Genomic DNA, 230,686 nt, shown 5'->3' on the forward strand with positions numbered 1-230,686 from the left:
CAGTTGGTGCTCCGCTTGCTGAAGGTGAAAAAGATGTTGCATGGCCTTGCAACAAAGAAAAATACATCGTGCATTACCCAGAAACACGTGAGATCTGGTCTTACGGTTCAGGTTATGGCGGTAACGCACTGTTGGGTAAAAAATGCCTGGCTTTACGTATTGCATCATTCATGGGTCGTCAACAAGGCTGGTTAGCTGAACACATGCTGATCCTTGGCGTGACCAACCCGCAAGGCGAAAAACACTACATCGCAGCTGCATTCCCATCTGCGTGTGGTAAAACCAACTTCGCAATGCTGATTCCACCAGCGGGCTACGAAGGCTGGAAGATTGAAACTGTAGGTGACGATATTGCCTGGATCAAACCAGGTGAAGACGGTCGTCTCTATGCAATCAATCCTGAAGCCGGTTTCTTCGGTGTAGCACCAGGTACAAATACCAAAACCAACCCGAACTGTATGGCAACCATGCACAAAGACGTGATTTATACCAACGTTGCTGTGACTGACAACGGTGAAGTTTGGTGGGAAGGTCTGACTAAAGAAGCACCTGCTAACCTGACAAACTGGAAAGGCCAACCACATACTGGCGAAGAAAAAGCGGCGCATCCAAATGCTCGCTTCACTGTTGCTGCTGGTCAATGTCCTTCAATCGACGCTGACTGGGAAAATCCAGCCGGTGTTCCGATTTCTGCATTCATCTTCGGTGGTCGCCGTGCGGACACAGTGCCTCTAATTTCAGAAGCATTTGACTGGGTTGACGGTGTTTATAAAGCTGCAACCATGGGTTCTGAAACCACTGCTGCTGCTGTTGGTCAACAAGGTATCGTTCGTCGTGACCCGTTTGCGATGCTTCCTTTTGCTGGCTACAACATGGCAGATTACTTCGCGCACTGGTTAGAAATGGGTGAGCAAGTTGCTAAGAAAGCTGAAGCTGCTGGCAACAAACTTCCTGGTATCTATAACGTGAACTGGTTCCGTCGTGATGCTGAAGGCAACTTCGTATGGCCTGGTTTCGGTCAGAACATGCGTGTTCTTGAATGGATCATTGACCGTTGTGAAGGTCGTGCAACTGCTGTTGATACCCCAATCGGCCGTGTTCCAACTTATGAACAGTTGAACTGGACTGGTTCAGACTTCACCAAAGAACAGTTTGACCTTGTGACTTCTCAAGACAAAGATCAATGGATCAAAGAGCTTGAAAGCCACACTGAATTGTTCGACAAACTGGGTGAGCGTTTGCCAGAAGCGTTGAAACAACGTCAAGCAGAATTGATCACTGCGGTTAAATCTGCTTAATTGCAGCTTTAGCTAAAGGTGTAAATAAAGAAGGTCGCGAAAGCGGCCTTTTTTATTCAATAGATAAACAATTGATCACAATTGACCAGTCCGGCAGTTTGAACAAACTATGGCATACTTAGCCCAAGACATCAGGAAGTATAAATATGAAAAAAACAACAGTAATTTTAGCTTTGGCTGCTAGCGGTTCTGTGGTGAGTGCATGTCAGATTGCCCCACAACAATTTAACGGTCAAAGCGGTTATGAGATTCTGGAGCGCTCAGGCAATACTGCGACTCTGAGCTATACGCTTTCAGGACGGCCCAATCAGGATGAAAGAAGATTACAAGCCGCCTGCCAACAAGCTCTGGGCGGTTCAAAAACATATAATATCCAGATTATCAGCAGCAATGAAATTTCCAATCCAACTGTGCAGCAAGAACATTATGGCCGCCAACTGGGTAATAGCCGTACCCAAATCAGCTTGAGCAATACGCCTGATTTATATAATAGTGAAAATCCTGGCGCACGCGAAGCCTTAGATGCTCGTCCAACCACACTGCGTGTCATTCGCTACACTTGTTCTTAATTGCTCATTTTCCATTAAGATCGCACAACAAAAAAGGGCTGACTGCCCTTTTTTGTTTTTAAAAATTTAAAGCGTTTTATAAAAACTGACATTGCGGAATTCTGGTGATTCATCCAGATCGGGCCAGGTCGTTGCACTACGTTCATCCAGCTTTTCATATTTTGGATGACTAAAATTTTTGACCCGACTATCTGCAACCCAAACCTCTGGTGCAAACTTTAAAAATTCATCTAAAAAGAAACGGTTGCACTGATCATAAAGTACATCAGCAGCCAATAAAATATCGACTTGCTCGGCTTTATATAAATCATCCAAGTATTCTAATTCAATGCCATTGAGTTCTGCGTTGGCACGACAAGCATCCAGACTGACTTTGTCAATATCACAACAAATCACCCGTTTTGCCCCTGCCATTTTCGCTGCAATCGCAACCACACCTGAACCCGCGCCAACATCCAGAACCACTCTATCTTTCACATGCTGTGGTTCTGCTAATAACCATTGTGCCATAGCAAGACCTGATGCCCAGCAGAAGATCCAATACGGCGTATCATTCCAGATGCGACGAATCACCTCATCATCCAGTTTGTCAGTTGGAAAAACCGGTGGAATCAGCCAGAGTGAAATCGGTGTCTCAGGCAGTTGCTGTGCATGGAGTTCACAATGGGGAATTACATCATGTAAGGCTTGAATTAAATGTTGTGGGGCTTGAGGATGTTGAAAGGTGTGGCTCATGATGTTTTTTATTTTTCGTATATACAAAATTTGATATTTAAAAAGATATTAAATTCAAATGAAAGTTTCCTCTCCTGAGCGAGATTTAAAGCACTACTTTTAAATCGAAGCGCAAAAGAAGGTTAGGGAGAGGTCTTATAATCTCCCTTAGCCCCTCTTTAAAAAAGAGGGGAAACTCTATCCAAAAATAGTGATCAGAGTTCCCTCCTTTGAAAAAGGAGGGTTAGGGAGGATTTAAAATTAACCTAGTGCTTTCTCAGCAGCTTCAACCGTTTGACGAATCAACGTAGTAATTGTCATCGGACCTACGCCACCTGGAACAGGTGTATAGGCAGAAGCAATGTCTTCAATACCGACAAGCTGGATATCACCTACACCACCGCCATCACGTGGATGGAAGCCCGCATCCACAACCACTGCACCTGGTTTGATCCAGTCTTTTTGGATCAATTCAGCTTTACCCACTGCACCAACGATAATGTCAGCTTGTTTTACGAAGCTAGCAAGGTCTTGAGTACGTGAATGACAAATCGTAACCGTTGCATTTGCTTCAAGTAGCATAGCAGCCATTGGTTTACCCAAGATTGCAGAACGGCCAACCACTACCGCATGTTTACCTGCGATTTCGATATTGTTTTCTTTCAGAATCGTCATGATGCCTGCTGGGGTTGCAGAACCATAGGCTGCTTCACCCATCGCCATACGACCGTAACCCAGGCAAGTCACACCATCTACATCTTTTTCAAGCGAGATCGCATCAAAACATGCACGCTCATCGATTTGCGCAGGTACAGGATGTTGTAACAAAATACCGTGCACATCAGGATTTGCATTCAATTTTTCAATTTCAGCAAGCAGTTGCTCAGTTGTGGTTTCTGATGATAATTCAACTTTTAATGAATCCATACCAACACGGCGGCAAGCATTGCCTTTCATACGAACATAAGTTGCAGATGCACCATCGTCACCTACCAAAATCGTCGCAAGAATCGGAGTACGACCTGATTTTGCTTTTAACGCTTCTACGCGAGTAAACAAGTCAGCTTCAATTTGCTTCGCCAATGCACGACCGTCTAGAACTAATGCCACGGCACTTCTCCCAAGTGTTGATATGAATCAATTTTGCACATTCTACATGATAATTCTAAATATTTTCCGTCATATGCTGTTTTTATGCGCATACGAATGAATACACTATTGTTTTTTTTTCTGAGCTTGCTAATATACGCATCAACAAGACGCGGCGGGGTGGCAGAGTGGTCATGCAGCGGACTGCAACTCCGTGGACGCCGGTTCGATTCCGACCTCCGCCTCCATCTTGTTAAAGCCCGAGTGGTGAAATCGGTAGACACAGGGGATTTAAAATCCCCCGCCCACAAAGCGTGCCAGTTCGAGTCTGGCCTCGGGCACCATTATTCTACTACTGAAGATGGTGTAAATAAAAACCCAGCGAAAGCTGGTTTTTTTATGCCTGAAATTTAGTTAATCCTCAAATGCGCAATTCAAATTTCTTATTTACTTAATTCACTTAATCAAATTAAATGTCTTGGATAAAAGAGAAAATGCTTTCCCTATTCATACCTTATAAATAAATATAGATATTGGAAATTCCTTTTCCCTCTAGAATAAGAGCACTGCGCTGTAAAGAAAGAATAAAAGGATTTTTATAAGCCCTCACTGAAAAGCAAGCTCCGCCAGTCTCCTGCAAATAGAGATTATTTCCCTTATAAGAATTATAAAAATGATTTATGCAAGAACTCTGGCTGCATAACCAATCAAGCCACCCTGCCCCTACCTGCTAAATATTAGCCGGCAGCACGCAAATATCCTTGCAAGTCCTGCTCCAGTTTTTTCTGGAAGTGCATAGGCTGAGTGATTCTTACATGCGGCATCCAGTAGCGTACCAATGGCAGTAGCTGCATCTCATGCCGAATCTGGCAGCTAATTACCAGCTCTCCAGACACCAACTCCTGCTCAATCTGCTGTTCTGGAAATAAACATCGCTCTTTAAAAAATATGGCTGCTTCTGGCTGGACCTTAATCCAGACTTGCTGTTTCTGTTGCCCAAACCAGATGCCCTCTTCATCTTCAAGGATTTTCAATACCTCAGCTTCATGCTCAAAGGGTTCTAGATCCCGTAATAATTCAACCTCCTGAATCTGACTTAAACGATAAGTATGCAGTTTTCCCTGGCATATACCAGCCAGATACCAGATGCCATGATGATGAATTAAACGATAAGGCTGGACGTTTCTGGATTCTTCACGATATTTCAATTGAATGTGATGTCGTTTATGAATGGCTGATGCCAGCGTTTTAAAGTGTTCAGCAAACTGTTTGGCATCTTCAAAATGATAGCCCTTTGCAGAAAATACCAGATTGGCTCTTTCATCTAATAATTCACGCAAAAAGGACATATCTAATGCAGGATAGAGCTCACTGATGCCGGAAAGCTGGGCAAAGTTTTGAATATCCTGCAGCTTAAACCGGCCTAAATAAGAAGTGTCCAGATAATATCTTTTTTGTTCGTCCTGAAGCAAAGGCAAATAAGAGCTAAGCCGATCAAAATCACGCTCTATCGTTCGGGTGCTGACCTGAAATTCTGCTGCCAATTCTGCCGCGCGGAGTTGATATCCAACATTCAATTTGGTCAAAATTCTGGCTAAACGCTCTGCCAGGCGCTCATGTGTTGAAGCTTGACGCTTCATAAATCCCCACTTAATACATTCTTATGTACTTACTTATTGCTAGATGTTTGGCTGATTATACGCAATACCAATCAGTAAATAGTATTAGGATAAAGTCTAAGACATTTACCCCTGTCTGCTCCCTATCATCTATTGACTGTAAAAAAATAAGAAGACTTATTTAGATTTTCCGGATCGCTGCTTACCGGACTGACCATTCTGAATAGTCAATCTTTCTACATAACGCTCCAGATGCAGCATTGCACTATAGAGTTTCTGTAGTTCGGTCAAGTTCATTGCTCCTCGAATGATCGTTTTATGAATACGGCGCAATGCTTTTAAACTGTGTTTTGAGGTATAGGGTGTTGAAATAATTTTCATCTAAGTTTCCCTCTCACATTCATGTGAATGTTGAACTTTTTAGTCGGAATTCTAAATACCTGCAATTTATACGTCATTCTTGACAGGTTGTGTCGAACAGAGCGCATTTTTTAATTTTTATTCAAAATTCTACTTATTTATTTGTAATGATATGTTTTAGAATTAAAAAAAATACCAGTGAAATCACTGGTATTTTTTGACTCACTCGTATCTCATCAAACTACCTCGACCACCACTTTACCGACATGTTCGCCGGTATCCATGCATGCATGTGCATCCTGGATCTGATCAAACTTGAAGGTCTTATAGATCATTGGCAAGCATTCACCCTTCCCCCACAATGGTGCAACCTGGTCTTTTAAACCTTGGGCAATTTCAGCTTTTTCTGCCGTAGTACGGGCACGCATGGTTGAGCCGGTAATGGTCAAACGTTTCATCATGATTTGACCAAGCTTCACCTCTTTGGCTTTCGCACCACCCAAGAATGCGATATAGACCAAGCGGCCATCACGACGTAGCAAGTTTAAGTTTTTCTCTAAATACGGTGCACCTACAATATCTAGAATGACATCCACACCACCATTGTCAGTCGCCTCATTGATCACTTGCTCGAAGTCTTGAGTCTTGTAGTTAATCGCTGTAGTGATATTTGAGATCGCTTGAACTTTTTCATCCGAACCTACCGTTGCAAAGGTTTTCATGCCAAGTGCATTACACAGCATCAGTGCAGTTGTACCAATACCACTTGTACCCCCGTGAATCAGTACCGTCTCACCCGCTTTGGCTTGCCCCATCTGGAATACGTTCGTCCAAACAGTGAAGAAGGTTTCAGGAATCGCCGCTGCTTGCACAAAGCTGACATTTTCAGGAATAGTCAAGGTTTGGCTTTCAGGCACCACACAGTATTCGGCATAGCCCCCACCATTGGTCAGGCCACAAACCTTGTCACCGACTTTATACAGTGTCACTTGTTCACCCACGGCCACAACCTCACCGGCGACCTCCAGGCCCGGCACAGGCGTTACACCTTTAGGCATTGGATATAAACCCTGACGCTGCAAGATGTCTGGGCGGTTAATCCCGAATGCATGAACCTTAATCAAGACTTCATCTGCTTTTGGCTCAGGTATTGCAACTGTTTCATAAGCCAGTTTCTCAATCCCACCTGGCTCTGTAATAATGACCTGTTGCATGCTTGCTTGTGACATATTTATTCCTTAATACACGACATTTCAATTTTTCTAAGGCTATTTGAACATAGATAGAAAAAGGAATGAAGCCAAGTCATGCTTATGTATAAGGATCATCCATTCCACAAATAAATAATCAGCTTCAGTTCCACTTCTCATAAAAAAGCCCGCATAGTCGCGAGCTTCTTGAATCACATCAATAAAATATATTGATTATGATGCCTGGTAATAAGGCACAGTTCCGTTCACTGTCGCACGATGCATAATGCGGTGCGCATCACCATAGTCAAATAGAGCTTTATGCTGAGTAGAACGGTTATCCCAAATCGCAACATCGCCTTCTTGCCATTTCCAGCGCAAATGGAATTCAGCTTTCACTGCATGTTCAAATAAAAATGCTAATAGTTCATCACTTTCTGCTTCAGACAACTCATTAATACGTGTGGTAAAGCCTTCATTGACAAAAAGTATATCCTCACCTGTTTCAGGATGGGTACGTACCACAGGATGTGTTACAGGCGGATTTTTACGGAAAGAGTTTTCCAGTTTTTCACGATCTTCAGGGGTTTTACCAAAACGCTCTAATGGGAAAGACTTACGAATGTCATGCGTTGCAGTCAAACCACGCAATTTATTTTGCAATGCTTCAGGCAAGACTTTAAATGCTGCTGTACCGCTCGACCAAAGTGTATCGCCACCAAACTCAGGGATTTTAATTGCCTGTAATACACAGCCCAATGGCGGTGTTTGACTGAAGGTCACATCAGTATGCCATAAGTCATTATCACGCAAATCTTGACGATGACTATCCAGCACAATCACTTCGGGTGCATCATCCATCGATGGATAAATAGGATGAATATGCAGACTACCAAAGCTTTTCGCCAGCTTTACCTGTGATGGCGCGGTAAGTTGCTGCTGTCTAAAGAAAATCACTTGATGCTTGAGTAATGCAGCGTGAATCGCTTGTATTGCTTGCTCATCAAGCTGGTTTAAATCAACACCTTCTAATACAGCGCCAATATTTTGATTAATCGGTTGAATTTGCAATGACATGATTTATCTTCTTCATACAATTTGAAATAAGCACAATGGTCGCAAGCGCCTTAAAGCTGCTGACCATACCAAGGTGCAAGCTGTTTTTGCAGCCAACGTAAATACAATTCAAAACTGACAGCGACAAGCGCAATCACCACAATGCCAAGGATCACAGTGTCCGTCACCATAAACTGCGCTGCCGACTGCACCATAAAGCCAATACCACGATCTGCTGCAACCAGTTCTGATGCCACCAAGGTTGACCAACCCACACCTAAGCCAATACGGATACCGGTTAAAATATGCGGCAAGGCTGCAGGCAAAATCACGTACTTGAGTACCTGTTGGCGAGTCGCCCCCAAAGACAAGGCTGCACGCTCTCGGTTGAGCTGATGACTCAGTACACCATAAGTGGTACTAATCACAATCGGTGCCAGAATAGATAAGAAAATAAGTAAAACTTTTGTGGTTTCACCAATACCAAACCAAATCACCAATAATGGTAAATAAGCCAGTGGCGGAATTGGACGCAGGAGCTCAACCAGTGGATCAAATACGGCACGTGCCCACTTGTTCAGACCCATCCACAAACCCAGCGGCACACCAATGGCAATGGCAGCAAACAGTGCGGTTAAGACACGCCCCATACTTTTCGCCAAATGTTCCCATAGCGTTGCTTTCATAAAGCCATCTTGGCTTACGATCACAAACTTCTGCCATACCGCACTTGGGCTGGGTAGAAACAGTTCAGGTAGAATCTGCAATGCTGTTACCACAAACCACAGCAATAACAGGCTTAAAACACTACCCAGACTCACCAGCAAAGTCGCATGTTTTTTGAATGCATGCTGTAGTGAGCTATTCGACCTCTGTGGCTTATCTTCTGTTGCCACTAAGGATTGGGTTGTACTCAAATTGGTATTTCCGTGAGTCATCTGTTAATTCCCTACCGCTTGCAATTTCTGATCTTTGAGACGTTCAAACAGTTGCTCACGCAAGGCAATAAATTCAGGATCAGATTTGATACGACGAATAGATTCACCATCACGATAACGGTTGGCAAAGTCTAAATGCAAGGTTTCAACAATCGTGCCGGGACGCGCCGTCATAATCACCAACTGATTGCTCAGCAACAATGCTTCCTCAATATCATGAGTAATCAGGAAAAAGCCCTTTTGTTCTTTTTTCCATAAATCCAATACAAACTCTTGCATGCTTTCGCGGGTAAATGCATCTAAAGCGGCAAAAGGTTCATCGAGTAAAATAAATGGCGCATGGCTAATGAGCGCGCGTGCAATTCCGACACGTTGCTTCATACCGCCTGATAATTCCCAGATATTGTTTTTGGCAACATGAGACAAACCCACGGTTGCCAAGATTTCATTCACTTGTTTTTGAATATCTGCTGCTTTAAAGCCTTTGAGCTGCAATGAAAAACCGACATTTTCGGCCACATTCAACCATGGCAATAACGCATGTTCCTGGAACACCACCGCACGGCGTGCATCTGGGCCATGAAGCACTTCATCATCAAATTTTACTGCGCCTGAGCTAATGTCCTGAAAGCCTGCCAAAATATTCAATAATGTAGTTTTGCCACAACCAGACTCACCTAAAATGACGGTTAGCGAATTTTCTTTAATCTCAAGGTTAATGTCTTTTAAAACAGGAACGCCTTGATTTGGGTAAGTCAGCGTGATGTGATCTGCACGTAAAGTTGACATCATCATTCCTCAAGGTTGTAAATATTCGGCAGTAACATTCTCGTGATAATCAGCTTTGAGCGCATCAACCTTACCTTGTGATTTTAAAAACTTAGCCGTATCTAAAATGCTTTTTGCAAAATCAGCCTTAAAGGTTTCGATATGCTGGTCACGGCTTAAGTACATATTGCCAGCGAGTAGCAATGGAATATCTTTGGGATTTGACCCGGTTAATTCGGCAATCTTTTTAATATTTTCAGCATTTGCCACATAAGCTTTCGGGTCCTGATTATATAAATCAATTTGCAGCAATGACGTTTTGACAAATGACTTCAAGAATTCTGGATGTTGCTCTGCAAAGTCTTTCCGAACCACCCAAACATCATAGGTTGGTGCACCCCACTCGCCGACCTGTTTCGAGTCGGTAAATACGCGACCTGTTTCAGTAGCTTTACTCAGTGCTGGTTCCCAGACATAGGTGGCATCAATATCGCCACGTTCCCATGCTGCTGAAATTTCAGAAGGTCGTAAGTTGATAATTTTGACCTGGTTGTCAGAGATGCGCCAATGTTTGAGTGCGGAAAGCAGACTGTAATGTGCGGTTGAAACAAATGGTACTGCAATGGTTTTGCCAATCAGGTCTTGGGGTTGGTCAATGCCTGCGCCGTTACGCACAACCAGGGCTTCTGATGCCCCCAGTTTGGCAACTGTTAAGAAAACTTCAATCGGAACATTACGGCTGGTGGCTGCTGCAAGTGGGCTTGTACCAATATTGCCAATGTCTACATCACCTGATGCGAGTGCATTCACAATATCCGCGCCTGTATCAAATTTTTTCCAGTTGATATCGGTCTGGCTTTGGGCTTCGTAGTCACCATCTGCCTGTGCAACTTTAGTTGGATCTACACCGGTTTGGTATGCAATCACGACTGGTTTTTGCATATTCGGGTTTTGATTTAGAGAAGAACTCGAACTTGTGTTATGCATCAACACAAAACTCACAAGGCCAATAACCACTAAAAGTGTTGTGATTAAAGGTTTTGTTTTGCGACTCATATTTTTTCAACTAAAGAACAACTTTGAATAGTTTACTGAAACTATCTTTACGTGATAAATCACATATTTTTGATTGCTTATGAAGTAATGATATATAGCAATAAATACAAATCATTCAGATTAAATTTCAAACACAAAAGGATTAAGTCTAATTATTTAAAAAAAAACTATAGTTTAGATAATCTTTATAAAACCATAGAAGTAATCTTATTAAGAACATGATCACCTAGCTCATGTTATCAATCGAAACGCATGTGAAAATATATTCAAACATGCTGTACAGATAATAATTCTTTTAGGACATTGCAGATATATTTAGAATTGAGCATCAGCTTCGCTGGTGGAGCCTAAATATTTAACCGCGGCTTTTATATTCTTTCACCATCCGATCCGTCACATCCTCCGGATAACACAGCGGTGCATGCCCACCCGCTCGGTTATATGCACTGCGCTTGCCACAGCGACTGCCATTACTTGCTGTATTATAAGGGCATGGGCAGTTTCCTGGATAACGATCAATCGACTGCTGGATAATTTTTTGCTTAATTGCTTCTGTAGTTGTCGCCTGTTTAGCATGAATACTAAATGATGCCGTAACAGATAAACCCAGAATAAATAAAAATTTATTCATATAATCCCAAAAAATCGACACTGTATAAGATGAGATATTAGATGAAAATTATATTTTATTACAGATAGGTTTGCCTTTAATTAAGCCCCCGTTTTCATCCATTTTTTTGGCATAGATACGAGCCACTTGAAAGCATTTCTATGTAGAAAAACTCTACTTCAACAACCTATGTATAAGATGCTCCCTGATAAAATTTAAATCTATGCGCACAGACAAATATCTAGATCAAAATCATCCCTGAAATAACCGACTTTTCACTTGAAAAAAATAAGCTAAATGACAGTACAGTGAAATCACGTTTAATTCATAAATATTTAATATGTAATAATTTTTATACTTTATGACAATGCAAGAATTATGTCATGTTCTGCATTTATGTTCTCAGGTCTATCTTCTTTAGATTGAGCTTTCTAGCGTATGAAACGTGCTTATTTAACAACTGCCATTTTACTTTCTTTAAGCTTAACCGCATGTTCTGATGATAACGATACAGTCCAACAAAATCCTGACATTTCACAGCCCCCTATCAGTCAACCTGAACCAACACCACCGACTGAAGTAGAACCTGAAGTTCCTGTTGAAGAAGTCCCGATTCCTGAAATTTATCTAGACGAAAATTTTGATCAACTGACCACCTTGCCTGGCAACTGGATTGTGCCAAAAAATAATACAGGTACGGTATATATTAAAAATGGCGATTTACATATTGATGGTCGCGCGCATAACACGCAAATGACCCGTATTTTACTGCCTGAAACTTTCCAGAAATTGCGCAATTATCGTATTGATATGGAATTTAGCTTTGAAGAATCCAATAACACAGGTCGTTGGGGAAGTATTATTTACCGTGGTGCTGATCAATATGCTGATCCGTCATTCACGCCATATTATCAATTTGCAATGCGTGAAGTCACCACTGCCGCAAGTGGTCTAGAACTTGCTCTGCGTATGCCAAACAATACATGGAATGTTGTACAAAAGTCTGCGCATAGCACTGATATTGGTATTCAAAAGAAACAAAAAGCCACGGTGATCGTTCATGGCAGCCGTGTCCGTCATTACTTAAATGATGAACTGGTACTTGATAGCACTTTACCTTATAACTTAGATCAAGGTGGCATAGGGCTTTCAACAGCAGGTCTACTGATGAAAGTCAGTCATTTAAAAGTGACTGAACAGCTTGAGGCACTTCCTGATTCGAATAAAGTCACTGATCTCGTCAATCATGCCCTCCCTGTTTCAATGGCTCCAACATTAGCTCAAGCCTTAGCAACGACTGGAAATGTATCACCAACAGCGACGCATGTGGTTTACCACCTCAATGCAGAACTAAATATCAATAACCTGAATCGACAAAAAGTCACGACGCTGCAAAGCTATTTAAAAGATGCAACACGTCAAACTTTGCCTTTATTCAATATTACCGATGAAAAGACGATTCATGCCCTCAAAGCCATTTCACAAGATTATGATTTGGCTGACATTACTTTGATGTCGACGCAACCTGAGCTACTGCGTAAAGCGCGTATTGCGCTACCAATGCTGCATACAGCCTTAGATTATTCTAAAGTCACCAACCTCACTAACAGCCGTAAAGACATTGTCACGATTGCCAACAACACCAATAGCTCCTTGTCCAAGATTGTCATTTTACCGCCGCAGTTGCTGAATCGTAAAACCGTCAGTCACTTGCAACGCCTACTGATTACACCTTGGGCAAAACAAGATGACGCCAACCCATTAACTGCCGCACGCATCCTATCGACAGGGATTAATGGTGTTTACAGCAGTCATCCAGAGATTTATCACGATTTAATGAAGCGCATGGCACCGAATACTTTATTACGTAAACCGTTGATTACAGGTCATCGTGGTATTCCTGCATTAGATGACGAAAACACCTTGGAAGGCATACTTAAAGCGATTGAAGTCGGTGCAGATGCCGTTGAATATGATATTTATTTAACCAAAGATGGTCATGTAGTCTTGATGCATGACACAACAATAACACGTACCACAGGCATTGATCGCAACATTGAAGATATGACATTGGCTGAAGTGCGTCAGTTACGTACATTGGGTTATTCCCGTGCTGTACCGACTATGGATGAAGTGCTGGCCGCAGTAAAAAAACATCCTCATATCACCAACTTCATTGAGGTTAAAAGCGATAAACCTGAAATTATTCCAAAAATTAAAGAACTTTTAGATAAGCATGATGCCTATGATCAAGCCATTGTGATTAGTTTTAGCGGTGATCAAATTTTAAATATGAAAAATGTCTTGCCGGGTGTATCGACAGGGTTCTTAACCAGCACACCAGCAGCTCAAAGTGATTTGGTCAATACGCGACGAATTTTAGATGCCACGCAAAAATACTCATCGACCTTTAATCCATCTTTTGGTGGTTTAAGCAAAGAGTTAATGCACATGGCATCTCAACGCGGTGTGACTTTCTGGCCGTGGACGTTCCGCTTAAATAAAGATGATTTTAATCGTATGTATGTGCAAGGTACACATGGTCTCACCACCGATTATGCGCATGATTCATCGAATTTTATTGTTAAACTGAATGTGCCGAAACAAGTGACTGCTACGGTTGGCAAAGCACTGGAAATTCAAGGGAAAACGGTTACGCAAGTGAGTACTAAATCCAACTATGTGTTCAAAAATATGTTGGTGCTTCCTAATTCAACAAAATACAACCAAACAGGTCAAGGCTTAACCTTCACTCAAAAAGGCACAGCTTATGTCATGCCAAGTTATACCTATACCATTGCACCAAATTACAATTACACCATTTATGCTGAACCAGTCACTGTCACTGTTCAGTAATTTTTAAGTTATAGCAAAAACCCACCTATTGGTGGGTTTTTTCATTCAATTCAATTTTATAGACAAGCCAATTCGCACTCTCTTAAGAAAACTATTAAATTGATTTTTTTGAGAAGGTCTAAGGGTGATTACTAAATTTCACCCTAAAGAAATGCAAATTTTCTTGATGAGGTCATAATAAAATAATGCATTGAAAGTTTCATTTCACCTGCGTCAAAGAGGCATTTTCGTGGCTTTTATGTTAGTTGGATTAGTTCAATTTCAGATATAGTAAAATATGTCTTATAGAAAAAATACTCATAGTTCCATAGTATTTAATCCACGACAGTATTTGTCGTATTTATCATGCATGCTCATGCAAGATATAAAAAACGTAGTTATACTAGAAAAAAATTACATGGTGATTCAAAATGATTGCCAAACTTTTACTAATCGTGAGCTCTCTACTACTTTCGATACTAATCTTTTTAATAAGTCACGAAGATCTGTGGCTGACAAATTTTTACTTTATTTTCATTGAAAAAATCCAATATTTTTCAAATCAATGCAATTCTTATTTTTACAGTTATGAGAATTTTTTTTCGGTTTGTTTATATATTTTAATATTTTTAACCTGCTTGATAATTGGTCGGTTATCTATCTACCTTGGAAAAACAGGAGCGAATGATACAATTTCAACGCGTTCATTAAAATTGATAGAACCAGCAAATGAGTATTTTTTGCCAATTTACTTAAGTTATATCTTGGTAGCTATCAGTATCAGTTCTGTTAAAGCTTTTTTTATTATTTTTACACTAATTGCAATATTACTATTTTACTCTAGAACAGCATTTTTCAATCCTGTTCTACTTGTTCTAGGTTATCGCTTCTATCACATTACCAATGATAAAGGATTGAAAATCCTTCTGATTATCAAATATGATGTAAAGAATAATGATGACTTTGTAAATCAGGATGATACAAACTCTATCGAAGTCAAAAAAATTAATGAGTACACATATATTCAATTCTAAAAAATGAGGATACGTCAGTCTATGGATATTTTATTGGGAAAAGTATCAAGATCGCTAAAAAAAGTCTTATGCTCTACACAAATTAATCTTTTTCAAGATAAAAGAAATATAGACTTACAAAACGCTATTCCTTACTCACCTCAATCAACTCTTGATGATGACCAATGGTTTTACATCCAGTTAGATGATGAGAATACGTTTAATAATCCTATTACTGATTGTAGCTCAACCAATAGTAATGATTGGATTCAAGTAGTTAAAGCTGATTATGAAAAGATACGCTATATTGCATTGATAGATAAAAATGTTAAAAGGGCTTTTTATCAAAAAATTCCTGAATCCCTCTTAATAAAAAAACCAAAGTTAGGATTCTTTGGATTAAATGATGAACCTAGCATCATTACCGATCCTATAATCTTAATCAATGATTTACCCGATGCTATTTATGATCAACCCCTCAATAGACTGTACTTTAGACATCTAAATAAACTGACTAATATTTTTCTAGGAATTGATCAACTATTTAGAGAAGCAACCGAACAAGAGGTAAGTACTTTTGTAAATTCTGACATTTTCAGCACAGTTACGGGCTTCGACATTAAAAAAGTTTCAATACCTGTTAGAAAGAAAATCGCTCTAGTTCAAGCTCGATATGCTGAATTTACTGCCGAACAGCAGATTGAATTTATAGCCAATGTCCAAGAGTTTTTACCCAATATCAATTTTTCTAATGGAAAATTTCATATAAAAAATAATGAAGATACTAGAGATTTAGCAGATGCTTTAGATTTCAAGTTTCACAATACACCTATAACTAACGAAAAAAGAAGAACTCAGTCATATAGATCAGTGTAAAAAAACCCGCCATCAGGCGGGTTTTTCTTTTAAATTAGTTCAATCTTACAGACGAACCAACTCAACGATCTTTTCAGCAAGTTCTTCAACCGCATCTACGGTATAAGTCACATCTGTACCTTCAGCAAGATCAGTGACAACCACTACACCTGTTTCACGCAACAATGCAACTTGAGCAGCATCCAGGCCTGCTTTTGCAATCGCAACCACACCCTGTTGAAGCAACAGGTTTTCAAGTGCTTGCGCATTGGCAAGTGCAGCTTCAGACACAGTCACAGCAGCAGGTTTTTGACCCAAACGTGCAGCACGCGCTTCAGCAGTCACAGGGGTGCTATGTGCAGTCCATTCAACAGACTCTTCCACCATACCTGCACCAATCGTTACGTTATTTAAACGATCAATGAAGATAAACGAACCGGTATAACGGCTGTCTTGGTAACGGTCAAATACCACAGGTGCATCAAACTCAACAGTGACATTGGCAATGGCATTCAGCTCCAAGTTTTCAACTTGAACCTGCTCCAAAGTGTTGACATTGGTACGGAAGTTAATTGCGGTTACTTTTGCCGGAACAGTTTGCGTACCAATCTTGATGTTGTACAGTTTGCCAATCACCAACGGCTGATCCGCCATCCACACCACAGTCGCATTTACCGAACGTGAAATGTTTGGAACTGCTTGATCCGCACGAATCAACATATTACCGCGCGAAATATCAATTTCATCATTCAGCGTAAGCGTTACCGCCTGACCTGCAACCGCACGTTCCAAGTTACCATCAAAAGTGACAATCTCTTTTACTGTTGATGATTTACCTGATGGTAAAGCAGTGACCGTATCGCCAACGTTAATATCACCCAGCGCGATCGTACCGCAGAAACCACGGAAGTCGAGATTTGGACGGTTCACGTACTGTACAGGGAAACGGAAATCCGCTTTTGCTGAAGTACGGTTGATCTCAACCGACTCAAGCGTACCCATCAAGGTTTCACCGGTGTACCACGGCGTATTTGGCGATTTGTTGACAACGTTATCACCATTTAACGCGGAAATTGGCGTAAAGATGATATTGGATGGTTTACGGTCACCCAACTGTGCAACAAATGCCGCATATTCGGTTTGAATTTCATTAAAACGCGTTTCAGAAAATTCCACCAAGTCCATCTTGTTAATCGCAACAATAATGTTCTTAATGCCCAAAAGACTTGCAATATAGGTATGACGACGGGTTTGCGTCTGTACACCATAACGCGCATCAATCAGGATAATCGCAAGGTCGCAGGTCGACGCACCGGTTGCCATGTTACGGGTGTATTGCTCATGTCCCGGGGTATCGGCAATGATGAACTTGCGTTTTTCAGTTGAAAAATAACGATACGCGACATCAATGGTAATGCCTTGTTCACGTTCTGCTTGCAGACCATCGACAAGTAAAGCCAGGTCAGGTGCATCACCTGTAGTACCGACTTTTTTCGAGTCACGGGTCACGGCTTGCAATTGATCTTCATAAATCAATTTTGAATCGTAAAGCAAACGACCAATTAAAGTCGATTTACCATCATCTACGTTACCGCAGGTCAAGAAACGAAGCAGGTCTTTATTTTCATGTTGTTTTAAATAGCCCAAGATATCCTGGCTAATCAGTTCTGATTGATGAGACATCGCTCAAACTCCACATATTCTTTAGAAATCGGTCTTTTCTAATCTCCCTAAATCCCTCTTTTACTAAGAGGGACTTTTCACCCTTTTTTATTTCAGAGATTTCTCCTCTCTTTTTCAAAGAGAGGTCGGGAGAGATTAAAAAATAAATTTAGAAGTAGCCTTCTTGCTTCTTCTTCTCCATCGAGCCTGCTTCATCGTGGTCAATCATACGACCTTGACGCTCAGAACTGGTTGCAAGCAACATTTCCTGGATAATTTCCGGCAAGGTGTTCGCAGTTGATTCAACCGCACCAGTCAATGGGTAACAACCCAATGTACGGAAACGTACCGATTTCATTTGTGGAACTTCACCTTCTTTTAAAGGCATGCGTTCGTCATCCACCATAATCAGTGTCCCGCTACGCTCCACCACAGGACGTTCTGCAGCGAGGTATAAAGGCACCAATGGAATGCTTTCTAGGTAAATGTACTGCCAGATATCAAGCTCAGTCCAGTTTGATAACGGGAACACACGAATACTTTCACCCTGGTTCACTTTACCGTTATAAAGGTTCCAGAGTTCAGGACGCTGGTTTTTTGGATCCCAACGGTGTTTGTCATCACGGAACGAATACACACGTTCTTTGGCACGTGATTTTTCTTCGTCACGGCGCGCGCCACCAAAAGCAGCATCGAACTTGTATTTGTTCAGAGCCTGTTTCAAGCCCTGCGTTTTCATGATGTCCGTATATTTAGAGCTACCATGGTCGAACGGATTAATACCCGCCTCGACCCCTTCTTTATTTTGATGCACGATCAAATCGAAACCATGGGTTTTCGCCATGTTGTCGCGGAAAGTGATCATGTCTTTAAACTTCCAGCCTGTATCGACATGCAATAACGGAAATGGAAGTTTTGCTGGGTAAAACGCTTTTAGCGCAAGATGCAGCATCACCGCCGAATCTTTACCAATGGAATACAGCATGACCGGATTTTCAAACTCGGCAGCAACTTCGCGGATGATATGAATACTCTCAGCTTCAAGCTGTTTAAGATGAGTAAGTCTTTCCTCATTTAACGACATGGACAACACCAGCTTAGAAAAACGTGTACTTATGACACTTTTGAAAATTTATATTCATTATAGTGATTTACTTATCTCGCCCATTGCTTGTTTTGTGATATTGATATATCAAAAGCTCATATAAAACTTCACTCATAACATCTATCAGTTTTTATGAATTAACCCTACGAATCATCCCATCCAGATATTTTAGGCAGTGCTGTCCGATAGATTATGCTTAAAATCATAATAAACTAAGCTAAAGTAGTGGTTTGCAACGGGCTAAAAAATTACTAGAGTAGGCTAAATTCTTCCTTTAAGCTTATTTTACTTATGCCTTATAGCACTTTTGATCTCCCTACTCTAAAGAACCGTCTGGAACAGGCTCAGCTTGCCGGTTACATTTATCAGCATCAACAACATATGTTGGTGTTACAAGAACCATTCAGTGAGGACGGCAAACCGTTAAATATCTATCTGCAACATGAGCTGACCGCCGACCAGATCGGATTGCAGTTTGCACTGTGCTTAAAGGAAGGTCATTGGGATTTTTTGCTAGGCGTAACATACAGCAACCAGAATGCGGCTTACGAAATCGGTGCAGGCAATCTCAAGGGTGATCAAAAAGCCTTTAACTTATTATATGCATTTTATAATTATCCCAAAGCCTTCCACTTGGTGGCATTGCCATTGGCCAGCAACAGTCAGATGCTGGAGCAGACGTTGGAACAACAACTTTTCAATCAGCCGGATCTGAAGTTTCTGGACACTGCGATCAAGGTCAACCCTATGGGCGAACAGGTAAAATGGATGAAAAACTATATATTGCAACAGACTCTGGATATGAAAGTCCGGATTCAAACTGCATTACTTTAGTTTTCAAAATAGCACTGTAGAGATTTCTGCAGCACAGGCCCAAGAAATCTCTGCCAGTTCGGCATTCGATGTTTAAAACAGTTGAGCAGTCAAATATCGTGAAATCATTTCATACGTCCTTAGAGCTCATACCATACTGATACTTTATTATTAATTATAATAGTTACATAACAATTAAATTCATATTATATTCAACACCTCTTTATAGGTTTTTTTGTTATTATTTTGCATACAAAATTAACAATTACTGCTATGGTTATAGTATTCGAGATTTCTTTGCGCTTTTCCTAAAACATAATTATAGAGATAAAAAATGTGGGAACTGTTTACTCATCCGTCAAATATCGTATTTAGTATCAGCCTGAGTCTGATGCTGATGTTTGCTGCACTGGAATGCATCTTGCTATTGCTCGGCGGTGGCTCCCAGCATATGTTTGAACAGTTTTTGCCTGAAGATCCTCTCCAGCCAGAACCAAGCCCGGATCAACATCCCGGTTTCTTTACCAAAGTATTTGACTGGTTATATCTGGGACGTCTGCCTTTATTTATCTGGCTGATTATTTTTCTGACCAGTTATGGTCTGAGTGGCCTGTTGATTCAGGGCATATTTGAACGCCTGACCAGCCAGCTGTTTAACGTATGGCTGATTTCTCCAGCCTGCCTGTTTTTGTGTATGCCGATTGTGCGCTTTCTCGCTATGGCCGCCAGTAAACTCCTGCCCCAAGACGAAACATCTGCGATTTACAGTGATGAACTGATTGGACGCACTGCGATCATTATTCTGGGTGATGCCAAGATCAATTCTCCGGCACAGGCCAAAGTCCGGGATCAGCACGGCCAGACCCATTATGTTCTGGTAGAACCTGAAACCAATCAAACCCTGAATCAAGGTCAAAATGTTGTACTCACCCATAAAACCAAAAATGGCTTTCAAGCCAACGCGCTTTAATTTTATTTAGCTAGAACTACATTGAGACTTTATAATAATGTTAACTTTTGATTTATATAATATTTTAATTATCGCAGGAATTATTTTTGCAGCACTGGTGACCTTTGGACTCATTATTGCACGCCTATACCGCCGCTCCAGTAAAGAAATTTCCTTTGTCCGCACCGGTTGGGGTGGCGAAAAGGTCATTTTGGGTGGCGGCGCGATTGTGCTGCCAGTCTTACACGAAACTATTCCAGTCAATATGAACACGCTGCGTCTTGAAGTCCGCCGTGCAGATGATCAGGCACTGATTACCCGTGATCGCATGCGTGTTGATGTCATGGCCGAATTCTATGTCCGGGTAAAACCGACTGCCGATTCAATTGCAACAGCTGCACAAACGCTTGGTCAGAAAACCATGTCACCAAATGAGCTGAAAAACCTGGTTGAAGGCAAATTTGTCGACTCTTTACGTGCTGTGGCTGCCGAGATGGCCATGGAAGAACTGCATGAAAAACGGGTCGACTTTGTACAAAAAGTCCAGCAAGTGGTTTCAGAAGACTTGCATAAAAATGGGCTGGAACTGGAAACCGTTTCTCTGACCGGTCTGGATCAGACGGGCTTTAAGTATTTCAATCCACAAAATGCCTTTGATGCCGAAGGTCTGACCAAGCTCACCGAAACCATCGAAGATCGTCGCCGCAAACGCAACCATATTGAACAGGATACCGATCTGGCGATCAAAACCAAAAATCTAGAAGCTGAACAGGCCCGGCTACAAATTATCCGTGAAGAAGAATATGCCAAACTGCAACAGGAACGCGAAATTGCCATTCGCCGTGCCGAGCAACTGGCTGAAATTTCTGCCCAGGAAGCTGGTAAAAAACGCGAAGCTGAAGAAGCAAAAATTGCAGCTGAACGAGAAGTTGAGCTCAAGCGTATTTTAGCCGCCCGCGATGTGGAAAATGAAAACATCCAAAAAGCCCAATTGATTCAGAAAGCACAAGTTGAGCAAAAGAAAACCATTGAACTGGCTGAACAGGATCGTGCCATTGCCATTGCCGAAAAATCACGTGCCGAATCCGAAGCCAAAGCTCAAGCCGATCAGGCACGGGCGCAAGCAGTAAAAGCGGAAGAAGAAGTGGTCACTGTACGTCAAATCCAGCAGGCCGAGCGTCAAAAAGCAGTTGAGCTGGTTGCAGCAAAAGAACATGCGGAAAAAGATGCGATTGCCATTACGGTAGCTGCTGAGGCTGGCAAACAGGCGGCTGCGGATGATGCTGAAGCAGTTCGCATTGCGGCCGAAGCTGAAGCCGAGAAAGTTCGCCTTAAAGCCAAAGGTGAAGCGGACGCAAAAATCCTGCTGGCACAAGCAATGGAAAAACAGTATCAGGTCGATGCTGAAGGTACCCGTGCAGTCAATGAAGCCAATAATGTGCTATCACCTGAACAGGTTGAAATGCAGATTCGTTTAGCCATGTTGAAATACTTGCCTGAAATTATTCGGGAAAGCGTTAAGCCGATGGAAAATATTGACGACATCAAGATCCTTCAGGTCAATGGCCTGCATGGGAGCCATGCAGGTGCGTGTCAGGCAGATGCACAGCATGAAAATGCCAATGTTGCCCTCTCAGATCAGGTAGTCAATAGCGCCTTGCGTTATCGCAGCCAGGCACCCTTAATTGACAGCCTGATGAGCGAACTTGGCATTCAGGGCGGTGATATTAACGGCATGACCCAGAGCCTGAAGGCTAAAACTTGAAATATTTTTAGATTCTAAGACCTAAAAAAGCTCCCAACCGGGAGCTTTTTTAGTGCATGTTTTAATACTTAGATGAGCACTTATAGATTAAACCAGACCTTTATCTTTCAATACTTGCAGCATAGTTGAACCAAGTTCAGCAGGACTGCGGGTATATGCCATGCCGGCACGTTCAAAGGCAGCAAATTTTTCTTCTGCCGTTCCTTTACCACCCGAAATGATCGCGCCTGCATGCCCCATACGCTTGCCTTTAGGCGCAGTTACACCCGCAATATAACCGACTACAGGCTTGGTGACATGAGCCTGAATATACTCAGCCGCCTCTTCCTCTGCCGTACCGCCAATTTCACCAATCATGATAATCGCTTCAGTTTGAGGGTCGTCCTGGAACAGTTTCAAGCAGTCAATCTGGTTCATGCCCGGAATTGGATCACCACCAATCCCGATACAGGTTGACTGACCGAGGCCCAGCTTGGTGGTTTGCGCCACAGCTTCATAAGTCAATGTACCAGAACGCGAGATAATTCCAATTTTACCCGGCTGATGAATATGACCCGGCATGATCCCGATCTTACATTCACCCGGGGTAATAATGCCCGGACAGTTTGGCCCGATTAAACGCGTGCCATTACCATTGGTTTCCAGATAACGCTTGGCTTTGAGCATGTCGATGGTCGGCACACCTTCGGTAATCACGACAATTAATTCAATACCGGAATCGACTGCTTCAACAATAGAATCTAAAACAAATGGTGCGGGTACATAAATCACAGAAGCATCTGCCTGAGTTTCACGTACCGCTTCTTTCATTGTGTTAAACACCGGAAGATCTAAATGTATAGAACCACCCTTCCCAGGAGTTACACCACCCACTACTTTTGTGCCATAGTCTAAAGCTTGAGCTGAATGGAAAGTACCATTTTTACCTGTAAAGCCTTGTACCAATACCTTTGTGTCTTTATTAATTAATACGCTCATGCTTGATACTCCTTAAGCTTTTACTGCAGCAACAATTTTTTCTGCGGCATCGGCCAAACCATTCGCAGAAATAAGTTTTAGACCAGATTCATCAAGTAATTTTGCACCCAGCTCCGCATTGTTGCCTTCGAGGCGAACAACCACAGGAACGGTCACATTTACTTCCTGAACCGCTGCAATAATTGCTTCAGCAATCATGTCACAACGTACAATTCCACCGAAAATATTAATCAACACACCCTGCACAGAGTGATCTGCCAGAATAATTTTAAACGCTTCAATCACGCGCTCTTTGGTTGCACCACCACCGACATCCAGGAAGTTGGCAGGTTGACCGCCATAAAGCTTGATAATATCCATGGTTGCCATGGCAAGGCCGGCACCATTCACCATACAGCCAATGTTTCCTTCCAATGCCACATAGTTCAGATCGAACTCAGATGCTTTAAGCTCACGTTCATTTTCCTGAGACTTATCACGCAGTGCAGCAACTTCAGGCAAACGGTACAGCGCATTTGAATCAATGCCGATCTTGGCATCGACACAGAGAATGTCGCCATTCTCACGTACAGACAGCGGATTGATTTCGAAAAGTGCAAAGTCATTGTCTACAAATGCCTGATAAGCAGCCGTCATGACTTTAACAAACTGATTGATTTGTCCATCTTTAAGTTTGAGTGCAAAAGCCACTTCACGTGCCTGAAATGGCAGGAGACCAACTAAAGGATCTACTTCAACTTTAATAATTTTTTCAGGGGTTTCTTCAGCCACTTTCTCAATTTCAACACCGCCTTCAGTCGATGCCATGAAAGTAATGCGGCGCGTTGAGCGATCTACCACTGCACCCAGATATAGCTCGCGCTCTACAGGATAAACATCTTCGGAGACTAAAATGCTGTTTACCGGCTGACCATTGGCATCGGTCTGATAAGTCACCAAGCGTGAACCGATGATCTGGTTGGCATATTCAGCCGCCTCGGCAGCCGATTTCACCACTTTCACACCGCCGGCCTTCCCACGGCCACCCGCATGTACCTGAGCCTTCAATACAGCGAACTTACCACCCAGTTGCTCAAAAGCATGTACCGTTTCATCGGCGTTGGTGGCAAGTATCCCTTCCTGTACCGGCATACCATATTTTTTTAATAGCGCTTTTGCTTGATACTCATGTAAATTCATTAAATGACCTTTTATTACTTCTTTACCTTGTTATACACCCACCAGTACCCAGACATCCGTCAAAGCAGTACCAGCATTTTTTAAAATCGTTATCTTATTTTTAGATGATTGTTACAATAAAAACAACCATGAAATGTAAAAAGAGCGACCTAAGCCGCTCTTTTTTTGATTTTATTTACGTTTGCGTTGAATCGCATGAATGGCACGACCATCGACTGCAAGTGCAGCTTCGTGTACCACTTCAGAGAAGGTTGGGTGACCAAAAGTCATCAACTGTAGATCTTCTACTGAAGATACAAACTCAAGTGCGATCATGCCCTGGTGTACGATGTCAGACGCAGCAGGTCCAATCACGTGCATACCCAATAGACGATCTGTTTTCGCATCAGCAACAAACTTCACGAAACCGGCATTTTCGCCAGCAGCCATCGCACGGCCGTTCGCAGCAAAACCGAATTGACCAGTTTTCACTTCGTGACCTTTGTCTTTGGCTTGCTGTTCTGTTAAACCAACCCATGCCGCTTCCGGATGTGTATAAATCACAGAAATGATCGTGTCATAGTTGACTTGAGCTGCATGACCGTGAATACGTTCCACTGCCATAACACCTTCTTCCATGGCTTTATGCGCAAGCATAGGGCCACGAACCAAGTCACCAATTGCATATACACCGTCAACAGACGTTGCACACCAATCGTTTACTTCAACTAGACCACGTTCAGTCAGCTTGATACCGCAATCATCCGCCAATAAACCTTCAGCATAAGCACGACGGCCTACACATACGATTAACTTGTCGAAAGTTTGAGTCTTGTCTTCGCCGCCCTGAGTGTACTTCACAGTCACTTCAGAACCGTTCACTTCAGTACCAGAAACTTTAGCACCAACGCGGATATCAAGACCCTGCTTAGTCAACAGTTTTTGGTAGTCTTTTGCCAGGGCTTTATCAGCCATTGGCAAGAATGCATCCATTGCTTCAAATACAACAACTTCAGCACCCAAACGACGCCATACTGAACCAAGCTCAAGACCAATTACGCCCGCACCGATTACGCCAAGACGTTTAGGAACTTCCTGGAATTCAAGTGCGCCAGTTGAATCAACAATGATGTTTTGATCAACAGGTGCAGATGGGATATTGATTGGCACAGAACCAGTCGCAAGAATCACGTATTTCGGTTCTAAAATTTGAGTTTCGCCTTCATGCGATACAAACTCAACTTTTTTACCTGCAAGTAATTTACCAGTACCTTTTAACCATTCAACGCCGTTGCCTTTTAGCAAACCGTCAATACCCATGGTCAATTGGTCAACAATTTTGTCTTTACGCGCAAGTAGTTTTGCAAGATCAAATTTCACTTCACCCGTAGTAATACCATGATCATCTAGATGATGCACTGTATCTTCATAACGGTGAGAAGAGTCAAGCAAAGCTTTAGACGGGATACAACCTACGTTTAAGCATGTACCACCCAAAGATGGCTTGCCTTTATGAATACGTTTTTCAATACAGGCAACTTTGAAACCAAGTTGAGCTGCACGAATTGCTGCTTCGTAGCCGCCCGGGCCACCACCAATTACGACTAAATCGAATTGAGACATGTTTATCTCCAAGCAATCTTCCCAAATCTCCCTTTCACACAGGGAGACTGATCCCTCTTTTGCAAAGAGGGACACGGGAAGATTTTAAATGAAAAAATTATAGATCAAGGATAAGGCGCGCTGGCTCTTCTAACAATTCTTTGATTGTTACAAGGAAACCCACTGCTTCTTTACCATCGATTAGACGGTGGTCATAAGACAATGCCAAGTACATCATTGGCAAGATTTCTACTTGACCATTGACTGCCATCGGACGTTCCTGGATTTTATGCATACCCAGAATCGCAGTTTGTGGCGTGTTCAAGATCGGAGTAGATAACAATGAACCGAAAGTACCACCATTGGTAATTGTGAATGTACCGCCAGTCATGTCTTCGATGCCTAGTTTGCCATCACGCGCCTTAGCTGCGTAAGCACGAATACCGTTTTCAACTTCAGCATAGTTCATGCGGTCTGTATCACGAAGTACAGGAACCACTAGACCACGTTCAGATGAAACTGCAACACCGATGTCGTAGTAACCGTGATAAACAATATCATCACCATCGATTGATGCATTCACTGCTGGATAGCGTTTGAGTGCTTCAGTTGCCGCTTTAACAAAGAATGACATGAAGCCAAGACGTGCACCATGACGCTTTTCGAATGCATCTTTGTATTGCGCACGCATTTCCATGATTGGTTTCATGTTAACTTCGTTGAACGTGGTCAACATTGCAGTTTCTTGAGTCGCTGCAAGTAAACGTTCAGCAACACGCTTACGAAGACGTGTCATTGGAACACGTTTTTCGATACGCTCGCCCACTGCAACGCTTAACGGTTGCGCTGCTGGTTTCGCTTGGTGATTTGCCACATCTTCTTTAGTGATGCGACCGCCACGGCCTGTACCAGCAACATCAGCCGCTGCAACACCAGATTCAGTCAATGCTTTACGCACTGCTGGAGCTTGGTCTTGTACTTGCTGACGTTCAACGATTGGTGAATTGCCTGCTTCAGTATTTGCCGCAGCTTGTTCAACTTTCTCTTCAGACTGAACTGCTTGAGTTTGAGCCGCGCCAGAAACAGCACCCTCTTCAAACTGCGCAATAACTTCAGCTGAAAGAACAGTATCGCCTTCACCTTTAATAATAGATGCAAGGGTACCGTCTGCAGGAGCAACAACTTCTAAAACAACTTTATCAGTCTCAATATCGCAGATCACTTCATCACGTGATACAGCTTCACCTGGTTGTTTGTGCCAAGTTGCGATCGTACCGTCCGCAACTGACTCTGGGAATACCGGTGCTTTAATTTCGGTTGCCATGATTTTAGAATCTCCTGGATTATTCAGCGTCGATCGCAAGCGCGTCGTTGATGAGCTGAGCTTGTTGTTTTGCATGCAAATATGGTGAACCACAAGCCGGTGCAGCAGATGCTTCACGGCCAGCGTAGCTAATACGGACTTGTTTACCCGCTTTCATCACATCGTCATATAGACGTGGCGCGATGAACAACCAAGCACCTTGGTTTTTAGGCTCTTCTTGTGCCCAAACCAGTTCTTTCACATTTGGATACTGTGCAAGGACTTCTGCCAGGCGTTTTTCCGGGTATGGATACAACTGTTCAATACGCACAATTGCGGTATTGTTCAATTCTTTTTCACGACGTTTTTCAATCAGGTCGTAATATACCTTACCACCACAAAGAACCAGACGGGTTACATCTGACTTATTGATGTTATCCACTTCATCAATCACGGTCTGGAAAGTACCGTTTGCAAGTTCTTCCAAAGTAGACGTTGCAAGTTTATGACGAAGCAATGACTTCGGTGAAGTCACGATCAATGGCTTACGGATTGGGCGAATCGCTTGACGACGTAAGGCATGATAAATCTGTGCAGGTGTGGTCGGTGTGATCACTTGCATGTTGTCTTCAGCACATAGCTGCAAGAAACGTTCCAAACGTGCAGATGAATGCTCTGGACCTTGACCTTCAAAACCGTGTGGAAGCAGCATGGTTAAACCACATACTCGTTCCCATTTGGTTTCACCAGACGAGATGAACTGGTCAATAACAACCTGTGCACAGTTAGCAAAGTCACCGAACTGCGCTTCCCAGATGATCAAGCTCTTAGGAAGAGTGGTCGCATAGCCGTATTCGAATGCCAACACCGCCATCTCTGACAATAATGAGTCATAGATTGCAGTACGTGGCTGGTTTTCTTTCAGGTTACACAGTGGAAGATAAGTTGATCCATCTACCTGGTTATGCAGTTTTGCATGACGGTGTGAGAATGTACCACGACCCACGTCTTCACCAGTTAAACGAAGCAGGTAACCTTCATCCAGAACAGTTGCATAGGCTAAAGTTTCCGCAGCACCCCAGTTCAATGGCATTTCACCAGTTTGCATTTTCAGACGGTCATCGATCACTTTCGCAACCTGACGTTGCATCACGAAGCCTTCTGGAAGCTCACGCATTTTCGCACCAAGCTCTTTTAGACGCTCGATCGGGAAAGTCGTATCCCATTCGTCTGTGTATTCATGACCCAGGTAAGGCGTCCAGTCCACAAACATTTTCTTGTTCGGTTCCAGTACCAGTGCATTGGCAACATGATTACCCGCTTCCAGGTCTGCACGGTAGTTTTCAACCATTTGGTCGGCACTTGCGCGATCAAGAACACCCTGTTGTACCAGCTGATCAGCATAAAGCGTACGCGTGGTCGCTTTCTTGTTAATCACTTGATACATCATTGGTTGTGTTGCAGCCGGCTCATCCGCTTCGTTATGACCACGACGACGGTAACAGAACATGTCGATTACAACGTCTTTACGGAATGTATGACGGAAGTCATGAGCAAGTTGTGAAATGAATACCACAGCTTCAGGATCATCACCATTAACATGGAAGATTGGTGCCTGAATCATTTTCGCGATGTCAGTACAGTATTCTGTAGAACGCGCATCACGTGGATCAGAAGTGGTGAAACCAACCTGGTTATTGATCACAATATGCACTGTACCACCCACGGTATAACCGCGAGTTTGTGACATCTGGAAAGTTTCCTGGTTTACGCCCTGACCTGCAAATGCAGCATCACCATGTACGATCAATGGCAATACGTCATCGCCACCAATGTCTTTACGACGCACTTGACGTGCACGTACTGAACCTTCAACCACAGGGCCAACAATTTCCAGATGTGACGGGTTAAACGCCAATGCCAGGTGAACTTCGCCACCTTGGGTCATCACGTTTGAAGAGAAGCCTTGGTGATACTTAACATCACCAGAACCTTTCTTGTGAATCGATTTACCTTCGAACTCACCAAACAGGTCAGCCGGGTTTTTACCCATGATGTTAACCAGAAGGTTTAAACGGCCACGGTGAGGCATGCCGATCACAACTTCTTTACAGCCCACAGAACCTGCACGCTGAATAATTTCGTTAACCATCGGGATGAAGGCTTCACCACCTTCCACACCGAAACGTTTCGCACCAACGAATTTATTACCCAGATATTTTTCCAGGCCTTCCGCTGCGGTTAAACGTTCAAGGACATGTTTCTTCTGTTCAGCATTAAAGCCATATTGACCGCGTGCACTTTCCAGACGTTGTTGAATCCAACGTTTCTCTTTAGTGTCCACGATGTGCATGTATTCAGCACCGATTGAACCACAGTAAGTGGCTTCCATTGCCTGAACCATCTCAGCCAAAGTCGCTTCTTCTTTACCGATCGCCAGGTTGCCCGTATTGAATACCGTGTCGAGGTCAGACTGAGTCAAACCATGCGCAGCAAGATCCAGATCAGGCACCACTTCACGCTTAGCCAAACCTAATGGATCCAGTTTTGCTTTCTGGTGACCACGGTTACGGTAGGCAGCAATCAGCTGTAATACGCCGATTTGACGACGTTCATGCTCTGAGCTGACTGTTGACTGAACAACAGGCTGAATACGGCTTGAATTACGACCTAAAAGTAGGAATTGCTCACGTACATTGCTGTGTGGTTGATCACCTTTTGGGAATTTACCGAAGTATTCTTGCCAGTCAGCACCTACTGAATCCGGAGCCGTCAAATACTGCTCATAAAGTTCTTCAATATACGCTGCACTATCAGCGCTAAGTTCAGTGTCAAGACGCAGAGCGTCAGCAACTTCTTGCATTTGTGGACCCATTTCCTATTGCAAAAACATTTTCAGGATGCTTTTTAAGCAAAACCCAGGATTATTAGCGTCAGATTGGTAATATGACACTAGTCCCCCATAAGGCATAAGCCATGAGGCGTTATCACCACACCAAGAAAATCTTGATATGTATAATGAACAATAACACCCCTCAGCGGTATCATTACTCATTGAATACCCGATCGAAACCGGGCAATTTTTTGCAAATCGACTTAGAAAAAAGCAAGAATTAACAAAGATTTTTTCTAAAGCGACTCGGGTCTATCTTTTATATACCAGTCCTTGGCAATTCAATGTTTAAAAAGTGTATGTAGCCTGGTGTTTTTAAACATAGTCATAAGCCAAATGCTAACATGTTCTCAACTTTTCAATTGATTTTTTTGACACATACCTTCCATAAATTGGCTAAATACAGTTCAGCTATTTTACTCTAATCTATGGTGCTTTATATCAAAAATAGATTCAATGTAGACTTAAGTCCTAAGCATTTCCGATAAATAAAAAGAGAGTAAACCTTTCAATCCACTCCCCTTCAAATTTCCGTTATATAATAACATCGTTCTTGTTATTTTTCAGGTCAGTTTTACATCTAAAAATCATAAATACCCAAAATAATCACATGTTCTCTCCGGATCCTACTTAGAGCCAATATTTACTTCCCGACTATTTCACTCCACTTTATACATTTTAAGTATGGGTTCTTTATTTTATCTTATGATTTTCTATTCCCCTTCAATACTTTGCATAAAAAAAAGCACACCTTGTGGTGTGCTTTTTTTCTAAACTGCACTGAGCAGCCTATTAGCCTGCCATATCTAAAAGCATATTACGGATGTGACCGATTGCTTTCGTTGGATTCAGACCTTTAGGACATACAGATACACAGTTCATGATGCCTTTACAACGGAACAATGAGAATGGGTCGTCAAGACGAGCCAAACGTTCTTGTGTACCTGTATCACGCGAGTCAATGATGAAGCGGTAAGCATTCAACAATGCTGAAGGACCCAGGAATTTGTCCGGGTTCCACCAGAATGACGGGCATGAAGTTGAACAGCATGCACATAGAATACATTCATACAGACCATCAAGATGCTCACGCTCTTCAGGAGACTGTAAACGTTCCTTAGGAGGCGCAGGCTGGTTGTTGATCAAGAATGGATGGATTTTGTTGTACTGGTCGTAGAACTGGTTCATGTCTACCACCAGGTCTTTCACAACAGGAAGACCAGGCAATGGACGAACCGTAATTTCATTTGGTAAATCGTTCAGGTTCCAAAGACACGCCAAACCGTTTTTACCATTGATGTTCACACCATCAGAACCACAGATCCCTTCACGACATGAGCGACGGAACGTTAAAGTTTCGTCCTGTACTTTCAAAGCAAGCAATGCATCAAGCAACATACGGTGCTTGTCAGTCAGCTCAAGTTTAAAAGTCTGCATGTACGGTGCTTTATCCTTGTCAGGATCATAGCGGTAGATATGAAATGTACGAGTACCTCTACTCATCTGAATTCTCCTGATTAGAATGTACGTGGTTTAGGCGGAATCGCATCAACCGACAATGGACGGTAACGAACTGGCTTGTACTCTAGACGGTTATCCGTAGAGAACCAAAGAGTATGCTTCATCCATTCATCATCACGACGACCGTAAGGGTATTCAGGATGATCTGGTGACAATTCAAAATCTACAACCGTATGCGCACCACGACACTCTTTACGAGCAGCCGCAGAAATAAGCGTTGCTTTTGCAACTTCATACAAGTTTTCAACTTCTAATGCTTCAATACGTGCAGTGTTGAATACCTTAGATTTGTCTTTCAAATGAATATTGCGAACACGCGGCTCGATTGCAAGAATCTGTTTTACACCTTCTTCAAGCAGTGCAGATGTACGGAATACACCAGCATGGTCTTGAACGATGTCACGAATCGCATCAGCAACTTCCTGAGCATTTTCACCTGTAGCAGATTCGTCAAGTTTACGAATACGTGCAACAGTTTGCTCAAGTACAGTTGTAGGAAGTGGCTCGTATTCATCACCGTGATGTTTAGTCACATAATCGATGATGTGCTGACCAGCAGCTTTACCAAATACCACCAAGTCAAGTAATGAGTTGGTACCTAGACGGTTTGCACCGTGTACAGATACACATGAACACTCACCAATTGCATAGAAGCCTTTCACTGGTTTAGTGAAATCACGGCCTTCCTGATTGATTGAGTAAACATCATTTTCTTTGTCGTAATGAGTAACCAGCGCTTCAGTTTCACGCGTTTCAGGAACAACAACTTGACCATGAATATTCGTAGGAATACCACCCATTTGGTAATGGATTGTTGGTACAACCGGAATTGGCTCTTTGGTGATGTCAACGTTCGCGAATTTCTTGCCAATCTCGAATACAGATGGCAGACGTTTCATGATCGTGTCCGCACCCAAGTGCGTCATATCAAGCAGGATGTAGTCACCTTTAGGACCACAACCACGACCTTCTTTGATTTCCTGGTCCATAGAACGTGATACGAAGTCACGTGGCGCCAAGTCTTTCAAAGTAGGTGCATAACGTTCCATGAACGGTTCGCCGTCTTTGTTACGAAGGATTGCACCTTCACCACGACAACCTTCAGTTAACAATACGCCTGCGCCAGCAACACCCGTTGGGTGGAATTGCCAGAATTCCATATCTTGTAGTGGAATACCTGCACGAGCTGCCATACCAAGACCGTCACCAGTGTTGATATAAGCATTCGTAGATGCGCGATACACACGACCAGCACCACCTGTTGCGAACAAGGTAGCTTTTGCCTGGAATACGGCAATTTTACCAGTTTCCTGGTCAATCGCTGTTACGCCAAGTACGTCGCCTGCTTCGTTACGGATCAGATCAAGTGCGATCCATTCCACGAAGAATTGCGTACCCATTTTCACGTTGCTTTGATAAAGCGTATGCAGTAATGCGTGACCGGTACGGTCGGCAGCTGCACATGCGCGAGGAACGGCTTTTTCACCGTAGTTCGCAGAGTGACCACCGAACGGACGTTGATAAATTGTACCGTCAGCATTACGGTCGAATGGCATACCCAAGTGTTCTAACTCATAAACCACTTGAGGTGCTTCACGCGTCATAAACTCGATCGCGTCTTGGTCACCTAACCAGTCCGAACCTTTTACAGTATCGTAGAAGTGGTAGTGCCAGTTATCTTCTTGCATGTTACCAAGAGATGCACCAATACCACCCTGCGCTGCAACAGTATGCGAACGCGTTGGGAAAACTTTAGTCAGTACCGCAACTTTCAAACCAGCTTGAGCAAGTTGGTAAGACGCACGCATACCTGAACCACCACCACCCACGATGACTGCATCGAAGGTTTCATGTGGAATATTTGTGTAATCTTCTTTAGGGTTTATAGCGCCCATGATTGTTTCCTATCAATTCGCCCAAAAAATCTGGATGGCCCAGATTGCATATGCCAATACAGCAATAATTACTGCTGAAGTCAGCACAATACGCAAACCATTTGCTGAAGGACCCATTTGACGAGTCGTCACATAGTCTGTGAAGACTTGCCACATACCAATCCAAGCATGTGCAACAAGAGATAAGACTGACAATAAAGATAGAATCTTCATTGGAGTTGTCATCATGAAGCCATACCATTGTTCATAGCTGAATCCGCTGTTACACAAGATCCAACCCAGAATAACAACGGTATAAACAGCCAAGATAACAGCACTTACACGTTGGAGAAACCAATCGCGAGAACCTGAACCTGTTAAACCAGTAGCGCTTTTCATTAGAGTACGATCCATACAAATGCTGCAACAATACCGATTGCAGACAAGATTAATGCGATAGTAGATGCGACACGGCCACTTTCCAATTCTTCAGCAACGCCAATGTCAGCAAGTAAATGCTTAACACCCGCAATAAAGTGAAAAATCAAGCCGGCGACAAATACCCATACAATGAAACGAACAATGAAACCGTTAAAGATTTCTTGAACTTGCGCAAAACCTTCAGGCGAAGACAATGATTTGTCTAAAATCCATAGAAGGACCGGTACGAGTAAGAATACGATAACACCTGAAAGACGGTGTAGAATTGATGCAATAGCCACGGGTGATTTTAAGTTTACTTCTAAAACTTGACCCATGGACAAATTGACAGGTCTGTTGCTTTTCACAGCGGGCATCCTGTAAGTAAAAACTCCATCCGGAGTTTGTTGGAATTAATTCGAAGGAAAGCTGGCATTTTTAGGCAAATACATGCCCAAAATCAAAACGACACTGAATTATAAAACGTGAACTATTAAAACACAAACAGCTAGACTTGGCTTTTTTGAGAAAAACCCTTTAAATAAGAATCATTAACAACAACATATTTAATTGTGAGGCTCATCAAATAACAGCACTACCCTTCTATATAATTGTTTTTAAATAATTAACCTGATTGATTTACTCAGCTATCTGCTTAAAGGCCAATTCCTGGCATTTAGACTAAAGATGCACAGTTGCAGCATAAATCTTATTTAAAAACCTGGGTTTAATTTAGATGGAAATCAGGCTCATACATTGAATAGTATGACTATTGCGATACAACCGTATTGATCTGGGCTTATAACCTGAGCTTAAAGAGTCACTTAGACCGTAGTGGATGATGGGTTTTTCAATCGGTTTATGTTATTTGGATTCAAAAAAACATTCATTTATTTTCAAACAGCCTCCCTTTGCTGCAAAGTTGGCCATTTATTAAGCTATTTTTTAATCAATTGAATCGGGTCGAAAATTCGGTTAATTGCTTTTATTTATAATTCCAGACCTAGAATCGGAGTGGCTAAAAACTATGTAAGTTATGAGATTTATATAGTTTTAACCAAGGCGAGTAACAGGAGTGCCAATTTTCTGCAACATTTTCGACTATTAAAAAATGCTTACAAATAATTCATACTCTCTATTTTTTTCTGCACCTCTGTTTAAATTTGACTTATTATAGCGGTTTGATCCTGTGATTTTACTGAACTTTTTATACCGAGATGATATGACTAAGCCGCTGTGCAAGCGTCATTTTTTCATCCATAAGTATAATTGACAAAATTTCAGTACTCACTAATCTTAAAGCAAATTTTTGATCCATCCGTTTTGTGCATTAAAAGATTGATAGACAATTCGGATATACATTCACCAGGACAGGAGATCTATTGAATGTCTGAAGCAACTGGCAAGAAAGCCGTTTTACAGCTTGATGGCAAAGAAATTGAACTACCAATTTACAGCGGCACATTGGGCCCAGATGTAATCGACGTTAAAGATGTGTTGGCTGCAGGTCACTTTACTTTTGATCCTGGTTTTATGGCAACAGCTGCATGTGAGTCTAAAATCACGTTCATTGACGGTAATAAAGGTGTACTTTTACACCGTGGCTACCCAATTGACCAATTGGCGACTAAAGCTGATTACTTAGAAACTTGCTACTTACTTCTTAATGGCGAACTTCCGACTGCTGAGCAAAAAGAAGAATTCGACGCTAAAGTACGTAACCATACGATGGTTCACGACCAGGTTAAACGCTTCTACAACGGTTTCCGTCGTGATGCGCATCCTATGGCGATCATGGTCGGTGTTGTTGGTGCGCTATCTGCGTTCTACCACAACAACCTTGACATCGAAGATGTAAACCACCGTGAAATCACTGCGATTCGTTTAATCGCGAAGATTCCTACCTTGGCGGCTTGGAGCTACAAGTACACGATTGGTCAACCATTCGTTTACCCACGTAACGACCTGGGTTATGCAGAAAACTTCCTGCACATGATGTTCGCAACACCTGCAGACCGTGATTACAAAGTTGATCCGATCCTTGCTAAAGCAATGGACCGTATCTTCACGCTGCATGCTGACCACGAACAAAATGCTTCTACGTCTACAGTACGTTTAGCTGGTTCTACCGGTGCTAACCCGTATGCATGTATTGCTGCTGGTATCTCTGCACTTTGGGGCCCTGCTCACGGCGGCGCGAACGAAGCTGTTCTTAAGATGCTTGATGAAATCGGCTCTGTAGAAAACGTTGCTGGCTTCATGGAAAAAGTGAAGACCAAAGAAGTTAAACTGATGGGCTTCGGTCATCGCGTTTACAAAAACTTCGATCCACGTGCGAAAGTAATGAAAGAAACTTGTGACGAAGTTCTTGGTGCGCTTGGCATCAACGATCCACAGCTTGCATTGGCTATGGAACTTGAACGTATCGCGCTTTCTGACGAATACTTCATCAAACGTAATCTTTACCCGAACGTAGACTTCTACTCAGGTATCATCCTTAAAGCGATTGGTATCCCGACTGAAATGTTCACGGTAATCTTCGCGCTTGCACGTACTGTTGGCTGGATCAGCCACTGGTTAGAAATGCACAGCGGTCCTTACAAGATCGGTCGTCCTCGTCAGCTTTACACTGGCGAAGTTCAACGCGACATGGCTCGTTAATCCGAACTGCGTTGAAAGACAAGAAAACCACCCTTCCGGGTGGTTTTTTATTGCTGACAAAATCAAACACACTACGAGTTTAATACCTTTTAATATAAATCGATCCAAGCCAAATTCACGAAATAAAAACTTGAATGGGATCTGTGCTTCATGTTGTTTTATGCTCTGCCTTTTATTTTAAAAATCATCCGTTTTGAACAGTTCAAATGCCGCAGTCTAACGCCAGGTGAAATCAAGCTCTGCCAGCAGGTCTTTGACCAGCTAATTGACTATTCAGCAGTCAGAATCATGAATCATCCCTATTTACCCTGGCAGTCCAGACAGGTGATTATGGCACCCAGTGGCTATATTCATGCACGAAACTTACATTATCGGAAAGACTATTCGCGTGAAAGCTTGTCTTATCAGGCGCTATTTATTCATGAGATGGCCCATATTTATCAGTACCAGCAAAAAATTAATGTGGCTGTAAAAGGCGCATTTCTACAAGGTGCTTATTTTTTCAGCTTGGGAAAATACAATCCTTACAAATATCAATTTAATCCCAACAAACCATTTTCACACTATAATATTGAACAGCAAGGTGATATTGCCCGAGATATTTTCCTGAAAAAAATACCCAATATTATTTTAAAAGACTATACAAGCACTTAATATTTAATCATTTTAATCTATAGCATCATATCGGTTTCACTTTAAAAAAATTAATATGCTGAAGCCTGGATTGAAGCACTGCCATGGAAGAATGCGCAAAAAATCCACATATTTTTTGTTTTTGGAGCATAACTTTTCACTGCAGCGCTCATTCTCGCAAAACAGCGCTAGCTTCTGGATTAAATTTCGATAAAATAAGCCAAGTATGCTATTTTAGCTCGCAGATCAAGCTTCAACGATCATGTGATAAAGACGTTTTTTCTTTGGCCATTTGGCATTTATTTGAGTATCGAAATGCACTCAGCTGGATAATTAGAATTATAAAAATCAGTTATTTAGTGTATTAACCTATAGGAATAGGATTTAATTGGAATGAAAAGTTTTAAAATTGCGATTGCTCAGTTCTCTCCACATGTGGGCAATTTGGATGCAAATACGCAAAAAATGATCGATCAGGCCAATCAGGCTAAAAAAGATAAGGCTGATCTTATTATCTTCCCTGAACTTGCAACCCTGGGCTACCCTGCAGAAGACCTGTTAATTCGTCCGAGTCTGGCCAAACGCACCAAAGCTGCTTTTGAAAAACTGACTGAAGTCAAAGACATTGTGATGGTCTTCGGTTTTGTGAATCAAGCGGAAGATGGTCAGCGTTATAACTCGGCGGCCGTGATGAAAGATGGCGAAGTGCTAGGTGTTTATAACAAACAGGTATTGCCAAACTATGGCGTATTTGATGAAAAGCGCTACTTTGGCGAAGGTCATCAACATCTGGTATTTGAATATCTGGGACACAAATTTGGCGTCCTGATCTGTGAAGATGTCTGGTCTTTAGCAACCGTGCAGCAACTGGCGAAATTGAATATTGACACCGCGCTGGTGTTAAATGCTTCTCCATATGAAGTCGGCAAGCCGCAACACCGTATTGAAACCATGGCAGCCCTGGTCAAACAGCTGAATATCAATCTGGTGTATTGCAACCAGGTCGGTGGTCAGGATGATCTGATCTTTGACGGTACCAGCTTTGTGTTAAACAAATCTGGTGAAGTTGCGCTACAGGCACCGAGCTTCCAGGAAGGCCTTTATATTGCAGCATACGATGCTGAGCAGCTGCAGTTTAGCAAAGGCGTGATCACGCCAGCGCTAGAGACAATGGCCGAGATCTATCAAAGCCTGGTCATGGCCACCCGTGATTATGTACAGCGTTCGGGCTTTCCCGGTGTGATTCTGGGTCTGTCTGGGGGTATCGATTCTGCCCTGACGCTTGCAATTGCAGCAGATGCCATTGGTGCAGATAAAGTGCAGGCGGTCATGATGCCTTATACCTATACTGCACAAATCAGTGTGGAAGATGCGGCTGAGCAAGCAAAAAATATGGGTGTAACTTTCGGTATTGCCGAAATCAATCCAGTGGTCAATGGCTTTATGCAGGTACTCTTCCCGTTCTTTGGAAGTGCTCCGGTAGATGCCACTGAGGAAAACCTGCAAGCGCGTTCGCGTGGCACCCTGTTAATGGCTCTTTCCAACAAATTCGGCAATCTGGTACTGGCGACCGGAAATAAATCTGAACTGGCGGTAGGTTATTGCACACTATATGGTGATATGGTCGGTGGTTATGCTGTCTTGAAAGACGTGTACAAAACGATTGTGTTTGAACTGGCAAAATACCGTAACAGTATTTCGGAAACCCCGGTGATTCCAGAACGTGTAATTACCCGTCCACCATCAGCAGAACTGCGCCCGGATCAGGTCGATCAAGACTCTTTACCTTCTTATGACATTCTGGATGCCATCCTGTATTCATATATCGAAGAAGACATGAGTCAGGACGATATTATCGAGAAAGGTTTTGATGCTGAAGTCGTGAAAAAAGTGATTCGTCTGGTCGACATGAATGAATACAAGCGCCGTCAAGGTGCCATTGGGCCACGAATCAGTTCACGCTCTTATGGCCGTGAACGTCGTTATCCAATCGTAAATGGCTGGAAAGCAGGTAGTTAAGCCCTTTTCCTGATCATTTGAATTAAATCATCGCCTGAGTAAATGCTTGGGCGATTTTTTTTATCAGTACTAAAAGTAGAAATTTAATCGACGATCAAGGAAAAATCATTTTGGAGATATCTAAAGACTTACTGGATACTTCAAATAATTTTTATAATGCGCCATACTTTTTAAAAGACAAAAAAAGAGACCAAGCTGAGAGCTTGGTCTTTTAAAATGGTGGCTATGACGAGACTTGAACTTGTGACCCCCGCATTATGAGTGCGGTGCTCTAACCAACTGAGCTACATAGCCGTAAACTGTGTGCGCATTATCGTAATTTCAGCTACTATCGTCAAGCATTTTAAAACACAAATGTTCAGTCTTTATGCAAATAAAGAATAAACTCTTAAACTTTAAGCAATATTGGCTTTTTTATTGGGTATTTCACATATTTTGATGAAAAGTTTAATGATTCGTGCTTTTATCGAATGCACAAGATAAAACTACGGATTCTTTTGCTCAGTTTTTTTTTGCTTGGTACTTTGACGAGCAATGCCTGCCAGATCATTTCTTTCATTTTTGTAAATTATAATGGGGTCAGACGTGATGTAGCACAGCGGATTAATCAGCAACCGTTCATGAGCATGCAGCAAAAGCGTGCTTCAGCGCAATGAAGTCAGGCTGAACAGCAAACCAAGCATTATCCAGAATATAAGCAGACGCAACGACTGGGCATCGCCCGAGACCATCAGATGGTATTTTATTGTGCCCGTACCTATGTTACCGAACATAAAATCCGGCAATTACAGCAAAAAATTTACGCCAGCGAAACACCAGCAATTTTAAATCGCTATATATAACCGGCACCTCAACTCAAATCAGTTCCACAGTTGATCCAATGCAACACAAGTCAATATAACAATAATTAATAATATTATTATAAATCATTTACTTAGATCCAAAAAACCATCCAACTAAATCACTACAAACAGATGCTGCATCTTTTAATCTATTAGACATTATACCTATGTATTTACTTGGTTTTATTTTTATACAATACAGGCTATGATCAAAGTATAAACAACTATTCGTACTCGGTTTAACGCGTCATACTTTTTATAACTTAATTCCCTTCAGGAGAATTCTAATGCCTTTTGAACATATTTTAGTACCCGTTGACGGTTCAGAAACATCTTATGCTGCTGTAGATAAAGCAGTTGAAATTGCCAAAGCATTTAACAGTAAAGTGACAGTAGTACAAGTGCTGGCACTCGACCCGTATATCGCAGCGGAATATATCTCTGCAGCACAAACCAATGACCTGATTGAACGTGCCCGCACTTCAATCCTAAAAACGCTGGATGAAGCAAAAGCAAAATTTTCTGCTGCCGGCGTGGATGCAGATACACAACTGCTTGAAGGTCAGGTGATTTATAGCGAGCTTGTCAAAGCAGCAAAAGATCTAAATTCTGACCTGATCGTGATTGGTTCTCATGGCCGCACTGGCTTCAAAAAACTGTTCCTTGGCAGCGTCGCGCAAAGCATTCTAGGCCAGGCAGATATTCCAGTGATGGTGATTCGCAAGTAAATCATGCTTAGAATCCTCACTTCTCAGCAAGTGGGGATTTTTTACATCTCTACCAAGCCATCCCATTGATAGCGTTTTAAATCTACGCGATCCCCTTTAAACAAAATTCCTTCCTGCATGAGTTTTTGCTGCTGGATATTCTGGCCAGATGAATCAAGTTTGTTCAGGCTGATTTTCGCCTGTGAATTGATAACCCGATACCAGGGAATGTCGGTATCTTCTTCTAAATGACTCAATATCCGGCCGACCAGACGCGCATGTCTGGGTAAACCTGCCATTCTGGCAACTTGCCCATAGGTAGCGACTTTGGCATACGGAATCTGACTGACCACAGCCAGAATCATTTCTGCCATTTCCTGAGCTGCCTGACTGCGCATCAATACTCCACCTGTTAAAACGCTTTTATCACTCAATCTGCATATAGATTACCAAAAAGCAGGCTCTCACTTCTGCCCCTAGAAATTATCCGGACTTTCCAGCCGTTTAACTTCCTGAACTTTATCGGGATGATGCACCGCGGCAACCCCATCTGCATCTTTCTGATCAATCATAATCTCTGGCTGAAAAACAGTAATGGTCTCATTGCCTTTAACATCTTCACCGACAATATACTGAAAACCCTTCCGATTCATTTTGTGGCACATGCGTTGATACCAGCCTTTAAAGCCCTCAGTTTCTTCACTCGGATTATAGTAAAAGGCATTCATAACTGCAGGCAGTCCCAAGCCACACACCACACCGGACAATAGCACCACAATAAAGGTATAACCCACCAGAATACTGCTATAGGCTTCTAGCTGAGGAATATTGGCTACCGCTAAAATCAGTGCCAGGGAAATCCCGCCACGTACACCGCCCCAAGACAGAATGGTCAAACTGCCGTTATAGCTTTTCCTGCTGACTTTGGGAAACATCGCAAAGGCCAGGTAATTGGCAGCAAAACGGGCCAAATGCAGAATCACAAAGGCCACCATACCCCCCAAAACCAGACTGGCGCTCAAATCCAGAATAAACAATTCCAGACCAATCAGGGTAAACAGGAATGAATTGATGATCCCTTCAACCGTATGCCAGAAATGATTGACATCCCCAATTTCAGCATCAGCTAGGATTTCTTTCCATTTATTGCCGACAATCAACCCGCCAATTACACAGGCAATCGGTGCTGAAGCATGTGCCAGCAAAGCCACCAGATAGGAACCACATGCCAGCAAGGCTGTGGTCAGAATCAGCGATTCCATTTCATGTTTGCCGCGTAAGATCCGCAAGATCGCAAAGCCAAATCCAAGCCCAATCAGCACAGCCACCACAATCTCGTAAAGCAAGGTTTGCAATACGGCCAGTAGCGTGAAGTTTTCACCCTGCAAAACATTGAGCAAGGTCATAAACAATGCAATACACATTGCATCATTAAACAGTGATTCACCTTCCAGTTTAACAATCAAATGATGCGGTGCACGAACTGAACTCAAGACCCCTTTAATACCAATCGGATCGGTTGCGCCCAAAGCCGCTCCCAGCAGCAGTAAAACCAGCAGGTCAACATGCTTGCCAATCAGGAACTGATAGCCATATAACACCACACCGAAAAATACCGCACAGAACACCAAAGCTAGCCCAGCCAGAATACTGATCGGTCGCCAGTGGTTACGCAGATCTGAGACCTTAAATTTCAGTGCAGATGAGGTCAGAATAAAACAGATCACCCCATTAATCAGAAAATCATAGAAATCGACATTACGTACAGCCTGCTCGATATTATCAATATTGATACTAAAGAATGGGTTACCCTGCAATAAACTGGCACCCCATTGCAGGATGAACACAAAGATAGCTGAAACAATCGGGACACCAATCGCTTGCGGAAAACCTAAAACACGTTTATTAAACATGGTGGTGGCAATGGAAAGCGCAAATACCACCGTGAGTAGCTGAAGAAAAAAGAAACTTCCCATTGGGTTTCCTAGAGTCGGACGAGATGAGGCAAGATGCGCCAAGCAGTATTGTTAAAATAGAGCTTTGAATAGCAAGGTATTCTGGTAAAACAAGTTTAATCCTCTTTTTTATCGAATTGAGTTAAGTTTCTTTTCAGTATTTTTGAATGATGATTTAATATACAGCTCAGCACCAACTTTTGCTTCCATCTCTCTATTTTGAATTTTCCTCCCATGCATCAAACTGTCAAAACCATTTTTCGTCTCTGTTTTGCAGGTGTGATTTTCCTGATCACGCTGTCTTTATGTTTTACCTGTTTTGCTAAAATGCAGGAAATTTTGCAAGCCAAACAGCATTATCAGCAAGCCACCAACATTCCACTAAAAAGTACAGCCGGCGAGCAATATGTGCTGCTGTCCAATAACCAGCGACCGGACAATGCCATCTTCATTCTGATTGCCGGAAATGGTTACGTGGCCAAAATAAATTGTGAGCATTACAGCGCTTTATGTAGCGACGACGACAATCAATCGCATACTCGCCAAATCCAGACGGTTGACTTAATCAAGGCAGGAAACCTGTTTTATATTGAGAAGATTCAATTTAGAGATAGCCGCACGGGCAAAGCCACGGCGCTAGAATATTCCAAAGATGATATTCAGCAGTTTTATCAAAATGATATCAGCAATTTGAAATATATTGTATTTGCCATTGCCCTGTTTGCTTTGGCTGCTTTGTTTGTAAGCTTTAAAATATTAAAAAATTTCCGGCGCTTTCTACAAAAATAAAAAAGGAGCTTAATGCTCCTTTTTTATAGCAATAAACTAAATATTTTGATTAAAGGTGTCACAGCTGGCCATTTGACCTGAGTTCAAACCGGTATTAAACCACTGCACCCGCTGCGCACTGCTGCCATGGGTAAAGCTGTCTGGCACCACCTGTCCGCGGGCACGTTTCTGCAAATAGTCATCACCAATTTTATGCGCAGCATCCATGGCTTCCTGCACATCTCCCTGCTCCAGGAACTGGGTACGCTGATGATTATGATATGCCCACACGCCTGCCAGACAGTCTGCCTGCAATTCCTGACGTACTGACAACTGATTGCCCTGCACTTCACTTGCCTGCTGTCTCGCCTGTTGTACCTGAGCTGAAATACCTAAAAGGGTCTGAATATGATGGCCAACCTCATGTGCTACCACATAGGCTTGGGCAAAATCCCCGGCCTGATCAGAACGGGATAACTCGGTGGCATTCTGTTCACCACTAATCCCCATTTGTGTCCGCATATCTTTAAAGAAACTGGTATCGATATAGACTTTCTGGTCGGCTGGGCAATAAAAAGGCCCCATCGCCGATTGTGCAGCACCACAGGCAGAATTGACCACACCATTAAACAGCACCAGTTTTGGGGGTGTATATTGCTGATTCAACTGCTGCTGAAACACCTGAGTCCAGGTATCTTCAGTATCGGCCAGGATCGTACCGACAAAATCAATCGACTCTTGCTGCTCCGGCGTCGGATTTTCCAGACCCCGTGTTTCCGCCGCACCCGATACGCCTTGAGTGACCTGCTTGGTGGTTTGATAAGCCTGCTGTGGATCGACACCGAAGAATTTCCAGGCCACAAAAGCCACAATCAACCCGATAATACTGATACCGCCAGCTTTGGCTCCGCCACCGCGACGGTCTTCTACATTACTACTGACACGACGACCTTTCCAACGCATAGTTTTTTCCTTTTCTTCATCTGCTCAATCTGCAGATAGTTTTGCATCTTAAGCTTTTGATGATTTGGGCCAGATTTTTTTAATCAGGCTGATGATCAGCATCACCAGCAGACCTGCTAAAATTCCCACAGCGAAATTAATCAAGGTCGGTGTCAAGGCACCCACAATATTTCCGATACTGGGAATATCCTGTACATAGCTAACACTATCTTCTGTAAAGTGGTGAATGAAAGGAATAGCATGATTAATAATCCCTCCACCGACCAGGAACATCGCAGCAGTTCCAACAACTGATAAAATTTTCATCAGAACCGGGGCAAATGCCAACAAGCCGCGTCCTATTCCTTGCTTAAAATCGGATTGCTGCTCGGTCAGATGCAGGCCGATATCATCCAGTTTGACAATCAGGGCGACAAAACCATATACCCCGATGGTCATCACGATCGCAATCAGGCTTAAAACGGTAACTTTGGTCAGCATGGAGGCTGCCGCTACCGTTCCCAAGGTAATCACGATAATTTCAGCCGAAAGGATAAAGTCAGTACGAATCGCGCCTTTGACTTTTTCATTTTCAAACTGGCGCAGATCTGTTTCAGTATGGATCAGTTGCTCACGAGCCTGTTCAGCATCCTTGACCTTTGGTGTATGCAAGGTATGGACGATTTTTTCCACGCCCTCATAACACAGAAACAAACCACCCAGCACCAGTAAGGGGTTAATCAGCCAGCCAGCAATAAAGCTGATTAACAAGGCCAGCGGCACTAAAATCAGTTTATTGACAAAAGAACCTTTGGCGACCTTCCATACCACCGGCAATTCACGATCTGCCCGTACGCCTGAGACCTGCTGCGCATTTAAAGCCAGATCATCACCGAGTACGCCAGCTGTTTTTTTGGCTGCCATTTTACTCATGACAGCCACATCATCCAGAACCGTAGCAATATCATCTAATAATAGTAATAAACTGCTAGCCATACTTATTATCCTTATCATATTTCAATTTATTCTAATCAAAATTCTTAAAAATATTGTATTCACTTGTTTAATTTATAAGATTTTTTTAAGACGGCTTTTTTTCTGGCTGACAATCAAAAACAGAATACCGTACAATGTTGCCATTCGTTAAAATACAGCTGTAGTACTGACTACCCTTTGGAATAAATAATGAGTAATCAAGATAATCGTCCAGTGATCTTGACGGGCGACCGTCCTACCGGACAACTTCACCTCGGCCACTTTGTCGGTTCATTACGTTCTCGTGTCGGTCTGCAAGACTCACATCACCAGCACTTGTTACTCGCTGATGCGCAAGCTCTCACCGATAATGCAGACAACTTCGAAAAAGTACGTCGTAACATTATTGAAGTCGCAACGGATTATCTGGCTGTTGGTATTGACCCGAACAAAACCACGATTTGTGTTCAGTCATGCCTGCCGGCATTGAATGAACTGACCATGCTGTATCTGAACTTTGTAACGGTGTCACGTTTAGAGCGTAATCCAACCATTAAATCTGAAATCCAGATGCGTGGTTTTGAACGTGATATTCCAGCAGGTTTCTTGTGTTATCCGGTGGCTCAGGCTGCAGATATTACTGCATTCAAAGCCACTGTCGTCCCTGTGGGTGAAGATCAGATTCCAATGATCGAACAGACCAACGAAATCGTGCGTCGTCTGAACCGTCAAATCGGTCGTGAACTGTTACCAGAATGCAAGGCACTTCTGTCTAATGTTGGCCGCCTCCCTGGTTTTGATGGTAAGGCGAAAATGTCGAAATCTTTGGGCAATACCATTGTGCTGGATGCGACGGATAAAGATATCAAAAAAGCCGTCAATGCGATGTACACCGATCCGAATCACCTGCGTGTAGAAGATCCAGGTCAGGTTGAAGGCAACGTGGTCTTTACTTATCTGGATGCCTTCGATCCAAACAAGGAAGAACTGGAAGAACTTAAAGCGTATTACCGCCGTGGCGGTTTGGGCGATGGCACAGTGAAGAAGCGTCTGGAAGGCATTCTCAAAGAACTGATCGGCCCGATCCGTGAGCGTCGTATGGAGCTTGCCAAAGACCCTGACTATATTATGGATATTTTGAAGACCGGCACAGATAAATGCCGTGATATTACCCAAGCGACTTTAGATGAAGTCAAAACCGGTTTAGGTGTATTCCGTTTCTAACAGAAAATAATCGTCTAAAGCCCTTCATATGAAGGGCTTTTTTATTGTGAGGTATTTATGCGCAATAAAACAGCAACTCCCCTCATAGATTCTCCATAGTTTTAACCTTAATTAACATCTATTAACATGAATACTGATGAGTCATTTTTTATCAGGCCGTAATATAACTACATACAGTAAGGAATCAGATTTAACTCTCTCCACAGTTAATCTCGATGTAGTTTGAAAGAACTTTCCTTTTTCTACGCAATGATCACCCCAATCATTGCGTTTTTTTTTGTCTTTAATTTTATAAAATCTATAAAAATAAAAAATCCTGCCGGATCAGCAGGATTTCAGTCTATTGGACTAGTATTTAAATAGTCCTTTTTCTAATGGAATTTCAATTCCAAGAGAGGCACCGCCATCTTGTCCATTCACATCTGAATCACTGACCCAGGCATTAATTTTTAATGGCATTTCCGGGCGAATATAATGCGACCATGTCACATCCAGTGCTTTAATTTTGTCATCAAAAGCGAAGGCAGTATTGTTTTTAGCCGCACGCTCTGACTGATTGACATCAGCAAATAACACTCGACCAGACAAACGGTTCATAGGATCAATCCGTATATCGCCACCGACAGATACCATCTGTGCATCACCGCCTAAGGCATGAGCTAAAGGATAACCATGCTGATAAAAACCATCGGTATAAGTCGAATGATTATAGGAAACACCTCGTACCTTGCCATTAGTCCGTGTATCCGCCCATTCTGCATAGAGTTGATATGGCATGTTTCTGATACTGGCGGAATAATCAACGCCGGCAAGATACATTTTTTTCGCAGGCAAACCACCTGCTTCATCTTCACCTACGTATTGGCCGTATAGCCCCATTGGAACCTGTACAAGAGGAAACAGATTTAAACGTGCATCAAAGCCAGCAATCTGGTTCGATGGATCTGGTTCACCTGTACCTCCATTATCTTTATTCCCGACAAAAGCATCCCACAGCGAACTTAAACTTTCAGGTCGTCCTTCACCACCCCATTGAATAGCACGAGAAGCCCCGAGTTCCAAATAAGATAAAGGCTGGGCCGTAACACGTAGTCCTATCAATTTGGCATCTGGAACTGCACTATAGTCATCAAGTTGACCGGCGAAAGCCTGATATTGCCATGGCCCTACCCAAGAAAGCCACTTGTTTTCAAAGGCTTTTTGCTCTGCACGTTGCGCACTAAAACCATATACTGGACGGCTGGCATCACCACGAATCAAGCTACCATCATGGCCCGGTCCCCAGTAAGTTGGAATCTGCCCTGCAATTAGCCATTGATTCCAAAGTTTTCCAGCCAAATAAGAGCCTTCAAGATTCACATCCTGATCATTATCAATTTGTGGATCTTTTTCAGCATTTACTCGAAGCTTGGCATCCCAGTTACTGTTTCCTGCATTCAGTTCCAGGGCAGCTTGAAATTGTGATTTTTGCTGATCTCCGAAAGCCTGTGGAATATTTTTTTGATCAGTTTCAGCAAACAAACCTAATTTCACTTGCTGATTATCCGCATTTAATTGAGCAAGGACTGACTCTATCACACGTTGCTGAACTGTATTGCTGACCTGTGCATTCGATAAGGCGCGCTGAATTTCATCCCCACTCAATGGCCAAGTCGATGTACTGATCTGAATTACGCCCTGCTGGTTTAACCAGTTTAGATCGGTACGTAAATTCGCATCATTTAAAACTAAGCCCTGAGCCAATACAGGGAGGGAAAGCGTAGTCAGCAGTACGCTCAATAATGATCTTTTTAGCAACATGGGATGCATATTCTCAAGTTTATTTTCTGCTTCACCATAATCGCTCTCATGTTAATTTTCAACGACTAAACTGTTGTTTTTTACTCGAGCTTTCAAATCCTGCAAGCAAAAAATAACCCACGCAATGGTGGGTTATTTAACATGAATTAAGCTTAATTTTTATGACGCATATGCGGGAACAAGATCACATCGCGAATACTTGCTGCATTGGCAAAGATCATTACCAGACGGTCAATACCAATACCTTCACCGGCTGTTGGAGGAAGACCGTATTCTAATGCTTCTACAAAGTCTGCATCATAATGCATGGCTTCATCATCACCGGCATCTTTTTCAGCAACCTGTGCCTGGAAACGCTCAGCCTGATCGATTGGATCATTTAACTCCGAGAAACCATTTGCCAGTTCACGACCACCAATAAAGAATTCAAAGCGGTCGGTAATATGCGGATTGTCATCATTGCGGCGTGCCAGTGGAGAGGTTTCCGCCGGGTATTCAGTAATGAAGGTTGGTTGACGCAATTTGGTTTCTACAGTTTCTTCAAATACGATAGTTTGCAGTTTGCCCAAACCAAAACCAGGTTTCACTTGCTCTTTCAATTCATCCTGAAGGAATTTTGCCAGGAACTCACGGTCATTGACATTTTCCGGAGTGAACTGCGGGTTATGTTCCAGAATCGCGTCGAACATTGAAATTTTCTTGAATGGACCTTTGAAGCTATACACTTCCTCACCATAAGGCACATCAGTCGTACCCAGGATATCAAGTGCCAGTTTTTCTAGCATTTGCTCGGTCAATTCCATCAGATCCTTATAATCTGCATAAGCCTGATAAAATTCGATCATGGTAAATTCAGGATTATGACGCGTAGACACCCCTTCATTACGGAAGTTACGGTTAATTTCAAACACACGTTCGAAACCACCTACCACCAAACGCTTTAAGTATAGTTCTGGTGCAATACGCAAGAACAATGACATATCCAGTGCATTGTGATGTGTTTCAAACGGACGTGCCGATGCACCGCCTGGAATCACATGCATCATTGGTGTTTCCACTTCCATATAACGCTTTTCAGTCAGGAAGGCACGGATACCCGCTACAACTTTGGCACGAATTTCAAAGGTTTTGCGGGTTTCTTCGTTAACAATCAGATCCAGATAACGCTTACGATACTTCACTTCAGTATCATTCAGACCGTGGAACTTGTCTGGCAATGGACGCAATGATTTGGTTAATAATTCAAAATGTTCAATGTGTACATAGAGATCGCCTTTACCTGAACGACCGATATAACCTTCGACTGCAATGATATCGCCAAGGTCTAGACCTTTGATGGTCGCAAGCACATCTTCAGCCAGTTCTTTACGAGCCACATAGAGCTGGATACGACCTGTCATGTCCTGGATCACGATAAATGAACCACGGTTCAACATCACACGACCGGCAATTTTGACGTAGACCTTTTCGCCTGCTTCAATTTCTTCTTTAGATTTATCAGCGAACTGGTCTTGTAAATCTTGCGCATAATGCTCACGCTTAAAGGTATTTGGCCATGGGCTTTTCCCTGTTTCTTGTGCCTGAGCTTCGATTTGCTTTAACTTGGCATGACGCTGTGCAATTAAATCGTTTTCGGAAATGATTTGTTCAGAAGTCGATTGAGCGTTAGTTTGCGTCATCTCTGCCTCGAATAAGATTAGTTAAAAAATAGAAGTTGCATAGAATAGCAGAAATCCTTGCCAAATCGTAGCGTAAACACTTCGCTAAAGCGGCTTTTCTTTGGAAATGTCCACTATTTTGGTATTTATCATCCTGAAGTTGGATTTGCCCTGATTTTCCATTTTCAGTGTTCTTTCAAGATGTTCTGCAAGATCCCGATGTTCTGTCTTAGCTTAAAGTCCAAGTAGTAGAAATTTCAGGGCAATTACAGCCCGGAAAAATGGCGGCTTAGACCAATAGCTAACTGCCTTCGATGTCCACACGTTCTACAATGATGCTCAGCTTGAAGACGATATGCCCCCATAAATAACCAATAGGGCATGTCCCATAAAAATGAGTAAAAATTATGTCTAAGATTTTGTTTTTACATGGCTTAGATTCCTCCAGAGAATCCACCAAGTTTCACGCTATTGATGTCGTGCATAAATACTGTATCGATGTCGATTATCGTAACCTGAGCTACAGTTCAGTCGCCGATTTTTATCATGAGATGATTGAGACCATTAAACCGGATATTCTGGTGGGCCATAATCTGGGTGGCTACTGGGCACTGAAAATGTCGCAGGTTTATCAAATGCCCTGTGTGGTGGCAAACCCCATTTTGCAACCCAATTTCCGGGATGACTATCCGGCTATTGGTCATGGTGATTTACAGCATGATATTCCGCAGTTTGCCTATCTGGAACTTGGCGATGAAATTCTGGATATGCACGCAGTTCAGGCCCAACTTGAAGATTATATGCAAATTCAGGCAATTGATGGCGGTCATCATCGACTGGAACATCCGGAACAGATCAACCTGTTGATTCAGGAAATCGAACATCATTTTATCAGACAATAAAAAAGCCCCGAGATTGAGGGGCTTTTTTTAAAGTTGCAATTTAAGCAACTGCTGCTTCTGGCTGAGATTTATCATCCAGTACTGACCAGATCTCCAGACCCAATTCCCCATGCAAATCAGGAAGATCAAGGAAAATGCTGGCACCCAGCACTTCATGCTGACATTTAACTGCCAATTCATTTACCGCTTTTAACGTTCCACCTGTGGCCAGAACATCATCAACAATGATGACTTTTTGCGACTGAACTTCTGCAGACATTTCTAAACGATCCAGACCATATTCCAGACTATAACCAACACCCACAACTGGAGGCGGCAATTTTCCTGCTTTACGCACCAATAATAAGCCTTTGCCGGTACGTTGTGCCAACAGGCTTGCCAACACGAAACCACGTGCTTCAACTGCAATAAAACTTTCTACTTCTGCCAGTTTGTCGGCAGGAATACTGGCAATCAGGGCATCAGTGAGTGGACCGATATTGCTCATGAAAAGTGGGGTCAAATCATAGAAACAGATTCCTGATTTTGGAAAATTCTGGACCGTACGAATGTGAGACCACAAAGAAGTAGACAAATTGCTCATGGGAGATCTTAAAAAAAAGAGAAGGAATAAATGAATTTTAAACTCATTTTAGGCTAATGAACAAGTCAAGCTGTATAATAAAAACCCGATATTCAAATACAAGATATTGATTTTTATTATATTAGTTTATTTTTAAAAAAATTATTATAATTTTTTCCTAGTTTAAACTACCGAAATAAATGATTTTTTACTGCACGACTTTGGTCTATAAGGCATACTTCAAATTAAATTGTGCCCCGGCAGGCTTTAATCACGCAACAATTGAGTCGGTAAATTCGATTGGAGCAATTTTCAAATAAATCAGGAATACAAACTCTATTCTGCTGCTAATTTCGCTGATTAAGCTTTTATTCACTTTACTTTCTGAATAGAACTGCGTAAAAATTTAGCCAAATATGTTCACTGTTAAAAAGTCATATTATTTTAGAGTCTTGCCATTTTATGGATTTTAAGCTGACATTTAGACTTGTTCAGTTTTGGAGAGTTACATGAAAAAATATCAATGCATCGTATGCGGATGGATTTATGACGAGGCAGAAGGTTGGCCTCAGGATGGGATCGTTGCAGGAACCAAATGGGAAGATATTCCTGATGACTGGACCTGCCCTGATTGTGGCGTGTCTAAAGTTGATTTCGAAATGATCGAAGTCTGATCACGTCAAGTTAAAGACCATGTCGATATGGTCTTTTTTTATGTCCTTATTCTCATTTATATACCGTATGGAGTCCTACAGCATGGAAACAACTATACATCCTATCGTCATTATTGGTTCAGGTATGGCAGGTTATGCTGTAGCACGTGAATTTCGCAAACTTAATCCAGAGCATGAACTGCTGATGATTTGTGCGGATGATGCGGTAAATTATGCCAAACCGACATTGTCCAATGCCCTGGTCGGCAAGAAAGCACCGGAACAGATTGCGCTCGGCGATGCAGCTAAAATGTCAGCACAACTGAATATGCAGATTGAACAGCAGACTTGGGTCAAAGCGATTCATCCGGAAGAACATCAACTGGTGCTGGAAAAAGACGGACAGGAACGTACCCAGCATTATGCCAAACTGGTTTTAGCAGTCGGTGCCAATCCGGTACGTTTGGCCATTGCTGGCGATGCCAGTGATGAAATTCATGTGGTTAACAATTTAAATGATTATAAAGCATTCCGCAGCAACCTGGCAGCGCGTCAAGATAAGCGTGTAGTGATTTTAGGTGCCGGCCTGATTGGCTGTGAATTTGCCAATGACCTGCAGAATACCGAACATCAGGTCACAGTGATTGATCTGGCACCACAACCACTTGGCCGTTTATTGCCTGAACATGTGGCCACTGCCTTCCAGAAAAGTCTCGAAGAAACCGGAATCCGTTTTGTCTTGGGTACGACAGTCGAGAAAGTTTCTCGCGCTGACAATGGCGATTATCTGGTTATGCTGGCCAATGGTCAGTCTCTGGTTGCTGATGTGGTGTTGTCTGCGGTGGGTTTACAGCCAAATATTTCTCTGGCCAAACAGGCAGAAGTGCATACCAGTCGTGGCATTTTAACCACGGCGCAACTGGAAACCAATCACGCAGATATTTATGCAGTAGGCGACTGTGCTGAAGTCAATGGAACCTTATTGCCTTATGTCATGCCCATCATGCAACAGGCTCGTGCCCTCGCCAAAACCCTCAATGGTGAACATACTGCCGTGCATTATCCGGCCATGCCAGTCGCAGTCAAAACCCCTGCTGCGCCTTTAACTGTCCTGCCTGCACCAGTCGATGTCGAAGTCACCTGGGAAACTGAAGAGCTGGAAGATGGCATGCTGGCCAAAGCCATCGACAGTAACGGTACCTTGCGCGGTTTTGTGCTCTTGGGTGCAACTGCGGGCAAACAGCGTCTGTCTTTGACCAAGCAGGTTCCGGACTTGATTCCTGCTGCGGTTTAGCGGTTTAATACTCAGGATATTTTTTAAACAAAATATCCTTTAATTAGGACAGCAATCATGCACAGCGCATTACAGTTTAATCTTTCTCCTTATAGCGCTTTCATGCGTGAAACCAGAGTTGATCTGGGCAACGGTGTTGAATTACACGTTGAGGTTGGCGGAAATCCGGAACATCCCACGCTGCTACTGATTATGGGACTGGGTGCGCAAATGCTGTACTGGCCGGACTTTTTTTGTAAATCGCTGATTGATCAGGGTTTCCATCTGGTACGTTTCGATAACCGCGATATTGGTCTGTCTTCAAAAATCCACAACAAAGGCCCGCGCCTGAATACCCTGAAAATGATGAGCCGTTTTGTACTCGGTCTGGGCAATCAGGGAGCACCTTATGACCTGTATGATATGGCTGAAGATGTCAGCCTGCTGATTGAGAAAATGCAGCTGGGTCAGGTCTATGTATTGGGCGCCTCAATGGGCGGTATGATTGCCCAGATTCTGGCAGCACGTTATCCGGACAAAGTCAGAAAGCTGGGTTTACTGTTTACCAGCAATAATCAGCCGTTGTTGCCACCACCCTTTCCCAAGCAACTGTTTAGTTTGATTGACAAACCGGCGTCAACAGATGAAGATGGCATTGTAGATCATAGTCTAAGACTGTTTAACATTATCGGTTCGCCAGGTTATGTCAATCATCTGGAAGCGGTGCAAACCGCACGTAAATTATATAAACGAAGTTACTATCCTGCCGGTGTACTTCAACAGTTTTTAGCAATATTATGTACAGGTTCATTGCTGCAACTGAACAAGCAAATCAAGCAAGAGACCCTGGTAGTTCATGGTGCTCGTGATCGATTGCTGCCTCCCAGTCACGGAAAGGCCGTTGCAAAAGCAATTCCAGGGGCTAAATTTGAATTAATTGATGGAATGGGGCATGATATCCCACCGCATTTTATTCCATATCTTAGCGAATTATTTGCTGATCATTTTAAATCATAAACATTAGGACACTATGGCTGCATTACCATCCCTAAGACAGCTGTCATACCTCGTAACACTGTCAGAGACGCTGCATTTTACAGAAGCTGCTCGCCGCTCATTTGTCACCCAGTCAACTTTGTCTGGCGGCATTATGGAGCTGGAGCGTTTACTCGGTGGCGTACTTGTTGAACGCGACCGCCAGAATGTTCGTTTAACGCCTCTTGGTGAACAAGTGGTTGCACGCGCACGTGTTCTACTGGCCGATGCTCAGGACCTGATGCGTTTAAGTCGTGAGATGAGTGAACCATTAACCGGTGATTTACATCTTGGTGTGATTCCTACGATTGCGCCCTTCCTGCTGTCACAACTGCTAGAAGAAGTGCATAAACAGTTACCAAAAATCCAGTTGCATCTACATGAAGCGCAAAGCGAAAAAATTGTAGAAAAACTGGAACATGGCAATCTGGATATGGTTGCCTTGGCCCTGCCTTTCGATACGCGTGGCCTGAAAGTGGCCGAGATTGCCAAAGAGAATCTGTATCTGGTCTATCAAAAATCAGATCAGCACGCTGCACAAGCAAATTCTCTGGAAGATCTGGATCTGTCTCGCCTGATGTTGCTTGAAGAAGGTCACTGCTTACGTGATCATGCCTTGAGTGCCTGCCCGATTGGTGAGCGTAAAAATGATCATCGTTTAAAAGCCAGCTCATTGCCGACGTTAATCGAAATGGTATCTGCAAATCTTGGCTTTACCTTGCTGCCAGAAATTGCCATTCATACCAATATGATCAAGACCAATCCTGAGATTCAGGTCAAAGCGATTGATTCAGCTCCAAGTCGTACCCTGGCATTGGTAACCCGTAAAAGCACGCCGCTACAAAGCGAGTTTGATGTGTTATTACAGATTTTCCAGAAAATCACTCAGCACCATGCTGCCTGATTTTAGCCTGATCAAAAGGAGCACACTCGTTGCTCCTTTTTTTATATCTCAAAGTTGTTAAGGCCAAGCATAACAAATCCGCTTAAGTCTTCAACTGACTGTGGATGTCATCGCTTTTAATCTGCAATACCTGCTATTTAAGACGAAGATCAGGGGGATTACTGTTAAATCCCTATTTTTTGGGATATGCATTTTATTTTGCTTCATTCACAGTATAGCCTTGTCTCAGAATCAACAGGATTGAACTGATTGGCTACTCCCTTACCCGTGCCGGTTTTATTAATAGGTTCATCTGCTGATTTTGGGCTATCAAAAATACAGAGCGTGCTGCAACACTTAGGTTATCAGCCCGACATGCTGCTGTATGCAGAGCATATCCGGTCAGCACAAGACAGAATTATTGAACATCTGCCTAATCTGATTTTATACTTGGTAAATCAAGCTTCAGAGCTGCATGCAATTCCGCAGATTAAGCAGTACAGCCATAGTACGCCTGTAGTTGTCCTACTGCATGCTGACACTCCGGCACTGATTTATACTGCAATCTTGTGCGGCGCAAATAGCTATATGCAGCAGCCAGATTCACTGCTGCAATTTTCCGAAAGCCTGAAAATTGTGTTGCGTGGTGGTGCCTATATTCATGCGGAACTGGCAGGTTATATTCTGCAACAGCTGAGCGATAAAACCTGTCTCAACGTAACTGAATTGCAGCTCTTGCAATTATTCAGTCAGCAAAAAATGCCAGCAGAGATACAACATCAGCTACAGCTGCCTGACTATCAATTATATGCCAAGGTTAAACAGATCTATCAAAAACTGCTGATGTCATCTGATTAAAACAATTGCATGCTATTTTCTGGTCAAAAAAGGCTGAATTTTCAACCTTTGGAAACATTGAATTTTATTTAAACAACTCTAATAAAATACGTTGTGCATTATGCGGCTTTTCACCTTCTTGCGGTTGCGCTCGCAGCCAGGTGCCATCACCTTGTAATAACCAGGATTGCTGATTATCTTTCAGATAGTTGAGCAGGCCCTGTTGATAGATGCGTTTTTTCAAAGTTTCATCTTCTACCGGAAAACAGGCTTCAACCCGGTTAAACAGGTTGCGATCCATCCAGTCTGCACTTGAACAGTAAATCCGTGCATTGCCATTATTGCTGAAATAATACACGCGGGTATGCTCCAGAAAACGTCCGACAATCGAACGGACCCGGATATTTTCCGACAGACCCGGCAAGCCCGGACGCAAGCTGCAAATCGAGCGGATAATCAGGTCAACCTGTACGCCGGCCTGAGAAGCCTCATAAAGTTTATTGATCAGTTGCATCTCGGTCAGCGCATTAACTTTGACAATGATCTGCGCCGGCTTGCCTGCCTGGGCATTCACAATTTCATTATCAATATAATTAATCAGTTGGGCATGCAAGGTAAACGGCGCATGTAGCAGCTTTTTCAGCTTGGCCATTTTCCCCATACCGGTCAGCTCCTGGAAAATACGGTGTACATCTTCACACAGGTCTTTGTCCGTAGTGAGCAAACCATAATCGGTATAGATCCGCGCATTGCCAGCATGATAATTACCGGTTCCCAGATGCACATAGCGCACCAGCTTGTTATTTTCCCGGCGAACCACCAGAATCATTTTGGCATGGGTTTTATAGCCCACAATACCATACACCACCACCGCACCGGCTTCTTGCAGGACATTGGCAACTTCAATATTGGATTCTTCATCAAAACGCGCACGTAACTCAATCACGGCGGTGACTTCTTTACCATTGCGGGCAGCTTCGGCCAGCACCTGTACAATTTCAGAATCTGGGCCACTGCGATACAAGGTCTGTTTGATTGCCAGCACTTGCGGATCACGTGCCGCTTCACGTAATAATGAAATGACAGGGGCAAAAGATTCAAAGGGATGATGCAGCAAAATATCCTGCTTCTGCATGGCACTAAAAATATTTTCAGATTTTTTTAGTACTTTAGGAATGATCGGAGTATGCGAATCATAGCGCAAATGTGGGCGCTTAAAGTTAGACAGCAAACGTGCCAGATTGACCGGACCCGCAACTTTATAAAGCTGCTCTTCTTCCAGATCAAACTCATTCAGCAGATATGCATAAATATGTTGTGGACAGTTTTCTGTGACTTCCAGACGTACAGCACGGCCAAAACGGCGTGAACTAAGTTCACCTTTGAGTGCCTTGGCCAAATCTTCGACATCTTCATTCAGGGCCAAATCGGCATTGCGAGTCACGCGGAACTGATAACAACCGGTCGCGGTCATGCCAGGAAACAGATCCGAGACATGCTCATGAATAATGGCCGACAACATCACATGATGCTCTTTGCCATCGGTCAGCTCATCTGGCAGACGTACCACACGTGGCAGTGAACGTGGCGCAGGCACCACCGCCAGATCAATCTGACGGCCAAAGGCATCCTTACCTTCTAAAGTCACGATAAAGTTCAGTGATTTATTCACCAGACGTGGAAAGGGATGCGCGGGATCCAGACTGATCGGCGTGAGGACGGGCGCCACCTGTTCCTGAAAATATTTTTTCACCCAGGCTGATTGTGCCGGAGTCAGTTCACCACGGCGCAGAAAACAAATATCTTCATCACGCAGTTTTGGCAAAATCTCTTCATTCAAAATACGGTACTGGCGTTCAATCGCAGCATGTGCAGTTTTAGAAATCTGTTCCAGCACCTGCTTGGGAGTCAATCCATCCGGGCTACGGCTTTCATTGTCCAGATCCAGCTGCTCCATCACTCCTGCAACCCGAATTTCAAAGAATTCATCCAGATTACGCGAAAAAATTAACAGGAAATTCATGCGTTCAAGCAAGGGATGTAGCGGATCGACAGCCTGTTCCAAGACTCGCAAATGGAAATCTAAAATAGACAGTTCACGATTTATATAACGATCATTATATGTATATTCGGGCTGTACTGAAGTGGTGCTGGCTGCCGTATTCATATCAAACCTACGCGGATTTAAAATTGTGCTTATCGCTTCAAGTATGCTTCAAATTTATGACAATTTCATAAAAAAAGCCCAAATAATTGGGCTTTCTCTGCAAATAATCTTTTAGGGTAATTCTGCATAACGCATATAGCGCTGAATCATGCGCTTACGGGCATTTAAGGCAGAGGAGTTACGATGATCCTGAAAATATTTCGGATTGGTCAGAATGGCTGCCAGAAAGATGGCCTGATCCTGGGTCAGGCTTTCTGCGGTCTTGCCAAAATAATGTTTGGCCGCTGCTTCCACTCCATAAATATTGTCGCCGAACTCAATCGAGTTTAAATATACTTCCAGAATCCGCTGTTTCGACCACATGCGTTCCATCATCCAGGTCGCCACCGCTTCCTGACCTTTACGCACAAATGAACGCTTATTGACAAGAAACAGGTTTTTGGCCAATTGCTGGGAAATGGTAGATCCACCGGCCACTACCCGGCCCTGATCCCGGTTTTTATTCAGCGCAGTTTGGATTCCGTCCCAGTCAAAACCATGGTGATGCACAAATTTTCCATCTTCGGCAGTGACGATGGCCCGTTTCAGATTCAGGCTGATCTCATCATAGGGACGCCACTGATGCTGGATGGCTTTAGAAGGTTCAGTCCAGTAATCAATCCGCATCATCATGGTGGTGTTGACCGGATTGGTTCGCCACCAGGCCAGACTGGCAAAGATCCACAATTGAATGAGCAAAATCACACTGAGGATGACGAGCATCGTGCGGATCAGAAAGGCTTTCATGTCAGTGCGTTACTCCTTAAAATTTGATTTTTCGTGTTAAGCTTATTCGAAATTTATAATCACAGTAAAAAAATAGCATGTCTGAATACTCTCCCCCAGTGGCACACCGCAAGCTTGAAATGCATCTTTGGTGGATTACGGCCATTTTAATCGGAATTAATGTCGGATTGTTTGGCTGGCAGGCGCTGAATGGCATGGACATCAGTCAGCCGAGTACCCGAGATGCGATTCTCTGGGGTGCCGATTATGCACCTTTAACCTATTTAGCGGAACCCATGCGTTTGTTTAGCAGCATGTTTTTCCATTTTGGCCTGATTCACCTGATGTTGAATATGTGGGCATTGTATATTTTTGGTAGTGTCGCTGAACAACTGTTTGGCCGTGTGTATTTTATTGGCTTATATATATGTGCCGGTTTAATGGGCAGCCTGCTCAGCGGCTATATGAATATTCAGGACAGCTATGATCTGATTGCAGGGGGTGTGGCCAACCCTGATTTATTGCCTGCTGTGAGTGCCGGTGCATCTGGTGCAGTGATGGGACTAGGCGCGTCACTGACGGTATTGGCGCTATTGCCAATGCTGCCCCAGCAGCGTTTTATTCTGGATAAAAAGACCTTGGTAATGGTAATGGGTCTGAACCTGGCCATGGGTTTCATGATCAGCGGAATCAACAATGCCGCACATATTGGCGGCATGTTGATGGGTGCTTTGCTAACCTTGCTGTGGTACGCCGGACAAAAAATGCAAGGTAGCCGCCTGATCAACCTGATCGCGCTGCTGATCGGTTTTGGCCTCTGTGTCATGTTTTATCAACATAACCTGAGTCTGCTCGAAGCAATTCGTCCACTCTGGCAAGAGATTCTGGCGCTAATGCAACAACAATTACGGCTTTAGATCTGGGCCAGTTTAAAAGCCACAGAGATGAATCTTACTGATTCATCTCGCGCAAGCTTTGCAAGGGCGGAATGTCCGACAGATAACTGAGACGATAACGGCCAATCAGCGCACACAACACGGTCATGAAAATCGGCAGGATAATCCAGATTTCCCAGTGCGGCTGAATCATTAAATCCATACGATAACTGGCGATTGCGCTAATTACCTCGGCAAACAGACAGGAAACGATTCCGGCAAACAGGCCGATAAACCCAATTTCCAGGCTCATCATGGTCTTCAGTTTTTGCTTGGAACTGCCAAATGAGCGCAGTAAGGCCACTTCGCGTTTGCGTTCATCCATGAGCAGGTTCAGGCAGGCCATCAGCACCAGAAAACCGGAGATACTGACCAGTACGGCCAGAATTGTCACGATCTGCACCAGCACATTTACAATGCGTTTGATCTCTTCCAGAATCAGGCTGACATCAATAAACACGGTATTGGAAAATTGCTGGATCACAGACACCAGTTTGTCCTTATCTTGCTCCGGCACATAGAAGCTACCCAGATAACTGCCTGCATTAGCATCCATAGTATTCGGAGCAAAAATAAAGAAGAAATTCGGGCTAAAACTTTCCCATTCGACCGTTCTTAAATTCACCACTTTTGCTTCCAGTACACCTTCCGGCAGACTGAAACTGAGTTTGTCTCCAATCTTGATGCCTAATTCTTGCGCTGTATTGGCTTCGACCGACACGGTGCCGACCTGTGCTAAAACTGCTTCGCCACTTACAATCACATTGTCTTGTGGATAACGGTCTGACTGGGTCAAGTTCAGTTCACGTCTTAAGGTATTGCTGCTTTTAACCAGTTCTGCGGCAAAGGGCTGATCATTTTTAGCCACCAGACGTCCACGGACATTCGGATAAAGTGGTGTACTTTTCCAGCCATTCTGTTCTAGTTGCGCTTTTAGATCCGGCATATCAAAAGGCGGCAAACCATAGACAAACTGATTTGGTGTACCTTCCGGTAACTGTTGTTGCCAACGCTCTAACAAGTCTGTGCGTAATACAGCTAACACGGTAATCAGGCTTAAGCCTAGCGCCAAAGCAGTAATCTGCAAGGCGGTCTGGGATGGTGTGCGTACATAGGCCGACAGATTCAGCTTTAAATTGCGCAGCAGCTTTAATATCAGCCATACCGTCAGATAAAGCACCGCACATAACACAATAATCGCGCCAATCACCCAGGCAGTCAGCAGCAGGTTTTCGGTTAAAATCACGCTAAAAATAATCAGGCTCAGCGTTCCGGTCAGCAGCATCCATAGCATGGATTGCACTGATTTTTCCTGCTGGCGAATCACCCGAATCGGTGGCGTGTTCAACAGCTGCAATAGGCTCGGCATGACAAAGCCCAACAGCACCACAGCACTGGTCAGCATCGCCACGGGCAATGGCCCCAGCAACATCGCGATCGCCGAGAATTCAATCTGCAAGTTTGGAATCAGTTGCAGCATCAACTGTAATAATCCATAACCCAGACCGATCCCGACCACTGTACCAATCAGCATGGCAATCAGCAGCACCATGCCCAGCAAGGCCAGATAAGCCGATAAAATCTGCTGTTTGGTCGCACCGATACAGCGCATCAGGGCAATATGATCCTGATTCTGTTGCACATAGCGCTGCGCGGTTAGGGCGATGGCGATCCCGCATAATAAAATCGTCAGAATATTGGCCAGTTGCAGGAAAGTGTCCAGATTGGCAATCGGCTTCATCAAGCGGGTATTGCCTTCACTGGCATTACGTAACCTGAGACTGCTTTGCTCCTCAGACTCCTGCCCCTGCACGTCCACTGGTGTTTCAGCCGCGCCGTTTGCTGACTTGAGCTGCTGCTTGAACAAAGCTTCATACTCTTGAGTATGGTCAGGAGAACCGGCCATGAGCAAGCGATATTCAATCCGGCTGCCGATCTGAATGGCATTGGTTCGCGCCACATCTGCCTGGGAAATAATCACCGTTGGCGAGAAGCCGGAAAATCCAAGCTCCTGATTGGAGTCCTGTTCAATCTTGGCAGTGACTTTAAACGTGGCATCGGCAATATTCAGCTGGTCATCGAGTTTGACCTTAAGCAGGTCCATGGCCCGTGGACTAAGCCAGATTTCACCCGGCTGAATCTTCGCTCTGGCAGGTTGCAGCTGCAGCTCGCCGCGCAAGGGAAAGGCCTGATCAATGGCCTTGACATTAACCATGACAAACTGATCATCGGTATAGGCCATGCTGCTAAAAAAAGTAACCTCTGACTGCTGTAAATCCAGTTGCCGCGCCTGATCACGCCACTGCTCCGGCAAAGGTTCATTGTCGGAAAGCACCAGATCACCGGCCAGCATTTCTGCGGCCTGCAAGGCGACTGCATTTTGAATCTGTTCATTACTAAACTTGAGCGCCGTTGTTGCACTAATCGCTAAAGTTAAGGCAATAATCAGCAGATAAATTCCGGTACTTTTAAAGCTTTGCGTCAGTAAAGGACGAAATAGCGGATTCATTTCACCCTCCACTCGGATGTTCAATCAGCTGACCATTCAGCAGTTCAAAATGTCGCTGGCATTGCTGTGCCAGTTTGCGGTCATGCGTCACCAGCACCAGGGTCGTGCCTAATTCCCGGTTCAACTGAAACAGAAGCTGTTCAATTTCTTTCGCCGTTTCTCCATCCAGATTGCCCGTCGGTTCATCGGCAAAAATAATTTTCGGTTCACTGACCAGTGCCCGTGCAATCGCGACACGCTGCTGCTCCCCGCCAGACAGGACTTTCGGGGTCTGTTGTGCCTGTCGATCCAGGCCAACTTTATGCAGCAGCGCCAAGGCTTTTTGCTCGGCTTCCGCATATTTAAAAGCCGGCTGCAGGCGCAGTGGCAGCATGACATTTTCCAGTGCCGTCAGATGCGGCAACAGCTGAAAAGACTGAAACACAAAACCGATATTTCTCAAACGTACCAGCGCGCGTTGTTCTTCATTCAAGTTAGACACCGATTCGCCGCAGACCATGAGCTGGCCAGAACTGGCCTGATCTAGAGTCGCCAGAATGCCCAGCAAGGTAGATTTTCCGGAACCGGAACGGCCAGTAATCGCCACCTGCTCCCCGGCCTGAATCTGTAGATCAAGATCTTCAAAAATAGTCAGCTGTTTTTGTGAAAGTTGTATCTTTTGTGTCAATTTCTGGGCAGAAATAATCGCCTGTGGCATGATAGTCGAATCGTTGCTACTTTGAATCATACGTATCCTATATGAAAGATCTTAATCAGAAAACTCGGGTATTGCCTTACTTGTTTTTGCTCAGTCTCTGCCTGTTACCACTCGGTGTATCAGCAAAGACGATTATGATTTTAGGTGATAGTTTAAGTGCTGGTTATGGTATTCAACCACAACAAGGCTGGGTACATTTATTACAAAAGCGTCTAGAACAACAGTATCCGAAACAGCATAAAGTGGTCAATGCAAGTGTCAGTGGAGAAACCACCAGCGGCGCCCTGGCCAGACTGCCAAAACTGTTACAGACGCATCGTCCCGATGTGGTGGTGATTGAATTAGGTGGCAATGATGGCTTGCGCGGACAGCCGCCACAAATGATTCAAAAAAATTTAGCCAGCCTGATTCAGCAGAGCCAGAAAGCCAAGGCCAAGGTGGTGGTATTTGGCATGAAGATGCCGCCCAATTATGGTCAGGCCTATAGCAAGGCTTTTGAGAATAATTATAAAGTGGTAAGCCAGCAATATAAGGTGAAGTTATTGCCGTTTTTTATGGAAGGTATAGCCGGCAATAAAACCCTGATGCAAAAGGATCTGATCCATCCGAATGCCAAAGCGCAAACGATCTTGCTCAATAATGCCTATCCATACATTAAAGGCGCTTTATAAAGCGCCTTTAAATGATTTTAGACCGTATTTAAATAAATATTGCCTAGAAATCGAAGAACAGTACTTCACCGGTTTCCAGTGAATATTCAGCGCCGACTACTTTGAGTTTTCCTTGAGCAATCAGGTTTTCCAGAACGGCTGAGCCATGACGTAACTGATTGACTGAAGCAAAGACATTTGAACGTACCGCATGCTTGGACAGTTTGGCCAAATCATTTTTCAGTTCAGTTTGCATTAAGGTTTCGACTGAAGGGCGCACGCGGTTCACAATCGACATCAGGTTTGCCGATGGCGGACAATCCGGGCACATCAGGGTATCAATCGTGGCTTTAACCGCACCGCAGTGACTGTGACCGAGTACCACAACAATAGCGCAGTCATAACGCTCCGCGGCAAACTCAACACTGCCGACCTGGGATGGTGCAACAATATTGCCGGCAACACGAATCACAAAAAGATCACCCAAACCCTGATCGAAGACCATTTCGGCTGGAACACGCGAATCCGAACATCCCAAGACAATCGCAAAAGGATTCTGATCCTCTGCCATTTCTGCGCGCTGTTGGTGGCTAAGCTGTTTTGGATGCGAGGTATCGCCGCTGACAAAACGTTGGTTCCCTTGTCTAAGACGTTCTAAAGCTTCTTGAGCTGTGAGCATTCTTTTCTACCACCGATGGTTTTAGTTGCAATATCTTACTGCCAGTTTTTTTGAATGTCACTTGCAAAAAAACTTAGCTGGCTAAATTTTTAGCATTTATCTGATTTCATTTTTCAAGAATTTTTCGAGAATCCGATCACACTTTAGCCTTATTTAATGCCTTTCAGCAAAAAACTAATGAGTGACAAGTGCAGGGATTAATTTAAAATAGGGGGTAAGAATACAGTTGTATGGGAATACTGTTTTCAAATTTATAACACGGAAGTATTTTGGGCACTTTGCCCAGTGTGTTTTTTGGGGGAATGTATCAATGAAGAAAATAATAAAGTTGCGTTCGAAAATAATCTGCTCGACCTTAGTCGCATTAAGCATGGCCTTACCCAGCTTGACGCATAGTCAGTATCTGTTGAGCCAGCCGAATGATAAGCCTGCCAGAATATTACAGCAACATTTGCAGCAGGAACGTCTGCAAGCTGGACTTCAATCCAAAACCCTCAAAATCGGTGAGGTGACCTGGAGCTATAGTGAAGGCGGTGCCAAGCACAAGCCCTCAATCCTGCTGATTCATGGCCTAGCCGGCACCCGTGACAACTGGAACCGGGTAGCTCAGTTTCTGACCCCACATTATCATGTGATTATTCCTGACCTGCCAAGTAACGGCGATACCAAGGTTCCGGACAATTTTGATGTGTCTGTGCCAAATGTAACCTCTCAGCTACGTTCGTTCATCGAAACCTTGAATGTGGACGAGAATCTGCATATTGCCGGACATTCTCTGGGTGGATCAATTGCCACGGTCTACGCCTCGCAATATCCGTTTGATACGCAAAGCCTGTTTTTAATCAATAGTGCCGGCCTGTATAAAATGGGTAATACCCCTTATACCAAAGACCCGCAGGCTCTAAAAGATCTAATCGTCAGCAAGCCCGGCGACCTGCAAGATATCTCCAGACAGCTGATGCAGAACCCGCCGGTAATTCCTTATCAGCTACGCCATGCACAGGAAAAACTGCTGATTGCACGCGCTGAACAAACCAGTAAATCCATTGATCAGGTGGTGATGCTGAATCGGATCTATACGCCAGAAACTTTTGCCCGCCTGACCCGCACAGTCGAAGCACCGACTTTAATTTTATGGGGCAAACAGGATCGGATTATTAATGTCGAAGTGGTCAAGGAACTGCATGCCCTGCTGAAACGTGCCGAAAAACCGGTCATTTTGAATAATGTCGGGCATATGCCAATTCTGGAAGCAGAAAAACAGGTGGCACAACATTATTTGCCATTTCTGGCCAAGACCCAGACCCTAAAAAACCCACTTGCTGATAAACTCATTCCTTTAAATTAAGTTTCAGAGATGCTATGCAGAAACACCCCATGATTGAGCAGTTGATCGACGCTCAACTTGATTTTCTCGATCAGGCATTTGCTCAATCTGAAACAGTTCAAAGCGAGTTTCATGCATTTTATTTGTGGTTGCGCAAACAGACGCTAAAAGAGCTGTGGAGCTGTGATCTGATTAATCAGCTGTTACAGAAACAGATTCTGGGCACAGCCGCCAGTGCCTTTCTGATTGAACAGATTGCTGAACATATCCGTTTTGCCTTGGTACATCCGGTCAATGATACCACCAAGATTGCCGATATCATTCCGGTACTGACCGTAGACAAGATCGCACAATATGTGGCCAGCAAAAGTGGGCATCGTCAGCGTCTGATTAAAACCGTAGTGAGTAATCCGGCATTTTCGGCCATGATCACGCAACTGATCCAGCATTCGATTCAGGATTATCTGGATAATTCCATGATTGCCAAAAGCGTACCCGGTGTTTCCCGTTTTATGAAAATGGGCAAGTCGGTACTGGAAAATGTCACGGATACCAATCTGGACAGCACCATTGCACGTTATCTGCAAAAGAATATTCTCAAGCTCAGCCAGATGAGTGAACATGTGCTGAACCAGCATTTTGACGATGAAAAACTCTATCATTTTCAAGCCAATCTCTGGCATAAAATCAAAGATATGCCGGTATCGGTCGTGAAGAATTATATTGAATTGCAGGACCTGAATCAGACCGTCGGCTTAGGTCATGAGATTTGGGATCATCTGCGTCAGACGGACTATTTGCAGCAGCAAGTTCATGATGGCATTCATACCTGGTATGTACGCAATCAGGCCCATACTTTTGACCAGTTATTACGTGATCTGAATATTGATGAAGCTCTAATCCAGCATGAATTGCAGCAACTGCTCAGCCCGGTAATCCAGCAGATGGTTTCACAGGGTCATTTACGTGAACGTGCCCGCATCTATCTGGAACGGTTTTATTATCATGAAAATACTTTGAAAATTCTGAAGATTTAAAAAAAAAGCCGCTTTATAGCGGCTTCTTTATCTCAATGAATCAGAACTCATATTTTGAAACTTTATTTTCAATTTGAGTCAATTGCCGTGGCGCAATCTTTCATTATCCTGAGTTGAATCTTGTCTTTTTTCATCATTTGATTGAATCTATTTACTTGATTTTGATCGACCTGTTCTGCTGTACTTGAACATGGATGCACATAATGTGCATTCATCATAAGAAAAATCGTTTCGATTAGGAAGATCGGATTATTTTTAAAAGCAGGCAAAGTTAATAGTTCTCCAAAGCTGATTTCTTTTTTTGACAAACACTCAATTAAAGGTGCAATAATTTCTTTTGGCGCCTTAATTTCACCTATTACTGTTTTAAAACGAATACCGCTATTTTTGGGTGCCTTTGTCAAAAGCTTAAAATCGATTTGGTTAATAGCACTGAGATGATCTGCATTTTTAAATGCTGCTGGTTTTCTTTGAAAAATATCTGCTCTCTGTTTTGCATCTCTGGCCAAGTCTTTTAAATATTCTTTTAAAGCAGGCGCCTGAGTATCATGTATGATTTTCTGCATTTTGAGTGGGATGCTAATACTGTCCATATTTTCACATGGATTCGCGCTGCCTAAATAGGCTAATTGCGCCGCTTGATGCACTTGATGATGCACATCAACACTGTACTGGGGTTGCCAGTAATCAGTTAAAAACTCATGTGCCAAATAGGCGGGTCTTTGTTCTAAAGTTTTGAAAACAGCTTCTATTTTGGGATGATCAATAAAAGCACCTGCATCATTTAAGTCATAAAACAGTTTCTTTCCTGTCTCTATACTAGCTAATGAAGATGCCTGATTATGCTGATCGACCAGATTCAAAAGTTTCTGTACAGGCAACAAATCAGCCGAACCCGGATAGCACATATAATGCAGATAAAATATTCCCAAATCATTTAAGGATTGCGAAACAATGTCCAGAATGTTTTTTTGATGGGCCGGCGAAATCCAAGAAAAAGTGCCATGATTCACAATGAAATCAAACTTCAGGATATTTTTTTCTAGAAAGGCTGAAAAATCACAGTGTATGAACTCGATATTTTTAAGCCCTAGCGATTGCGCTGATTGTTTGGCTTTATCAATATGATCTTTATTGAAATCAACCCCGACAAAATAACCTTCTGGATAATTAATGGCACATACCAGAAGATTTGTTCCTGTTGCACAGGCCAATTCCAGATATGAAAAAGATTTTGTAATATCTATAGTTTTGAAGCCCAAAAAATTGATTACTGTATTTAACCAGAGGGGTTGCATTTCTTTATAAAAGAATGCCGGGTAAGTGGTATCAACCACATAGCCATCTTTTTTGTTCATATCCTGCCTGATCAAACTTGATTTAAAAAATATATTTCTTCGAAGAATGGGGCTTTACAGCCCCATGAATGTTTAGAATTTCAGATTTACCGCAAAGCTATATTTTCTGCCATCTAAAACAGAGGAATTACCATCATCCACAACATTCTTGTTGGCTAAATTATAAATGCCAGTTGAAAACTGCAATTTATCATCATGTTTATAGACAGCGCCGACATCTATAAAGGTATATGAAGGTGTTTTAACACCCCCCGTGGTTCCGGCAGTTTCTCCACGGTAGTTGAGCTGTGACCATAGCAATACTTGATCATTGAGCTCCCAGTCCAGGCCGGCATTAAACATATGTTTAGGAATATCGCTTAATGGCTTGCCTTGATGTTGACCCGATTTTTGCTCGCTGTCGGTATAGGTATAAGAATGGCGGTACTTCACATCATCTCTAACTTGATAGTCTGTGGTGATTTCTAGTCCCTGAATTTCAGCCTCATCTACATTGTAGTTGTAGGTATAGCCATTAGCATTGAAAGGAAGTTCCGGATTATCAATATAGAATTGACTGCCATCTTCCTGACTGCCTGCCACTCGAGAAGATCTGGTAATTTTGTCTTTGAAGTCAGTTTTAAAGAACATCAGGCTTCCAAGTAAACCCAAATCCGGATTTTGATAAGCAATTCCGGTTTCATAGGTTAAACTTTTTTCAGGCTCCAAATCCGGATTTGGCAAAATTGCACCGCCCATTGAGTTAAGCATATACTCCGGAGAAGAATTTCTTAAGCTTGGGGCTTTATAACCCGAGATCACCCCACCTTTGACAATCAAGCTATCTGTTGCGTTATAAACCGCATAAGCTTTGGGACTAAAGTTACTCCCGAAGAATTCGTTTTCGTCATAGCGTCCACTAAAAGTTAAAGCCAGATCATCAGTTGCATTCCAGGTATCTTCAGCAAATAGAGCCCATTGGTATCTATCCATTTTGGTCACCTTGCCTGCCATCGCCTTCTGCTGATTGGTGGTGCCATCTTCCAGATTTTCCTGTTTAAAGTTTGCACCGACCGTCAAGGAATGCTGATCAAAAAAATAGGTGCCTTGAGAGTTTGCAGTCAATGTTTCAAAAAGTATGCCACCCGGATTGGTCACACTGCTTCCATCTTCAAGAGTTACTGTTCTGCCGGTAATGGAATTATTTTTATCTTTATCGTATTGCACATAGGAATTAACAACAAATTGATCATATTTGCCTTCATGACTTAAATTGTAGTTATTTTTTTCAAGTTCAGAATAACTTCTATTACTGGTCGGCAACATGCTTCGTCCCGGTGTATGCGTTCTTTCTTGTTGTGTGGTTGAATATTCAGCCGTAATGGTATTGTTTTCATCAGGCGTGAAGACAAACTTTCCGCTCAGATTTTTTTTATTAAACTCCGGATCACTTTCAGCCGATTCTGTATTGTTCTTTTGAAAACTGCTCTCTTCGATGTTTTGAAATCCTGCATTTAATTGCAAAGACAAGAGCTTATCAATCAAGGGTGTATTGATATACAGACTGGTATTGGTTGCATCATTATTTACTTTGTTTGATTTATCCGCTTTTATATATTCTGTACGGACACTTGCTGTCATCTGATCTTGGTGTTTTTTGGTAATGATATTAATTACCCCGCCCATTGCATCTGAACCATATAAAGATGAAGATGGTCCACGAATAACTTCGATTCGCTCAATGGCTTCAACAGGTGGTAAGAAATTAATAGAGGCACCCTGCACGCCCCCATTTGTAGTCAATAAACTGCCATCATTCATGGGTTTGCCGTCAATCAAAAACAGTGTGTATGCTGAACCCATACCACGGATCGAAACTGTCTGGTTAGTACCGCCCCCCTGCACAAAAACACCTGGCACATTTTTTAAAGCATCCGTCACATCACTATAAGATTTTTTTTCTAACTCTTCCGCAGTAATTACAGAAATAGTTGCAGCTGCATCCGCAATATTTTGTTCATATCCCCCTGCTGTAGTAACTACAATCGATTTTAATTTTGTTGATGCTGCCTGCTGTACTGCTTCATTTTCCAACGCAATATTTTCTTCCGCCTGCACATTTACAGCGATTGCTGAAACTACAGCAAATGCCAAAGTTGTTTTTAAGAATGGCTTATTCATACCTTGCGCGCCCTAATATTTATGAAGAGATCATGTTTATTCGGTTGCAAAGTGTAACAGCTTCTCCATTGAATGCAATTACTATTGATAATTATTATCATTAACATTCACTAAATTTTAAGCCGGATATAAAAAAACCTCGAAAGTTCGAGGTTTTTTGAAATGTGCTAAATAACCTGTTATAGGACAGCTTATTTCATGTACGCACCTTCAGATTGGCTATGATCTGTTTCATCAACTACATGCATCAATTCAGGAACATGCTGTTTTAATGTGGTTTCAACACCTTGTTTCAAAGTGATGTCAATCGCTGAACAGCCCTGGCAACCACCACCAAATTTAAGTACTGCGGTTAAACCTTTTTCAGGGTCTTCTTTGACTTCAACCAATGCACAGTTACCACCGTGTCCTGCCAGGCCTGGATTAATTTCAGACTGCAATACATAGGTAATACGCTCTTCTACCGATGCATCTGGCCCCACACGTGGCACTTTAGAGTTCGGCGCACGGAATGTCAGCTGACCACCAAAACGGTCTTTGTTGTAGTCAATCACTGCATCCAGTAAATATGGAATTGACGGCGCATCGATATAGGCAGGGAATTCAGGATATTCCTGCTTATAATCTGTCGGTACAACTTCATCAGGTGCACTATAGGCCATGCAACATTCAGCACGAGGAGTACCCGGATGCTCTACAAAAACACGCACACCAATACCCGGAGTGTTCTGTTTATCCAATAGATCCTTTAAATACTCTTGTGCTGTTGGTGTAATCAATAAGTTGGGAATTTCACCAACAACTGGAGTGCTGCTGTTCTCAGTCGACATAACAATAATTTCCTCAAGCTCAAGTGGCCATTTTAACTGAAGATGCGGGGTAATTTTTAAAAATCAACTAAAATTGTCGGATTTATTATAAAAGTACAACTTTAGTTTGCTTTTAATGGCATCATAATTGGCAAATAGGCACCATTAGAATTACTTTATATGCTTGATTTACCTTTTAATCACACCGTTACCATTGTTCTGATCACCTGTATTGTGTCCTTTATTGCCTTTTCTAAAGAGACGGTGATGAATCGTCTGATTTTCTGGCCACCGGCAATGCAGCGTGGACAATATGACCGCTTTATTACCCATGGTTTTATTCATGCTGATGGCACCCATCTGCTGTTCAACATGATCACTCTGTTCTTTTTTGGCAGTGTGATCGAAAGCTTTTATCGGCAGTATTTATATGATCTGGGTTTCATTCTGTTCTATTTGGGCGGTCTGATTGCAGCAATTATTCCGAGTTATCTGACCCATAAAGATAACCCGCGCTGGGCCAGTCTCGGTGCTTCCGGAGCCGTCTCTGCAGTGCTGTTTGCCTACATTCTGTTTGAGCCGTGGAAGCTGATTTTTGTATTCTTTATTCCGGTTCCTGCAATTATTTTCGCTGTACTATACGTGGCTTATAGCATCTGGTCAGGCAAAAAAGGCAATAGCAATATTAATCACAGTGCACATCTGTGGGGTGCAGCCTATGGGGTCATCATGACCATTATTCTGGAACCGCGCCTGCTTCCACATTTCCTGAATAAACTGATGCAGGTTCCGTTTTAATCAGGGCGATTGTATCCTGAGTAAATCAGGCTCAATATGAATTGAGCCTGATAGTGCCGTGTAAAATCCCAGAAGAGAGCTTCCGCTCTCTGATTCGTTTGAAACATCTCGTAATATATTTAAAAGCCATGATGGTACTTATTGCCAATCTTGGAGCGAATTTTGCAGCGATAATGTATACATCTGTATATTAATTACTGTCCTTTACGAGATATTTTGCATGTCCACTTTGCCAGACGGTCTTCAATTTCCTCTTCAATCGAATCAACAAAAACCAAGTAGCTCGAAAACAGGACGCGCGATCATCGCAGCCGCACTGGCCAATGTCGATGAACACAGTGCTGCACAGGCCAAATCAGAAAAAAACTGGCGCAAACAATATACCGTACATTTCAAGCAACTGGTGCAACAGGGTTTAAGCTCTCCTGAAGCCAGCCTGAAAATTGCCGAAGATGGTCTGGCACAGGCGCATCAGAGCTTTGAATTTTACCGTGATGGCCAGAAACATTTACTCAAAGATGCCTTCAGCTTGCCCGCCGATCAATTACATACATTTAAATTGACAGGAAGCAGTCAGGCAGCACCAGAATGGTATGTACCCTATCAAGGCCAGAAATTGCAAGGCGAAGCCTTATTGGCACAGATTAAACGCTGGGAAGCCCAAGGCATTGTGGAAAGCAGCCATGCCAATGCGTTACGTGAATGTGTGGCGCATCCAGAATGGTTTGACTTGTCAGATCGTACCACTGTGCTGTTTGGTGCAGCTTCTGAAGCCGGCCCTCTGACCTGGCTGGCCAAATGGAAAGCCAACATTGTGGCGATTGACCTGCCAAACACCCGGGTGTGGGGCAAGATTGTCGATACCGTGAGTCAAGGCAACGCCACGCTATATGCACCTTGTACTGAAGACTTGCCTGCCGAGACTTCACTTGACACTTTAAAAGAAAAATTAGGCGCAAATTTGCTTACCCAGATTCCTGAAATTGCCAAATGGCTATTACAGTTTGAACAGGATCTGGATCTGGCTGCAATTGCTTATCTGGATGGCGAGAAGCATGTCCGGGTTTCGATGGCGATGGATGCCATCATGCAGTATGTCAGTCAGCAAAAAGCCAATACCAGCCTGATGTATATGTGTACCCCGACCGATGTCTATGCGGTTCCAAGTGAGGTAATTGAAGCATCAAAGGTAAAATATGTAGAGCGCTCTAAAGCCCAGACGCTAATTTCCAAAGGTATTTCAACTGTAAGTCGCAAACACTTTTTCCAGAAAAATACACATGAACTGATTCAGTCTGGCGATCAGTGTTATGGCATCTGTGATTGTCTGGTGGTCGAACAAGGTCCGAACTATGCGCTGGCAAAACGCATTCAGCAATGGCGTGCCACCTTGGCTCGTGCTCAAGGTCAACGTGTCAGTATCAATATTGCCCCATCCACCACCACCTATTCAGTCACCAAAAATCCATTGTTAAAAGCAGCTTTTAACGGCGCCAGCCTGTTTGATGTCGAAGCATTTGCACCTGAAACCACCAATGCGATTATGGCTGCACTCTGGATTCATGACCTGCGCAATCCTGAATCGGTGGCCAATCCTGAAGTGAAGCTGAATCATCCACTTGAATTGATGATGCATGGTGCCAATCATGGCGGTTTGTGGCGCGTGGCCTATCTGGCACGCACTGCACTGCCTTTTGCTGCGCTATATGGTTTTGCGACGGATAAGCTGCCGAAAGGATTATTGGCTAAGTTGAAGAAGTAATTTTTTCAATATTGTCCCCTTTCCTTCCCGGTTTTTAACGCATTACACGGGTATTGGTGAGAAAAAGTATTTTTAGCTTTCTCTCACCCCAGCCCTCTGCCTGAGAGAGGGAGTATCCATTCAATAGCTAATCAATTCTAAGCTTATAAATATTCAAGCATGCAACCTTGATCCCCGCTCTCCTGAGCAAGTTTTAAAGCAGCGCTTTTAAAACCGAAGCGTAAATGAGGGTCAGCGAGAGCTTAATTTAAGCTTTCAAATTCTTATGATTGAGCTTGGTAAAGATTTAAGTTGATCTGTTTTATAGCTTCTTTTTTCTTTACTTTTGCAAGATGAGCAGCACGGCTGCGCAAGGTAAAAAAATCTTTTGTTAAGCTGATGATATATCCTGCGTAATTTTTTAAGCATTGCTTTAAAAAATTACGCAAGACAGCCTGACGGCGACATCCCTGTTGCCTTAATCGTGACTTCACTCTCTTTTGAACATATCTAAATTTTAAATAAACTATAAAAAAAGCTGCTCTAGAGCAGCTTTTTTTATGTCTAAATAACTTAGAACACTTTTAACAGTACCCAGTACAAACCGCCTGACAGACAGATGGTCGCTGGCAGTGTAAACACCCAAGCCGACAGAATTGTTTTGACCATCTGGAAGTTCAGACCGGATTTATTTGCCACCATGGTACCTGCAACCGCAGAGTTCAATACATGAGTGGTTGAAACCGGCATACCAAAACCATCTGCCGCAGCAATAGTCGACATCGCCACAAGCTCGGCAGACATCCCCTGACCATAAGTCATATGCTGCTTCCCAATACGCTCACCGACTGTCACCACAATACGCTTCCAGCCCACCATGGTACCCAGACCCAGCGCCAAGGCAACGGCCACTTTTACCCAGGTCGGAATGTATTGCAAGAACGAATCCAGACTGTCACGGTAGTTATCTACCGTCTTTTCCTGTTCAGCCGTCATTGCAGGCAGAGCATCTGCCTTGTCCAAACGTTTGAATGCTGTGGTGCTTAAATACATGTCATTACGGAATTCTGAAACTTCCGCTTCCGGAACATCCTTAATACTGTTGTAGCTGCCAACTTTCTCACCGAGGTGATCGGTCAGGCTTGCCAATGCAGGCACTACTTCAGGGGTGATTTCTTTGGTTTGAATGTATTCAGTAATAATCTGACGCGCTTTTGCATCTTCAATATCGCTATGGTTTGGATAAATCACATCGGCGGTTTGCGCAGACAACTGACCGAAAGTCTGAATATGTTGAGTATCTAAATTTTTATTGAGTGAGTACGCCAGTGGTACGCAACCAATCAGAATCAGCATGATCAAGCCCATACCTTTCTGACCATCATTCGAACCGTGTGCAAAACTTACACCGGTACAGGTAAAAATCAAAATGGCACGGATTAAAGGTGGTGGCGGCTTATTGCCTTCAGGTGGCTGAAACAGTTCCAGCTGTTTTCTGAAGACTTTTTTCACCAGCAAGAACAGTACCGCTGCAAATGCAAAACCGATTAAAGGCGAAAATAATAGCGCCTTACCGACTTTCATCACCTGCTCCATGTCTATACCCGATGCACCACTACTCGCGTGCAGGATATAGTTCATGATCCCCACACCCAGAATCGAACCGATCAGGGTATGTGAGCTGGATGCCGGAATCCCCAGGAACCAGGTTCCCAGATTCCAGACAATAGCTGCAATCAGCATGGCAAATACCATGGCAAAACCGGCACCCGAACCGACGTTCATAATCAGTTCGACAGGTAATAATGCAATAATGCCGTAAGCTACCGCACCACTGGCCACCATGACCCCAAGGAAATTACAGAAGCCGGCCCACATCACGGCGACGGGAGCAGAAAGTGCATTGGTATAAATCACGGTTGCGACAGCATTGGCCGTATCGTGGAAGCCATTGACGAATTCAAAGCCCAAAGCAATAAATAATGCCGTTGCTAACAAGATCACTGAGTACAGGCTCAAGGCCGGTACATGTGCTAAATCTGCAGACAATTGAAAGCCGATATAAATCAGCGTGGTGATAATAAGAGTCAGGAACACCGGCATAAAGAATTTCGGTGTTGGCACATGAACATTGGTCGACTTTTGCGAAGCCGACTCGTGTGCTGAATCTACGGGAGTTTGATTAGGATTCATGCAAGCAGGAATAGAGGATTCAAGAATTCCCCTATTGTTCAGTTAAATTGTGACAATTATATGACAATCTGCCGTCATATGAAGCAATTATTTCGATTTTGTTGCTGCTATTCGTCCTGTTTAATTCCAAGTAAAATACTTATGTTTGATTCGACAAATCATTAACTTAAGATAAAATTCCAGCTTTTTAAAAATCAGAAACACTGAGGATTTCCGTGTTCAAAGCCTCGAGCTTCCGCCAATCATTAAAATGACCAAAATGTTCATGCCCATAGCATAATGACTGAATATGACAATTTCATGAATAAAAGCATCAGCTTAATTTTCAAAACTAGCTTCTTGCCGATCTTGGCCCAATCCCGTTTTCTAGCCCTATGCTTTGGGTACAGAACAGACAAAACCTGTCCTGTTCTCCATGACTTATCAAATTTTCATATCATGCTTATCCATCATTCTGAGAAAGGTCCAGCAGAATTCAAGCATTAATTCTGCTAATATAGCCGATGTTTTTTGATTTCTACTGAGAAAGTCTGAATGTCGACACTTGCCACCTTAAAAGAACTTCTTGCCAAGAAAATTTTAATTATCGATGGTGCGATGGGTACCATGATCCAGCGCCATAAACTGGAAGAAGCCGATTACCGTGGCGAGCGTTTTGCAGATTGGGCACATGACCTGAAAGGCAATAACGATTTACTGGTTCTGACCCAACCACAAATCATCCAGGGCATTCATGAGGCCTATCTGGAAGCCGGTGCGGACATTATTGAAACCAATACCTTTAACGGTACCCGTGTTTCCATGTCTGACTATCATATGGAAGATCTGGTTCCAGAGATTAACCGTGAAGCTGCGCGTCTGGCCAAAGAAGCTTGTGCCAAATATTCAACGCCAGAAAAACCACGTTTTGTGGCCGGTGTGATCGGGCCAACATCGCGTACCACCTCTATTTCACCCAATGTAAATGATCCTGCCTTCCGTAACATCACCTTTGATGCTTTAAAAGTTGACTATATCGAATCAACCAAAGCGCTGATTGAAGGCGGCGTAGATATCATCCTGATTGAAACTGTGTTTGACACTTTAAATGCCAAAGCTGCGATCTTTGCTGTCAAGGAAGTGTTTAAAGAAATTGGTTATGAACTGCCAATCATGATTTCAGGCACTATTACCGATGCCTCAGGTCGTACACTCACAGGTCAGACTGCAGAAGCATTCTGGAACTCCATGCGTCATGCCGAGCCAATTTCAATTGGTTTTAACTGTGCGCTGGGTGCAGATGCAATGCGTCCACATGTCAAAACTGTGTCTGACGTTGCCGATACTTTTGTGTCAGCGCATCCAAATGCAGGCTTACCGAATGCCTTCGGTGGTTATGATGAAACCCCGGAAGAAACTGCGGTATTTATCAAAGAATTTGCCGAAAGCGGTTTGATCAACATCACTGGCGGATGCTGTGGTACCACGCCGGATCATATCCGTGCAATTGCCCAGGCGGTTGAAGGCATTACCCCACGTCAAATTCCAGAGATTGAGCCAGCATGTCGCTTAAGTGGTTTAGAACCATTTAACATTACCAAAGATTCATTGTTTGTAAACGTCGGCGAGCGTACCAACGTCACAGGTTCAAAAAAATTCCTGCGTCTGATTAAAGAAGAAAACTTTGCCGAAGCCTTAGATGTGGCCCGTCAACAGGTTGAAGCCGGTGCGCAAGTGATTGACATCAACATGGACGAAGGCATGCTCGATTCACAAGGTGCAATGGTGCACTTCCTGAATCTGGTTGCATCTGAACCTGATATCTCACGTGTGCCAATCATGATTGACTCATCTAAATGGGAAATCATTGAAGCCGGTTTGAAATGCGTACAAGGTAAAGCCGTTGTTAACTCGATTTCCTTGAAAGAAGGTTATGACGAATTCGTTGAACGTGCCCGCCTGTGCCGTCAGTACGGTGCAGCTGTGATCGTGATGGCGTTTGATGAAAAAGGTCAGGCCGATACCGCTGAACGCAAAAAAGAAATCTGTAAGCGTTCATATGATGTATTAGTCAATGAAGTTGGCTTCCCTGCTGAAGATATTATTTTTGACCCGAACGTCTTTGCAATTGCAACGGGGATTGAAGAACACAACAACTATGGTGTGGACTTTATTGAAGCAACAGGCTGGATCAAACAAAACTTACCGCATGCCATGATTTCAGGTGGTGTATCCAACGTTTCATTCTCCTTCCGTGGCAATGAGCCTGTACGTGAAGCGATTCACTCTGTGTTCTTGTACCATGCCATTCAACAAGGTATGACCATGGGGATTGTCAATGCCGGTCAGATGGCAATTTACGATGATATTGATGCCGATTTAAAAGCTGCGGTTGAAGATGTCGTGCTGAACCAGAACCAGGGTGAAAGCGGTCAAGAAGCCACTGAAAAACTGCTTGAGATTGCAGAAAAATATCGCGGGCAAGCTGGTGCGCAAAAAGCTGAAGAAAACCTTGAATGGCGTAATGAAAGTGTTGAAAAACGTCTTGAGTATGCGCTGGTTAAAGGTATCACCACCTATATCGACCAAGATACTGAAGAGGCGCGTTTACAGTCAAAACGTCCGCTGGATGTGATCGAAGGCCCATTGATGGCAGGCATGAACGTGGTGGGTGACCTGTTTGGCGCCGGTAAAATGTTCTTACCGCAAGTGGTCAAATCTGCCCGTGTGATGAAACAGGCAGTAGCGTGGTTAAACCCGTACATCGAAGCGGAAAAAACAGTCGGTCAAGCAAAAGGTAAAATTTTGATGGCAACTGTAAAAGGTGATGTACACGATATTGGTAAAAATATTGTTGGCGTAGTACTGGGCTGTAATGGTTATGACATCATTGATCTGGGAGTAATGGTGCCTTGTGAAAAAATCTTGCAAACCGCGATTGACGAAAAAGTCGATATCATTGGTTTATCAGGTTTGATCACACCGTCTTTGGATGAAATGGTCTTTGTTGCACAAGAAATGCAGCGTAAAGGCTTTAACATTCCGTTGATGATTGGTGGTGCAACCACCTCTAAAGCACATACTGCAGTTAAGATTGCGCCTAAATATCAAAATGATGGTGTGTTCTATACCGCAGATGCATCACGTGCAGTCGGTGTCGTCACGCAGTTACTCTCTGCCGAGATGAAGCCAAAGATGGCAGCAGAATATATTGAAGATTACGACAAAATCCGTACTCGTTTAGCCAACAAACAGCCAAAAGCAGCCAAGTTGTCTTATGCTGAATCGGTAGAAAATAACTTCAAAATTGATTTCGCGAAGGATGCCCCTGTTAAGCCAAACTTTATTGGTTCAGAAACCTTCACCAACTATCCTTTAGAAACCTTGGTGAAATACTTTGACTGGACACCATTCTTTATTTCTTGGAGTTTGGCAGGCAAATTCCCGAAAATTCTGGAAGATGAAGTGGTGGGTGAAGCAGCACGTGACCTGTATGAACAGGCACAAGCCATGCTCAAAGATATTATCGAGAATAAACGCTTTGATGCCCGCGCAACATTCAAGATCTATCCTGCCAACCGTGTGGCAGCAGATACAGTTGCTGTAGCAGATGAAAATGGCAACGTAACGCATACTTTTGAGCATCTTCGTCAGCAGTCTGACAAGGTGACAGGCAAAGCCAACTATTCTTTGGCAGACTTTATTGCACAGAAAGATGTGGCTCAGGATTATTTGGGTGGCTTTACGGTTTCGATTTTCGGTGCGGAAGAACTTTCTCAAGAATATAAAGCCAAAGGCGACGATTACAGCGCGATTATGGTTCAGGCTTTGGGTGACCGTTTTGCCGAGGCCTTTGCCGAGCATTTACATGAGCGTATTCGTAGAGAGTTCTGGGGTTACCAAGCAGATGAACAATTGTCGAATGAAGAATTGATCAAAGAGAAGTATGTCGGGATCCGTCCTGCACCGGGCTACCCTGCTTGTCCTGAGCATTCTGAAAAAGCGTCATTGTTTGACTGGTTAGGTTCGACCGATAAGATTGGTACGTACCTGACTTCGAGCTTTGCGATGTGGCCACCTTCATCTGTCAGCGGTTTCTATTATGCACACCCTGAAACTGAATACTTTAACGTGGGTAAAATCTCTGGCGACCAGCTGGAAGATTATGCGAAGCGTAAGGGTTGGACCTTGGATGAGGCAAAACGTTGGTTAGCACCGAATCTGGATGATTCGATTGTTTAATTGATTCTTTGAATCCACCCTAACCCTCCTTTATTAAAGGAGGGAACTAAAAATCCCCTCGAGTGAGGGGGTTTTTTATTTCTAATCTTTGAATCCCCCTTTAAAAAAGAGGGACTTTCGCCTATCAAATTGATTACCTGACAGCTCCTCCCTTTTTTAAAGGGAGGTTGGGAGGGATTAAATAACTATAAAAATTAAGTTATGATTAGTTATTAAAATTAAAAAGTCTACTATGGATCAATTTAACACAAGAGAAATAGCATCTATAACTTGGGGAACTATATTTATAATAGTTTTAGTACTCTACTCTGTAAAAAATCCTCAGCTCAGAAACTCTCTTATAGCTGTGATCAAGGCTTTTTTTCAAATAAAAATCATAACTTCTATTTTATTAATTACTACGTATTTATTGATAGTTGTATTTATTTTATATCAAATAAAAATTTGGGATTTTAGCCAACTTAAAAACACATTTTTTTGGTATGTTTTTTTTGCCATCGGCACAATGTTTAGCTTAAATACCATCAAAGAAAATTCGAAAGATTTCTTTATTGACACTATAAAATCTTCAATAAACTTAAGTGTTTTTCTTCAATTTATTACCAACTTTTACACATTCAACTTTATCATAGAGCTGATTATAGTTTTTCCCATTATTAGCATTCTAGCTCTCTTTAGTACTGTTGCTCAGCATAATCCAAAACACATTAAAGTTAAAAAACTTTGTGATTACTTATTAACATTTATTTTTTTATTTTTTTTGATTCATTTTTTAATTCAGATTTATAGAGACTTCACAAATTTTGCAAAATATCAAACATTACAAGATTTCTTTATACCTATTATTCTAACAACCCTTTACTTACCTTTTTTTTGGTTTTTCCTCCTATATATAAAATATGAGGAGATATTCGTACGACTTCATTTTTTTATTGATAGTAAAAAACTTATCGCTCTTACAAAGTTTTTAGTCATCATTAACTTTCGGACTCAAAAAAATTTGATAGATGAGTGGTTTCATCACATAAAAATCCACAAGATTGAAAATTATAAACAGCTTCTTAAGTCATTTTCTCTCATAAAAGATAGAAATTTAAAAAAAAGAAAATTAATTGATACTCCATTAAAAAATGGTTGGAATGTATACAAAGCTGAAAATTATCTAAGTGACTGCAAACTTCACGTTAAGTATAAAGATGTTGGCGATGAAATTTGGTTCGGATCTAAGCTGATTAAATTAGATGATGATTTTAATCCTTCTACATTAACCTACTATATTCAAGGCAATGAAGATACTGTGGAGCTATTAAAAATTAAACTATTTCTCTATGACCTTAATCTTATTCCACAGTACTTAAGTATCTACATTGAAGCTATAAATTGCTTACTCAAAAACTCACTGCAATCTAGTTTAAACCACGACCATATAGAGAATATTTATAACTTGGAAAATTTTTCATACATGTCACACGATAAGTTACTTGAATTTCAATATGAAAAATTCACTCATTCAGCAAAACCTACTTGTGAATTATCATTCTGTATAAAAAACCCCTCCTAACCTCCCTTTAAAAAAGGGAGGAACAACACGAATCCAAAACCGTAATTAAATTCATGACAAGTCCCCCTTAATCAAAGGGGGATTTAGGGGGATTCTTGTTGAATAAATTGATAAACCACTTCCACCACATCATCAATCTGTCCCATCACCTGCCCATTATCAAACCGCAAAACCTTTAACCCAATCTGAGCCAAAGCCTCATCCCGAATTCGATCTAATTCTAAGCCTTCATCTGTAAAGTGCTGACTTCCATCACACTCAATGACCAAATTTGCAGCCGGACAGTAAAAATCCACGATGTAATTCAAAATGGGTTTTTGCCGATAAAATTGCAAACCTAAAATTTGCTTATTCCGAAGTCGGAACCATAATAACTTTTCAGCATCGGTCATGTTATTGCGTAAATCACGCGAGGCTTGTTTTAAGTTTTTATTGTAGGGTTTCATTTTTATTCTACTAATGTATTTTTTTAATCCCTCCTAACCTCCCTTTAAAAAGGGAGGAACTATGCTAATCCACAACCGTGATCAAATTCACGGAAAGTCCCCCTTTGCAAAAGGGGGATTTAGGGGGATTAATCTACTAACTGATTCAAACAATACCGATAAACCACTTCCGCCACATCATCAATCCACCCCATCACCTGCCCATTATCAAACCTAAGCACCTTCAATCCCAGTTGAGCCAATGCTTCATCTCGAATTCGATCTAATTCTAAGCCTTCATCTGTAAAGTGCTGACTTCCATCACACTCAATGACCAAATTTGCAGCAGGACAATAAAAATCCACAATATAATTTAAAATGGGCTTTTGCCGATAAAACTGCAAACCTAAAATTTGCTTATTGCGAAGTTTTGACCACAACAGCTTTTCTGCATCGGTCATGTTATTGCGTAAATCACGCGAGGCTTGTTTTAAGTTTTTATTGTAGGGTTTCATTTTTATTCTACTAATGTGTTTTTTAATCCCTCCTGACCTCCTTTAAAAAACGGGAGGAGCTTCACGAATCCAAAACTGCAATTAAATTCATGAAAAGTCCCTCTTTGTCAAAGATGAGAAGCATTACTTCGCAAGAGGGAGATTCTTTTTGAAGCTATCAAATAATACTGATAAATTATATGTTCAAGGCACCGAATCGACCAAAGACATCGTGGCGCGTATGGGTCGTGCCGGAACTGTCGGTGACCGTAGCTTAGGCTATCCTGATGCAGGTGCCTATAGCTGAGGTTTAATCTTTACTGATATTACAGAACATATTAAATAAATCATTTATTAAAAAAGCCCCGAACCATCGAGGCTTTTTTATTTCCTGGCTATGATGCTAAATCATGCTTTCAATGAAAATAGCAGAAAAATATTTATTGAAACTTTTCTAGATACTTATCCAGTTTTTCTTTAACTACAACTCTTTTATTGCCCTTCATCTGTGCTTCACTCAAAATTCCTTCCGAGTCAACCACCACAACAGGATGACCATCCTTTTTCAAACGAGCCACGCCTTCAAACAACATCCGGGCACCGACATTATGAATCAGGGTCAAATTGGTCAGATCCAGCACAATTCGTTTTTTGCCTTCCGGTTCATCTTCTAAAATACGCAGCAGCATTTCCGATTCAGTAAACTGTAATACGCCACGCAGTTCATACACCACCACATGGTCGCGTTTTCCAATGAGATAACGGTTTTGTAAGATGGTTTGTGCCGACGGCGTTCCTTCCATTAAATGTAGCCCCATTTCCCGGGACATTCGTTCAAAGATATCGACTCCACGCGCACTATGCCCATGCTGATCAATTCGCGGTGAAAATACCGCCATGCCCACCTGTCCAGGCAACACGCCGATAATACCGCCTGCGACCCCACTTTTGGCCGGAATACCCACCGTGCTCAGCCAGTCACCGGCAGCATCATACATCCCGCAGGTGAGCATCACACTCAAGACCTGCCGCACTACAGAGCGATCCAGCAATTTTTTACCGGTTTGCGGCTGAATCCCACCGTTGGCGAGTACTCCGGCAATCATTGCCAAGTCTTTGACCGTGACCTTGATTGAACACTGCTTGATATAACCATTAACAATCGCTTCCGGATCTTCTTCCAGCACCCCCACGGTACGTAGCATATAGCCCAAGGATCTGTTACGGAACGCTGTTTTTAGTTCAGAGCTATATACATCAGTATCAAAACTCAGTTCACGCCCAGCCAGACCACTTAAAAAACGCCGCAACTGCTCTGCACGGGACACTGTGCGTTTATAGGGAATCAGGGAATGGGTGGTAATGGCACCCGAATTGATCATCGGGTTTTTTGGAATATTGGAGTCTTTTTCCAGTGAAATCTGGTTAAAAGCCTCGCCCGACGGTTCCACGCCGACCTTTTCCATGACCTTGGTCAGGCCGACTTTTTGCAAGGCCAAGGCATAAGCAAAAGGCTTGGACATGGACTGCATGGTGAACTCAACTTCGTCATCACCGGTGGAATAAATCGTGCCGTCTACAGTGGAAAGCGCCAAAGCAAACTTGTCCGGATCGACAGCTGCCAGCTCAGGAATATAATCTGCCAAGGCACCTTTATCATTGTCACGGCAGGAAGTTAGAACATGCTTGAGATAGTCTGGCACCGGTGTCTTCATCGAATGAGCTTATTCCATTTGGCTGTTATTTTTAATAAACATAACGGGTTTTGACTTAAGTACCAGAGTAAAAAGGTAATTTTCTGCATAACTATGTGATCGGTTGTGCACACTTTGCGTCAATTTCTCTAGTAATAAATTGCATTTTTGTGTTCATTTTATCTTTAAAAGGCATTAAAAAAGGACACTGCTGCCCTTTTTATTGATTCTGGATCATTTATTTCACTTTGGTTTTACGGATCATCTTGTATAGCACTTTAGGTGAAATACGTGAAACCAGTACCCCAAGTTTTTCTTTCTTACCGCCAATTACGATATATTCTTCGCCGCGCTGCAAGGCTTGTACAGTTTGACGGGCAAAGTCCTCCGCAGACAGGCCATTTTCGATCGCTTCATCGGCATGCCCTTGCGGTTTACCTTCACCATTTAAGGCATTCAGGGACACATTGGTTTTGACAAATCCGGGGAAAATCACCGAAACCCCTATCCCCTGATCTGCCACTTCGGCACGTAAACTGTTGGCCCACATATGAATCGCGGCCTTGGCTGCAGAATAAGAGGCACGATATTGAGTACCGAGCAAACCTGCGACACTGGAAATAAACACGATACGGCCAGATTTTTGTGTCAGAAAAGTGGGGAGCACGGTTTTGGTGAGAAATACCTGCGAGAAATAATCGACTTCCATGATGGCGCGTTCAGTCTGCATCGTGGTTTCCGCAATCAAGGCACGCTGACTGAGTCCGGCATTATTGATCAGCCAGTCAATCCGGCCTTTTTGTTGCAGAACCTGCTCATAGGCATGGCGTACCTGATTTTCATCGGTGATATCAGCCGTGATGGAAATATGCTGATCCGGATTGCTCAGACTATGGCGCACATTTTCCAGTTCTTCCTGCCGGCGCGCAGTCAATACCACCTGTGCTCCCTGTGCCGCACATTGCTGTACAATCGCCTTGCCAATTCCTGACGATGCCCCGGTAATCCAGACCACTTTTCCATTTAAACTTTCGACTTTCGCCATGAAATTCTGTTCCCTCTGTTAATGGATATTATGCGACATTTCATCTTCCAGAAATGCCAGAAAATGCTCAAAATAATAACTCATGGTATGGGCATCATACACACTACCGAGTTTGTCAAAGCGCTTATAACCAAGCTGAGTGGTGAGATGAATCACCCCATTTAAGGTTTTATCGACCACGAGATTAAACTTCAATATATTTTTTGGTTCACGAATCAGATGGGTCACGCCTTGATCAACCACTTGGGTAAAAGCTTTAAGTGCCGGTGATACATACTGATGATTGCCAGCCCGCATCTGGTCAATACAGCCCAGCAATTCCGTGACCAGCATTTTTTCGACCGGATAGCGCACAAAAGCATGGCCTTCATGCTCATAAGTCATGCGATGCAGATAATTCACCATGGGCATCAGCCGCTCATTACCAAATAAGGAGACCGACCAGGGCATGTATTTACGTGTCGTTTCAATAATATGCTGAATCACTTTTTCAGATTCACTGTCGGGAGATTTGGCGACCTGCGCCATCTGACCGAAAATCTGGTCAATAATCTCGCAGGCCATATCGGCCAGATTCTCACCGAGCGGTTTGGCCAGACTGTCTGGATCACCGGCGTTTAATCTGGAATGAAGCTCAATAAAGCGCTGATGGGTTTCAGGCTGGATCTTGAGGGCTATACTATAGCTCATCTTATTATCCTTTTAATCTTCTGCGCTGAGTCGCATTTGTTATCGTTCCATCATACGACGAGTTCATCTGCATGCCAATTGGCTAAAGTTTGCTTTTGGTGAAGCTGCCGCACGCACTATTTTTTTTGCTACAATAGATCCAATTTTTTATCTACTTTTGATCTGTTTAGACTATGACTGATTCAGCGCAAAATATCGCGACAACTTACGATCCGACTGAGATCGAGAAAAAATGGTACCAAACTTGGGAAGAGCGTGGCTACTTCAAGCCGTCTGAAAAGGGCGAGTCTTTCTGTATCATGATTCCACCGCCGAATGTCACCGGTAATCTGCACATGGGTCATGGTTTTAACAATGCCATCATGGATGCGTTGACGCGTTATAACCGTATGTCGGGTAAAAATACCCTGTGGCAGCCGGGTACGGACCACGCAGGTATTGCAACGCAAATGGTTGTTGAGCGTCAGCTCGGTGCAGAAGGCATTAGCCGTCATGACCTGGGGCGTGAAAAGTTCATCGAAAAAGTATGGGAATGGAAAGAACAGTCTGGCGGCAACATTACCCGTCAAATCCGTCGTTTGGGTTCTTCTGTCGACTGGTCACGTGAACGCTTCACCATGGATGAAGGCCTATCCAATGCGGTTAAAGAAGTGTTTGTTAAACTGCATGAACAAGGTCTGATCTACCGTGGTAAACGCCTGGTTAACTGGGATCCAAAACTCCAAACTGCACTGTCTGACCTGGAAGTTGAGTCTGATAAAGAAGAAGCAGGTTCACTGTGGCACTTCAAATATTTCTTTGAAGACAAGTCACTTCGTACCCACGATGGTAAGGATTACATCGTTGTTGCAACCACACGTCCTGAAACATTGCTTGGTGATACTGCGGTTGCAGTTGCCCTTGATGATGAACATTATGCAGACTTGGTGGGTAAAAACATCATCCTGCCAATTACCGGCCGTAGTGTTGCCATTGTCAAAGATGAATATGTCGATAAAGAATTTGGTACCGGCTGTGTAAAAATCACCCCAGCACACGACTTCAATGACTATGAAGTGGGTAAACGCTGCGAATTGCCAATCATCAACATCTTCAACAAAAATGCTGAAGTTCTTGCTGAATTTGAATATATCGCAAAAGCGGGCGAGCAAATTTCTAAAACCATTCCTGCACCTGCGGACTATATTGGTTTAGAACGTTTTGAAGCACGTAAAAAATTAGTAGAACAAGCTGAATCTGAAGGCTGGTTAGACCAAATTCAACCGTACACATTGAAACCACCTCGCGGTGACCGTTCAGGTGTGATCGTTGAGCCGTTATTGACAGACCAATGGTATGTGAAGATCGCTCCACTTGCTGAACCTGCAATCAAAGCAGTTAAAGATGGCGACATCAAATTTGTACCTGAGCAATACAGCAACATGTACATGGCCTGGATGAACAACATTCAAGACTGGTGTATCTCTCGTCAATTGTGGTGGGGTCACCGTATCCCGGCTTGGTACGATGTAGACGGTAATGTTTACGTAGGTCGTGACGAAGCTGAAGTACGTGAGAAAAATGGCATCCCTGCTGATGTTCAATTAAACCAAGACGAAGATGTGCTAGATACCTGGTTCTCATCGGGTCTTTGGACATTCTCAACTTTAGGTTGGACTGGCGACGAAGCGAAAGATAAAGAAAACTACTTCTTAAATACCTTCCACCCGACTGATGTACTTGTAACAGGTTTCGACATCATCTTCTTCTGGGTTGCCCGCATGATCATGATGACCATGCACTTCATGAAAAATGAAGATGGTACGCCACAAGTTCCGTTCAAAACTGTGTATGTACACGGTTTGGTACGTGATGGCGAAGGTCAGAAAATGTCTAAATCTAAGGGTAATGTGCTTGACCCATTAGACTTAATTGACGGTGTGGATCTTGAAACTTTAGTACAAAAACGTACAACAGGTTTGATGAACCCGAAACAGGCATCGAAAATTGAAAAATCAACCCGTAAAGAATTCCCAGAAGGGATTCAATCTTACGGTACAGATGCAGTACGTTTCACCTTCTGTGCGCTTGCCAACACCGGTCGTGACATTAAGTTCGACATGAAACGTGTTGAAGGTTACCGTAACTTTGCCAACAAAATCTGGAACGCAACCCGTTTCGTGATGATGAACTGCGAAGAGCAAGTGATTGGTCAAGAAGTCCGTCAAGACCTTTGGGAATTGCCTGAACAGTGGATCGTAAGCCGTCTGCAAAAAGCGGAACAAGCAGTGCAAACAGCATTTGCAACGTATCGTTTAGACTTGGCTGCACAAGCAATTTACGAGTTCATTTGGAATGAATACTGTGACTGGTATGTTGAGTTAACCAAGCCTGTTCTGAATGATGAAAACGTATCGGTTGAGCGTAAAGCTGAAGTACGTCGTGTTCTTCTTGCTGTGATGGAAGCATCGTTACGTTTGGCTCATCCTTTGATGCCGTACCTAACAGAAGAAATCTGGCAAACACTTGCACCGAAACTAAATATTTCTGGTGAAACGATTATGCTGGCACAGTACCCTGTTGCTGACCAAGCGCTTATCAATGACCAAGCTGAAGCAGATATGCAATGGCTGCAAGGTTTGATTGGTGCGGTACGTAATATCCGTGGTGAGATGGGTCTAGGTAATGCTCGCTTGTTGCCTGTTCTGCTTCAAAACACCACTGATGCTGAAAAAGCTCAAATTGCACGTATTGAACCGTTGTTTAAAGCGTTGGCGAAAGTTGAAAGCATTACTTTCCTTAGCGATGTTGAACAACCGCCATTGTCTTCATCTTCTGTAGTCGGTCACGTATCTGTATTCGTTCCAATGAAGGGTTTAATTGATCCTAAAGCGGAATTGGGTCGTCTACAAAAAGACTTAGACAAGGTTCAAAAACAGCATGACCAAATTGCGACTAAACTTGGTAATGAAGGTTTTGTAGCGAAAGCACCTGCTGCTGTGGTTGAAGGCGAGAAAGTAAAACTTGCTGAGTTTGCTGATCAGTTAGCGAAGATTAAAGCGAATATGGAGCAGATTGCAGCGCTTTAATGTGTTGGTAATTTAATCAATTTCGTAGTATAAAGGGCTGATTATTCAGCCCTTTATTTTTTATGAAAAATTATAAGACAATTTGGTTTCTCTTAATATTTTCTACAATTATAGTTTACTCTGTACATAGATTTTTTATGCCAGGAATCTTTGATTTCTTCGGTTTCAGTTATGAAAAAAATATTCCTTTTACACCTGTTTTTTGGCTTTTAATTTTTATTACGTTGTTAACTTTAATATTCCCATTATTTGCAAATTATTTAAATAATGCACAACAAAATAACTCTAATGAACATTCGATACCTAAAAGACTTCAATATTTAGAAAATGATTTTGAAAATTTTAAAAATCATAATCTTGAATCAATGCTAAAGATCTCTGATGAAGAAAAGTCTCTAATATTAAGTAAATTGAACGATCAGTTAGAATCAAATATTACTAATGAATACTTAATAAAATTAGAAGAAAGATTAAAAATTAAAGAAATCTATACTTTAACACAGCCCTCTCTTGATCGAATTAGACAGGAAATATCCAGCCTAGCTAGACGTGGGACTGTTAACTTATTCATTGGAATCACCCTAAGTATATTAGGAGTTTTTTATCTAATTGCGACAATCCCTAATATTACTTTATACACAGACTATCCAAATCTAATTTCTTACTTTTTACCAAGAGTTTTAATCGTAATTTTTATTGAGTTCTTTTCATTTTTCTTTTTAAATCTTTATAAAAAGAGTTTAGACGAAATAAAGTATTTTCAAAATGAAATGACGAATCTAGAAGGTAAATATTTAGCATTGCACTTAGCAAAGCAATCTGGAAACTTCAAGTTATTGTCCAATGCGCTAGACACGCTACTTAAAACTGAAAGAAATTTCATTCTTAAAAAAGATGAAACAACTATCGAATTAGAAAAAAATCGTATTGAAGCCCAAAATTCAAATAATACTATTCAATCGCTAAAAGATATTATTAATTTTAAAAGATAACCCTCACCCCAGCCCTCTCCCATAGGGAGAGGGAGCCACCTTTATAAATTCTATTGCTGCTTGATACTCAATGGGAATTCCCTCTCCTTCCAGGAGAGGGTTAGGGAGAGGTGCATTTGATTTTAGATACCCTCTTTCCCCCGCCTTCTCCCAAAGGGAGAAGGAGCTTACATTATTGATTTAATTTCAGCTCAATACACACATTCCACAAATCCTCCAATACCACATCCGTCTGCCCCAACACATCATGATTCCAATACCGCACCACAGTTAAACCCAAGACCTCTAAAAATTTGGTTCGTTCAACATCATATTCTTGTCCCTCATCCATTCCATGTTGACTGCCATCCAACTCAATCACCAAACCAATTTCATAGCAGTAAAAATCCACAATATACGGTTTGATCACATGCTGACGACGAAATTTAAGATTCATAAATCGCTTAGCACGTAGAAGCTGCCACATTAAATGTTCTGCATCGGTGGCAGTGTGGCGCATGGATTTGGCGAATTCTAATAATTGGGGATCGAGCTTCTTATTCATTTGAGATTTATTTTTTATTTTTAAATAATTATATCAGATTATCCTCACCCCCTTGCGAAGCAGTGCTTCTCATCCCACAGGGAGAGGGAGTAACCTTTATGAATTCTATTGCTGCTTGATACTCAATGGAAATTCCCTCTCCTTTCAGGAGAGGGTTAGGGAGAGGTGCTTTTAAATTTCTTTCATTATAAATTCTTCCCTCACCCTAGCCCTCTCCCATAGGGAGAGGGAACTTTCATTGTGACTTTAATTTATTGTTATTTAATTCCAATATTGAAATTCTAGCTTAAATTTATTCTGTAATGGATTTCCCCTTTCCTACAAGGAGAGGGAATTTTCATTATTAAGTTTAGAGTTATTATGCGAATAAAAAGTTAAAGCATCCCATGCCTCAAAAACATCTCTAAGCCACTCACCTTCTTGATATATTTTAACCGTTCTTTTTCTAGTTTAATCTGCTGTTTTACAGTGGCAGTATCTTCATCAATCTGCTTATACAGGTCAGTAATCTGCAGCTTACCTTTCGACTTTTTCACCGCAACTCTGGTTTTATCCGACCACACCAAAGTCTCAATTAATGTATCAATTTGACCTTGTAATGTCTGACTCTGCGCATCTAACGCCAGTTGATAAAACTTCAGTTGCTCAGCATTCAAACCTTTTTGTGAAGGATCCCGGTCTTGCTCGACCTGAAGCTGCATTTTCAATAAAGTGAATAAATCCTGCTTTTCATAAGCCGCATTGGCATGTTGCAACAACTCTGTCTTTTTTATTTTTTTTATATCGTTCGATTCACGGTCAGGATGGATGATGGCAGCAATTTTTAAATAGACCGTTTTCAATGACTGCTCTGCCAGTTTTGTAGCCTGCGCCTGTTTTTCCTGCTGACGTTTTAGTCTGGCTTGCTCACGTGCCTGTTGAAAATGTTCAGCATTCCATTCTTCAGAATCATCTGTATCAGTCGGATCTAAACCATTTTGGTCTTCAAAGAATCGTTCTAGTTCATTTGTTTTGTTTTGGCATTTTCTAAATTGGGCATGTTCATTCAGCTGCTGATAGTAATTATAAATTTCATTGACTTTAATGGCTTGTTGCACCGACATTGCCTGTGAATCTTTTAAGTAAGCGGCAAGGGATTGAATTTTTTCATCCAGTACCACGATCTCGGCCTTGGAAAATTCTGCCTCATGCAGATGCTGCCATAACTGTTCAAGCTGCGCGAACAAAACACCATGCAATTCATGATAGACCGGTATGAAAGTTTGCTGTGTATATTGTCGAATCTCTTGTTCAGCCTGCTGCCACTGTGCAAGCTCCAGCTTCTGCTGTTCAATTTTATCAATCAGGCGATCCAGCTTTTTCTGCTGTGGCGAAAGCGCTGTGAATGGCTGAATCATGGTTTTTAAATTGAAAGACATGATATTCAAGATAAGCAGGACAGAGTGCTCAGTTTAACGGTTTTATCAGCCAGATGTATGTCAGTTATCGACACAAATATACACCCTATACCAATAAATTTTGTTTAATATCAATAAATATGGAAATCGCTTCAATCATCACTGGGCTGAAAGGAGATTCAGATGGCGACTCAGGCAGATTTAATCTTTAATCAGGAACTGGCTGCGTGGGTACAAGCGCTGGGATCTGTGTTTGCGATTTTTGTCGCCATTAGTGTGCCCTTATATTTAAATCATCTGGCGCAAAATCGCGATAACGCCTTACAAGACATGCAAAAACAAAAATTCTTTGTCACGATGCTGCCAACGCTGTATCGTATTCGGCGCTATAGTGCTGACTTTATTAAACAAATGCAGTCACATCAACAAAGTACCCAAAATATCCTGCATACCTTGGAAACTGAATACCTGGAACTGATTCCGGTCTTTTCTAAAGAACTGCATATATTTGTACACAGTCAAATTTATGACCCAAACCTGAATCAATTGGCATTTGAGCTGTTTCATTCCGAAGAGATTCTGCAACAACATTTATTACAGCCTGAAAACCGGAAGCAGCTCAAGCATCAGGCTTTACTGACTCAACATAGCCAACATATTCATGATGTCAGCCGTCAGCTGATTAAACAGATTGAAGAGAGCCATCACCTACAATCTTAGATTGCCTGCTTAAAGCAGCATTATGTAGGTGAATGACTCAAATAAAATGATTATTCCACAATCACACGACCATTTAATGGCTGTACCGGACGGTTATTCGGATGTCCCATCAATTTGGAGAATTCAGCGATCTGTTTGGCCGAAGCCTGCTGGATCTCTTTTAGAATCAGCCAGCGCACACCTTCTGAGCAAGGTGGTGTGGTCAAAGAACCACTAAAGCGATAATAATCCAGATTTTTAGGCAACAACTGATTGACTGGTTGTGGTGTCTTTAGCACAACTTTTTCACCCTGCTTTTTCGGCAGACGGTTCCACATGCGTTTTAGCATCTGGCTGTCCTGCCCCTGCTCGAACATCATGCCAACCACTGCCAGCTCGCCCTTAGCATTGGCATGTACAAAATGGATTTCTAAAGGATAGCTTTTACCTTTAATCAGGTTTTCACTCGGACTATGCAAATGGAACTGTTTCAGCTCAAAACGCTCACCATCCAGTTCCAGTTCTCCCCCTTCGGCAAAATCTACCTGAATGGTATGACCTTTATTTTCAATGGCATGAATCATGGTGTTATAGCTAAATTTAAGCGGTTCCAGTTGCGCTTTTACTGTCCGTTCAATATTAATTGGCGACTGATACACACCATCACAGGCAGCATATTTCTGACTTAAATTTGACCATTTTTCAGGCTGTGTATAGCCCCAATTGGTATCTGCATAGCCTGTTGTACTCAAACCAAGCACCGTTAAAAATGTGAATACTTTTTTCACAATATTGTCCCTCTTAGAACCGTTATCAAGAATTTTTCATTTAGAAAACAATTTTTTAGCTTTATCACTTACTATTTTTCAGGGCACAAACTACAGATTTTTACTCAATTTGGGTGATTCATTTACAATTTTCCAAACACTCAAGCTGACAATAAGCCGCTTAATCAAAATTTATTAATTATATTTCAATGAGATAATTATTCTAATCAATCAAAAAGAATACTTTAAAAATGTGATTTCACTCACAATCAGAATGGTGAATATTTATGCAATATTTACATGAAACTTCTATCTTATTTTCGATAATCCCGGGAATAAAATAATGATTAAGATCGTTTTATTTTTTAATAATCTATCGCCTATTCATAAACTTACACAAACACAGCAGTAAATAAACCGGCTGGATTGCTAGACTCGGTGCAACCCATAAAATAGGAGCCGCCGAATGGATTGGGCCTCAATCTTTATTCAGGATACAACTTGGGCATTTGCATCAGAGATTTTGCTGCGTTGTATGTTGATGTACATCATGATTATCCTGTTTTTACGCCTGACAGGAAAACGTGGTGTGCGGCAACTTTCGATCTTTGAAGTTGCGATCATTCTGTCCTTGGGCTCAATTGCCGGCGATCCGATGTTTACTGAAGATATTCCCCTGATTCAGGCAGTTCTGGTCATGTCGGTGATTATCTTGATGTATCGCCTAACCACCTGGCTGATGATGAAATATCAATGGTTTGAAGACCTACTGGAAGGCAAACCAATTTATATCGTGGAAAATGGTGTACTGGTCATCGAAGAGATTAAAAAAGGCAAAATGTCACATGATGAATTCTTTGCCGAAATGCGCCAGCAAGGTGTTGAACATCTCGGTCAGGTACGTACCGGATTACTGGAAACCGATGGTAAATTCAGTGTGTTATATTTTAGCGATGATCAGGTGAAATACGGCCTGCCGCTATTTCCTAAAACCTGCTCGATCGTCGAACAGGTGGACGCAGAGCGTTTATATGCCTGTATTTACTGTGGTCAGGTTCAAAACCTGGTCAAAGCGACACAACAATGTCCTCGCTGCGACTCCTCGCAATGGGCTGAAGCGATGAACTGTACCCGTATCACTTAAATTAAACCTGATTCAGGCGTTGTAAATGTGTGAAAATTTCAGGTAACTGCTGAGTTTTATATTGAATTTCTTCGGCATCAGGATGAAAACCCTGCATCCACAAGGCATGCATACCGGCACTCTTGGCTCCCTGTACATCATTCACCGGATGATCACCAAGATATAAACAATGTTCAGGCAGGACATCCAGGCGCGCTGCTGTAATCTGGAAAATTTCCGGTTGGGGTTTGCTAAAGCCGACTAATCCCGAACTGATGATTTCATCAAAATAACCGGCAATCCCCAAACCCCGAATGGTATTTAAACGGGTGTCGTGTCCACCATTGGAAACAATCGCCAGTTGATAGCCTTGGGATTTCAACTGTTCTAGTACCTGTTTGGCATCCGGCATTTCTACAGCGCAACGACCAAACTGGCTGAACCAGAACTGGGCCAGCTCTTCTATACTGGGAGGATTTAACCAGGATAGCTCCTGTAATAAGGCATAAGCCGCCGAAGCTCCGATACTGCCATGCGTCAACAATTCCTTTTTCGGATAACCACCATTATCGATGCGTCTTACAATTTCGATAATTTTTTCTGGTTCGACCTGTGCCAGAGCCGGAGCATAATACTCTGCCAGAGAGCGGCTATAAGCTTGTGCGGTGAGATCACGATGGGTCAAGGTATTATCAAGGTCAAATAAAACAGCTTGAATAGTCATAGTTTTAAAAAGGAATGCTAAGGTTTATAGTCATGTTATCAGCCTGACACTTTAAGCATCAGAACTAAAATTGCTAAGTTTTGTAGTTTCAAGTATAAAAAAGCGGTGCCGAAGCACCGCTTTTAGCACGTTCTAAAATTAGAACTTGTATTCTAAGCCTGTACCAATCCCTAGGCGTCATTAAAAAAATCCTGTCCTAAAGTATTGATGTAAAAAATCCCACCAAATGATGGGATTTTTTTTAGCTTCACATCATCAATTAAAAGCTATATTTGCTCATTAAACCAATACGGTTATCTTTGAATTTCTCATTTTTAAAGTTCTCACGCTCACCATTGACATACTCAACACCAAACTCAAGTGGTTTAACCGGTGAATACACCAAGTTTACCCAAGCTTGTTGTACCTCTTTGTTTGCAACATCATTGAATTTTGCATAATCTGAGTCTTTATCAGCAAACAATGCACCATAACCAACTGAGGTTTTTAAGTTAGGTAAAATGCTATACGTTAAGCCCGTTTGTACCGCCCAAATTTCATTTTGCTCAATATTACGGTCATTTTCATCATCTACAAATGCATCATTGGCATTGGTACCATACAGAATACCGTTTACACCTTTGGTATAGCTGACATCTAGCGTCGCTTTTAAAGGATCAAGCACTTGATAGGTTGTACCTGCAGCTAGACCCCAACCTGCTTTACGCTTGTTAATGTTTTCATCTTTATAAACTTCAACTAAAGCACGTGCAGACGCATTACCTTTTTTGTCATCAAAGTTGTGTGCCAATTTAGCAGTCAATGTTGGTACGCTTGATTTGATCTCTGCAGCACTTGAGTTTGGTTTTTCTGCAGCCAGGAACAATTGCGTTGCCGGTGTCAAATCAAAACCATAACGAACCATTGGTAGACGGGTAGTACCCCCACCGACGTTGGTGCTGAAGTCAATCATAAACGGTGCATGATTTGACAAGAAGGTAGATTGTGTTTGACCAATCAACCAATTTTCATAGGTTAAATATGCTTGACGTACACGGAATGAATCGTTAGTACCTGCAAAATCACTTTCAAGTTTACCGCCAATTTCTGCACCTTCAACATTGGTTTTAAAATCTAAACCTATTCGTGTTGTTTTTGCTGTTGCAACGAACTTGTCATTCGTTTGACCATTGGTTTTTGCAACATCAGAGAAGTCACCTGCTGAACCTTCAATGATATAGTTCGCATCACCACGAACGAAACCATATAGCTTCACTTCAGTATCCGATTTTGTACTTAGGGCTTTCGGTGCAACTGCTGATTGTTGTGGGGTTGCTTTGACTTGTTCTATTTGCACTGCTTGAGTTTGCTGAACTTGTTGCTGCTGTAATACTAATGTTTTTAGTGCTTCAATTTCTTGGCGCAGCTGCTTAATTTCTTTTTGCTCTTGTGTTTCAGCATGTGCAACAGTCCCCAGCATCAATGTTGCTACTGCCACTGCTAATCCTTTAGCTAAAAACTTTCTTGTTAAAACTTGACTCATTACATTCTCCATAGTGAACAAATCTTCACTGGCATTGAAAGTTCGGTGATTTCAACTGAAACCTATACCGTGTGGAATATCTATAATTATGAAATAGCTTGGTTGTGATCTCGAAAGATAACTCACCCAATATAGGTCGAGTTAAAAGCTCAGGCGTCATGTCACGTATTTGACTGCACTTACATTTTTAACCCTAGCTACACAACAAGCCACTTGAAAACATCAAGAATTTAACAACTTTCGAATCAGTTTGAAATCATTTTTATCTCATACTTTTATCTATAATATGTATTAACCATACTTTTAAAACAAATTGCTTCTTTTTCAGCCAGCTTTCATTCATATTTCATAATGACTGCGATTGTTGATCTATTTTTCCCCAAAATAGGATAGGCAATAAAAGCACTATGCTGATACAGACAATATAGGTTAAATATTTTGCATAGCCTAAATAATCCCCCACTACCCCACTCAACATATACAAGCCACCACTTACCGTCGCCATAATTGAAACTTGAAAGGTAAAATCAGTCCCCGCCAGATGCTTACGGCTGTATTGCATGATGAGAGTCAGCATGACTACCAACAGCATCGCTGAAACCAGATCTTCTGCTGCATTAATGATATAGATCAGCCAGTTTTCGACCTTAAGCTGGGCTTCATATTGTGCTGCCAGCCAGGTATAAGCAATTAAAGTCAGTATTTTGAACACCGAAAAAGACATTAAACAATAACGGCGTGAAAAGAACTTCAGGCAATAGCCTGCCAGACCTGCTCCGATCAGGGCAGCACCTGCACCCAGCATGGTCACGTACACACCAATCTGAGTAAAGCTCAGACCCAGATCGACCATTAAAGGCTTCAGCAAAGGGCCAGATAGCCCATCTGCGACTTTAAATGTCAGCAAGACCAGCAACCAGCAGCGCAGGCTTGGATACGTATAAAAATACCGAAAATAGGCTTTGATTGTGAATCGAGTGGCAGCAGTAATTTGCTCAGACGCGACCGAGTGATGCTGTGGCTCTTTAAATTTTAAAACAGGCAGTGTATTTAGAAAAACCAGTGCAGCCAAAAGTAGAAAAGTGCTTTGCCATTGCAACAGGTCTAAAAAAAGTAAAATGGCACCACCACCGACAATAAACCCTAAACGTGATCCAATCACCTGAAAGGTATTGCCCCAATGCTGCTGTTCATTTTTCAGAATATTGACGGCCAGTGCATCGGTAGCAATATCCTGTGTCGCCCCTACGCCATTCATAAACAGTAATGCCATAAAAAAGGCCAACAGATAGACCGGCTGATCCAGAGCCTGAATGGGTAAAAAGGACAAGGCAATCAGTACCGCGACAGAAAGCAATTGCAGCGGAATAATCCAGCTTCGATAATGTCCGATAGAACCAGAACCGAAGCGGTCGACCAATGGCGCCCAAAACACCTTGATTGACCAGGGGAGCATAAGCAACCCAAAGCCACCGATCTGGGCCAGGGAAACCCCCTCCGCCCGTAAAATCACTGGCAAAGCATGGGTCATAAATCCGACCGGTAGCCCCTGTGCCCAATACAGGGAAAATAACAAAATGTAGCTATTCCGCATATTCGGCATGCTGGGTCCTTAATCGGCAAAACAGTCAGAAATCATTCAACAAACTGGACATTTTGCCAATGAAAAACATCAAGTAAAAGCCTAATATCATTAAAAATAAAGAAAAATATGTTTCAGGAAGAGACTTTTATCATGACTACAAAGCACTTTCCAGTACTGCCACCCTTGGTTCCCGGTCGGGGCAGTCGACTCAGCCGTTATTTTTTTAAACGGATTTTTTTAGCCCAAGGCTGGCAGCTCGAAGGCGAATTTCCTGATTTACCCAAAGCCGTTGCAATTATTTCTCCGCATACCTCCAATATTGATGCCTGGCATGGTTTTGTTGCGCTCTTAGCTATCGGGTTAAAGGTCACTATTTTTGGTAAAGACAGTCTGTTCCACACACCGTTAAAGCCATTACTCGAATGGATCGGGGTGATTCCGGTGGTTCGGGACAGCCCACAAGGTCATACCCAGCAGATCGTGGAAATCATCCAGCAAAAATCCCAGATCTGGGTCGGTATGGCACCTGAAGGTTCACGTAAAGCGCCAGAGAAAATCCGCAGTGGCTTTTATCATATTGCCAAGCAGGCTGGCTTGCCCATTGTGATGCTGGCGTTTGATTATGATATCAAGACCATTCATATTCTGGGAGTCTATCAACCTACAGGCAATTATGAACATGATTTGGCTCAGATTTATGCCCATTATCAAGGCAAGATCTCGGCAAAAAATCCGCAGTGGATTGCCAGACCGTTACAAAAGCTGTTGAAAAAAGACTAGGCAAAATCCTGTTTTTTTGCTCTGATAGCTTATATTTTGATGATTTAGTGATCATTTTCTACAATGAAATTAGCTTCTTATGCTCTGATTGGCTGTCTTGGCCTCAGTCTGGCTGCCTGTGACAAAGCCAGTAAAACCACACCGACTCCTACCCCGCTTCAAGCTCGCGAACCTGTAATTGCAATTGCGCTGGGGGGTGGCGGTGCCAAAGGCTTTGCCCATATTGGCGTGATTAAGGTGCTGGAATCGCACGGCATTAAACCGAAAATTGTTACAGGCACCAGTGCCGGCAGTTTTGTCGGCAGTCTGTATGCCAGTGGCAAATCACCTTATCAGTTACAGCAAATTGCCTTGAACTTTAAGGAGTCGGACATTCGTGATTTAACCTTGAACCGGCAAGGAATTATTGCCGGACAAAAGTTACAGGATTTCGTCAATAAAAATGTGGCAAATAAACCGATTGAACAGTTCCCAATCCGGTTTGCTGCGGTGGCGACCGGTCTGGACACTGGACGCAAGGCAGATTTTATTAAAGGCAATGCCGGACAGGCGGTGCGCGCATCATGCAGTATTCCCAATGTATTTGTTCCGGCCACGATTGGTGGTCTGAAATATGTCGATGGTGGGCTGGTCAGTCCGATTCCGGTGAAAACTGCCAGGGATATGGGTGCCGATCTGGTGATTGCGGTGGATATTTCTGCACGTCCTGACAGCAACAAAGCTGTGAATATGTGGGGCCTGCTGGATCAGACCATTAATATTATGGGCCAGCAAAGTATTAATGAAGAACTGAAGCAGGCCAATGTCGTGATTCAGCCCAAAGTGGGGCATATCGGTACTCTGGATTTAAAGGCCAGTAATGAAACCATCCTCGAAGGTGAAAAAGCCACGCAATTGAAAATTCGTGCCATCCAGAAAATGATTACTGATTTCAAGCAGTCTCCTGCCGCATTTAAACCGGCACCTGCTGCGAAATTTTAAGGTACGAATTTTTTATATTCATCTGAACCTGCATCTGTTACATTGGGCTTAATCACATAATGATGATTAATTAAACACTTAGCGATATAGGTCACGATATGGAATTTGTTATTGAACCTTGGCACTGGTTTGTATTAGGCTTTTTGCTGATTCTTTCGGAATTGCTTCTACCCGCTTTTGCTGCCCTGTGGTTTGGTATCGGCGCCATTTTAGTGGGCATTTTATACTGGATGTTCCCGACGATGGGACTGACCACCCAGATCCTGACCTGGATTGCTCTATCCGTCCTTTGTACGCTGGCATGGTTTAAATTTATCAAGCCACTTTCGATTGATAAAACCAAAGCTGGCCTGTCTCGTGAAGCGACTATTGGCCAGATTGGCATGGTGATTCAGACCAATCTGGAACATGAACAAATCCGGGTACGTTTCCCGATGCCGGTTTTAGGCTCGGATGAATGGGAATGTCGTACTCTGGATCAGGTTCAGGTCGGTGACCGTGTTCGCGTCGTGGATATTCTGGGGAATGATCTGGTCGTACAGCCCCACAGCACTCATTATCAGAATGAAAAAGGTGAATAAGTTATGTCTGCTGGTTCTATAATTGTTATTGCGTTTTTAGCCTTTGTGGCGATTACTATTTTTAAAGGCGTGCGTATTGTTCCACAAGGTTATAAATGGATTGTACAGCGTCTGGGTAAATACCATACCACACTGAATCCGGGTCTGAATTTCGTGATTCCCTATATTGATGAGGTGGCCTATAAAGTCACCACCAAAGATATTGTGCTGGATATTCCTTCACAGGAAGTGATTACCCGCGATAATGCCGTATTGCTCATGAATGCCGTGGCCTATATCAACCTGACCACGCCTGAAAAAGCCGTATACGGGATTGAAAACTATTCCTGGGCGATTCAGAATCTGGTACAAACCTCATTGCGTTCAATTGTCGGTGAAATGGATCTGGATGATGCCCTGTCATCACGTGATCATATTAAGGCACGTTTAAAATCCAGTATTTCAGATGATATCTCGGACTGGGGTATCACGCTTAAAACTGTTGAAATTCAGGATATTAAACCGTCTAATACCATGCAAACCGCAATGGAAGAACAGGCTGCTGCTGAGCGTCAACGTCGTGCCACCGTGACCAAAGCCGATGGTGAAAAACAGGCTGCCATTCTGGAAGCAGATGGTCGTCTGGAAGCATCGCGCCGTGATGCAGAAGCACAAGTCGTTCTGGCTGAATCTTCACAACGTGCGATTGATATGGTGACGTCGGCAATTGGCAATAATGAAATTCCGGTTGCCTATTTACTCGGTGAACAATATATCAAAGCCATGCAAGATATGGCCAAATCGCCAAATGCCAAAACAGTGGTCCTGCCTGCAGACGTGCTGAACACCATTCGTGGCGTGATGGGCCGTCCACCTCAATAAAAATCTTCAGGTTTAAAATCAATAGGCAGCGGATACGCTGCCTATTTTTCGTTTAAATACGAAAATCTCAGCAAAGATCTGGAATTTATGCTTAAATTTCGCGTTATTTTTTGAAATCCTTTGGGCTTGATGCCAGATCTGTGCTTCTTCACAGCATTTATCATCGACATGAGTCCTTATTCGATTACTGTCCAACTCGAAAATGGATACCGTATGAGCTCCCTAAATCCAACTTTAATTACCTTTCTTTTTTATATTGTCGCCATGGTAGTGATCGGCCTGATGGCTTACCGTGCGACCAGCAACTTTTCCGATTACATCTTAGGGGGCCGTCGTTTAGGGAGTTTTGTCACTGCACTTTCTGCAGGGGCTTCCGATATGAGTGGCTGGCTCCTGATGGGCCTACCCGGTGCAATTTATCTTTCCGGTCTGTCGGAAATGTGGATTGCAATTGGCCTGATCATTGGTGCCTGGCTCAACTGGTTACTGGTCGCTGGCCGTCTGCGGGTACATACCGAAGTTCAGCACAATGCCCTGACCCTGCCAGATTATTTTTCTAACCGCTTTAATGACCAGAAAAAAATCCTCCGTATTGTTTCGGCTTTTGTGATTCTGATTTTCTTTGCGATTTACTGCGCTTCAGGCATGGTGGCCGGTGCGCGCCTGTTCGAAAGCATGTTTGGCATGTCCTATACGACGGCGCTCTGGATCAGTGCCATTGCCACCATCAGCTATGTATTTATTGGTGGTTTCCTCGCGGTCAGCTGGACTGACACGATTCAGGCTGGACTGATGATCTTTGCGCTGTTACTCACGCCAATTGTGACCCTGCTGACCTTCTCTGACATGTCTCAAGTCACCTTGGCGCTTGAAGCGGCACGTCCACAGGCCATGAGTCTGGTCAGTGACTTAAGTACGGTGGCCATCCTGTCTCTTATGGCTTGGGGCCTGGGTTATTTTGGTCAGCCACATATTCTGGTGCGCTTTATGGCAGCAGATTCAGTCAAGTCAATTCCAAATGCACGCCGTATCGGCATGACCTGGATGATTCTCTGCCTCGGTGGTGCGGTGGCTGCCGGCTTCTTTGGTATTGCCTATTTCCAGCAACATCCGGAACTGGCCAGTGTAGTGAATGCCAATCCTGAAACCGTGTTTATGGAATTGACCAAAATTCTGTTCAATCCATGGATTGCCGGTGTTGTACTGGCTGCAATTTTGGCTGCTGTGATGAGTACCTTAAGCTGCCAGCTTCTGGTCTGTTCAAGTACCTTGACAGAAGATTTCTATAAATCTTTCCTGCGCAAAAATGCTTCGCAAAAAGAACTGGTTTGGGTCGGCCGCTTTATGGTGCTGCTGATTGCCCTGCTAGCGATCTGGATGGCCGGTAATCCTGAATCGAAAGTACTGGGTCTGGTCGCGTATGCATGGGCCGGTTTTGGTGCTGCATTTGGACCATTGATCATTCTGTCTTTATTCTGGAAACGCATGACTTTAAATGGTGCCTTGGCAGGGATGATTATTGGTGCAGTGATGGTGATTTTATGGAAGAACCTGTTCGCTGCAACAGGCGTCTATGAAATTATCCCTGGCTTTATCTGTTCATTCATTGCCATCATTGTGGTGAGCTTGATGGGCAAAGCACCAACGGCTGAAATTACCGATCGTTTTGAACAGGCTGAACGTCTGTATAACGAAAGTAAATAAAGATTAGCAATCAAAAAAAGCGGACTCAAATGTCCGCTTTTTTTAAGACCTGAATGCTCACTTCACATAAAATAATGCGTGGATTCAGGCTATTTTAACTTTTACGCTGAAGCAGAAACTGGGTGATAGATATCAATTCTTCTGCCTGATCATCAAAATGAGCAAGCGCAGCTAAGGCCTGATCATGCAGTTGCTGTGCATAAGCTTTGGCCTGCTCCAGACCCATCAAGGCCGGATAAGTCGATTTCTCTACCTGCTCATCCTTGCCGGCGGTTTTGCCCAAAACCTCGGTATCAGAAATAATATCTAAAATATCGTCCTGTACCTGAAAAGCCAGACCAATTGCCTGTCCAAACTCACGCAGTTTTGGAATCGCCAAATCAGTCCCTTCAAAGATGGTCACCGCCGCCATCATGATCGCGGCACTAATCAAGGCCCCTGTTTTATTACGGTGAATGGTTTCCAGTGAATCCTGATCAATTTTCTTGCCTTCTGACTGCAGGTCTAAAACCTGGCCATTGACCATTTTTGAAGAGGCTGTGGCCAGAATCTGCATCTGCTTTAACACAATAGCAGCATCTACCGCAGGACCTTGATCAAACAGACGACTGCCTAAAATTTCAAAGGCCATGGATTGCAGGATATCTCCTGCCAGCAGCGCAGTATCTTCACCATAAGCCACATGACAGGTCGGCTGACCACGGCGCAGCAAATCATTGTCCATACATGGCAGATCATCATGTGCCAGTGAATAGCAGTGAATAAACTCAATTGCTACCGCAGCACGACGTACTGCAGCGCTATTCTGATTCGGTTTTAGTGCAGCTGTGGCATAACATAAGGCCGGACGAACTCGTTTCCCGCCTAACATCACGGCATGATGTACCGCTGACTTTAAGGGTTCAGGAATGGCAAAGGCATCTAGGGCGGTCCGTAAATCTTGTTGAATACGATGTTGTGCTTGAGTCAATGCATGGATTGATACGTCAGTAATAGATGACACATTTGCCTCGAATACATAGTCCGGAAGGATAAAAATAACAAGTTTGAGCCACTTGTCCTGATTAGCGCTATTGTACCTGCAATCGTCTTGAATTTTCAGCTTTAAATCTATGCATTGATCCAAAGCAGCAACAGATTTCGAAATGTATATACCCACAAAAAACCACTGCTGTCACAGTGATTTTACTTAGGCTAAAAAATAGAGCGGCTGAACGGCTTAGAGCAGAACATCTTCAGGAACGCGTACCCAGCCTTCCATCAATACTCGTGCACTTCGGCTCATGATGGCCTTTTTCACTTTCCATTCACCTGCTGCTTCGACCACCTGCGCCCCCACAGTCAAAGTGCCGGAAGGATGGCCAAAGCGTATAGATTCACGTGCACCCCCATGGACTGCCAGACTAACCAGAGTTCCCGGAATGGCGGCGGCTGCACCTATAGAGACTGCAACCGTGCCCATCATGGCATGATGTAACTTGCCCATCGACAATGCCCGCACCAGAATATCCGTATCCGTGGCATGAATCTGCTTGTTTCCCGACGATACATAGGCTTTCGGTGCCGAAATAAATGCGATTTTTGGCGTATGCTGACGCTGTGCTGCTTGCTGAATATCGGAAATCAGTCCCATTTTCAATGCACCATAGGCACGAATGCTTTCGAACCTGGTCAAAGCGTCAGGATCACTATTAATCTCTTCCTGTAATTCGGTGCCCTGATAACCCAATTCTTCTGCACGAAGGAAAATGGTTGGAATCCCGGCATTGATCAAGGTTGCTTGAAAGCTGCCATAATTGGGCACCACCAGTTCATCGACCAGGTGACCTGTGGGGAACATAGATCTGCCATCTGTATCATCGGTCGGATCGAGGAACTCAATTTTAATTTCGGCACTCGGAAAGGTGACCCCATCCAGTTCAAAATCACCCAGCTCTTGTACTTGGCCATTTTGAATGGGTACATGGGCAATAATGGTTTTTTGCATATTGACCTGCCAGATACGTACCGTGCAGATACCCTGTGCTGGAATACGCGAAGCATCAACCAGACCATGACTAATCGCAAATGAGCCCACGGCAGCAGTTAAATTACCGCAATTGCCACTCCAGTCGACAAAGGCCCGATCGATCGCGACTTGTCCGAACAAATAATCGACATCATGATCTGGCTGTTCACTTTTAGACAAAATGACAGTTTTACTGGTACTGGAACTGGCACCGCCCATTCCATCGATCTGTTTGCCATAAGGGTCTGGACTGCCAATCACGCGCAGCAGAAGCTGGTCACGAATCCGGCCGGCCTGTTGGGCTGCCAGAGGCAGGTCATCCAGCTTAAAAAATACGCCTTTGCTGGTTCCGCCGCGCATATAAGTTGCAGGAATCTTGATTTGGGCAGTAAAACTCATAAATTATTTTATCCTTGGGCTTGTCTTTGTTTTGGCAAAAATTATTGAATACTTATCGCAAAAGTATAATCGGTTTAATATCCACTAAGTTCAGTGTCACGACCTAAGTATAAAAAAACAGCATTCGTATTCAACTAAAAAAATAGAAAACTTATCAGTTACAATTTCAATAAAATTAATATATTGATTCATTTATCTTTTATTTATTTTATTTTTATAATTTTTTTTTATAAATCTGATAATAATATTTCATTCAAGGCCTTGGTCTAGGCTTCTTAACTTTGTTCCATTACAATCTTTATACTTATTTTTTCCATTGTCGGGCTGAACACTTTGAATAACGAGTCTTCACAACTTCAGCGTGGCTTAAAGAACCGTCATATTCAGTTGATCGCCATGGGCGGTGCAATTGGCACAGGCTTATTCTTAGGTTCCGCACAGGTGATCCAATCTGCGGGTCCTTCTATTATTTTGGGCTATGCCATTGGTGGCTTGATTGCATTTTTAATCATGCGTCAATTGGGTGAGATGATTGTTCATGAACCGGTCGCAGGTTCATTCAGCCATTTTGCTTATAAATACTGGGGCAAATTCCCCGGTTTCCTTGCAGGTTGGAACTACTGGATTTTATATATCCTGGTGGCCATGACCGAACTCACCGCTGTTGCGAAATATATCAACTACTGGTGGCCGCATATTCCAGCCTGGGCCTCGGTACTGTTTTTCTTTATCGTGATTACGCTGGTCAATCTCGGCAATGTGAAATTCTACGGTGAATCGGAATTCTGGCTCTCGATCATTAAAGTGACTGCGGTCATCTCGATGATTGTGTTCGGTCTATATCTGATTTTAACCGCAGATGCTTCATCAACTGCATCGTTCAGTAATTTATGGACTGCGGGTGGCTTCTTCCCGAATGGCTTTGAAGGCCTGTTCTTCATGCTGGCCTTCCTGATGTTTGCCTTCGGTGGTATTGAACTGATCGGCATGGCTGCGGCAGAAGCTGAAAATCCAGAAAAAACCATTCCGAAAGCGATTAATCAGGTGGTGTTCCGTATCCTGATTTTCTATGTCGGTGCATTGACGATTCTGTTATCGCTGGTGCCTTGGAATCAACTGGAACTCGGCGGTCTGGATAAAAGTCCGTTTGTGATGATTTTCAGTCAATTGGGTATTGGCTGGGCAGCACACTTACTGAACTTTATTATCTTAACAGCTGCATTGTCTGTCTATAACAGCGGGATGTATGCCAATAGCCGCATGCTGTATGGTTTAGCACAGCAAGGAAATGCCCCGAAAGTCTTCATGAAAGTGAATAAGCAAGGTACGCCAATTCCTGCTGTATTGTTCTCTGCCGTGCTGATTTTCGGCTGTGTACTGCTAAACTACTTCGTGCCTGAAGATGCTCTCAGTCACTTGATCTACATCGTTGTAGGTGCATTGGTCTTGAACTGGGCTATGATCACCCTAACTCATCTGAAGTTTATTCAGAGCATGAAAAAGCTCGGACAGAAAACATCGTTCCCTGCTCTGTGGTCACCTGCAAGCAACATCTTGGTACTAGGCTTTATTGCAACTATTCTTTATATCATGTGGACACAAGGTTTCCAGGAATCAGTCTATATGATTCCAGTTTGGATTGTGATTATGTTGGGTCTGTTTAAGTTGCTTAAACCGAAAAATAGCTAATCCGGTTATTTAAAATCAATTTCTAAAAAGTTATTGCTTCGGCAATAACTTTTTTTTTGCTTTATTTTGCAGTACATTAACCGTTCTTTGCGCCCTTAGCTTAACTGGATAGAGCAGTTGCCTCCTAAGCGACCGACGTGGGTTCGAGTCCCGCAGGGCGCACCACCCCAATAACAGAATATAAAACATTTTAGTTAAAAGACATTTATATTCAATCATATATAATAAAAACATAGAAGAATATAGGTAAATATATAAGGATATAGTTGCAAAATATAAGGATATGATTGAGGATATATATAGTTCTACTCAATATGTATCCTTATTTGATCATGGCCAAAAAGACTATTCCGCTATCTGACTCCAAGTGCACTGGGGCAAAACCACAGGAAAAAGACTACTCCCTATATGATGGTCATGGCCTTATTTTGTTCATTCGAAAGAGTGGTTCAAAGGTATGGCGATTTAAATATAAAAGAGCCAGTGGCAAAGATGGATTGATGACTTTAGGCAACTTCCCTGCATTAAGCTTAAAAGCGGCCAGAGAAAAACGCCGTGAATTAGAAGAACTAATAGCTAATGGAATAGATCCAATTGAACACGCCGAAATACAGAAGGCCAAATCAAATAATGCATATAGTTTTGAAGTTATAGCTCGAGACTGGCATAAGGAATACAGCAATACTGGTCGCTGGATTGCACATACAGCCGAAAGAGCATTAAAGAACTTGGAAGACTATGTTTTCCCTACCATTGGACAGCAGTCGATAGATGCAGTCAAACCTAGAGACCTTGTTAAAGTTTTACGCTTCATTGAAGAAACTGGATATACGGAAGTATTGAAGAAAACTCGTCAAAGGTTCAGCAGTATATTTTCTTATGCGATATCGCGCGGTCTCATTGAAGAGAATCCCGCTTACTTCCTAAAAGATGTTTTTGTGATAACGAAGAAGTCTAAACATCATCCTCAATTACCTTTAGAGCAACTACCTGAGCTTTTGCAAAGATTAGAAAATGATAAAGGCCATCCTATAACAAAATTATGTACGGCATTTGCACTTCATACATTCGTGCGTTCCAGCGAATTTCGTTTTGCACGTTGGAGTGAGTTTGATCTTCAAAAAGGCCTATGGACCATTCCTGGAGAAAGAGAGTTTATTCCGGGGCAGAAATTTTCTAATCGTGGTGCCAAAATGAAGTTAAATCATTTAATTCCATTATCGCCTCAGGTTATCAATATCCTAAAAGAGATCCATCCATATAGCAGAATGACAAAAAATGTATTCCCTAAAAATGGTGACCCACAAGGTTTTATTAGTGAGTCTACGATCAATAAAACCTTACGCCGTATCGGCTATGACACTAATAAAGATATATGTGGACATGGTTTTAGGGGGATGGCTTGTTCTGCCTTGGTACAAAGCACTCTATTCCAAAAAGAAGCGGTAGAGAAGCAAATGAGTCACCAAGAGCGTGATCAAGTACGTCTTGCTTACACTCACCAAGCCGAATATTTAGAGGAACGTAAAGCTATGCTCAACTGGTGGAGCGACTATCTAGAAGCTAACCTAGTTGGGTATATCAGCCCGTATGACTTTACTCAGCAATTACTTAATGATGATGTAATCAATTTCAAATTTGCAAAACTGGCGAAATAACCGGTTTTAACAGTTTGCTAAGCCTAGGCTGATCCCCGAATTCCAGAGGCCCAATCTGGTTGGCTTAGCTCCTATTTTTTGGGGTGCCTTGGGAGGCATAAGTGGCTTTAATTAAAACAATTTCTGAATTACCAATATGGTTTAACATTAATAAATATCAAGAAAATAATGAATCAGCCTATGAGTTTTTACAGCAAGTTATTTATAGAAAAACCTTATTAGATTTTTTAAATGATCCTAACTTTCTAATTCCAGTAGAAATTGAAGTTGATGAGTATGATGAATTTGGTTTCATCTTTGGGTATATACCATATATATCATTAAATAAAGTAAGAGCTGTTAAGAAAAAATCAATCGAAAGTAATTCTTCAGACTTTGAGGAAATGCAGAAAATTTTGAATTATGCATTACAAAAAATAGAAGCAGACCCCTTATTGAAAATGGGCTTTAGAGGTCTAAAAAGTAGTCATGAGTATGCCTGGATATATTGTTTAAATCAGTATGCAAAAAAATATTACAATTACGACCTTCCACCAATTGAAGATGTAACTATTCAAGATATTGGTAAAAAATTTTGCATGCTTTCTGATGAAATAGCAAAGTATTTACTCTCTAATTTTAGAAATGAATACAATCAAGAAGGCAGGGTAAAAAAAATAGCTGCGCATCTAGAGGCATGTGGTTCGATTCATCTTTCAGATGGTTTTGAGCCTAAATTTGAAAATGATGATCTATATGATTTAGGTCAAAATTTTACTGATTCACTATCAAAAGAAGATTTTCAGAGAATAGAATACGATATATCAAAAAATTTCTTGAAAATTGAACGAGATGTTTGCGAATTGGAACATCCTCATGATATCCAACCAATGATTCGTGTAAATTTAGCATGCGATGACAATCTCATTAAAGATCAATTTAATGAATGGCTACAGAAGCAAAGAAGCACTGTAAATAAGATATTAGTGAGTCATCAAATGGATACAGAAATTAATAAAAGTAAGGCAAGACAATCCCTAATATATAAAGTCTATACATACCAGACTCTTGCATATATGGACTTAAATATTTGGTCTTTCATGACAGATAATAGAATAAAGTTATCTGTATTTGCTCAAGCTCTTTATCCTAATGGTGCTTACGATTCAGAATTTGTTAGAAAAATTTTAAGACCGTTAGTGGAGCAATTATTGATTCCATCTAGTGATGAAATTCTAGAACTATTCCATTTAAGAAATATGGAAGATTTTTAATTTTTTTTCCCCCGCTTTATTTTATTGTTTTATTTACCTGAATTTATTTTCAAACAAAAACATACTTCAACCATGTTCATGCAAAAACATGGTTGTAATTATGCATCAAGCAACACCAATTCGAATCCAACTCAGTACCGCTTGTCAGCTGCTCGATGTGACACGTGAATCACTTCGCCACATTATTCGTAAAGACCCTACATTCCCAAGGCCTATGAAAATGGGCACATCAAAACAATCACCTGTTTTCTTCGATTATCAAGAATTAGTCGACTGGCACAACAGCAAGAAAGAAGCTGCTACTGAGATGGAGGCATAATTATGAATGCTTCTAATCTTTTATTAACAGCTCATCAAATGCTCAGTCCCGAAATAGCAGATCTTGTTCAGTCAGAACCACGTGCAGTAAATTTATCTATTGAACGACTTGCTAAACGGGGAGTTATTCAACTTCCACCAATGATGAAAGTTGAAAATAAACAGTCAGTTAGCCCTAATAGATTTTCAAATGTATACGTATTTTCAGGTGAACAGGGAAAGCTTGACTCAATTACTGTTGTTGCTCAACTATGTCCTGAATTTACTGCAGCAATCGTAAAACGCTGGTATGAGCTTGAAAAGCAGGTCCCAGCATTCGATATCAGCAATCCTCAGCACCTTTTGCAAGCGATCGAAGTCCAGGCTAAACAGAATCTGCAATTAACTTCAGAAAACCAAGTACTGTCAAAAGCAATAGAAACGATTACCCACACTGAATACGGCGTTAAATTCCAACAGGCTTGCAAAATCCTAAATGTGAAGCAGCAAGAACTGGCTGAATGGCTTCGTAAGCATAACTGGGACCGATATTTGAATAACTCCAGAGCCTCGACTTACTACAGTGAAAACCGCGGGTACTGTGAAACTAAGTATTCACTCAAAGAAGGTGTAAAGCCTTCAGGTCAATCATACAGCTATACACAGACTGAATTCTTCATATTGCCAAAAGGCATGCAGATCCTCGCTAAAAGATTTGAGGAGCGGCCATGAATTTTCAAAATATTTTCTGTTTAAGGCTTCTCAAATTGAAAATGATCGGCTATATTGATCGTGTTCGGTGCAAAATCATCGAATTAGCTTTGGTCGGCTATGAATACACAAGCGCATACAGTCCGCTACGGGCTTTTTTTATGCGTAAAATCTCTATGCTTCTGCATCTCTATGGTGAAGCTGGAGAGGGACATCTTCGGATGTGCAGGTCTCTTGTGTACCTGTCGACCAACCCTTTTCAGCTTTGCCACCCTCACTTGGTCGTGACTGGTAAAGCTCCTAAACAAACACAAGGGGCGCATTCATCATGAACGCTAAAGTACAAATTCAATTTCCAGAACAATCAATTCCTTTTTACAGTGCAGATGATGTACTAACCGTCTATTCACTTGCATTTGACGCTACGGTACAAATTCGCACATTAGTAAATCAAATCAGTAAATCTATTATCAAAATAAAATCAGCTGCTCATGAAAATAAAGCTGACAACCCTATTTTTACTGAACTTGAAAATCTAATTAAAGTATCTCTCTATCTTACTAATAGCCAAGCAGATGCTTACAGCCTTGAACAGCAAAGATATCAAAAAGAGTTTGATGCTCAATGTGATGCTGGCGATCTGCTAGATGCGCATTCTTTAGTATTTACTAACATGGTTTGGCTCTCCACTATGCTTGGCCAAATTAAGCAAGAAACAGCTCAACTTAAAGACGAATTAACAAAAAAAGGTTTTCATTTGGCCTGCTTTTATTCACTTGAAGGTCTTATTGAAATTTGTAAATACCTTCTTGAAGAGCAAGTAAATACTTCCGATTCTGAACGCGAAAATTATGAAATACAGTGGGAGGCTACTAAAAATGGATAAGCCTTCTATTTCATCAGAGAAAACTAAAGTACAGCCAGAACCGACTGTTGAGCATACAACACCACCCTCATCAGCTGCATATGTTGAATCAGTACGTATTACTCCGACGCGGCTCTGGAATGCAGTGCTGGAAAAGTATCATCAAGGGGGATCAAAAGGAGGTCGGAGTGAGTAATATGCTGATTAATGAGCCTCCTCTCATGTTCTCTCCTACTCTTGCTACTGAGCTTGGAAGCATTGAAGCTGCTGTTTTCATGCAACAGCTTCATTTCTGGCTGAGCGTATCAAAGCATCAGTACGATGGTCGGGCGTGGATATATAACAATACTGATCAATGTGTTGAAATGATGCGAAATACAGTATCAAAACGCACTATTGAACGTATCATTTCGAACTTAAAAAAATTGAACCTCATCGATGTTCAGAAATTGCATTCGAATAAGTGGAATAAAACTAGTTTCTTTACTATTAATTATTCGGAATTGGTAAAAATTGATCAGAAATATAGCTCAAACCCAATAGCTGTGCATACCGCCAAAATGGCGGAATCGATACCGTCAGAATGGCGGAATCAAGACCGTCAAAGTGGCGGAATCGAACGCGCCAAAATGGCGGAATCGATACCGTCAGAATGGCGGAATCAAGACCGTCAAAGTGGCGGAATCGAACGCGCCAAAATGGCGGAATCTTTACAGAAGAATACAACAGAAGATAACAAACAGAATATTACCGATGTTCAGTTTGAAGAATTTTGGAAAGTTGTACCGAATAAGGATGGCAAAAAGCCTGCACAATCAGCTTTCAAAAAGGCTATTAAAAAGGTGTCTCTTGAAGATCTAATTATTGCCTACAAGGCCAATGTACAAGTGTGTGAGTCTCAGAATCGTTTTAAGAAAAACCCTGCAACCTGGTTAAACCAAGAATGCTGGAATGATGAATCTATTCAGAACGTGATTAAGCAATTAAAGAATCCACAACAAGCCCCAAACCCTCAAAACTTTCAAGCTGACATGGGGGACTGGTAATGATCGAGATCTATAACAACTCTATCGAGCAATGTGTACTTGCTGCACTGATGACTGTTCAGAACTCACTTGAAACCGTGATGAATGATCTAGATGAGAATTGTTTCTACGCAAGTCGTCATCAGGAGATTTATAAAGCCATTACTGACCTTGCCAATGAGAACAAACCTTACGATGTGGTTTTCGTTGAGCAGAAGCTGAATGAAAAAAGTTCACTTGTTGGCATAACTCCTGCTGAATACCTGATGACGCTAATGTCAGATGCACCATCGAGTTTCTACAATCTGGAATCTTATGTTGCTGAACTCAACAAACTGAAAGCGCACCGTGAAGTTGAAAAGATGGGCCGAAGTATTCAGGAAGTGGCAAGAGATTTAACCGTACCTGATGTGCATAACGCTGCTGAAAATATCCTGAACAAGGCGACCACCAACGAGAAATTGGAGAAGTCTAGTTTTACGTTTGAGGAAGCATTAAAACGCGCTGGTGATCAGTTAATCCAGAAAGCAGAAGCAAAAGCTAACAAGCAGTATACAGGTGTTAAGTTTAACCTGCCTCATCTGGACAACGTAGTGGGCACCATTCAAAGCGGACACTTTTGTGTGATCGGTGGTAGACCCGGATCAGGAAAGTCCACTCTGGCGCAAATGGTGGCGATTCAGACCGCTATGCAGTTCAAGGAAGCGGTACTGGTTGTATCTGCCGAAATGGATGTGGAGACATTCACAAATCGCTGTATCTCAGCACTTACTCAGATTCCATACGACAACATCCACAATGCCGAGCTATTCGACGGAATGATGAAGGATTTTGCATATGCTCAGGATCGTTTTAGCGAGCTACCGATTCACATCGAAGATAAGCAGAAGCCCACCATTGCAGAGATTCACTCTTATGCACGTAAGGCCAAGCGCAACTACAAGAAATTGGGCTGCATCATCATTGATTACCTGCAACTGGTACGCGACCCGACCAAGAAAGACCGCTATCAGGAAGTGAGTTCAATCAGTCGTGATCTAAAGGCCATGGCGAAGGAATTTGATTGCCCTGTAATCGCACTGGCACAGCTCAACCGTGAATCTGAAAAAGGTAAACGTCCAAAGGCATCTGATCTGAAAGAGTCTGGCCAGATCGAGCAAGACGCGGATCAGATTTTATTGGCCCATCCAATTGTGAATAGTGATGACGAAATGCCGAGCGGTATTACGGAAATCATTATCGCCAAAAACCGTCATGGCAAAAAAGGCGTAGTTCGGGTGATGGATCGTTTAGATATTTGTCGATTTGCGTCAGTGCGCTTAGAAGAGTGAGAACAATACATGGGTCATAAATTAATTTACTTAAATCATGATGCGCTTAATCAAATCCAGGGGAATACAATATGATGTTTATTCAAGGTGATCGCGTAGATTCTACTGCATCAGGTAAATCATTGACCGAAAGATTCAAAAACTTAAGAACCCAAAAAAAAGTTAAGGAATTTATTGTCAAACTCCGTGGCTACAAGCGTCCGGACTTCAATCGAATGATTCTGGATCTAGGTCGTCTTGGTTGGACACATGAGAAAATCGCCTTTGTATTGCCTGTCTCTGGCGCTTCCACTGTGTCTGAATGGGCGCGTGGTGGTGTTCCAAATTATGAGAACGGTGAAGCGCTTATTGAGCTATGGCGAGCTGAAACAGGTGTTAGTCGTGAACCGCGCGAAGGCGAGTGGGGAACTTATCAATATAAGATTGGACAGCTGGATCTTCTCTGATACCGCTTTAATTAAAGCATTTCATCAAATTTAATAATGACTTTTCTTATGTAACGAGTCATTAAATTATACGAACCACCCAATTCTCATACATGAAAACACACTGTTTTCATGTATGTAATCTATAGTTTTTATGCTGTGTAACGCACAGTTTTTATGCTGTGTAACGCACAGTTTTTTGCTCTGTAACGCACGGTTTTTTGGCATGTAACAGAGGTGAATTTCATCAATTTTTGTTTGAAACGCACATTTTGGGGCTGTGTAACGGTAGACATGAGTAAAATTTAATCTATGTATTCAAGAATTATTAATCAGTCTGTTATTTAGCTACTATTCTCATGGGCTGAAAGTCATCAATATGAACTTTTTTAGCCTTTAGCAAATCCTCTCTTTTACCATCTATAACCAAGACGGCGCGCTTAACCTGAACTGTCCAAGTACGATCTGCTCCACACATTGTTTCAGATTCAAGAAAAACATTTCCAAATGCTTTACCCTGAAGATTTTGTATATCGCCGTAGGTTATTACATTTTCCGAAGTCCCCTGCACTCTGCCGGATCTGTCCTTTGCTACCAGGTCTAAATACAGTTTGTCATAGGTCCCAAGAAAATCATGGATCGTCACATCCACCACGGCGGAACAGATCCCTGAGTTCACATAGCTGGTCTTAGAATGCTGAAGTGTAATTGGGGTGGCCAAAGAGACTGAGCTCATGAGAGCCATTAAAGAGAATGCTATTATATTCTTCATGATGCGAAATTCCTTTTTCTACTAAAATTATGAATGTGGTGTTATCAAAGGCTGTATTTCAAGTGAGTCAAGCAAGCCACTTTCTCTTTCCCAGGTATCGACAGCTTTGATCCCGTAACGACTACTGGAACGTCCATGCGCTTTAATCACTGGTTCAGGAAAGTTCTTTTTATTTCGCCAGCTGATCAAAGTACCTTTAGTAATTCCATAGCGCTTTAATAACTCAGGTGTTGAGATATATAAGGTCATCAATTATTCCTCAAAGTGTAGTCATACTAATCAAGCTATTCAGCAATAACTGCAACTTTGAATTGTATTTCACATTCATTCTTCACATGTTCTTAGTGGGAATGTATAGCTGTAAAGTTCCATAAAATCACTATTAATCACTTTAAAGGAAAAATGAGTGCCATTGACCCTATAAACTTGAGAAGTGCCAATAGCTGAGGAACAAGCGTAATTTCTAATTAATTGACTAAACTTTTCCAAGTCTATTTTTTCCGATAAATCCTTTTTAGTTTCAATATCTCTTAGCGCATAAGTCTGAGCAATTAAAGGCCTGCTTAACACCATGGTTAATAGCTCGGTATCAGCATCAACCTTTCTAGGTAACGTCGAAACTACCTCATTAGTAATTTGACGGGTAAGCTCATTAAAGCCATCAATATCAATAATTTCATATTTCTCATTAACTATCTTGGCGTCGATTAATGAGCGATCAAATCCGCTCTCTGCAAAAGCTACCGTTGAATAACTTAAAAATAGTATGAGTAAAAATCTATCCAGCATATCCCCTGCCTTACTTGTCTCATGACACCATTTGATGTTGAATTTCGTCTATTTATAAATATCAATACACCATAGTAATCTAAAAATTAAAAAAGGAGCCGAAGCTCCTAATTTTATTATTCTGATAAATCCCACCAGTAACTATTACCTAAGTTCTCCAGACGCTGCTGTGTTCTTGGTAAATAATCAGGATCAATCATATTCTGCATTTTGGAATACAGCATTCGATCTACGACCAGCTTACTGTACCAAAGATTCTGCAATGGAATATTGCTTTTCAGAGTATTAGCCACCTCCATCATCCGGGTAGATTCCTTCCCCTCAATGATGTTGTTACCCATACCTGTTAGCAGCATACCCAACTTCATGCTTTGGCCTAATAATGGGCCACTGATAAAGTCTGATGCACTTCGACCGGTTGGATCTGAAAGTGCAGACATGATGTCACCCAGGAAGGAAAGCCCGCCACCTTTAAGAAGTGACTTACCAAAGAAATCAATCGTAAATACCGGCTCTGGATTCTTACCATTGGCCAAGTTCTGAGTCTGGACAATCAATGCACCGGCTAAAGTTTGATAAGCCAATAGCGAAGCTAGGAACGTCACCCGGCTCTTAATATCTCCCTGGGCAAAGGCACGATGACCAATACGGAACATATAAGCCAATGGGAAGCCTTTGAACTGGAATAAGGTACGACCCAATTCCCCCTGGATGGTTCCGGCTTCGCCCAAGTTAATGATGCTGCGCTCACGTACACCTGCTTCAATAATAGCGACTGACTCCTCATTGAAGATATGAGTCTGATACTTCATTGCAGCCTTATAACGAGCATCCGCTAATAACTCTTTCTGTCTTGGTGTAATTGAGTTATTGAGGCGATCCATAACATGCTGACGTTTTTCCTGGCGCTCAGCAACCTTTGTCTGGTATTCAATAAACTCTGCATCTAAGGTATTTACACGCTTATCGAGTTCTTTATATTTCTGAGTAACTGCCTTATTCGCACTACTGTCAGTACTGCGCATTTTCGTACGAAGCTCTGTCATTCTTCGCTCAGCATTACCTAAGCGATAGCCAAGATCCTCACCACTCTTGTAATTTCTTCTGGAGTTTCGCGATATAGATGAATCAATTTTTTGATCTGTCTTTTGCTTAATGCGTGTTTGCTCTTGAGCTTTGCGAACTTCAAAGTCAGTATCAAGGCGCTCTTGCTTTAATGCAACCAGATCCTTAAGTTCATTTAGTGTATCTAGTTCTTTTTGCACATTAACATCGCGGCGTGAAGCATATCGATTTAAACGCTCAGAAAGCTTACCTTCATACTCAATCAATTTGTCTTTTGATAGTTTGCTTTTGCTATTCAGCAATTCGGTAAAGTCGGAAAACTTACCCTGAATCTCTTTCTCAAAAGTCTTGATCTTATCGTTCAGCCTGGTTGTTTTTGTTACAACCTTGTTGTCTAGGCTTTCAAGTGTTCGCCCTAACTTCTTCGCCTTATCCGTCAGATTATCGATGGTTTTACCCTGGGTGATGCCATCAATAAAACCTTTCAGATCTTCCTGATTTTCAATCGTACGAATATACGTATTTAAGTCTGCTTGTGCTGCGGATGCCTCTTTTTGAGCATCAATAAGATCAATACGATCCTGCAATGCCTGCTTTTCAGCTTGAGCTTGGGCATCTTTCCTGTTTGCATAATCTAATAATCGCTGTGACAAGCTGCGCTTAATATCATCTAACTTTTGTTCTCGGTTTTTAATGCGTAGGTCATCAATAGCATTACGATCATTTAATTCCAAAACCTGAGCATCAATTTCATCTTTAAGAGCTTTTAATTCTGGTGATGCAAAGTTAATAAATATATCATCAGGTGCATTAAAGAAATCGTTCTGAGTCAGTACCGCCGTCCCATCTTCACGCTTACTTGGCTCCAGCTGCTGCCATAATTGCCAATCACGTTCAGTAATACCATTCCCTTGCAGAATCTTAAGATCATCTGCACCAAGATCATTCCAATCCGTTTTACGGGTCATTTCAGCAAGCTTATTCATATGCACCAGATTAAGCGCTCGTTTCGCTCCTGCAGTGACGGCGTTCAGTCCTGATAGTTTCATAGTCGTTGCAGCAAAAGCCTGCATACGTGCATTAAAGCGGCCTGACTTGGTAGCACTGCTGACAATATCAGCATCACCAAAACGAGTCATTGAACCGGCCATTTCGTTAATGCCAAGGCCAAACCGCAATGCTTCATCACGTGTGGCACCCTGTTTCAATTGCTTCATGTATTCAGGGAGGATCGATTTGGTATAGGACAGACCCAGCATATTAGCGACCTTCTTCATACTGGCATGGTCACCAAAGGTCGTCAGCGTGGTACCACCTAATTTAGATGCAACCATTAAGGCACGTAGTCCACCCATAACGTTACCTAAGGTTGAATCAATCGCCCGGGTATTGGCATCCAGGGTGTTATACATCGACATGGCCCGATGAGCCTGCTTATCAATCTCACCATGTTTCATGCCATTCTGTGGATCTGCTTTCAGTTTGATCTTGGCTTCATCCAATAGCGACTCAAAGGTATGACGAGGATTGGACCCAAGGTTCTGCATCATGGCCACTTCTGTACTCATGCGGTGAGTATGGTTTTTCAGAATCTCATGAAACCCTGCTTCATCATAAGTTCCATATTTCTTCTGATATGCCAGCCATGCGTCACCATCTTTGAAATGCAAAGCTCTGGATTCTTGGTGACGATTTGCCATCTTGGAGCGACCACCTACAGGTGATGCACCTGCTTTGGCCTGTTTATTCAGTATCAGTAAGTCTTTGTTGGCGCCGTTGGTTGAGATGGTTTTATAAATCTCCTCAAGCATGGATTTAAGCTCCAGCTCATCCATCAACTCACCAGTCTCTTTGACATACTGATTACGATCGACTCCAGCCAAGGTATCGTTCACCCACTCTGATTGATCTGTTAGGGCTACTTTCTTCTGATCATGCGAGGTCATAAAGCCAAAGTTATCGAGCTTCTTAATATTCCCACCAGCCCTGTTGAAGGCTAAACGCATTTCCTCTAGGGCTGCACTTACTTCTTTGGCCATCGCCGTAATTTCTGGATTATCAGACTTGCCACCAAACATGACCCGGATAATGTCGTCAGTCATTGCCTTGTTCACTGACATACCAAAGCGCTCTTGTGTCTTGGTAAACACATCAGCAACCAATGACATCCAGCGACTGTGCAAGGCTTGGGATTGCTTCTCTATAGACTGGATACCACTCTGATCCGAGAAGTATGCAATCTTCCGCATTAAAGCTTGGACCGGGTTTAATTTAGGATGGTTATAGATTTCGTTCTGTAGCTGGGCCTTGATGATGGCATCCCGGGCAATGTTCTGATTGTTCTTAGCGATCTGGACGGCGAGATCCGTAGCAGTTTTCTGCGCAATCGCTTCAGCACGTTCAGCAGGACTTTTAAACATCCAATCAGGATCTGTTCTGGCCAGAGTATTTTGTGCCCGGATATACAGTGATGAAATACGATTACTATCAGCTGCACTTAATTTTCTTTTACCTAATGCCTTTGCAACTTGTTCTCTACATTCAGCTCTCATGCTGCTTCACTCCCAAATCTTAATGCGCAGCTTGCCAATGCTTTCACTGCCTGAATTTCATCTTTTGCGATTTCTTCTTGCTCTTTGACATAGTCCAATAGATCTCGGGATGACATCGTCACAATTTCCTCATCCCCGTTTTCATCCAGACGCGTAAAGGTCACTTCCATATCGGGATCTGCTTCCAGAATTGAAACCGCTTCCCTACCGTCTGCCGTATCAGTGAATGCACCGTATTCCCCTTTGCTAGACTTGGTTAAGTCCGGTGCACCATCAACCTTGGACTTGCCTGGTTTCCAAAACTCCCGTTCTAATGCCTGGGTAGCTTTATGCTGTACTGAAGTTAATTCAGGACTATCGGCTTTACCATTAGCAGGATGGGCAAATAGATCATTTCCATTACGTGTAGCCTTTACTGGGCTAATGGTGCCATCCTGATTAATCTGGCGCTGGAATGTCGTATTAGAAGTACTATTGTGTAGCTCTTGAATAATTCCCCCATCCTCCATTAAACGCTCTCGTTTGAGATAGTTTTGCGATCTGGTCGGGGTCCAATTGTCTATACCATCAACAATTGAGTTTTGCGGAATATTCGAACCAGGTGTCCTGGTATTGATATCCGAAGTATTCGATTCTGGATCAGTAACAATAACTCGTTGTTGTTCTGGCTCAAGCTGGTAAAGATCAGAATCCAATGTATCCAAATTACGGTTGGCACTATTACCAGGGCCAGATAAATCGACCTGAGGTTCAACATACGGCGTTCGATAAGCACCACCTTCAGAATACTGATAATGCGCCGTAGCCTTGAGGTATTCCAGATCCTCCTTGGTCAATGGAGAAGATAGGGCTTCAAACTCTTCCTGGAGGGATTTCACACTATGCTCATCTGCACTGAGTACAAAAGGCATTGCTTCAATTTCAGCATCAGATTGGGACTTGTAAGCAGGTGGCGCAGTTATATCAGACTCAAACTGTGGGAACTCTGATTCACTCCCTCGGACTTCAGTAGATCTTACTGAAGCATCTGGACTAACATCACTATAAAGACTTGCGATTTCGTTCCAGCGCTTTTCGTATTTGGCCTTTACTTGTCCTACGGTCATACCATTGAATTGATGACTTGAAGTGATACCTTCTGCAATCTGTCTTGCAGTCTTTTTCTGATTGCCTTTACTCCAGCGTGTGGCCACATCTACAAAAAGCTCATTATCTTTGGCTTTTAAAAAGACTGGTCCACCCCCCTCACCAAAGAAGTGCAGGTAGTAAAGCTCTAGGCCATTCGGATCTCGATTAAAGTGACTACGAAAAACCTTGGCATTGTGCTCGTAGTAGTTCAGGCCCGCTTTAATTTGATCATTACCATCAAACTTATTCTTACCTCCCATACGGGCAAAGGTGCTATCCAAAGTCTGAAATAAGCCGGTGGCCGATGAAAGCAACTCCCCATTTCTGCCCTTTGGCTGGATTGAAGTACTGAAGGTGCCACCAGTTTCCAAATGGGAAATGATTAAGGCATCTACTGGATTGATACCCCGTTTAGAGGCTTCCTGGACAATCGTTTTTGTCCAAGGTTTTTTATCAAATACAGGATTAGTCAAAAGCTCCGCTATTACTGGCGCTTTATTTTCATCAGTATTAATAGCACCTGGTCTTACGATAGCTTTCGGTGTACCTGTTATTGGTACCACTGGTGTACTGGTTACGACTGCTTTAGGTGTTCCGCTCACTGGTGCTTTTAAGCTGACCAGCTCATCATTCAGTGCGCTCTCCATTGCACTATCCAATGCATCAAAGTGTGAATTGGCTTCTTTAGCATTAGTTGGGCTAAATGGATTCGTACCCTCTGCATGCTCGATGTTGGCCTGAATATGAGCCGCATCATTCATGGTATCTACATTACTATGGTCTTTGATCTGCTCTGGCCGTAAACGCCCTTTGTTCGCCCACAAGTTGAGTAGCAAGGCCATCCCGCCGTTTGCTGCCAATGTGGACGGACTCAATGCATTTTCCTTTAATGCTTCACCGTATTGAGCGACTTTCTTATTTTCATTGTTTTCAAGAAATGAACCTTCAAGATAATCACCAGCTACGCCAGCTCCAGTAGCCAGCGCAGTAGTAGCCACAGCATCAGCCACTACAGATTTAGCAACACCATGGGTAGGAATAGCAAAGCCCAGAGCATCTGTAACCCCTTTAATAGCCCCACCGGTGCGAGCCGTTTTTATATCCGCCCCTTTGTTAAGTAAGTCTGATTTCTCTGCTTCAAAGGTCTGGTACCCGAATAATCCAGAATTCAATGCCAAACCAGGTACACCGCCTGTACCTAGTGTAGTGACGGCGTTCCAGCCAATACGTGTAAAGTCTTTGGTCAGGCCATAGGTAAACTCACCTATGCCACCTAAATCATCAGGCTTAAAAATCTCGAGGTTTTGCGCTCTTAGAGCTGCTGCTTTCTTGTCACCACGTACTAAGGCATCTGGGGCGGTAGCTGCCTCAATGGTACCCATAGCAACACCGGAAACAGTACCTAATACGCCGTCAGCAAGTCCACCGCGCTCACTTTTAGGTTTAAAGCGAGGGTCGTCCTGATTTAACGTTAATTCATCATCTGCTAAAAAATCCATCTCTACCTCATCTCACTTTAAAAGTTAAGCGTGTTTGACGCTTCTTATCGGTGGCATCCATGATGTACTTGGTACCATTCTTGAAGTAATAGACGTATGGATTTTTTGGATCTTGTTCCAAAGGTAAATCCAAGAAGAAGTCTTTATCAGATCCGCCATAGTTACGGGCATTGCGAGAGTTAAAGCTCTCCAGCTGCTCACGAAAAGCCTTTTCACCAACAGTATGAGGCCGTAACACTACTGATTTACTTCCGAAGAATCCCCCTGAGGTGAACTTGCCTCCTGTGACATTCTTGGCAGCTCTATTGAAAAGCTCTTCATCAATGGTTTTATTTAAAATATTGCCTTTGGTATCAGTCACCTTCTCAGCTTTTTGAACCAAATAAGCATAGTTAGCTTTGATTGAATCCAGATAGATTTGAAAGTCAGGTTTACCTGGTGAAGTAATACCAGCTAAATACGTTTCTGTTTGCTTTGTTAAACCGTTTTCATCTACTTTGACCAAGCCTTTTTCAATCAGATCCTGACCGGTAATAATCTGGCCAGCAATATCTTGTAGACCCCTGTTATTGAGTGAAGCGGATAAACGATATGAGCCACTTTCACCAGCAATACTGTTGATCATGTCTCTAGATGCATTGGCATTGCCAGCACTAGATTTATAGAGGCTAGTCACTAAATTCAACTTATCGCCTGGTCTAGCTTTTTCCCAGAACTGCTTTAATTCAGATTGTTGTTGAGTAGAGAAAGGATTTAAGGACCCTACAGTACCGTTCAATATATTGTTGGCATGAATAGATTTGATGTTCTTAGACAGCGCCGTAATGGCTTCAGGATTGCCGCTTAGAATCGCATTGGTTGGTACTACTGTTAGATCTTGGCCAGTCTTAATCGAGTAAGCCAGAGCTGAATTATTTTTCTCATAGCCCAGCATATTTTCATGCGTTTTAGAAAGAAGATTTAACTTCCAACTCACGTCTTTAGCATTATCTTGCGCCGTATTTTGAGCCTCTGAACGCCTTTTACTGAGGTAAGCTTCGCGCTCATCCGCTCCCAGTCTCATGAACTGCTGGACCTCAACCAAGGCCCCACTATATTGAACAAACTCAGATTCTTTTTGAGTTCCCTGCACACGTGCCAAACGAGACTTGATTACTGCCTCACTTGGAATTAATCCAGTTTCAATGTCTGCCTTCATTTCATTAACAGCATCTTTAGCATCATCATCTAACTGCTTTTGCTGCAAGGCAGCCGCACGTTTATTTTGATCCATTTGAGTGAGTGCACGACCACTCCAGTAGACAGCCTGCTCTTGGGTTAAATTGGGATGTTTTGCTATTACAGCTTCAGGAGTCGTTAGTTCAGTAAGCTTTTCATTGTCCGACTTATTTCCTAAATAGAATGCAGCTACCTCATTGCTGGAGCGATTATTTTTATATTCGTTATAAGCATCTTTAACATGGGCCAAAGGTAGGCTCTTAGATTGTCCATATGTAGCTAAACCATTCCAAACTTCTTGCTCGGAAGCATTCGGGTTCTTTAAATAATTTTCTTTCATGTCCTTGAGCTGGACAATTGCCTGTTGCTGCTCTGACTTCTGCGCGATCGGCAAATACTTCGATGCACTTTGATAAGAATGCTGTTCGAAGTAATTATTAAAGTTTTGCTCAAACTGCTTTGGTACGGCAGTTTTATACTGGGTCTTGATTGACTCAAGGCTTTCCTGTCTTTGCTTTACTGCATTATCGTAGGTCAGTTCTCCACTCTGCATTTTAAGCAGCAAATCATTATCAACAACGCTGATATCAGCACCAATCTTGGATGACTGTAATGCAAAATCAGCCTTCTCTGTTTTATCCTTTTCCTCTTTACGTGCCTCAAGCACACCATCAATAGCTTTACCAATACTTCCGAGTCCGGTTATTGGTGTGTGCTGCTGCAATGTTGGCCGTGATACTGCTCGGCCTTGTGAACGTGGAATTAATGCCATTTTCTTTCTCGAAGTAATTTACTCAATACTTCAAAATTAAATGGTTATGTGTCCCCAAAAAATGGGTATATTTAGTCCAGAAAAAAGGAGCCTAAATAGCTCCTGTCTCTGGATTAAAATCAAGCTGTACGCTTCGTTTGATGAAAGCAACGATTGATATTTTTCACTCCAGACTTACGACCAATAAAAAGCGATTCCAGCACACGTTTTATAAACTGGATCTTCTTCACGATCTGTCCTAACTCAAACTCGAATGTATTCCGATTAAGGAGGCGTTTAAATTCTTGATCAGGATCCAAATAATGTGCTGTAATAATTAAAGTATTCGGACAGCTATTCAAGTTAATTAAAATTGTATAAAGATGATTATAGTAAAAAGCTCTATTGTTCTTAGCTGTTAAGTAAGTGAGGCGATGGATCAGTTCTTCCAAGTGAGAAGCAACTTTTAGTAAATGATCTTTATACTCAACATTGAACAACTGTGCTGGTTCCTTGCCATTAATCTCTCTTCGAAACTCATCAATCAAGTATTCAATCCCATTACATAGCTGGATTGATCTTTCCATATCATCACAGTCTAAAGGCTTAAAGGCCGGAACTGTTGGTCGTTGCATGCTTATATGCTCCAGTTATTAATTCTTGGGATATCTTGGTTTGTTTTATCAGTGAGAGCTTTCCAAAGCTCAATAAATGCTTCTCCTACTTCATAGTGAGGAGTACCGTTACGCATCCATTCAGCCACACTACTAGGACCGGAGATTGGTAATAAATACGCAATCTTCTCATTGGTCATTTCATGATGTTTTTTTAGCTCATCAATCATCTTTTTATAATTAGGTGCGCCGTACTTAACTTCTGCTTTGAGAAACAGAAGATTTTTGGGCACTTCAAAATTATTAAGCTCAATATAAATTCCCATAGCCCCTCCAATAATTTTCAAGTTATTAAGAGGTGATCTAAGTCATCAAAAAATGGGTATATTTAGACAAAACGCGCGCGCGCGCGAGGGAGACCGCTCAACACTATATTTTTAGCCTTCTACTCCACCTAGTAATCAATGCCATCCTTCAATCTCCGTTTATCAATACGGCGTATCCAAGCAGGTCAAATCATACTTTTTAAAAGCATTCCTAAAACGCTCTAATTTTTCGTATTAGCGCCTTTAGATTCCTCATGTACCTTTGGTCATTTTTCTTATTAGAATTGCTCAGTGAGGAACTGGATGCAAAATCAAGCTATAGATTGATTCACTTTTAGATATTTTTCAAAAATTACTAACTTCCATCAAAATCCCAACTTCAAAGCATTCTAATGAGCACTTGAAACGTTGTGCTTTTCTTCTCACTTAAACTGACAGATTCTTTGGTAGGTTCATTGATAGGTTCTGCATCCCAAAAACGGGATCGTTCAAAATCCCAAAAACGGGATCGTTCAAAATCCCAATATTGGGAATATTACCGTTTTCGGAATGATACCAATATTGGGTAGATTTAAATTTTATAAACTTAAACCAATTCTAAAAACCTTCCTCTATCTTTAATTTTTTGGACCATATTTTTCTATTTCTATAATTCTCAATTGTAACAAAACCATCAAAAGTGAAATTACCTTCAAAAATGTCACTTTCAAAGTGAAAATGCTTATGCCATAAGGATTGTAGAGAAATTAGCCACCTATGATTGATGCGTGGAATATCGTAAAAGAGAAAGATTGTTTTTTAAGTTTTTTTGTAACAGGAATCCGGTATTTTTAATCGGTTTCAGTGACTGCTGTGGAATATCGTAATTAAGAGTTCCAGTACATCAGAAAAAGAATTCAATCCAGGTTCCAAATCATAGCAAAGTGAAAAGAAGTCACTTTCAAAGTGATAAAAAGTGTAATTTCAAAATTATGATTGAGCCCAGTGCAAAATAAGAAAAGAAGGAATCAAGCATAGCAATACTCCAGATCAGGAGGCCCTGCAGTACTTACCCTCCAACAGCTATCAACTTCTCAATTAAGCTAGGTCAACAACCATGTTTAAACAGAAATATATCATCACTGTAGAAAGTGAGTTACCACCTAGAATATGTCTTGGAGATTCAATCTACGGCGCTACAGTTATTGCATTAGAAAAAGAGCAATACCCTGATCTTGTAGATTTAGCCTGGCTTGCAAAAAGATTTCAAATGTCACGAGCATCCATCTCAGCTAAAATTAATTGCTTCAATGTTGGCGGTCCTAGAAAACAACTTTTTGATCCAAATGTAGTGATACCAATTTTAAAAACCAACCTAACCAATCGACGTGGTAGAAAGAGAATAAACTAACTATTTATTCTCTATTCCCAACATATATCAAACAACATGGGCGCTATATTTATTTAACTTTGAGAAGGTTTAAGAGCCAATCATATAAAAGAAATCATCTTCTGAAATTACGACAATATCTTGCCCTTTTTTGATTAAACCTAATGCTTTTTCTTCTTTTGAACTCATACTTTTACCATTTAATTTAGCTACATCCTGCTGGCCTTTAACTAAATAGTTTGTTTTCTTGGTAACTCCCTTTCCCACATCAAAACCAAGCTGAGAAGCAAGAATACTTGCATCCATCCGTGGCATTCTTAACTCTCCGGTAAAACATAATACGTCACCAAACCAATCCCCATCAGGATTACCACCGTCAATAATTATATTAGAAGGACTTCGACCTTCAGCCATTTTACCAGTAGAGATCAATGTGCTGATTTTTCTCCGCACCAGGGAATGACAATCTTCCAATTTCATCTGTTTAGCGTTTAAGGCAGCGACTAATACCTGGCCTGCTGCAATCGCATCTGCTACAGCATCATGGTGATTTTCGATCTGAATATCATTTAGCCTACATACATTAGCGAGGCCATAACCACTGTATGCTACTTTCTCCCAGGTTCTACGAACAATCCTTGTTATATCGAGCCACTGGTAATCTAATTGATCAAAATTTCGTGTCAGTGCTACCTGGTCAAATGTAGTGTAAGTTCCTACTACTGAACTCCCTATAAGCCGATCCAGTTGATCTTTGACTTCATGGATTAAAGGAGCGCCGTCAACATCGTCCTTAGTTATCCCATGAATTTGGATATTCATCCAATCAAAGTAAGTTTGAGGATTAATTAAGGATCCCCAGCTTTCAATTAGCTCGCCGTCTTTAAATACGGCGACCCCAATCTGGCAAATTGACTTTGGATCAGAGTTCGCCGTCTCTACATCAAGTGCTACAAAATCCATTCTTTTCCCCATTTTTTTAATTTTCCCATGCCTGTTCTGTATTTAGAATTTTGGCATGACGAGCTGCGCCTTTCTCAGACCATAAAACTATAGAGCTGAAATTTCGCTTGATTTGAACTGCTTTACTTTCAGCAACCATTTTCTTTAAGGTCATTATGGATAGAAATCCGATGTAAGAAATTAACAAACTATGCCAAAATATAGTTATTGGAGAAATATCCAATAAAAATTCTAACTGTCGTTATCTATAAATTACTTTTTTATTATTTTGGGGCTCTTATGTCGTACATCATCAAATTGATTTCAGAAAATTGCTACATCATCCCTGATGATGACGGTTGGCTTACTACTACAGAGTCACAACAAGAAGCTATTGATATAGGACTCTTTGATGATATGGAATCCGCAGATGAAACAGCACAAAGTTTTAGTGGCGGGATGACCAGAGGCATTGATTACATAATTCAGCCTGTTTCTAAAGACCCGTATCACGTTGTGGAAATTATTATTCCTGAAGAAATTGCCCCAAAACTAAAGGATATCAATAGATTTATTAAAAATGGTAAGGCACACATATTCCTTACTAATGTAACGACTGCAAATGATGCTATGGATGGCTTTACTCGCTACGGCGTTTCCACTGGAGCCAATGCTGTTCTTTATAAAACTGCTCATTATGAGGCTCGGAAAGATGCTATTTCACAGTACCTAAATGAACGATTTGGAACTCATTGGACATTAAACCTACTACCTGTTCAGGCTTGAATTTTGAAAAATTAGATTAAATTGGAAATAATATATGTCAATTTGTGCCACCTACCATCAACTCACTGCATCAGTAGAATCTCTTATTCAGGGTAAACCTAAAGCTATTGCTACCATAAACCTATATGAATATTTTCAAAAATTAGTTGAATGGGGTTATGTTGATTTTAAGCGAAATTTTTTGAATGATAGATTTTGTGGATTAATTTCGGATGTGCATTTTGATGATGATCTCAATGCAATCAAATTTGTATTTATTATTGCCGATGCCGAAGCTGAAAATCAGGTTGCACGTAACTTAGAAACCAATAAGACACGACCTTTAAAAAGAAATAAAAATGAGGGAGCAGATAAAAGAGTAAATGTAGCGATAAAAGTTGATTCATCTAATCCTGCTATAGCTAAGGTTGCCTTAGAATATGAGCGAGGCATCACAATAAAAAAACTTATTGATACTTTAAATTATTTCTTTAGCCATGCAAGAAAACATGGAGGTTTTGAAAGTTACTTTATTGGTGATGATCCAGTTGAACGTTATCAAAAAGCACCTAAGGCAGGCCAACCGAAGCCTTTAGCCTATAAGCCAAAATTAGAAATTAAGGCAGAAGTGGACCCAAGTATTATTAAGGCTTTCGAAGATGGAAAAATTCAGCACGTAGATTTTTATAAACAAGCCCAAAATAGTACAAACTTTGACGCTACTGGACATTTTAGTCAGGATAAAATTAAAGTTTCAATGAAAGTAGATACTCAAATCATTAATGATACTTCGATATCATTCTTGGATAAAGCTGCTGATGTTATTGGTACTTTTGCCTTATTTAGAAAGGGTCAGCCAGATATGCAAGGCTCAGTTTTTACAATTAATTTTAAAGATGAAAATGGGAGCCCACGTACTGCAGAATATGATGCAGATGATGAAGTTTTCCGTTTAGTTAAGAAAGAATATTTCCCAGAAGAACTACGACAACCTATGTCGGAAGAGGATGATAATGGTGAGAGTCCTGCTCGTGCCAACATTGCCCTATGTGATAGAATGTTAGCTAAAATGTGATCCTAGTTATAAAAAATTGGGGGTAGTTATGCTTGAATTGATTTTTAAGCCTTTAAACTATCTTAGTATAAGATGGGATAACGGACTAATTAATAAGACACGTTTTGATTTTATTGTTCCTTCATTAGTTGCAATTATATTAAGTGCAATTATGACCTTTGTATGGTTTGAAATTGGTACTAAGAATTCAAATATTTTTATCAATGATCTGACATATTATTTAATTTGCTTTTTACAAACAATGCCAGGCTTCTATATCGCTGCCTTAGCTGCGATATCGACGATTAATAGTACTACTATGGATCAGCCAATGGCTGGCGATCCGCCTAAAGAAAAATATGTTGAATATAATCCATATAAAGTTTTTTGGATTGAAATGAATAGAAGAAGATTCTTAGCACGATTATTTTCTTATCTAACCTTCATCAGCATCGTACTATTTTGTTTTTTATTAATTATCCGTTTTTCATATAGCTTAGAAATTAAGGTTTCTTCACTATATGTGGTCTATATGGTTTACTTCTTTTCTTGTGTAGTTGTTATATTTTCGCTTGTACAGTTAATAATGATGACTTTTTTAAGTCTCTATTATCTTGGTGAAAGAGTCCATAAAAATTAGTTGTTTATACTGCAATATTTTTTTTAATCAACCCATCTTACGATGGGTTTTTTTTCCAATTCCAACTTATAATTCTGCTATCTATAACCTCAATACATAACTATGAAAAACTTAATTCTAATACCCCTAATTTTTTTATTCGCTTTCACCGGCTGCCAGAAGCAATCCCAAGTATCGGCTACTGCACATTAAGGTGCTTTTTCAAATTGAATTCCATGGATAAAATCTGATAAATCAAAAACATGAAACCAACCTAATGTACTAAAGAGTAATGCTACCCACGTAAGCATTAGCACGAATCCAGTATAAATAGGTACGCGACTGACAGAGTATTTTTTTTTAATTATTTTATTATAATCTATTTCTAAACATTTACTTTGTGGTCTTTCAATTTTAGTAATTACCTTTTCCCTAAATGCTTTCATTTGATCTTTATTTAAACTAAATAGTGGAATGAAACTATCATTTCCAATAACTTTTTTTAACTCATCTTCGATTTCACTAGTCTTAAGTTCCCACCATTCCTGCCAATATTTAGCACCTGCCGCAACTTTCATTTGATGACCAGAAATAAAAATCCCAGAAAAGCAAATAATAAACTCAACGATAGGTTTAGGAGCTTGATTACTAAAAACTGCTGCTAATAACACACCTTGAAATAACATAAAAAAGTTATTTCTATTAATTAATTGTGTTATCTCAAAATTTCTCGTCTCTATAGCTAATTTATATACAGCTTTAAGTTCTGAAATTTTCGTTTCATTTAAATTCATTTCATCATTTTTACACATATAAATATACTGCATAGATAAAAGCCTGCATTTTTGCTAGCAGGCTTTTAATTTTCGAAAATATACACTATGATCAAATAAGTTTTCATAGAACTTACATTCTTCTCAAACACCTGTTTGAGATACTTTAATGCTTGATTTAGCGGTTAACTTATCCCTAGTAAAATACTAATAACTACAAATAAAGTAAAAATTTTTATTTAAATTTAAGGATTATTGGTTTGCCAAGTATCTGTTGTTTGCACACAATGCTGACAACGCATATCTTGCTCAATGTAAGCCCCTAATAAACTTTCTTCATCAATAAATCCATCACCAATACATGAAGATGAACCATCTTCATGCTCTCCGAGCATTCCATCACAAAGGACTTTATAAATTAAAGGTTTAATTGAATTTTCATAATGAAAATTCTGATGAGTACTCATCTTAGAAAAGTTATTTACATCTGCCAATAAAAAATGCGCCACACCAATACTTGCATCTGACTTAATATTGTTTTCTTCTGCAAGTGCAATAATTAACTCTTCTTCATTATTCAAAATATTTTGTAAAACACTGATTTGGTCTGTACTTAACATTATTAACTCCTAAAATTTATTCTTCTGAAATATGGGCATCACATAAAGTGCATTCTTCTCCATAAGAAGAATCATAACTTCCATTGACACTTACAATAGGAGAATTTTCAGAATCTGCATGGTTATTAATACAATCATCACAAACGTTTGCTTGTGGATATTGGTCGCTAGCACGATCAGCAGACATATCTCCCCATAATGTACATAATTTCATAGTGTCACCCTCTTTATTTTTGAAAATATAAGGTACTAATATTTCAACATTAAGTAAAATTAATTTTTTGAAATATATAAAAAAAGCGCAATTAAGCGCTTTCTTCCACAATCCTTAAAACTTTTGGTTTTCTTGGAATATTCATTCCAACCAAATTTTCAAGAAAACTAACATTCACATCTAAAGACTGAGCAATATCTTCAGCAAAAATTTTCTTTTTTGCGAGCATGGCAAAGCAAGCTTGAAGAAGTTCAGGCTTCTCCTTCGGAATTAAGTAATCTTCTTTTTCAGTTATACCCTCACCTGTTTTTTTCAGGTAAATCACACCACTGGTATATTGCTCTTGAGTTAATAAACCCAATTGCTTAGCACGATACAAAATCGCTGCCTTACTTACCTTCCATGTTTGTTTAAACTCACTCAGCTTCGACCAGTTGAAACGACCATTTTTGTACCAAGTTGGAAAATGCGTCCGCATCATTACCTGAGGAATTAGCAAAGCAGAAGCAAAATGATTTGCCTGTGACTCTGTGAGTCGATCACCCGTAACGATGCCATCATGAAGTACAAGATGGCCAAGTTCATGCCCCAGATCAAAACGCTGACGGCATATGCTTTCCTTTGATTCATTCCGCACAAAGATTGGACGTTTTGTAGCTAAAGACAAAGCATCTACTTCTTTCGATATAGAAGGAAATGTAGTCACAATGATGCCATGCGTTTCGCAAAGCCTCACCATATTACTAATTGGCCCTAAGCCTAAGCCCCACTTTTCACGACATTGTTCAGCTATAGACTCAATCGCAGGATCCTGAGCAATCGGTTCATCTTCGGAAGTGTGAATATCATACTTTGGCAACCTTAGCTTTGAGTCCAAATATTCAGTCAGACGCTTTATATATTCACCTCTCGCGATAACAATCTGCTTAAAAGAAACTTTGGCAGTACGATTACTTCTAAAATGAATTTGGTCTTCCTGTAACACAGGCTTTTGTTGCATAAAAAAAGACTGTGACACATTAAAATAATGCGCTACCTTATCAATAAATTGATCATTAGGTAGAGTTTGCCCAGTTTCAACTTTATGAATATATTGGCGTGTGTAATCACAGTCCAGCTTGCTCCCTAAATCTTCTAAAGATAATTCATTAAATTGTCTAAGAAGCTTTAGTTCCAAGCCATTAAATTCAGTTGTCATGGCTATTCATCTTACAATTAAGTGTTTACAGCTTCGGAATCATCGTCATCTTCTTTGTCATTGTCCATTTCAGGATCTTCAACCAAAGGTGAACCTAATTCAACAGATGTTGGAGTTTCTGGCTCAACTAAATGAATATGATTGATATCGGTAATATCACTAGAATTCCAATATGCAACAACTTCATTTGCTAAGTTATAACCAGCAAATACAACGAATGGCTCATCATCTAATGTTTTTGGTTCATTTAAGATAAATCGCCAAAAATGAGGCTGATGGTCATCTAAAGGAAATAAGCTAAGACTTTGCAATTGTTGCATTAGGAATTTTTTCTTTTTTGGCTTTTCAAAATCATCTTTTAAAAAACGTATAGAAGCATTACCTATTTGAAAGATAAGTTTATATGAGCCATTAATCAAATGAACATCTACGGGACATTGCTTATTAACGATCATGTCTAAAAAGCAATTATATGTCCTGTCAAAGATACTTGTTCCACGTCCATAGTTTGAATCGTATTTTTCACTCAGCAGATAATTTATCTCGCGATAAATATCTAACATATACTTGGCGAAGAAGCTTATAACCTCATCGGTTAATTGTGGTTCAAAACAAGAAGGATGACGCCATTCCATAAAAAATATCCGCAATAAATAGTGAAATGTTGGGTTAAAATCAATTTATTGCTAATTTCAACTTCTGTCAACCAACTTTTATTGCTAATTTCATTATTTGTCAACCAAACTTAATATTTAGACTCAAACATACTCAATAAACCCATATCGACTATGTAACGCAGCCAATCCATACTTTACATCCACTCTAGCATCTAACTGACTGTGTTTATCCGTCACCATCTCAGACCATGAATTGGTATATTAAGTAATGATCAATGATTTCACTCAACAATATGCCCATCTTTGATAACCCCTCCTCTTAAACCTATTGAACTAAACAAGCCCGATCTTAAAACACCTTTAAGTAAATATGCTTTAAACCAATTTGAGTCTTAAACAGGGAGTCGAAGTGAGAAAAAAGTGCATTGGTAAATAAGGATACAAATAGGGATACAATTAAAAAATATGAAAGCTAAAACATAACAGTCATAAGTATTTTAGCTTAAAGTTCTATTCGCGCAGGGCGCACAGAGTTTAATATGTGATTTATTTAACAAAACATCTAATGAAAGATTCAATTCCTACTTATTTTTTTCATTATGCTTTATATCAACTAAGTTCATGATAATTATATTTAAATAAATATTAGCTCAAAGTTTCACCATAAATTACTAGGTTCTTTACTCTATTTAGCTGCTTTTTTATGCTTTATTTTTCTTCTAGAGCATTTACTCTTATTTTAATTGTGGTATTTTTGACACATGGAGTAACAAATGATTGCGGTCTAGTAACCGAGATCTCCAAAATTAAATAAATCAAACAACAACGCTAGATATAAATTTGTACCTCAAGGAAAGACGTAAATGAAATTAAAAACATTAACTACTGCAATGATTCTTGCGACTGTACCAATGACCGGTGCTTTTGCAGCAGCTTTAGATCGCTCAGGCCAATCTATTGCAGCCTTTCTCCAACCAGGTAATTACTTTGAAGCAGGTATTTCTGTTCTTGATCCTTCTGTTTCTGGTCGAGAAGCAGGCGAGGCTCCTGCTCGCCGTAATATCAACGATATGGCGGGTGACTACTATTTTCCAAGTGCAGCATTAAAACTTCAGCCGACTAGCAAATTCTCATTTGGTATTTTATATGACCAGCCATTTGGGGCTGACGCAGAATATACAGGCAATAACTCATTCGTTTCTCAACCTACTGATACAATTTTACCACCAGCTCTTCTAGATAACTTGGTCTTACAACAGGTTGAAACAACTTTAGATGCTCTGACAAGTCAAGAATTAGTAGGATTAGCTGCTCAAGGTTTAGTGGCGCAACAAGGTATTACTCCAGATAATCCAGCTTATAATGCAACAGTAACAGCTACAGCTGCCGGAATCGTTACTCAAGCGGGTGGAAATGTAGATGTAGCGGCTGCAGCAGTACGCCCTCAGGTACAAGCGGGTGCGATTGCTCAGGGCCAAGCTCAATTAGCAGATACCTTAGCAGACATTCCTTTAGGTGTTGGCAATACTAAAGTAGATGTTACTAGTCAAAATTTGACTTTCCTTTTCGGATACCAACCAACTGAAAACTGGAATATTTACGCAGGCCCAGTTTATCAAACAGTAAAAGGGAATTTGTCTCTTCGCGGGCAGTCTTATAGTATCTTTAATGGCTATGATGCGACAATGAAAGAAACTGGAGATCTTGGTTGGTTAGCAGGTCTGGCTTATCAAATCCCTGAAATTGCTTTAAAAGCATCTTTAACATATCGCTCTGAAATCGATCATGAAGCAGATACAACAGAACGACTTTCAGCTGCTGCAGGATTAGCATTAATTGGTGTTAATCCCGCAGATATTATTGGTACTTCAGGTAGAACAAAAATTACTACGCCACAATCTGTAAACTTGGATTTCCAAACAGGTGTTATGGCCAATACTGTAGCTTTTGCTAACGTACGTTGGGTAGAATGGTCAAAATTTTCTATTCGCCCATATCAGTTTGGCTTAGCATCTGAGGCGATAGGAGGATTACCTGCTGTTAATCGCCCAAATGGCTTTAACCTGGTTGAATACTCCGATGATCAAATTTCAGCTACTGTAGGTGTCGGTCGTAAATTTAATGATCTATGGGCTGGTAACGTATCAGTAGGTTGGGATTCTGGTGCAGGCAACCCTGTATCGACCCTTGGTCCAACTGAAGGTTACTGGAATGTAGGTCTAGGCCTTCAGTACAGTCCTACACCGGCGACTTTCATTGCGGGTGGTGTGAAATACTTCTGGTTAGGTGACGCAAAAGCACAAACTGCTGCACAAGTGGGTGAAGATAACCGTATTGTTGGCGACTTTAGCGATAACCATGCAATCGCATACGGCCTAAAAATGGGTTACCGTTTCTAAGATAGACTTAATAAAAAACCACCTTCGGGTGGTTTTTTATCGTTTTTACTCTATTTTTATACACTTGCATATCATTCGATTATTTTAGCACCAATTAAAATTAACAGAACTTCAATTCTTTTACATTATTTAAAGTTAATTTAATTTGATATTTTTCATATATTTATACCAATAAAATTAGTATAAAAACTCTAATCAAGCTCTTTCCTTAACCGCCTTAGTTCATTTCTTCGACAAAGCTGAGCATTTACTCTTTTTAAATTTATGTTACTTTTCCATCACATTTTTGTTACAGATGGCATCAGGGAACGTACCATGAAGCTCAATAAAATTTATTCTGCTATTTTACTTAGCGCCCTACCTCTCTCAGCAGTTCAAGCAGCTGGCTTGGACCGTTCTGGTCAATCGATTGCTGCCTTTTTACAGCCAGGAAATTATGCAGAAGCCGGTCTTTCTGTTTTAGATCCAACAGTGAAAGGTAAAGACCGATTAAAAAATAATGTGGATGATATGGGAGAAGACTACTACTTCCCTTCTGCAGCAATCAAAGTACAAGCAACTGATAAAATTTCACTGGGTTTGATTTATGACCAGCCATATGGGGCTGATGCAGCTTATGCTAGTAATTCACTTTTCTTTGGCTCGAATGGAGAAGGTACAAGCGTAGATGTAGAAACTCATAATATCACGGCTTTAATTGGCTATCAGCCTACAGAAAACTGGAATTTCTATGCTGGTCCAGTCTGGCAAACTGTTGAAGCTGATATCAAATTACGTGGTTTAGCTTACGGAGCTTTGTCTGGATATAATATTCAAGTTGACCAAGAAGAAGCATTTGGTTGGTTAGCAGGTTTTGCTTATCAAATCCCTGAAATCGCACTTAAAGCAGCAGTTACTTATCGTTCTGAAATTAAACATAAAGCAGATACTACAGAAACTTTTGGCTTTGGAACAGTTCCAGGAAGTATTGTCGCTGGCTTACCTTTAGGTACGACTTTTAAGACAGAAGCAGTAACTCCACAATCTGTGAATCTTGATCTGCAATCAGGTATTGCGGCAAATACTTTAGCCTTTGCAAATATCCGCTGGGTTCATTGGGATCAATTTGCAGTTACACCAGTTTATCTTAAAACAGCTTCAGGCAACAATTTAATTGACTACTCAGATGATCAGTGGTCTGCAACAGTCGGTTTAGGTCATAAATTTAATGCCAAATGGTCTGGTACAGCAGCGGTTGGATATGATTCTGGTGCAGGCAACCCGGTTACGACTCTTGGCCCAACTGAAGGTTACTGGAGTGTAGGCTTGGGTGGTCAGTACAGCCCTGCCGAAAATTATTTCATTCAAGCGGGTGTTAAATATTTCTGGCTAGGTGATGCACAAGCGCAAACTGCAGGCACTGTTGTAGGCGATTTTGAAGATAACTATGCTCTAGGTTATGGCATGAAAATCGGCTATCGCTTCTAATCAGTCGATTGCATAAAGAAGGGCGCTCTAAGCGCCCTTCTTTTATTCCAACTTGCTTAACAGATTAAGCCGGAATATCACGCACAGATGCATTACGAATTGCTTCTTTTAAGGCTTCATAGCCACGAATTGGCGGGAATTGCGGGAATTCAGCAATCACATTGTCAGGGGCATCAAACAAGAAACCTGCATCTGCTTCGCCTAGCATCGTAGTATCGTTATACGAATCGCCTGCCGCAATCACACGGAAGTTTAAACCATGGAGCGCTTTTACCGCCTGACGTTTTTGATCCGGCTGACGAAGTTTATAAGCAGAGATCATGCCTTCTGCATCCGTTTCCAGCTTATGACAGAAAATAGTCGGCCAATCCAGCTGCTTCATCAATGGATGCGCAAACTCATAGAAGGTATCAGAAAGAATAATCAGTTGAAAATGTGTGCTCACCCATTTCACAAATTCTTTTGCCCCCGGAAAAGGCCCCATTTCTGCAATCACTTCCTGAATATCATTCAAGCCTAAACCATGCTGTTTCAAGATATTCAGACGTTGGGTCATTAGTACATCATAATCAGGAATATCACGAGTCGTCGCTTCAAGCTCTTTAATACCGGTTTTTTTGGCGAAGTTGATCCAGATTTCTGGAACCAACACACCTTCTAAATCTAGACATACGACTTCCATGAACATTCCCTCTAAATGGTATTGAAAAAAATTTGCACTATGATAGCTGAAGAAAGCGATTTTGCACTGTAGTTTTTTAAATCTATTTTTTTCATAAGTATTTATTTTTTAGTGATAAGTCAGATAAATCAATTCTATTAAAATAGGAGTTAAATTAATTAGTATAGGCCATGTCATTTCCAAGCCTATATCGCCAGGACTCTCATGACCATCATTCCGACTATTGATCGTATCGATGCACTTGCATCCGAATATACAGATAAATCACCCAATGAAATTTTAGCGCTTGCATTGAGCCAGCAAGGTGAAATTGCCATTTCATTTTCTGGTGCCGAAGATGTGGTGTTGATTGATATGGCGTCTCATCTCGGTAAACCCTTCCGTGTCTTCAGCCTGGACACAGGACGCTTGCATGCGGAAACCTATCAGTTTATTGAACGGGTACGTAAGCATTATAATATCGAAATTGAAATTTGCTTCCCGGAAACTGAAGCAACGCAAAACCTCGTCACCGCAAAAGGTCTGTTCAGCTTTTATGAAGATGGCCATCAGGAATGTTGTGGTATTCGCAAGGTACAACCACTGCGTAAGAAACTGGCGACCCTAGATGGCTGGATTACCGGTCAGCGTAAAGATCAAAGTCCGGGTACACGCAATGAAATTCCTGTCGTGCAGGCAGATTCAGGATTTTCAGGCCCCGGAAAACAGCTGATCAAGTACAATCCCCTGGCAAACTGGTCCAGTGCTGATGTCTGGAGTTATATCCGCATGATGGAAGTGCCTTACAATGCCCTGCATGAAAAAGGTTTTGTTTCCATCGGCTGTGAACCCTGCACCCGCCCTGTCCTGCCAGGACAGCATGAACGTGAAGGGCGCTGGTGGTGGGAAGAGGCCACCCATAAAGAATGCGGCCTGCATGCCGGCAACTTAAAAAAATGACCGAACATGACCACCGATTCGTCGGTGGTTTTTTGTAAACCAATCATCTACAGAAAAATCAGTACCTTTCCATGTCAAAATCGCTATACTTTGTCATGTCTATATTAATAATTCTAACAAGGTTGTTCGGATCAGAGCAGCTGAAAAAAGTGCAGTGAGGCAATCTACGCTATGCGTCCATTACATCCAATTGATTTTATTTTCTTAACTTTAGAGAAACGTCAGCAACCTATGCATGTAGGCGGGCTATTTTTATTCCAGATTCCCGAGAATGCGCCAGCTTCGTTTATTCAGGATTTAGTTACTGATATTCAAAACTCCAAATCATCGCCGATTGCCCCTTTTAATAATTATTTAAACGGCCTGTTTTGGGATGAAGACCAGGAATTTGATCTCGATCATCATTTTCGTCATATTGCCCTGCCGAAGCCGGGCCGTATCCGTGAACTGCTGACCTATATTTCACAAGAACATAGTGCGCTGATCGATCGCGCCAAACCTTTATGGACCTGTCATATTATTGAAGGTATTGAAGGCAATCGTTTTGCCATGTATTTCAAGATTCATCATGCCATGGTGGATGGAATCGCCGGCATGCGTCTGGTCGAAAAATCGCTTTCCCATGATCCAAATGCCAAAAGTATTGTACCGCCTTGGTGTGTAGAGGGACCACGTGCCAAACGTCTTAAGGCACCTAAGGTCAACGGGTTTAAAAATATCCTGCAAACCATTAAAGGCCAACTGGAATGTGCACCACGCGTCGCTTATGAGCTGTCTCAAACAGTCATGAAGGACATGGGCCGTAATCCGGATTATGTATCGAGTTTTCAGGCACCAAGCTGTATCCTGAATCAACGCGTCAGCGCTTCGCGTCGCTTTGCCGCACAGTCTTTTGAATTCTCACGTTTACGTCATATTTCCAAAGCATTGGGCGTGACCATTAACGACATGGTACTGGCGATCTGTTCAGGGGCACTGCGTGAATATTTATTAACACAAAATGCCTTACCCAAAAAACCGTTGATTGCCATGGTTCCGGCCTCGGTTCGCAGTGACGATTCAGATGTTTCCAACCGCATTACCATGATTCTGGCCAATCTGGGCACGCATAAGGAAGATCCTATGGAGCGTCTCAAAATTGTACGTCGTAGTGTACTGAGTGCCAAAGAACGTTTTAAACGTATGAATGCCAACCAGATTCTAAACTACAGTGCCTTTGTTTATGGTGCGGCAGGTCTGAACATTGCCTCTGGCTTGATGCCAACACGTCAGGCATTCAATGTGATTATTTCTAATGTACCGGGTCCACAGGAACCGCTATATTGGAATGGCGCACGTCTCGAAGCGCTTTACCCTGCTTCCATCGTACTTGATGGTCAGGCACTCAATATCACCATGACCAGCTATCTGGACAAACTGGAAGTTGGCTTGACAGCATGCCGGAATGCCCTGCCGAAAATGCAGAACCTGCTGACGCATCTTGAAGAAGAAATTCAGCGTTTTGAACGCATTGTAGAGGGTGAACCTACCCCAAAGTTACAGGCGGCGAGCTAGCCGCAGATAAATAAACAGAATAGCCGGACTAAAAAAGTGCTGATCACTTTTGCCAGTCCTTGAGCACAGAATTAAGGGGCTGATATGGCCCCTTAGTTTTATTTTTAAAATTATTTTGAATTTTTTTAGATCTTTTGCATCGACTTGCCACCTGGAAGGCGATCTGGTTTTACTTTATATGACGCCCCGACGATCACAAAAAATGTGATCAGCTCTTGATGGTACGGCACTGTTGTAATAATTGATGACAGACGTTACGGACCATGTTTGCGGTAATTTGCACTTCATTACCGCGCTCATCGACGATATATCCTGCATGTACAGTCTTTGGTTCTAATACGTGTTTTAGGCCTTTATTGATTACTGCTTTACTCATACTCATTACACACTCCTTTTGCTAAGCCTGTGACTGGGAGAAACGGCTTTGGCTAATTCATGCATCTAGTATTGTAAATAAAGGCCTCATTGTAAAATTTCAGATGTAACAAGTGTTTAACGATATTCTGTTACAATTTCAGCTGAGAATGATATCGTATTGCTCTTGCGTATACAGATTTTCCACTTGGAACTTAATCACTCGATTAATGAAATGCTCTAGATCAGCGACTGCTGGCGCCTCTACTGTCAATAAGCGATCAATTACAGCAGGATGCGCGACGACAGTAAAGCCACTCTGCGACTCATAAGCCCGGGCATAACGCAGAATTTCTCTGAATATTTCGTAACATACTGACTCGGCGGTTTTGACATAACCGCGTCCCTGACAGGTCGGACAAGACTCACATAGCAGATGCTCCAGCGACTCACGCGTCCGTTTCCGGGTCATTTCCACCAAACCTAGTTCCGATACCTGAGTAATTTTGGTTTTGGCATGATCGCGTTCCAGCATGCGCTCAAACTGTTTCATCACTTCTTCACGATGCTGGGCTTCCTGCATATCAATGAAGTCGATGATGATAATGCCACCGAGATTGCGCAGGCGTAACTGACGTGCAATCACCTGAGTGGCTTCCATATTGGTTTTAAATACCGTGTCTTCCAGTGAACGCCCACCGACATAAGAGCCAGTATTCACATCAATGGTGGCCATGGCTTCAGTCTGGTCAATCATCAAATAACCGCCCGACTTCAAGGCGACACGGGTTTGCAACGCCTTTTGCAGATCTTCTTCGACATTATACAAGTCAAAAATTGGCCGCTCACCCGGATAATGCAGAAGCCGGTCTTGCATATTCGGTACAAATTCTTCGACAAACTCTTGCAGCTTGGCATGAATTTCACGCGAATCGACGTAGATCTTGGCGGTATTTTCATTGGCCAGATCACGAATGATCCGCTGTGGCAAAGGCAACTCTTCAAAAATCAGCGAGGGAACCGCAATAATCTTCTGCTTACGCTGGATATACTCCCAAAGCTTGGCCAGATAAGCCATATCCTGGGCAATCGCCTGTTCTTCAATGCCTTCAGCCGCGGTACGTACAATCACTGAACCAGGTAGCTTATGTTCCGCCTGAATCCGTTCAATGATAGAACGTAAACGATTGCGCTCTTCCTCAGATTCAATCCGCTGTGACACCCCAATATGATTGCCATAAGGCATCAGCACCAGATAACGCGAAGGAATAGACAGATCTGTGGAAAGACGGGCACCTTTGGTACCCAGCATATCTTTCATCACCTGAACCGTAAGAACCTGACCTGGCTGAAGCAGTTCAAACACATTTGGAGTCGGCTGCTGGCGCGGCCAGACCATATCATTGATATGCAAAAATGCCGTTCTGGACAGGCCAATATCCACAAAAGCAGCCTGCATGCCCGGCAAGACCCGCACCACTTTGCCTTTATAGACATTTCCGACCAGACCACGCTTGGCCGTACGCTCGACAAACAGTTCATTGACCGTGCCGTTTTCAATCAACGCGACCCGACATTCCATCGGCGTGACGTTAATCAACAACTCGTCAGACATAATTACACTCAAAACATTATAAAAATTCTTTTTATCAGCAGTTAATTTAGTGCCTTAACTGTCTGTAATAACTGTACGGTTTCATAGAGCGGCAAGCCGACCACATTGGAATAGCTGCCTTGTATTTTTGGAATATAACGTGCTGCAATCCCTTGAATCGCATAAGCCCCGGCTTTCCCCAGCGGCTCACCTGTGGCCCAGTAACTTTCCATATCTGCGGTGCTCAGGGTTTGAAATTCAACCTGTGTACGTACCACTATACTGTATTTTTCATCTTTTGTACGAACACAGACGCCACTATAGACATCATGCCACCGACCAGAGATTTTTGTCCACATTTCAATGGCATGTTGCTTGGATTCCGGTTTGCCCAAAATCTCGCTATCGACACCCAGACTGGTATCCGCAGCAATGATGATTGCATCCGGATAACGCTCGGCCACAGCATCGGCTTTGGCTCGTGCCAGACGTTCAACATAGACCGCGACCGATTCACCTTCATGTACAGATTCGTCAATCTCCGGACTGTAAATTTCAAAGTCCAGTCCGAGCTGCTGTAATAACTCGCGACGTCGCGGCGAGCTGGAAGCAAGAATTATATGCGCCATTTCTTCAACATATAGTAGATGACAGGCCAGACCAGAATACTGGTCAGCACTGGAATCCAGTGCCGGGCAAAAGAAAATTGCACCCCTGCCACCAGCTGGGCAAAAAAGATCATCAGCAAATGCGCCACAATTGCCAGACCAGTAATCACCCAGAGATTATTAAAAGTCAGGATACGGCGTTCGCGGGTCAGAAAGCGGGCTAAAAATGCGATGATAATAAAGCTCAGCGCATTCAGTCCCAAAGGTGCATCCAGCAGTAAATCAATAAAAATACCGGTGCCAAAGGCAAACCAGATTCCGCACCAGGTCGGCTGACACAATACCCAGAACAGCATCACCATCAGCATAAACAGCGGACGCCAGCCCGAGAGCGTATAAGAAAGTGGATAGACCATCAAAATCGAAGCCACGATCACCGAAATGATAATGGCAAATAACGGATCGCGATGCTTTCTGGATTGCATCTTAGCGATTGACATGCGGTTGCTCCATCGCTAATGAGTCGGAAAATAACACCACCACATGATGCCCGCCGGCCAACTGCGCCGCTGGCGTCACATCAATCTGGGCAAATTCACCTGAATTATGGCGTTGTACTTTGGACACCTGCCCGACCAGATAACCTGCCGGGAAATGTTGACCCAAGCCCGAACTATAGACTTTTTCACCGACCTTGATATTGGCACTGGTTGGTACATATTCCATTTTTAAACGCCCCAGATCGCCTGTGCCCGAAACAATGGCACGCATTCCGGTATGTTCCAGACGCACGGAGAGTGAATGTTCCTTATCGGACAACAGCATGACCCGGCTGCTATGCGGATAGACATTGATAATCTGCCCCATGATGCCCTTGTCATCCAGCACGGTCTGCCCGACTTTCAACTCGTTATTCGAACCACGGTTGATCACAATGATATGTCTTAAAGGATCGGCATCGGTGCCAATCACTTCCGCAATTTCAATACGCCCGTCAATGATCAGTGGTGTATCCAGCAGGCCACGCAAACGGGTATTTTCCGCGGACAGTTCAGAAATTTTTTGTAAGCGAACTTGCGCCTGCAATAACTCGGCCTGCATCGCGGTATTTTCCCGACGCAACTGAGCTTCAGACTTGGTTTGTTGATTCAACCACTCTCGCGACAATACCGGATAACTGGCCACAGCATAAATAGGATTATAGGCCGCGTACAGGACATCCCTTGCAGGTTGCACAACATGCGGCATGCGCCAATCGAAGAAAAGCACCACCAGACATGTGACCAATGCAATGATAAAAGAGCGAAAAGATGGCGGTTGTCGAGAAAACAGATGTGCTTGCACCCGCCGAATCCTTTTCTTAGCCTACGAATAACATGTCATGATTTGGATTGTCGAAAAATTCGAGTACCTTACCACCACCACGGGTTACACATGAGAGTGGATCTTCTGCAACCACCACAGGCAGGCCGGTTTCTTTGGCAAGCAGTTTATCCAGATTACGTAGCAATGCACCACCACCGGTTAATACGATGCCACGCTCTGCGATGTCAGAAGACAGTTCAGGCGGGGTTTGTTCCAGTGCCGATTTTACCGCAGACACGATGTTTTGCAGCGGATCAGAAATGGCCTGAGTCACTTCATCTGAATTGACCACAATCGCACGTGGTACACCTTCTGCGAGGTTACGGCCACGAACTTCAATTTCCAGCGGTTTCGCACCTTCATCAGGCAATGCCATACCGACTTCTTTTTTGATCACTTCAGCCGTGGTTTCACCAATCACACAGCCATGCGCTTTACGCACATAGTTAATGATCTGCTCATCAAAGACATCGCCACCAATACGTAAAGAATCTGCATAGACACAGCCCTGCAGGGAAATGATCGCAATTTCAGTGGTACCGCCGCCCACGTCTACCACCATCGAACCACAGGCCTGCTCAACTGGCATACCCGCGCCAATCGCAGCCGCCATGGGTTCTTCGATTAAACGCACATCACGTGCGCCGGCATTAAATACTGCTTCACGAATCGCGCGACGTTCAACCAGAGTAGATTTGCATGGCACGCATACTACAACACGCGGTGCCGGGGTAAACAGACGGTTTTCATGTACCTTGCGAATGAACTGGTTCAGCATGGTCTCAGTGACTTCAAAATCTGCAATCACACCATCTTTCATCGGACGGATTGCTGAGATATTGGCTGGGGTACGACCTAGCATTTGTTTCGCTTCAAGACCTACAGCGGCAACAATTTTATGTGAACCGCTATGACGGATGGCTACAACCGTTGGTTCATTTAATATAATGCCTCGTCCTGGCGCATAAATAAGTGTATTTGCTGTACCTAAATCAATGGCAAGATCTGGTGAAAACAAGCCTATTAGTCGTTTTAGAATCACGGGGACGTTCTCAATTAAACTTTATATGGACGCAAGGTGGCAACTTTAACTAAATGTGATGATTTGGACAAGTCAATCGCTTATCATAACGCATGATAATTTGAATTTTTTTAATACTGATTAGGTAATATTATGTCTACATCGGATGCACAGCATTCTGCAGATTTAAGTGCAGAAACAGTTTCAGCCATTGCCAACCTTGCAAGGTTATCTTTCAATGATACGCAATCTGCTGAATATGCTCAAAGTTTAAATAAAATTTTAGGCATGATGGAAACCCTGAAAGGCATCAATACCGACGGAGTTGAACCGCTGAAGAGCCCTTTCGACCATCCTCAGCCACTACGTGAAGATGTCGTCTCAGAAAGCAATCATCGTGAGCAATACCAGGCAGTTGCACCGGCTGTTCAGGATGGCTTATACCTCGTACCGCGCGTGATTGAGTAATTACTACCCAGTTCATTCTTTTTATTAAATTAAACGTAAAGAATTATTTCTCATGACAGATTTACATCGCTTATCGATTCGTGAACTTAGTGAAGGCCTGGAAAATGCCCAGTTTTCATCACGCGAATTGACTCAACATTACTTAAAGCGCATTGCAAAAATTGATGCTCAGGTGAAGTCCTATGTGACTGTGACCGCCGAGCAGGCTCTGGCTGAAGCCGATGCTGCAGATGCCCTACGTCGTGCTGGTGGCGCCAACGTTTTAACCGGTGTACCGATTGCCCACAAAGATATTTTCTGTACCCAAGGCATCAAGACCACTGCCGGTTCTAAAATGCTGGACAATTTTATCTCTCCTTATGACGCCACCGTTGTCGCAAAAGGCAAAGCTGCCGGCCTGGTCACTTTGGGTAAAGTGAACATGGACGAATTCGCCATGGGTTCAACTTCTGAAAACTCCTACTACGGCGCAACGGCCAACCCTTGGAACCTGGGCCATGTCCCTGGCGGATCTTCAGGTGGCTCTGCTGCTGCTGTTGCAGCCGATCTGGCACCATTCGCCACCGGTACAGATACCGGTGGTTCTATTCGTCAGCCTGCATCATTCTGTGGCCTTACAGGCTTAAAACCGACCTATGGCCGTGTATCACGTTTCGGTATGATTGCCTATGCATCATCTTTGGACCAAGGCGGCCCGATGGCGCGTTCGGCAGAAGACTGTGCTTACCTGATGAACGTCATGGCCGGTCATGATGCCAAAGATTCAACCTCGATGGATCAAGCGGTTGATAACTATGTGGCGAACCTGAATAACACCTCGGTGAAAGGTTTACGCATCGGTATTCCAAAACAGTATTTTAATGTTGCCGGTTTGGCCGAAGACGTGAAAGCGCGTGTTGAAGAATCGCTGAAAAAGTTAGAAGACATGGGTGCTACGCTGGTTGAGATCGACCTCGACATGACGGAAAGCTATGTTCCGACTTACTACCTGATCGCGCCTGCGGAAGCATCATCGAACCTGTCACGTTTTGACGGCGTGCGTTATGGCTACCGTGCTGAAAATCCGGTGGACCTGATGGATCTATACAAGCGTTCACGTTCAGAAGGTTTTGGTGCCGAAGTTCAACGTCGTATCCTGATTGGAACTTATGCCCTGTCTGCAGGTTATTACGATGCTTATTATGTGAAAGCACAAAAAGTACGTCGCTTGATTCAGCAAGATTTCCTCAAAGCCTTTGAGTCTGTCGATGTGATTGCTGCACCCTCTGCGCCAACCACAGCCTATAAAATCGGTGCGGATCTGACGCCAGTTGAAATGTACTTAGGCGATATTTATACGCTTGCAGTCAATCTGGCAGGTCTTCCTGCGATTAACGCGCCTGTTGGTTTTGACCAGAACAACTTGCCAGTTGGCTTACAGCTGATTGGCAATTACTGGTCAGAATCGCAATTGTTGTCTGTGGTACATCAGTATCAACAGGCTACCGATTGGCATACAAAACGCGCGGCAATTGCTGAGGAGAATGCATAATGGCTAAGAACACTGCTAAACCAAAATCTAACCTGATTGATGGTTGGGAAGTGGTGATTGGTATCGAGATTCACACTCAGCTTGCCACCAATACCAAAATTTTCTCAGGCTCATCGACTGTGTTTGGTAATGATCCAAATACCCAAGCCAGCCTGGTTGACCTTGCAATGCCGGGCGTACTTCCGGTATTGAACAAAGAGGTAGTTGATCTTGCGATTCGCTTTGGTCTGGGCATCGATGCCTACATCGACCAGGCGTCTGTGTTTGCACGTAAAAACTACTTCTACCCGGATTCTCCAAAAGGCTATCAAATTAGCCAGATGGATAACCCGATTGTAGGCTTGGGTCATATCGACATCCAGCTTGAAGATGGCACAGTAAAACGCATTGGCGTAACCCGTGCGCACCTTGAAGAAGATGCCGGAAAATCGATTCATGACCAGTTTGAAGGCATGTCAGGCATCGACCTCAACCGTGCCGGTACACCGCTGCTTGAAATCGTATCTGAACCAGATATGCGTTCAGTAGAAGAAGCCGTTGCCTACATTAAAGCGATTCACACCCTGGTACGTTGGTTAGGTATTTCTGACGGGAACATGGCGGAAGGTTCATTCCGCTGTGACTGTAACGTATCGTTACGTCGTCCGGGACAACCGTTCGGTACACGTTGTGAATTGAAAAACCTGAACTCATTCCGTTTCATTGAACAGGCGATCAATGTTGAAATTGAACGTCAAATGGAAATTCTGGAATGGGATGGCACCATTGATCAGGAAACGCGTTTATTCGACCCTGTGAAGATGGAGACGCGTTCAATGCGTTCGAAAGAAGAAGCCAACGATTACCGCTACTTCCCTGATCCAGACTTGTTACCTGTGGTGATTGCGGACGAACAAATCGAAGCGATTAAAGCAACCATGCCTGAGCTTCCTGCGGCACGTCGTGCGCGTTTTGTAGCTGACTTTGGTGTGACTGAATATGATGCTCACGTTCTTACATTGACTCGTGAAATGTCAGAATTTTATGAGGAAGTCGTTAAGGCTGCTGGCGGCGCTGCCCAAGGTAAAGTGTCTGCAAACTGGGTGATGGGTGAATTCTCAGGGGCTTTAAACAAAGCTGGTTTAGAATTGACTGACTCTCCTGTATCTGCGGAAAAACTTGGCGGTATGATCGCGCGTATTGTGGACAACACAATTAACGGTAAGATCGCGAAGCAAGTATTCGGCTTTATGTGGGATGAAGGCAAATCTGCGGACGAAATTATTGCGGAAAAAGGCTTGAAGCAGGAAACTGATACAGGCGCAATTGAAGCGATTATTAAAGACGTGCTTGCTGCTAACGAGAAGATGGTTGAAGAATATAAATCTGGTAAAGAGAAAGCTTTCAACGGTCTTGTTGGTCAAGTAATGAAAGCAGCGAAAGGTAAAGCGAATCCTGCTCAAGTAAATGAATTAATGAAGAAATTGATTGGTTGATCTGATCTTTCCTTAAAAGAAAACCCGCTTTAGAGCGGGTTTTTTATTTTATTTTGAAAGTCCTCTTCATCTAAATTTTGAACTTTTCTACAAAAATGCACAAAAGTCATTTTTAATAAAAAATACCATGCATAAAAAAATCCAACCTGATCATAACTATTTGAGCCTACTAAACCATGAGCAATATCATTTCTAATATTAAAACCATTAGGATGAGTAAATATTGTTTTTAGCTCAATGACCAAACCTTCACCAAACAATTTTTTGGTCTCTTCCTTTTTCAATAAAGCGTTAAGACTGAGCTCAGTTTCTATACCTTCTTCAAGCAAAGTAGTTCTAATATCTGAATTTTTAAGATGATTTCGAATAATATGTTCGATCTGTGGAGCTAATAAATGAAGAGATGTAAAAAAATCACCGTCGTATCCATAATATAATCCTCTAGCTATATCTATTGATCTATCCTCTGGTATAAACGGAGAAAATTGTGATAGATGGCAAAAATCCTCTAATCTAAGATTGTGCTCTCTTTGTAAAATCTTAAATCCTTCTATGAGGGCAAATTTTACCCAAAATTCTGTATCCTTCTTACATTCTGCAATCATTTGTATTTCTAATTGTACTTCGTTTAACTCATCAGTACCCTGTGCTGTTGACCTCCTCACTACTCTTGCATCCCCAGCGAAATGCTTCTCTCCAAAAAAATTAGATAAAAATTTATCTTTATTTTTTTCTAGTATTTCACTCTTCAAATCCTCCAATTTTATAGCAGGTTTGATAGACAAAAATTTATGTAAAGCTATTGGAAATTCCTTACCGCTGAGTTCTGTATGAACCCATCCTATTATGCCTTTTACATCAACTTGATGTGTAATTTTAGGGGCAGTTTCTAAAAATAGCTGAGCAGCTTCATGCATCTTTTCATATAACTGTTGCTCCATTTGAGCATACTGGAATTTTCCTCGAAACTTCCTTTGTATCGTCGCTATAATTTGTAATGCTTTTTCATAGGAGTCTTGGGCTAATACAGCTCCTACTATTTCTTTTTTTAAATGCTCATCGCCTTCTTTTTGATAAAGTTTAGCCCGTCGCATAATAATTTCAGAGGCATTATCAAATTGTTTTAGATTTTCATATATACCAATAACTGCTTTTAAATAACTATCAACTAAATGAATATTATCTTCTTTACACAAATCAGCTAATTCAAGGTATTTTACAATTAATTGATTTTCGTAATTCGCCATTAAACCATAATTAACTAAAATCTCTCCTATTCCTAGAACGACAAAGTCTTTAGGCTGACATTCATTTAAAATAATTTTTATTTTATTGAGCCTCATTTTTTCTATATCAACATTAACCTTTGGATTGTTTCCAAATTTAGCAGCTAAAAAAAACACTCGTTCATGGCAAATTCCGACATCCTTAAACCAATTTTCTTTTGTTTCCTTAATTGATAAATAAGAGTCGATTGCTGTTTGTATCCAACTAATATTTTTAGGTTTTTTTAACAACCATAATATTTCTGCTACACGCGCTTTTAACCATGCATTAGTTAAATTTTCATAGCCTTTATCCAACACCTCTATTTCTTCTTCTGATAAATCTTCGGGTCTAGCACTTCGCCCATACTCAAGAAAATTCATCCTTTCTTTTAATGGTTCATTCATACTCGTTGGTATCAGCATCATGAAGCAAATTTTTGAATACAATTCCAATTCTTCTTTTAGTTTTCCATTTTCTAGGTTTTTAACTTTGGCGTTCAACCAATTACTTATATTTAAATATCCATAAAAATTTCCATCTTTAGAAAATTCTTCTAATTCTTTTTCAATTTGCTTCCATTCAGACATAAAAACCCTCTTAATCAACTAAAATATTTTCTTAAATATTAATAATGTGCCACTTTTAAAGCTTTACTTATACATCGCATACTAAAATAACATGACCATCAAAAAAGTATCCTCCATCTCCAAACTCGAAGACTTAAGATATATCCAACTTTCAAAGTAATTCTTTATTCGTGATTTCAGAATCCCCCTCCTTGCGAAGCTTCGCTTCTCACCTTTGAAAAGGGGGACTTTGTCACGTAATCAAATTGATACACGTAGTTCCCTCTCCTTTTTTAAAGGAGAGGGTTAGGGAGAGGATTATTATTTAAATTCCTAACATTTATCCATACAATCAATCCAAACACTTCACACCAAAAACAACATAACCATCAAAAAAGTATCCTCCATCGCCAAACTCGAAGACTTGAGACACATCCAAAGCCCTCATCCCCCGCCTTCTCCCAGTGGGAGAAGGAGCTGTCATTGCTAATTAAATACCATAATGAATTTTGTAATGGATATTCCCTCTCCTTTTAAGAGAGGGCTAGGGAGAGGTGATTAAAAAAAACCCAGCTCACAACCCCAACCTATTCAACAAATCCGGTGTCAAAAAAGTTGTGACCAAGCGATTCAAATCGATATAACGCAGCACGCCTTTAAGCTGATTATTGATCTCAGGATTCTTTAAAATTTCCTCACCTGTGGTTTTGCCCAAAGCCTGAAAACTATCGCCAACAGCCTGCAAACCTTCAGCCTGAATCACCGCCTTAGTCTGGGCTGAGCATTGCTCCACTAAAATTCGCTGCAACACTGTCGCCAGATTCTTATCCAGCGCTTCCTTCTGCGTCGCAGTCACATTGCTAAAGGCCTTTAAATCCGGATGATTGCCCAATGCCACAAATGTCCATTGCAACACCGTTGTTTTATCGGTCGCTGTCGTCGATTTCACTAAACAGTCACTGAGCTGATCGACCGTTGGGCCAGCCATGCTCACCTGCGCGACACCAAGGCATATTGCACCCAGAAAAAATGAACGTACACGAGAAGAACTTTTTAAACCCATCACCACTTCCTTTTAATAAGACATCAGCATTTTGGCGCTGAAAACAACTTCTTTGTATCATGTAAAAAGGACATATATTGATAGAACTCTGTAAAACCTGAACCGGATTTAAAATTATTCAAATATGAAAGCTGCCCTAATCCTGCTATTCATCAGATGATGATGTCGATCAAATAAACTTAGCGCTATGATTCAAATTAAAATAATAAAAACAAAAAAATAATCATGATAAATACAAACATATTCTACAGCCTCGTTCTTTGGGGACTGGTTCTGTTCTTTAGCTTGAGCGTATTGTTATTGATCCATCCGGCTTCTCGAAGCTGGATGCTGGAGTCGCGTGATCTCCCCAGCAAACCGAGCCGGATCTCGTCTGCCCTATCCAATCTGATCGGACTGATTTTTTATCCCATTCTTTGCTGGATCAAAAGCATCCTACGGATTCTGGATTAAGCATATTGAATGCAGTATCTATTTTAGCTGTCTTAAAAGATTCTTCGCACCGCTATGATTATAGTTGCCAGACAGATTTTGCAAAATACGTTTGGCCTGAGCTTTAGCATTCGGGAAACGGTTGGCATAGGCCGGAATACTGTTCAGACAGCGTGCCACCAGCATGCCGGATTCAGTATAAACCCGGGTTCCCTCAGTGCCCTGCAATTTGCCATAATTATAGGCGCGCTGCGCATTATTGCAGGCATTGTTCAGGTTCTTGCCACTGTTAATATCACGGCGTGCTGCGACATAAAGTTTCATCTGCTGCTGTTGCGGCGTTTCTGCCAGCGAAGCTCTAACCGGCACTACCGTGGTTGCGGTCGGCTTTTTCTCTGCTTCTTTCTTTTCTGGTTCCTTTCTTTCCAATTCTTTCCTTTCCTGCTCTTTACGCGCTGGCTCTTTCAGATCAGTAGTTTTTGCCACAGGCGTTTTTACTGATGTAGCAATCTTTTTCTGGGGAGCGATAGTGGCCTTATTGCTAGCAAGATAAAAGTTTCTCGCCTCTGTGCTACTCATGACCCGGGTCAACAGTTGCACACTGCGGTTCTGGCTGCTTTTATCTATCTGGCGCTCAGCAACCGGCTCAATCGAAACAATCCAGCTTTCAGCCAGGTCGTCCATGCGACACTGATAGGCACCACTGCCCTGTAATACACCCCGATTGACACTCAGACGTTTACGTTGAGCCGAATCCCCCACAGCACTAAATTTACTTTTATAAAGCAGGGAAAATTTACCGCCCTGTTCATGACAATATTGGGTCAGAATCGAACGCGGATACATCGCCTGAGTGGTATTATTTTTTTGTGATGGTCCCCAAAGATAAATATAATCCTTCGCACGACCATCAGCCTGATTTAATGCTCTTTTGGCAATCAGCTCTTCAGGGCTGGCAAAAGGATGTAAAACTTCTGATTTCAGCCGGCTTATACTATTACATCCGGCTAAAGCAGCCGCCCCTATTATTAGAATTATTACTTTCAGCTTCACAGCAAATATCTCAACCCCAAAATCCTCTATAACATAGCCTAAATAGCATAAAACAACAAACACAAGATATTGATAAGTATCAAATTTCAAAGTTAATAAAGTGCTGCTTCACTCATTATTCTGCTGAGTATGCCAAGTTTCATCCCAGAAAGCTGACCTAGGTATCATTCTTGAAACACGATCACAAAACAACCAAACCGAATCAGGAATAAATAAAAACAGCACATTAAAAAGCCGAAGAAAGATAGGAATCCTTCTTCGGCAGCTTCTTCAGGAAATGCTACAGATTTTTATTATCATGCGTAAAACTTACTTTATTCTCTATCGCCTTGCCTGAACAAGATCAACATCAGAATAATTTCCTCAACGTACATTTCTTCTTTTTATACGTTAAACCGCTGGAAATTAAACACCATCTTCTGCGCTGGCCTTTAAGATTCTAATCAGGAAAACGCAACCTGAATACCCCAATATTGGGATGTTCTATGCCTATTTGGCCAGATCATCAGACCAACGGTCAGATTAATATTTTCAACTGCGTTTTATTGCTAATTTACATATAAAAAAGCCAAAGAGAAGGTTCTTTGGCTTTTCGCAAGTAAATAGCTTTCCTGGAAAATATCAATCCAGATGTGATTCGAAAGCTCTTAAGCGCTTATAGATCGACATCAATTCGATAATGGTTGGCCATGACAGAATCAGGTACTGAAAAGACTCTCGTACCTTGCCAAACACATTTAGAATTTGCATCATCAAGCCCAACGTGATCGTTCCTGCAGCAATACTCGGGAACAGAATAAATAAACCGTAAATATTGTCGAGCTGCAAGTACCAGATCCGGACCATGTTGAAATAGGCATAGTGAAAATAAAGACGGAAATAATTCCAGCGTACCCGGCTAAACAATTCTTGCAAGGTAAGCGGATGAGCCCGATCGGCATGATCTTCACCATATACCAGTTCCTTACGGTACGCAGCCTCAACTTTCTGGTTATTAAATTCCAGTCCTGGCAGTTTCATCCCCACCACCATCAAAATAACGGTACCCAAAACTGCCCAGCCAATAGAAGCCCACATTAAGGCATGCGGTATTTCGCCAACAATTGGTAATACTTTCACATGACTAGATAGTTGATACAGGATAGGCAGGAATGCCATTAACAGCATCAGTGCCTCAATCAGGGAAACGCTCAGCTGTTCCGTCGTTTTGGCAAAGCGCATGGTATCTTCCTGAATACGCTGTGATGCGCCCTCAATATGCCGTAATTGTTCCCAATGCGCGGTATAATAGTTATTCATCGCGGTACGCCAACGGAACACATAATGGCTGACAAAAAACAGGTTAAAAACCGCCAGCGTGACATAAACCAGCGCAATATAAATGAAGGTCAATGCTTCCTGATAAAGAAATGAAACATCTCCTCCACCACTGCTTAGCATTTTCTGGATCTGGTCATAAAACGGACTGTACCATTCGTTTAGAACCACATTGACCTGTACCCCAAACCAGATATTAAACAGGATAAAGGCCGAGCCCCAGACTGACCAGCGCTGCCAGGGATGCTGCGCTTTCCATTTCCAGAACAGGGCAAATATCGCAGTGGCAAGCAAGAACCACAGATAGAACCAGAGAAACTTGGCTGACCAGAAACGACTAACCCCAATAGGAAGCGTAATATCCTGATAACCAGGGCTTAAACCCAGATACGTGCCCCAGCCTGATCCGCCACTATGCCAAAGCCCGAGATTGATAAAAAACCACAGCACCAGACTGCCAAAGAACCAGACCGGTTGTGGAAAAAATGACTTAAACATGCTGGTTTAATTCTCCTGATAGATCTTGCTCATCCAAAACATGCAGAGTTTATTCTTATTTTCAGGTTTTGAATGTTTTAGGGCATTAATTTTCAATTTAATGTAAAAAATCACATATCGATACATAATCTATATAGAACTTTATAGTTATCTATTTTCTCAAGTACTTTGCTTTTATGAACCATGCAATTCTGAATCAATCACTGATAAGTCGGGCAATCCAACTCGACATATTCATTCTGATTTTTTGATTATATGATATATTTTCAACTGTTTTAGATCAGTACTGCCTGTCGGTTTGAACAAGAGTAGATAAGCTTCTTCTATCTTACAAAAAAAATAATTAAATCAAATAGTCATCAGATTTTTTATGGATAGTAATCTCAAAAAATCATGTTGATTCTGCTGAAACAGTTCTTGACCAAGTTCTCAGTTTTTGCAGAAATAGTTAAATTTTCAGAAATCATGTTATGATTTAAACATCGAAAAGTAATCTTATTTTGGAATAAAACTATGGAAAGTTCAGTCATTGAATTACTTAAGCCCATCACCTTAGAAAAAGAAAACTGTACCCCTATCATTTTTGAAGCAGGGACTGTTTTAAAAGTAGTGATGCAAACTCCGACCAGTCTTTTAGTAAGCAATGATGATGACTTTAACTTTACCATTCCTCTAAAAGATGAAAATGAAGTGTGGCGAGAACTCTAAGTCCTTTCCCCCAGTTTGTATAGACGGGTTGTATCTGTCGCAGCTTTTTGACTTCTAGTTGCATATTTAAATGATATGACCCTGAATTGACTCCCTGTCTAACTCGACCATGCTGCTTTCCTTACTTCCTCAAAATTCAATCGCTTCTTGATCCAAAGAGTTTCAAGCTGTTTGAATCAGCACTCATTGAGAAAAATGCCTTGATAAGTGAAATTTCACTTAAATTATTTATCTTGATTGCATCTATTAACAGCAGTTTTTTAATTTTGTGCAAGTTGTACTCGCTTGAAGATGCTTACTCATAACAGATTTTCTGTTTAGCTCAACTTCAATGAGCTAATATTCTTCCATCTTAAAAGTGGAATATTCTGATGATTTAACGCCAAGAAATCGAATCAATCATTCTGCTCAAATAATTTTTTTATACCAAATGATAAAATCATCTATCTGGAAATCAGAAATTGAAACCTGAAATTAATTCCAAAGAAATTCAAGGAATATACAAGTACGCAAATATCCATTTAAAGAGATCTATACGATAAAAAAATTCATCTCCCTAGCTGTGCGTATTTCCTTTTTTATACTCTCTCATATTTTTAAAAATTTAGTACTTTCAAAAGCTTGAAAATTATTCAATATATCCAGAACAGGGTTAATCAATTTATTAAATGATCCAATTTAATTAAAATTATAAAAGTTAATCGATGCTACTTATATTTAAAATCAAAGATATTTTTAAAATAAAATCAGGTTTTTAAAATATATAATGATGAAAATATTTATTAAACTATCAGCACTCAGCATGATTTTATTATCTTTTAAATATCCAGAAAATACACCTTTACCTAAATAATTTAGTCATCAATCATCAGAATTTATCTTTAATTTTTTTAAACATAATCGTAGTTTTTAAAAATCATGTCTAAATTTTACAAAGTAACTGTAGTTGTTAGAAGTGTTTCTTTTCTGCACCTAAAGCCGGTCTGTTAAGTGAAATATGCTATAAATTTATTAGATCAAAAATCAATCAGGCAGTTTTAAAATTTAAACTATCTTTATTTCAACCACTTAGGTAGAATTTATGTCCGCTCCACAAGCTGATCAAGGTACAGAAGATTCACTGCTTGAATCTCCTTATATATTACCGCAAGTAATTTTAACTCAGCTCAACCCGGTGATTTATTCTGATAAAACTGTTTTATTTCTCGATATTGATGGAACCATTTCAGAATTCCATCCAGATCCGGCAAAAAGTATAATTAAAGCCGAAACCTTAAATACCCTAAAAGAGTTACAACAATATATTGAACTGGTATTGGTGACTGGCCGCTCTATTGTACAAGCCCAACAACTTATTTATCCCTTCGACTGGAATATTGCTGGCTCTCACGGTCTGGAATTACGCTATCAATCGCATTTAAGCAATTTAATTAATTTAAATTCTGAAGAACTTGAGTTATTAAAAAATTATATTGCCGAACATGGTGCTGAGCTACCTCAGGTTCGAATAGAAATCAAAGACTATTCAGTTGCACTGCATTTTCGTGAACATCCATCTTTAGAAGCTGCGGTACATACTTTTGCCTTGGATTGTCTTACCCATTTTCAAGCATTTGAACTCAAGGCCGGGAAATTTGTGTTTGAGCTGGTACCCAAAGGTGCCAACAAGGGTTCAGCTATTCAAACAATTACCCAGCACTCTCAATTACGTGATCATTACCCCATTTTTATCGGAGATGACCTGACCGATGAAGCCGGATTTCAGGTGATCAATACATTAAAAGGCTGCTCGATTAAAGTTGGCGCTGGCAGCACCGTGGCACAACATCGGCTCGAAAACGTCACCCAGGTACAGGCTTTTTTAACCGAGCTTTTAACAATATTCAAAGCACAACAACAACAATTATTGGAGCAATCACATGTCGAAACTCATCGTGTTATCAAATCGTGTGAATCTACCTAACCCAGGCAATACCCAGGCAGGTGGTTTAGCGGTTGCATTGCAAGATGCTTTGCAGGATATAGGTGGTATCTGGGTCGGCTGGAATGGATCCCGAGTTGACCAGAACAAAGAGCAGAAATTTCAAATCCTCAAACATCAGAATGTTGAATATCATACGAGTCCATTGACAGAATCTCAGTATCAGGGTTTTTATTGTGGTTTTGCCAATAATACCTTATGGCCGCTGATGCATGACCAGCCGCAACTTGTCGATTATCAGCCCCAAGATTTTAAAACCTATAAGGATGTGAATTTACGCTTTGCCAAGCATCTGAAACAGGTCGCCTCTCCTCATGATATCATCTGGATTCATGATTACCATTTTTTGAGCGTGGCGCATTATTGCCGAAAACTGGGTATGCGTAACCGTATTGGTTTCTTCCTGCATATTCCATTTCCTGAGCTCAAACTCTGGCAGACTTTAGCTACCCATCAGGATCTGGCACATCATCTGGCCCACTTTGATGTACTCGGATTCCAAACCCCGCGTGATCAGAAAAACTGTATCCACTTTCTGGAACAGAGCTTAAAAATCAAGCATCGTCATGATGAAATCCTGAATTACCAGTCAAGACGGATTTATGTGAAATGCTATCCAATTGGAGTGCATCCCGTTCAACTGCAAGATCAGGCGGCTGATAGTCAACTCAGTAAATTGCCTTTTGATCTCGAGACAGTCCGTCCTTATAAAAGCATTATTTCAGTCGACCGGATTGATTACAGTAAAGGCTTGCTCGAAAAAATCGGCGCTTTGCAAGGCTTGCTGGAAGATCAGCCCGAATTTAAAAACCAGTTTCAGCAACTGCAAATCGCCTGCCCATGCCGACTGGATGTCAAAACCTATAAAAACCTGTATGAGCAATTCCAATCTGCTGTCCATGAACTCAATACCCAGCATGGCACAGCAGACTGGCAACCTTTCAATTGTAGCTATGAAACTTTAGGTCATGAGGCCTTGATGCAGCTGTATCGCAAGGCAGACATTTGCTGGGTAAACTCGATCCGGGATGGTATGAATCTGGTGGCCAAGGAATATATTGCAGCACAGAATCCACTCGATCCGGGAGTATTGATTTTATCCAAATATGCAGGGGCTGCTGAACAAATGAAGGAAGCCTTGCTGGTCGATCCTTATGAACATGAGAGCATGTCCAAAGCCTTGAAAAAAGCGCTGCGCATGTCGAAGTCCGAACGTTTGGAACGTTATCGTTATTTAAGTCAAGGCTTGAAAAACTTTGACATTATTCGCTGGCGTGATCAGTTTATTACTGACTTGAAAAAATCGCAGAGTGTACGGATTTATCGTCCGGTGGCCTCAGGAATTTCCACCCAGTTTAATGTACATGCCTAAACAAACAACCATCGAAAAAAAACACCAGCATTATGCTGGTGTTTCATTTTGCAAAGGAGAAATAAGGTCTTTGGCTGGTTGTACTTCTTTGGGATCTGCAGTCAGATGATTCAAGATCACAATGCTGAATAGACCCATCGCAATGACACTAAAGACCAGACTCAGACCAATAATTTCACTGCCGAAACCGACCAGTGCCGGCCCGATCAGTGAACCTGTATAGGCAAATACCGAAACATAGGACAAGGCTACATGTGAAGCCAAGGTTTTCTGACGGCCTGCACGTGAGAACATCAACGGTACAATATTGGCACTGCCCAGACCAAGAATGGCATAGCCCAGTAATACCACTTGCCAAACGGGTGCAAAGACCACAGTCAATAAACCGGTTGCAGCCAGAATTGCACTCAGCAGAATGGTATTTTTTTCGCCAAATTGCTGAATAATGAGATGCCCGCTGAAACGTCCCAGCACCATCAAGGCAGCAAAGAAGCTATAAGCCAAACCAGTTTGAGCCGCTGGTAAATTAAACTGGCTGGCAAGATAAATACCACTCCAGTCCATCGCTGCGCCTTCGGACAGGAACGCCACAAAACAGATCAGGCCAATCCCTAAAATCGCCCAGGTTGGAGCTGCTTTTTTCGCAGGTTGTGCTGATGATGAGAGGTCTTCTGTCGCTGTTTTTGACTCAGTTCCCAGGCTAAAAGGAATAACCAAAAATGCAATCAGTAGCAGAATCGCACTAACAATAACCGCGCCAGTTAAGGGAGCCAAACCGAATCCCATTAACGTGGTCATGCCCAGCACACCAGCCAAGCCACCTAGGCTACATACGCCATGAAAACCGGACATCAGGCTTTTACCGAGTTTTTTCTCAACCTGTGCAGCCTGAATATTGACCGTCACCCCCAAAGCACCGGCACTGGCCCCAAAGAAAAACAGGCTGATCGCCATCATTAAATGATTTGGGCTATAAGCCAAGGCAGGCAGAATAAATAAAAATGCTGTTAAAACCACGCCAAGTACCGCACGGCAGCCTAATGTATTGGCAAGTCGGCCTGCCAGTGGCATCGCCAGCATTGACCCGATGCCGGCACACAGCAATAACAGGCCAAAGTCTGCATGATTGAGTAACAGGCGCTGCTGTGCATAGGGAATTAACGGCGCCCAGGCGGCGGTGCTAAAACCCAGGCTAAAGAAGCATAATGCAGTCGCAACTTTCTGCCATAGATGTGGTGATGGAGACTGAATTCGAGAAAGCAGAGTTTGATTAAACATTGTATTACCTAAAAAGAAGGCTCAGGCATCCATTACCGATCATCCATAGAAAAACCCCACAGACTTATAGCTAAAATGTATAAGTAGGCGGGGCTTAATTTGCGTGAATTATAAACAGAATAATTTTAAATGGAATAGCTTTTAGGCACGAATTTTAAGATTTTTTACAAGTGTCTGATTGTATAAAATTTATAGTTTTATAGTTTTATTTGCAAAGGCTGATCGGTTTTTTAGCAGTCTGTTTAAGCTCCAGATTTTGTAGAAAATGTGCAAAACCTGCTGCTGTTTTTGAGTTCAGTCGACTGCTGGTAGTCACTCTGAGCTGATTCGACCAGGTGATCTTTGCCCCCACCTGCTCTAGGCGGCGAATAAAATCGACATCTTCATGACAGTCCAGGTGTTGAAAACCTTTTACCTGTAAATAAGACTCGGTTTTAAAACATAAATTCGCACCATGAATATGCCGATGATCCATCTTGTCCTGATAGTGATTCAGATAAGCCTGACGGGTCAGTGCGCTTAAATGCCCCCATTCATCTAGATCGACCACCCCACAAATAGCATCAGTCGGTTGATGCTGCAACATGACCTGAAACCAGTCACGCTGTACAAAAGAATCGGCATCGGTGCAACAAATCCAGTCACAGCCCTGCTCGATCATCTGCTGAATACCCAAATGCCGTGCCTTTCCTACATTTTGAAAATGACCGGCAATCGCCTGAATACCCAGTTGCTGAACCTTGCTTGCAGTAGCATCGGTGCAGCTATCTAAAACCACCACAATCTTGATCTCGGGCAGAACTGCTGATTTTTCAAAATACTGTGCGAAATAAAGTTGTGCAGATTTTAATGCCAACAGGCAACGTTCAATATAGGCTTCTTCATTACAGGCAGGAATGACCACACCGATTTTCTTCATTTTAAGCCCTCCTGCTCTGCTACCGACCGGGTTGAATTCAGCCATAGATCTACCAGAAAATCCGAATCCTGTACGCTGAGACTATGCGCGTATTTTAACTGGGCTGTTAAATGTCGGTGTACATCTTCACCATTTAAACTGAAGCCTGAAATTGGTGCGCGCCAGTGACAACTCAAAATACATCCACCCGGTTCGAGTGCAGTATTTAACCATGCCAGCACCTGCTCTAATGCAGTCGCATCCAGATAATATAAAATCTCACTGACCACAATCAGCTGAAATTTCTGTTGTGGCAAGTCCGTTGGCACCACACGCTGTAACACCTGTACATGCGGATAGGCGTGCAGGCGCTGTTGAGCCAGTTGCACAGCAGTACTGTTCGCATCCAGACACATTAAACTATCTGTGCGCTCTGCCAGTTGCTGACTGAACATGCCATTACTGCAACCAATTTCAATCGCAGAAGCAAAGTGCAATTGTGGTAAGACAGCCAGACAAATCTGCCGTTTGCGCTGTTCATACCAGCGTTGTTCATATTGCCAGGGGTCCCCCTGGTTCAATGCATACAAGGCATCAAAATACTCCTGATCATAGGCGGTCTTACTGTTCATACAGATACACCTCCCAGGGCTGTAAAATACGTTGTAATGCCTGCTCTGGCAGAATAGGCGGCTGTTCTATGGTCGGGTCAAGCTCGATCTGGCTTGCAAAGCATCGTGCAGCACGAGACTTATATTGCAATTCTTCATCGCTTAACTTGAGTTGATGAGCGACCGCCCAGGGAATTCGGGTATCTCCAGGAGTAGCCCAATGCCAGGCCCAGATCAAGACCTGAATACAGGATAAATGCAGCTCTGTCGCCAGCTGCTGCACCATCTGTCCGGTAATTTCATGATCTGGATGTCCATCATGCACAAAGGTAGTAATCAGTACATCATTGGGCTGCAAATAAGATTGCAGCTGCTGTTTTAACAAGTCCCGCTGTTGTGCGACCCGGCCATCCTGAATATCCAGTGCAATCCGCAGAATATTCTGTTTCAAGGCCAATGCTTGCAAAGCTGCCCGCGTTTCAGCCGGGCGAATCTGGTTCAGTTCTTCTGGACTATACAGGCTTGAACCTGGATGGCTGGCCGTACCATTGGTGACGGCGAAAAGTACTATTTGATAGCCTAATTTATCCAGACGCTGAATCAGGCCGCCACAGCCCAGAATTTCATCATCAGGATGCGGGGCAACAATACAGACTCTGGCATCTGCTGGAATAACGCCGGGAATATCAAATTCAGGCATCTGTTGCAAAATCTGGCAGGAGCGCCACTCTTCGACTTGCGTACCTTGGCCCTGAATAACACGGTCTCCGACTATCTCGTGCCTTATAATGTCCATAATTCTTCCTCCTGCGCACTCAATTCGCCAATTCGTTCCAGATCAAATGCCGCATGGCTCTGACGAATAAAGACCGGCAGGTCGGCGGCAAGTCGGGCAAAATGCGGATGTCCACAAAATGGTGCTGCGCCAAGCGCTTTTCCCACCTGAGTCAGTACGTTTAAGGCAGTCGCTTCAACCTGGGCACGTAAGGCCTGAATCTGCAACTGATGAGGGAATTTAGGCTGCTGGTCTATTAAATCTGCAACCTGATAGAACAAGGCCTGTGTCGCTAAAAGCTCCCGGCTGATCTCTCCAAGATACATGGCCTTAAATGCATGCGGTTTCAACAAGACAGCCTGTTTTAAATATTCGGCCAGTCGGACAGTTGCCCCATACCAGCATGCAGCCACGCCGGCGGCGCCATGCCAGAAGCCTGCGCGATACAGATAAGCATTTGGAGCTGCGACTTTTTCAGCATTGACCTGATCCAGCTCCATTTGGGCAGTCAAGGTATGTTGCATGCCCACCGCATGCCAATGCTCCTGATGATGCTGAATACCGGTAGGTTGTTGCAAATCCAGAATCAGCAACTGGGATTGCTGCTGCTCATCACGATAAGTCAGCAGACCGTGTTGCACCCAGACCGAGGCAGAACACCAGGGTTTAACACCACTCAGTTTGCCTGCCTGCCATCTTAAAGGCTGAGGTCCGCCTTCTGCCGCCCAGACAGCCCATAATTCTTTGGGATCTGCCGGAATATGGAGTTCATGCAGAATGGCTAAAGCATCTAGATGCGATTCAAACAATTTGCCCAGGCTCAAACTGCTGGCAGAAACCTGACTCAGGATTTGCCAGCGTTTCAGTGTCGCTCCGGATGCAGGATATGGAACCTGATCAGATATCGACACCAGCTGCATCAGGGTCGTATAAATTTTTTCTTCTGGCTCCAAAGGAGAGTCTTCAAATCTTTGTAATATTGAACCGAGGTTCATGCATGCTCTTCCTGATAAAATACGGCACTGTTGTTGTGTTTTTAAAGTCAGTTAATGGGAAAGCTTTCTCATCTGTTTTAAGCGTGTGGTCAGTCCTAATATGCGACGGCGTGCGTTAATCTCTTCTTCACTGACACCCAGCGCCTGCATCAATTCATTGATGGGTAAATAGTTATGCTCGATTAAATAAATATCCTGTGCCTGAGTCCATGTGAGTTGCTGTGCGTGTGCCAATAACTTTTTGGCATCCGGTCTTACCATATCATTCATCCAGTTTATAAATCGGCAGGATAGAGACCTAAGCCTCTATCCTGCGCCACTTTAGGCAGGAATACTTTCTGCAATCAGTTCACGCGCCCAGACACGGTGATTCATGATCAGGGTCTTGAAGCTGTCTTGTACTGCTTCAAACTGTTCATGCGCCAAAGTTCCTTCATCACTGATCAAGCGCAGGTCTTCAATCAGCTGGCCTTTATCTCCCAGGAAGATAATCGGTTTCAGGTGTTTATACGCTTCCAGCAGATAATGGGTGGCTACGCCATCTTTCAAGACCAGATCATAGTTATCACCATCAACCACCACCACGGCATCATAAGCAATTGATGGTTCTGCTTTTTGCATGCCATCTGAAGGAATAACTTCGCCTTGCTGGCCAAGTACCGGGCCCGGTTTTGGTGTCAGCACATCGGCCACGGCACCTTCCGCTTCTGCCCAGGTCTGCACCGCCTTGATACTGGCCTGATTGGCTTTTGGATGTGCCAGGATTGCGATTTTACGCGCCTTAATATCGGCAGGTTTGAATGCTTCAAATGATAGGCGTGGCGAAATTTGTACCTGTGGCAGTTTCGCGGCTTTTTTCTCTGCAGGAATTTCAATGCCCAACTGATCTGCAACTTGCTGTGCCAAAGTCAGATCGATATTGCACAATACTTCAAGCACTTCACGCTCGCGAATATATTCACGTTGAACCTTGCCGAGTTCAAATACATAGGCATCGATAATATGCTTCTGCTCATGCGGTGCCTGGCTTTGATAGAAAATTCTCGCATGGCTAAAGTGATCATTGAATGATTCGCTGCGCTGGCGGATTTTATGCCCGTCGATACGCTCCTGATAGCTTTCAAAGCCACCTGCCTGAGTGGCACCTGGCGCTTCAGCCGGCCAGTTATCATCAATCGAATTTGGCTCATAGTTGGCCTGACCAGTATGTACAATACGCTGATGCAAACCGTCACGCTGATTATTGTGGAATGGACAAACCGGCTTGTTGATTGGGATCTGATGGAAGTTCGGCCCACCTAGGCGGCTGAGCTGAGTGTCGGTATAAGAAAACAGTCGTGCCTGCAACAGCGGGTCATTGGTAAAGTCGATACCCGGAACCACATGCCCCGGACAGAATGCCACCTGCTCGGTTTCACCAAAGAAATAATCGACATTCCGGTTCAGTACCATGCGGCCAATCGGCGTGACTGGCACCAGCTCTTCCGGAATAATCTTGGTAGCATCCAGCAGGTCGAAGTCAAATTTCATTTCGTCTTCTTCGGCAACGATCTGTACGCCCAGTTCCCATTCAGGATAGTTCCCGGAAGCAATGGCTTCATACAGATCACGACGATGGAAGTCCGGATCTTTACCTGCCAGTTTCTGGGCTTCATCCCAGACCAGCTGGGTCAGACCCTGTTTCGGTGTCCAGTGGAACTTCACAAATACCGCTTTATTTTCAGCATTGATCAGGCGGAACGTATGCACACCGAAACCTTGAATGGAGCGCAAGTTACGTGGAATGGCACGATCCGACATGGCCCACATTACCGCATGTGCAGATTCAGGCACCAAGGAGACAAAATCCCAGAAGGTATCATGCGCCGAAGCACCGGTTGGAATTTCAGTTTGTGGCTCAGGCTTTAAAGCATGCACAAAATCCGGGAACTTGATCCCGTCCTGAATAAAGAACACCGGGGCATCATTGGCCACCAGGTCAAAGTTACCTTCATCGGTATAGAACTTGGTCGCAAAACCCCGGATATCACGTACTGTATCTGCCGAACCACGTGGTCCCTGTACCGTAGAAAAGCGCACAAATACCGGCGTCTGTTGACTGGCATTTGTCAAAAACCCTGCTTTGGTCCACTTTTCATTGCCAGGATACGCTTCAAAAAAACCATGTGCGCCCACACCACGCGCATGTACGATACGCTCTGGAATACGCTCATGGTCAAAATGTGTGATCTTTTCACGGAGAATAAAATCTTCCATTAAAGTCGCACCACGAACACCTGCTTTAAGGCTGTTCTGGTTGTCTGAAATTTTAACACCCTGATTGGTGGTGAGTGTCTGCTCGGCCGAATCACTACGGTACGCGTCAAGCTGCTCACTCTTTTTATTGGTATTTTGTTTATCTAAACCATTTTTGCCTGTGGCTGGACTATTCGCCTTAATTTTCATGATGTTTTCCTTGCTGAGATTGAGTTTAGTGCAGATATTTTTGTCTATCTCAAAGTCGCTTGAGCCTTTTATGTGTCACATGGGCTGACCAATAAAATTAATCCCGCAAGTCGACCTGCGACAGCCGATCCTGTCTCAGGGCAGCACTTCATCTGAGTGTTGTGACTAGGAGAGTTTTTTGCTCTTCTGGGATATTGTTGTTGATCTCGCCTGTGTCCTAACATAACTGTATTTAGGAAAGAGGTTTATTATTCTTTGTAGTGCCTTGTTTAATTAAGGCAGCGTTGTGTTATTTTTTATAAACCAGAAGTTTTTTATAGCTTAGTCTATTTAAACATCTCATTGATTTTAAAAATATAAAAATAAAATAGCGGATATTTTGTAATACCAGACCTGTTTCGTAATATGTGATTGTGCCTTTAAATATATGGCCCTGCAGGAGCAGAATGTTTCGACTCTGAAATAGCTGGGATTTTTAAGCGTGTAAAACCTGTCTGGACAATTGCAGATAAATCCCTAAACAAGATTAAAATACATCGCATGCTGAAATTACAATGCTTTGGGCAGGCTATACACAATGACTAAACTTCCTGCTGTTATATTGATCTAATATCTATAAGTTATAAATACTTAAATCTTTCAGCCTGTCCAAATGCATGCTTGAAGCCAGTTTCCAGTAGAGAGTTATCATCAAGACCGAAACTGCTTTTGACTCAGGCTGCAACTATATCCGACTTTATTGTATTACCCAGCATGATGCTAAATTTCAAGGAGTAAGAGCATGGCCTCTTCTAAAAAAGAATCTAAAGCAATCAAGATTGATATCGGGATTTCGCATGATGATCGTGCCAAGATCGTTGACGGTTTATCCAGACTCTTGGCAGACAGTTATACCCTGTATTTAATGACCCACAATTTCCACTGGAATGTGACCGGCCCGCAGTTCAACAGCCTGCATACGATGTTTATGACCCAATATACCGAGCAGTGGAATGCGCTGGATCTGATTGCCGAACGTATCCGAGCTTTGGGTTTTGCAGCGCCGGGCACCTATAAACAGTTTGTCAAACTGACTTCAATTAAAGAAGTGGAAGGCGTGCCTAAAGCTGAAGAAATGCTGCGCCTACTGGTCGATGCCCATGAAACGGTAGCGCGTACTGCCAGAAGTATTTTTACAGTGATTGAAGAAGCCAATGACCAGCCGACAGCCGACCTTCTGACTCAAAGACTGGATGTACATGAAAAAACCGCCTGGATGCTCAGAAGTAGTCTGGAATAATAAAGCTGGATTATTCGGGTTTGAGATGAGTCTGATAAACAGGATAAATAGGGATTTTTCCTAACCACTTAGATTAGTCTCAAAACAAAAGCGCTCAAAAACAAAAGCGCTCAAAAACAGCATTAAAATTTTGAGGATGTATACAAGCGTGTACATCCTCTTTTCACTAGCAGCTTACTAAAAAATCAGGCATGAAAATAATTCAGTGGCAGTTTTAGATAGCAGACACCATTTGCTTCAGCTTCAGGAAATTGCCCGCCACGCATATTGATCTGAATTGCCGGTAAAATCAGTTTTGGCATACTCAGTCTGGCATCGCGTTGCTGGCGCATCTCGATAAATTCAGCTTTGGCTGTACCCGTGTGAATATGAATATTGTGCTGTTTTTGAGTCTGAATATCGGTTTCACAGACAAAATGATCACGGCTTTCCGGCAAATAGTCATGACACAGGAATACCCGGGTTTCATCCGGAAGTTGATACAGTTTTTGTACCGAATCAAATAAGGTTGCTGCACTACCCTTCGGAAAATCACAGCGCGCGGTGCCGTAATCGGGCATAAACAGGGTATCGCCGACAAAGACTGCATCCCCGACCACATAGCTCAGACAGGCCGGTGTATGTCCCGGTGTCGGAATGTTATATGCCGCTAATGAACCAATGTTGAATTTTTCATGATCCGCAAACAGATAATCAAACGGCTGCGCCAGATTAAACTGTTTCATATCCAGATGATAAATCGCGCCAAAAGTTTCTTGCACGATTGAAATATGCTGACTCATGGCAATCTTGCCACCCAATTGCGTTTGCAAATATTGGGCTGCAGTCAGATGATCGGCATGGACATGGGTTTCCAGAATCCATTCAACCTCAAGACCCTGCTGTCGTATATAGTTTATAATCTGATCCGCATGCGTGGTCGAGGTACTGGCAGAGGCAGCATCATAATCCAGTACACTGTCAATCACGGCACACTTTCCTGTAGCCGGATCACTGATCACATAGCTAAAGGTATGGGTATCTTCATGAAAAAAATCTTGAATTACCGCCTTAGTCTTCATGCTGATGCTCCTGCCCATTGACGATGAATCCATACCCCGACCAGCATGGCAATAATAAAGTAAAGCGCCTGATAATGACCTAAACCAATGAGGGTCAAACTGGGTGCGGGACAAATACCGGCAATGCCCCAGCCGATACCGAAAATCAGACTACCGCTCACCAGTTTAGGGTCAATGCGCTGATTGGTCGGTAACTGGATCGGTTCATCAAATACAGTTTTTGCTGCCGGATTGCGTTTGGCTTTCTGGAAAGGAATAAAAGCGATCAGAATTGCGCCCAGCATCACAAAAGCCAGACTCGGGTCCCAGTCACCAAAAATATCGAGAAAATCCAGAACTTTTTCAGGATTGGCCATACCCGAAATCATCAAGCCGACCGAGAATAAACCACCCAATAAAAATGCCAGCAGATTTTTCATTTTAGCGTGCTCCCCATAGATGACGAATCAGGTAGACCGTTACAAAACCCGCGAGCATGAACAGCACAGTTGCCAGTAGTGAACGTCCAGATAAACGGCTGATACCACAAATACCATGCCCACTGGTACACCCTGAACCTAAACGGGTGCCAAAACCGACCAGCAAACCGGCAATGATCATCATCCACGGGCTGGCATTTAGTTCAATTTCAGGTTGTAGCCATAGTCCATAAACAAATGGTATGACGATCAGACCCAGTAAAAACCAGATTGCTGGCGTTTTGAAAATGGTTTGAGGATTGAGTACCTGCCCGATCAGACCACTAATGCCTGCAATCCTGCCATGAATATACAGATAACCCACCACGGCAATACCGAGGAGTAAGCCGCCAAGAAAAGCACTCAGAAAATCATGCATCATATTTCACTTCAAACACTATATGTTTTAATATTATATTAAAATACATATCAATCAAGTTTTGTCCTATTTAATTTGTGTATCTGGGCGATGACATCGCTCAATCCAAGACCTATCATTCCATTTTGCTTCCCGTTTCAAAGACCGGTCTGATCAGTAAAATCTGGAGGAAGTCGTTCGCTATCTGCTTAGTCTCCGCTTAAGCTGGATGAGCAGTATGCGAGTCACTCTGGATCCGGCCATCAACCAGATTAATCGTTCGGTCACAAGTGGCAGATAGACGCGGGTCGTGCGTCACCAGCAATACCGCGCAGTCGCGTTCACGATGCACTTTACGGAACAGCTCAAACATGTCTCCGGCAGTCTGGGTATCCAGGTTACCGGTGGGTTCATCGGCCAGAAGCAAGGCTGGCTCTGTAATCAAAGCCCGCGCAATCGCAATCCGCTGTTGCTGCCCACCGGAAAGCTCATTCGGCTTACGGTCAGCGAACTTTTCCAGCCCTACTGCAGCCAGTAACTCACGTGCCCGCTGCAGACCTTGCTGCCCCGGTTTGCCTCGGGTCATCATCAAGGGCATCAAGATATTATCCAGTGCAGTAAAGGCCTGAATCAGGTGATGAAACTGAAATACAAAGCCGATACTATTGCCACGTAAGGCAGTCCGGCTGCGGTCGTCCATGGCACTGGTCGGCTGTCCCAGCAAATACAGTTCGCCACTACTCGGTTGATCCAGTAACCCGAGAATATTCAGTAGCGTACTTTTGCCAGAGCCAGAAGGCCCAATCAGTGCAGCAAAGTCCTGACGTTCAATACACAGATCAATGCCGTGCAAGACTTCAATTTCATTGGGCTGACCAATATTATAAGATTTACGCAGCGCTTCTAGACGCAGAACTTCTTGAGATTGTTCAGACATGACGGATCGCCTCCACCGGATCGAGTGCTGCTGCCCGGCGTGATGGTACTGCAGCAGCTAATACGCCTGTTAATGTCGCCAGCAATAAAGCCACCAAGACCAGCTCGATCGAAATTGGAATATAGAATAATCCGGGGCCAAAATTATTAAACACCCAGACCAGACCGTAACTGGCAACACTGCCAACAACCGAGCCGAGCAGGCCAAATATAGCGCCCTGAAACAGGAATATTCTTAAAATTTGTGACTGCGTGGCACCTGTCGCGCGTAAAATACCAATTTCCCGGGTACGCTGTACCACGCTGACCGACATCACACTGGCAATGCCAAAGGCCACTGAAATGGCCACAAAGACAATAATCATATTGGTGGACAGGCTTTGTGCCGTAATTGCATTCATTAACTGGGCATTGGTTGCAATCCAGCTTTCGGCCTTTAATGAGGTCAGGCGTCCGACTTGTGCCGCAATATTATCCGCCTCGAAAATATCGTTAATGGTCAGATCAATAACAGTCACGCCGCCTGGCAGGCCGAGTAAAGACTGGGCCTGTTTCAAGTCCAGATAAACATAACGTGCATCCAGTTCGCGTACACCCAGTTCAAATATACCGGCAATATTCACCAAGGCACTGTTTTGCTGACCGGTATCCAGTCGCAACTTGCTACCGACCTGAACACCGAGGTCTTTGGCCAACTGACTGCCGATCAGCACATCATCTGCGCCAACGCGTAACTGGCCACTGGTTAAATATTCTTTTAATGGAATAATCTGCTGATAACGCTCCAGATCCATACCGACCAGGGCCACAGATTCAATCGCATCACCGCGTTGTACAAAGGCCGGACCCGAGACCACCGGAGAGACAGCCGTCAGTATAGGTAACTGATCTAGTGTTTCGGTAATCTGCTGCCAATTATTGATAGAACGCAGTCGCTGGGCGCGTTTGTCTTCCTGCAACAATTGCAGCGTTCCTGCGGGGGGCGGCACAATCTGGTTGACTTCATCGGGCGAGAGCAGACGGATATGTGCCTGAGTACCCAAAGTACGTTCAACAATATTGGCCTGTAAGCCCTGAATTAAAGCGGTGATAAACACGATCACGGCCACGCCGACGGCAACACCGACCGTAATCATAATGGACTGCGCGCGACCCTCGCGCAAAAAACTGACCGCGATTTTCCATTCGATCCAAAGCCGCTCGAAAAATTTTTTCAATCCAGTTTCACCGGTAATTCATTTTTGCTGTCATTGGCCTCACTCGGGTTGACCACTGAGGGATCTTGTGGCTTGAGTCGCACTCTTGCCCCTTCTGGCAAGGTCGACTCGGCATTGGCCAGCACCTGATCACCCTCATTCAACCCTGAGCTTACTTCTGACATGGCCAGACCACGTAAACCTAAAGTCACCTGTTGGCGCTGTATTTTCCCGTCACGTACCAACACCGCTACTGCTTTATTGCCTTTAATATTGGTAAGTGCATCATTGGGAATGGCCAGTGCCCGCTGCCGTTTATCTGTCTCGACATTCACCGATACAGTCATGTCCTGACGCAGAAAATCTGGCACCGGGTTAACGGTTAAACGCACTTCTACCGTACCACGCTGCGGATCAATACTCGGGGCAATAAAGTTAATACGTGCCGGAAAGGATTGATCCGGATAGGCATCACTAATAACCGTGGCAGGTTGTGCCAGGGCCAGCTGCGGTAAATTGCGTTCATCGAGCGGCACCCGGATTTCTGTATTTCCGGTCAAGGCAATAGTAAATAACGTTTGCCCCGGCTGAACCAGATCACCCGGTTCGACATCCCGTGTCAGTACCGTCCCGGCAACTGCAGCCCGAATTTTGGTTTTGGCCAGTTGAGCCTGTGCCACCGCAAGCTGTTCCCGAAGGGTCGCTTCTTCAACTTGTCCCGCGGCCAGTGCTGCCGCTTTTACTCGCGTGGTTTCATAATTGTTGCGCGCAACCCGTTCGGCTTCCAGGGCCTGCTCTATTTCTTCAGCCGAAAGAATACCCGCTTCTGCATTGCGTCTGCGCGCTGCTTCACGACTGGCCTGTTCCAGTTGTGCTTTGGCGCTGGCCAGTTCTGCGGCTGCCTGTGGCCGTCTGCTGGTAGCCAGTTCAGTCAGCGCCAGCTCTGCCTGACGTACCTGGGCCTGTAGTTCATCCGACTTAAGTACCACCAAAAGGTCACCCGGTTTAACCTGGTCTCCTTCTGTTACCCGCCGTTCAAGCACCACACCGCTAATTTCACTACCTACCTGAGCACGCGAGACTGTGGCCACACGTCCGGTGGCCACTACATTTTGCACCAGCGGCATTGTGCTCAAGGTATAGCTCGGTAAAACCGGCCCTTGCCACCAGTGAAACAGAGCATAAGCGACTGCCAGTAACAAGACGATAATGAGCAGAATTTTATAGCGTGCAGCGCGCAACTGAGAATCTCCAATGAGTTTTAAATATCATATTTGAATTACCAAGATACATCTCTAGCTGTATTCTTTTATATTTCAAATTGATAAAAATTTCTAATCAAGTTTACAGAACTTTGTCTGGCTCATGATTCCAATTCTGATTGTTTTAAGCTGTATCTCTTTCTGTCCTTGATGTTGCTCAAAAAAGCTTTGCTTGTTAAGCCTTTAGCTTCTTCAATATTACAGTATGTAGCTATTTGAACAGTTTATTTTTATTAATTTTAAAAGCTTTTCTCCTTTAAATCTGTATAAGCTTTTATTTTTTATGGCTTTGTTCCAAAAAGATTTAAAAAGCAAACTCTCCTCAGCGACTCAAATTTAGACTCAAATTGAAGTGGCAACTAGGGTATGAGGTCGGCCGAATATCATCAATTTATTTAAGACTGCCACAGGTGCATGAATCTCGTTGACTTGACTATCAAAATTCCTGGCACTGAGTTTATCACCTGAGAAGCACTGCTTCGCAAGAAGAGTTTAATCAGGCTCTGAACAAATCCTGTGACCATGCCTAAAGAGAGTCAAAATAGCGATTTGATCATTCAACAGCACTGAATCGCGGCATTGGCATTAGTCTGATTTCACCCGTATCTGCCTTGTGGGCGAGCATACCATTGAGTCGTAGGATCAAAGTAAATCGAGATATTTGCTTGATTTATGAATGCCCGGTTATAAGCTGACCAGTTCGTTGTACTGTAGTTTTGATGTCCAGGCTTCTTCCTTTGGAAATGATATTGCTGAATAAGCCTTCAAGAATAGGTTTTTCAAAAAACCTTTTATATTATGAAGTTACTATATATTTTGCTTATATTTACTGCCTAAGCCCCATAGTGTTAACAGGCATTTAAAAAAATCAGATTGCGTACCTTGCACTATTTTAGAATCTTGCAGGAATCAAAATTCAGGATGTAATATTTACAAGAAGATTTTAGGATGCGCTGCACTTAACATTGTAATAATGTTCAAGGATATATACGTCCGCTATGGCAAAGCAAAGTCAGGTTGGCAGAATCGAGAGCCAAAAGATATTAAAGACTATTGTTGCGGCATGGGACGAATTTAAAGCTGATGAAAGATATAAGCTAGAAGCCTCAGCCTCTAGCTTATCATGATATTAATATGAGCTTTTCAACCGGCACCGCAGTTTAAAAATCATACTTCGCCATCATTTCCAGACGGCTGTCTTTACCTTGCAGATTGTCAACGGTATTACGCTCCCCATAAACATATTCCACCCCAAAGGTCAGTGGTTTAAAGGGTTTGTACATCATATTGACCCAGCCCTGTTGCAGCTTCTTGTTGCCAGTGTCATTGTTCTCATCATAGATAAGCGCGCCATAACCCAGACTGCTTCTCAGCTTTTCATTAAAATGGTAGGTCGTACCAACCTGGAAAGCATCAAAGTCAATCAGTTCGATATCACCATTTTCCTGGATATAACGGCGATTATCTGAGCTTGCCAATAAGATTTTGTTATCGCCTGACACATGCGAGTAATTGGCATTTAGCAGCCAAGACGGGCTAAATTTATAACGTAAACCCAGTGCTGCGCCCCACCCCAACTCGGTTTCATCATCCGCATTGCGTAGACGCACTTCCTGCAGCAATCCACGTGCAGTGATTAAACCATTGCCTTCAGCAAAGTCATGTCTCAGCTTAGTCGCCAATAATGGCAGACGATTTTCATCATTCCCCTTTTCCAAGCTTAAAAAATACAGCGTTGATGAGTTAATCGGCTGAGAATAACGCAGCATTGGATTACGCGTGGTACCGCCGCCCAGGGCCGTATTAAAGTCCAGCATTTCAGGTGCTGTCTCGGTGGACAAGAAACTCGATGTGGTCTGACCAATCAGCCAGCGGTCATAACTTAAATAAACATGGCGCAGGCGTAAAGTATCTTTGTCACTTCCGCCGCGGAAGTCCATTTCAATTTTACCCTTCAGTGGCTTTTCACCAGATGGCGTACTAAAATCCAGACCAATACGAGTGGTGGTCATGGTGCTATCAAAACGATCTTCCGTGGCTTTTTTATCCGCTGAACCTTCTAATGCAACAGTATGAATACTGTTGAACATGCCTTTTGCCCCTTCAAATTGATAAGCGACATCACTGCGGATAAAACCATATAAATTAACTTCTGCACCAGATTGCGATTGCCATTTATTGGCTACTGGCGGTTGTTGTTGTTCCTGCTGTGCCGCGATACTTGCCCCGGATCCTTGCTGCACCTGGATCATCTGTTTAAGCTCAGAAATTTCTGATTTTAATTTCTCAATTTCCGTCAGTTCTGTTTGATCAGCATAGGCTGTAGAAATAACCGTACTACCCAGGAGTATAAAAGCCACATTATAAAATTTCATATTAATCCTTTAAAAATCAATCTATTTTTATCCACTACATTTAACAATGATGTTTCCTTTTTATCCTCCGTACAGTTCTAGATACTTGTTTTTCACAATTTCACTCTTATATTTCTGTTTAATAAAATTAATCGCATGTCTGGACTTTGAAAGTGCAAACAAACACAGGCTTTCTGATTGATATTTCACTGCGGCAATCGCCTCGTAATCCAGAGAAATCGCCAGTTTGCATAAATGTTCTGGCTGTTCATCGAGATATTTAATAGAGGTCGGATTCTGCCGGATGGCATAAATAATTAATTTTTCATTTTTATTTTTCAGGAATTTAATCACTGAGGAATTTTTCTGGATCGCATCCAGCCACACGCCTTCATGGCATTCTTTTACATATTGAATAACATAAGGTTTTTTCTTTAATGCCAGTTTTAAAATATAGTCGCTGGGATCATAAATATATTTGATCGCTTCTGCTTTGGACCTGACCGCCTCTTCACAAATCAGATCACTGGGCTGATGCATATATTGCAAGGTATTGCCATCGGCACGCACGGCCAATAGACATATTTCCTGGCTTTTATCTTGTACATATTTAATTGCATAGGGATTGTTAAAAACCGCTGTTTTACACAAAAATTCATTCTGCTGTCGAATAAACTTAAGTGCAAAACCGTTTTGTCGCACCGCGGTCAAACACATCTGGGCTGTTGGGCTATTGATATAGCGAATTGCCAGACCTTCATTTTCTAGTGCTTTTAAACAGATCTCATCGGTCTTGTTTTCTACATATTTAAGCGTATTGCCACAAATGGACACCGCTTGCAAGCACATCTCATCATTTTGCTTATGTACATATTTCAGTGCCCGGGGATTATTTTTGACGGCTTCAGTGCACAGCTTGATGTCCTGATGCTGAATATATTTTAAAAGAAGGCCATCACGCTGAACCTTATACAAGCTGTCTGCATAAGAAAGCCTTCCATATACATCACTATTCATACACCCACCTTCTGTTATCTATCCATAGATTTAAAAAATATACGTTTACTCAGCTGGTAAAAATAATTGGTCGTCACAATGACAAAAATCAGCCGGGACAATTGAAATGCCACCACAATCGGCACTGCCAGGCCTAAAGCTTTTGCGGTCAGTGACATTTCTGCAATGCCGCCGGGAGAGAATCCCAGAATCAGGATCTGTTCATCGGCATGGCTTATGCGAACCAATAACAAGGCAACAATGATCGACACTGCCAAAGCCAGCACATTAAAAATAAAAGTCAAACCGATAAATTTTTTATTGTTTTTTAAAAAATCGAATGGAAATTTGCTACCCAGTGACCAGCCGATACAGAGCTGTCCCAAAAAAATAAACCACTCTGGAAAGCTAAACTGCAGCACGCCGAGAAAAGACAGCAATCCAATCATGCTAAGTGGACCTAAAATCCAGGCATTCAGAATATTCAGGCCTTGAAAGATTTTTCCAGACAGCAATGCCAGTGCAAACAGCAGCAAGACCTGAACAAATCCATAAGGTTCTGTCTTCTGTATATTCACATTGGACCAGTCCACCTGAAAATACAGCGCCATAAATATAGGAACCAAGACCACCAGGACCACAATTCTTAAACTGTGTGCGGCCACCACCTTTTCAACTTGTGCCTGCTGACGCTCCGCAATATTGACCATTTCACTGGCGCTACCAATGGCGGATGAAAACCAGGCCGTTGCCCAGTCCAGACCATTGACCTTATATTGCAATGCAGCCAGCAAGGTCCCTAATAGCAAAGACCAGACAATCCCAAACAGAATAAAGCCCCAGTAGGCCGCCACTGCCTGTACTAAATCAGGAGTGAAATATAGGCCCAAAGCCATGCCAATAATGACCTGTCCAGCCTTGCGCCAACACGGATCACATTCAAGTGGTCGCCCAACACTGCCGCACAGCAAAGCAGCCAGCAAGGGGCCTAGCAGCCACGGCAAGGGAATGTGAAGATAATTTGCGAGTAGTGCCCCGATCAGAGCAATCGCCAGTCCTTTGGCATTCGATATTATTTTTTTCATGATCCTAAATCATAATGACCAGCAAACGCTGACCATTATTAAAGTTAAATTAAGATTTTTGCTTCTTAATAAACATGTATTTACGCACAATCGGCAAGATCAGCAGTAATGCAGACATTACCCAAAGTATGATACTGATATTACTGCTCCACAAGATGCTTAATTCGCCTTGAGAAATAGACAGTGCACGACGTAAATTCGATTCCATCAACTCACCAAGTACAAAACCAAGAATCAATGGGGCCAACGGGAAGTCAAACTTTCTCAGGACATAACCGATAATCCCTAAGCCCATGCACAGTAACAAGTCGAAAATGGTACTGTGAATTGCGTATACGCCCACGAAGCTGACAGTCGCAATAATTGGAATCAGGATATAGCTTGGAATACTGAGTAAGCGTGCAAAGAAGCCTACTAAAGGTAGGTTTAATACCAACAGAATGATGTTACCAATCATTAATGATGCAATCAGCGCCCAGACCAATGCTGGCTGTTCGGTAAACAATTGTGGGCCTGGGGTGATGTTATACATCATTAATGCGCCCATCATGACCGCAGTTGTACCAGAACCTGGTACACCCAAGGTCAACATTGGTACGAATGAACCACATGCTGCTGCATTGTTGGCACTTTCAGGTGCCGCAAGACCACGTAAGTCACCTTTACCAAATTTGCTGCTATCCTTGGCCATTTTACGTTCAGTGGTATAGGCCATGGCACTGGCAACACTCGCCCCTGCACCTGGTAAAATACCCGAGAAGAAGCCAATAAGTGAACCACGAATCATGGTTGCTAGCGCACTTAAAAATTCTTTTAAGTTAAACAGCGAACGTTTGCCTTGCTCTAAAACGACTTTACCCATCGTGGTACGTTCCAGCAACAGTAAAATTTCACTGATACTGAACAAACCGATCACTACTGTAGTAAAGGCAATACCGTCACTTAAGCCAACGCTGTCAAAGGTAAAACGATATACACCGGTAATGGCATCCATACCCACAGTTGATAAACCTAGGCCCATGAGTGCCATGATCAGGGTTTTAAATGGTTGCGTGCTGACCAGACCAGTTAAGCAAACAATGGCAAACACCATCAGTGCAAAGTATTCCGCAGGTCCAAAGGAAATCGCCCATTTTGCAAGGATTGGCGCAAACAATACGATCCCGATAAAAGCTATGGTACTACCAATAAAGGAACTGATGGAGGAGAGTGATAAGGCAATTCCGGCCTTACCTTGCTGTGCCAATGGAAAACCATCCAGCGTGGTCATAATGGCACCGGCATCGCCTGGTACATTGAGCAAAATGGCAGAAATACGGCCACCGTATTCACAGCCCAGATAGACCGCTGCCAACAAGATCAGCGCACTGTCGACCGGCAAACCCAAGGCATATGCAAAAGGCAACAGGATGGCAACACCATTAATTGGACCTAAGCCAGGCAACAGGCCGACCACAGTTCCAATAAATGCACCGATGAAGGCGATCAGGAGATTTTGAGGTTGTAAGGCAACCTCAAAACCCATCATTAAAAAACTTAATACATCCATAGGGTTGTCATCCTTAACCGAAGAATCCAAGTGGTAATGGGACATCGAGTACACGATCGAACAGATAATAGGTACTGAGACTTAGTATCAGACCTGTAATAACTACCGGGATCGTTTTCCCATTGAAGAGTTTGCCCACTGCCATCGTCATTAGTAGGGTGGCAACAACAAAGCCCAGCCATTCAAATATCACGGCATACACTGTGAGTGCTGCAGCACACAGTACAAGCTTGCCCAATAAATGTTTGGTCCAACCCAGTTCTACAGGTTCAAACATAATGGCCGGACGAACCGTTAAATACACTGCACTGGCCGTAATCAGTCCCATCAATAAAATGGGAAACGCTTTAGGACCCACTGGGTCATAAGAGATTGGGGCTTCAAACTTGCAGGCATAAATCAATAAAGCGAATCCGCAGATTGCTATAATTCCTGTCAGAATGCGTTCAGATTTCATCATCTTCCCTCTAAACAAAAACTGAGCTAAAACATCAGTTTTAGCTCAGTCTGTTTGTTATTTTGATAATTTATATTCTTCCGATAATTGACGCATTTCTTCAGTCTGCTTATACACATATGCCGTCAGCTCTTCGCCGGTTAGCTCAAATGGCAACAAGTCTTGATTTTCACGTACTGCATCGAATTTTGAATTGGCCATCATTTTATCGAAGGCATTTTTCCACCAGTCATAAGCTTCATCGCTAACTTTTGGTCCCATATAGAAACCACGGATCACAGGCCATTCCAGGTCATAGCCCTGTTCAATCGCAGTCGGAAGTGTTGAAAATTTGCCTTCTAGACGGTCTTTTGAGAATACGGCAAGGACACGGATAGAGCCGGCCTTTAAATGTGAACCCACTTCACTGACATTGCCTACACCCACCTGGATATGCTGACCAAGTAACGAAGTCAGTACTTCACCACCGCCTTCAAGTGCAACAAAGCTCATATCTGCCGGGTTAATACCGGCTTTTTTCGCCAAAATTGCAGTCTGCATCCAGTCCTGACCACCTACACTGCCTGCACCGCCAAAGCTAATACCTTTCGGATTGGCACTGAGTGCTTTCATCAGGTCATCAAGATTCTTGAATGGCGAGTCTTTATGTACTGCGACCAGACCATAATCCACTGCCACACCTGACAGCCATTTCACGTCTTTTTCAGTAAAGTTGCCGAATTTACCTTGTGCCAGGTTCAATAATGAACCGGTTGAGAATGCAATTACCGCATTGTTATTGGCAGGGTCATTTCCGACAATTTTGTTATAAGCTACTGCGCCCACGCCGCCTGGCATGTAAGTCACGCGAATCGGATCTTCCAGGACTTCAGTCTGTTTAAAACCTGACTGAATCAGTTTGCAGGTCATGTCAAAACCGCCACCTGGCTTGGCAGGTGCAATACATTCTGCACGCTTGGGATGACCAGGCTCTTTAGATGCATTTCCAGCACTACACCCTGCAATCACAACACTGGCACACGCCAACGCAACTAGCTTTAAATTTTTCATCATTGATATGTCCTTATAACCAGATTTTCCATTTAAGATTTCAAGTTTCTTACCTATAGCCATCATCGACCTCCATGGTCCCCTTGTGGTTTGGGTGCTTGCTTACTTTGTTTTTGCCTTAAGTTTGGCAATACGCTCTTCTACTGCAAACTTCAGCAAGGCTGCACTACGGTAGAAACCGTGAGCGAACTTACCAAAAGGAATCGTCAGGAAGAAGGTCATCACTGTTGCCAAGTGAATGATCAGTAATAACGCCATTGCTGAGCTATCACGGAAAGCCAATAACGCAAGGCCGGTGATGCTAATCAGTAACAACAGGAAGATAAAGCCACGGTCCATTGGTTTTTGCTTCGCATCACCATGTAATGGATGGCGTTTGATATTCAGATAGAGCAAGCCAATCGGGCCAACTACCAGGCCAATACCGCCGAGTGTTCCAAAAATAACAGGCAGGCTGCTATAAGCATACGGTGCTGACAGACCCAGGAAGTAATGGTAGAAAGTTGCAACGCTGGTCGCCAGGAAGCAGAGTAAAAAGCCATACATGGTGAAATGATGGAATACACGGCGAATCTGGGTATAACGGTCATCTTCTTCATTACAGCCTTTGCCATGTCCGCCATCCAGATATTTCAGGGTCAGGACATTTTTAGAGGCTTGCAGGATATCCGGTTGTGCTACGCCTTCCGGAATAATTTCTGAGGTCTGTCTCCAGAATTTTGCAACGCCCAGACCTAAGAGCAGGATGGCGATGATAAATACCGAACCAAACAGTAGGGCCAAGAAGTTATGCGGGAAAATCGCATAAAAATCGCCCTGGTATTGACCAAACAAGTCCGTGCCATTGACCCATACCCCACCGAGCATCAGCAGGAAGAAGATCACGGTCATGACAGAAACCAAAGTAATGCCTGTCTTCTTGTAAATCGCCCCAAAAGAAGCCGGAACTGCAAATTCCTGATAGGTTTCCAGACGCACTTGTGCCATCGCTTGTGGAATATTCACGCCAAATTCATGTGGCGGTGCATATTGGCAGGCATGCAGACAGGCACCACAGTTGTGGCACAGGTTAGCCATGTAATGAATATCCGCCTGAGTGAACTCAAGGCGTTTGGTCATGGCAGGGAAAACGGCACAGAAAGTTTCACAGTAGCGGCAGGCATTACAAATTTGTAAGGCACGTTGGACTTCAGCTTCATTGTCACTCAATTGCACTACAGGAATGAGTTGTTTAGTTTCCGCGTTCACGCGCATTCTCCTTGTGCAATGGCAGCTTTGGCAGCTTTGGCAGCATTTTTACCTGCAATACGACCAAAAGTGGTTCCAATCGACATACCGACACCTGCTGTATAACCTTGACCGAGTACGTTCCCCGCCATCATTTCCCCTGCTACAAATAAGTTTGGACTTGGCTTGCCATCAAAACGTACGGCAGCATCATCCTCAACTTTTAGACCCAGATAGGTAAAAGTAATGCCAGGCTTCAAGGCATAGGCATAAAACGGAGGCTGATCCAGAGGTACCGCCCAATGGGTTTTCGCTGGCGTCAAGTTTTCAGTATGGCAATTATCTAACACGGTATGGTTAAACTCACCTTTGACACATGCCGCGTTATAGTTTTCAATCGTTTGCGTGAGCTGTTGCTCATCGAGATTTAACTTACGGGCCAGTTGCTGAATCGAATGAGCTTTGGTTCCTTCAAATACTGGTGGCATGAAACGCCCCACAGACTTGGAGTCGATAATAGAATAGGCAATTTGACCAGGTTGCTTGGCAACCAGACGTCCCCAAATGGCATAACGTTTTGGCCAGAAATCTTCGCCTTCATCATAAAAACGCTCAGCATTTTTATTGACTACAACACCTAGCGAGACACAGTCAATCCGGGTACAGATACCGCCATCATAAAGAGGTGCACGTGCATCAACTGCGACACAATGGGATTGAGAAGGATCACCAATAATGTCCGCACCTTGGTCCATCATGAATTTAAGCAAGTTACCCTGGTTGAAACGGGTACCACGGATAATGAAGTTATCTGCTGGCCATTCGCCATTTTCATTTTGGCCCCATGCCTCACGCAACCATTCCAGATTCGATTCGAATCCACCTGCTGCGAGTACACATGAAGCGCCTTCATAGCGTGTACCATCTTCAGCAATTGCCGCGATAAACTTGCCATCTTCAATAATCAGCTCATTGATTTTGGTGTTATAACGAATATCTACACCAAGATTTTGTGCACTTCTGAAGTAGGCATTCACCAAGGCTTTACCGCCGCCCATAAAGAACGCATTGGTACGGGCGACATGCAGCGCACCCGAAAGTGGTGGCTGAAAGTTCACACCATGTTTACGCATCCAGTCACGACAGGTGGCTGTTGAACGGATCACAAGACGTGCTAAATGCTCATTGGTTTTACCAGCAGTAACTTTCAATAAATCTTGCCAGTATTCTTCTTCTGGATAGGCATCAATGAGTACGTCTTGAGGCTCGTCATGCATACAGCGTAAATTACGTGTGTGCTGAGAGTTTCCACCGCGCCATTCTTTTGGTGCAGCCTCCAGAATCAAAACTGAAACACCAGCTTCCCGAGCAGTCAAAGCTGCACATAAAGCGGCATTCCCACCGCCAATCACAATTACATCATGCATTCGATGCCTTCCCTTTCGAATTTGCAGCAATTTAAGCTGAAACTCAACGGCAGCGTAAGCGGTAGATCTTAAAGAGGTGTTTATTGATACTAAATAGGCTAAAAGTCTAATAGCTCTGCGCTTGGCCACAATCCATTGTTAATCAGATTCTTAATACAGGCCTTAATGGCGACTTTTGTAGCCAGACTTGCAGGTGAAAGCTCTTCTTCAGAAATACTCACCAGATAGTTAATCCGATCCAGTTCAGGCTGCACAATTTCAAGAAAACATAAATCTGCTCTTAGGTATTCAAAATAGGCACTGCCCGGTTGAATGGTGGCCATATTCAGATGGCGTACACAGTTCATTAAGAGATGTAAGCCATCTATTTCATAAGCCACATTCAACAGTTCAACTTTCTGATCCAAGAACTTTCTTAATCCATGTCTTTGGCTAGGCAAAACCAGAGGTAACTGATGAATTTTTTCAAATTCAATTTCTTTGGCTGCTATACAGTCCTCAAAGCCGTATTCCCTTAATAAATTAGCATTGGTCATCAGGAACATTTGCTCTTTTAATAAAGGCTGTATCGACCACTGCGGATCGACGTCATTGGTAAACACAATCGCTATATCGAGTTGTCGGGAGTTGATCAGATTTGCCAAATTACCGGATAGGCTTTCTACCAGATGAATCTTGATGTCAGGATAACGTTCTGACATCAGCTTCATTAAAGGAACACCCAGCACCGAAGCGATACTGGGAGAAAAACCGACACTCACATGACCGGTCAGCCGGGATGAGTGGGCTGCTTCAACAGCATATTGTGCATGCCGCAATACCAGTTGAGCCTGCTTGAAAAAGGCCAGGCCTGAGGGTGTAGGCGTGACACCGGTGGACGTTCTTTGCAATAAGCGTGTGCAGAGTTCATCTTCAAGTTTGGCAACTTGCTGACTCAAGGCCGAGGTTCCGACATCGAGTTTCTGAGCCGCCTTACCCAAGCTCCCTGATTCGACAATAGATATAAAATATCTTAATTGTTTCAGCTCCATTTATTCCCCCTACTGACTTGCAACCACCATTCCCTGGTGTCTATATAAAAACACTAAAACCATGATAAATATATAAATATTTATAAAATTAGATTCCAGTTAGTCACAAAAAATCTAAGTACAACACGATAGATTGCAAATGAATTTTATACATACAGTTATATTAACCCGAATCGCAGACCAGAGAATGACTTGAACAAGAGAACAACGAGAGTCATCCGTTGAGTGAGCACAAACAACCGAATACTCCAGCATCATGGCTTGCTCCAGCTAGAGCGCATAGCCGATTATTCAGTGTTTTGATGAGACCCTTCCAGAGTTTGAAGCATAGGAAACTTGTGAAATATGCTGATCAGGACGAACCGTTATCTCGCCTCATTTACTTGCACAGCCGTGTTTCTCATGGCAGATGCAAGACGAGACTTTTAATACCCGGCTAAAGATAAATAGAGCGAGCACTTTTTGATGAATGAAACATCAAGCTCTCTGCGCTAAATCGCTCTTTCCAGACTGAGTATTACTGAATCGACTTTATTACAAGTGATTATAAATGCTCATACTTTTATCATTTCAGAGCATTTTTTTGCAGTGTGCAAGCATAGCACTCATCGTCGATCTAAAAACTTGCCTTGCTACCAAGGTATGATGCATTTGATCAATATATACCAGCCAGCTTTGATGTTCTGTATTTTGCTTTGATAAAAGGCCATTAATTAGTGTAATTATTTGTAGATTGACTCAATCCAGCAGCGCAGACTGGCCGAGATTCTGCTCAAGGAAAAATCATCATTGCTGATTTTGCAAGCAGCTTAAAAAGGGAGGAAAATAGATCGGTGAAACACCAGTAATATCCGGTGCCACAGTGTTTGAATAGATATATTTTTTTAGAATGCAACGAAGCATCTTTCATAGGCTAAAGCCATGAATTTCACATTCCTTAAGGCCGCTTGATAATGATCTACATCATGTCCCGGATAGTAGCGCTCATCCTGTAGCGTCTTAGCAATCCTCTGGCCAGCCAAAACACTCGCAAGCATTCTGGCCAACGCCTTCAGGGGTATTTCAATCAATTGGCCGTAGTGTTTTTTACTTAATGGATACTATCAACAATTCCGCCTTCTACTCGTAGCGCCGCACCTGTAGTGGCACTGGCCTGTTCCGAAGCAACATAAACCACCATGTTGGCAATTTCCTGTGGCTCGGCAAAACGGCGGATAATACTGCTGTTACGGTGCTGTTCAATAAAATAACGTTCAGCTTCAAGCAGGCTGCAACCCTGTTCCCGGGCGATATTTTGCAGCATGACAATTGCACCTTCGGTTTTGGTCGGCCCAGGTAAGACCGTATTGACTGTGACGCCACTGCCTGCCAGTGCCTTGGCAAGACCACGCGATACACCCTGAATCGCCGATTTAGTCATGCCATAATGCACCATGTCGGCCGGAATATTAAAAGCCGATTCACTGGAAATAAACTGGATTCTGCCCCAGCCTTGCTGCTGCATAGCCTGCATATAATGTCGGCTCAAACGCACCCCGCTCATGATATTGGTTTCAAAAAACTCAAACCATTGCTGATCCGAAATCTGGCTAAATTCGCAGGTGCCGTAAATACCCAGGTTGTTAATCAAAATATCAACCTGAGGCAAGGCCGCAATAATCTGTGCGCAGCCTTCTGCAGTGGCAGCATTCAGTGCTAAACCAGAAATCTCGGCATTAGGAAATTGATGTTTTAGCTGTGTCACCGCCTGATCGACCTTCTCTGTCTGACGACCGGTAATGAATAGCTTGGCACCTGCTTCAGCCAGACCCTGAGCAATAGCAAAACCGATCCCGGCAGTAGCGGAGGTGACCAGTGCCGTTTTCTGATCTAATGAAATATGCATGTAATGAATCCAATGACTGAGATTCAACTTACTATAGACTTGTTTTTTTATTTAATAATTAGCATAGTTGTAATGTCATTATTCACTATTTATAAATAATCTATGTTCGACAAACTGACTAGCATGCAAATTTTTATCAGTGTGGCGCATGCTGGCAGCTTTGTGCGGGCTGCTGAACAGCATCATATTTCGGCGGCAATGGTGACCCGGCATATACAACGTCTGGAACAACATCTGCAACTTAAATTGCTACAGCGCAGTACCCGGCGGCTGGAACTGACCCGTAGTGGCGCCGAGTACTTACAGACCTGTGAAAAAATTCTGAACAATCTGGCAGAGACTGAAAGTAATCTGCTACGTGATCAGACTGAAGTCAAAGGCAAAATCCGTCTGGCCATGCCAAGCGTATTGGGGCAGAAATATCTATTGCCTCAGCTGCAACAATTCCAGCACTTCTACCCACAGATCGAGCTGGAAATCCAGATTTCCGATGAGCGTTCTGACTTGTTAAAGGAACAGCTAGATCTGATTCTGCGCTTCGGGATGCAGGTTGAACCCTATTTAATTGCCCGCCCCTTGTTGGCAAAAGTGGAAATGGTGGTGGCTGCCAGTCCGGCCTACTGGCAAAAATACGGTCTGCCGGACAGTCTGGATGATTTGAGCCAGCACAATTGTCTGGGCTGTTCCCAGTCAGAGATTGCCGGAGCGCAGCTCTGGCATTTTAGCCAGAACCGTCAGGTACAAATTTGTGGTAATAGCAGCAGTAATAATGGCTTGATCCTGATTGATCTGGCGCTGAATGGGCTGGGTGTGATTTATCAGCCACGGCTTGCCATCGATGCCCATCTCGCCCGTGGCGAGTTGGTTGAAGCGCGTCTGGATGTAGCTGGCTATCAGGACAGCCAACTGAATCTGGTTTATAGCAAGGACCAGTATATTCCCAAAAAATTACGCACTTTGATTGATTTTATACTGGAAAAATCCAGCACTTACTCAACAAATTAGAGTGTGTATAAACCCTCTGACCTAAATTTTTCAAGCTTATTGTTGCAAATATAAAACGCTACGTTGCTTATATGCTCTTATTTCCCATTTTCATTTATATTAATTTACAATAATGAGAATGATTAACATTTATTATTTGGTTAAGCTTTAGCTCTATTTTAATCTTAAATCACTTGCTTCATGAGCAAATCATGATCTTCATGAAGTGAAAGATCGCGGCATAGTCATACGCTTTGCCGTGCGCTTTCTCCATATTTATATCGCCTGATTCCTGATGAAAACTCCATGAGAAAATATCGCTATCTGCTGATCCTACTCCTGCTCTGTGCAGGATTATCTTTGTCAGTCGGTGTCGGAGATATGAGCTGGCGGGGTCTATTACAAGGTCAGGCACATGACTGGCAACTGTTCTGGACCAGCCGTTTTCCACGTTTAATGGCCATATTGATTGCCGGTGCGGGGCTGAGTGTTTGTGGCCTGATTATGCAGACCTTGAGCCGCAATCGCTTTGTCTCCCCGACCACGGCCGGATTATATGACTGTGCCCGTCTCGGGGTACTGGTTTCAATTATTCTGCTGCCAACTGCATCGATTTTTCTAAAAACCGGTTTTGCAGTTGTAGTAACCCTGCTCGGCGCAATGGGCTTTATGGCGATTTTATCGCGGCTAAAACATCGCGATACGGTATTTGTCCCCCTGGTGGGAATCATCTTCGGCAGTATCATTTCGGCCTTTACCACCTTTATTGCCCTGCAAATGGATCTACTGCAAAGTCTCGCTGGCTGGCTACAGGGAGATTTTTCCACCATTTTAAACGGGCAATACGAACTGATCTATCTCAGTGTACCGCTGTTTTTTATTATTTATCTTTTTGCTCAGCGTTTTTTACTGGCCGGCCTGGGACAGGATTTTGCGTCCAATCTGGGGCTGAATTATCGCCAGACTTTATTTATTGGCCTGATCCTGGTTTCGGTGATTACCGGCATTGTGGTGATTACCGTAGGTGCAATTCCTTTCCTGGGCCTGATTGTCCCGAATATTGTCAGCCTGTATCTGGGTGATAACCTGCGTAAAACCTTGGCGCCGACTGCCCTGCTGGGTGCCTTGCTGGTGCTCATCTGTGATGTATTCGGCCGCATCCTTATCTATCCCTATGAAATCCCGATCAGTCTGATCATGGGCGTATTTGGCAGTGTGATTTTTCTGTGGCTGCTGATCCGGAGTTATCGTCATGTCTAATTCGGCAAAATTATTACTGCTGAGCTGTGCAGTACTGGCGAGTCTGCTGCTGTATCTGTGCTGGGATCTGGGGCCAGCCTGGCGCTATGCACTCAGTCTGCGTTTTAAAACCGTCTGCGGGATTGTGATTGCCGGTACGGCCGTCGGGATTTCAACCCTGATTTTTCACAGTATCGTCAATAACCGGGTGGTCACCCCGCAAGCGCTGGGTCTGGACAAACTCTATGAGTTGTCCAAAAACCTGATCATTTATGCCTTTGGAGCCAGTGCGCTCTTGTCGCTGAATATCGTGGCGGATTATTTTATTTCGCTGGCGCTGATGCTGGCTTTTGCGCTACTGCTCTACCATTTTATTTTCAAAAAAGTAGCAGAAAAAAATATCTATTTCCTGCTGCTGGTCGGACTGATCTGCGCGACCTTATTTGACAGTATGAGCACCTTTATTCAGGTACTGCTGGATCCGGACGAGTTTCAGGTCGCAGTCTATGCCGGTTTTGCTAGTTTCAATTTTGTCAAAATTGAACCCCTGATCCTGTCAACGCTGACCATCTTACCCATCCTGATCTATTGTCTGCGTCAGGTGCGGATTTTTGATGTGATGGCACTGGGCCGTGATCATGCCCTGAATCTGGGACTCAATTATGACCGCCAAAGCCGGATCTCGCTGATTCTGGTGGTGCTGGCACTGGCCTCGGCCACTGCGCTGGCCGGTCCAATGATGTTTTTGGGGCTTCTGGTACTGAATATCAGTCTGGAAATTTTTAAAACCCACCGGCATCAGATTCTACTTCCCGGAATGATTCTGGTTGCAATCCTGGCCCTGCTGGTCGGCCAGTTTATCGTGCTGCATCTGTTGAACCTGCGAACCACGCTCAGTGTCATCATCAACTTTGTCGGCGGACTGTACTTTTTCTGGATCTTATTGAAGGACAATAAAAAATGGCAATTGTCTTAGAACATATTGACAAGCATTACCATGGAAAACCCGTGGTCAGACAGGTGTCTCTTGAAATTGCGGAAGGACAGTTCACGGCCTTTATCGGGCCGAATGGTGCCGGTAAAAGTACCCTGCTCGGCATCATCAGCCGGCTCATCAGCCCGGACTCTGGCCAGGTTTCTCTGGACGGGCAAAATTTGCAGCAGATGAAAAATGCCGAGATCGCCAGAAAAATGGCGATTTTAAAACAGGCCAACCATACCGAATTGCGTCTTTCGGTTGAAGATCTGGTGGCATTTGGGCGGTTTCCTTATTCACGTGGCCATCTGACTGCTCAGGATCATCAGATGATTGACCAGTCCATCCAGTATATGGAACTGGAGCCGATGCGACACCAGCAACTGAGTGAACTGTCAGGTGGACAACGCCAGCGTGCCTATATTGCCATGGTACTGGCGCAGGACACCAAATATATCCTGCTGGATGAACCGCTGAATAATCTGGATATGAAACATTCAGCACAGATCATGCGAGTCCTTAAGGATCTGTGTGTCAATCATGGCAAGTCAATTATTGTGGTGATTCATGACATCAATTTTGCTTCGGTCTATGCCGACCAGATCATTGCCATGAAACACGGTGCGCTCGTCTATCAGGGCACACCGCAGCAAATCATGCATGAGGATATTTTGCAGGATATTTTCGATTTTCATATTCCGATTCAGCAGATTCAGCAACATCAGCTCGGTTTGTATTTTATTAGTTAGGAGACATTCATGCCATTTAAAACCACCGTATCCGTACTGCTTGTTACTGGTCTGCTGGCCGCATGCAGTCCGACTGATGCGCCTTCTGGCCAGAACACAGCGGCTAAAATGCAGCAGTTTGAAAGTCAGGCTGGTAAAATCAGCATTCCCAAGGAGTTAAGCCGGATCACGGTTCTGGATACCAACTCCTTAAATACTATCCATACTTTGGGCGGCAGCGATAAAGTGGTGGCGCTACCGCAAGGCACGCCATTACCGGCAGCATTACAGCAGTTTAATAGCAAGAGCTATATCAATGTCGGTACAGCGAAGGAACCCAATCTGGAAAAAATTGCCGAAAGCCAGCCGCAGCTGATTCTGATGAGCGGACGCATGGAAAACCTGATGGGTCAGATTCAGGGAATTGCCCCGGTGTATTTCAATCAGGTGGATTATAGCGACCGTTTTAATTCCTTCCGTCAGCATACCTTGAACATTGCGGATATGCTGGGCAAACGTACTGAGGCTGAACAACAGCTGAGTACACTGTCTCAAGATATCCAGGCCTTGCAGGAAAAAACCAGGGATAAGACCGCATTGGTGATTCTGGTCAATAACAACAAACTATCTGCTTACGGCGTAGGTTCACGTTTTGGCCTGATTCATGACCTGTACGGCTTCCAGCCAGCGGACCCAAGTATCAAGGTGGGGACACATGGCATGTCGGTATCGCATGAATTTATTGCTGAAAAAAATCCGGACTATCTGTTTGTGATTGACCGCAGTGCTGCGATTACCGAAGGTGACGGTGGTGCACGCAAGGTACTGGACAATAACCTGGTCAAACAGACCAAAGCTGCCCAAAATGGCCATATTGTTTTTCTGGATTCCAGCACCTGGTATTTGATCAACGATAGTCTGGGCGGCATGCAAGCCATGCTTAAGGAAATAGAGGCAGTGGTAGAATAATATTCAATTCCTGATATCTGTATGTCTTATTGGTTAAAGTTACTAGCTTTCAAAACCTTAGACTTCAACTCAGGTTTTTAGCTTTGAAATACCTAACGACTCTATGCCAATAAAAAAAGCCTTTAAACATCGAGTTTAAAGGCTTTTTTAGATTCCGATGGATTACTTTGGAAAGAATTATGGGTGGCGTCAATTAAAATCAAAATCTAAGTCGTTCATTTTAAATCTATTTTATAAAATACAAAAATTCATTAATCCAGTTTTGACCCAACTTAAATGTAGTGTATTGAATCACTTTAAAATCTTGTTCAAATCTAAATTCAGGATTTGTAAATTTATAGAGCATTATCTAAAAATTGGTTCAGGCGCAAAAATTAAGGTAATGACATCTTTTTTAATAGGGATATTTTATTGTCCTCCCTACTCCGTACATCAAAGTTTTATTTGTAGATTTACCTATCATTAACCCATTCTTCATTCATATTTCCTGTTAAATTTAAGATTGCTTTAAAAATATTTAAACAATAAAATTAGTGATAATTATTATCATTTACATTAACTAAAATGTCTTCTACCGTTCCTTCATCATTTAAACTATCTTTACTCAGTTTTTCGATTTTAGTTACACAACAAAGTTTTGCCGATGATACTCAGCAATTACCGACGATTACCGTTACAGCGGAATCAGAACAGAGTGAGCTCAGCTCTGAACAGAGTAAAGCCTATATCATCCAAAACTCGTCAACCGCTTCAAAACTGAATATTCCACTTAAGGAAACGCCGCAAACAGTCAATGTCCTTACCCGCCAGCAGCTGGATGACTTTGCTTTGGATAATACACGGGATGTACTGCGCAATACCCCTGGCATTATCGTCAGCAATCAGGAAACGGAACGGACCTCGTACCTTGCACGAGGTTTCGAGATTTCGAATGTTTTAGTCGATGGCGTTGGTATTCCACTCGAAGGCTATAATTATAATAATGATAATCCAGACAGTTTTTTGTTTGACCATGTAGAAGTGGTCAAAGGCGCGAATGCCTTAAATAATGGAATTGGCGATCCTGGCGCAACTATTAATATGATTCGCAAACGCCCTACTCAGGAACGGCAAGCAGCCTTTAATGCCAGTTATGGCTCATGGAATACGCAGCGCTATGAAGCAGATGTATCTTCTCCTCTCACCCAAGATGGAAAAGTCAGAGGTCGTGTATTTGGCTATCAACAAACAGGCGACAGTTATCTGGATCGTTATGAACTAGAAAAAAATGGCATAGGTGCTGTTGTGGAGGCAGATGTAACTGACACAACTCTTTTGACTGCTGGCTATACCGAAACCAATCACAAGCCGAATGGTGTCAATTGGGGGTCTAACCCACTGATTAATACTGAAGGTGAGCAGCTCAGTTACTCACGAAATTATAATTACAGCCCGAACTGGACTTACTGGAATAGTAATATTAAAAGTTACTTTGCCGAGCTTGAGCAAAAACTGGGTGGCGACTGGACAGCCAAACTGACTTATGATGAAAAACAGACTCAGCGGGATTCAAAACTTTTGTTCCTATTGGGTAACCCCGGTGCAAATAGCACTTCAGGTATCTTCCTCTACCCAGGCATGTATATTGATGACAATAAAGAACAACAAGCCAGCCTGAGTTTTAGCGGCACCTATCCGCTTTGGGGGCAACGCCATGAAGCCTCATTGGGCTATGTCTGGGCCAAGAATAGTCTGGATGAATTGGGTTATGCTGGCAGCTTTGCCAATCCACTGACGACAGATTTAGCCAGCTTTACACCCGAAGAACCAAGCTGGGATATGTCGAAAACCAGTGGTGAAATGCATATCCGGCAGAAGAACCAAAGTCTTTATGCTGCAACCCGACTGCATCTGAATGATGATCTGAAACTTCTTTTAGGTGCCAATTATGTTCAGGCTGAGAGCAGTGGTAGCAGTTATGGGACCGACACCATTTATGATGAAGATAAAGTTTTACCCTATGCCGGTCTGACCTATAACTTTAGCCCTGAATATACAGGTTATCTGAGTTATACCTCCATTTTCCGTCCGCAAACCACCAAGGCAATGGATGGCAGCCTTAACAAACCGATCGAAGGTGAAAGCTATGAAGTCGGAGTGAAAAGCTCTTGGCTAGATGACAAGCTTACCGCCACCATGGCCGTGTTCAGAACGGAGCAAAGTAATTATCCGCTTCGTGATTCTGATGGTATTCCGACTTTACGCAAGACTCAGGTCAGTGACCTGCGTTCCCAAGGCTACGAGTTCGGCTTGGCGGGACAACTGAGCGACTATTTAAACTTAAGCTTTGGTTATACCCAGTTTAGCCTGAAAGATCTGATCAATGGCGGTGATGCGCGTACCTTCAATCCAACCCAGTCTTTTAATCTTTTAACGACCTATCAGGTGCCGCAACTTCCAAAACTGAAACTGGGCCTTGGTGTGCAATGGCAGGATCAAACCTATCTAGATGTGCCTGAAGCAACCGCCAATGGAGTGATTACCCAGAAAGCTGGAATCATTGAGCAGGATGCTTATGCGCTCGTGAACTTAATGGCCAGCTATGAGCTGAATGAGCATATGACCTTGCAAGCCAATGGTAATAACCTGACCAATGAAAAATATCTGTTCAATTTCCCCAATCAGCAAGGTTTTTATAGTGCACCAGCGAATTACAGCGTTGCCGTGAAATTTAAATACTGATTTTCAAGCTTAGCCTTGATGACATGTTCAGGGCTAAATCATCACTACATACACAAAAACAGGTAAAACAAATGAAAAAAATGATCGCTTTGACCCTTGGACTGTCTATGACACTTTCAGCTCAGGCGCATATGCTTTGGCTGGAACGTGGTACAAATCAGCAGACTCATGCGTTCTTTGGTGAATATAGTGAACAGCTTAAAGAAACGCAGCAAGGTGCTTTGAAGTCTTTTAATCAGGCAAAGGCCATTCAGTCTAGAAAAACCTTTAGTCCTCAAATGCAACAGGATCATTTGCTCTATACGACCCAAGGCCAGACCGATGTCCAGCTCAGTCATGAATTGGTCTATGCCGAATCATTGCTGACCTATCATGCCAAAGCAGGTAGACAGAACCTGCAAGCTGAGTCCGAACTGGATATTGTCCCGACCCAAATCAATAGCAATACATTTACGGTGCTGTATCAGGGTAAACCTGCTGTGGATGCTGAAGTCACGGTCTTTTCTCCGCAATTCTGGCTAAAGAAATACACCACCAACAGCCAAGGCCAGATTACCATTGCCACGCCATGGAAAGGTCAATATGTCATTGAAGTCGGCAAAGAAGCAGACAAGGTAGGAAAATTGAATCAGCAGGCCTATAAAAAACAGTATCTGGTCACCACCTTAAGTTTTGTTCATTAAGTTTTTTAGATTTTCATCAGTATAGATTTATTCAAGGCCAAATATGATTTCTGTAATGCAACCACTCGCCATTCTCTATCGCTTAGGCATGAGCTTTGGGATGGGCTACTTGTGCAGTTATTTGATCGCACTCGATCTGGCTTACTTTCTACAGGCTTTTCTGCCCAAAGCAGAATCCGTCTATTTGGCCGCTTTTACTGCCCTGATTTTTTATGTCTGTTTTGTGATTGGCATCTTCTGTATCCAAAGTTTAAAAAAGCTTTCTATCTATAGCCTGATTCCTTTCCTTAGCTTATTTACTATCTCTCGCTTCATAGGTTAAACCATGCATAAATCTGTCCGTCAATCCATGGCATGGTTACATTCATGGCTGGGTTTAAGCTTTGGCTGGTTACTCTTTGCGATTTTTTTAACAGGCGCGGTCACCTATTACCGACATGAAATCAGTCTATGGATGCAGCCTGAATTTGCCACAATGCAAGTCAATCAGGAAACTGCCTTAAAATCTGCTTACAGCTATTTACAGCAGCATGCACCGGACGCCCAAAACTGGTATATCGGAGTCGCCAATCAAGACTCACCGGTGAATAAAGTCTACTGGCAAAAAGCGGATGGTGGCTATGAAGTCAAAACCCTGAATGCTTCGACAGGAAAAGAATTACAGCTTTCAGCCACACAAGGGGGAGATTTTTTCTATAATTTTCATTTTCAGCTCTATGGTATGCCCTACACCATTGGTCGGCTGATTGTGACGATTGCTGCCTTTATCATGTTATTGACTCTGATTTCAGGAATCATTACCCATAAAAAAATCCTGACAGACTTTTTTACCCTAAGAGCCTTTAAAGGACAGCGCTCTTATCTGGATTTTCATAATGTCAGTTCAGTGATTGCCCTGCCGTTCTTTTTGACCATGACATTTACCGGGTTGGCGATTTTCTTTTATATCGTGCTGCCTTCCGGTATGAAAAAACTTTATCCAGACAATCCCTTTCAATATTTTGAAGAAATTCGCACGGTCAATATATCAGCAAAGCCTGTGGTACAGGTGAAAACCCAGATGCTACCAATTCAACATTTTATCACCACGGCACAGCAACACTGGGGACATGCAGAATTTGACAATATCACGGTCAAGCAGCCCAATACCCAGCTGGCCCAAATGACCTTAACCCAACTCCAAGATCATTCCATTACCCGAAATCAGGCACAGCTTATTTTAAATGCGGCTACCGGAAAATTACTTGAAAGTACACGAAATGAAAGTGCAATTGCCACACTCAATGCCGGCATATATGGCTTGCATATGGCACGTTTTGCCGAGCCCATATTACGTTTAGGACTATTTTTTTCTGGCATATTGGGCTGTGCCATGATTGCCTCCGGTCTGCTGCTGTGGAGTCTGAAACGCCAGATACAGAAAAAATCAGAGCATTTTCATCTCGGACACTATTTGGTGAACCGCTTGAATATCACCATGATACTTGGCTTGCCGCTTGCCATGCTGGGATATCTCTATGCGAATCGTTTAATTAGCATCCCAGCAGGTGCACCAAATTATGAGATTTATAGCTTTTTCAGTATTTGGTTGGGTAGTTTCATTCTGGCATGTTTAACACCGCAGCAATATTTATGGAAAATTCAGCTTAAACTTCTGATTTGTGCTGCCTTTACACTTCCCCTTATTGATATTTATTATTTAGTTTCTCATCAGTATATTAATTCTTTTGCAACTTATTGGCCGTTTCTGAGTATTGATCTGATGTTGTGGATCTTGACACTTCTCGCCCTATTTTTACACCAGAAAATTACCCCTATCCAACAAAAGGCGATCCGGAAAATTCAGGCCAAACTAAAATCTGCGCAGCAGGAGTCTTCCACATGATATGGATCGCAGTAACCGGTCTTTTATGGCTAAGCTGCTTTGCCTTTTATGCGGTAAGTGCAAAGCAGATCCTAAAAACCCGAAAATCTCGTTACGCTTTTTTAGCTAATTTTCCTACGCACACTAAATTCACTGCGGGTATTTTCTTATTCGTCGCGATGTTTTTATTACGTACCCAGTTTAGCTCCAGTATTAGCTTTGTGGCTCTATGGGTATTTCTAAGTCCTATAGTGTTTATCTTTATTCTAAAAATAAACAATTTAGAAAAAAAACTATGAATTATTTGATTTTCACTATATCTCAGTACAGATATAAAATCGGTGGTTATTCATAATAAGACTTTGGACAAAGCCCCTGATACTGATGTGGTCCTTTTTTTTGCAGCTTACTGACTTTTAAATGCATCTGAAAAATTAAGCAAAGTATCACCGAGCAAGAAGAAAATTTCATATTACGCTGTGAAGCTTTGACGACTTTGTTTTTTCAGGATGCTATCCGTAAAATTTGCTGCTCATGCATAGAAACACTCATTTATCCATGTTTTAAATGTACTTTTGGTACGTATAAATTTCGCCACATTCTCCAGCCATTCAGCGCCAAGAGAATAAAGATAAAATAAAGGACGGCGGTTAAATACAATGATTTATGCATGTACATACCAACATAAATCACATCAAGAACACACCACAAGCCCCAGCTTTCAATATATTTTTTTGCCGCCCAATAACTTGCCACCAAGCTAAAAGAGGCTAACATGGAATCCAACCAAGGTAGTGACGCTGCGGTGAAATGAGCAAATAAAGCACCAATCATCAGACCCGCGACGATACCCACAATCAGGCTATATACCCAGATTTTCTGATTCAAATAGCCAATTTGTACGCTAAGATCCTGATCTTGATCTTTTTTCGACCAGCTATACCATCCATACAGTTGCATCAAGATAAATACGGCTTGTAAGGCTGCGTCTGCAAATAAATTGACACGATAAAAAATAATGATATACAGAAATACAGCGACAATATTCACCAACCAGCAGACTTTATATTGTTTAGATGTCAACCAGACACCTAAAACATTTAAAATGAACGCTGCAATTTCTATATTTTCCATGACGATATAACCTGATTAAGCAGCCAATTTAGAAGTTCAGATTGAATGACAAGGTTGCTGTACGTGGCGAACCCAAGAATAAATAATCGTCACCCAAAAATTCACCTGCATCACGCCAGTATTTTTTGTTGAACAGATTATTAATATTCAAGCGCAGCAATGCATCGGTCGTATTCAGCTTAAATTGATAGGCGGCCCCTAAATCAACCACACTATAACCCGCGACTTTCGCAGTGCCCTCTTTGTTGGCATATTTGCTTGAACTGTATTGACCACCTGCCAGAACAGTGAAACCTACAATGCCCGGTACGTTATAGCGAAGATGTGTTGCGAAGCGAACTTCTGGCACGTTTTGAGCTTGATGATTGCCATATTCAACCACTGCAACATTTTCTAAACGGGCTTTGGTCCATGTGAATGATGAAGTTAAGGCCAAATCATCCGTTAATGCACCATTGAGTCCCAACTCTAGACCACGACTATGCTGCTCCCCTTCCTGTACAAAGATAAAGCCTGTGTCAGTTGATTTGCTATATTGGTTGTCTTGGCTTAAATCAAATAGCGAGGCAGTAAATAAAAATTGCTTGATCTGTTGCTTTAGACCAATTTCATATTGCTCTGAATAGATCGGCGCTAGAGTTTCAGCAGCATTTTCCGCAAACCAAGGGGCTGATTTTCCATCTGACAAGCCTTTGGCATACGAGGCATAGACGCTAGTCGACTCCAATGGGCTATAGCTGATCGCGAATTGCGGTAAAAATTTAGCTAAATCGGTATCGCGGACTGTTATTACCTGTTTACCCTCTGCATCATAAGCATGTGCTTGTTCATCCAGCTCAATCCATTTTCCAGCAATCAAAGTGGTCCAGTGTTCATTCCATTCGATACGGTCTAATACTGTAAATGCGGTTTGTTTACTTTTAAGTGCTTGATATTTTTGTCCAGCACTTGCTGTTGTTGGGGAAAAATCCATGGTTTCTGTATAAATATTACCTACACCAATCCATTCATTGACACCAGCAAAACGATCTCGCGATTTGTTGGTTTGCGTGATATCAAAGTTAAGGTGATGTTGCGCCCAGTTGGTGTCAATCACACCATCCAGTTTGACTTTAAATTGGTTGGTTTTAAAGGTCTCATCAGGGTTACGAAAATCATAAATATCGTAATAGCCATTCGCATCAAAGGTGTTGCCTAAGCCACTATATTCACATAACGTGGCATAACATCCCCAAGCAAATGTCGAATAATCATCAACCTTGGATTTACTCTGGGCTGCAACGAGTCCCAGGTTCCAATCACTATTCAAAGCATAGCTATATTTTAAACTGCTATTCAGACTATCGATCGTGACCGGTTTGCCCCAAGTCTGATAACCCAACAATCGATCCCATTTCACATTTTCTGGGACTTTGCCATCCAGTAATTGATAACCTGGCACTGATTTTTGTTCGGAACGCTGTGCTTCAAGATCAAGTTCTACTTTGGATTGCGCTGACATCTTCCAATCCAATGCCAATGCCGCTAGATAGCGTTCACCATCCACATGATCGACATAAGAATCCATCTGTTCATTCACCAGATTGATGCGATATCCGAATTGTTGCTCATCACCCCAAAAACCACCGAGATCAGTTGCCACTGAAAACTGTCCATGTTGATCGGCCGAGAATGTCAGTGCCTGAATATCTTTCGGTCGCTTGGTGACATAATTAACCACCCCACCCGGGGTCGACATCCCACTTTGAATTGCGGAAATACCTTTTAAAATTTCCACACGTTCTTTATTTTCAAGTGCAACGTTTTGCTCACCACGAATCACATTGCCATTAATCAGGTAGCTTGATGCCAAATCGAGTGCAAAGCCACGCGAAAGAAAGTTTGGATAATAGCCAATTGCAGCATAGCCATCACCGATGGCTGCATCATTTTTTACAACATCGCTCAGCACACGGGCATGCTGTTCAGCGATGAGATCGGCAGTCAAGATAGAAACTGATGCAGGTATTTTTTGCAAATTCTCCGTACCAAAACCTTCAATATTCACTTTGGTACTCGTGTAAGGGAGACTTTGATCGGCTGTGATGATAATCGTGTCAAGTTGTTGAACATCGTCTTCAGCATAAGTCAGCGGGATTAAACACAGCTGCGACAGAATGATCATATTTAAAGATCGGGTTAATACATTCTGTTTGAGTTGAGGAGTGTTCATACGAAACCTTATGTATTTGAAGGGGGTGATGATGCTGGGTTTAGAGAGCAACTAAGAAGAGTGCAATTGCTGTTGAATGAGCCGGGTTAAAGTCTGGGTAAATTGCTGACCTTGTTCGCCAAGGAACCAGTCCACATGACCGATAATCCAGTCGTAATAAGCCGCATTTGCATGGTTTAGGTTGTGGGTAATACCAACAAAATACTCAAGCTCTGAAAAAGCGAAATCCAGATGCACGATTTTCAGTAGCTCTGGCAAAATACTAAAATCTTCTTGTGGATGTATCTCGGAAAAATAAGCATGTAGAAAGGCGGTTAAACCGGCTTCATCAATCTGAATATGTGAGTTCTGCTCTAATTCCAACCAATCAATGAAATTACGTTCAATCGTCACAGCCAGATCATAAAGTGCCGAATTTCGGTCAGCTAAACCGAAATCAATCACGGCAGTAATCTCAGCTTTGGCATCTGGCGCTGACCAAAATAGATTAGAAGCGTGTAAATCGTTATGGGGCCAAATTCTGCTTGCCTGTTGCAATACAGGCTGAATACGCTGGTGAACCTGTAAGATTTGATCCAAAAAGTAAGGATCCAAATTTTTGTCAGCAAAGTAACGGCTTAATTCTGGACTGTTTGCGATGTGCCGTTGAATGGCTGTAACGATATTTTTACTGTCTAAAAGTTGCTGATTGGACACTAAATAAGATGCTGATCTGCCCTGCTGCTCAGGAAAATCCTGCATGGCCATATGTAAGCTTGCCAGTAATTGCCCCGCTTTCGCAGCATGTTCAGCATAGAAAAAAGGTTTCCAGGATTGCTGATCTGCATAAAGATCTAAGCCGGCTGCTTTGGCATAGACTTCATAGGTCCAGTCACCCAGCTCTAAAGCGGTCAGACCTTGATTTGATCTAATCAATGCTGCAACAGGAATTTTCTTGCCGGCTAAATGTTCAAGAACGGCATGCTCCTGTAAAATATCGCGGGCACGACGAAAGGAACAATGGCTGCGCTTGATCAAATACTGATGCGCGACTGTTTCATCCCTGCTCACAAAATCTTGCTCCACCTTGACCAGTACCGCAGATGAAAATGGCCGTGGACTACACCACAAAATCTGAATATGACCTTGTAAACAGGAATAATGCTGCTGCAGGCTTGGTAATTCTGGATCAGAAATATGAGCCCAGTCTTTATGTTCCCAGGCATTGCCCATACCATGACCTAAATCATCAGTCATTGTAGTCATCATCAATATTCCTGAACCAGATCATCATGTGGTAATGGAGAGTCATCATTTAAGCAAACATATACACAGTATTTTTAAATACATTTAATATTAGGGTTCTTTCATTAATCATTTTTTAATCATTAAAAAGAAATTCCCTCTCCTTGTAGGAGATGAGCAGCACTGCTGCGCAAGGGAGAGGTTATTTCTAAGAATTACCCTCATCCTCTTGCGAAGCTATGCTTCTCATCCCAGAGGGAGAAGGAACTTTCAAAATTCATTAAAGATGAATATAACGATCATTTTTTGATTTATGAAAGATATCTATTTAAAGTGTGTCCTAAAATTAAGTGGTACATACCAGTATTAAATTGGAGGCAAGTTTAGCCGTTTAAATATAAAAATAGAATGCTTAATAATTAAAATTATTTTAAAAATAAAAAAATCCTAAAACACTTAAGCTTTTAGGATTTGAATGGATTGGATATAAATATAAGCTTATGCGTGAATATCGAGGGTCATTTCAATTTTGTCCTGTGACCAGATTTCGATGTCATATTCAATCACCAGATCGTTTGATTTTGAAATACGTTCAATGTAAGTTGCTGTTTGGCTTATAGGAATTCCTAAATATTGACTCTCATAATGAGATACACCGGTATTTTTAATTTTTAACTGGCTACTCGTATAATCATAATCAAAGTGATTTTTAATGACATCTTGGACCGAAGTAATCACATCATAATTCAGCACATCTGCAAACAGCGCAACAGGCAGATAATTATATTCTAGGAGTACCGGTACATCATCAGCATAACGTAAACGGATAATTTCAATAAAGCCGAGTCTTCTCGTTGCTTCACTAAAAACATCACTGTGATCAAATCGCTCTAGCTGCCTGGTCGAGATCAGTTCTGTTCTGGCATTAAAACCCTGTGCCTTCATATAAGAACTAAAATTTTCAATTGAGTTTGGATGGTATTGAATTTTTTTATTACTCACAAACCAGCCGAGATTTTGCCGTTTATAAATTTTATCTTCGGCACGAAGCTGTTCATAGGCCTTACGCACTGTTTCCCTGGAACAGTTAAACTTTAATGCCAAGTAACGTTCCGATGGAATCATTTGATTAGAACTGTAATTTTTCAATTCAGCCTCAATCAAATCTCTGATTTCCATATACTTCATTCAATGATTCCAGCTCGTCAGCGTAAGTTATATTGATGGTACTAAATTAAAGAACAGAGGAAAATTAGAAAAGTACAGATAAGTAAAAAGATGCATTCCCTAGTCTTAATGAGAATCTTTAGCAGCATGATTGATAGGTGATCCTGAGAGAATATCGTTTTAATCCCCACTTTTACAATCAGTACTAAATATCATGATATTTCCCTACATTTTTGATTTTATTTCTTCATGCATTATCGACTAAGACAAATTTAAGGATAAGGTGATGTTTGAAACTATTGATGATGACAATGCTGGACGCTATCGTCAACAAAATATCCTAATCTCGGGTGCTACTTCTATCCCGCCTGATTACACTTTATTAAACGACAAGATGGTCCAATTAGTAGACTGGTATAATAGTAAAGCAGATAAGCTTCACTCCATTGAACGTGCAGTTAAAGTACATGCAGATTTTCTAGGTATCCATCCATACATTGATGATAATGGTCGTACATCACGTCTCTTGATGAACCTTGAGTTACTTAAAGCTAGATATCCTCCTTGTGTCATCACTGTAGAAAATCGATTGGCTTACTATGAAGCTCTTGATCAATGGATGGCATATGGCAGAACTGAAGCGTTTATCCAATTAGTCTCCGCTGCTGTACTAGAAGGGTTTAAACCCTATTAAGTAATTTTGAATTTAAATTAAAGATTTGGCCAAATAAGTATTTCAAATATATTTGCAAGACAAAAATCTATCCATAATTAATCTTCACATTTTTGAAATTACATTTTGTACTGTTTTTCTAACCATGCCTGAAACCCAGACCAACTTTTAAAATCATCCACTGCACGCACGAGACAATTTGGATTGCGTTCTAATAGCATTTTACTTAAGGCACTGCCCGGCCCAATTTCTAATACCACATCAGGCTGATTTTCTTGTATTGCGGTTAGACAGGCATTCCAGTCAATCGAATGATTCATCTGATCAATTAGCGCATCAACTACATCTGTGGTCTTAAAAAATTTATAACCACTAGAGCCGCTGATAACAGCGATCGATAAATGGGCAAAGTCTTGTTGCTGTAAAATCTGTTGATATGACTGCACTGCAGCATTCATCAATACAGTATGCGATGGAATTGTCACGTTTAAACGTTTAATCAAGCGCGTTCCATACCTCTCAAGTTGCTGAGTCAATCGTTGTAAATCACTATCCGTTCCTCCAACCACAAAGCTACTATCACTCAGTTTTATAGAAAGCGCTGTAGAAGTCTCCTCCAATAACGGTTCAAGCATATTGAGATTGATTCCCTGGACAGCCATTAAGCCACTTGCGTCCTGCGTAGCTGAAGACATCAAGGAGGCACGCTGCTGGGCTAAATACAGGCCTTGTTCCAAACCTATCTGTGTTGCACAAATGAGTGCACTTAACTCTCCGAGTGAATAACCTGAGAAGCTCATAAGGTCCTCAATCTCAGGTTTTAACTTTTGCCAACGACACCATTGCAAAGCAAAAATAAAAGGTTGCGCGAACTCATTCGAATACAGATCAACTTCGGTTAAATCTGAAAAAAATAGCTTCGGCAAATGCAGTTTTAATTCATCTACTACTTGCAGTTCTTTCGCCATGCTTCGGAGCTCATGTACATGCGCTAAGTTCTGAAGTCCTTGACCACTAAATATTATTGCGAAATTCATTTTCTACCTTTAGCAAGAAAAAAGTTACTCCCAATAAATCTGCACTACCACCTGGACTTAAACGATGTTGAACAAAATAATTCTCTATTTTATACACATCTTTTATCCAGTGCTGTTGTAGTACACCTCCCCTTGCTAAAAACTGTTTTGCTATATCCTGCACAAGATATAAGGCCGATAAACCGCCGCGCCAAACAATATTGGTATCTTGTACATAGGCCATAAGGCTGAATAGGCTTTGAATTGAAGCCTGTTGGATATTGGCTGTTTTGGCGTAGATGTCGATATATGCTGGTAGAGCAACCTCCATCACTGTTTTGAAACCTGAAGCTACTTCTTCAATCGCGCCTGTGATGCCAAATTGGCGACGCATACGTTGTCCATGACTATTCGGGTCACGTTGCAAATGATTTAATAGATCATGACGCCAAGTATTTTGAATTTTTTGACTGATTGAGCCTGCGTTCAACTGGCTGTTGGCTGCTAAACACTGTCCTGCTGCAGCACTGGCAAAACCCAAATTAAAAATCGCACCTTTATGCGTATTAATCTGTCCCGTTGCACTCATCATTTTCTGTTCAGCTAAAATGCCACACTGCCGAATCTTTTCTAATTCAACATTGCGATAGCCATTTAAACATTGCGCCTGAAAATAGCCTTGTAAAGCCTCGACACTGGATTGAAATAAGCTAAAGTCCATATCACTATGACTGCCCTGCGAACTTGGACAAACCAAACCGGGCTTGTGTTCTAAGCTAGCTTCATCCAATAGTGCCATACAAGCCAGATGGTCTAAGCGTTCAGCAGTACTGATAATGTTCGGACGTAAAAATTCACCTGATGCTAGCATGTGCATATTCAAGATTCCCTTCAAATAGTTGTTCTAATCTCAGCATATCCACACGCTGAATTCCTTTTACAATCACTTGCTGTTTCATTGCAGGAAAAACTGTAATTAACTCATTAAAAGACACATGCCAGTCTGGATGGATTTGAATCTCGCCGTCTAAATGAACTGAACTCTGTGCCTGGACTTGTTGTATTAACTGTAAAATTTCCTGCACATCATTTTGATGCTGTGGATATAACAGCACATCTAAATCTGAAACCGGTCTGACATAGGCCTCTCGCGTGAGAGCTTGGTAGGCATAAGAGCCATAGACATATACTTCACAACCTCGTTGTTCTAGCTTGTCTGCAAAATCACTTAGGATCTCACGTTGGAAGATTTGTAAATCAGCTTTTAACAAGGTCCGTAGGGAAAGCGGTCGAGTGATCTGTTCAATATCGTATTCTGCGACCCAACAGGCCACACGATATTTATAACCTGCCACCAAACAGTTGATCGCCAAATTCACCTGTCCCGCATCCAGCCCTTCCTGCCGGCAAACAGTCATTGGAACATGTTGGCTCAGCAATTGAGACACTTTTAGTTTCACTGTTTCAGGTAAAGAAACATCCAAAAATTGTAAAGTGGCTGAATCACGCAGATAAGCGAAGTCATGACGATCCATATCTGTTTTCCTTAACTATGAACGACTTTCTCGATTATGTGATTACACAACACGCGTCCTTGACGCTGTTGCCCAACTATACGACGCTGATCCACAAGATAAGATTCAATATGTTGTTGTTGATTTAACAGCACTTGGCTAACCCAATCGGCCTCCAAATCTAGCCAAATGGCATTGATTGCACCCATCTTGTAAAAATTTTCCACACCGGGAGCAAAAATAGCTGAACTTTGTGAAAGTTCTTTTAACTTATCGGCGGGAATTTTTGTCACCCGTGCCATTGCGTTTAGGTCCATCACTTTGACTTGCGAATCACTGAGTGCATAGACTTCGTTCGCCATTAAGCCATAGGAAAGGAATCCACCACTTACGGCTTGGCCAAAAATAATCGCGAGGTTGGCGTGCCCACTTCTACGCAGTAAATCTACACAGGATGCCAAATGGGCAAAGGTTCTGTTTAAGCAGAGTAACTCATCTGCACGAGAAAGGTCTTGGCCTTGCGTATCCACAATAAACACCACAGGTGTCTGTTGCTTCTGCTGTACCAGCTGTAAGATTTCACCTGCCAGTTCCATGGCAATCTGTTGATTAATGGGTGCTGCATTGACTGTGCCGAGAATCCGCACCGGACCTGCGTCCGTATGCGCACTACCCTTAATTACATAACCTTCGATCTGGTAATCTAGCTGATGCGGAAATAATTGTTGTAAGAGTACTTCTGTATTCATGAGCTCATCCTTGCTTTAACAACACAACTTCATGGGCAGACAACATCGGAATTTTTTCTGGCTGTGAAATTCCCATCTCGTGCCAGATTTGTAAACCATCATTTTTACCAAACCAGCGTTGGTACTGGTGCTCAAGCTGTTGCTGTTGCTTCAATAATTGTTCTAAGTCTAAAGGAGCTACCTTAGCGTCGAGTTGCGTTAAAATCGCATCACGAATATCTGCAATATCATCCTCAACCAAAGCCTGTACATGATTCAGTAAATAACGATGTTTACCGCCTGTAACACGCCAAACCAATGCACGATCTTTCGAGTCAAACTCTTCTACACCTTTGACCGTTTCAATCACTTCGGGGCCAGATAGCGCCAAACGCCCTTCTTCGGTCATGATGATAGTACTGCTCAAACAAGCGCTAATACCCATACCACCGAAAGCGCCACAGGTGCCGCCAATCACGGTGATAATCGGAATACCTGCATTTCTTACCTGCAACATCGCACGCATAATTTCGGAAATAGCGATAAGACCTGCATTAGCTTCATGCAGACGTACACCACCTGAATCGACAAAAAATACGACTGCTTGAGTTTGATCTTGAATGGCTTTATGTAAGAGACCTACAATTTTCGCCCCGTGGATTTCACCCACAGCACCGCCCATAAACTGGCCTTCTTGAGCCATGATATGCACTGGTGTTCCATTCAAACGCGCTGTACCAATAATCACGCCATCATCAAAACTTCCCGGAATATCCAAAGCAGAGAGATGTGGGCTAACTTCAATTTCAGCAGGCTTTAATATTTCATTAAAACTGTGTTCATCGACGACCGCTTGAATACGTGCACGAGCAATTTTTTCATAAAAACTGTTTTTAAGCATTACTTGATCCATGTTCTATACTCCCTTAAACATAGATATTGCTTGGCTTAAGCGCAGGTTTACCACCGCTGGAGTCGCCCCCATATCATTTAACTGAAATTTAAGCCCTGCCACCGCATGACGTTGTGCAAACTCATTCAATACTGACTGCCAAACATGTTGAAAACCGACCGCTGATGTAGTGACTTCAATCTGACAAATATCCGCCTGATCATGCTGTGAAACTAAGACTTCTAAATTTCCAGATCCTACTACACCACAAATAATAGCTGCTTGTTCAGCACTCAGCGGTGCTGATTGCAATTCAAATTTTAACTTTTCCATGTCGATCACCAGTTTCTAAAGCGACTTGGGGGACTATATAAACCACCCGACCATTTAACTAAATCTTTTACCGATTTTGCCGCTAACAAATCACGACTGACCTGTGTTGGATCGATATCCAAATCTTCTGGACGTTGAATAATGCCGCGCTGGCGTAACTCTTTCACTTTGGCTTCATCACGCTGCATACCGACTGGCGTATAACCTGCCACACCACGAATCGCTTGTTCACGTTCTTCAGATGTGCGACATAACAGTAAATTAGCAATACCTTCTTCGGTCACAATATGGGTTACGTCTTCGCCATAAATCATGATTGGCGGGAGTTCGCTCTCCATTTTTTCCTGCAACTGCCACGCATCTAACTCTTCTACAAATACAGGATGCATATGTTCACGGTAGGTTTCGACCATCTGCACTACCAATTTACGGCCTTTGATCATTTTGCCATCCACCGCTTCACGGCCAGCTTTGGTATATGCATAACTGGCATGACGACGCCCATGGGGATCAGAACCCATATTCGGCGCACCGCCAAAACCAGAAATACGGTCTACGGTTGCGGTTGAACTATTGCCTTGTAAATCGATTTGTAAAGTTGAACCAATAAATAAGTCACAGGCATATAGACCTGCAGTCTGGCTAAAGGCTCGATTAGAACGCATGCTGCCATCACTGCCTGTAAAGAAAACATCTGGACGTTCTTTAATATAGTCTTCCATCCCCACTTCAGAACCGAAGCTATGAATTGAATCGACAAATCCACTTTCAATGGCTGGAATCAAAGTCGGATGTGGATTTAATGCCCAATTGGTACAGATCTGTCCTTTTAATCCTAAGGATGCTGCATAGGTAGGTAGCAATAATTCAATCGCAGCAGTGTCAAAACCAATGCCATGATTTAATCGCTGAATTTTATAAGGTGCATATATTCCCTTAATGGCCATCATTGCCATTAAGATTTGTACTTCGGTAATTTGTGCAGGGTCGCGTGTGAACAACGGTTCTATATAGTTGTACTTAGGACTTTCGATATAAAAATCGACCCAGTCGGCGGGTACATCGACACGCGGTAACTTATCTACAATTTCGTTCACCTGTACAATCACAATACCGCTTTTAAATGCAGTTGCTTCAATAATTGCAGGTGTATCTTCAGTATTCGCACCTGTATAAAGGTTACCTTCACGATCGGCCGCATGTGCCGTAATCAAACAGACATTTGGTGTCAGATCAATAAAGTAACGTCCATACAGCTCTAGATAAGTATGGATTGAACCAATACTAATTTTTTGCTGCTGTACCAATTGTGCTAGACGCAGACTTTGAGGACCTGCGAAGGAAAAATCGACTTTAGAGGCAATGCCCTTTTCAAACACATCAATATGACTGGGTAAAGCCAATACCGACTGCACGATATGTAAGTCATGAATGACCTCTGGATTACATTGACTTAAACTCTTTGACAGGAAATCAGCCTGCTTTTGATTATTACCTTCTAAGCAAACGCGATCACTACTGGAAATCAAAGTTTCTAAAAGTTCAATCACCCGAGTATGCTCAACTTGTTTTGCAAACCCTTTTTCTTTGGCAAGATTCAGTTTTTCTTGTCTACGGGTGCGCTGCTTATCCCATAAGCGCGTCTTAACCATTTGGTTCATGGGGTCACCTTTATGCTGTGCTTAACCGAAGATGGCATTAATTGTTAGAAAAAATACAGATGGTCCAAGTAAACAGCCAAGACCGGTATAGAAGGTTGCGACCAATGCACCATATGGCACTAAACGCACATCAGTTCCTGCTAAACCTGCTGCTGTACCACTGGTTGTCCCCGCCATTCCACCAAAAACCATGGCAGAACGTGGACTTTTGAGATACATAAATTTTGCAAAGATTGGCGTACCTACCATAAAGAACACTGACTTAATTAAGCCAATTGCAATTGACAGTGCGATGACTTCAGAGCTTGCTCCAACTGCTGTGCCCGTAACTGGTCCAACGATATAGGTCATCGCACCTGCACCAATCGTGGTCATCGAAACAGGATCTTTATAACCCATGAACCATGCCACCATTGCACCAATCACAAACGGAATCACACAACCAAGTCCAAGCGCAATCAAACCCACTTTTCCTGCTTTTTTCACTTCTTTGATGTCGACTTCAAACGCCGTTGATGCAATGGCTAAATCACGAATCATGGCACCACCGAGTAAAGCAAAACCTGAGAAGATAGCGATATCTGAAATACCCTTTTCACCTTGAGTATAAATCCCTGCGAAATAGGCCAAGACTAGCCCCAGGGTGATGGCGATGGCTGAGCTTTGTAACTTACCTTTGGTGAGATATTTCGACAAAAGATGCGACACATACATCATCAAACCAGTCACTGCGAGTGCCGCGACGAGGGCATTTTTGGTAAAAACCGTAATTATTTCTTCCATCGCATTTCTTCCTTGTAAGCGTACAACTGATTATTATTTAGTGTTAATCCGACACCGTTATCCTTAAGCGGCTTTTTCATTCTGCTCTACCGCCCATTCATAGCTTTCATAATCGCCACTGGATTTATTCAACCAACGAATCACCAAGACGGTGCCAATCAAAGACGTAACCGAAACAATCAGGCCCAACATCCCGCCTGACATAGCAGCAACTACGTTTTGTCCTGCCGACATAGCGACTACGATTGGGATATACATACCTGACCAGTACAACACACCAAATTGAGTCACTTGAGGTAAGTGCCCACGCTTAGCTAAAAGCTCCTTCGATAGAATTAATAAAATCATGGCGATAGCCACACCACCAACATTGGCTTGAACACCAAGGGCGATTCCGAGAGCATTGCCTAAATAAACACCAAGTAAATGGCAGACTGCCAGTATGGCTGTTCCGTAAATAATCATTGCTGAATCCTCCCTGGATCATGCAGCACTTCTAATAATCTGACTTATAATTTGCTATAGTTATAGCTTATCTGTATCCAGTGTACAATGTCTTGTACTCAAATAAACATAAATTGTATACAATTTTTTGGTGATGTATGACTTCAATTGCGGAACTTCCTCTTTCTATTCAAATTAGTAAAAAGTTAGAAGATGATATTATTTATGGTTTTTTCCTGCCTGGGACTAAGCTAGATGAACAAGAGCTGTGTGAACGCTATGGAGCTTCACGCACCCCGATTCGTGAGGCATTAAAGCTATTGGCCGCTGAAGGTTTGGTTGAAATTCGTCCACGTCGTGGCGCAATTATTCCAGCCATTAACTCACTCACCCTTTGTGAAATGTTCGAAGTGATGGCTGAATTAGAAGCCATGTGTGGACGACTGGCTGCACGACGTATTCAACCTGAAGAAAAGCAAGAATTACAGCACTTACATCAGTTATGTCAGGACTATTTAAATCAGAACGACTCAGAAAATTATTATGAGGCCAACCGTTTATTTCACTTTGCTATTTATCAAGCTAGTCATAACGCCTTTTTAATTGAACAAGCCTGCACTTTACACAAACGTTTGCACCCGTACCGTCGCCTACAACTCCGCGTCAACCATCGAATGAATCATTCTTTTGCAGAGCATAGTGAAATCTTAGAGGCCATTTTTGCAGGTAATGAACAAGAAGCCGAGGCTTTACTGAAAGCACATGTCGTGATTCAAGGTGAGAAATTTACCGACTTTATTTCAACCTTAGAGCATTTAAAATTATAGATATCTATGGCGGCATCAAATTTGGATTTTTTAGTAATAATATTTATGCCGCCTCTCTTCTGAGATAGTGACTGTTTAACTCATTAAAAATATCTAACAAAATCTGTTATTTAAAAAATAATTAGCTATAGATTTTTACCCTAGTTTACCCCATTATCTTTTTAAACAACTACTGCTTAAATTTTTATAAAAATGTTCAAATCAGAACGCTATTATCATACTAATTACTTGGGCGAATCTGGGGTCACAGAAACCTGTTTATACAGCCTTTGCAATCTCATTCAGACTAATGCAGATCTAAGTTATGCTCTATTACTAACGAACGATCAATATCATGCACTCATCCTCAAAGATCAATCGAACGGTTATTACATCATCCGTTCAGGCTTTACATCAGGTTATCCAGGTGAAGGACCAAAAGGACTAGCAAAAGCCTTAACTATTTTAAATAAATATCAAATAGATACAGAAGAAATTCTCGTTACTTCAAAACTAATGAGTAAACTGAATAATGCCTCACTCAGCCACTGTACATACTCTAGACTAGAGAAATTTCGAAATTCTGCGGCTAAATTGAGTAAGCTCGCTCTATATTTGAAGATTTGATAATTAGTATCAAATATAAGAAAGTTACCTTTGTTTGATTAAGATTCGATATTTTCTTAAAAACGGATAACTTTATATTTTTATTAAAAATTTTAGATAAATTTGAAACTAATAAATTTTAGTATTCTACTAACCAGCCGCTCACCTGCTCCCCATACCACTCCATCAACCTTACCCTCTCATCCCAATACCGTGTTCGGTTATAGGCCGATCGAATTCTATTTTGAGGCACATGAGCAAGCTGGCGCTCAATGGCACCTGGATTAAACAGATTAGATTCGTTTACGACTGTACTGAATAGCGATCTAAAACCATGTGTGGTCATCCGACCAGCATAGCCCGAACGTTTGATCACAGCTAAAATAGACTCGCTACGCATCGGTTCTTTATTATTTAGACGATGGGGAAATAACAGCTCTTGATTATGTGTTAAACGTAAAGCTTGAAGCTCAGCAATCATCATGTCTGTTAGACGCACTCGGTGGGGTAACCGGTTTCTCATCCGCTCTTCAGGGATATCCCACTTACGTCCTTCTAAATCAAATTCTTCCCAGCGTGCTTGCAGCAACTCACTAACCCGAACACCTGTCAGCATAATCAGAATAATCGCATGATGTGTCTGAGCATCACTTGGGTATGCTCTTACCTTTCTTAAAAATTCAGGCATTTCAGAGGCAGTAAGCGAAGCTAGGTTTTTGACTCTTTTGTTCTTGAGAGCATAAACTAGATCACCTGCTGGATTATCATAACGATAGCCATACGCAATGGCGTACTTCATGACCATGCCGCCACGAGATAAGGTACGTTTTGCAATTTCAAGCGAGCCTCTAGCTTCAATCTTCTTAACGATCTGCAGAATCTCAGGTGCCTGAATCTGATTAATACGCTTATTAGCAAGAGCAATATAAAGCTCATCCAAGGAAGCTCGAACATTACTAATATGTTTGGATGACCAGGTTTCTTTTTGGTTATTGAACCAATCTTCTGCGACTTCTTTGAAATAGGGCTTTAAGTCTTCATGCAATACTGAACGTGAGTATCGATGCTTAAGCTCATATGCAAGTTCTCTTGCCTTTTTTAAGCTTAAATCTGGATATGGGCCAAGCGACTCAGACTTACGTTCACCATGGACAGTGACGCGCACATTCTAATATTTTTGACCTTTGATGGTAATGATAAGAGATAAGCCATGTGAATCTGAAAGACGATACTGTTTATCTTGCGGTAGTACTTTTTTACACAGCACATCGATAAGTGACATATCTTTGTCCCAATTTTGCCCCCCATAAAGTAAAAATAGGGTCAAACAGCTTAGAATAGGGTCAGCAATGCAGCCAATAAAAAAGCCTTTAAACATTCAGTTTAAAGGCTTTTTTATTGGCTGCATTGCTTCGGAAGGAATTTTGGTGGTGGCGTCAATTTAACTCAAATCTTAACTTATTCATTCTAAAGCTATTTTATTGAATAAAAAAATTCATTGACCCAATTTTGACCCAAATTAGATTTAGTTCATTGAATCACTTTAAAATCTTGTTCAAATCCGAATTCAGGATTTGAAGTGGCGTAGTGATTATACCAACATTGAGCACACTACAAAATGATATGTTATAACATGTCATTTCTTTGATTTTCTATTTTGATGTATCATTCTTTTAGATATATTCAGGGACAAGGTAATGTTTGAAATTATTAATGATTTAAAAAATAAATTAGATCAGCATCGCCCCCTATCACCTGCGATAGTAAAAAATTTACAAGAAGACCTTATTGTACGATGGACTTATCATTCCAATGCTATTGAAGGCAATACACTTACTCTATTAGAAACCAAAGTTGTACTAGAAGGCATTACTGTCGGTGGAAAAGCTTTGCGAGAGCACTTCGAGGCAATTAACCATAGAAATGCCATTTATTACGTTGAAGACATTATCAGAAAGGAAGAACCTTTTTCTGAATGGCAAATTCGCAATATCCATCAACTCATTTTAAAGAATATTGACGATGATAATGCTGGCCGATATCGCCAGCAAAACGTATTGATTTCAGGTGCTACAACTACACCACCGGACTATACATTGCTCAATGACAAAATGACTCAGCTAGTCGACTGGTACAACTCAGAGGCACATAAGCTTCATCCCATTGAACGTGCAGCTAAAGTACATGCAGATTTTGTAGGCATCCATCCATTCATTGATGGCAATGGACGTACATCACGTCTATTGATGAATCTCGAATTACTTAAAGCTGGTTATCCACCTTGTGTCATCACGGTTGAAAATCGTTTGGCTTACTATGAAGCTCTTGATCAATGGATAGCTTACGGAAAAACTGAAGCTTTTAATCAGCTGGTTTCCGAAGCTGTACTTGAAGGATTTAAACCATATCAAGTGGTTTTAGGTCTTTAACTTACAATTTTATAAATAAAATTTAGATATTAATTTTCATATATCCATTGAGCATTCGGCCATTTTTTCTCATCAATAGATTGCTCAACACAACTAATAATTTCGCGTGAAATGATCCTAATATGCTTGGGAATATTTCTTGTAGAGTGCGTTGCTAAAGTAATCACACGAGAAAATGAGGGGTCTAAAATTGGAGTAACTTTAATTAATTCTGCCCTACACTCATTTATTACAGAAACTAGGGGTAAGATTGTATAACCAAAGTCCTGGATAACTAGCTGTTTTTGTATATTCAAATCATTAGTTTCAGCATAAATCTTTAAGTTAGATCCATTTTGCTTATAAGCCTGCTCAATCAGAGAGCGCAATCGATGAGGGTGAAAAGGTAAAATTAATGGAAATGCCTCTATTTTTTTAAGTTCAAGGACTTCATTTTGCTGAAGTGTGGATTGAGCCGATCCTATTAAAAATAGTGGCTCTTTTACCAACGGAGTCAAATCAATTAACTTAGAAGGTGTAGCGTCATACATTAAAGCTAAATCAATATCTCCAGCCTCTAACCATTCTTTTAAATGCCCAGAATATCCCACTGATATTTTTACTTGTACTTCAGGATACTTCTCCTTGATCAACTTCATAATCAAAGTGGAAAGTAATTCACTAATACTCGACAATACACCAATATGAACTTTCCCTCGAATCATCCCTTTATTTGCAGTTAACTCTAATTTGGCACTTTCAATGTCCTCCAAAATCCTTCTTGCATAAGGCTCAAGCACTTTACCATCATCAGTAAGCGCCATACCATGACGAGAACGATTAAATAGCTTTACGCCTAATTCCTCTTCCAGCATTTGAATTTGTCGAGTTACTGCTGGTTGTACAATATTCAACATCGCAGCTGCTTTGGTTAAGTTCTCAGTCTCTAAAATAGTAATAAATGTACGTAATTGTTTAATATCCATTTTGATAATTTTCTAGCATCCAACCCATCAAAATATACTATTTTAATTTTAAATCCATAGCAATATATGATCAATAACAAGAACAGGTCGAAATAAGGATATTCAAATGAAAAGTACTTTTAATAATTATTCAGAAATTCGCGAAGCAGTACGTGCATTATGTGCTCAATTCCCAGATGAATATCACCGTAATATTGATGAAAAAAAAGCCTACCCTGAAGAATTTGTAGATGCATTAACCAATGCTGGCTGGCTCGCGGCTATGATTCCAGAAGAGTTTGGGGGATCAGGGTTAGGCTTAGCGGAAGCATCTGTTGTTATGGAGGAGATTAATCGTAGCGGGGGGAATTCAGGTGCTTGTCACGGTCAAATGTATAACATGAGCACATTGTTACGTAACGGCTCTCAGGCGCAAAAAGAGTTTTATTTACCTAAAATTGCTTCTGGTGAATGGCGCTTACAATCTATGGCTGTCACTGAGCCAACAACTGGTACAGATACCACGAAAATTCGTACCACTGCAGTCAAAAAAGGGGACCGTTATGTGATTAATGGTCAGAAAGTGTGGATCTCACGTGTACAGCACAGTGATTGGATGATTCTACTTGCACGTACAACGCCTTTAGCTGAAGTAAAAAAGAAATCTGAAGGGATGTCTATTTTCATGGTTGATATTAAGGAAGCGATGAAATCAGGCATGGTCGTTCAACCTATTCCTAATATGGTCAATCATGAAACCAATGAGTTATTTTTTGAGAATTTAGAAATTCCTGAAGAAAACTTAATTGGCGAAGAAGGTAAAGGCTTTAAATACATTCTCGATGGCCTAAATGCAGAGCGCACTTTGATCGCTGCTGAATGTATTGGTGATGGTTATTGGTTTATGGATCGTGCAACCAAATATGTAAAAGACCGAGAAGTATTTGGCCGTCCAATTGGTCAAAACCAGGGTGTGCAGTTCCCGCTTGCTGAATCTTTCATTGAAATCGAAGCTGCAAACTTAATGCGTTTCCGTGCTTGTGAACTATTTGATCATGGCCAGGCTTGTGGTGCTGAAGCAAATATGGCGAAGTATCTGGCTGCTAAATCAAGCTGGGAAGCAGCAAATCACTGCTTGCAATTCCATGGCGGTTTTGGATTTGCCAATGAATACGATATTGAGCGTAAATTCCGTGAAACCCGCCTGTATCAAGTTGCCCCTATTTCGACGAATTTAATTCTCAGTTATGTTGCTGAACATTTACTTGATTTACCGCGCTCATTCTAAATAAAGGCTATAGCATGGAAAAAGTACAAAAATCTGCACGCTCTTATCTTTTTGTACCAGCTAATCGTGTAGAGCGTTTTGAAAAAGCGCTCAGCACATCAGCGGATGCAATTATTGTTGATTTAGAAGATGCGGTTCCAGTGGATTTAAAAATTTCAGCTCGAGAAACTTTAAAATATTGGCTGATGGAGCATCCACACAAAAATGTGATGATCCGTATCAATTCAAAAAACAGCGAATGGTTTGCAGACGATATTCAGTTGGCAAAATTCAGCAATGTGGAAGCAATTGTGTTACCTAAAGCCGAATCTGTTGCAGATATTGATGCTGTGACTGCTATTCGTGCAATGGATATATTTGCACTGATCGAAACCCCGCTTGGATTTGCCAATATCCGTCAAATTTCTCAAGCAAAATCGGTTAAGGCACTGATGTTCGGTTCAATTGATTTTCAGTTAGAAATGAATATGCAAGGCGGTTATGAGGAGCTTTTGTCATTTCGAAATGAATTCGTATTGGCTTCTAAACTGGCAGGAATCGAGTCTCCTATCGATGGGGTTACTGTTGACTTCACAGACGAAGCTTTAGTTGAAAAGGAAACCTTACAAGCCAAGAATCTGGGCTTTGCAGGAAAACTTTGTATTCATCCAAAGCAGGTGGATATTGTGAATACTGCATTTAGTCCAACAGATGTTGAAATTGAATGGGCGCAGCGTGTTTTAGATGCTATTAATCAAGCCCAAGGCCAAGCCATCAGCCTGGATGGAAAAATGATTGATTTACCCGTCATTTTGAGAGCACAAAAGATTTTGAAGCAGGCGGGTTTAAACACATAAAGGATTAAGGAGTGGTCATGGAAAACTATAGCAATTGGATTGGAAAAAAAGAAGTACTGGATGATTATTCAGATCATCGTCCTGTAGCAATGATGCAGACTTTACTCAATGAAGAAAATAAATTACCGGCTGATTTGCCGCATTTATATCACTGGTTTTATTTTTTACCCCTGGTTAACGGACAAGACCTTGCTGTAGACGGACATCCTAAAAAAGGCGGATTCTTACCTCCTATTCCTTTTCCTAAGCGTATGTGGGCAGGCAGCCGCTTAGAGTTCATCAAACCCATTGCCACTCATCAATCCATACGTCGTGAATCAGAGATTTTAAAGGTTGAGCTCAAACATGGAAAAAGCGGTGACATGTATTTCGTTACCGTTCAGCATTCAATTTATGCAGAAAATGAATTGGCCATCATTGAAGAACAAGACATTGTGTATCGTGATGTGAGCAACCAGGTACAACGTGCTCCTCAGAAGCAGCCTGAAAATGCAGAAACAAAAGCATTTGATTATAAAAAATCGTTCCCTATCGATCCTGTGACGCTATTCAGGTATTCGGCTGTGACATTCAATGGACATCGTATTCATTATGACCGTCCTTATGCCACCCAAGAAGAAGGTTATCCTGGCCTTGTGGTGCATGGCCCACTTTTAGCCACTCTTTTAATTCATCATTTCAAACAAGAATATCCAGATAAACAAATTACTCATTTTGAGTTTCGTGCGGTGAATCCAGTCTTTGATTTTGATGATTTTCAAATCTATGGCAGCATTAAATCCACGCAAGGAGAATTATGGATTCAAAAAGACAATGGTCAAATTTGCATGAAAGCAAAAATTTCTTTTAAGGAATAAGTCCAATGCTTCCTTTAAATGATATTACCGTCATTACACTCGAGCATGCAATTGCTGCACCATTTTGTACACGGCAACTCGCAGATTTAGGTGCACGGGTAATCAAGATTGAGCGTCCAAATATCGGTGACTTCGCACGAAAATATGATGAGCGTGTCGATGGAATGTCTTCGCATTTTGTATGGGCCAATCGGTCTAAAGAAAGCTTAACATTGGATATTAAAACTCAAGCGGCTCAAGATATTCTCAGGCAGCTTGTATTAACAGCAGATGTACTGGTGCAAAACCTTGCGCCAGGTTCTGCTTCCCGTCTTGGTCTGTCTTTTGAAGAATTGTCTGCAATCAATCCGAAAATTGTTGTCTGTGATATATCAGGGTATGGTGATGATGCTGAAAATCCCGGTCCTTATCATGATAAAAAGGCCTATGACTTACTGATTCAAAGTGAATCCGGATTTTTATCGATCACTGGCACCGAAAATGAGTATACGAAAGCAGGCTGTTCTATTTCTGATATTGCTGCCGGTATGTATGCCTATTCCAATATTTTGGCTGCCTTGATTGAACGCGCTAAGACAGGTAAAGGAAAACGTATTGATATTTCGATGCTTGAAAGCATGACTGAGTGGATGGGCTATCCGCTCTATTATGCGTTTCGTGGCAATACCGCGCCTCAGCGGACCGGAGCCTCGCACGCAACCATCTATCCTTATGGTCTTTTCCATACGGGTGATGATAAACAAGTCATTTTAGCGGTTCAAAATGAGCGGGAATGGAAAGCCTTTTGCAAATTTGTATTGCAAGACGTTACACTTTCAGAAATGCCTGAATTCATAAACAATACATTACGCTCAAAAAATCGTGAAAAACTACAAGCTATTATTTTAGATGTATTTAAACATTTAACTCAGACAGAAGTGATCAATCGTTTAGATCTTGCCAATATTGCCAGGGCGAATGTGAATGAAATGAAAGACGTCTGGCATCATCCACAATTACAAGCACGACAGCGCTGGACTGCGGTAGACACCCCGGTTGGTCGAGTTCCGACACTTAAACCCGTCGGATGCAAGCATGATAAAGATTACCAAATCGGTCCTGTACCAGACCTGGGAGAACATACCCTGGCAATTCTGGAGGAATTAGGCTATAGCAAAGTTGCCATTCAAGAATTTATTGATCAAGCCATCATTTAGGATTTTCCGGTTTTCCAGCATCATATAGGCCGTGATGTTGGATTTTTTGAAAGTATCGATATCCCTTAGGTGCCGTCAATACAGGACGCTATTCTCCTTACGGCTCTTCATTTAGTGTTTTGGGTCACCTATCCCTAATGGAATGATTTAAAAATACATACCAGCAACTTCACTTTGGTCTAACAATAATCACATTTCATATATAGTGAAAAAATGAAATACTTTTGACTTAATATCAATTCAAGTAAGTATTGCTGCGAATAATCTTTTTTAATTTTAATAATTCAACACGAGTAAAGCTGTGAACTTTGATTTAAATGATTTCAGGCTGATTCTGAATATCGCCGAGACTCAAAATTTAACTCGAGCTGCTGAAAAAACCTTTATATCGACACCTGCAGCCAGTAACCGGATTAAGAATCTAGAACAGCAATTAGGCCTAAAAATTTTAGAGCGCTCATCTCAAGGAGTCAGACTAACTGAAATTGGCCAGATTTATCTCAAATACGCAAAAGCTTTCCAGCATGAAATTGAATGCCTGAAAGGTGAATTGTCTCAATTTAACAACCTGATTCAGGGCAAATTAACCATTGCCGCTAACACCACGGCCATCACTGAATATAGTCCTAATGCACTGTCCGAATATTTAATTACCCATCCACATGTCGATGTAAATCTGAAAGAGATGACCAGTGAAGAGATCATTCATGTGGTCGCAGACCGGCAAGTGGATTTAGGCATTATTTCAGGCGATATCGACACCGATCATTTACAGACTTTACCTTTAATTTCTTCTCAACTCGTTTTGATTGCACCGAAAATGCACCCTTTACTGGAAATTGAAAATATCACTTTAATCGATATTATTGAGTATTCTGTAGTGACCTTAAACGAAGGCAGCGCCATTCAGCAGTTCTTATATAAGCTTGCCCTTCAACTAGACAAAAAAATCAACATCCGAGTTCAGGTTTCAAGCTACGATTCCATCTGTCAAATGGTCGCTGCCGGTGCCGGCATCTCCATCATTCCGCTGGCGGCATTTCAGCGCCTCCAGCATATTCATCCCCAGCTTGCCTGCACCAAAATCAATGAAAAATGGGCGCAGCGCAGCTTTAAAATCTGTTCAATAAATTTCAATCAAATAAGTCAATTTTCTAAAGATTTTATCCAGTGTTTACAAGCACATATTCATTAAGTATTTGATTTTTTATGCCGAATTTTGCGTTAACTAGAGGTTAACACAGCTTTCAAATTATAAAATTGTGCCAAACACTAGAATGTGTGACCTTACTATTAAGTATAAGAAACATGAATTTTACAAGGTAGTAAGATGATCAATAAAATCTTCGGTTCGGCAAAGGATATTGTCACGGACATTCAAGATGGTTCAATCATTGCAATTGGTGGCTTTGGTGGATCTGGTATGCCCAATCAACTTATCGATGCACTCATTGAACAAGGTGCGAAAGATCTAACTATTGTAAGTAATAATGCGGGGAATGGTGATCAAGGTCTTGCAGCACTACTAAAAGCTAAACGCGTCAAAAAACTAATTTGTTCTTTCCCTCGCCAAAAAGACGCATATGTTTTTGAAGAACTATATCGCAATAATGAAATTGAACTTGAAGTTGTACCTCAAGGTACGCTTGCAGAACGTTTAAGAGCTGCTGGTTGCGGTATCGGTGGGTTTTATACACGTACAGCTTATGGCACCTTACTTTCAGAAAATAAAGAGACCAAAGAAATAGATGGTCAAGGTTATGTCTTTGAGAAAGCTTTGACCGTAGATTACAGCCTGATTTATGCCAAGGCAGGCGATCGATGGGGCAATCTAATTTACAACAAAACTGCACGTAATTTCGCTCCTATTATGGCTATGGCTGCAAAAACTACTTTAGTCGCTGTAGATCAAATCTGTGAACTTGGTGATTTAGACCCAGAAATTATTATTACTCCTGGAATTTTTGTCGATCGTGTGACACTAAAAAGTGAAATTGGAGCATAAGTATTATGGATATCCAACAAAAAAATAATCTTGCTCAACGTGTGGCTCAAGATATACCAGAAGGTTCTTATGTCAATTTAGGCATTGGTTTACCGACGCTAGTTGCAGACTATTTCACTGATAAAGAAGTGATTTTACAAAGTGAAAATGGTGTTTTAGGTCAATGGACTCAAGCTGAAAAAGGTAAAGAAAATTGGGATTTGATCAATGCAGGAAAAGAAGCGATTGATTTAAAAAAAGGTGGTGCTTTTTTTCATCATGCGGATTCTTTTGGAATGATGCGCGGTGGACATTTGGATTACTGCATTCTGGGTGCATTCCAGATTTCAGCCAAAGGTGATCTAGCTAATTGGCATACAGGGCATCCAGATGCCATTCCTGCTGTAGGTGGTGCAATGGATCTTGCTTCAGGTGCACAAAATGTTTACGTCATGATGGAACATTTAACCAAGCAAGGCCAAAGTAAAATTTTAGAAGAATGTAGCTATCCATTAACTGGATTGGCCTGCGTAAACCGTGTTTATACAGAGATTGCTACTTTTGAATTTATTAAAGGGCAAGTATTTGTAATTGATATCGTTTCACCTCATACACCCGAATATATCCAAACTATTACAGATGTACCGCTGGATTTTTCAAGAATGAAATAAATTATAAATCGATTTTACAAAGGAGATGTAAATGGGAATGTTAAATTGGTACAAGGAATCGGATTCCAACCAGAAAAAGACATTTTGGGCATGTTATGCAGGATGGGCTCTTGACTCTTATGACATGCAAATTTTTAGTTTTTTACTACCTGTCATCATGGCTACTTGGGCTCTTACTCAAACTCAGGTTGGTCTGATCGGCACTGTTGCCCTGGTTGTTACAGCTCTTGGTGGATGGATTGCAGGAATTCTGGCAGATCGCTACGGGCGCGTAAAAATTCTGATGTTTACTATTTTATGGTTTACTTTTTTTGGTGTCTTAGCCGGTTTTGCACAAAATTATGAACAACTTTTAATAGCAAGGACCCTACAAGGATTAGGTTTTGGGGGTGAATGGGCTGTTGGTGCGGCATTAATGGCCGAAGCTGTTTCTGCAAAACACAAAAATAAGGCTGTAGGCTTTGTTCAGTCAGGCATGGCTTTAGGCTGGGCTGGCTCAGTTATTGTAGCAACAATCCTTATTACAACCCTTCCTCCAGAATGGTCTTGGCGTGTTGTTTTTTGGACAGGTGTCATTCCCGCTTTAATTGTGATCTATATTCGCCGTAATGTGAAAGAATCAGTCGAATTCGTAAATGATGTAGCTAAAAATAAAGAAAATATTGAAAAAGCATCATTCACATCGGTGTTTAAAAAACAATACATACGTTCAACAGTATTTTCTAGCCTATTAGTTTTAGGACTTCAAGCGGCTTGCTATGCCATCTTAATTTGGATTCCAACTCTAATGAATGAACGTGGCCTTAGTCCAAGTTCTAAAATTGTCACGATTTTGATTATGGCCGTAGGAGCATTTGCTGGCTTTATGTTTACAGCTTATCTGGCTGATAAATTAGGCCGTAAACAAACGCTTATCGGAATGTCTATTCTGAGCTGGATCGTAACTGTGGTGTATATGTTGATTGCAATGAATCAATATATCACATTAGCACTTGGATTCTTTGTGGGCTTTTCCGCAATTGGAATGTTCGCAGCACTTGGCCCATTTTTAAGTGATTTATTTCCGACTCATATTCGCACCACAGGTATGGGCTTTGCATATAACGTCGGCAAATCATTCGGTGCCCTATCAGTAGTTGGCGTTGGCATGCTTGCTGAATCATTAGGTCTTGCTACATCTATCGGTTTGTTCTGCTTAACAGCTTATGGCTTAGCAACAATCTCTATTTTGCTCATTAGAGTGCCTAAAGATGAACCTACATTAATATCTCATCATTATCAAAAACAGGGAGTTTAAATATGATCCGTATTCTTTATTTACTCGTTAAACCAGAAGACATGAGTAAAGAAAAATTTGATCAAGAATGTCTACGACACTTTGAAATGTCAGCAGGTATTCCAGGTTTATATAAATATGAAGTTCGCTTGATTGCTTCAGAACCTACAGATATTCATGTTCCCTTCTTTGATGTGCCGGGTGTCGATGCTATTGGGGAATGTTGGTTCGAAAGTGAAGAACAAATGCAAGTCTATATGGATTCAGATCTTCGTAAAAACTGGTTTGAACACGGTAAAACCTTCATCGGTAAATTAAAACCATTCGTGACCAAAGACGTCGGATAAGACTTATTCATCAAATATTAAGGATAATAAATATGCTTTTTTGTGTAGAAATGACTGTAAAAATTCCATTAGATAGTGATCCTGTAAAAATGGATGAAATTAAACGCGCTGAAAAAGAACGTGCTATTGAGCTACAAAAAGCAGGTAAATGGCCACATTTATGGCGTGTCACAGGTAAATATTCCAACATCAGTATTTTTGATGTTGAAAGCAATAATGAATTACATGATTTGCTGATGAGTTTGCCTTTATTTCCCTATATGGATATTAAAGTGACAGCATTATCTCAACACCCATCTTCAATTCACTAACGCTGAATACCTTTTAAGATCAAGGATGATCATCATGGAAAAGATATACGATATTTCTCAGCTTGATTTATCCAACTATGTTCGACATGGTGATCGCGTGGTATGGGGCCAGGCTCAAGCTGAACCCATACCGCTTACTCAAAATTTAATTCAAAATCGTAAAAAAATTGGTAAATTTAAAATTTTTTTAGGCATTAGTCAGTTTCCTACTTGCCTTCCTGAATACTCCGAACACATCGAATATCTGAGCTATTGTGGTGCAGGCTATAATCGGACACTTGCGCAACATCAAGTTTTAGATATTTTGCCTGTACATTATTCACAACTTCCCCGATTAATCGAAGATCAGCAACTTAAACTAGATATAGTATTGATTCAGGTTTCGGCAGCAAATGCTCAAGGACAATATAGCTATAGTTTGGCACAAGACTATTTAAAATCCGCCCTTCGACATGCTCGAGTTGTGATTGCGGAAGTCAATCAGCAAGCTCCCTGGGTATATTCGGATGAATATTTAACTGAAGCTGATTTTGATGTGATGGTGTATACCGACCGGAAAATAGAAGCACAACATAGTGCTGACCATTCATCAATCACTCAAAAAATAGCTCAGAATGTTGCCTCCTGCATTCCCGATCATTCAACTTTACAACTTGGAATCGGTTCTGTTCCCGAGGCCATTATGCAAGCTTTGGATCAGCATCAGCATTTAGGTATTCATTCCGGCATCATTGGAGATGGTGTTGCCAAATTGATGCAAAAAGGAGTGATTACTAATCAGAAAAAAAACATTGATCCTGGAAAAACTATCACAGGTTTAATTGTTGGTTCTTCAAAACTACATCAATTTGCTCATCAAAATTCAGATATTGAAATCCGTTCAACTGAATATACCCATCATGCTGGGACTCTTGCTGCCATTCAACAATTTATTGCAATCAATTCGGCAATTGAAGTGGATTTAACAGGTCAGGTCAATGCTGAGATTGCCAATAAAACCTATGTCGGCGCTGTGGGTGGAGCTTTAGACTTTATTCGCGCTGCCAATCAGTCCTATGGTGGTGTCTCAATTATTGCCCTGCCCGCTTCTGGGAAAAATTTCAGTCGTATTGTGAGTAATTTACAAGGACCGGTATCTACACCACGCAGTGACGCCGGATTAATTATCACAGAATATGGAATCGCCGATTTACGCGGTTTAAGCATTCCCCAACGCGTTGAAAAAATGATTGCAATTGCACATCCCCATTTTCAAAAAGAACTTGAACAACAGGCTATGGATTTGGCACTAATTTAAAGGAATTCAAAATGAAAGACGCTTATATTGTCAGCCCACTGCGTACCCCAATTGGTAAATTTGGTGGTGTACTTGCCTCTTTAACTGCAGTCGATCTCGCTGTAAAAGTAATTCAATCCATCGTAGAAAAAACTGGATTAGATACTAGCACTTTAGATGAAGTCATTATTGCGCAATCATACTCATCTAGTGAGGCACCTTGTATTGGACGCTATGCGGCTTTAGCTGCAGGACTTCCAATTGAAGTTCCCGGCTATACATTAGATCGACGTTGTGGTTCAGGCTTACAAGCGATTATCAATGCAGCAATGACCATTCAATCCGGAAATGCTGAAGCTATTATGGTTGTTGGTGTAGAAAGTATGAGTAATATTGAATATTACTCTACCAATATGCGTTGGGGTAGTCGCGCAGGTAATGTCACTTTCTTTGATCGACTGGAACGTGGTCGTGAAAGATCTCAGCCGATTGAACGCTTTGGAGCTATTTCAGGCATGCCAGAAACTGCTGATAATCTGGCCCGAGACTATAATATTGGTCGTGAAGAGTGTGATGCTTTTGCGCTACAAAGTCATCAAAAAGCCCAGCAAGCTTGGGATACAGGAAAGTTTAAAGAGGAAGTGATTCCGCTTGAAGTGAAATCAAAAAAAGAATCCAAGATTATTGATTTTGATGAAGGTATTCGTGCAAATAGCACTATTGAAAGTTTAGCTAAACTGAAAACCTTATTGCCAAATGGTGTCACTACCGCAGGTAACTCAAGTCAACAAAACGATGCTGCTGCTGGCTGCCTAATTGTAAGTAAAGAATATTTAGAAAAATATCATTTGCAACCGATAGCCAAAATCACAGGCTGGAGCGCAGCAGGTTGTGATCCAAGTCGAATGGGTATTGGCCCTGTGCCTGCAGTCAATCAACTACTTAAAAAACTAGATATTTCCCTTGAAGAAATTGATTTAGTCGAAATTAATGAAGCCTTTGCAGCTCAAGCTTTAGCAGTAATCAAAGGTTTGAATATTAGCGATAATTCCAATATCAATGTGAACGGTTCTGGAATTTCTCTGGGTCATCCTATTGGTGCGACAGGGATTCGTATCATGACATCATTAGTACATGAGATGAAACGCCGTAATGCCCGGTATGGTTTAGAAACAATGTGTATTGGTGGTGGGCAAGGTTTAGCTGCCCTATTTGAACGTGTTTAATTATTAAATTAAAAAATATTTGTTAAGGAGTGACTCATGATTGAATCAAGAATGATTGGTGAAGTAAAAGTAACCCGTATCCATGAATATGCTGGTCCTAGCCATGATCCAAAATTTTTATTTCCTGCAGCAGATCAGAGCCTGTTAGAAGAGTATCAAGATATGCTGGCACCCCATCATTGGATTCCACATATGAATAAGCTGATCGTCAGTATTCAATTTTGGGTGGTTCATGCGGGCAATAATATTATTGTGATTGATACCGGTGTTGGTAATTTCAAACAACGGCCAGAAATTCCTCGGATGCATATGCTGAATAACTTAATCACTGAGTGGATGACAGCTGCTGGTGCACCTCCTGAAAAGGTAACTCATGTGGTGATTACCCATTTACACTCTGACCATGTTGGCTGGAATACGATTTGGAAAGACAACCGCTGGACACCAACATTCCCTAATGCCAAATACTATTTACCTAAAGAGGACTTTGATTTTTGTCATGAAGGAAAAAATAAAGAACCTGGCGTTATCGATGTTTTTGGTGATTCCTTCTTCGATAGTGTAATGCCCGTATTTAACGAAGGTCTGGTTGAGTTTATAAAACCTCACACTGAAATTGCCGATTGCTTAGTTGTAGAGCCTGCACCAGGTCATAGCCCAGGACAAGTCACTTTTCGTGTTAGCTCTCAAGGAGAAGAAGCAATCTTTTGTGGCGACGTATTCCATAGTCCACTACAAATTGTTCGCCCTGAAATCAATTCAGGTTATTGCATTTGGCCGGATATCGCACGAAAAACTCGGCTTGAATGCTTGGAGCGTGCCGTAAGCCGAGAAGCTTTACTCTTGCCTGTTCACTTTGGTGACCCGTATTGTGGCTACATTCGTAAACAAGATAATGGATTTATCTTTGAACCTTCAGATACCTGGGATCGTGTTTAATTGATCCCCTCAACTGTCTGAATAATTATTTTTAATACTTAAAAGGATTTTAAAAAATGAAAAAACCAGTAAATAAAAATTTATTGGTTATGGGTACTCTTTGTCTATCCATAACCAGTATCAATACGGCTTGGGCTGATGTTATTAATGATACAAAATTTAATGTGCTAGCAAAAAACTATTATTTCAATCGCGACTTTCGTAAAAGTGAATTCAATTCTGCAGGACAGAATGCTCAATTACCTGTATCTGAACGTAAAGGTTATCGTGAAGAATGGGCCCAAGGTTTCATTGCTAACATAGAAACAGGTTGGACAGATACACCTATACAGTTCGGTTTAAACGGTTATGGCCTGATCGCTTTAAAACTCGATAGTGATGGATATCGAACTGGTACAAATAATTTAGAAGTCGACTCGACAGGAAAACCTAAATCGGCAACCGCCGAATTTGGGGGTGCCTTACGGGCAAAATATAAGGAAACTGAAGCAGTACTAGGTAATCAATTCCCAAACAATCCTATTATTGGAACCAATTATTCGCGTTTACTTCCTTCAATGTCGACAGGTCTATCGATTAAGAATCAGAGCTTTGAGAATCTCAATTTAGATTTTGGTTATTTTACGCAGATGAGCCCTGTTGATTCGACCGATCGCTTAAACTATTTTAATACTGATTACAATAATGGGATTCAAGGTGATTATGTTGCCTATATAGGAGCAACCCATAAACACGATAATATTGAAACGTCTGCTTATATTTCAGAATTAGAGAATGTCTGGATGCAATATTATTTAGGAGCAAAATATAAACATCAAATTGATGCTCAATCAAATTTCAATCTACAAACAAATAACTATATTAACCGAGATACAGGTGATGCCACGGGCGGAAATATTAGTACAAGTATTGTTTCAGTAATGGGAACCTATAAATTATCTAACCACAATTTCAGTTTAGCTTATCAACAAGTATTAGGTGACGAGCCCTTTGACTGGATAGGATTTAACAATAATGGAGGAATTCCTAGTACCCCCAATACTGTGCAGTTCTCAACATTTACTGAGGCCAAAGAAAAATCAGCTCAAGTTAAATATGAAATCGACTTCTCACCTTATGGAGTTGATGGTTTATCATTTATGACTCGTTATCTATATGGCTGGGATATGGATAATACAGGGAGTGATAATGTTTTTTACACCAAACGTCATGTTTATGACCAGAGTATAGATAACAAACATTGGGAAAGAGATATCGAATTACGTTACAAAGTTAAGCAAGGCATTGCGAAAGATCTTGATGTTCGTCTTCGTCAAGCCACTCATAGAGCAACTAAAGGCTATAGATATGGAAATATTGATGAAGTCCGTTTAATTCTTGAATATCCATTTTCATTCTAATAGAGCTTAATATACGAGGAAATTAAAATGCCTTATGTTGTAGAAACCTGGGACAAAATAGATCATCAACTTCTTAGAAAAAAATTAAGACAGGATCATTTAGATTATTTAAATCAAAACCTTGAACTACTTTTAGCTTGTGGCGCAAAGTTGGATGATAATGGCCAAGACTTAGGCGGTGGAATTTATATTATTGATGTAGCTTCAAGAGAAGCTGCTCAAAAATTTATTGAACAAGATCCTTTTTACATTGGAGGTCTATTTCAGAAAATCAAAATAGACCGCTGGAGAAAGGCTTATTTGGACGGAAAATTTTGCTTATAAAAATATGGAAAGCATGGTTTTACCATGCTTTTTTTACAAGGAATGTAATCATGTCAAAAATTAATAAAGTTCTCATCACAGGCGGTGCTCGAGGAATCGGTGCTGCAATTGCTCAACAATGTAAAAAAAATGGATGGTATCCAATCATTTTAGATAAAGAGAGTGCGGATATAGAAGTCGATTTATTAGATGTAGAAGCAACTGCCGCCGCACTGAAAAAGCTTCTAAAAGATGGCCCCATTACTCGCTTAGTGAATAATGTTGGAATGGTCAAACCAGACAATATTGAGAATCAAAGTTTAGACGATTTTAATCAAGTACTTAGTCTCAATGTACGATGCTCCTTACAGTGTATTCAAGCCCTACTTCCAAATATGAAATCAGAAAACTTTGGACGTATTGTTAATATCTCTTCTAGAGCAGCTTTAGGTAAAACGCAGCGAAGTGCTTATGCAGTGAGCAAAGCTGGCCTTATTGGCTTAAGTAGAGTAGCAGCGCTAGAACTTGGTGTTTATGGCATTACTGTAAATTCGATTGCACCGGGTCCAATAGAAACAGAGCTTTTCACCGCAGCTAACCCACCCGATTCACCCGTAACGCAACAGATTTTACAAAGTATTCCTGTAAAACGACTGGGGCAACCTTCAGATATTGCACATGCATGTTCATATTTTTTAAGTGATGAAGCAAGTTTTGTTACAGGCCAGACTCTATACGTGTGTGGCGGTATGAGTATCGGAGCAACTCCAGTCTAAATAAATTTACTAAGGAAAAAGTATCATGAGAAGATGGTTACAACGTCCTGAGGGATCAAATTGGGGAGATTTTGGTGATGATGATCGTATTGGTCGTTTAAACTTAATTAACGCTGAAAAAGTACTTGAAGGTATCCGAGAGGTTAAAGAAGGAAAAACTTTTTGCTTAAGTTTACCATTGGACTATCCTGGCGGTAATGCACTAAATATAAATAGAAATCCTCCAATTCTTCGTCCATTACAACGACATGGTAAAGTCAATTTTAACTGTGAAATGAATCAATTTGATCAAGAAATCTCTGATGTCATGAGTGACGACTTAGCTATTTTACACTTGCAGTATTCCACACAATGGGACGCTTTCGCTCATGTAGGTACTATGTTTGACCTATATAAAAATGGAGAAGAAGAAGCAGCTTACTATAATGGCTTTTCCGCAAGAGATTCTATGATCTATCCTGATTGCTTAGAAGATACTGGCCTCCAAAATATAAAAAGCCAAAGCACGTCCTCTGCAATAAAATTAGGTATCGAACATCTAGCTGAACATGGTTTACAAGGCCGGGCTGTAATGATTGATTTAGCTCATCATCTTGGTACAGAAAGGACTAATGTTGGATATGAAATTATTAAAGATATTATTGAAAAGGATCAATTAAAAATTGGCGTAGGAGATATTCTCTGTTTACATACAGGTTATGCAGAAGCACTATTAAAGATGAATAAGTCTCCCAATATTAAAGTTCTAAATCGAACCGGCGCTGTATTAA

205 protein-coding genes, 4 tRNA genes and 7 pseudogenes (2 of these 216 only partly in view) are annotated in these 230,686 nt (G+C 42.1%); 98 read left to right on the forward strand and 118 right to left on the reverse strand.

Annotated elements, in window-relative coordinates:
• Positions 1 to 1,298 carry the 3' portion of a phosphoenolpyruvate carboxykinase (GTP) gene (locus tag AC3IT7_RS10380; RefSeq protein WP_489248410.1) on the forward strand. Its footprint begins 532 nt before the window's first position, so 1,298 of the gene's 1,830 nt are visible here — the last part of the coding sequence; its start codon lies beyond the left edge, outside the window; its stop codon occupies positions 1,296 to 1,298.
• A gap of 146 nt (positions 1,299 to 1,444) precedes the next feature.
• Positions 1,445 to 1,867 carry a hypothetical protein gene (locus AC3IT7_RS10385; protein ID WP_489248411.1) on the forward strand — a complete coding sequence of 141 codons (423 nt, stop codon included), beginning with the start codon at positions 1,445 to 1,447 and terminating at the stop codon, positions 1,865 to 1,867.
• Between the two features lie 66 nt (positions 1,868 to 1,933).
• Here AC3IT7_RS10385 and AC3IT7_RS10390 read toward each other — a convergent pair whose 3' ends face one another.
• Both AC3IT7_RS10390 and folD read right to left on the reverse strand, forming a co-directional pair.
• Positions 1,934 to 2,602, reverse strand: coding sequence for a class I SAM-dependent methyltransferase (locus AC3IT7_RS10390; protein ID WP_489248412.1), 669 nt, complete (start codon positions 2,600 to 2,602; stop codon positions 1,934 to 1,936).
• Positions 2,603 to 2,842: 240 nt separating this feature from the next.
• Positions 2,843 to 3,691, reverse strand: a complete 849-nt coding sequence (folD, locus tag AC3IT7_RS10395; RefSeq protein WP_489248413.1) for a bifunctional methylenetetrahydrofolate dehydrogenase/methenyltetrahydrofolate cyclohydrolase FolD — start codon at positions 3,689 to 3,691, stop codon at positions 2,843 to 2,845.
• 153 nt (positions 3,692 to 3,844) lie between these two features.
• Between folD and AC3IT7_RS10400 the strand changes: the two genes are divergently transcribed.
• Together AC3IT7_RS10400 and AC3IT7_RS10405 are read left to right on the forward strand one after the other, a co-directional pair.
• Positions 3,845 to 3,918, forward strand: a tRNA-Cys gene (locus AC3IT7_RS10400).
• A 10-nt stretch (positions 3,919 to 3,928) separates the two neighbouring features.
• Positions 3,929 to 4,014 (forward strand) — tRNA-Leu (locus AC3IT7_RS10405).
• 393 nt (positions 4,015 to 4,407) lie between these two features.
• On the opposite strand, the gene AC3IT7_RS10410 is transcribed toward AC3IT7_RS10405, so the two are convergent.
• The 8 genes from AC3IT7_RS10410 to AC3IT7_RS10445 form a co-directional block, all read right to left on the reverse strand.
• Positions 4,408 to 5,310 (reverse strand): helix-turn-helix transcriptional regulator, encoded by a 903-nt coding sequence (locus AC3IT7_RS10410; protein WP_489248414.1) that lies wholly within the window; start codon positions 5,308 to 5,310, stop codon positions 4,408 to 4,410.
• A 156-nt stretch (positions 5,311 to 5,466) separates the two neighbouring features.
• Positions 5,467 to 5,670 carry a hypothetical protein gene (locus AC3IT7_RS10415; RefSeq protein ID WP_475653302.1) on the reverse strand — a complete coding sequence of 68 codons (204 nt, stop codon included), beginning with the start codon at positions 5,668 to 5,670 and terminating at the stop codon, positions 5,467 to 5,469.
• A gap of 215 nt (positions 5,671 to 5,885) precedes the next feature.
• The gene (locus AC3IT7_RS10420) at positions 5,886 to 6,878 is read right to left on the reverse strand and encodes an NAD(P)H-quinone oxidoreductase (RefSeq protein ID WP_489248415.1); all 993 of its coding nucleotides are present in this window, start codon (positions 6,876 to 6,878) and stop codon (positions 5,886 to 5,888) included.
• A 195-nt stretch (positions 6,879 to 7,073) separates the two neighbouring features.
• Positions 7,074 to 7,916 carry a taurine dioxygenase gene (tauD, locus tag AC3IT7_RS10425; protein ID WP_489248416.1) on the reverse strand — a complete coding sequence of 281 codons (843 nt, stop codon included), beginning with the start codon at positions 7,914 to 7,916 and terminating at the stop codon, positions 7,074 to 7,076.
• A 50-nt stretch (positions 7,917 to 7,966) separates the two neighbouring features.
• A complete protein-coding gene (tauC, locus tag AC3IT7_RS10430) occupies positions 7,967 to 8,833 on the reverse strand; it encodes a taurine ABC transporter permease TauC (RefSeq protein ID WP_489248417.1) in 867 nt (288 codons plus the stop codon).
• 3 nt (positions 8,834 to 8,836) lie between these two features.
• Positions 8,837 to 9,622, reverse strand: a complete 786-nt coding sequence (locus AC3IT7_RS10435) for a taurine ABC transporter ATP-binding protein (protein WP_489248418.1) — start codon at positions 9,620 to 9,622, stop codon at positions 8,837 to 8,839.
• Positions 9,623 to 9,631: 9 nt separating this feature from the next.
• Complete coding sequence (tauA, locus tag AC3IT7_RS10440; RefSeq protein WP_489248419.1) at positions 9,632 to 10,657, reverse strand: taurine ABC transporter substrate-binding protein; 1,026 nt, start codon at positions 10,655 to 10,657, stop codon at positions 9,632 to 9,634.
• A 355-nt stretch (positions 10,658 to 11,012) separates the two neighbouring features.
• Positions 11,013 to 11,288, reverse strand: coding sequence for a hypothetical protein (locus AC3IT7_RS10445; protein ID WP_475653308.1), 276 nt, complete (start codon positions 11,286 to 11,288; stop codon positions 11,013 to 11,015).
• A gap of 417 nt (positions 11,289 to 11,705) precedes the next feature.
• Between AC3IT7_RS10445 and AC3IT7_RS10450 the strand changes: the two genes are divergently transcribed.
• The 3 genes from AC3IT7_RS10450 (at position 11,706) to AC3IT7_RS10460 (ending at position 15,991) form a co-directional block, all read left to right on the forward strand.
• Positions 11,706 to 14,123: a glycerophosphodiester phosphodiesterase family protein gene (locus AC3IT7_RS10450; RefSeq protein WP_489248420.1), complete on the forward strand. Its 2,418-nt coding sequence runs from the start codon at positions 11,706 to 11,708 to the stop codon at positions 14,121 to 14,123.
• Positions 14,124 to 14,533: 410 nt separating this feature from the next.
• A complete protein-coding gene (locus AC3IT7_RS10455) occupies positions 14,534 to 15,136 on the forward strand; it encodes a hypothetical protein (RefSeq protein WP_489248421.1) in 603 nt (200 codons plus the stop codon).
• A 21-nt stretch (positions 15,137 to 15,157) separates the two neighbouring features.
• Entirely contained in the window at positions 15,158 to 15,991 is an 834-nt protein-coding gene (locus tag AC3IT7_RS10460) for a hypothetical protein (RefSeq protein ID WP_489248422.1), read from the forward strand.
• 45 nt (positions 15,992 to 16,036) lie between these two features.
• Here the strand turns inward: AC3IT7_RS10460 and cysN are convergent, their stop codons facing one another.
• Positions 16,037 to 17,653: a sulfate adenylyltransferase subunit CysN gene (gene cysN, locus AC3IT7_RS10465; protein ID WP_489248423.1), complete on the reverse strand. Its 1,617-nt coding sequence runs from the start codon at positions 17,651 to 17,653 to the stop codon at positions 16,037 to 16,039.
• A gap of 148 nt (positions 17,654 to 17,801) precedes the next feature.
• Positions 17,802 to 18,716 carry a sulfate adenylyltransferase subunit CysD gene (gene cysD / locus AC3IT7_RS10470; RefSeq protein ID WP_475653311.1) on the reverse strand — a complete coding sequence of 305 codons (915 nt, stop codon included), beginning with the start codon at positions 18,714 to 18,716 and terminating at the stop codon, positions 17,802 to 17,804.
• Between the two features lie 312 nt (positions 18,717 to 19,028).
• Between cysD and AC3IT7_RS10475 the strand changes: the two genes are divergently transcribed.
• The 3 genes from AC3IT7_RS10475 to AC3IT7_RS10485 all read left to right on the forward strand — a co-directional run bounded on the left by AC3IT7_RS10475 (position 19,029) and on the right by AC3IT7_RS10485 (position 22,264).
• On the forward strand, positions 19,029 to 19,571 hold the full coding sequence (locus AC3IT7_RS10475; protein ID WP_489248424.1) for a hypothetical protein: 543 nt from the start codon (positions 19,029 to 19,031) through the stop codon (positions 19,569 to 19,571).
• 313 nt (positions 19,572 to 19,884) lie between these two features.
• Entirely contained in the window at positions 19,885 to 20,520 is a 636-nt protein-coding gene (locus AC3IT7_RS10480; RefSeq protein WP_489248425.1) for a YqiJ family protein, read from the forward strand.
• Between the two features lie 37 nt (positions 20,521 to 20,557).
• Complete coding sequence (locus AC3IT7_RS10485) at positions 20,558 to 22,264, forward strand: flotillin family protein (protein WP_489248426.1); 1,707 nt, start codon at positions 20,558 to 20,560, stop codon at positions 22,262 to 22,264.
• An 87-nt stretch (positions 22,265 to 22,351) separates the two neighbouring features.
• Here the strand turns inward: AC3IT7_RS10485 and sucD are convergent, their stop codons facing one another.
• The 9 genes from sucD to sdhC all read right to left on the reverse strand — a co-directional run bounded on the left by sucD (position 22,352) and on the right by sdhC (position 34,390).
• A complete protein-coding gene (gene sucD / locus AC3IT7_RS10490; RefSeq protein ID WP_475654543.1) occupies positions 22,352 to 23,242 on the reverse strand; it encodes a succinate--CoA ligase subunit alpha in 891 nt (296 codons plus the stop codon).
• Between the two features lie 12 nt (positions 23,243 to 23,254).
• Positions 23,255 to 24,421, reverse strand: coding sequence for an ADP-forming succinate--CoA ligase subunit beta (gene sucC / locus AC3IT7_RS10495; protein ID WP_489248427.1), 1,167 nt, complete (start codon positions 24,419 to 24,421; stop codon positions 23,255 to 23,257).
• 171 nt (positions 24,422 to 24,592) lie between these two features.
• Positions 24,593 to 26,023: a dihydrolipoyl dehydrogenase gene (lpdA, locus tag AC3IT7_RS10500; RefSeq protein ID WP_159138058.1), complete on the reverse strand. Its 1,431-nt coding sequence runs from the start codon at positions 26,021 to 26,023 to the stop codon at positions 24,593 to 24,595.
• A 97-nt stretch (positions 26,024 to 26,120) separates the two neighbouring features.
• Positions 26,121 to 27,326: a 2-oxoglutarate dehydrogenase complex dihydrolipoyllysine-residue succinyltransferase gene (gene odhB / locus AC3IT7_RS10505; protein WP_195724988.1), complete on the reverse strand. Its 1,206-nt coding sequence runs from the start codon at positions 27,324 to 27,326 to the stop codon at positions 26,121 to 26,123.
• A 19-nt stretch (positions 27,327 to 27,345) separates the two neighbouring features.
• Positions 27,346 to 30,168, reverse strand: a complete 2,823-nt coding sequence (locus AC3IT7_RS10510) for a 2-oxoglutarate dehydrogenase E1 component (protein ID WP_475654546.1) — start codon at positions 30,166 to 30,168, stop codon at positions 27,346 to 27,348.
• Positions 30,169 to 30,990: 822 nt separating this feature from the next.
• Positions 30,991 to 31,701, reverse strand: coding sequence for a succinate dehydrogenase iron-sulfur subunit (locus AC3IT7_RS10515; RefSeq protein ID WP_004279433.1), 711 nt, complete (start codon positions 31,699 to 31,701; stop codon positions 30,991 to 30,993).
• 14 nt (positions 31,702 to 31,715) lie between these two features.
• Positions 31,716 to 33,614, reverse strand: a complete 1,899-nt coding sequence (locus AC3IT7_RS10520) for an FAD-binding protein (protein WP_489248428.1) — start codon at positions 33,612 to 33,614, stop codon at positions 31,716 to 31,718.
• Positions 33,615 to 33,626: 12 nt separating this feature from the next.
• Complete coding sequence (gene sdhD, locus AC3IT7_RS10525) at positions 33,627 to 33,992, reverse strand: succinate dehydrogenase, hydrophobic membrane anchor protein (protein ID WP_005096282.1); 366 nt, start codon at positions 33,990 to 33,992, stop codon at positions 33,627 to 33,629.
• Positions 33,992 to 34,390: a succinate dehydrogenase, cytochrome b556 subunit gene (gene sdhC, locus AC3IT7_RS10530; protein WP_085064488.1), complete on the reverse strand. Its 399-nt coding sequence runs from the start codon at positions 34,388 to 34,390 to the stop codon at positions 33,992 to 33,994. The genes sdhD and sdhC overlap by 1 nt, the downstream gene beginning before the upstream one ends.
• Positions 34,391 to 35,399: 1,009 nt before the next feature.
• Here sdhC and gltA point away from each other — a divergent pair.
• From gltA to AC3IT7_RS10545, 3 genes are all read left to right on the forward strand, one after another.
• Positions 35,400 to 36,674: a citrate synthase gene (gene gltA, locus AC3IT7_RS10535; protein ID WP_489248429.1), complete on the forward strand. Its 1,275-nt coding sequence runs from the start codon at positions 35,400 to 35,402 to the stop codon at positions 36,672 to 36,674.
• A gap of 150 nt (positions 36,675 to 36,824) precedes the next feature.
• Positions 36,825 to 37,328, forward strand: a complete 504-nt coding sequence (locus AC3IT7_RS10540) for a hypothetical protein (RefSeq protein ID WP_489248430.1) — start codon at positions 36,825 to 36,827, stop codon at positions 37,326 to 37,328.
• A 372-nt stretch (positions 37,329 to 37,700) separates the two neighbouring features.
• Positions 37,701 to 39,326, forward strand: coding sequence for an NAD+ synthase (locus AC3IT7_RS10545; protein ID WP_489248431.1), 1,626 nt, complete (start codon positions 37,701 to 37,703; stop codon positions 39,324 to 39,326).
• A gap of 217 nt (positions 39,327 to 39,543) precedes the next feature.
• Here AC3IT7_RS10545 and AC3IT7_RS10550 read toward each other — a convergent pair.
• Positions 39,544 to 39,620: transfer RNA gene (locus AC3IT7_RS10550), tRNA-Met, on the reverse strand.
• A gap of 835 nt (positions 39,621 to 40,455) precedes the next feature.
• Here AC3IT7_RS10550 and AC3IT7_RS10555 point away from each other — a divergent pair.
• The gene (locus tag AC3IT7_RS10555) at positions 40,456 to 40,896 is read left to right on the forward strand and encodes a universal stress protein (RefSeq protein ID WP_475654225.1); all 441 of its coding nucleotides are present in this window, start codon (positions 40,456 to 40,458) and stop codon (positions 40,894 to 40,896) included.
• Between the two features lie 41 nt (positions 40,897 to 40,937).
• Here AC3IT7_RS10555 and AC3IT7_RS10560 read toward each other — a convergent pair whose 3' ends face one another.
• Positions 40,938 to 41,240, reverse strand: coding sequence for an MGMT family protein (locus tag AC3IT7_RS10560; RefSeq protein ID WP_489250007.1), 303 nt, complete (start codon positions 41,238 to 41,240; stop codon positions 40,938 to 40,940).
• Positions 41,241 to 41,351: 111 nt separating this feature from the next.
• Entirely contained in the window at positions 41,352 to 42,851 is a 1,500-nt protein-coding gene (locus tag AC3IT7_RS10565) for a cation:proton antiporter (RefSeq protein WP_489248432.1), read from the reverse strand.
• A gap of 213 nt (positions 42,852 to 43,064) precedes the next feature.
• On the opposite strand from AC3IT7_RS10565, the gene AC3IT7_RS10570 reads away from it, so the two are divergent.
• Positions 43,065 to 43,619 carry a hypothetical protein gene (locus AC3IT7_RS10570; RefSeq protein WP_489248433.1) on the forward strand — a complete coding sequence of 185 codons (555 nt, stop codon included), beginning with the start codon at positions 43,065 to 43,067 and terminating at the stop codon, positions 43,617 to 43,619.
• 36 nt (positions 43,620 to 43,655) lie between these two features.
• Here the strand turns inward: AC3IT7_RS10570 and ypfJ are convergent, their stop codons facing one another.
• Together ypfJ and AC3IT7_RS10580 are read right to left on the reverse strand one after the other, a co-directional pair.
• On the reverse strand, positions 43,656 to 44,561 hold the full coding sequence (ypfJ, locus tag AC3IT7_RS10575; protein ID WP_489248434.1) for a KPN_02809 family neutral zinc metallopeptidase: 906 nt from the start codon (positions 44,559 to 44,561) through the stop codon (positions 43,656 to 43,658).
• Between the two features lie 48 nt (positions 44,562 to 44,609).
• Complete coding sequence (locus AC3IT7_RS10580; protein WP_489248435.1) at positions 44,610 to 45,536, reverse strand: DUF808 domain-containing protein; 927 nt, start codon at positions 45,534 to 45,536, stop codon at positions 44,610 to 44,612.
• Positions 45,537 to 45,725: 189 nt separating this feature from the next.
• Between AC3IT7_RS10580 and trpS the strand changes: the two genes are divergently transcribed.
• A complete protein-coding gene (trpS, locus tag AC3IT7_RS10585) occupies positions 45,726 to 46,739 on the forward strand; it encodes a tryptophan--tRNA ligase (protein WP_489248436.1) in 1,014 nt (337 codons plus the stop codon).
• 348 nt (positions 46,740 to 47,087) lie between these two features.
• Here the strand turns inward: trpS and AC3IT7_RS10590 are convergent, their stop codons facing one another.
• Positions 47,088 to 48,539: a capsule assembly Wzi family protein gene (locus AC3IT7_RS10590; RefSeq protein ID WP_489248437.1), complete on the reverse strand. Its 1,452-nt coding sequence runs from the start codon at positions 48,537 to 48,539 to the stop codon at positions 47,088 to 47,090.
• 152 nt (positions 48,540 to 48,691) lie between these two features.
• A complete protein-coding gene (lysS, locus tag AC3IT7_RS10595; protein ID WP_489248438.1) occupies positions 48,692 to 50,218 on the reverse strand; it encodes a lysine--tRNA ligase in 1,527 nt (508 codons plus the stop codon).
• Between the two features lie 386 nt (positions 50,219 to 50,604).
• Between lysS and AC3IT7_RS10600 the strand changes: the two genes are divergently transcribed.
• The gene (locus AC3IT7_RS10600; protein WP_489248439.1) at positions 50,605 to 51,099 is read left to right on the forward strand and encodes a YqiA/YcfP family alpha/beta fold hydrolase; all 495 of its coding nucleotides are present in this window, start codon (positions 50,605 to 50,607) and stop codon (positions 51,097 to 51,099) included.
• 40 nt (positions 51,100 to 51,139) lie between these two features.
• Here AC3IT7_RS10600 and AC3IT7_RS10605 read toward each other — a convergent pair whose 3' ends face one another.
• A complete protein-coding gene (locus AC3IT7_RS10605; RefSeq protein ID WP_489248440.1) occupies positions 51,140 to 51,682 on the reverse strand; it encodes an adenine phosphoribosyltransferase in 543 nt (180 codons plus the stop codon).
• A gap of 488 nt (positions 51,683 to 52,170) precedes the next feature.
• Here AC3IT7_RS10605 and rubA point away from each other — a divergent pair, with 488 nt between their 5' ends.
• The 5 genes from rubA to AC3IT7_RS10630 all read left to right on the forward strand — a co-directional run bounded on the left by rubA (position 52,171) and on the right by AC3IT7_RS10630 (position 56,363).
• Complete coding sequence (rubA, locus tag AC3IT7_RS10610; RefSeq protein WP_005096258.1) at positions 52,171 to 52,335, forward strand: rubredoxin RubA; 165 nt, start codon at positions 52,171 to 52,173, stop codon at positions 52,333 to 52,335.
• A gap of 94 nt (positions 52,336 to 52,429) precedes the next feature.
• On the forward strand, positions 52,430 to 53,608 hold the full coding sequence (rubB, locus tag AC3IT7_RS10615; protein WP_489250008.1) for a rubredoxin reductase RubB: 1,179 nt from the start codon (positions 52,430 to 52,432) through the stop codon (positions 53,606 to 53,608).
• A 57-nt stretch (positions 53,609 to 53,665) separates the two neighbouring features.
• Positions 53,666 to 54,604: an esterase EstB gene (estB, locus tag AC3IT7_RS10620; protein WP_489248441.1), complete on the forward strand. Its 939-nt coding sequence runs from the start codon at positions 53,666 to 53,668 to the stop codon at positions 54,602 to 54,604.
• A gap of 13 nt (positions 54,605 to 54,617) precedes the next feature.
• Complete coding sequence (oxyR, locus tag AC3IT7_RS10625; RefSeq protein WP_489248442.1) at positions 54,618 to 55,526, forward strand: LysR family transcriptional regulator OxyR; 909 nt, start codon at positions 54,618 to 54,620, stop codon at positions 55,524 to 55,526.
• A gap of 249 nt (positions 55,527 to 55,775) precedes the next feature.
• A complete protein-coding gene (locus AC3IT7_RS10630; RefSeq protein WP_489248443.1) occupies positions 55,776 to 56,363 on the forward strand; it encodes a response regulator in 588 nt (195 codons plus the stop codon).
• A gap of 64 nt (positions 56,364 to 56,427) precedes the next feature.
• On the opposite strand, the gene ppk1 is transcribed toward AC3IT7_RS10630, so the two are convergent.
• The gene (gene ppk1, locus AC3IT7_RS10635) at positions 56,428 to 58,509 is read right to left on the reverse strand and encodes a polyphosphate kinase 1 (protein WP_489248444.1); all 2,082 of its coding nucleotides are present in this window, start codon (positions 58,507 to 58,509) and stop codon (positions 56,428 to 56,430) included.
• Positions 58,510 to 58,620: 111 nt separating this feature from the next.
• Complete coding sequence (mtgA, locus tag AC3IT7_RS10640) at positions 58,621 to 59,295, reverse strand: monofunctional biosynthetic peptidoglycan transglycosylase (RefSeq protein WP_489248445.1); 675 nt, start codon at positions 59,293 to 59,295, stop codon at positions 58,621 to 58,623.
• Positions 59,296 to 59,372: 77 nt separating this feature from the next.
• Between mtgA and AC3IT7_RS10645 the strand changes: the two genes are divergently transcribed.
• Positions 59,373 to 60,191, forward strand: coding sequence for a rhomboid family intramembrane serine protease (locus tag AC3IT7_RS10645; protein ID WP_489248446.1), 819 nt, complete (start codon positions 59,373 to 59,375; stop codon positions 60,189 to 60,191).
• A 34-nt stretch (positions 60,192 to 60,225) separates the two neighbouring features.
• Here the strand turns inward: AC3IT7_RS10645 and AC3IT7_RS10650 are convergent, their stop codons facing one another.
• Entirely contained in the window at positions 60,226 to 62,718 is a 2,493-nt protein-coding gene (locus AC3IT7_RS10650; RefSeq protein ID WP_489248447.1) for an ABC transporter permease, read from the reverse strand.
• Position 62,719: 1 nt separating this feature from the next.
• Positions 62,720 to 63,445 (reverse strand): ABC transporter ATP-binding protein, encoded by a 726-nt coding sequence (locus AC3IT7_RS10655; RefSeq protein WP_475654209.1) that lies wholly within the window; start codon positions 63,443 to 63,445, stop codon positions 62,720 to 62,722.
• A gap of 11 nt (positions 63,446 to 63,456) precedes the next feature.
• On the opposite strand from AC3IT7_RS10655, the gene AC3IT7_RS10660 reads away from it, so the two are divergent.
• The gene (locus tag AC3IT7_RS10660) at positions 63,457 to 64,086 is read left to right on the forward strand and encodes an arylesterase (RefSeq protein WP_475654208.1); all 630 of its coding nucleotides are present in this window, start codon (positions 63,457 to 63,459) and stop codon (positions 64,084 to 64,086) included.
• A 43-nt stretch (positions 64,087 to 64,129) separates the two neighbouring features.
• On the opposite strand, the gene AC3IT7_RS10665 is transcribed toward AC3IT7_RS10660, so the two are convergent.
• Complete coding sequence (locus AC3IT7_RS10665; protein WP_475654207.1) at positions 64,130 to 64,744, reverse strand: carbonic anhydrase; 615 nt, start codon at positions 64,742 to 64,744, stop codon at positions 64,130 to 64,132.
• 310 nt (positions 64,745 to 65,054) lie between these two features.
• On the opposite strand from AC3IT7_RS10665, the gene AC3IT7_RS10670 reads away from it, so the two are divergent.
• Entirely contained in the window at positions 65,055 to 66,092 is a 1,038-nt protein-coding gene (locus AC3IT7_RS10670) for an alpha/beta fold hydrolase (protein ID WP_489248448.1), read from the forward strand.
• A gap of 14 nt (positions 66,093 to 66,106) precedes the next feature.
• Positions 66,107 to 67,108, forward strand: a complete 1,002-nt coding sequence (locus tag AC3IT7_RS10675) for a hypothetical protein (RefSeq protein WP_489248449.1) — start codon at positions 66,107 to 66,109, stop codon at positions 67,106 to 67,108.
• Between the two features lie 68 nt (positions 67,109 to 67,176).
• Here the strand turns inward: AC3IT7_RS10675 and AC3IT7_RS10680 are convergent, their stop codons facing one another.
• The 3 genes from AC3IT7_RS10680 to nfuA all read right to left on the reverse strand — a co-directional run bounded on the left by AC3IT7_RS10680 (position 67,177) and on the right by nfuA (position 71,456).
• The gene (locus AC3IT7_RS10680; RefSeq protein ID WP_489248450.1) at positions 67,177 to 68,466 is read right to left on the reverse strand and encodes a class I SAM-dependent methyltransferase; all 1,290 of its coding nucleotides are present in this window, start codon (positions 68,464 to 68,466) and stop codon (positions 67,177 to 67,179) included.
• A gap of 72 nt (positions 68,467 to 68,538) precedes the next feature.
• On the reverse strand, positions 68,539 to 70,626 hold the full coding sequence (locus tag AC3IT7_RS10685) for a TonB-dependent receptor domain-containing protein (protein WP_489248451.1): 2,088 nt from the start codon (positions 70,624 to 70,626) through the stop codon (positions 68,539 to 68,541).
• Positions 70,627 to 70,817: 191 nt separating this feature from the next.
• A complete protein-coding gene (gene nfuA, locus AC3IT7_RS10690; RefSeq protein WP_489248452.1) occupies positions 70,818 to 71,456 on the reverse strand; it encodes a Fe-S biogenesis protein NfuA in 639 nt (212 codons plus the stop codon).
• 159 nt (positions 71,457 to 71,615) lie between these two features.
• Here nfuA and AC3IT7_RS10695 point away from each other — a divergent pair, with 159 nt between their 5' ends.
• Positions 71,616 to 72,233, forward strand: coding sequence for a rhomboid family intramembrane serine protease (locus AC3IT7_RS10695; RefSeq protein ID WP_489248453.1), 618 nt, complete (start codon positions 71,616 to 71,618; stop codon positions 72,231 to 72,233).
• Between the two features lie 220 nt (positions 72,234 to 72,453).
• Positions 72,454 to 73,995, forward strand: a complete 1,542-nt coding sequence (locus AC3IT7_RS10700; protein ID WP_489248454.1) for a hypothetical protein — start codon at positions 72,454 to 72,456, stop codon at positions 73,993 to 73,995.
• A gap of 263 nt (positions 73,996 to 74,258) precedes the next feature.
• On the opposite strand, the gene AC3IT7_RS10705 is transcribed toward AC3IT7_RS10700, so the two are convergent.
• Positions 74,259 to 74,468: a hypothetical protein gene (locus tag AC3IT7_RS10705; RefSeq protein WP_489248455.1), complete on the reverse strand. Its 210-nt coding sequence runs from the start codon at positions 74,466 to 74,468 to the stop codon at positions 74,259 to 74,261.
• A gap of 79 nt (positions 74,469 to 74,547) precedes the next feature.
• Positions 74,548 to 76,167: an inorganic phosphate transporter gene (locus AC3IT7_RS10710; RefSeq protein WP_489248456.1), complete on the reverse strand. Its 1,620-nt coding sequence runs from the start codon at positions 76,165 to 76,167 to the stop codon at positions 74,548 to 74,550.
• A gap of 534 nt (positions 76,168 to 76,701) precedes the next feature.
• Between AC3IT7_RS10710 and metH the strand changes: the two genes are divergently transcribed.
• Together metH and AC3IT7_RS10720 are read left to right on the forward strand one after the other, a co-directional pair.
• Positions 76,702 to 80,388: a methionine synthase gene (gene metH, locus AC3IT7_RS10715; RefSeq protein WP_489248457.1), complete on the forward strand. Its 3,687-nt coding sequence runs from the start codon at positions 76,702 to 76,704 to the stop codon at positions 80,386 to 80,388.
• A 232-nt stretch (positions 80,389 to 80,620) separates the two neighbouring features.
• On the forward strand, positions 80,621 to 81,949 hold the full coding sequence (locus tag AC3IT7_RS10720) for a hypothetical protein (protein ID WP_489248458.1): 1,329 nt from the start codon (positions 80,621 to 80,623) through the stop codon (positions 81,947 to 81,949).
• Positions 81,950 to 82,032: 83 nt separating this feature from the next.
• Here AC3IT7_RS10720 and AC3IT7_RS10725 read toward each other — a convergent pair whose 3' ends face one another.
• Both AC3IT7_RS10725 and AC3IT7_RS10730 read right to left on the reverse strand, forming a co-directional pair.
• The gene (locus AC3IT7_RS10725; RefSeq protein WP_489248459.1) at positions 82,033 to 82,395 is read right to left on the reverse strand and encodes an endonuclease domain-containing protein; all 363 of its coding nucleotides are present in this window, start codon (positions 82,393 to 82,395) and stop codon (positions 82,033 to 82,035) included.
• A gap of 128 nt (positions 82,396 to 82,523) precedes the next feature.
• Entirely contained in the window at positions 82,524 to 82,889 is a 366-nt protein-coding gene (locus AC3IT7_RS10730; protein ID WP_489248460.1) for an endonuclease domain-containing protein, read from the reverse strand.
• A gap of 157 nt (positions 82,890 to 83,046) precedes the next feature.
• On the opposite strand from AC3IT7_RS10730, the pseudogene AC3IT7_RS10735 reads away from it, so the two are divergent.
• A pseudogene (locus AC3IT7_RS10735) lies at positions 83,047 to 83,175 on the forward strand (DAK2 domain-containing protein); the annotation flags it as partial.
• 133 nt (positions 83,176 to 83,308) lie between these two features.
• On the opposite strand, the gene AC3IT7_RS10740 reads toward AC3IT7_RS10735, so the two are convergent.
• The 3 genes from AC3IT7_RS10740 to AC3IT7_RS10750 all read right to left on the reverse strand — a co-directional run bounded on the left by AC3IT7_RS10740 (position 83,309) and on the right by AC3IT7_RS10750 (position 86,297).
• Positions 83,309 to 84,583: a glutaminase gene (locus tag AC3IT7_RS10740; protein ID WP_489248461.1), complete on the reverse strand. Its 1,275-nt coding sequence runs from the start codon at positions 84,581 to 84,583 to the stop codon at positions 83,309 to 83,311.
• Positions 84,584 to 84,800: 217 nt separating this feature from the next.
• On the reverse strand, positions 84,801 to 85,607 hold the full coding sequence (locus AC3IT7_RS10745; RefSeq protein ID WP_489248462.1) for an SDR family oxidoreductase: 807 nt from the start codon (positions 85,605 to 85,607) through the stop codon (positions 84,801 to 84,803).
• 18 nt (positions 85,608 to 85,625) lie between these two features.
• Positions 85,626 to 86,297 (reverse strand): hypothetical protein, encoded by a 672-nt coding sequence (locus AC3IT7_RS10750; RefSeq protein WP_489248463.1) that lies wholly within the window; start codon positions 86,295 to 86,297, stop codon positions 85,626 to 85,628.
• A 173-nt stretch (positions 86,298 to 86,470) separates the two neighbouring features.
• Between AC3IT7_RS10750 and AC3IT7_RS10755 the strand changes: the two genes are divergently transcribed.
• Both AC3IT7_RS10755 and AC3IT7_RS10760 read left to right on the forward strand, forming a co-directional pair.
• The gene (locus AC3IT7_RS10755) at positions 86,471 to 89,365 is read left to right on the forward strand and encodes a valine--tRNA ligase (RefSeq protein ID WP_489248464.1); all 2,895 of its coding nucleotides are present in this window, start codon (positions 86,471 to 86,473) and stop codon (positions 89,363 to 89,365) included.
• A 137-nt stretch (positions 89,366 to 89,502) separates the two neighbouring features.
• Entirely contained in the window at positions 89,503 to 90,357 is an 855-nt protein-coding gene (locus AC3IT7_RS10760; RefSeq protein ID WP_489248465.1) for a hypothetical protein, read from the forward strand.
• 172 nt (positions 90,358 to 90,529) lie between these two features.
• On the opposite strand, the gene AC3IT7_RS10765 is transcribed toward AC3IT7_RS10760, so the two are convergent.
• A complete protein-coding gene (locus AC3IT7_RS10765) occupies positions 90,530 to 90,901 on the reverse strand; it encodes an endonuclease domain-containing protein (RefSeq protein ID WP_489248466.1) in 372 nt (123 codons plus the stop codon).
• Between the two features lie 374 nt (positions 90,902 to 91,275).
• Entirely contained in the window at positions 91,276 to 92,319 is a 1,044-nt protein-coding gene (locus AC3IT7_RS10770) for a molecular chaperone DnaJ (RefSeq protein ID WP_489248467.1), read from the reverse strand.
• Between the two features lie 162 nt (positions 92,320 to 92,481).
• Here AC3IT7_RS10770 and AC3IT7_RS10775 point away from each other — a divergent pair, with 162 nt between their 5' ends.
• Positions 92,482 to 93,018, forward strand: a complete 537-nt coding sequence (locus AC3IT7_RS10775; RefSeq protein ID WP_489248468.1) for a hypothetical protein — start codon at positions 92,482 to 92,484, stop codon at positions 93,016 to 93,018.
• Between the two features lie 50 nt (positions 93,019 to 93,068).
• On the opposite strand, the gene AC3IT7_RS10780 is transcribed toward AC3IT7_RS10775, so the two are convergent.
• Entirely contained in the window at positions 93,069 to 93,785 is a 717-nt protein-coding gene (locus AC3IT7_RS10780; RefSeq protein WP_489248469.1) for a carbonic anhydrase, read from the reverse strand.
• Between the two features lie 445 nt (positions 93,786 to 94,230).
• Here AC3IT7_RS10780 and AC3IT7_RS10785 point away from each other — a divergent pair, with 445 nt between their 5' ends.
• Positions 94,231 to 94,908 carry a DUF421 domain-containing protein gene (locus AC3IT7_RS10785; protein WP_489248470.1) on the forward strand — a complete coding sequence of 226 codons (678 nt, stop codon included), beginning with the start codon at positions 94,231 to 94,233 and terminating at the stop codon, positions 94,906 to 94,908.
• Position 94,909: 1 nt separating this feature from the next.
• On the opposite strand, the gene AC3IT7_RS10790 is transcribed toward AC3IT7_RS10785, so the two are convergent.
• From AC3IT7_RS10790 to AC3IT7_RS10800, 3 genes are all read right to left on the reverse strand, one after another.
• Positions 94,910 to 95,611, reverse strand: a complete 702-nt coding sequence (locus AC3IT7_RS10790; protein WP_489248471.1) for an HAD family hydrolase — start codon at positions 95,609 to 95,611, stop codon at positions 94,910 to 94,912.
• A gap of 259 nt (positions 95,612 to 95,870) precedes the next feature.
• Positions 95,871 to 97,133, reverse strand: coding sequence for a DcaP family trimeric outer membrane transporter (locus AC3IT7_RS10795; RefSeq protein WP_489248472.1), 1,263 nt, complete (start codon positions 97,131 to 97,133; stop codon positions 95,871 to 95,873).
• Between the two features lie 346 nt (positions 97,134 to 97,479).
• Entirely contained in the window at positions 97,480 to 98,736 is a 1,257-nt protein-coding gene (locus AC3IT7_RS10800) for an MFS transporter (RefSeq protein ID WP_489248473.1), read from the reverse strand.
• 132 nt (positions 98,737 to 98,868) lie between these two features.
• Here AC3IT7_RS10800 and AC3IT7_RS10805 point away from each other — a divergent pair, with 132 nt between their 5' ends.
• The 5 genes from AC3IT7_RS10805 (at position 98,869) to putP (ending at position 103,625) form a co-directional block, all read left to right on the forward strand.
• The gene (locus tag AC3IT7_RS10805) at positions 98,869 to 99,498 is read left to right on the forward strand and encodes a 1-acyl-sn-glycerol-3-phosphate acyltransferase (protein WP_489248474.1); all 630 of its coding nucleotides are present in this window, start codon (positions 98,869 to 98,871) and stop codon (positions 99,496 to 99,498) included.
• A 63-nt stretch (positions 99,499 to 99,561) separates the two neighbouring features.
• Complete coding sequence (locus AC3IT7_RS10810) at positions 99,562 to 100,479, forward strand: patatin-like phospholipase family protein (protein WP_489248475.1); 918 nt, start codon at positions 99,562 to 99,564, stop codon at positions 100,477 to 100,479.
• A gap of 98 nt (positions 100,480 to 100,577) precedes the next feature.
• A complete protein-coding gene (locus AC3IT7_RS10815; protein WP_489248476.1) occupies positions 100,578 to 101,060 on the forward strand; it encodes an NfeD family protein in 483 nt (160 codons plus the stop codon).
• 3 nt (positions 101,061 to 101,063) lie between these two features.
• Positions 101,064 to 101,921, forward strand: coding sequence for an SPFH domain-containing protein (locus AC3IT7_RS10820; protein WP_475655065.1), 858 nt, complete (start codon positions 101,064 to 101,066; stop codon positions 101,919 to 101,921).
• A 213-nt stretch (positions 101,922 to 102,134) separates the two neighbouring features.
• Positions 102,135 to 103,625, forward strand: a complete 1,491-nt coding sequence (putP, locus tag AC3IT7_RS10825) for a sodium/proline symporter PutP (protein WP_489248477.1) — start codon at positions 102,135 to 102,137, stop codon at positions 103,623 to 103,625.
• Between the two features lie 94 nt (positions 103,626 to 103,719).
• On the opposite strand, the gene AC3IT7_RS10830 is transcribed toward putP, so the two are convergent.
• Both AC3IT7_RS10830 and prpF read right to left on the reverse strand, forming a co-directional pair.
• A complete protein-coding gene (locus tag AC3IT7_RS10830) occupies positions 103,720 to 104,628 on the reverse strand; it encodes a polyprenyl synthetase family protein (RefSeq protein WP_489248478.1) in 909 nt (302 codons plus the stop codon).
• A gap of 216 nt (positions 104,629 to 104,844) precedes the next feature.
• Positions 104,845 to 106,032 carry a 2-methylaconitate cis-trans isomerase PrpF gene (gene prpF, locus AC3IT7_RS10835; protein ID WP_489248479.1) on the reverse strand — a complete coding sequence of 396 codons (1,188 nt, stop codon included), beginning with the start codon at positions 106,030 to 106,032 and terminating at the stop codon, positions 104,845 to 104,847.
• A 333-nt stretch (positions 106,033 to 106,365) separates the two neighbouring features.
• On the opposite strand from prpF, the gene AC3IT7_RS10840 reads away from it, so the two are divergent.
• From AC3IT7_RS10840 to AC3IT7_RS10890, 11 genes and pseudogenes are all read left to right on the forward strand, one after another.
• Positions 106,366 to 107,721: an amino acid permease gene (locus tag AC3IT7_RS10840; protein WP_489248480.1), complete on the forward strand. Its 1,356-nt coding sequence runs from the start codon at positions 106,366 to 106,368 to the stop codon at positions 107,719 to 107,721.
• Positions 107,722 to 107,810: 89 nt separating this feature from the next.
• A tRNA-Arg gene (locus AC3IT7_RS10845) sits at positions 107,811 to 107,886 on the forward strand.
• A gap of 167 nt (positions 107,887 to 108,053) precedes the next feature.
• On the forward strand, positions 108,054 to 109,379 hold the full coding sequence (locus AC3IT7_RS10850; RefSeq protein ID WP_489248481.1) for a tyrosine-type recombinase/integrase: 1,326 nt from the start codon (positions 108,054 to 108,056) through the stop codon (positions 109,377 to 109,379).
• Between the two features lie 101 nt (positions 109,380 to 109,480).
• Entirely contained in the window at positions 109,481 to 110,632 is a 1,152-nt protein-coding gene (locus AC3IT7_RS10855; RefSeq protein ID WP_489248482.1) for a DUF6387 family protein, read from the forward strand.
• Between the two features lie 100 nt (positions 110,633 to 110,732).
• Positions 110,733 to 110,951 (forward strand): hypothetical protein, encoded by a 219-nt coding sequence (locus AC3IT7_RS10860; protein WP_029574968.1) that lies wholly within the window; start codon positions 110,733 to 110,735, stop codon positions 110,949 to 110,951.
• 2 nt (positions 110,952 to 110,953) lie between these two features.
• Positions 110,954 to 111,661: a phage antirepressor KilAC domain-containing protein gene (locus tag AC3IT7_RS10865; RefSeq protein ID WP_489248483.1), complete on the forward strand. Its 708-nt coding sequence runs from the start codon at positions 110,954 to 110,956 to the stop codon at positions 111,659 to 111,661.
• Positions 111,658 to 111,972, forward strand: a pseudogene (locus tag AC3IT7_RS10870) (hypothetical protein). The gene AC3IT7_RS10865 and the pseudogene AC3IT7_RS10870 overlap by 4 nt, the downstream one beginning before the upstream one ends.
• Positions 111,969 to 112,526 carry a hypothetical protein gene (locus tag AC3IT7_RS10875; protein WP_489248484.1) on the forward strand — a complete coding sequence of 186 codons (558 nt, stop codon included), beginning with the start codon at positions 111,969 to 111,971 and terminating at the stop codon, positions 112,524 to 112,526. The pseudogene AC3IT7_RS10870 and the gene AC3IT7_RS10875 overlap by 4 nt, the downstream one beginning before the upstream one ends.
• Positions 112,527 to 112,702: 176 nt before the next feature.
• A complete protein-coding gene (locus AC3IT7_RS10880) occupies positions 112,703 to 113,551 on the forward strand; it encodes a hypothetical protein (RefSeq protein ID WP_489250009.1) in 849 nt (282 codons plus the stop codon).
• Positions 113,551 to 114,861, forward strand: coding sequence for a replicative DNA helicase (locus AC3IT7_RS10885; protein WP_489248485.1), 1,311 nt, complete (start codon positions 113,551 to 113,553; stop codon positions 114,859 to 114,861). Before AC3IT7_RS10880 ends, AC3IT7_RS10885 begins: the two co-directional genes overlap by 1 nt.
• 71 nt (positions 114,862 to 114,932) lie before the next feature.
• Positions 114,933 to 115,307 (forward strand): hypothetical protein, encoded by a 375-nt coding sequence (locus AC3IT7_RS10890; RefSeq protein ID WP_489248486.1) that lies wholly within the window; start codon positions 114,933 to 114,935, stop codon positions 115,305 to 115,307.
• Between the two features lie 319 nt (positions 115,308 to 115,626).
• On the opposite strand, the gene AC3IT7_RS10895 is transcribed toward AC3IT7_RS10890, so the two are convergent.
• The 8 genes from AC3IT7_RS10895 to AC3IT7_RS10930 form a co-directional block, all read right to left on the reverse strand.
• Complete coding sequence (locus tag AC3IT7_RS10895; RefSeq protein WP_489248487.1) at positions 115,627 to 116,058, reverse strand: hypothetical protein; 432 nt, start codon at positions 116,056 to 116,058, stop codon at positions 115,627 to 115,629.
• Between the two features lie 27 nt (positions 116,059 to 116,085).
• Positions 116,086 to 116,307 (reverse strand): hypothetical protein, encoded by a 222-nt coding sequence (locus tag AC3IT7_RS10900; protein WP_010326202.1) that lies wholly within the window; start codon positions 116,305 to 116,307, stop codon positions 116,086 to 116,088.
• 75 nt (positions 116,308 to 116,382) lie between these two features.
• Positions 116,383 to 116,847: a hypothetical protein gene (locus AC3IT7_RS10905; RefSeq protein ID WP_489248488.1), complete on the reverse strand. Its 465-nt coding sequence runs from the start codon at positions 116,845 to 116,847 to the stop codon at positions 116,383 to 116,385.
• A gap of 116 nt (positions 116,848 to 116,963) precedes the next feature.
• Positions 116,964 to 120,464: a hypothetical protein gene (locus AC3IT7_RS10910; protein WP_489248489.1), complete on the reverse strand. Its 3,501-nt coding sequence runs from the start codon at positions 120,462 to 120,464 to the stop codon at positions 116,964 to 116,966.
• A complete protein-coding gene (locus AC3IT7_RS10915) occupies positions 120,461 to 123,091 on the reverse strand; it encodes a lysozyme family protein (protein ID WP_489248490.1) in 2,631 nt (876 codons plus the stop codon). Before AC3IT7_RS10915 ends, AC3IT7_RS10910 begins: the two co-directional genes overlap by 4 nt.
• Before the next feature lie 7 nt (positions 123,092 to 123,098).
• On the reverse strand, positions 123,099 to 125,081 hold the full coding sequence (locus AC3IT7_RS10920) for a hypothetical protein (protein WP_489248491.1): 1,983 nt from the start codon (positions 125,079 to 125,081) through the stop codon (positions 123,099 to 123,101).
• Positions 125,082 to 125,200: 119 nt separating this feature from the next.
• Complete coding sequence (locus AC3IT7_RS10925; protein ID WP_180075989.1) at positions 125,201 to 125,695, reverse strand: hypothetical protein; 495 nt, start codon at positions 125,693 to 125,695, stop codon at positions 125,201 to 125,203.
• Between the two features lie 2 nt (positions 125,696 to 125,697).
• Positions 125,698 to 126,000 carry a hypothetical protein gene (locus tag AC3IT7_RS10930; RefSeq protein WP_489248492.1) on the reverse strand — a complete coding sequence of 101 codons (303 nt, stop codon included), beginning with the start codon at positions 125,998 to 126,000 and terminating at the stop codon, positions 125,698 to 125,700.
• 1,096 nt (positions 126,001 to 127,096) lie between these two features.
• Between AC3IT7_RS10930 and AC3IT7_RS10935 the strand changes: the two genes are divergently transcribed.
• Positions 127,097 to 127,390, forward strand: coding sequence for a hypothetical protein (locus AC3IT7_RS10935; RefSeq protein ID WP_489248493.1), 294 nt, complete (start codon positions 127,097 to 127,099; stop codon positions 127,388 to 127,390).
• Between the two features lie 69 nt (positions 127,391 to 127,459).
• Here AC3IT7_RS10935 and AC3IT7_RS10940 read toward each other — a convergent pair whose 3' ends face one another.
• Both AC3IT7_RS10940 and AC3IT7_RS10945 read right to left on the reverse strand, forming a co-directional pair.
• Positions 127,460 to 128,332: an exonuclease domain-containing protein gene (locus tag AC3IT7_RS10940; protein WP_489248494.1), complete on the reverse strand. Its 873-nt coding sequence runs from the start codon at positions 128,330 to 128,332 to the stop codon at positions 127,460 to 127,462.
• A 16-nt stretch (positions 128,333 to 128,348) separates the two neighbouring features.
• Positions 128,349 to 128,486, reverse strand: a complete 138-nt coding sequence (locus AC3IT7_RS10945; protein WP_157799940.1) for a hypothetical protein — start codon at positions 128,484 to 128,486, stop codon at positions 128,349 to 128,351.
• Between the two features lie 125 nt (positions 128,487 to 128,611).
• On the opposite strand from AC3IT7_RS10945, the gene AC3IT7_RS10950 reads away from it, so the two are divergent.
• From AC3IT7_RS10950 to AC3IT7_RS10960, 3 genes are read left to right on the forward strand one after another with little or no spacing between them, the layout of a single operon-like run.
• Positions 128,612 to 129,097: a hypothetical protein gene (locus tag AC3IT7_RS10950; protein ID WP_489248495.1), complete on the forward strand. Its 486-nt coding sequence runs from the start codon at positions 128,612 to 128,614 to the stop codon at positions 129,095 to 129,097.
• A 34-nt stretch (positions 129,098 to 129,131) separates the two neighbouring features.
• The gene (locus AC3IT7_RS10955) at positions 129,132 to 130,151 is read left to right on the forward strand and encodes a hypothetical protein (RefSeq protein ID WP_489248496.1); all 1,020 of its coding nucleotides are present in this window, start codon (positions 129,132 to 129,134) and stop codon (positions 130,149 to 130,151) included.
• Between the two features lie 28 nt (positions 130,152 to 130,179).
• The gene (locus AC3IT7_RS10960; RefSeq protein WP_151764675.1) at positions 130,180 to 130,770 is read left to right on the forward strand and encodes a hypothetical protein; all 591 of its coding nucleotides are present in this window, start codon (positions 130,180 to 130,182) and stop codon (positions 130,768 to 130,770) included.
• A 188-nt stretch (positions 130,771 to 130,958) separates the two neighbouring features.
• Here AC3IT7_RS10960 and AC3IT7_RS10965 read toward each other — a convergent pair whose 3' ends face one another.
• From AC3IT7_RS10965 to AC3IT7_RS10985, 5 genes are all read right to left on the reverse strand, one after another.
• On the reverse strand, positions 130,959 to 131,576 hold the full coding sequence (locus tag AC3IT7_RS10965; RefSeq protein WP_151764593.1) for a RipA family octameric membrane protein: 618 nt from the start codon (positions 131,574 to 131,576) through the stop codon (positions 130,959 to 130,961).
• A gap of 191 nt (positions 131,577 to 131,767) precedes the next feature.
• The gene (locus tag AC3IT7_RS10970; RefSeq protein ID WP_489248497.1) at positions 131,768 to 132,142 is read right to left on the reverse strand and encodes a hypothetical protein; all 375 of its coding nucleotides are present in this window, start codon (positions 132,140 to 132,142) and stop codon (positions 131,768 to 131,770) included.
• 16 nt (positions 132,143 to 132,158) lie between these two features.
• Positions 132,159 to 132,467: a hypothetical protein gene (locus AC3IT7_RS10975; RefSeq protein ID WP_228271898.1), complete on the reverse strand. Its 309-nt coding sequence runs from the start codon at positions 132,465 to 132,467 to the stop codon at positions 132,159 to 132,161.
• Positions 132,448 to 133,554, reverse strand: coding sequence for an XRE family transcriptional regulator (locus AC3IT7_RS10980; protein WP_151764595.1), 1,107 nt, complete (start codon positions 133,552 to 133,554; stop codon positions 132,448 to 132,450). Before AC3IT7_RS10980 ends, AC3IT7_RS10975 begins: the two co-directional genes overlap by 20 nt.
• A gap of 17 nt (positions 133,555 to 133,571) precedes the next feature.
• Entirely contained in the window at positions 133,572 to 134,189 is a 618-nt protein-coding gene (locus AC3IT7_RS10985; protein WP_151764596.1) for a hypothetical protein, read from the reverse strand.
• Positions 134,190 to 135,034: 845 nt separating this feature from the next.
• Between AC3IT7_RS10985 and AC3IT7_RS10990 the strand changes: the two genes are divergently transcribed.
• Both AC3IT7_RS10990 and AC3IT7_RS10995 read left to right on the forward strand, forming a co-directional pair.
• Entirely contained in the window at positions 135,035 to 136,570 is a 1,536-nt protein-coding gene (locus AC3IT7_RS10990) for an OmpP1/FadL family transporter (RefSeq protein ID WP_489248498.1), read from the forward strand.
• A gap of 315 nt (positions 136,571 to 136,885) precedes the next feature.
• Entirely contained in the window at positions 136,886 to 138,037 is a 1,152-nt protein-coding gene (locus AC3IT7_RS10995) for an OmpP1/FadL family transporter (protein ID WP_489248499.1), read from the forward strand.
• A gap of 64 nt (positions 138,038 to 138,101) precedes the next feature.
• Here AC3IT7_RS10995 and thrH read toward each other — a convergent pair whose 3' ends face one another.
• Positions 138,102 to 138,719, reverse strand: coding sequence for a bifunctional phosphoserine phosphatase/homoserine phosphotransferase ThrH (thrH, locus tag AC3IT7_RS11000; RefSeq protein WP_286379766.1), 618 nt, complete (start codon positions 138,717 to 138,719; stop codon positions 138,102 to 138,104).
• A gap of 204 nt (positions 138,720 to 138,923) precedes the next feature.
• Here thrH and AC3IT7_RS11005 point away from each other — a divergent pair, with 204 nt between their 5' ends.
• Together AC3IT7_RS11005 and AC3IT7_RS11010 are read left to right on the forward strand one after the other, a co-directional pair.
• Complete coding sequence (locus AC3IT7_RS11005; protein ID WP_475655241.1) at positions 138,924 to 139,658, forward strand: phosphoadenylyl-sulfate reductase; 735 nt, start codon at positions 138,924 to 138,926, stop codon at positions 139,656 to 139,658.
• 171 nt (positions 139,659 to 139,829) lie between these two features.
• The gene (locus AC3IT7_RS11010; RefSeq protein WP_489248500.1) at positions 139,830 to 141,212 is read left to right on the forward strand and encodes a WS/DGAT/MGAT family O-acyltransferase; all 1,383 of its coding nucleotides are present in this window, start codon (positions 139,830 to 139,832) and stop codon (positions 141,210 to 141,212) included.
• Positions 141,213 to 141,420: 208 nt separating this feature from the next.
• Here AC3IT7_RS11010 and AC3IT7_RS11015 read toward each other — a convergent pair whose 3' ends face one another.
• The 6 genes from AC3IT7_RS11015 to AC3IT7_RS11040 form a co-directional block, all read right to left on the reverse strand.
• On the reverse strand, positions 141,421 to 141,594 hold the full coding sequence (locus AC3IT7_RS11015) for a PA1571 family protein (RefSeq protein ID WP_475655239.1): 174 nt from the start codon (positions 141,592 to 141,594) through the stop codon (positions 141,421 to 141,423).
• A gap of 132 nt (positions 141,595 to 141,726) precedes the next feature.
• The gene (gene rng / locus AC3IT7_RS11020) at positions 141,727 to 143,181 is read right to left on the reverse strand and encodes a ribonuclease G (RefSeq protein WP_475655238.1); all 1,455 of its coding nucleotides are present in this window, start codon (positions 143,179 to 143,181) and stop codon (positions 141,727 to 141,729) included.
• A 41-nt stretch (positions 143,182 to 143,222) separates the two neighbouring features.
• Complete coding sequence (locus AC3IT7_RS11025) at positions 143,223 to 143,789, reverse strand: Maf-like protein (protein ID WP_489248501.1); 567 nt, start codon at positions 143,787 to 143,789, stop codon at positions 143,223 to 143,225.
• Complete coding sequence (mreD, locus tag AC3IT7_RS11030) at positions 143,777 to 144,268, reverse strand: rod shape-determining protein MreD (protein WP_475655236.1); 492 nt, start codon at positions 144,266 to 144,268, stop codon at positions 143,777 to 143,779. The genes AC3IT7_RS11025 and mreD overlap by 13 nt, the downstream gene beginning before the upstream one ends.
• Positions 144,255 to 145,112, reverse strand: coding sequence for a rod shape-determining protein MreC (gene mreC / locus AC3IT7_RS11035; protein WP_004279362.1), 858 nt, complete (start codon positions 145,110 to 145,112; stop codon positions 144,255 to 144,257). The genes mreD and mreC overlap by 14 nt, the downstream gene beginning before the upstream one ends.
• Before the next feature lie 16 nt (positions 145,113 to 145,128).
• The gene (locus tag AC3IT7_RS11040) at positions 145,129 to 146,175 is read right to left on the reverse strand and encodes a rod shape-determining protein (protein WP_475655235.1); all 1,047 of its coding nucleotides are present in this window, start codon (positions 146,173 to 146,175) and stop codon (positions 145,129 to 145,131) included.
• Between the two features lie 132 nt (positions 146,176 to 146,307).
• Here AC3IT7_RS11040 and gatC point away from each other — a divergent pair, with 132 nt between their 5' ends.
• From gatC to gatB, 3 genes are read left to right on the forward strand one after another with little or no spacing between them, the layout of a single operon-like run.
• A complete protein-coding gene (gatC, locus tag AC3IT7_RS11045; protein WP_475655234.1) occupies positions 146,308 to 146,622 on the forward strand; it encodes an Asp-tRNA(Asn)/Glu-tRNA(Gln) amidotransferase subunit GatC in 315 nt (104 codons plus the stop codon).
• 52 nt (positions 146,623 to 146,674) lie between these two features.
• Positions 146,675 to 148,153: an Asp-tRNA(Asn)/Glu-tRNA(Gln) amidotransferase subunit GatA gene (gene gatA, locus AC3IT7_RS11050; RefSeq protein WP_475655233.1), complete on the forward strand. Its 1,479-nt coding sequence runs from the start codon at positions 146,675 to 146,677 to the stop codon at positions 148,151 to 148,153.
• Entirely contained in the window at positions 148,153 to 149,628 is a 1,476-nt protein-coding gene (gene gatB / locus AC3IT7_RS11055) for an Asp-tRNA(Asn)/Glu-tRNA(Gln) amidotransferase subunit GatB (protein WP_489248502.1), read from the forward strand. Before gatA ends, gatB begins: the two co-directional genes overlap by 1 nt.
• A gap of 29 nt (positions 149,629 to 149,657) precedes the next feature.
• On the opposite strand, the gene AC3IT7_RS11060 is transcribed toward gatB, so the two are convergent.
• Together AC3IT7_RS11060 and AC3IT7_RS11065 are read right to left on the reverse strand one after the other, a co-directional pair.
• On the reverse strand, positions 149,658 to 151,484 hold the full coding sequence (locus tag AC3IT7_RS11060) for a DUF7380 domain-containing protein (RefSeq protein ID WP_489248503.1): 1,827 nt from the start codon (positions 151,482 to 151,484) through the stop codon (positions 149,658 to 149,660).
• Positions 151,485 to 152,037: 553 nt separating this feature from the next.
• Positions 152,038 to 152,526: a hypothetical protein gene (locus AC3IT7_RS11065; RefSeq protein WP_489248504.1), complete on the reverse strand. Its 489-nt coding sequence runs from the start codon at positions 152,524 to 152,526 to the stop codon at positions 152,038 to 152,040.
• A gap of 225 nt (positions 152,527 to 152,751) precedes the next feature.
• On the opposite strand from AC3IT7_RS11065, the gene AC3IT7_RS11070 reads away from it, so the two are divergent.
• Positions 152,752 to 152,979 carry a hypothetical protein gene (locus AC3IT7_RS11070; RefSeq protein ID WP_489248505.1) on the forward strand — a complete coding sequence of 76 codons (228 nt, stop codon included), beginning with the start codon at positions 152,752 to 152,754 and terminating at the stop codon, positions 152,977 to 152,979.
• Between the two features lie 18 nt (positions 152,980 to 152,997).
• Here AC3IT7_RS11070 and AC3IT7_RS11075 read toward each other — a convergent pair whose 3' ends face one another.
• Together AC3IT7_RS11075 and sbmA are read right to left on the reverse strand one after the other, a co-directional pair.
• Positions 152,998 to 154,011 (reverse strand): hypothetical protein, encoded by a 1,014-nt coding sequence (locus AC3IT7_RS11075; RefSeq protein WP_489248506.1) that lies wholly within the window; start codon positions 154,009 to 154,011, stop codon positions 152,998 to 153,000.
• A gap of 621 nt (positions 154,012 to 154,632) precedes the next feature.
• Positions 154,633 to 155,826: a peptide antibiotic transporter SbmA gene (sbmA, locus tag AC3IT7_RS11080; protein WP_489248507.1), complete on the reverse strand. Its 1,194-nt coding sequence runs from the start codon at positions 155,824 to 155,826 to the stop codon at positions 154,633 to 154,635.
• 513 nt (positions 155,827 to 156,339) lie between these two features.
• Here sbmA and AC3IT7_RS11085 point away from each other — a divergent pair.
• The 3 genes from AC3IT7_RS11085 (at position 156,340) to AC3IT7_RS11095 (ending at position 159,887) form a co-directional block, all read left to right on the forward strand.
• Positions 156,340 to 156,534 (forward strand): hypothetical protein, encoded by a 195-nt coding sequence (locus tag AC3IT7_RS11085; protein WP_225552955.1) that lies wholly within the window; start codon positions 156,340 to 156,342, stop codon positions 156,532 to 156,534.
• Between the two features lie 1,081 nt (positions 156,535 to 157,615).
• Positions 157,616 to 158,497 (forward strand): trehalose-phosphatase, encoded by an 882-nt coding sequence (otsB, locus tag AC3IT7_RS11090; protein WP_489248508.1) that lies wholly within the window; start codon positions 157,616 to 157,618, stop codon positions 158,495 to 158,497.
• Positions 158,454 to 159,887, forward strand: a complete 1,434-nt coding sequence (locus AC3IT7_RS11095) for an alpha,alpha-trehalose-phosphate synthase (UDP-forming) (protein WP_489248509.1) — start codon at positions 158,454 to 158,456, stop codon at positions 159,885 to 159,887. The genes otsB and AC3IT7_RS11095 overlap by 44 nt, the downstream gene beginning before the upstream one ends.
• Positions 159,888 to 159,917: 30 nt before the next feature.
• Here the strand turns inward: AC3IT7_RS11095 and AC3IT7_RS11100 are convergent, their stop codons facing one another.
• The 7 genes from AC3IT7_RS11100 to katE form a co-directional block, all read right to left on the reverse strand.
• Complete coding sequence (locus AC3IT7_RS11100) at positions 159,918 to 161,165, reverse strand: MFS transporter (RefSeq protein WP_489248510.1); 1,248 nt, start codon at positions 161,163 to 161,165, stop codon at positions 159,918 to 159,920.
• Positions 161,166 to 161,370: 205 nt separating this feature from the next.
• Entirely contained in the window at positions 161,371 to 162,084 is a 714-nt protein-coding gene (locus AC3IT7_RS11105; RefSeq protein ID WP_489248511.1) for a glycosyltransferase family 2 protein, read from the reverse strand.
• Positions 162,081 to 162,695 (reverse strand): class I SAM-dependent DNA methyltransferase, encoded by a 615-nt coding sequence (locus tag AC3IT7_RS11110; RefSeq protein ID WP_489248512.1) that lies wholly within the window; start codon positions 162,693 to 162,695, stop codon positions 162,081 to 162,083. Before AC3IT7_RS11110 ends, AC3IT7_RS11105 begins: the two co-directional genes overlap by 4 nt.
• Positions 162,685 to 163,470, reverse strand: a complete 786-nt coding sequence (locus AC3IT7_RS11115; RefSeq protein WP_489248513.1) for a PIG-L deacetylase family protein — start codon at positions 163,468 to 163,470, stop codon at positions 162,685 to 162,687. Before AC3IT7_RS11115 ends, AC3IT7_RS11110 begins: the two co-directional genes overlap by 11 nt.
• Entirely contained in the window at positions 163,458 to 164,444 is a 987-nt protein-coding gene (locus AC3IT7_RS11120; protein WP_489248514.1) for an acyl-CoA dehydrogenase, read from the reverse strand. The genes AC3IT7_RS11115 and AC3IT7_RS11120 overlap by 13 nt, the downstream gene beginning before the upstream one ends.
• A 51-nt stretch (positions 164,445 to 164,495) precedes the next feature.
• Entirely contained in the window at positions 164,496 to 164,705 is a 210-nt protein-coding gene (locus AC3IT7_RS11125; protein WP_489248515.1) for a hypothetical protein, read from the reverse strand.
• A 60-nt stretch (positions 164,706 to 164,765) separates the two neighbouring features.
• Positions 164,766 to 166,889, reverse strand: a complete 2,124-nt coding sequence (gene katE, locus AC3IT7_RS11130) for a catalase HPII (protein ID WP_475655291.1) — start codon at positions 166,887 to 166,889, stop codon at positions 164,766 to 164,768.
• Between the two features lie 781 nt (positions 166,890 to 167,670).
• Here katE and AC3IT7_RS11135 point away from each other — a divergent pair.
• Positions 167,671 to 168,168, forward strand: a complete 498-nt coding sequence (locus tag AC3IT7_RS11135; RefSeq protein ID WP_489248516.1) for a Dps family protein — start codon at positions 167,671 to 167,673, stop codon at positions 168,166 to 168,168.
• A 185-nt stretch (positions 168,169 to 168,353) separates the two neighbouring features.
• On the opposite strand, the gene AC3IT7_RS11140 is transcribed toward AC3IT7_RS11135, so the two are convergent.
• The 18 genes and pseudogenes from AC3IT7_RS11140 to AC3IT7_RS11225 form a co-directional block, all read right to left on the reverse strand.
• Positions 168,354 to 169,229: an MBL fold metallo-hydrolase gene (locus AC3IT7_RS11140; protein WP_475655293.1), complete on the reverse strand. Its 876-nt coding sequence runs from the start codon at positions 169,227 to 169,229 to the stop codon at positions 168,354 to 168,356.
• Positions 169,226 to 169,648, reverse strand: coding sequence for a DUF6691 family protein (locus AC3IT7_RS11145; RefSeq protein WP_489248517.1), 423 nt, complete (start codon positions 169,646 to 169,648; stop codon positions 169,226 to 169,228). The genes AC3IT7_RS11140 and AC3IT7_RS11145 overlap by 4 nt, the downstream gene beginning before the upstream one ends.
• A gap of 1 nt (position 169,649) precedes the next feature.
• The gene (locus AC3IT7_RS11150) at positions 169,650 to 170,066 is read right to left on the reverse strand and encodes a YeeE/YedE family protein (RefSeq protein WP_489250010.1); all 417 of its coding nucleotides are present in this window, start codon (positions 170,064 to 170,066) and stop codon (positions 169,650 to 169,652) included.
• Positions 170,067 to 170,265: 199 nt separating this feature from the next.
• Positions 170,266 to 170,982: an ABC transporter ATP-binding protein gene (locus AC3IT7_RS11155; RefSeq protein ID WP_489248518.1), complete on the reverse strand. Its 717-nt coding sequence runs from the start codon at positions 170,980 to 170,982 to the stop codon at positions 170,266 to 170,268.
• Complete coding sequence (locus AC3IT7_RS11160; RefSeq protein WP_475655296.1) at positions 170,975 to 172,198, reverse strand: ABC transporter permease; 1,224 nt, start codon at positions 172,196 to 172,198, stop codon at positions 170,975 to 170,977. Before AC3IT7_RS11160 ends, AC3IT7_RS11155 begins: the two co-directional genes overlap by 8 nt.
• Positions 172,195 to 173,418 (reverse strand): efflux RND transporter periplasmic adaptor subunit, encoded by a 1,224-nt coding sequence (locus AC3IT7_RS11165; RefSeq protein WP_489248519.1) that lies wholly within the window; start codon positions 173,416 to 173,418, stop codon positions 172,195 to 172,197. The genes AC3IT7_RS11160 and AC3IT7_RS11165 overlap by 4 nt, the downstream gene beginning before the upstream one ends.
• A gap of 363 nt (positions 173,419 to 173,781) precedes the next feature.
• Positions 173,782 to 173,904: pseudogene (locus AC3IT7_RS11170) on the reverse strand (IS5/IS1182 family transposase); the annotation flags it as partial.
• 74 nt (positions 173,905 to 173,978) lie between these two features.
• Positions 173,979 to 174,197, reverse strand: a pseudogene (locus AC3IT7_RS11175) (hypothetical protein); the annotation flags it as partial.
• 402 nt (positions 174,198 to 174,599) lie between these two features.
• Positions 174,600 to 175,814: a DcaP family trimeric outer membrane transporter gene (locus AC3IT7_RS11180; RefSeq protein ID WP_489248520.1), complete on the reverse strand. Its 1,215-nt coding sequence runs from the start codon at positions 175,812 to 175,814 to the stop codon at positions 174,600 to 174,602.
• Positions 175,815 to 175,874: 60 nt separating this feature from the next.
• Positions 175,875 to 176,810, reverse strand: coding sequence for a DUF4116 domain-containing protein (locus AC3IT7_RS11185; protein WP_489248521.1), 936 nt, complete (start codon positions 176,808 to 176,810; stop codon positions 175,875 to 175,877).
• A 14-nt stretch (positions 176,811 to 176,824) separates the two neighbouring features.
• Positions 176,825 to 177,874: an AbrB family transcriptional regulator gene (locus AC3IT7_RS11190; RefSeq protein WP_489248522.1), complete on the reverse strand. Its 1,050-nt coding sequence runs from the start codon at positions 177,872 to 177,874 to the stop codon at positions 176,825 to 176,827.
• 49 nt (positions 177,875 to 177,923) lie between these two features.
• Positions 177,924 to 179,423, reverse strand: coding sequence for a tripartite tricarboxylate transporter permease (locus tag AC3IT7_RS11195; RefSeq protein ID WP_489248523.1), 1,500 nt, complete (start codon positions 179,421 to 179,423; stop codon positions 177,924 to 177,926).
• Between the two features lie 13 nt (positions 179,424 to 179,436).
• On the reverse strand, positions 179,437 to 179,883 hold the full coding sequence (locus AC3IT7_RS11200; protein ID WP_489248524.1) for a tripartite tricarboxylate transporter TctB family protein: 447 nt from the start codon (positions 179,881 to 179,883) through the stop codon (positions 179,437 to 179,439).
• A gap of 54 nt (positions 179,884 to 179,937) precedes the next feature.
• Positions 179,938 to 180,993 (reverse strand): Bug family tripartite tricarboxylate transporter substrate binding protein, encoded by a 1,056-nt coding sequence (locus tag AC3IT7_RS11205; RefSeq protein ID WP_489248525.1) that lies wholly within the window; start codon positions 180,991 to 180,993, stop codon positions 179,938 to 179,940.
• 39 nt (positions 180,994 to 181,032) lie between these two features.
• Positions 181,033 to 182,178, reverse strand: a complete 1,146-nt coding sequence (tcuB, locus tag AC3IT7_RS11210; RefSeq protein ID WP_489248526.1) for a tricarballylate utilization 4Fe-4S protein TcuB — start codon at positions 182,176 to 182,178, stop codon at positions 181,033 to 181,035.
• Positions 182,175 to 183,584: an FAD-dependent tricarballylate dehydrogenase TcuA gene (gene tcuA / locus AC3IT7_RS11215; RefSeq protein WP_489248527.1), complete on the reverse strand. Its 1,410-nt coding sequence runs from the start codon at positions 183,582 to 183,584 to the stop codon at positions 182,175 to 182,177. Before tcuA ends, tcuB begins: the two co-directional genes overlap by 4 nt.
• Positions 183,585 to 183,682: 98 nt before the next feature.
• Positions 183,683 to 184,615, reverse strand: a complete 933-nt coding sequence (locus tag AC3IT7_RS11220; protein WP_489248528.1) for a LysR family transcriptional regulator — start codon at positions 184,613 to 184,615, stop codon at positions 183,683 to 183,685.
• A 1,090-nt stretch (positions 184,616 to 185,705) separates the two neighbouring features.
• Entirely contained in the window at positions 185,706 to 186,500 is a 795-nt protein-coding gene (locus AC3IT7_RS11225) for an SDR family NAD(P)-dependent oxidoreductase (protein ID WP_489248529.1), read from the reverse strand.
• Between the two features lie 123 nt (positions 186,501 to 186,623).
• Between AC3IT7_RS11225 and AC3IT7_RS11230 the strand changes: the two genes are divergently transcribed.
• The 10 genes from AC3IT7_RS11230 to AC3IT7_RS11275 all read left to right on the forward strand — a co-directional run bounded on the left by AC3IT7_RS11230 (position 186,624) and on the right by AC3IT7_RS11275 (position 196,963).
• Entirely contained in the window at positions 186,624 to 187,505 is an 882-nt protein-coding gene (locus tag AC3IT7_RS11230; RefSeq protein WP_489248530.1) for a LysR family transcriptional regulator, read from the forward strand.
• Positions 187,506 to 187,790: 285 nt separating this feature from the next.
• Complete coding sequence (locus tag AC3IT7_RS11235; RefSeq protein WP_489248531.1) at positions 187,791 to 188,744, forward strand: ABC transporter permease; 954 nt, start codon at positions 187,791 to 187,793, stop codon at positions 188,742 to 188,744.
• Positions 188,737 to 189,699, forward strand: a complete 963-nt coding sequence (locus AC3IT7_RS11240) for an iron chelate uptake ABC transporter family permease subunit (RefSeq protein WP_159516376.1) — start codon at positions 188,737 to 188,739, stop codon at positions 189,697 to 189,699. The genes AC3IT7_RS11235 and AC3IT7_RS11240 overlap by 8 nt, the downstream gene beginning before the upstream one ends.
• Positions 189,684 to 190,448: an iron ABC transporter ATP-binding protein gene (locus tag AC3IT7_RS11245; RefSeq protein WP_489248532.1), complete on the forward strand. Its 765-nt coding sequence runs from the start codon at positions 189,684 to 189,686 to the stop codon at positions 190,446 to 190,448. Before AC3IT7_RS11240 ends, AC3IT7_RS11245 begins: the two co-directional genes overlap by 16 nt.
• Positions 190,449 to 190,457: 9 nt before the next feature.
• Positions 190,458 to 191,396: a siderophore ABC transporter substrate-binding protein gene (locus AC3IT7_RS11250; protein WP_489248533.1), complete on the forward strand. Its 939-nt coding sequence runs from the start codon at positions 190,458 to 190,460 to the stop codon at positions 191,394 to 191,396.
• 564 nt (positions 191,397 to 191,960) lie between these two features.
• A complete protein-coding gene (locus AC3IT7_RS11255; RefSeq protein WP_489248534.1) occupies positions 191,961 to 194,117 on the forward strand; it encodes a TonB-dependent siderophore receptor in 2,157 nt (718 codons plus the stop codon).
• 71 nt (positions 194,118 to 194,188) lie between these two features.
• Positions 194,189 to 194,800 (forward strand): DUF4198 domain-containing protein, encoded by a 612-nt coding sequence (locus AC3IT7_RS11260; RefSeq protein ID WP_489248535.1) that lies wholly within the window; start codon positions 194,189 to 194,191, stop codon positions 194,798 to 194,800.
• A 43-nt stretch (positions 194,801 to 194,843) separates the two neighbouring features.
• Positions 194,844 to 195,122, forward strand: coding sequence for a hypothetical protein (locus AC3IT7_RS11265; RefSeq protein ID WP_489248536.1), 279 nt, complete (start codon positions 194,844 to 194,846; stop codon positions 195,120 to 195,122).
• A gap of 3 nt (positions 195,123 to 195,125) precedes the next feature.
• Positions 195,126 to 196,685: a PepSY-associated TM helix domain-containing protein gene (locus AC3IT7_RS11270; RefSeq protein ID WP_489248537.1), complete on the forward strand. Its 1,560-nt coding sequence runs from the start codon at positions 195,126 to 195,128 to the stop codon at positions 196,683 to 196,685.
• Positions 196,682 to 196,963, forward strand: a complete 282-nt coding sequence (locus AC3IT7_RS11275) for a hypothetical protein (RefSeq protein ID WP_489248538.1) — start codon at positions 196,682 to 196,684, stop codon at positions 196,961 to 196,963. Before AC3IT7_RS11270 ends, AC3IT7_RS11275 begins: the two co-directional genes overlap by 4 nt.
• A 253-nt stretch (positions 196,964 to 197,216) precedes the next feature.
• Here the strand turns inward: AC3IT7_RS11275 and pnuC are convergent, their stop codons facing one another.
• The 4 genes from pnuC to AC3IT7_RS11295 all read right to left on the reverse strand — a co-directional run bounded on the left by pnuC (position 197,217) and on the right by AC3IT7_RS11295 (position 202,422).
• The gene (gene pnuC / locus AC3IT7_RS11280) at positions 197,217 to 197,798 is read right to left on the reverse strand and encodes a nicotinamide riboside transporter PnuC (RefSeq protein ID WP_489248539.1); all 582 of its coding nucleotides are present in this window, start codon (positions 197,796 to 197,798) and stop codon (positions 197,217 to 197,219) included.
• 28 nt (positions 197,799 to 197,826) lie between these two features.
• Positions 197,827 to 200,010, reverse strand: a complete 2,184-nt coding sequence (locus AC3IT7_RS11285; protein ID WP_489248540.1) for a TonB-dependent siderophore receptor — start codon at positions 200,008 to 200,010, stop codon at positions 197,827 to 197,829.
• Between the two features lie 51 nt (positions 200,011 to 200,061).
• Positions 200,062 to 201,255 (reverse strand): phosphotransferase enzyme family protein, encoded by a 1,194-nt coding sequence (locus AC3IT7_RS11290; protein ID WP_489248541.1) that lies wholly within the window; start codon positions 201,253 to 201,255, stop codon positions 200,062 to 200,064.
• Positions 201,256 to 201,732: 477 nt separating this feature from the next.
• On the reverse strand, positions 201,733 to 202,422 hold the full coding sequence (locus AC3IT7_RS11295; protein WP_489248542.1) for a GntR family transcriptional regulator: 690 nt from the start codon (positions 202,420 to 202,422) through the stop codon (positions 201,733 to 201,735).
• 274 nt (positions 202,423 to 202,696) lie between these two features.
• Between AC3IT7_RS11295 and AC3IT7_RS11300 the strand changes: the two are divergent.
• Positions 202,697 to 203,095: pseudogene (locus tag AC3IT7_RS11300) on the forward strand (Fic family protein); the annotation flags it as partial.
• Positions 203,096 to 203,193: 98 nt separating this feature from the next.
• Here the strand turns inward: AC3IT7_RS11300 and AC3IT7_RS11305 are convergent.
• The 9 genes from AC3IT7_RS11305 to madL all read right to left on the reverse strand — a co-directional run bounded on the left by AC3IT7_RS11305 (position 203,194) and on the right by madL (position 210,466).
• Positions 203,194 to 204,042, reverse strand: a complete 849-nt coding sequence (locus AC3IT7_RS11305; protein WP_489248543.1) for an acyltransferase domain-containing protein — start codon at positions 204,040 to 204,042, stop codon at positions 203,194 to 203,196.
• Positions 204,043 to 204,088: 46 nt separating this feature from the next.
• Complete coding sequence (gene mdcB, locus AC3IT7_RS11310; RefSeq protein WP_489248544.1) at positions 204,089 to 204,967, reverse strand: triphosphoribosyl-dephospho-CoA synthase MdcB; 879 nt, start codon at positions 204,965 to 204,967, stop codon at positions 204,089 to 204,091.
• Complete coding sequence (mdcG, locus tag AC3IT7_RS11315; protein WP_489248545.1) at positions 204,945 to 205,625, reverse strand: malonate decarboxylase holo-[acyl-carrier-protein] synthase; 681 nt, start codon at positions 205,623 to 205,625, stop codon at positions 204,945 to 204,947. The genes mdcB and mdcG overlap by 23 nt, the downstream gene beginning before the upstream one ends.
• Before the next feature lie 11 nt (positions 205,626 to 205,636).
• Positions 205,637 to 206,353: a biotin-independent malonate decarboxylase subunit gamma gene (mdcE, locus tag AC3IT7_RS11320; RefSeq protein ID WP_489248546.1), complete on the reverse strand. Its 717-nt coding sequence runs from the start codon at positions 206,351 to 206,353 to the stop codon at positions 205,637 to 205,639.
• 4 nt (positions 206,354 to 206,357) lie between these two features.
• Positions 206,358 to 207,245, reverse strand: a complete 888-nt coding sequence (locus AC3IT7_RS11325; protein ID WP_489248547.1) for a biotin-independent malonate decarboxylase subunit beta — start codon at positions 207,243 to 207,245, stop codon at positions 206,358 to 206,360.
• A 3-nt stretch (positions 207,246 to 207,248) separates the two neighbouring features.
• Positions 207,249 to 207,557 carry a malonate decarboxylase acyl carrier protein gene (gene mdcC / locus AC3IT7_RS11330; protein ID WP_489248548.1) on the reverse strand — a complete coding sequence of 103 codons (309 nt, stop codon included), beginning with the start codon at positions 207,555 to 207,557 and terminating at the stop codon, positions 207,249 to 207,251.
• Between the two features lie 5 nt (positions 207,558 to 207,562).
• Positions 207,563 to 209,218: a malonate decarboxylase subunit alpha gene (mdcA, locus tag AC3IT7_RS11335; RefSeq protein ID WP_489248549.1), complete on the reverse strand. Its 1,656-nt coding sequence runs from the start codon at positions 209,216 to 209,218 to the stop codon at positions 207,563 to 207,565.
• Between the two features lie 21 nt (positions 209,219 to 209,239).
• Complete coding sequence (gene madM, locus AC3IT7_RS11340; protein ID WP_489248550.1) at positions 209,240 to 210,001, reverse strand: malonate transporter subunit MadM; 762 nt, start codon at positions 209,999 to 210,001, stop codon at positions 209,240 to 209,242.
• A 63-nt stretch (positions 210,002 to 210,064) separates the two neighbouring features.
• Positions 210,065 to 210,466, reverse strand: coding sequence for a malonate transporter subunit MadL (madL, locus tag AC3IT7_RS11345; protein WP_489248551.1), 402 nt, complete (start codon positions 210,464 to 210,466; stop codon positions 210,065 to 210,067).
• Positions 210,467 to 210,603: 137 nt separating this feature from the next.
• Here madL and AC3IT7_RS11350 point away from each other — a divergent pair, with 137 nt between their 5' ends.
• Both AC3IT7_RS11350 and AC3IT7_RS11355 read left to right on the forward strand, forming a co-directional pair.
• Entirely contained in the window at positions 210,604 to 211,272 is a 669-nt protein-coding gene (locus tag AC3IT7_RS11350; RefSeq protein ID WP_489248552.1) for a GntR family transcriptional regulator, read from the forward strand.
• Positions 211,273 to 211,464: 192 nt separating this feature from the next.
• A pseudogene (locus AC3IT7_RS11355) lies at positions 211,465 to 211,797 on the forward strand (TIGR02391 family protein); the annotation flags it as partial.
• 199 nt (positions 211,798 to 211,996) lie between these two features.
• Here the strand turns inward: AC3IT7_RS11355 and AC3IT7_RS11360 are convergent.
• Positions 211,997 to 213,139: pseudogene (locus AC3IT7_RS11360) on the reverse strand (tyrosine-type recombinase/integrase).
• 415 nt (positions 213,140 to 213,554) lie between these two features.
• Between AC3IT7_RS11360 and AC3IT7_RS11365 the strand changes: the two are divergent.
• Positions 213,555 to 214,286 (forward strand): Fic family protein, encoded by a 732-nt coding sequence (locus AC3IT7_RS11365; RefSeq protein WP_489248553.1) that lies wholly within the window; start codon positions 213,555 to 213,557, stop codon positions 214,284 to 214,286.
• Between the two features lie 29 nt (positions 214,287 to 214,315).
• Here the strand turns inward: AC3IT7_RS11365 and AC3IT7_RS11370 are convergent, their stop codons facing one another.
• Positions 214,316 to 215,251: a LysR family transcriptional regulator gene (locus AC3IT7_RS11370; RefSeq protein ID WP_489248554.1), complete on the reverse strand. Its 936-nt coding sequence runs from the start codon at positions 215,249 to 215,251 to the stop codon at positions 214,316 to 214,318.
• Positions 215,252 to 215,357: 106 nt separating this feature from the next.
• On the opposite strand from AC3IT7_RS11370, the gene AC3IT7_RS11375 reads away from it, so the two are divergent.
• The 17 genes from AC3IT7_RS11375 to AC3IT7_RS11455 all read left to right on the forward strand — a co-directional run.
• Complete coding sequence (locus AC3IT7_RS11375) at positions 215,358 to 216,518, forward strand: acyl-CoA dehydrogenase family protein (protein WP_159516372.1); 1,161 nt, start codon at positions 215,358 to 215,360, stop codon at positions 216,516 to 216,518.
• A gap of 14 nt (positions 216,519 to 216,532) precedes the next feature.
• Positions 216,533 to 217,354: an HpcH/HpaI aldolase/citrate lyase family protein gene (locus AC3IT7_RS11380; protein ID WP_159516371.1), complete on the forward strand. Its 822-nt coding sequence runs from the start codon at positions 216,533 to 216,535 to the stop codon at positions 217,352 to 217,354.
• A gap of 17 nt (positions 217,355 to 217,371) precedes the next feature.
• Complete coding sequence (locus AC3IT7_RS11385; RefSeq protein ID WP_489248555.1) at positions 217,372 to 218,211, forward strand: HTD2 family dehydratase; 840 nt, start codon at positions 217,372 to 217,374, stop codon at positions 218,209 to 218,211.
• A 5-nt stretch (positions 218,212 to 218,216) separates the two neighbouring features.
• A complete protein-coding gene (locus tag AC3IT7_RS11390) occupies positions 218,217 to 219,407 on the forward strand; it encodes a CaiB/BaiF CoA transferase family protein (protein WP_489248556.1) in 1,191 nt (396 codons plus the stop codon).
• Positions 219,408 to 219,708: 301 nt separating this feature from the next.
• Positions 219,709 to 220,602, forward strand: coding sequence for a LysR family transcriptional regulator (locus AC3IT7_RS11395; RefSeq protein ID WP_489248557.1), 894 nt, complete (start codon positions 219,709 to 219,711; stop codon positions 220,600 to 220,602).
• A gap of 135 nt (positions 220,603 to 220,737) precedes the next feature.
• Positions 220,738 to 221,412 (forward strand): 3-oxoacid CoA-transferase subunit A, encoded by a 675-nt coding sequence (locus AC3IT7_RS11400; protein ID WP_129716594.1) that lies wholly within the window; start codon positions 220,738 to 220,740, stop codon positions 221,410 to 221,412.
• Positions 221,413 to 221,417: 5 nt separating this feature from the next.
• The gene (locus AC3IT7_RS11405) at positions 221,418 to 222,062 is read left to right on the forward strand and encodes a 3-oxoacid CoA-transferase subunit B (protein WP_159516367.1); all 645 of its coding nucleotides are present in this window, start codon (positions 221,418 to 221,420) and stop codon (positions 222,060 to 222,062) included.
• Between the two features lie 31 nt (positions 222,063 to 222,093).
• Positions 222,094 to 223,359, forward strand: coding sequence for an MFS transporter (locus AC3IT7_RS11410; protein WP_129716598.1), 1,266 nt, complete (start codon positions 222,094 to 222,096; stop codon positions 223,357 to 223,359).
• 2 nt (positions 223,360 to 223,361) lie between these two features.
• Complete coding sequence (mmlI, locus tag AC3IT7_RS11415) at positions 223,362 to 223,685, forward strand: 4-carboxymethyl-4-methylbutenolide mutase MmlI (RefSeq protein ID WP_129716600.1); 324 nt, start codon at positions 223,362 to 223,364, stop codon at positions 223,683 to 223,685.
• 32 nt (positions 223,686 to 223,717) lie between these two features.
• Positions 223,718 to 223,996, forward strand: coding sequence for a muconolactone Delta-isomerase (catC, locus tag AC3IT7_RS11420; protein ID WP_046206015.1), 279 nt, complete (start codon positions 223,718 to 223,720; stop codon positions 223,994 to 223,996).
• Between the two features lie 34 nt (positions 223,997 to 224,030).
• A complete protein-coding gene (locus tag AC3IT7_RS11425; RefSeq protein WP_129716602.1) occupies positions 224,031 to 225,293 on the forward strand; it encodes an acetyl-CoA hydrolase/transferase family protein in 1,263 nt (420 codons plus the stop codon).
• 11 nt (positions 225,294 to 225,304) lie between these two features.
• Entirely contained in the window at positions 225,305 to 226,498 is a 1,194-nt protein-coding gene (locus AC3IT7_RS11430; RefSeq protein WP_489248558.1) for an acetyl-CoA C-acetyltransferase, read from the forward strand.
• A 36-nt stretch (positions 226,499 to 226,534) separates the two neighbouring features.
• Complete coding sequence (locus tag AC3IT7_RS11435) at positions 226,535 to 227,437, forward strand: MBL fold metallo-hydrolase (RefSeq protein ID WP_129716606.1); 903 nt, start codon at positions 226,535 to 226,537, stop codon at positions 227,435 to 227,437.
• A 56-nt stretch (positions 227,438 to 227,493) separates the two neighbouring features.
• Entirely contained in the window at positions 227,494 to 228,837 is a 1,344-nt protein-coding gene (locus AC3IT7_RS11440) for an OprD family outer membrane porin (RefSeq protein WP_305158103.1), read from the forward strand.
• A 27-nt stretch (positions 228,838 to 228,864) separates the two neighbouring features.
• Complete coding sequence (locus tag AC3IT7_RS11445; protein ID WP_005015552.1) at positions 228,865 to 229,161, forward strand: YciI family protein; 297 nt, start codon at positions 228,865 to 228,867, stop codon at positions 229,159 to 229,161.
• Between the two features lie 50 nt (positions 229,162 to 229,211).
• Positions 229,212 to 229,916: an SDR family oxidoreductase gene (locus AC3IT7_RS11450; RefSeq protein WP_489248559.1), complete on the forward strand. Its 705-nt coding sequence runs from the start codon at positions 229,212 to 229,214 to the stop codon at positions 229,914 to 229,916.
• Between the two features lie 25 nt (positions 229,917 to 229,941).
• Positions 229,942 to 230,686, forward strand: partial view of a cyclase family protein gene (locus tag AC3IT7_RS11455; RefSeq protein ID WP_126037361.1) — the 5' portion only. 299 nt of this gene lie beyond the right edge of the window; the window shows 745 of its 1,044 coding nt (coding positions 1-745); it begins with the start codon at positions 229,942 to 229,944; its stop codon lies off the right edge, out of view.

The sequence above is a fragment of the Acinetobacter sp. KH_038 genome, assembly GCF_057839405.1.

Excerpts from the sequence above, each read along its gene's own strand:
- AC3IT7_RS10385 (WP_489248411.1), top strand. The coding sequence starts at position 1,445 with ATGAAAAAAACAACAGTAATTTTAGCTTTGGCTGCTAGCGGTTCTGTG.
- AC3IT7_RS10390 (WP_489248412.1), bottom strand. The coding sequence starts at position 2,602 with ATGAGCCACACCTTTCAACATCCTCAAGCCCCACAACATTTAATTCAA.
- AC3IT7_RS10410 (WP_489248414.1), bottom strand. The coding sequence starts at position 5,310 with ATGAAGCGTCAAGCTTCAACACATGAGCGCCTGGCAGAGCGTTTAGCC.
- AC3IT7_RS10415 (WP_475653302.1), bottom strand. The coding sequence starts at position 5,670 with ATGAAAATTATTTCAACACCCTATACCTCAAAACACAGTTTAAAAGCA.
- AC3IT7_RS10420 (WP_489248415.1), bottom strand. The coding sequence starts at position 6,878 with ATGTCACAAGCAAGCATGCAACAGGTCATTATTACAGAGCCAGGTGGG.
- tauD (WP_489248416.1), bottom strand. The coding sequence starts at position 7,916 with ATGTCATTGCAAATTCAACCGATTAATCAAAATATTGGCGCTGTATTA.
- tauC (WP_489248417.1), bottom strand. The coding sequence starts at position 8,833 with ATGACTCACGGAAATACCAATTTGAGTACAACCCAATCCTTAGTGGCA.
- AC3IT7_RS10435 (WP_489248418.1), bottom strand. The coding sequence starts at position 9,622 with ATGTCAACTTTACGTGCAGATCACATCACGCTGACTTACCCAAATCAA.
- tauA (WP_489248419.1), bottom strand. The coding sequence starts at position 10,657 with ATGAGTCGCAAAACAAAACCTTTAATCACAACACTTTTAGTGGTTATT.
- AC3IT7_RS10445 (WP_475653308.1), bottom strand. The coding sequence starts at position 11,288 with ATGAATAAATTTTTATTTATTCTGGGTTTATCTGTTACGGCATCATTT.
- AC3IT7_RS10450 (WP_489248420.1), top strand. The coding sequence starts at position 11,706 with ATGAAACGTGCTTATTTAACAACTGCCATTTTACTTTCTTTAAGCTTA.
- AC3IT7_RS10455 (WP_489248421.1), top strand. The coding sequence starts at position 14,534 with ATGATTGCCAAACTTTTACTAATCGTGAGCTCTCTACTACTTTCGATA.
- AC3IT7_RS10460 (WP_489248422.1), top strand. The coding sequence starts at position 15,158 with ATGGATATTTTATTGGGAAAAGTATCAAGATCGCTAAAAAAAGTCTTA.
- cysN (WP_489248423.1), bottom strand. The coding sequence starts at position 17,653 with ATGTCTCATCAATCAGAACTGATTAGCCAGGATATCTTGGGCTATTTA.
- cysD (WP_475653311.1), bottom strand. The coding sequence starts at position 18,716 with ATGTCGTTAAATGAGGAAAGACTTACTCATCTTAAACAGCTTGAAGCT.
- AC3IT7_RS10475 (WP_489248424.1), top strand. The coding sequence starts at position 19,029 with ATGCCTTATAGCACTTTTGATCTCCCTACTCTAAAGAACCGTCTGGAA.
- AC3IT7_RS10480 (WP_489248425.1), top strand. The coding sequence starts at position 19,885 with ATGTGGGAACTGTTTACTCATCCGTCAAATATCGTATTTAGTATCAGC.
- AC3IT7_RS10485 (WP_489248426.1), top strand. The coding sequence starts at position 20,558 with ATGTTAACTTTTGATTTATATAATATTTTAATTATCGCAGGAATTATT.
- sucD (WP_475654543.1), bottom strand. The coding sequence starts at position 23,242 with ATGAGCGTATTAATTAATAAAGACACAAAGGTATTGGTACAAGGCTTT.
- sucC (WP_489248427.1), bottom strand. The coding sequence starts at position 24,421 with ATGAATTTACATGAGTATCAAGCAAAAGCGCTATTAAAAAAATATGGT.
- lpdA (WP_159138058.1), bottom strand. The coding sequence starts at position 26,023 with ATGTCTCAATTCGATTTAGTCGTAATTGGTGGTGGCCCGGGCGGCTAC.
- odhB (WP_195724988.1), bottom strand. The coding sequence starts at position 27,326 with ATGGCAACCGAAATTAAAGCACCGGTATTCCCAGAGTCAGTTGCGGAC.
- AC3IT7_RS10510 (WP_475654546.1), bottom strand. The coding sequence starts at position 30,168 with ATGCAAGAAGTTGCTGACGCTCTGCGTCTTGACACTGAACTTAGCGCT.
- AC3IT7_RS10515 (WP_004279433.1), bottom strand. The coding sequence starts at position 31,701 with ATGAGTAGAGGTACTCGTACATTTCATATCTACCGCTATGATCCTGAC.
- AC3IT7_RS10520 (WP_489248428.1), bottom strand. The coding sequence starts at position 33,614 with ATGGGCGCTATAAACCCTAAAGAAGATTACACAAATATTCCACATGAA.
- sdhD (WP_005096282.1), bottom strand. The coding sequence starts at position 33,992 with ATGAAAAGCGCTACTGGTTTAACAGGTTCAGGTTCTCGCGATTGGTTT.
- sdhC (WP_085064488.1), bottom strand. The coding sequence starts at position 34,390 with ATGCCCGCTGTGAAAAGCAACAGACCTGTCAATTTGTCCATGGGTCAA.
- gltA (WP_489248429.1), top strand. The coding sequence starts at position 35,400 with ATGTCTGAAGCAACTGGCAAGAAAGCCGTTTTACAGCTTGATGGCAAA.
- AC3IT7_RS10540 (WP_489248430.1), top strand. The coding sequence starts at position 36,825 with ATGTTGTTTTATGCTCTGCCTTTTATTTTAAAAATCATCCGTTTTGAA.
- AC3IT7_RS10545 (WP_489248431.1), top strand. The coding sequence starts at position 37,701 with ATGAAAAGTTTTAAAATTGCGATTGCTCAGTTCTCTCCACATGTGGGC.
- AC3IT7_RS10555 (WP_475654225.1), top strand. The coding sequence starts at position 40,456 with ATGCCTTTTGAACATATTTTAGTACCCGTTGACGGTTCAGAAACATCT.
- AC3IT7_RS10560 (WP_489250007.1), bottom strand. The coding sequence starts at position 41,240 with ATGATTCTGGCTGTGGTCAGTCAGATTCCGTATGCCAAAGTCGCTACC.
- AC3IT7_RS10565 (WP_489248432.1), bottom strand. The coding sequence starts at position 42,851 with ATGGGAAGTTTCTTTTTTCTTCAGCTACTCACGGTGGTATTTGCGCTT.
- AC3IT7_RS10570 (WP_489248433.1), top strand. The coding sequence starts at position 43,065 with ATGCATCAAACTGTCAAAACCATTTTTCGTCTCTGTTTTGCAGGTGTG.
- ypfJ (WP_489248434.1), bottom strand. The coding sequence starts at position 44,561 with ATGCGTTGGAAAGGTCGTCGTGTCAGTAGTAATGTAGAAGACCGTCGC.
- AC3IT7_RS10580 (WP_489248435.1), bottom strand. The coding sequence starts at position 45,536 with ATGGCTAGCAGTTTATTACTATTATTAGATGATATTGCTACGGTTCTG.
- trpS (WP_489248436.1), top strand. The coding sequence starts at position 45,726 with ATGAGTAATCAAGATAATCGTCCAGTGATCTTGACGGGCGACCGTCCT.
- AC3IT7_RS10590 (WP_489248437.1), bottom strand. The coding sequence starts at position 48,539 with ATGTTGCTAAAAAGATCATTATTGAGCGTACTGCTGACTACGCTTTCC.
- lysS (WP_489248438.1), bottom strand. The coding sequence starts at position 50,218 with ATGACGCAAACTAACGCTCAATCGACTTCTGAACAAATCATTTCCGAA.
- AC3IT7_RS10600 (WP_489248439.1), top strand. The coding sequence starts at position 50,605 with ATGTCTAAGATTTTGTTTTTACATGGCTTAGATTCCTCCAGAGAATCC.
- AC3IT7_RS10605 (WP_489248440.1), bottom strand. The coding sequence starts at position 51,682 with ATGAGCAATTTGTCTACTTCTTTGTGGTCTCACATTCGTACGGTCCAG.
- rubA (WP_005096258.1), top strand. The coding sequence starts at position 52,171 with ATGAAAAAATATCAATGCATCGTATGCGGATGGATTTATGACGAGGCA.
- estB (WP_489248441.1), top strand. The coding sequence starts at position 53,666 with ATGCACAGCGCATTACAGTTTAATCTTTCTCCTTATAGCGCTTTCATG.
- oxyR (WP_489248442.1), top strand. The coding sequence starts at position 54,618 with ATGGCTGCATTACCATCCCTAAGACAGCTGTCATACCTCGTAACACTG.
- ppk1 (WP_489248444.1), bottom strand. The coding sequence starts at position 58,509 with ATGAATACGGCAGCCAGCACCACTTCAGTACAGCCCGAATATACATAT.
- mtgA (WP_489248445.1), bottom strand. The coding sequence starts at position 59,295 with ATGAAAGCCTTTCTGATCCGCACGATGCTCGTCATCCTCAGTGTGATT.
- AC3IT7_RS10645 (WP_489248446.1), top strand. The coding sequence starts at position 59,373 with ATGTCTGAATACTCTCCCCCAGTGGCACACCGCAAGCTTGAAATGCAT.
- AC3IT7_RS10650 (WP_489248447.1), bottom strand. The coding sequence starts at position 62,718 with ATGAATCCGCTATTTCGTCCTTTACTGACGCAAAGCTTTAAAAGTACC.
- AC3IT7_RS10655 (WP_475654209.1), bottom strand. The coding sequence starts at position 63,445 with ATGATTCAAAGTAGCAACGATTCGACTATCATGCCACAGGCGATTATT.
- AC3IT7_RS10660 (WP_475654208.1), top strand. The coding sequence starts at position 63,457 with ATGAAAGATCTTAATCAGAAAACTCGGGTATTGCCTTACTTGTTTTTG.
- AC3IT7_RS10665 (WP_475654207.1), bottom strand. The coding sequence starts at position 64,744 with ATGCTCACAGCTCAAGAAGCTTTAGAACGTCTTAGACAAGGGAACCAA.
- AC3IT7_RS10670 (WP_489248448.1), top strand. The coding sequence starts at position 65,055 with ATGAAGAAAATAATAAAGTTGCGTTCGAAAATAATCTGCTCGACCTTA.
- AC3IT7_RS10675 (WP_489248449.1), top strand. The coding sequence starts at position 66,107 with ATGCAGAAACACCCCATGATTGAGCAGTTGATCGACGCTCAACTTGAT.
- AC3IT7_RS10680 (WP_489248450.1), bottom strand. The coding sequence starts at position 68,466 with ATGAACAAAAAAGATGGCTATGTGGTTGATACCACTTACCCGGCATTC.
- AC3IT7_RS10685 (WP_489248451.1), bottom strand. The coding sequence starts at position 70,626 with ATGAATAAGCCATTCTTAAAAACAACTTTGGCATTTGCTGTAGTTTCA.
- nfuA (WP_489248452.1), bottom strand. The coding sequence starts at position 71,456 with ATGTCGACTGAGAACAGCAGCACTCCAGTTGTTGGTGAAATTCCCAAC.
- AC3IT7_RS10695 (WP_489248453.1), top strand. The coding sequence starts at position 71,616 with ATGCTTGATTTACCTTTTAATCACACCGTTACCATTGTTCTGATCACC.
- AC3IT7_RS10700 (WP_489248454.1), top strand. The coding sequence starts at position 72,454 with ATGTCCACTTTGCCAGACGGTCTTCAATTTCCTCTTCAATCGAATCAA.
- AC3IT7_RS10710 (WP_489248456.1), bottom strand. The coding sequence starts at position 76,167 with ATGAATCCTAATCAAACTCCCGTAGATTCAGCACACGAGTCGGCTTCG.
- metH (WP_489248457.1), top strand. The coding sequence starts at position 76,702 with ATGTCGACACTTGCCACCTTAAAAGAACTTCTTGCCAAGAAAATTTTA.
- AC3IT7_RS10720 (WP_489248458.1), top strand. The coding sequence starts at position 80,621 with ATGGATCAATTTAACACAAGAGAAATAGCATCTATAACTTGGGGAACT.
- AC3IT7_RS10725 (WP_489248459.1), bottom strand. The coding sequence starts at position 82,395 with ATGAAACCCTACAATAAAAACTTAAAACAAGCCTCGCGTGATTTACGC.
- AC3IT7_RS10730 (WP_489248460.1), bottom strand. The coding sequence starts at position 82,889 with ATGAAACCCTACAATAAAAACTTAAAACAAGCCTCGCGTGATTTACGC.
- AC3IT7_RS10740 (WP_489248461.1), bottom strand. The coding sequence starts at position 84,583 with ATGAAGACACCGGTGCCAGACTATCTCAAGCATGTTCTAACTTCCTGC.
- AC3IT7_RS10745 (WP_489248462.1), bottom strand. The coding sequence starts at position 85,607 with ATGGCGAAAGTCGAAAGTTTAAATGGAAAAGTGGTCTGGATTACCGGG.
- AC3IT7_RS10750 (WP_489248463.1), bottom strand. The coding sequence starts at position 86,297 with ATGAGCTATAGTATAGCCCTCAAGATCCAGCCTGAAACCCATCAGCGC.
- AC3IT7_RS10755 (WP_489248464.1), top strand. The coding sequence starts at position 86,471 with ATGACTGATTCAGCGCAAAATATCGCGACAACTTACGATCCGACTGAG.
- AC3IT7_RS10760 (WP_489248465.1), top strand. The coding sequence starts at position 89,503 with ATGCCAGGAATCTTTGATTTCTTCGGTTTCAGTTATGAAAAAAATATT.
- AC3IT7_RS10765 (WP_489248466.1), bottom strand. The coding sequence starts at position 90,901 with ATGAATAAGAAGCTCGATCCCCAATTATTAGAATTCGCCAAATCCATG.
- AC3IT7_RS10770 (WP_489248467.1), bottom strand. The coding sequence starts at position 92,319 with ATGTCTTTCAATTTAAAAACCATGATTCAGCCATTCACAGCGCTTTCG.
- AC3IT7_RS10775 (WP_489248468.1), top strand. The coding sequence starts at position 92,482 with ATGGCGACTCAGGCAGATTTAATCTTTAATCAGGAACTGGCTGCGTGG.
- AC3IT7_RS10785 (WP_489248470.1), top strand. The coding sequence starts at position 94,231 with ATGGATTGGGCCTCAATCTTTATTCAGGATACAACTTGGGCATTTGCA.
- AC3IT7_RS10790 (WP_489248471.1), bottom strand. The coding sequence starts at position 95,611 with ATGACTATTCAAGCTGTTTTATTTGACCTTGATAATACCTTGACCCAT.
- AC3IT7_RS10795 (WP_489248472.1), bottom strand. The coding sequence starts at position 97,133 with ATGAGTCAAGTTTTAACAAGAAAGTTTTTAGCTAAAGGATTAGCAGTG.
- AC3IT7_RS10800 (WP_489248473.1), bottom strand. The coding sequence starts at position 98,736 with ATGCCGAATATGCGGAATAGCTACATTTTGTTATTTTCCCTGTATTGG.
- AC3IT7_RS10805 (WP_489248474.1), top strand. The coding sequence starts at position 98,869 with ATGACTACAAAGCACTTTCCAGTACTGCCACCCTTGGTTCCCGGTCGG.
- AC3IT7_RS10810 (WP_489248475.1), top strand. The coding sequence starts at position 99,562 with ATGAAATTAGCTTCTTATGCTCTGATTGGCTGTCTTGGCCTCAGTCTG.
- AC3IT7_RS10815 (WP_489248476.1), top strand. The coding sequence starts at position 100,578 with ATGGAATTTGTTATTGAACCTTGGCACTGGTTTGTATTAGGCTTTTTG.
- AC3IT7_RS10820 (WP_475655065.1), top strand. The coding sequence starts at position 101,064 with ATGTCTGCTGGTTCTATAATTGTTATTGCGTTTTTAGCCTTTGTGGCG.
- putP (WP_489248477.1), top strand. The coding sequence starts at position 102,135 with ATGAGCTCCCTAAATCCAACTTTAATTACCTTTCTTTTTTATATTGTC.
- prpF (WP_489248479.1), bottom strand. The coding sequence starts at position 106,032 with ATGAGTTTTACTGCCCAAATCAAGATTCCTGCAACTTATATGCGCGGC.
- AC3IT7_RS10850 (WP_489248481.1), top strand. The coding sequence starts at position 108,054 with ATGGCCAAAAAGACTATTCCGCTATCTGACTCCAAGTGCACTGGGGCA.
- AC3IT7_RS10860 (WP_029574968.1), top strand. The coding sequence starts at position 110,733 with ATGCATCAAGCAACACCAATTCGAATCCAACTCAGTACCGCTTGTCAG.
- AC3IT7_RS10865 (WP_489248483.1), top strand. The coding sequence starts at position 110,954 with ATGAATGCTTCTAATCTTTTATTAACAGCTCATCAAATGCTCAGTCCC.
- AC3IT7_RS10875 (WP_489248484.1), top strand. The coding sequence starts at position 111,969 with ATGAACGCTAAAGTACAAATTCAATTTCCAGAACAATCAATTCCTTTT.
- AC3IT7_RS10880 (WP_489250009.1), top strand. The coding sequence starts at position 112,703 with ATGCTGATTAATGAGCCTCCTCTCATGTTCTCTCCTACTCTTGCTACT.
- AC3IT7_RS10885 (WP_489248485.1), top strand. The coding sequence starts at position 113,551 with ATGATCGAGATCTATAACAACTCTATCGAGCAATGTGTACTTGCTGCA.
- AC3IT7_RS10890 (WP_489248486.1), top strand. The coding sequence starts at position 114,933 with ATGATGTTTATTCAAGGTGATCGCGTAGATTCTACTGCATCAGGTAAA.
- AC3IT7_RS10895 (WP_489248487.1), bottom strand. The coding sequence starts at position 116,058 with ATGAAGAATATAATAGCATTCTCTTTAATGGCTCTCATGAGCTCAGTC.
- AC3IT7_RS10900 (WP_010326202.1), bottom strand. The coding sequence starts at position 116,307 with ATGACCTTATATATCTCAACACCTGAGTTATTAAAGCGCTATGGAATT.
- AC3IT7_RS10905 (WP_489248488.1), bottom strand. The coding sequence starts at position 116,847 with ATGCTGGATAGATTTTTACTCATACTATTTTTAAGTTATTCAACGGTA.
- AC3IT7_RS10910 (WP_489248489.1), bottom strand. The coding sequence starts at position 120,464 with ATGAGAGCTGAATGTAGAGAACAAGTTGCAAAGGCATTAGGTAAAAGA.
- AC3IT7_RS10915 (WP_489248490.1), bottom strand. The coding sequence starts at position 123,091 with ATGGATTTTTTAGCAGATGATGAATTAACGTTAAATCAGGACGACCCT.
- AC3IT7_RS10920 (WP_489248491.1), bottom strand. The coding sequence starts at position 125,081 with ATGGCATTAATTCCACGTTCACAAGGCCGAGCAGTATCACGGCCAACA.
- AC3IT7_RS10925 (WP_180075989.1), bottom strand. The coding sequence starts at position 125,695 with ATGCAACGACCAACAGTTCCGGCCTTTAAGCCTTTAGACTGTGATGAT.
- AC3IT7_RS10930 (WP_489248492.1), bottom strand. The coding sequence starts at position 126,000 with ATGGGAATTTATATTGAGCTTAATAATTTTGAAGTGCCCAAAAATCTT.
- AC3IT7_RS10935 (WP_489248493.1), top strand. The coding sequence starts at position 127,097 with ATGTTTAAACAGAAATATATCATCACTGTAGAAAGTGAGTTACCACCT.
- AC3IT7_RS10940 (WP_489248494.1), bottom strand. The coding sequence starts at position 128,332 with ATGGATTTTGTAGCACTTGATGTAGAGACGGCGAACTCTGATCCAAAG.
- AC3IT7_RS10945 (WP_157799940.1), bottom strand. The coding sequence starts at position 128,486 with ATGACCTTAAAGAAAATGGTTGCTGAAAGTAAAGCAGTTCAAATCAAG.
- AC3IT7_RS10950 (WP_489248495.1), top strand. The coding sequence starts at position 128,612 with ATGTCGTACATCATCAAATTGATTTCAGAAAATTGCTACATCATCCCT.
- AC3IT7_RS10955 (WP_489248496.1), top strand. The coding sequence starts at position 129,132 with ATGTCAATTTGTGCCACCTACCATCAACTCACTGCATCAGTAGAATCT.
- AC3IT7_RS10960 (WP_151764675.1), top strand. The coding sequence starts at position 130,180 with ATGCTTGAATTGATTTTTAAGCCTTTAAACTATCTTAGTATAAGATGG.
- AC3IT7_RS10965 (WP_151764593.1), bottom strand. The coding sequence starts at position 131,576 with ATGCAGTATATTTATATGTGTAAAAATGATGAAATGAATTTAAATGAA.
- AC3IT7_RS10970 (WP_489248497.1), bottom strand. The coding sequence starts at position 132,142 with ATGTTAAGTACAGACCAAATCAGTGTTTTACAAAATATTTTGAATAAT.
- AC3IT7_RS10980 (WP_151764595.1), bottom strand. The coding sequence starts at position 133,554 with ATGACAACTGAATTTAATGGCTTGGAACTAAAGCTTCTTAGACAATTT.
- AC3IT7_RS10985 (WP_151764596.1), bottom strand. The coding sequence starts at position 134,189 with ATGGAATGGCGTCATCCTTCTTGTTTTGAACCACAATTAACCGATGAG.
- AC3IT7_RS10990 (WP_489248498.1), top strand. The coding sequence starts at position 135,035 with ATGAAATTAAAAACATTAACTACTGCAATGATTCTTGCGACTGTACCA.
- AC3IT7_RS10995 (WP_489248499.1), top strand. The coding sequence starts at position 136,886 with ATGAAGCTCAATAAAATTTATTCTGCTATTTTACTTAGCGCCCTACCT.
- thrH (WP_286379766.1), bottom strand. The coding sequence starts at position 138,719 with ATGGAAGTCGTATGTCTAGATTTAGAAGGTGTGTTGGTTCCAGAAATC.
- AC3IT7_RS11005 (WP_475655241.1), top strand. The coding sequence starts at position 138,924 with ATGACCATCATTCCGACTATTGATCGTATCGATGCACTTGCATCCGAA.
- AC3IT7_RS11010 (WP_489248500.1), top strand. The coding sequence starts at position 139,830 with ATGCGTCCATTACATCCAATTGATTTTATTTTCTTAACTTTAGAGAAA.
- AC3IT7_RS11015 (WP_475655239.1), bottom strand. The coding sequence starts at position 141,594 with ATGAGTATGAGTAAAGCAGTAATCAATAAAGGCCTAAAACACGTATTA.
- rng (WP_475655238.1), bottom strand. The coding sequence starts at position 143,181 with ATGTCTGACGAGTTGTTGATTAACGTCACGCCGATGGAATGTCGGGTC.
- AC3IT7_RS11025 (WP_489248501.1), bottom strand. The coding sequence starts at position 143,789 with ATGGCGCATATAATTCTTGCTTCCAGCTCGCCGCGACGTCGCGAGTTA.
- mreD (WP_475655236.1), bottom strand. The coding sequence starts at position 144,268 with ATGTCAATCGCTAAGATGCAATCCAGAAAGCATCGCGATCCGTTATTT.
- gatC (WP_475655234.1), top strand. The coding sequence starts at position 146,308 with ATGTCTACATCGGATGCACAGCATTCTGCAGATTTAAGTGCAGAAACA.
- gatA (WP_475655233.1), top strand. The coding sequence starts at position 146,675 with ATGACAGATTTACATCGCTTATCGATTCGTGAACTTAGTGAAGGCCTG.
- gatB (WP_489248502.1), top strand. The coding sequence starts at position 148,153 with ATGGCTAAGAACACTGCTAAACCAAAATCTAACCTGATTGATGGTTGG.
- AC3IT7_RS11060 (WP_489248503.1), bottom strand. The coding sequence starts at position 151,484 with ATGTCTGAATGGAAGCAAATTGAAAAAGAATTAGAAGAATTTTCTAAA.
- AC3IT7_RS11065 (WP_489248504.1), bottom strand. The coding sequence starts at position 152,526 with ATGGGTTTAAAAAGTTCTTCTCGTGTACGTTCATTTTTTCTGGGTGCA.
- AC3IT7_RS11070 (WP_489248505.1), top strand. The coding sequence starts at position 152,752 with ATGATAAATACAAACATATTCTACAGCCTCGTTCTTTGGGGACTGGTT.
- sbmA (WP_489248507.1), bottom strand. The coding sequence starts at position 155,826 with ATGTTTAAGTCATTTTTTCCACAACCGGTCTGGTTCTTTGGCAGTCTG.
- AC3IT7_RS11085 (WP_225552955.1), top strand. The coding sequence starts at position 156,340 with ATGGAAAGTTCAGTCATTGAATTACTTAAGCCCATCACCTTAGAAAAA.
- otsB (WP_489248508.1), top strand. The coding sequence starts at position 157,616 with ATGTCCGCTCCACAAGCTGATCAAGGTACAGAAGATTCACTGCTTGAA.
- AC3IT7_RS11095 (WP_489248509.1), top strand. The coding sequence starts at position 158,454 with ATGTCGAAACTCATCGTGTTATCAAATCGTGTGAATCTACCTAACCCA.
- AC3IT7_RS11100 (WP_489248510.1), bottom strand. The coding sequence starts at position 161,165 with ATGTTTAATCAAACTCTGCTTTCTCGAATTCAGTCTCCATCACCACAT.
- AC3IT7_RS11105 (WP_489248511.1), bottom strand. The coding sequence starts at position 162,084 with ATGAAGAAAATCGGTGTGGTCATTCCTGCCTGTAATGAAGAAGCCTAT.
- AC3IT7_RS11110 (WP_489248512.1), bottom strand. The coding sequence starts at position 162,695 with ATGAACAGTAAGACCGCCTATGATCAGGAGTATTTTGATGCCTTGTAT.
- AC3IT7_RS11115 (WP_489248513.1), bottom strand. The coding sequence starts at position 163,470 with ATGGACATTATAAGGCACGAGATAGTCGGAGACCGTGTTATTCAGGGC.
- AC3IT7_RS11120 (WP_489248514.1), bottom strand. The coding sequence starts at position 164,444 with ATGAACCTCGGTTCAATATTACAAAGATTTGAAGACTCTCCTTTGGAG.
- AC3IT7_RS11125 (WP_489248515.1), bottom strand. The coding sequence starts at position 164,705 with ATGGTAAGACCGGATGCCAAAAAGTTATTGGCACACGCACAGCAACTC.
- katE (WP_475655291.1), bottom strand. The coding sequence starts at position 166,889 with ATGAAAATTAAGGCGAATAGTCCAGCCACAGGCAAAAATGGTTTAGAT.
- AC3IT7_RS11135 (WP_489248516.1), top strand. The coding sequence starts at position 167,671 with ATGGCCTCTTCTAAAAAAGAATCTAAAGCAATCAAGATTGATATCGGG.
- AC3IT7_RS11140 (WP_475655293.1), bottom strand. The coding sequence starts at position 169,229 with ATGAAGACTAAGGCGGTAATTCAAGATTTTTTTCATGAAGATACCCAT.
- AC3IT7_RS11145 (WP_489248517.1), bottom strand. The coding sequence starts at position 169,648 with ATGAAAAATCTGCTGGCATTTTTATTGGGTGGTTTATTCTCGGTCGGC.
- AC3IT7_RS11150 (WP_489250010.1), bottom strand. The coding sequence starts at position 170,066 with ATGCATGATTTTCTGAGTGCTTTTCTTGGCGGCTTACTCCTCGGTATT.
- AC3IT7_RS11155 (WP_489248518.1), bottom strand. The coding sequence starts at position 170,982 with ATGTCTGAACAATCTCAAGAAGTTCTGCGTCTAGAAGCGCTGCGTAAA.
- AC3IT7_RS11180 (WP_489248520.1), bottom strand. The coding sequence starts at position 175,814 with ATGAAATTTTATAATGTGGCTTTTATACTCCTGGGTAGTACGGTTATT.
- AC3IT7_RS11185 (WP_489248521.1), bottom strand. The coding sequence starts at position 176,810 with ATGAATAGTGATGTATATGGAAGGCTTTCTTATGCAGACAGCTTGTAT.
- AC3IT7_RS11190 (WP_489248522.1), bottom strand. The coding sequence starts at position 177,874 with ATGAAAAAAATAATATCGAATGCCAAAGGACTGGCGATTGCTCTGATC.
- AC3IT7_RS11195 (WP_489248523.1), bottom strand. The coding sequence starts at position 179,423 with ATGGATGTATTAAGTTTTTTAATGATGGGTTTTGAGGTTGCCTTACAA.
- AC3IT7_RS11200 (WP_489248524.1), bottom strand. The coding sequence starts at position 179,883 with ATGATGAAATCTGAACGCATTCTGACAGGAATTATAGCAATCTGCGGA.
- AC3IT7_RS11205 (WP_489248525.1), bottom strand. The coding sequence starts at position 180,993 with ATGGCTATAGGTAAGAAACTTGAAATCTTAAATGGAAAATCTGGTTAT.
- tcuA (WP_489248527.1), bottom strand. The coding sequence starts at position 183,584 with ATGCATGATGTAATTGTGATTGGCGGTGGGAATGCCGCTTTATGTGCA.
- AC3IT7_RS11220 (WP_489248528.1), bottom strand. The coding sequence starts at position 184,615 with ATGGAGCTGAAACAATTAAGATATTTTATATCTATTGTCGAATCAGGG.
- AC3IT7_RS11225 (WP_489248529.1), bottom strand. The coding sequence starts at position 186,500 with ATGCATATTTCATTAGATCAGAAAACGGCACTGGTCACCTCCGCTACT.
- AC3IT7_RS11230 (WP_489248530.1), top strand. The coding sequence starts at position 186,624 with ATGCAAATTTTTATCAGTGTGGCGCATGCTGGCAGCTTTGTGCGGGCT.
- AC3IT7_RS11235 (WP_489248531.1), top strand. The coding sequence starts at position 187,791 with ATGAGAAAATATCGCTATCTGCTGATCCTACTCCTGCTCTGTGCAGGA.
- AC3IT7_RS11240 (WP_159516376.1), top strand. The coding sequence starts at position 188,737 with ATGTCTAATTCGGCAAAATTATTACTGCTGAGCTGTGCAGTACTGGCG.
- AC3IT7_RS11245 (WP_489248532.1), top strand. The coding sequence starts at position 189,684 with ATGGCAATTGTCTTAGAACATATTGACAAGCATTACCATGGAAAACCC.
- AC3IT7_RS11250 (WP_489248533.1), top strand. The coding sequence starts at position 190,458 with ATGCCATTTAAAACCACCGTATCCGTACTGCTTGTTACTGGTCTGCTG.
- AC3IT7_RS11255 (WP_489248534.1), top strand. The coding sequence starts at position 191,961 with ATGTCTTCTACCGTTCCTTCATCATTTAAACTATCTTTACTCAGTTTT.
- AC3IT7_RS11260 (WP_489248535.1), top strand. The coding sequence starts at position 194,189 with ATGAAAAAAATGATCGCTTTGACCCTTGGACTGTCTATGACACTTTCA.
- AC3IT7_RS11265 (WP_489248536.1), top strand. The coding sequence starts at position 194,844 with ATGATTTCTGTAATGCAACCACTCGCCATTCTCTATCGCTTAGGCATG.
- AC3IT7_RS11270 (WP_489248537.1), top strand. The coding sequence starts at position 195,126 with ATGCATAAATCTGTCCGTCAATCCATGGCATGGTTACATTCATGGCTG.
- AC3IT7_RS11275 (WP_489248538.1), top strand. The coding sequence starts at position 196,682 with ATGATATGGATCGCAGTAACCGGTCTTTTATGGCTAAGCTGCTTTGCC.
- pnuC (WP_489248539.1), bottom strand. The coding sequence starts at position 197,798 with ATGGAAAATATAGAAATTGCAGCGTTCATTTTAAATGTTTTAGGTGTC.
- AC3IT7_RS11285 (WP_489248540.1), bottom strand. The coding sequence starts at position 200,010 with ATGAACACTCCTCAACTCAAACAGAATGTATTAACCCGATCTTTAAAT.
- AC3IT7_RS11290 (WP_489248541.1), bottom strand. The coding sequence starts at position 201,255 with ATGACTACAATGACTGATGATTTAGGTCATGGTATGGGCAATGCCTGG.
- AC3IT7_RS11295 (WP_489248542.1), bottom strand. The coding sequence starts at position 202,422 with ATGAAGTATATGGAAATCAGAGATTTGATTGAGGCTGAATTGAAAAAT.
- AC3IT7_RS11305 (WP_489248543.1), bottom strand. The coding sequence starts at position 204,042 with ATGGCGAAAGAACTGCAAGTAGTAGATGAATTAAAACTGCATTTGCCG.
- mdcB (WP_489248544.1), bottom strand. The coding sequence starts at position 204,967 with ATGCACATGCTAGCATCAGGTGAATTTTTACGTCCGAACATTATCAGT.
- mdcG (WP_489248545.1), bottom strand. The coding sequence starts at position 205,625 with ATGGATCGTCATGACTTCGCTTATCTGCGTGATTCAGCCACTTTACAA.
- mdcE (WP_489248546.1), bottom strand. The coding sequence starts at position 206,353 with ATGAATACAGAAGTACTCTTACAACAATTATTTCCGCATCAGCTAGAT.
- AC3IT7_RS11325 (WP_489248547.1), bottom strand. The coding sequence starts at position 207,245 with ATGGATCAAGTAATGCTTAAAAACAGTTTTTATGAAAAAATTGCTCGT.
- mdcC (WP_489248548.1), bottom strand. The coding sequence starts at position 207,557 with ATGGAAAAGTTAAAATTTGAATTGCAATCAGCACCGCTGAGTGCTGAA.
- mdcA (WP_489248549.1), bottom strand. The coding sequence starts at position 209,218 with ATGAACCAAATGGTTAAGACGCGCTTATGGGATAAGCAGCGCACCCGT.
- madM (WP_489248550.1), bottom strand. The coding sequence starts at position 210,001 with ATGGAAGAAATAATTACGGTTTTTACCAAAAATGCCCTCGTCGCGGCA.
- madL (WP_489248551.1), bottom strand. The coding sequence starts at position 210,466 with ATGATTATTTACGGAACAGCCATACTGGCAGTCTGCCATTTACTTGGT.
- AC3IT7_RS11350 (WP_489248552.1), top strand. The coding sequence starts at position 210,604 with ATGACTTCAATTGCGGAACTTCCTCTTTCTATTCAAATTAGTAAAAAG.
- AC3IT7_RS11365 (WP_489248553.1), top strand. The coding sequence starts at position 213,555 with ATGTTTGAAATTATTAATGATTTAAAAAATAAATTAGATCAGCATCGC.
- AC3IT7_RS11370 (WP_489248554.1), bottom strand. The coding sequence starts at position 215,251 with ATGGATATTAAACAATTACGTACATTTATTACTATTTTAGAGACTGAG.
- AC3IT7_RS11375 (WP_159516372.1), top strand. The coding sequence starts at position 215,358 with ATGAAAAGTACTTTTAATAATTATTCAGAAATTCGCGAAGCAGTACGT.
- AC3IT7_RS11380 (WP_159516371.1), top strand. The coding sequence starts at position 216,533 with ATGGAAAAAGTACAAAAATCTGCACGCTCTTATCTTTTTGTACCAGCT.
- AC3IT7_RS11385 (WP_489248555.1), top strand. The coding sequence starts at position 217,372 with ATGGAAAACTATAGCAATTGGATTGGAAAAAAAGAAGTACTGGATGAT.
- AC3IT7_RS11390 (WP_489248556.1), top strand. The coding sequence starts at position 218,217 with ATGCTTCCTTTAAATGATATTACCGTCATTACACTCGAGCATGCAATT.
- AC3IT7_RS11400 (WP_129716594.1), top strand. The coding sequence starts at position 220,738 with ATGATCAATAAAATCTTCGGTTCGGCAAAGGATATTGTCACGGACATT.
- AC3IT7_RS11405 (WP_159516367.1), top strand. The coding sequence starts at position 221,418 with ATGGATATCCAACAAAAAAATAATCTTGCTCAACGTGTGGCTCAAGAT.
- AC3IT7_RS11410 (WP_129716598.1), top strand. The coding sequence starts at position 222,094 with ATGGGAATGTTAAATTGGTACAAGGAATCGGATTCCAACCAGAAAAAG.
- mmlI (WP_129716600.1), top strand. The coding sequence starts at position 223,362 with ATGATCCGTATTCTTTATTTACTCGTTAAACCAGAAGACATGAGTAAA.
- catC (WP_046206015.1), top strand. The coding sequence starts at position 223,718 with ATGCTTTTTTGTGTAGAAATGACTGTAAAAATTCCATTAGATAGTGAT.
- AC3IT7_RS11425 (WP_129716602.1), top strand. The coding sequence starts at position 224,031 with ATGGAAAAGATATACGATATTTCTCAGCTTGATTTATCCAACTATGTT.
- AC3IT7_RS11430 (WP_489248558.1), top strand. The coding sequence starts at position 225,305 with ATGAAAGACGCTTATATTGTCAGCCCACTGCGTACCCCAATTGGTAAA.
- AC3IT7_RS11435 (WP_129716606.1), top strand. The coding sequence starts at position 226,535 with ATGATTGAATCAAGAATGATTGGTGAAGTAAAAGTAACCCGTATCCAT.
- AC3IT7_RS11440 (WP_305158103.1), top strand. The coding sequence starts at position 227,494 with ATGAAAAAACCAGTAAATAAAAATTTATTGGTTATGGGTACTCTTTGT.
- AC3IT7_RS11445 (WP_005015552.1), top strand. The coding sequence starts at position 228,865 with ATGCCTTATGTTGTAGAAACCTGGGACAAAATAGATCATCAACTTCTT.
- AC3IT7_RS11450 (WP_489248559.1), top strand. The coding sequence starts at position 229,212 with ATGTCAAAAATTAATAAAGTTCTCATCACAGGCGGTGCTCGAGGAATC.